Source organism: Tardiphaga alba (assembly GCF_018279705.1).
Lineage (GTDB): Bacteria > Pseudomonadota > Alphaproteobacteria > Rhizobiales > Xanthobacteraceae > Tardiphaga > Tardiphaga alba.
The window spans coordinates 3797957-4019319 of the sequence record NZ_CP036498.1 but is presented as its reverse complement, the minus strand read 5'-3'; the positions used below and the strand labels follow the sequence as shown (position 1 = coordinate 4019319).

Annotated in this window: 237 protein-coding genes, 5 tRNA genes and 8 pseudogenes (1 of these 250 cut by a window edge); 156 read left to right on the top strand and 94 right to left on the bottom strand. The window is 61.1% G+C overall.

Annotation, left to right across the window (positions count from 1 at the left end; genetic code table 11):
* The first annotated feature begins 467 nt into the window (after positions 1 to 467).
* Positions 468 to 641: a hypothetical protein gene (locus RPMA_RS19210; protein ID WP_211909273.1), complete on the top strand. Its 174-nt coding sequence runs from the start codon at positions 468 to 470 to the stop codon at positions 639 to 641.
* 208 nt (positions 642 to 849) lie between these two features.
* Here RPMA_RS19210 and RPMA_RS19205 read toward each other — a convergent pair.
* Positions 850 to 1044, bottom strand: a pseudogene (locus RPMA_RS19205) (DUF6496 domain-containing protein); the annotation flags it as partial.
* 256 nt (positions 1045 to 1300) lie between these two features.
* On the bottom strand, positions 1301 to 1519 hold the full coding sequence (locus RPMA_RS19200) for a hypothetical protein (RefSeq protein ID WP_211909271.1): 219 nt from the start codon (positions 1517 to 1519) through the stop codon (positions 1301 to 1303).
* A 133-nt stretch (positions 1520 to 1652) separates the two neighbouring features.
* Between RPMA_RS19200 and RPMA_RS19195 the strand changes: the two genes are divergently transcribed.
* Positions 1653 to 1934 carry a hypothetical protein gene (locus RPMA_RS19195; RefSeq protein ID WP_211909270.1) on the top strand — a complete coding sequence of 94 codons (282 nt, stop codon included), beginning with the start codon at positions 1653 to 1655 and terminating at the stop codon, positions 1932 to 1934.
* Positions 1935 to 1967: 33 nt separating this feature from the next.
* Here the strand turns inward: RPMA_RS19195 and RPMA_RS19190 are convergent, their stop codons facing one another.
* Positions 1968 to 3131 (bottom strand): DNA cytosine methyltransferase, encoded by a 1164-nt coding sequence (locus RPMA_RS19190; protein ID WP_211909269.1) that lies wholly within the window; start codon positions 3129 to 3131, stop codon positions 1968 to 1970.
* 206 nt (positions 3132 to 3337) lie between these two features.
* Between RPMA_RS19190 and RPMA_RS19185 the strand changes: the two genes are divergently transcribed.
* Both RPMA_RS19185 and RPMA_RS19180 read left to right on the top strand, forming a co-directional pair.
* Complete coding sequence (locus tag RPMA_RS19185; RefSeq protein WP_211909268.1) at positions 3338 to 3556, top strand: hypothetical protein; 219 nt, start codon at positions 3338 to 3340, stop codon at positions 3554 to 3556.
* A gap of 158 nt (positions 3557 to 3714) precedes the next feature.
* Positions 3715 to 3990 carry a hypothetical protein gene (locus RPMA_RS19180; RefSeq protein ID WP_211909267.1) on the top strand — a complete coding sequence of 92 codons (276 nt, stop codon included), beginning with the start codon at positions 3715 to 3717 and terminating at the stop codon, positions 3988 to 3990.
* A gap of 1 nt (position 3991) precedes the next feature.
* Here RPMA_RS19180 and RPMA_RS19175 read toward each other — a convergent pair whose 3' ends face one another.
* Positions 3992 to 4168, bottom strand: coding sequence for a hypothetical protein (locus tag RPMA_RS19175; protein WP_211909266.1), 177 nt, complete (start codon positions 4166 to 4168; stop codon positions 3992 to 3994).
* A 188-nt stretch (positions 4169 to 4356) separates the two neighbouring features.
* On the opposite strand from RPMA_RS19175, the gene RPMA_RS19170 reads away from it, so the two are divergent.
* The 10 genes from RPMA_RS19170 (at position 4357) to RPMA_RS19125 (ending at position 8982) form a co-directional block, all read left to right on the top strand.
* Positions 4357 to 4758 (top strand): DUF1376 domain-containing protein, encoded by a 402-nt coding sequence (locus RPMA_RS19170; RefSeq protein WP_328516578.1) that lies wholly within the window; start codon positions 4357 to 4359, stop codon positions 4756 to 4758.
* A gap of 440 nt (positions 4759 to 5198) precedes the next feature.
* Positions 5199 to 5669 carry a hypothetical protein gene (locus tag RPMA_RS19165; RefSeq protein ID WP_211909264.1) on the top strand — a complete coding sequence of 157 codons (471 nt, stop codon included), beginning with the start codon at positions 5199 to 5201 and terminating at the stop codon, positions 5667 to 5669.
* Entirely contained in the window at positions 5656 to 5814 is a 159-nt protein-coding gene (locus RPMA_RS19160; protein WP_211909263.1) for a hypothetical protein, read from the top strand. Before RPMA_RS19165 ends, RPMA_RS19160 begins: the two co-directional genes overlap by 14 nt.
* A gap of 397 nt (positions 5815 to 6211) precedes the next feature.
* Positions 6212 to 6568, top strand: a complete 357-nt coding sequence (locus RPMA_RS19155) for a response regulator (protein ID WP_211909262.1) — start codon at positions 6212 to 6214, stop codon at positions 6566 to 6568.
* 149 nt (positions 6569 to 6717) lie between these two features.
* The gene (locus tag RPMA_RS19150) at positions 6718 to 6891 is read left to right on the top strand and encodes a DUF3606 domain-containing protein (RefSeq protein WP_211913736.1); all 174 of its coding nucleotides are present in this window, start codon (positions 6718 to 6720) and stop codon (positions 6889 to 6891) included.
* Positions 6888 to 7145: a hypothetical protein gene (locus tag RPMA_RS19145; protein ID WP_211909261.1), complete on the top strand. Its 258-nt coding sequence runs from the start codon at positions 6888 to 6890 to the stop codon at positions 7143 to 7145. Before RPMA_RS19150 ends, RPMA_RS19145 begins: the two co-directional genes overlap by 4 nt.
* A gap of 48 nt (positions 7146 to 7193) precedes the next feature.
* Positions 7194 to 7451, top strand: coding sequence for a hypothetical protein (locus tag RPMA_RS19140; RefSeq protein ID WP_211909260.1), 258 nt, complete (start codon positions 7194 to 7196; stop codon positions 7449 to 7451).
* Between the two features lie 363 nt (positions 7452 to 7814).
* Positions 7815 to 8030 (top strand): hypothetical protein, encoded by a 216-nt coding sequence (locus RPMA_RS19135; protein ID WP_211909259.1) that lies wholly within the window; start codon positions 7815 to 7817, stop codon positions 8028 to 8030.
* A gap of 240 nt (positions 8031 to 8270) precedes the next feature.
* On the top strand, positions 8271 to 8705 hold the full coding sequence (locus tag RPMA_RS19130) for a RuvC family protein (protein ID WP_211909258.1): 435 nt from the start codon (positions 8271 to 8273) through the stop codon (positions 8703 to 8705).
* 25 nt (positions 8706 to 8730) lie between these two features.
* The gene (locus RPMA_RS19125) at positions 8731 to 8982 is read left to right on the top strand and encodes a hypothetical protein (protein ID WP_211909257.1); all 252 of its coding nucleotides are present in this window, start codon (positions 8731 to 8733) and stop codon (positions 8980 to 8982) included.
* Here RPMA_RS19125 and RPMA_RS19120 read toward each other — a convergent pair.
* Positions 8967 to 9116: a hypothetical protein gene (locus tag RPMA_RS19120; RefSeq protein WP_211909256.1), complete on the bottom strand. Its 150-nt coding sequence runs from the start codon at positions 9114 to 9116 to the stop codon at positions 8967 to 8969. The two genes, RPMA_RS19125 and RPMA_RS19120, sit on opposite strands and share 16 nt — an antisense overlap.
* A 59-nt stretch (positions 9117 to 9175) precedes the next feature.
* On the bottom strand, positions 9176 to 9361 hold the full coding sequence (locus RPMA_RS19115; RefSeq protein ID WP_211909255.1) for a hypothetical protein: 186 nt from the start codon (positions 9359 to 9361) through the stop codon (positions 9176 to 9178).
* A gap of 262 nt (positions 9362 to 9623) precedes the next feature.
* On the opposite strand from RPMA_RS19115, the gene RPMA_RS19110 reads away from it, so the two are divergent.
* A complete protein-coding gene (locus RPMA_RS19110; protein WP_211909254.1) occupies positions 9624 to 9857 on the top strand; it encodes a DUF6719 family protein in 234 nt (77 codons plus the stop codon).
* Between the two features lie 549 nt (positions 9858 to 10406).
* Here RPMA_RS19110 and RPMA_RS19105 read toward each other — a convergent pair.
* The 7 genes from RPMA_RS19105 to RPMA_RS19075 form a co-directional block, all read right to left on the bottom strand.
* Positions 10407 to 11030 (bottom strand): hypothetical protein, encoded by a 624-nt coding sequence (locus RPMA_RS19105; RefSeq protein ID WP_211909253.1) that lies wholly within the window; start codon positions 11028 to 11030, stop codon positions 10407 to 10409.
* A gap of 14 nt (positions 11031 to 11044) precedes the next feature.
* Entirely contained in the window at positions 11045 to 11425 is a 381-nt protein-coding gene (locus tag RPMA_RS19100) for a hypothetical protein (protein ID WP_211909252.1), read from the bottom strand.
* A 614-nt stretch (positions 11426 to 12039) separates the two neighbouring features.
* Positions 12040 to 12366, bottom strand: coding sequence for a four-helix bundle copper-binding protein (locus tag RPMA_RS19095; protein WP_211909251.1), 327 nt, complete (start codon positions 12364 to 12366; stop codon positions 12040 to 12042).
* Positions 12367 to 12377: 11 nt separating this feature from the next.
* Positions 12378 to 12560, bottom strand: coding sequence for a hypothetical protein (locus RPMA_RS19090; RefSeq protein ID WP_211909250.1), 183 nt, complete (start codon positions 12558 to 12560; stop codon positions 12378 to 12380).
* A 46-nt stretch (positions 12561 to 12606) separates the two neighbouring features.
* The gene (locus tag RPMA_RS19085) at positions 12607 to 12963 is read right to left on the bottom strand and encodes a PRC-barrel domain-containing protein (RefSeq protein ID WP_211909249.1); all 357 of its coding nucleotides are present in this window, start codon (positions 12961 to 12963) and stop codon (positions 12607 to 12609) included.
* A gap of 182 nt (positions 12964 to 13145) precedes the next feature.
* The gene (locus RPMA_RS19080) at positions 13146 to 14339 is read right to left on the bottom strand and encodes a tyrosine-type recombinase/integrase (protein WP_211909248.1); all 1194 of its coding nucleotides are present in this window, start codon (positions 14337 to 14339) and stop codon (positions 13146 to 13148) included.
* 196 nt (positions 14340 to 14535) lie between these two features.
* Positions 14536 to 14621, bottom strand: a tRNA-Leu gene (locus tag RPMA_RS19075).
* A 152-nt stretch (positions 14622 to 14773) separates the two neighbouring features.
* On the opposite strand from RPMA_RS19075, the gene RPMA_RS19070 reads away from it, so the two are divergent.
* Positions 14774 to 15178 carry a twin-arginine translocation pathway signal gene (locus RPMA_RS19070; RefSeq protein ID WP_211909247.1) on the top strand — a complete coding sequence of 135 codons (405 nt, stop codon included), beginning with the start codon at positions 14774 to 14776 and terminating at the stop codon, positions 15176 to 15178.
* Between the two features lie 68 nt (positions 15179 to 15246).
* On the opposite strand, the gene RPMA_RS19065 is transcribed toward RPMA_RS19070, so the two are convergent.
* Positions 15247 to 16413, bottom strand: a complete 1167-nt coding sequence (locus RPMA_RS19065) for an FAD-dependent monooxygenase (protein WP_211909246.1) — start codon at positions 16411 to 16413, stop codon at positions 15247 to 15249.
* 10 nt (positions 16414 to 16423) lie between these two features.
* Complete coding sequence (locus RPMA_RS19060) at positions 16424 to 16669, bottom strand: zinc-finger domain-containing protein (RefSeq protein ID WP_211909245.1); 246 nt, start codon at positions 16667 to 16669, stop codon at positions 16424 to 16426.
* 226 nt (positions 16670 to 16895) lie between these two features.
* Between RPMA_RS19060 and RPMA_RS19055 the strand changes: the two genes are divergently transcribed.
* The 4 genes from RPMA_RS19055 to RPMA_RS19040 all read left to right on the top strand — a co-directional run bounded on the left by RPMA_RS19055 (position 16896) and on the right by RPMA_RS19040 (position 20433).
* A complete protein-coding gene (locus RPMA_RS19055; RefSeq protein ID WP_211909244.1) occupies positions 16896 to 18065 on the top strand; it encodes a hypothetical protein in 1170 nt (389 codons plus the stop codon).
* A 60-nt stretch (positions 18066 to 18125) separates the two neighbouring features.
* A complete protein-coding gene (locus tag RPMA_RS19050; RefSeq protein ID WP_211909243.1) occupies positions 18126 to 18878 on the top strand; it encodes an alpha/beta fold hydrolase in 753 nt (250 codons plus the stop codon).
* A gap of 234 nt (positions 18879 to 19112) precedes the next feature.
* Complete coding sequence (gene cysE, locus RPMA_RS19045; RefSeq protein ID WP_211909242.1) at positions 19113 to 19940, top strand: serine O-acetyltransferase; 828 nt, start codon at positions 19113 to 19115, stop codon at positions 19938 to 19940.
* A 274-nt stretch (positions 19941 to 20214) separates the two neighbouring features.
* Positions 20215 to 20433: a DUF3126 family protein gene (locus tag RPMA_RS19040; RefSeq protein ID WP_211909241.1), complete on the top strand. Its 219-nt coding sequence runs from the start codon at positions 20215 to 20217 to the stop codon at positions 20431 to 20433.
* Here RPMA_RS19040 and RPMA_RS19035 read toward each other — a convergent pair.
* Positions 20385 to 21146, bottom strand: a complete 762-nt coding sequence (locus tag RPMA_RS19035) for a hypothetical protein (protein ID WP_211913735.1) — start codon at positions 21144 to 21146, stop codon at positions 20385 to 20387. The genes RPMA_RS19040 and RPMA_RS19035 overlap by 49 nt on opposite strands.
* A gap of 238 nt (positions 21147 to 21384) precedes the next feature.
* Between RPMA_RS19035 and RPMA_RS19030 the strand changes: the two genes are divergently transcribed.
* The gene (locus RPMA_RS19030; RefSeq protein WP_211909240.1) at positions 21385 to 21720 is read left to right on the top strand and encodes a DUF6949 family protein; all 336 of its coding nucleotides are present in this window, start codon (positions 21385 to 21387) and stop codon (positions 21718 to 21720) included.
* 76 nt (positions 21721 to 21796) lie between these two features.
* Positions 21797 to 22327, top strand: coding sequence for a gamma carbonic anhydrase family protein (locus tag RPMA_RS19025; RefSeq protein ID WP_211909239.1), 531 nt, complete (start codon positions 21797 to 21799; stop codon positions 22325 to 22327).
* 21 nt (positions 22328 to 22348) lie between these two features.
* Here RPMA_RS19025 and RPMA_RS19020 read toward each other — a convergent pair whose 3' ends face one another.
* Positions 22349 to 22522, bottom strand: coding sequence for a hypothetical protein (locus RPMA_RS19020; protein ID WP_211909238.1), 174 nt, complete (start codon positions 22520 to 22522; stop codon positions 22349 to 22351).
* Between the two features lie 346 nt (positions 22523 to 22868).
* Between RPMA_RS19020 and RPMA_RS19015 the strand changes: the two genes are divergently transcribed.
* The 3 genes from RPMA_RS19015 (at position 22869) to RPMA_RS19005 (ending at position 24013) form a co-directional block, all read left to right on the top strand.
* Positions 22869 to 23165 (top strand): hypothetical protein, encoded by a 297-nt coding sequence (locus RPMA_RS19015; RefSeq protein WP_211909237.1) that lies wholly within the window; start codon positions 22869 to 22871, stop codon positions 23163 to 23165.
* Between the two features lie 141 nt (positions 23166 to 23306).
* Positions 23307 to 23597 (top strand): hypothetical protein, encoded by a 291-nt coding sequence (locus RPMA_RS19010; protein WP_211909236.1) that lies wholly within the window; start codon positions 23307 to 23309, stop codon positions 23595 to 23597.
* A 227-nt stretch (positions 23598 to 23824) separates the two neighbouring features.
* Positions 23825 to 24013: a hypothetical protein gene (locus RPMA_RS19005; RefSeq protein WP_211909235.1), complete on the top strand. Its 189-nt coding sequence runs from the start codon at positions 23825 to 23827 to the stop codon at positions 24011 to 24013.
* A gap of 169 nt (positions 24014 to 24182) precedes the next feature.
* Here the strand turns inward: RPMA_RS19005 and RPMA_RS19000 are convergent, their stop codons facing one another.
* The 7 genes from RPMA_RS19000 to RPMA_RS18970 form a co-directional block, all read right to left on the bottom strand.
* The gene (locus RPMA_RS19000) at positions 24183 to 24800 is read right to left on the bottom strand and encodes a transglutaminase-like cysteine peptidase (protein WP_211909234.1); all 618 of its coding nucleotides are present in this window, start codon (positions 24798 to 24800) and stop codon (positions 24183 to 24185) included.
* A gap of 306 nt (positions 24801 to 25106) precedes the next feature.
* Positions 25107 to 25721, bottom strand: coding sequence for a PilZ domain-containing protein (locus tag RPMA_RS18995; RefSeq protein WP_211909233.1), 615 nt, complete (start codon positions 25719 to 25721; stop codon positions 25107 to 25109).
* Between the two features lie 129 nt (positions 25722 to 25850).
* Positions 25851 to 26408, bottom strand: coding sequence for a PAS domain-containing protein (locus RPMA_RS18990; RefSeq protein ID WP_211909232.1), 558 nt, complete (start codon positions 26406 to 26408; stop codon positions 25851 to 25853).
* Between the two features lie 430 nt (positions 26409 to 26838).
* Positions 26839 to 28170: an ATP-binding protein gene (locus RPMA_RS18985; protein ID WP_249225299.1), complete on the bottom strand. Its 1332-nt coding sequence runs from the start codon at positions 28168 to 28170 to the stop codon at positions 26839 to 26841.
* Positions 28167 to 28832, bottom strand: a complete 666-nt coding sequence (locus RPMA_RS18980) for a response regulator transcription factor (RefSeq protein ID WP_211909231.1) — start codon at positions 28830 to 28832, stop codon at positions 28167 to 28169. Before RPMA_RS18980 ends, RPMA_RS18985 begins: the two co-directional genes overlap by 4 nt.
* A 3-nt stretch (positions 28833 to 28835) precedes the next feature.
* Positions 28836 to 29186, bottom strand: coding sequence for a PepSY domain-containing protein (locus RPMA_RS18975; RefSeq protein WP_211909230.1), 351 nt, complete (start codon positions 29184 to 29186; stop codon positions 28836 to 28838).
* A gap of 30 nt (positions 29187 to 29216) precedes the next feature.
* Complete coding sequence (locus RPMA_RS18970) at positions 29217 to 29471, bottom strand: hypothetical protein (RefSeq protein WP_211909229.1); 255 nt, start codon at positions 29469 to 29471, stop codon at positions 29217 to 29219.
* Positions 29472 to 29709: 238 nt separating this feature from the next.
* Between RPMA_RS18970 and RPMA_RS18965 the strand changes: the two genes are divergently transcribed.
* On the top strand, positions 29710 to 29904 hold the full coding sequence (locus RPMA_RS18965) for a PepSY domain-containing protein (protein ID WP_249225297.1): 195 nt from the start codon (positions 29710 to 29712) through the stop codon (positions 29902 to 29904).
* Positions 29905 to 29917: 13 nt separating this feature from the next.
* Here RPMA_RS18965 and RPMA_RS18960 read toward each other — a convergent pair whose 3' ends face one another.
* Positions 29918 to 30247, bottom strand: coding sequence for an addiction module antidote protein (locus RPMA_RS18960; protein WP_211909228.1), 330 nt, complete (start codon positions 30245 to 30247; stop codon positions 29918 to 29920).
* The gene (locus RPMA_RS18955; RefSeq protein WP_211909227.1) at positions 30225 to 30542 is read right to left on the bottom strand and encodes a type II toxin-antitoxin system RelE/ParE family toxin; all 318 of its coding nucleotides are present in this window, start codon (positions 30540 to 30542) and stop codon (positions 30225 to 30227) included. The genes RPMA_RS18960 and RPMA_RS18955 overlap by 23 nt, the downstream gene beginning before the upstream one ends.
* Before the next feature lie 194 nt (positions 30543 to 30736).
* Between RPMA_RS18955 and RPMA_RS18950 the strand changes: the two genes are divergently transcribed.
* Together RPMA_RS18950 and RPMA_RS18945 are read left to right on the top strand one after the other, a co-directional pair.
* Positions 30737 to 31477: a rhomboid family intramembrane serine protease gene (locus RPMA_RS18950; protein WP_408056451.1), complete on the top strand. Its 741-nt coding sequence runs from the start codon at positions 30737 to 30739 to the stop codon at positions 31475 to 31477.
* Positions 31478 to 31710: 233 nt separating this feature from the next.
* The gene (locus RPMA_RS18945; RefSeq protein ID WP_211909226.1) at positions 31711 to 32139 is read left to right on the top strand and encodes a CBS domain-containing protein; all 429 of its coding nucleotides are present in this window, start codon (positions 31711 to 31713) and stop codon (positions 32137 to 32139) included.
* 16 nt (positions 32140 to 32155) lie between these two features.
* Here RPMA_RS18945 and RPMA_RS18940 read toward each other — a convergent pair whose 3' ends face one another.
* The gene (locus tag RPMA_RS18940; RefSeq protein ID WP_211909225.1) at positions 32156 to 33220 is read right to left on the bottom strand and encodes a patatin-like phospholipase family protein; all 1065 of its coding nucleotides are present in this window, start codon (positions 33218 to 33220) and stop codon (positions 32156 to 32158) included.
* Between the two features lie 238 nt (positions 33221 to 33458).
* On the opposite strand from RPMA_RS18940, the gene RPMA_RS18935 reads away from it, so the two are divergent.
* From RPMA_RS18935 to RPMA_RS18925, 3 genes and pseudogenes are all read left to right on the top strand, one after another.
* Positions 33459 to 34523 carry a hypothetical protein gene (locus RPMA_RS18935; RefSeq protein WP_408056450.1) on the top strand — a complete coding sequence of 355 codons (1065 nt, stop codon included), beginning with the start codon at positions 33459 to 33461 and terminating at the stop codon, positions 34521 to 34523.
* Between the two features lie 211 nt (positions 34524 to 34734).
* A pseudogene (locus RPMA_RS18930) lies at positions 34735 to 37204 on the top strand (putative bifunctional diguanylate cyclase/phosphodiesterase).
* Between the two features lie 251 nt (positions 37205 to 37455).
* The gene (locus tag RPMA_RS18925) at positions 37456 to 38451 is read left to right on the top strand and encodes an IS110 family RNA-guided transposase (RefSeq protein ID WP_249225295.1); all 996 of its coding nucleotides are present in this window, start codon (positions 37456 to 37458) and stop codon (positions 38449 to 38451) included.
* 21 nt (positions 38452 to 38472) lie between these two features.
* Here RPMA_RS18925 and RPMA_RS18920 read toward each other — a convergent pair whose 3' ends face one another.
* The 5 genes from RPMA_RS18920 to RPMA_RS18900 form a co-directional block, all read right to left on the bottom strand.
* Positions 38473 to 39039 (bottom strand): nitroreductase family protein, encoded by a 567-nt coding sequence (locus tag RPMA_RS18920; RefSeq protein WP_211909224.1) that lies wholly within the window; start codon positions 39037 to 39039, stop codon positions 38473 to 38475.
* 118 nt (positions 39040 to 39157) lie between these two features.
* The gene (locus RPMA_RS18915) at positions 39158 to 39367 is read right to left on the bottom strand and encodes a hypothetical protein (RefSeq protein ID WP_211909223.1); all 210 of its coding nucleotides are present in this window, start codon (positions 39365 to 39367) and stop codon (positions 39158 to 39160) included.
* A 3-nt stretch (positions 39368 to 39370) separates the two neighbouring features.
* A complete protein-coding gene (thrS, locus tag RPMA_RS18910) occupies positions 39371 to 41407 on the bottom strand; it encodes a threonine--tRNA ligase (RefSeq protein WP_211909222.1) in 2037 nt (678 codons plus the stop codon).
* Between the two features lie 118 nt (positions 41408 to 41525).
* Entirely contained in the window at positions 41526 to 43481 is a 1956-nt protein-coding gene (locus RPMA_RS18905) for a BCCT family transporter (protein WP_211909221.1), read from the bottom strand.
* Positions 43482 to 43602: 121 nt separating this feature from the next.
* A complete protein-coding gene (locus tag RPMA_RS18900; protein ID WP_211909220.1) occupies positions 43603 to 44214 on the bottom strand; it encodes a zinc ribbon domain-containing protein in 612 nt (203 codons plus the stop codon).
* Positions 44215 to 44496: 282 nt separating this feature from the next.
* On the opposite strand from RPMA_RS18900, the gene RPMA_RS18895 reads away from it, so the two are divergent.
* Positions 44497 to 45621 carry an MFS transporter gene (locus tag RPMA_RS18895; RefSeq protein ID WP_249225293.1) on the top strand — a complete coding sequence of 375 codons (1125 nt, stop codon included), beginning with the start codon at positions 44497 to 44499 and terminating at the stop codon, positions 45619 to 45621.
* On the opposite strand, the gene RPMA_RS18890 is transcribed toward RPMA_RS18895, so the two are convergent.
* Both RPMA_RS18890 and yidD read right to left on the bottom strand, forming a co-directional pair.
* Positions 45618 to 45944 (bottom strand): GrlR family regulatory protein, encoded by a 327-nt coding sequence (locus RPMA_RS18890; protein WP_211909218.1) that lies wholly within the window; start codon positions 45942 to 45944, stop codon positions 45618 to 45620. The two genes, RPMA_RS18895 and RPMA_RS18890, sit on opposite strands and share 4 nt — an antisense overlap.
* Before the next feature lie 254 nt (positions 45945 to 46198).
* Positions 46199 to 46546 carry a membrane protein insertion efficiency factor YidD gene (gene yidD, locus RPMA_RS18885; RefSeq protein ID WP_211909217.1) on the bottom strand — a complete coding sequence of 116 codons (348 nt, stop codon included), beginning with the start codon at positions 46544 to 46546 and terminating at the stop codon, positions 46199 to 46201.
* Positions 46547 to 46912: 366 nt separating this feature from the next.
* Here yidD and RPMA_RS18880 point away from each other — a divergent pair.
* Positions 46913 to 47688 (top strand): annotated as a pseudogene (locus RPMA_RS18880) (hypothetical protein).
* A gap of 12 nt (positions 47689 to 47700) precedes the next feature.
* Here the strand turns inward: RPMA_RS18880 and RPMA_RS18875 are convergent.
* Positions 47701 to 48159 (bottom strand): iron-sulfur cluster assembly scaffold protein, encoded by a 459-nt coding sequence (locus RPMA_RS18875; protein ID WP_211909216.1) that lies wholly within the window; start codon positions 48157 to 48159, stop codon positions 47701 to 47703.
* Between the two features lie 257 nt (positions 48160 to 48416).
* Between RPMA_RS18875 and folE the strand changes: the two genes are divergently transcribed.
* Both folE and hisI read left to right on the top strand, forming a co-directional pair.
* Positions 48417 to 49118, top strand: a complete 702-nt coding sequence (gene folE, locus RPMA_RS18870) for a GTP cyclohydrolase I FolE (RefSeq protein WP_211909215.1) — start codon at positions 48417 to 48419, stop codon at positions 49116 to 49118.
* Positions 49119 to 49190: 72 nt separating this feature from the next.
* On the top strand, positions 49191 to 49613 hold the full coding sequence (gene hisI, locus RPMA_RS18865; RefSeq protein ID WP_211909214.1) for a phosphoribosyl-AMP cyclohydrolase: 423 nt from the start codon (positions 49191 to 49193) through the stop codon (positions 49611 to 49613).
* Positions 49614 to 49644: 31 nt separating this feature from the next.
* Here the strand turns inward: hisI and RPMA_RS18860 are convergent, their stop codons facing one another.
* Genes RPMA_RS18860 through RPMA_RS18850 form a run of 3 tightly spaced genes read right to left on the bottom strand, consistent with a single transcriptional unit; the run spans position 49645 to position 50963 of the window.
* Complete coding sequence (locus tag RPMA_RS18860; protein ID WP_211909213.1) at positions 49645 to 49950, bottom strand: type II toxin-antitoxin system RelE/ParE family toxin; 306 nt, start codon at positions 49948 to 49950, stop codon at positions 49645 to 49647.
* Entirely contained in the window at positions 49950 to 50222 is a 273-nt protein-coding gene (locus RPMA_RS18855; protein ID WP_211913732.1) for a CopG family ribbon-helix-helix protein, read from the bottom strand. The genes RPMA_RS18860 and RPMA_RS18855 overlap by 1 nt, the downstream gene beginning before the upstream one ends.
* A gap of 54 nt (positions 50223 to 50276) precedes the next feature.
* A complete protein-coding gene (locus RPMA_RS18850) occupies positions 50277 to 50963 on the bottom strand; it encodes a hypothetical protein (RefSeq protein WP_211909212.1) in 687 nt (228 codons plus the stop codon).
* A 255-nt stretch (positions 50964 to 51218) separates the two neighbouring features.
* Here RPMA_RS18850 and RPMA_RS18845 point away from each other — a divergent pair, with 255 nt between their 5' ends.
* Positions 51219 to 52211, top strand: a complete 993-nt coding sequence (locus RPMA_RS18845) for a transglycosylase SLT domain-containing protein (RefSeq protein ID WP_211909211.1) — start codon at positions 51219 to 51221, stop codon at positions 52209 to 52211.
* Positions 52212 to 52379: 168 nt separating this feature from the next.
* A complete protein-coding gene (locus tag RPMA_RS18840; protein ID WP_211909210.1) occupies positions 52380 to 53543 on the top strand; it encodes a DUF2336 domain-containing protein in 1164 nt (387 codons plus the stop codon).
* Positions 53544 to 53635: 92 nt separating this feature from the next.
* Here the strand turns inward: RPMA_RS18840 and RPMA_RS18835 are convergent, their stop codons facing one another.
* The 5 genes from RPMA_RS18835 to RPMA_RS18815 all read right to left on the bottom strand — a co-directional run bounded on the left by RPMA_RS18835 (position 53636) and on the right by RPMA_RS18815 (position 56866).
* Complete coding sequence (locus tag RPMA_RS18835) at positions 53636 to 54214, bottom strand: Hpt domain-containing protein (RefSeq protein WP_211909209.1); 579 nt, start codon at positions 54212 to 54214, stop codon at positions 53636 to 53638.
* Between the two features lie 25 nt (positions 54215 to 54239).
* Positions 54240 to 54785, bottom strand: a complete 546-nt coding sequence (locus tag RPMA_RS18830; protein WP_211909208.1) for a response regulator — start codon at positions 54783 to 54785, stop codon at positions 54240 to 54242.
* Positions 54786 to 54869: 84 nt separating this feature from the next.
* A complete protein-coding gene (locus RPMA_RS18825) occupies positions 54870 to 55649 on the bottom strand; it encodes an NAD kinase (RefSeq protein ID WP_211909207.1) in 780 nt (259 codons plus the stop codon).
* A gap of 212 nt (positions 55650 to 55861) precedes the next feature.
* Positions 55862 to 56410 (bottom strand): tetratricopeptide repeat protein, encoded by a 549-nt coding sequence (locus RPMA_RS18820; RefSeq protein ID WP_211909206.1) that lies wholly within the window; start codon positions 56408 to 56410, stop codon positions 55862 to 55864.
* A 285-nt stretch (positions 56411 to 56695) separates the two neighbouring features.
* Complete coding sequence (locus tag RPMA_RS18815) at positions 56696 to 56866, bottom strand: hypothetical protein (RefSeq protein WP_211909205.1); 171 nt, start codon at positions 56864 to 56866, stop codon at positions 56696 to 56698.
* A gap of 264 nt (positions 56867 to 57130) precedes the next feature.
* On the opposite strand from RPMA_RS18815, the gene RPMA_RS18810 reads away from it, so the two are divergent.
* The 3 genes from RPMA_RS18810 to RPMA_RS18800 all read left to right on the top strand — a co-directional run bounded on the left by RPMA_RS18810 (position 57131) and on the right by RPMA_RS18800 (position 59070).
* Positions 57131 to 57547, top strand: a complete 417-nt coding sequence (locus tag RPMA_RS18810; protein ID WP_249225291.1) for a hypothetical protein — start codon at positions 57131 to 57133, stop codon at positions 57545 to 57547.
* A gap of 283 nt (positions 57548 to 57830) precedes the next feature.
* Entirely contained in the window at positions 57831 to 58553 is a 723-nt protein-coding gene (locus RPMA_RS18805; protein ID WP_211909204.1) for an outer membrane protein, read from the top strand.
* A gap of 442 nt (positions 58554 to 58995) precedes the next feature.
* Positions 58996 to 59070: transfer RNA gene (locus tag RPMA_RS18800), tRNA-Thr, on the top strand.
* Between the two features lie 19 nt (positions 59071 to 59089).
* Here RPMA_RS18800 and RPMA_RS18795 read toward each other — a convergent pair.
* Entirely contained in the window at positions 59090 to 59353 is a 264-nt protein-coding gene (locus RPMA_RS18795; protein WP_211909203.1) for a hypothetical protein, read from the bottom strand.
* 279 nt (positions 59354 to 59632) lie between these two features.
* Here RPMA_RS18795 and RPMA_RS18790 point away from each other — a divergent pair, with 279 nt between their 5' ends.
* Entirely contained in the window at positions 59633 to 60055 is a 423-nt protein-coding gene (locus RPMA_RS18790; RefSeq protein WP_211909202.1) for a hypothetical protein, read from the top strand.
* A gap of 46 nt (positions 60056 to 60101) precedes the next feature.
* Complete coding sequence (locus tag RPMA_RS18785; RefSeq protein WP_249225289.1) at positions 60102 to 60758, top strand: hypothetical protein; 657 nt, start codon at positions 60102 to 60104, stop codon at positions 60756 to 60758.
* Positions 60759 to 60873: 115 nt separating this feature from the next.
* On the opposite strand, the pseudogene rlmB reads toward RPMA_RS18785, so the two are convergent.
* Positions 60874 to 61747: pseudogene (gene rlmB, locus RPMA_RS18780) on the bottom strand (23S rRNA (guanosine(2251)-2'-O)-methyltransferase RlmB).
* Between the two features lie 216 nt (positions 61748 to 61963).
* On the opposite strand from rlmB, the gene RPMA_RS18775 reads away from it, so the two are divergent.
* Positions 61964 to 62049, top strand: a tRNA-Tyr gene (locus tag RPMA_RS18775).
* 380 nt (positions 62050 to 62429) lie between these two features.
* A complete protein-coding gene (locus RPMA_RS18770) occupies positions 62430 to 62918 on the top strand; it encodes a DUF2937 family protein (RefSeq protein WP_211909201.1) in 489 nt (162 codons plus the stop codon).
* A gap of 89 nt (positions 62919 to 63007) precedes the next feature.
* On the opposite strand, the gene RPMA_RS18765 is transcribed toward RPMA_RS18770, so the two are convergent.
* Both RPMA_RS18765 and RPMA_RS18760 read right to left on the bottom strand, forming a co-directional pair.
* The gene (locus RPMA_RS18765) at positions 63008 to 64066 is read right to left on the bottom strand and encodes a hypothetical protein (protein WP_211909200.1); all 1059 of its coding nucleotides are present in this window, start codon (positions 64064 to 64066) and stop codon (positions 63008 to 63010) included.
* Positions 64063 to 65067, bottom strand: a complete 1005-nt coding sequence (locus RPMA_RS18760; RefSeq protein ID WP_211909199.1) for a S1 family peptidase — start codon at positions 65065 to 65067, stop codon at positions 64063 to 64065. Before RPMA_RS18760 ends, RPMA_RS18765 begins: the two co-directional genes overlap by 4 nt.
* Before the next feature lie 149 nt (positions 65068 to 65216).
* On the opposite strand from RPMA_RS18760, the gene RPMA_RS18755 reads away from it, so the two are divergent.
* Positions 65217 to 65732 (top strand): hypothetical protein, encoded by a 516-nt coding sequence (locus RPMA_RS18755; RefSeq protein ID WP_211913863.1) that lies wholly within the window; start codon positions 65217 to 65219, stop codon positions 65730 to 65732.
* Positions 65733 to 66042: 310 nt separating this feature from the next.
* On the opposite strand, the gene RPMA_RS18750 is transcribed toward RPMA_RS18755, so the two are convergent.
* The 3 genes from RPMA_RS18750 to RPMA_RS18740 form a co-directional block, all read right to left on the bottom strand.
* A complete protein-coding gene (locus RPMA_RS18750; RefSeq protein ID WP_249225742.1) occupies positions 66043 to 68910 on the bottom strand; it encodes an SNF2-related protein in 2868 nt (955 codons plus the stop codon).
* Positions 68911 to 69151: 241 nt separating this feature from the next.
* The gene (locus RPMA_RS18745; protein ID WP_211909197.1) at positions 69152 to 71065 is read right to left on the bottom strand and encodes a phospholipase D-like domain-containing protein; all 1914 of its coding nucleotides are present in this window, start codon (positions 71063 to 71065) and stop codon (positions 69152 to 69154) included.
* The gene (locus tag RPMA_RS18740) at positions 71062 to 72411 is read right to left on the bottom strand and encodes a hypothetical protein (protein ID WP_211909196.1); all 1350 of its coding nucleotides are present in this window, start codon (positions 72409 to 72411) and stop codon (positions 71062 to 71064) included. The genes RPMA_RS18745 and RPMA_RS18740 overlap by 4 nt, the downstream gene beginning before the upstream one ends.
* Positions 72412 to 72749: 338 nt before the next feature.
* Between RPMA_RS18740 and RPMA_RS28120 the strand changes: the two genes are divergently transcribed.
* The 9 genes from RPMA_RS28120 to RPMA_RS18705 all read left to right on the top strand — a co-directional run bounded on the left by RPMA_RS28120 (position 72750) and on the right by RPMA_RS18705 (position 88228).
* Positions 72750 to 75398, top strand: a complete 2649-nt coding sequence (locus RPMA_RS28120; RefSeq protein WP_249225288.1) for a DEAD/DEAH box helicase — start codon at positions 72750 to 72752, stop codon at positions 75396 to 75398.
* Positions 75395 to 75982, top strand: a complete 588-nt coding sequence (locus RPMA_RS28115) for a helicase-related protein (RefSeq protein ID WP_249225287.1) — start codon at positions 75395 to 75397, stop codon at positions 75980 to 75982. Before RPMA_RS28120 ends, RPMA_RS28115 begins: the two co-directional genes overlap by 4 nt.
* Positions 75979 to 77781, top strand: coding sequence for a DUF1998 domain-containing protein (locus RPMA_RS28110; RefSeq protein ID WP_249225286.1), 1803 nt, complete (start codon positions 75979 to 75981; stop codon positions 77779 to 77781). Before RPMA_RS28115 ends, RPMA_RS28110 begins: the two co-directional genes overlap by 4 nt.
* Positions 77782 to 77891: 110 nt before the next feature.
* Positions 77892 to 80678: a DEAD/DEAH box helicase gene (locus RPMA_RS18730; protein ID WP_249225285.1), complete on the top strand. Its 2787-nt coding sequence runs from the start codon at positions 77892 to 77894 to the stop codon at positions 80676 to 80678.
* Positions 80678 to 81835, top strand: coding sequence for a hypothetical protein (locus RPMA_RS18725; RefSeq protein ID WP_211909195.1), 1158 nt, complete (start codon positions 80678 to 80680; stop codon positions 81833 to 81835). The genes RPMA_RS18730 and RPMA_RS18725 overlap by 1 nt, the downstream gene beginning before the upstream one ends.
* Complete coding sequence (locus RPMA_RS18720) at positions 81781 to 83376, top strand: Eco57I restriction-modification methylase domain-containing protein (protein ID WP_211909194.1); 1596 nt, start codon at positions 81781 to 81783, stop codon at positions 83374 to 83376. The genes RPMA_RS18725 and RPMA_RS18720 overlap by 55 nt, the downstream gene beginning before the upstream one ends.
* A gap of 316 nt (positions 83377 to 83692) precedes the next feature.
* Positions 83693 to 85492 carry a hypothetical protein gene (locus RPMA_RS18715; RefSeq protein WP_211909193.1) on the top strand — a complete coding sequence of 600 codons (1800 nt, stop codon included), beginning with the start codon at positions 83693 to 83695 and terminating at the stop codon, positions 85490 to 85492.
* Between the two features lie 446 nt (positions 85493 to 85938).
* On the top strand, positions 85939 to 87156 hold the full coding sequence (locus tag RPMA_RS28105; protein WP_249225284.1) for a hypothetical protein: 1218 nt from the start codon (positions 85939 to 85941) through the stop codon (positions 87154 to 87156).
* A gap of 295 nt (positions 87157 to 87451) precedes the next feature.
* Positions 87452 to 88228, top strand: coding sequence for an HNH endonuclease (locus RPMA_RS18705; RefSeq protein ID WP_211909192.1), 777 nt, complete (start codon positions 87452 to 87454; stop codon positions 88226 to 88228).
* A gap of 354 nt (positions 88229 to 88582) precedes the next feature.
* On the opposite strand, the pseudogene RPMA_RS18700 reads toward RPMA_RS18705, so the two are convergent.
* Positions 88583 to 88853: pseudogene (locus tag RPMA_RS18700) on the bottom strand (hypothetical protein); the annotation flags it as partial.
* 514 nt (positions 88854 to 89367) lie between these two features.
* Between RPMA_RS18700 and RPMA_RS18695 the strand changes: the two are divergent.
* The 3 genes from RPMA_RS18695 to RPMA_RS18685 all read left to right on the top strand — a co-directional run bounded on the left by RPMA_RS18695 (position 89368) and on the right by RPMA_RS18685 (position 93016).
* The gene (locus RPMA_RS18695) at positions 89368 to 90315 is read left to right on the top strand and encodes a hypothetical protein (RefSeq protein ID WP_211909191.1); all 948 of its coding nucleotides are present in this window, start codon (positions 89368 to 89370) and stop codon (positions 90313 to 90315) included.
* A 318-nt stretch (positions 90316 to 90633) separates the two neighbouring features.
* Positions 90634 to 91263 carry a MarR family transcriptional regulator gene (locus tag RPMA_RS18690; protein ID WP_211909190.1) on the top strand — a complete coding sequence of 210 codons (630 nt, stop codon included), beginning with the start codon at positions 90634 to 90636 and terminating at the stop codon, positions 91261 to 91263.
* Position 91264: 1 nt separating this feature from the next.
* Positions 91265 to 93016 carry a helicase HerA-like domain-containing protein gene (locus RPMA_RS18685; protein ID WP_211909189.1) on the top strand — a complete coding sequence of 584 codons (1752 nt, stop codon included), beginning with the start codon at positions 91265 to 91267 and terminating at the stop codon, positions 93014 to 93016.
* 133 nt (positions 93017 to 93149) lie between these two features.
* Here RPMA_RS18685 and RPMA_RS18680 read toward each other — a convergent pair whose 3' ends face one another.
* From RPMA_RS18680 to RPMA_RS18650, 7 genes are all read right to left on the bottom strand, one after another.
* Positions 93150 to 93602, bottom strand: coding sequence for a hypothetical protein (locus RPMA_RS18680; RefSeq protein ID WP_211909188.1), 453 nt, complete (start codon positions 93600 to 93602; stop codon positions 93150 to 93152).
* Between the two features lie 166 nt (positions 93603 to 93768).
* Positions 93769 to 95274, bottom strand: a complete 1506-nt coding sequence (locus tag RPMA_RS18675; protein WP_211909187.1) for an integrase family protein — start codon at positions 95272 to 95274, stop codon at positions 93769 to 93771.
* 322 nt (positions 95275 to 95596) lie between these two features.
* Complete coding sequence (locus tag RPMA_RS18670; RefSeq protein WP_211909186.1) at positions 95597 to 96613, bottom strand: tyrosine-type recombinase/integrase; 1017 nt, start codon at positions 96611 to 96613, stop codon at positions 95597 to 95599.
* An 8-nt stretch (positions 96614 to 96621) separates the two neighbouring features.
* Complete coding sequence (locus tag RPMA_RS18665) at positions 96622 to 96804, bottom strand: hypothetical protein (RefSeq protein WP_211909185.1); 183 nt, start codon at positions 96802 to 96804, stop codon at positions 96622 to 96624.
* A 366-nt stretch (positions 96805 to 97170) separates the two neighbouring features.
* Positions 97171 to 97356: a hypothetical protein gene (locus RPMA_RS18660; protein ID WP_211909184.1), complete on the bottom strand. Its 186-nt coding sequence runs from the start codon at positions 97354 to 97356 to the stop codon at positions 97171 to 97173.
* 1 nt (position 97357) lies between these two features.
* Positions 97358 to 97645, bottom strand: a complete 288-nt coding sequence (locus RPMA_RS18655) for a hypothetical protein (protein ID WP_211909183.1) — start codon at positions 97643 to 97645, stop codon at positions 97358 to 97360.
* Positions 97646 to 98192: 547 nt separating this feature from the next.
* Positions 98193 to 98939 carry a LexA family transcriptional regulator gene (locus tag RPMA_RS18650; RefSeq protein WP_211909182.1) on the bottom strand — a complete coding sequence of 249 codons (747 nt, stop codon included), beginning with the start codon at positions 98937 to 98939 and terminating at the stop codon, positions 98193 to 98195.
* Between the two features lie 74 nt (positions 98940 to 99013).
* On the opposite strand from RPMA_RS18650, the gene RPMA_RS18645 reads away from it, so the two are divergent.
* The 33 genes from RPMA_RS18645 (at position 99014) to RPMA_RS18485 (ending at position 123618) form a co-directional block, all read left to right on the top strand.
* Positions 99014 to 99265 carry a carph-isopro domain-containing protein gene (locus RPMA_RS18645; RefSeq protein WP_211909181.1) on the top strand — a complete coding sequence of 84 codons (252 nt, stop codon included), beginning with the start codon at positions 99014 to 99016 and terminating at the stop codon, positions 99263 to 99265.
* Positions 99262 to 99651 carry a hypothetical protein gene (locus tag RPMA_RS18640; RefSeq protein WP_211909180.1) on the top strand — a complete coding sequence of 130 codons (390 nt, stop codon included), beginning with the start codon at positions 99262 to 99264 and terminating at the stop codon, positions 99649 to 99651. The genes RPMA_RS18645 and RPMA_RS18640 overlap by 4 nt, the downstream gene beginning before the upstream one ends.
* Entirely contained in the window at positions 99648 to 100358 is a 711-nt protein-coding gene (locus RPMA_RS18635) for a DNA-methyltransferase (protein ID WP_211909179.1), read from the top strand. Before RPMA_RS18640 ends, RPMA_RS18635 begins: the two co-directional genes overlap by 4 nt.
* A 327-nt stretch (positions 100359 to 100685) precedes the next feature.
* Positions 100686 to 101003: a hypothetical protein gene (locus RPMA_RS18630; protein ID WP_211909178.1), complete on the top strand. Its 318-nt coding sequence runs from the start codon at positions 100686 to 100688 to the stop codon at positions 101001 to 101003.
* Entirely contained in the window at positions 101000 to 102190 is a 1191-nt protein-coding gene (locus tag RPMA_RS18625; protein ID WP_211909177.1) for an MT-A70 family methyltransferase, read from the top strand. Before RPMA_RS18630 ends, RPMA_RS18625 begins: the two co-directional genes overlap by 4 nt.
* A complete protein-coding gene (locus RPMA_RS18620) occupies positions 102187 to 102549 on the top strand; it encodes a DUF4406 domain-containing protein (protein WP_211909176.1) in 363 nt (120 codons plus the stop codon). Before RPMA_RS18625 ends, RPMA_RS18620 begins: the two co-directional genes overlap by 4 nt.
* On the top strand, positions 102549 to 102893 hold the full coding sequence (locus RPMA_RS18615) for a hypothetical protein (protein WP_211909175.1): 345 nt from the start codon (positions 102549 to 102551) through the stop codon (positions 102891 to 102893). Before RPMA_RS18620 ends, RPMA_RS18615 begins: the two co-directional genes overlap by 1 nt.
* Positions 102894 to 102925: 32 nt before the next feature.
* Positions 102926 to 103174, top strand: coding sequence for a hypothetical protein (locus RPMA_RS18610; protein ID WP_211909174.1), 249 nt, complete (start codon positions 102926 to 102928; stop codon positions 103172 to 103174).
* A gap of 686 nt (positions 103175 to 103860) precedes the next feature.
* A complete protein-coding gene (locus RPMA_RS18605; RefSeq protein WP_211909173.1) occupies positions 103861 to 104544 on the top strand; it encodes a hypothetical protein in 684 nt (227 codons plus the stop codon).
* Positions 104537 to 105121 (top strand): transcription termination/antitermination protein NusG, encoded by a 585-nt coding sequence (gene nusG, locus RPMA_RS18600; RefSeq protein WP_211909172.1) that lies wholly within the window; start codon positions 104537 to 104539, stop codon positions 105119 to 105121. The genes RPMA_RS18605 and nusG overlap by 8 nt, the downstream gene beginning before the upstream one ends.
* 56 nt (positions 105122 to 105177) lie before the next feature.
* A complete protein-coding gene (locus RPMA_RS28430) occupies positions 105178 to 105669 on the top strand; it encodes an HNH endonuclease (protein ID WP_328516526.1) in 492 nt (163 codons plus the stop codon).
* 125 nt (positions 105670 to 105794) lie between these two features.
* Entirely contained in the window at positions 105795 to 106289 is a 495-nt protein-coding gene (locus RPMA_RS18590) for a response regulator transcription factor (protein WP_211909170.1), read from the top strand.
* A complete protein-coding gene (locus tag RPMA_RS18585; RefSeq protein WP_211909169.1) occupies positions 106270 to 107982 on the top strand; it encodes a terminase large subunit domain-containing protein in 1713 nt (570 codons plus the stop codon). The genes RPMA_RS18590 and RPMA_RS18585 overlap by 20 nt, the downstream gene beginning before the upstream one ends.
* 1 nt (position 107983) lies before the next feature.
* Positions 107984 to 109252 (top strand): phage portal protein, encoded by a 1269-nt coding sequence (locus RPMA_RS18580; RefSeq protein ID WP_211909168.1) that lies wholly within the window; start codon positions 107984 to 107986, stop codon positions 109250 to 109252.
* Entirely contained in the window at positions 109249 to 109905 is a 657-nt protein-coding gene (locus RPMA_RS18575) for an HK97 family phage prohead protease (RefSeq protein WP_211909167.1), read from the top strand. The genes RPMA_RS18580 and RPMA_RS18575 overlap by 4 nt, the downstream gene beginning before the upstream one ends.
* A 33-nt stretch (positions 109906 to 109938) precedes the next feature.
* The gene (locus tag RPMA_RS18570; protein ID WP_211909166.1) at positions 109939 to 111144 is read left to right on the top strand and encodes a phage major capsid protein; all 1206 of its coding nucleotides are present in this window, start codon (positions 109939 to 109941) and stop codon (positions 111142 to 111144) included.
* Between the two features lie 55 nt (positions 111145 to 111199).
* On the top strand, positions 111200 to 111457 hold the full coding sequence (locus RPMA_RS18565; RefSeq protein WP_211909165.1) for a hypothetical protein: 258 nt from the start codon (positions 111200 to 111202) through the stop codon (positions 111455 to 111457).
* Between the two features lie 48 nt (positions 111458 to 111505).
* Positions 111506 to 111877 carry a hypothetical protein gene (locus RPMA_RS18560; protein ID WP_211909164.1) on the top strand — a complete coding sequence of 124 codons (372 nt, stop codon included), beginning with the start codon at positions 111506 to 111508 and terminating at the stop codon, positions 111875 to 111877.
* Between the two features lie 3 nt (positions 111878 to 111880).
* The gene (locus RPMA_RS18555; protein ID WP_211909163.1) at positions 111881 to 112462 is read left to right on the top strand and encodes a head-tail connector protein; all 582 of its coding nucleotides are present in this window, start codon (positions 111881 to 111883) and stop codon (positions 112460 to 112462) included.
* A gap of 3 nt (positions 112463 to 112465) precedes the next feature.
* Complete coding sequence (locus tag RPMA_RS18550) at positions 112466 to 112852, top strand: head-tail adaptor protein (RefSeq protein ID WP_211909162.1); 387 nt, start codon at positions 112466 to 112468, stop codon at positions 112850 to 112852.
* A gap of 18 nt (positions 112853 to 112870) precedes the next feature.
* The gene (locus RPMA_RS18545; RefSeq protein WP_211909161.1) at positions 112871 to 113281 is read left to right on the top strand and encodes a hypothetical protein; all 411 of its coding nucleotides are present in this window, start codon (positions 112871 to 112873) and stop codon (positions 113279 to 113281) included.
* A gap of 2 nt (positions 113282 to 113283) precedes the next feature.
* Entirely contained in the window at positions 113284 to 113691 is a 408-nt protein-coding gene (gene gp17 / locus RPMA_RS18540) for a tail completion protein gp17 (protein WP_211909160.1), read from the top strand.
* On the top strand, positions 113691 to 114152 hold the full coding sequence (locus tag RPMA_RS18535) for an HK97-gp10 family putative phage morphogenesis protein (protein WP_211909159.1): 462 nt from the start codon (positions 113691 to 113693) through the stop codon (positions 114150 to 114152). Before gp17 ends, RPMA_RS18535 begins: the two co-directional genes overlap by 1 nt.
* A 32-nt stretch (positions 114153 to 114184) precedes the next feature.
* Positions 114185 to 114604 carry a phage tail tube protein gene (locus RPMA_RS18530; protein WP_211909158.1) on the top strand — a complete coding sequence of 140 codons (420 nt, stop codon included), beginning with the start codon at positions 114185 to 114187 and terminating at the stop codon, positions 114602 to 114604.
* Positions 114605 to 114607: 3 nt separating this feature from the next.
* Positions 114608 to 114985 carry a hypothetical protein gene (locus RPMA_RS18525; RefSeq protein WP_211909157.1) on the top strand — a complete coding sequence of 126 codons (378 nt, stop codon included), beginning with the start codon at positions 114608 to 114610 and terminating at the stop codon, positions 114983 to 114985.
* Between the two features lie 8 nt (positions 114986 to 114993).
* Positions 114994 to 115275: a hypothetical protein gene (locus RPMA_RS18520; RefSeq protein ID WP_211909156.1), complete on the top strand. Its 282-nt coding sequence runs from the start codon at positions 114994 to 114996 to the stop codon at positions 115273 to 115275.
* Position 115276: 1 nt separating this feature from the next.
* Positions 115277 to 117313, top strand: coding sequence for a phage tail tape measure protein (locus tag RPMA_RS18515; protein WP_211909155.1), 2037 nt, complete (start codon positions 115277 to 115279; stop codon positions 117311 to 117313).
* Positions 117313 to 118128: a discoidin domain-containing protein gene (locus RPMA_RS18510; RefSeq protein WP_211909154.1), complete on the top strand. Its 816-nt coding sequence runs from the start codon at positions 117313 to 117315 to the stop codon at positions 118126 to 118128. The genes RPMA_RS18515 and RPMA_RS18510 overlap by 1 nt, the downstream gene beginning before the upstream one ends.
* Positions 118125 to 119978, top strand: a complete 1854-nt coding sequence (locus tag RPMA_RS18505; RefSeq protein WP_211909153.1) for a hypothetical protein — start codon at positions 118125 to 118127, stop codon at positions 119976 to 119978. Before RPMA_RS18510 ends, RPMA_RS18505 begins: the two co-directional genes overlap by 4 nt.
* Positions 119975 to 120229, top strand: a complete 255-nt coding sequence (locus RPMA_RS28275) for a hypothetical protein (protein WP_211909152.1) — start codon at positions 119975 to 119977, stop codon at positions 120227 to 120229. The genes RPMA_RS18505 and RPMA_RS28275 overlap by 4 nt, the downstream gene beginning before the upstream one ends.
* 26 nt (positions 120230 to 120255) lie before the next feature.
* Entirely contained in the window at positions 120256 to 120441 is a 186-nt protein-coding gene (locus RPMA_RS18495; protein WP_211909151.1) for a hypothetical protein, read from the top strand.
* Between the two features lie 12 nt (positions 120442 to 120453).
* Positions 120454 to 121041, top strand: a complete 588-nt coding sequence (locus RPMA_RS18490) for a hypothetical protein (RefSeq protein WP_211909150.1) — start codon at positions 120454 to 120456, stop codon at positions 121039 to 121041.
* 27 nt (positions 121042 to 121068) lie between these two features.
* Complete coding sequence (locus tag RPMA_RS18485) at positions 121069 to 123618, top strand: discoidin domain-containing protein (RefSeq protein WP_211909149.1); 2550 nt, start codon at positions 121069 to 121071, stop codon at positions 123616 to 123618.
* Here RPMA_RS18485 and RPMA_RS18480 read toward each other — a convergent pair.
* Positions 123615 to 124469, bottom strand: coding sequence for an acyltransferase family protein (locus tag RPMA_RS18480; RefSeq protein WP_211909148.1), 855 nt, complete (start codon positions 124467 to 124469; stop codon positions 123615 to 123617). The two genes, RPMA_RS18485 and RPMA_RS18480, sit on opposite strands and share 4 nt — an antisense overlap.
* A 282-nt stretch (positions 124470 to 124751) precedes the next feature.
* Between RPMA_RS18480 and RPMA_RS18475 the strand changes: the two genes are divergently transcribed.
* From RPMA_RS18475 to RPMA_RS18450, 6 genes are all read left to right on the top strand, one after another.
* Positions 124752 to 125291, top strand: a complete 540-nt coding sequence (locus RPMA_RS18475) for a hypothetical protein (protein ID WP_211909147.1) — start codon at positions 124752 to 124754, stop codon at positions 125289 to 125291.
* 52 nt (positions 125292 to 125343) lie between these two features.
* Positions 125344 to 125994: a hypothetical protein gene (locus RPMA_RS18470; protein WP_211909146.1), complete on the top strand. Its 651-nt coding sequence runs from the start codon at positions 125344 to 125346 to the stop codon at positions 125992 to 125994.
* Positions 125994 to 126248: a hypothetical protein gene (locus RPMA_RS18465; RefSeq protein WP_211909145.1), complete on the top strand. Its 255-nt coding sequence runs from the start codon at positions 125994 to 125996 to the stop codon at positions 126246 to 126248. The genes RPMA_RS18470 and RPMA_RS18465 overlap by 1 nt, the downstream gene beginning before the upstream one ends.
* A 237-nt stretch (positions 126249 to 126485) precedes the next feature.
* Entirely contained in the window at positions 126486 to 126872 is a 387-nt protein-coding gene (locus RPMA_RS18460) for a hypothetical protein (RefSeq protein ID WP_211909144.1), read from the top strand.
* Complete coding sequence (locus tag RPMA_RS18455) at positions 126847 to 127182, top strand: hypothetical protein (protein WP_211909143.1); 336 nt, start codon at positions 126847 to 126849, stop codon at positions 127180 to 127182. Before RPMA_RS18460 ends, RPMA_RS18455 begins: the two co-directional genes overlap by 26 nt.
* 209 nt (positions 127183 to 127391) lie before the next feature.
* Positions 127392 to 127679: a septal ring lytic transglycosylase RlpA family protein gene (locus RPMA_RS18450; RefSeq protein WP_211913729.1), complete on the top strand. Its 288-nt coding sequence runs from the start codon at positions 127392 to 127394 to the stop codon at positions 127677 to 127679.
* Between the two features lie 96 nt (positions 127680 to 127775).
* Here RPMA_RS18450 and RPMA_RS18445 read toward each other — a convergent pair whose 3' ends face one another.
* The 5 genes from RPMA_RS18445 to RPMA_RS18430 form a co-directional block, all read right to left on the bottom strand.
* The gene (locus tag RPMA_RS18445; protein ID WP_211909142.1) at positions 127776 to 127967 is read right to left on the bottom strand and encodes a hypothetical protein; all 192 of its coding nucleotides are present in this window, start codon (positions 127965 to 127967) and stop codon (positions 127776 to 127778) included.
* A gap of 192 nt (positions 127968 to 128159) precedes the next feature.
* Positions 128160 to 128504: a hypothetical protein gene (locus RPMA_RS18440; protein ID WP_211909141.1), complete on the bottom strand. Its 345-nt coding sequence runs from the start codon at positions 128502 to 128504 to the stop codon at positions 128160 to 128162.
* Between the two features lie 303 nt (positions 128505 to 128807).
* Entirely contained in the window at positions 128808 to 129032 is a 225-nt protein-coding gene (locus RPMA_RS28090; RefSeq protein WP_249225283.1) for a hypothetical protein, read from the bottom strand.
* Positions 129029 to 129238 (bottom strand): hypothetical protein, encoded by a 210-nt coding sequence (locus tag RPMA_RS18435; protein ID WP_211909140.1) that lies wholly within the window; start codon positions 129236 to 129238, stop codon positions 129029 to 129031. The genes RPMA_RS28090 and RPMA_RS18435 overlap by 4 nt, the downstream gene beginning before the upstream one ends.
* Positions 129239 to 129376: 138 nt before the next feature.
* Positions 129377 to 129697, bottom strand: a complete 321-nt coding sequence (locus RPMA_RS18430; protein WP_211909139.1) for a hypothetical protein — start codon at positions 129695 to 129697, stop codon at positions 129377 to 129379.
* A gap of 119 nt (positions 129698 to 129816) precedes the next feature.
* On the opposite strand from RPMA_RS18430, the gene RPMA_RS18425 reads away from it, so the two are divergent.
* Positions 129817 to 130206, top strand: a complete 390-nt coding sequence (locus RPMA_RS18425) for a hypothetical protein (RefSeq protein WP_211909138.1) — start codon at positions 129817 to 129819, stop codon at positions 130204 to 130206.
* Positions 130203 to 130787: a hypothetical protein gene (locus tag RPMA_RS18420; protein ID WP_211909137.1), complete on the top strand. Its 585-nt coding sequence runs from the start codon at positions 130203 to 130205 to the stop codon at positions 130785 to 130787. Before RPMA_RS18425 ends, RPMA_RS18420 begins: the two co-directional genes overlap by 4 nt.
* 364 nt (positions 130788 to 131151) lie before the next feature.
* Here the strand turns inward: RPMA_RS18420 and RPMA_RS18415 are convergent, their stop codons facing one another.
* The 15 genes from RPMA_RS18415 to RPMA_RS18345 form a co-directional block, all read right to left on the bottom strand.
* Positions 131152 to 131316, bottom strand: coding sequence for a hypothetical protein (locus RPMA_RS18415; RefSeq protein WP_211909136.1), 165 nt, complete (start codon positions 131314 to 131316; stop codon positions 131152 to 131154).
* Between the two features lie 297 nt (positions 131317 to 131613).
* A complete protein-coding gene (locus tag RPMA_RS18410) occupies positions 131614 to 132090 on the bottom strand; it encodes a 3'-5' exoribonuclease domain-containing protein (protein ID WP_211909135.1) in 477 nt (158 codons plus the stop codon).
* Between the two features lie 33 nt (positions 132091 to 132123).
* Entirely contained in the window at positions 132124 to 132342 is a 219-nt protein-coding gene (locus RPMA_RS18405) for a hypothetical protein (RefSeq protein WP_211909134.1), read from the bottom strand.
* A 49-nt stretch (positions 132343 to 132391) separates the two neighbouring features.
* Entirely contained in the window at positions 132392 to 132613 is a 222-nt protein-coding gene (locus RPMA_RS18400; RefSeq protein ID WP_211909133.1) for a hypothetical protein, read from the bottom strand.
* 54 nt (positions 132614 to 132667) lie between these two features.
* Positions 132668 to 132871: a hypothetical protein gene (locus tag RPMA_RS18395; protein WP_211909132.1), complete on the bottom strand. Its 204-nt coding sequence runs from the start codon at positions 132869 to 132871 to the stop codon at positions 132668 to 132670.
* Positions 132871 to 133203, bottom strand: coding sequence for a hypothetical protein (locus tag RPMA_RS18390; RefSeq protein ID WP_211909131.1), 333 nt, complete (start codon positions 133201 to 133203; stop codon positions 132871 to 132873). Before RPMA_RS18390 ends, RPMA_RS18395 begins: the two co-directional genes overlap by 1 nt.
* A gap of 277 nt (positions 133204 to 133480) precedes the next feature.
* The gene (locus RPMA_RS18385) at positions 133481 to 133798 is read right to left on the bottom strand and encodes a hypothetical protein (RefSeq protein ID WP_211909130.1); all 318 of its coding nucleotides are present in this window, start codon (positions 133796 to 133798) and stop codon (positions 133481 to 133483) included.
* The gene (locus tag RPMA_RS18380; RefSeq protein WP_211909129.1) at positions 133795 to 134145 is read right to left on the bottom strand and encodes a hypothetical protein; all 351 of its coding nucleotides are present in this window, start codon (positions 134143 to 134145) and stop codon (positions 133795 to 133797) included. The genes RPMA_RS18385 and RPMA_RS18380 overlap by 4 nt, the downstream gene beginning before the upstream one ends.
* 160 nt (positions 134146 to 134305) lie before the next feature.
* Positions 134306 to 134551 carry a hypothetical protein gene (locus tag RPMA_RS18375; protein ID WP_211909128.1) on the bottom strand — a complete coding sequence of 82 codons (246 nt, stop codon included), beginning with the start codon at positions 134549 to 134551 and terminating at the stop codon, positions 134306 to 134308.
* Positions 134544 to 135617, bottom strand: coding sequence for a hypothetical protein (locus RPMA_RS18370; RefSeq protein WP_211909127.1), 1074 nt, complete (start codon positions 135615 to 135617; stop codon positions 134544 to 134546). The genes RPMA_RS18375 and RPMA_RS18370 overlap by 8 nt, the downstream gene beginning before the upstream one ends.
* A complete protein-coding gene (locus RPMA_RS18365; protein WP_211909126.1) occupies positions 135614 to 135841 on the bottom strand; it encodes a hypothetical protein in 228 nt (75 codons plus the stop codon). Before RPMA_RS18365 ends, RPMA_RS18370 begins: the two co-directional genes overlap by 4 nt.
* A gap of 4 nt (positions 135842 to 135845) precedes the next feature.
* On the bottom strand, positions 135846 to 136022 hold the full coding sequence (locus tag RPMA_RS18360) for a hypothetical protein (RefSeq protein ID WP_211909125.1): 177 nt from the start codon (positions 136020 to 136022) through the stop codon (positions 135846 to 135848).
* A gap of 63 nt (positions 136023 to 136085) precedes the next feature.
* Entirely contained in the window at positions 136086 to 136571 is a 486-nt protein-coding gene (locus RPMA_RS18355) for a hypothetical protein (protein WP_211909124.1), read from the bottom strand.
* A complete protein-coding gene (locus RPMA_RS18350) occupies positions 136564 to 137079 on the bottom strand; it encodes a hypothetical protein (RefSeq protein ID WP_211909123.1) in 516 nt (171 codons plus the stop codon). Before RPMA_RS18350 ends, RPMA_RS18355 begins: the two co-directional genes overlap by 8 nt.
* Positions 137076 to 137600, bottom strand: coding sequence for a DNA N-6-adenine-methyltransferase (locus RPMA_RS18345; RefSeq protein WP_211909122.1), 525 nt, complete (start codon positions 137598 to 137600; stop codon positions 137076 to 137078). The genes RPMA_RS18350 and RPMA_RS18345 overlap by 4 nt, the downstream gene beginning before the upstream one ends.
* Positions 137601 to 138547: 947 nt before the next feature.
* On the opposite strand from RPMA_RS18345, the gene RPMA_RS18340 reads away from it, so the two are divergent.
* The 7 genes from RPMA_RS18340 to RPMA_RS18315 all read left to right on the top strand — a co-directional run bounded on the left by RPMA_RS18340 (position 138548) and on the right by RPMA_RS18315 (position 153563).
* Positions 138548 to 139054 carry a secretin and TonB N-terminal domain-containing protein gene (locus RPMA_RS18340; protein ID WP_211909121.1) on the top strand — a complete coding sequence of 169 codons (507 nt, stop codon included), beginning with the start codon at positions 138548 to 138550 and terminating at the stop codon, positions 139052 to 139054.
* 112 nt (positions 139055 to 139166) lie between these two features.
* Positions 139167 to 139700, top strand: a complete 534-nt coding sequence (locus tag RPMA_RS18335) for an RNA polymerase sigma factor (protein WP_211909120.1) — start codon at positions 139167 to 139169, stop codon at positions 139698 to 139700.
* Between the two features lie 91 nt (positions 139701 to 139791).
* On the top strand, positions 139792 to 140784 hold the full coding sequence (locus RPMA_RS18330) for a FecR family protein (protein ID WP_211909119.1): 993 nt from the start codon (positions 139792 to 139794) through the stop codon (positions 140782 to 140784).
* Positions 140785 to 140972: 188 nt separating this feature from the next.
* Positions 140973 to 143774 (top strand): two-partner secretion domain-containing protein, encoded by a 2802-nt coding sequence (locus RPMA_RS28085; protein WP_249225281.1) that lies wholly within the window; start codon positions 140973 to 140975, stop codon positions 143772 to 143774.
* Positions 143771 to 145444, top strand: coding sequence for a hypothetical protein (locus RPMA_RS28080; RefSeq protein ID WP_249225280.1), 1674 nt, complete (start codon positions 143771 to 143773; stop codon positions 145442 to 145444). The genes RPMA_RS28085 and RPMA_RS28080 overlap by 4 nt, the downstream gene beginning before the upstream one ends.
* A 35-nt stretch (positions 145445 to 145479) precedes the next feature.
* The gene (locus tag RPMA_RS18320) at positions 145480 to 151320 is read left to right on the top strand and encodes a hypothetical protein (protein WP_211909118.1); all 5841 of its coding nucleotides are present in this window, start codon (positions 145480 to 145482) and stop codon (positions 151318 to 151320) included.
* Positions 151230 to 153563, top strand: coding sequence for a filamentous haemagglutinin family protein (locus tag RPMA_RS18315; protein WP_211909117.1), 2334 nt, complete (start codon positions 151230 to 151232; stop codon positions 153561 to 153563). The genes RPMA_RS18320 and RPMA_RS18315 overlap by 91 nt, the downstream gene beginning before the upstream one ends.
* A gap of 122 nt (positions 153564 to 153685) precedes the next feature.
* On the opposite strand, the gene RPMA_RS18310 is transcribed toward RPMA_RS18315, so the two are convergent.
* A complete protein-coding gene (locus tag RPMA_RS18310) occupies positions 153686 to 154831 on the bottom strand; it encodes a GGDEF domain-containing protein (RefSeq protein WP_211909116.1) in 1146 nt (381 codons plus the stop codon).
* Between the two features lie 303 nt (positions 154832 to 155134).
* On the opposite strand from RPMA_RS18310, the gene RPMA_RS18305 reads away from it, so the two are divergent.
* The 3 genes from RPMA_RS18305 to RPMA_RS18295 all read left to right on the top strand — a co-directional run bounded on the left by RPMA_RS18305 (position 155135) and on the right by RPMA_RS18295 (position 156861).
* Positions 155135 to 156067, top strand: a complete 933-nt coding sequence (locus RPMA_RS18305) for a hypothetical protein (RefSeq protein WP_249225279.1) — start codon at positions 155135 to 155137, stop codon at positions 156065 to 156067.
* Between the two features lie 76 nt (positions 156068 to 156143).
* Positions 156144 to 156416 (top strand): hypothetical protein, encoded by a 273-nt coding sequence (locus tag RPMA_RS18300; RefSeq protein WP_211909114.1) that lies wholly within the window; start codon positions 156144 to 156146, stop codon positions 156414 to 156416.
* Positions 156417 to 156591: 175 nt separating this feature from the next.
* Complete coding sequence (locus RPMA_RS18295) at positions 156592 to 156861, top strand: hypothetical protein (protein ID WP_249225278.1); 270 nt, start codon at positions 156592 to 156594, stop codon at positions 156859 to 156861.
* Here the strand turns inward: RPMA_RS18295 and RPMA_RS18290 are convergent.
* Positions 156858 to 157283 carry a hypothetical protein gene (locus RPMA_RS18290; protein ID WP_211909112.1) on the bottom strand — a complete coding sequence of 142 codons (426 nt, stop codon included), beginning with the start codon at positions 157281 to 157283 and terminating at the stop codon, positions 156858 to 156860. The genes RPMA_RS18295 and RPMA_RS18290 overlap by 4 nt on opposite strands.
* A 226-nt stretch (positions 157284 to 157509) precedes the next feature.
* Between RPMA_RS18290 and RPMA_RS18285 the strand changes: the two genes are divergently transcribed.
* The 5 genes and pseudogenes from RPMA_RS18285 to RPMA_RS18265 all read left to right on the top strand — a co-directional run bounded on the left by RPMA_RS18285 (position 157510) and on the right by RPMA_RS18265 (position 162057).
* The gene (locus tag RPMA_RS18285; protein WP_211909111.1) at positions 157510 to 158517 is read left to right on the top strand and encodes an ABC transporter substrate-binding protein; all 1008 of its coding nucleotides are present in this window, start codon (positions 157510 to 157512) and stop codon (positions 158515 to 158517) included.
* 41 nt (positions 158518 to 158558) lie between these two features.
* On the top strand, positions 158559 to 159374 hold the full coding sequence (locus tag RPMA_RS18280) for an ABC transporter permease (RefSeq protein WP_211909110.1): 816 nt from the start codon (positions 158559 to 158561) through the stop codon (positions 159372 to 159374).
* A gap of 4 nt (positions 159375 to 159378) precedes the next feature.
* A pseudogene (locus RPMA_RS18275) lies at positions 159379 to 160163 on the top strand (ABC transporter permease).
* Entirely contained in the window at positions 160160 to 161221 is a 1062-nt protein-coding gene (locus tag RPMA_RS18270; protein ID WP_211909109.1) for an ABC transporter ATP-binding protein, read from the top strand. Before RPMA_RS18275 ends, RPMA_RS18270 begins: the two are co-directional and overlap by 4 nt.
* Positions 161221 to 162057: a phosphodiesterase gene (locus RPMA_RS18265; protein WP_408056449.1), complete on the top strand. Its 837-nt coding sequence runs from the start codon at positions 161221 to 161223 to the stop codon at positions 162055 to 162057. The genes RPMA_RS18270 and RPMA_RS18265 overlap by 1 nt, the downstream gene beginning before the upstream one ends.
* Before the next feature lie 115 nt (positions 162058 to 162172).
* Here the strand turns inward: RPMA_RS18265 and RPMA_RS18260 are convergent, their stop codons facing one another.
* A complete protein-coding gene (locus RPMA_RS18260) occupies positions 162173 to 163642 on the bottom strand; it encodes a GH1 family beta-glucosidase (RefSeq protein WP_249225277.1) in 1470 nt (489 codons plus the stop codon).
* 159 nt (positions 163643 to 163801) lie between these two features.
* Between RPMA_RS18260 and RPMA_RS18255 the strand changes: the two genes are divergently transcribed.
* Positions 163802 to 164623: an aspartate dehydrogenase gene (locus RPMA_RS18255; protein ID WP_211909107.1), complete on the top strand. Its 822-nt coding sequence runs from the start codon at positions 163802 to 163804 to the stop codon at positions 164621 to 164623.
* Between the two features lie 159 nt (positions 164624 to 164782).
* On the opposite strand, the gene RPMA_RS18250 is transcribed toward RPMA_RS18255, so the two are convergent.
* From RPMA_RS18250 to RPMA_RS18240, 3 genes are all read right to left on the bottom strand, one after another.
* Positions 164783 to 165418, bottom strand: coding sequence for a peptidoglycan recognition protein family protein (locus RPMA_RS18250; RefSeq protein ID WP_249225276.1), 636 nt, complete (start codon positions 165416 to 165418; stop codon positions 164783 to 164785).
* Positions 165419 to 165626: 208 nt separating this feature from the next.
* On the bottom strand, positions 165627 to 166439 hold the full coding sequence (locus RPMA_RS18245; RefSeq protein WP_211909106.1) for a MetQ/NlpA family ABC transporter substrate-binding protein: 813 nt from the start codon (positions 166437 to 166439) through the stop codon (positions 165627 to 165629).
* A 27-nt stretch (positions 166440 to 166466) separates the two neighbouring features.
* Positions 166467 to 167393, bottom strand: coding sequence for an aliphatic sulfonate ABC transporter substrate-binding protein (locus RPMA_RS18240; RefSeq protein ID WP_211913726.1), 927 nt, complete (start codon positions 167391 to 167393; stop codon positions 166467 to 166469).
* 409 nt (positions 167394 to 167802) lie between these two features.
* On the opposite strand from RPMA_RS18240, the gene RPMA_RS18235 reads away from it, so the two are divergent.
* The 6 genes from RPMA_RS18235 to RPMA_RS18210 all read left to right on the top strand — a co-directional run bounded on the left by RPMA_RS18235 (position 167803) and on the right by RPMA_RS18210 (position 173725).
* A complete protein-coding gene (locus tag RPMA_RS18235; RefSeq protein ID WP_211909105.1) occupies positions 167803 to 168762 on the top strand; it encodes an aliphatic sulfonate ABC transporter substrate-binding protein in 960 nt (319 codons plus the stop codon).
* 209 nt (positions 168763 to 168971) lie between these two features.
* Positions 168972 to 170093 (top strand): methionine ABC transporter ATP-binding protein, encoded by a 1122-nt coding sequence (locus RPMA_RS18230; RefSeq protein WP_211909104.1) that lies wholly within the window; start codon positions 168972 to 168974, stop codon positions 170091 to 170093.
* Positions 170083 to 170748, top strand: coding sequence for a methionine ABC transporter permease (locus tag RPMA_RS18225; protein WP_211909103.1), 666 nt, complete (start codon positions 170083 to 170085; stop codon positions 170746 to 170748). Before RPMA_RS18230 ends, RPMA_RS18225 begins: the two co-directional genes overlap by 11 nt.
* A 53-nt stretch (positions 170749 to 170801) precedes the next feature.
* Positions 170802 to 171596 carry a MetQ/NlpA family ABC transporter substrate-binding protein gene (locus tag RPMA_RS18220; RefSeq protein WP_211909102.1) on the top strand — a complete coding sequence of 265 codons (795 nt, stop codon included), beginning with the start codon at positions 170802 to 170804 and terminating at the stop codon, positions 171594 to 171596.
* A 953-nt stretch (positions 171597 to 172549) separates the two neighbouring features.
* Positions 172550 to 172623: transfer RNA gene (locus RPMA_RS18215), tRNA-Gly, on the top strand.
* A 283-nt stretch (positions 172624 to 172906) separates the two neighbouring features.
* Positions 172907 to 173725, top strand: a complete 819-nt coding sequence (locus RPMA_RS18210) for a hypothetical protein (RefSeq protein WP_211909101.1) — start codon at positions 172907 to 172909, stop codon at positions 173723 to 173725.
* Between the two features lie 84 nt (positions 173726 to 173809).
* On the opposite strand, the gene RPMA_RS18205 is transcribed toward RPMA_RS18210, so the two are convergent.
* On the bottom strand, positions 173810 to 174379 hold the full coding sequence (locus RPMA_RS18205) for a hypothetical protein (protein ID WP_211909100.1): 570 nt from the start codon (positions 174377 to 174379) through the stop codon (positions 173810 to 173812).
* Between the two features lie 98 nt (positions 174380 to 174477).
* On the opposite strand from RPMA_RS18205, the gene RPMA_RS18200 reads away from it, so the two are divergent.
* The 3 genes from RPMA_RS18200 (at position 174478) to RPMA_RS18190 (ending at position 175869) form a co-directional block, all read left to right on the top strand.
* Positions 174478 to 174657, top strand: coding sequence for a hypothetical protein (locus tag RPMA_RS18200; RefSeq protein WP_211909099.1), 180 nt, complete (start codon positions 174478 to 174480; stop codon positions 174655 to 174657).
* Positions 174658 to 175155: 498 nt separating this feature from the next.
* Positions 175156 to 175488: a hypothetical protein gene (locus RPMA_RS18195; RefSeq protein WP_211909098.1), complete on the top strand. Its 333-nt coding sequence runs from the start codon at positions 175156 to 175158 to the stop codon at positions 175486 to 175488.
* 201 nt (positions 175489 to 175689) lie between these two features.
* Positions 175690 to 175869, top strand: a complete 180-nt coding sequence (locus tag RPMA_RS18190) for a hypothetical protein (protein ID WP_211909097.1) — start codon at positions 175690 to 175692, stop codon at positions 175867 to 175869.
* Between the two features lie 167 nt (positions 175870 to 176036).
* On the opposite strand, the gene RPMA_RS18185 is transcribed toward RPMA_RS18190, so the two are convergent.
* On the bottom strand, positions 176037 to 176189 hold the full coding sequence (locus RPMA_RS18185; RefSeq protein ID WP_211909096.1) for a hypothetical protein: 153 nt from the start codon (positions 176187 to 176189) through the stop codon (positions 176037 to 176039).
* Between the two features lie 514 nt (positions 176190 to 176703).
* Between RPMA_RS18185 and RPMA_RS18180 the strand changes: the two genes are divergently transcribed.
* The 13 genes and pseudogenes from RPMA_RS18180 to RPMA_RS18125 all read left to right on the top strand — a co-directional run bounded on the left by RPMA_RS18180 (position 176704) and on the right by RPMA_RS18125 (position 193895).
* Positions 176704 to 177993, top strand: coding sequence for an MFS transporter (locus RPMA_RS18180; protein WP_211909095.1), 1290 nt, complete (start codon positions 176704 to 176706; stop codon positions 177991 to 177993).
* A pseudogene (locus RPMA_RS18175) lies at positions 177986 to 178875 on the top strand (amidohydrolase family protein). The gene RPMA_RS18180 and the pseudogene RPMA_RS18175 overlap by 8 nt, the downstream one beginning before the upstream one ends.
* A 210-nt stretch (positions 178876 to 179085) precedes the next feature.
* Entirely contained in the window at positions 179086 to 179718 is a 633-nt protein-coding gene (locus RPMA_RS18170) for a biliverdin-producing heme oxygenase (protein ID WP_211909094.1), read from the top strand.
* A 10-nt stretch (positions 179719 to 179728) separates the two neighbouring features.
* Complete coding sequence (locus RPMA_RS18165) at positions 179729 to 179911, top strand: hypothetical protein (protein ID WP_211909093.1); 183 nt, start codon at positions 179729 to 179731, stop codon at positions 179909 to 179911.
* A gap of 86 nt (positions 179912 to 179997) precedes the next feature.
* Entirely contained in the window at positions 179998 to 180915 is a 918-nt protein-coding gene (gene exbB, locus RPMA_RS18160; RefSeq protein ID WP_211913725.1) for a tonB-system energizer ExbB, read from the top strand.
* Positions 180916 to 180919: 4 nt separating this feature from the next.
* Entirely contained in the window at positions 180920 to 181381 is a 462-nt protein-coding gene (gene exbD / locus RPMA_RS18155) for a TonB system transport protein ExbD (protein ID WP_211909092.1), read from the top strand.
* 6 nt (positions 181382 to 181387) lie between these two features.
* Positions 181388 to 182227: an energy transducer TonB gene (locus RPMA_RS18150; RefSeq protein WP_211909091.1), complete on the top strand. Its 840-nt coding sequence runs from the start codon at positions 181388 to 181390 to the stop codon at positions 182225 to 182227.
* Between the two features lie 247 nt (positions 182228 to 182474).
* Positions 182475 to 182963 carry an RNA polymerase sigma factor gene (locus RPMA_RS18145; protein ID WP_249225275.1) on the top strand — a complete coding sequence of 163 codons (489 nt, stop codon included), beginning with the start codon at positions 182475 to 182477 and terminating at the stop codon, positions 182961 to 182963.
* A gap of 164 nt (positions 182964 to 183127) precedes the next feature.
* On the top strand, positions 183128 to 184132 hold the full coding sequence (locus RPMA_RS18140; protein WP_211909089.1) for a FecR family protein: 1005 nt from the start codon (positions 183128 to 183130) through the stop codon (positions 184130 to 184132).
* A gap of 413 nt (positions 184133 to 184545) precedes the next feature.
* Positions 184546 to 184992 (top strand): annotated as a pseudogene (locus tag RPMA_RS28075) (TonB-dependent receptor plug domain-containing protein); the annotation flags it as partial.
* 854 nt (positions 184993 to 185846) lie between these two features.
* Positions 185847 to 187844, top strand: a complete 1998-nt coding sequence (locus RPMA_RS18135) for a TonB-dependent receptor domain-containing protein (protein WP_211909088.1) — start codon at positions 185847 to 185849, stop codon at positions 187842 to 187844.
* 82 nt (positions 187845 to 187926) lie between these two features.
* Positions 187927 to 193317 carry an autotransporter domain-containing protein gene (locus RPMA_RS18130; RefSeq protein WP_211909087.1) on the top strand — a complete coding sequence of 1797 codons (5391 nt, stop codon included), beginning with the start codon at positions 187927 to 187929 and terminating at the stop codon, positions 193315 to 193317.
* A complete protein-coding gene (locus RPMA_RS18125) occupies positions 193317 to 193895 on the top strand; it encodes an invasion associated locus B family protein (RefSeq protein ID WP_211909086.1) in 579 nt (192 codons plus the stop codon). The genes RPMA_RS18130 and RPMA_RS18125 overlap by 1 nt, the downstream gene beginning before the upstream one ends.
* Before the next feature lie 16 nt (positions 193896 to 193911).
* On the opposite strand, the gene RPMA_RS18120 is transcribed toward RPMA_RS18125, so the two are convergent.
* Complete coding sequence (locus RPMA_RS18120; protein ID WP_211909085.1) at positions 193912 to 194688, bottom strand: SDR family oxidoreductase; 777 nt, start codon at positions 194686 to 194688, stop codon at positions 193912 to 193914.
* Between the two features lie 25 nt (positions 194689 to 194713).
* Positions 194714 to 195412: a GntR family transcriptional regulator gene (locus RPMA_RS18115; protein ID WP_211909084.1), complete on the bottom strand. Its 699-nt coding sequence runs from the start codon at positions 195410 to 195412 to the stop codon at positions 194714 to 194716.
* A 182-nt stretch (positions 195413 to 195594) separates the two neighbouring features.
* Between RPMA_RS18115 and RPMA_RS18110 the strand changes: the two genes are divergently transcribed.
* The 7 genes from RPMA_RS18110 to RPMA_RS18085 all read left to right on the top strand — a co-directional run bounded on the left by RPMA_RS18110 (position 195595) and on the right by RPMA_RS18085 (position 203566).
* The gene (locus RPMA_RS18110; protein WP_211909083.1) at positions 195595 to 196851 is read left to right on the top strand and encodes an ABC transporter substrate-binding protein; all 1257 of its coding nucleotides are present in this window, start codon (positions 195595 to 195597) and stop codon (positions 196849 to 196851) included.
* A gap of 119 nt (positions 196852 to 196970) precedes the next feature.
* Complete coding sequence (locus RPMA_RS18105; protein WP_211909082.1) at positions 196971 to 197849, top strand: branched-chain amino acid ABC transporter permease; 879 nt, start codon at positions 196971 to 196973, stop codon at positions 197847 to 197849.
* Between the two features lie 10 nt (positions 197850 to 197859).
* Positions 197860 to 200379 (top strand): branched-chain amino acid ABC transporter ATP-binding protein/permease, encoded by a 2520-nt coding sequence (locus RPMA_RS18100; RefSeq protein WP_211909081.1) that lies wholly within the window; start codon positions 197860 to 197862, stop codon positions 200377 to 200379.
* A gap of 8 nt (positions 200380 to 200387) precedes the next feature.
* A complete protein-coding gene (locus tag RPMA_RS18095; protein WP_211909080.1) occupies positions 200388 to 201332 on the top strand; it encodes a 3-hydroxyacyl-CoA dehydrogenase in 945 nt (314 codons plus the stop codon).
* A 36-nt stretch (positions 201333 to 201368) separates the two neighbouring features.
* Positions 201369 to 202292 (top strand): BKACE family enzyme, encoded by a 924-nt coding sequence (locus tag RPMA_RS18090; RefSeq protein WP_211909079.1) that lies wholly within the window; start codon positions 201369 to 201371, stop codon positions 202290 to 202292.
* Between the two features lie 147 nt (positions 202293 to 202439).
* Entirely contained in the window at positions 202440 to 202742 is a 303-nt protein-coding gene (locus RPMA_RS28070) for a hypothetical protein (RefSeq protein WP_249225273.1), read from the top strand.
* Positions 202682 to 203566, top strand: a complete 885-nt coding sequence (locus RPMA_RS18085) for a serine hydrolase domain-containing protein (protein ID WP_249225271.1) — start codon at positions 202682 to 202684, stop codon at positions 203564 to 203566. Before RPMA_RS28070 ends, RPMA_RS18085 begins: the two co-directional genes overlap by 61 nt.
* A 195-nt stretch (positions 203567 to 203761) precedes the next feature.
* On the opposite strand, the gene RPMA_RS18080 is transcribed toward RPMA_RS18085, so the two are convergent.
* Entirely contained in the window at positions 203762 to 205093 is a 1332-nt protein-coding gene (locus RPMA_RS18080) for an aspartate aminotransferase family protein (protein WP_249225270.1), read from the bottom strand.
* A gap of 159 nt (positions 205094 to 205252) precedes the next feature.
* On the opposite strand from RPMA_RS18080, the gene RPMA_RS18075 reads away from it, so the two are divergent.
* Positions 205253 to 205801: a cupin domain-containing protein gene (locus RPMA_RS18075; RefSeq protein ID WP_211909078.1), complete on the top strand. Its 549-nt coding sequence runs from the start codon at positions 205253 to 205255 to the stop codon at positions 205799 to 205801.
* A gap of 8 nt (positions 205802 to 205809) precedes the next feature.
* On the opposite strand, the gene RPMA_RS18070 is transcribed toward RPMA_RS18075, so the two are convergent.
* On the bottom strand, positions 205810 to 206499 hold the full coding sequence (locus RPMA_RS18070; protein WP_211909077.1) for a YkgJ family cysteine cluster protein: 690 nt from the start codon (positions 206497 to 206499) through the stop codon (positions 205810 to 205812).
* A 169-nt stretch (positions 206500 to 206668) separates the two neighbouring features.
* Complete coding sequence (locus RPMA_RS18065; protein WP_211909076.1) at positions 206669 to 207316, bottom strand: TetR/AcrR family transcriptional regulator; 648 nt, start codon at positions 207314 to 207316, stop codon at positions 206669 to 206671.
* Positions 207317 to 207623: 307 nt separating this feature from the next.
* Here RPMA_RS18065 and RPMA_RS18060 point away from each other — a divergent pair, with 307 nt between their 5' ends.
* The 6 genes from RPMA_RS18060 to RPMA_RS18035 all read left to right on the top strand — a co-directional run bounded on the left by RPMA_RS18060 (position 207624) and on the right by RPMA_RS18035 (position 214487).
* Complete coding sequence (locus tag RPMA_RS18060; protein ID WP_211909075.1) at positions 207624 to 208859, top strand: acyl-CoA dehydrogenase family protein; 1236 nt, start codon at positions 207624 to 207626, stop codon at positions 208857 to 208859.
* An 82-nt stretch (positions 208860 to 208941) separates the two neighbouring features.
* A complete protein-coding gene (locus RPMA_RS18055; protein ID WP_211909074.1) occupies positions 208942 to 210003 on the top strand; it encodes a phosphotransferase family protein in 1062 nt (353 codons plus the stop codon).
* A 164-nt stretch (positions 210004 to 210167) separates the two neighbouring features.
* Positions 210168 to 211049: a DMT family transporter gene (locus RPMA_RS18050; RefSeq protein ID WP_249225269.1), complete on the top strand. Its 882-nt coding sequence runs from the start codon at positions 210168 to 210170 to the stop codon at positions 211047 to 211049.
* Between the two features lie 176 nt (positions 211050 to 211225).
* Positions 211226 to 212110, top strand: a complete 885-nt coding sequence (locus RPMA_RS18045; protein ID WP_328516525.1) for a DMT family transporter — start codon at positions 211226 to 211228, stop codon at positions 212108 to 212110.
* 179 nt (positions 212111 to 212289) lie between these two features.
* Positions 212290 to 213165: a DMT family transporter gene (locus RPMA_RS18040; protein WP_249225268.1), complete on the top strand. Its 876-nt coding sequence runs from the start codon at positions 212290 to 212292 to the stop codon at positions 213163 to 213165.
* 89 nt (positions 213166 to 213254) lie between these two features.
* A complete protein-coding gene (locus tag RPMA_RS18035) occupies positions 213255 to 214487 on the top strand; it encodes an MFS transporter (RefSeq protein WP_211909070.1) in 1233 nt (410 codons plus the stop codon).
* Here the strand turns inward: RPMA_RS18035 and RPMA_RS18030 are convergent.
* Positions 214484 to 215269 carry an SDR family NAD(P)-dependent oxidoreductase gene (locus RPMA_RS18030; protein WP_211909069.1) on the bottom strand — a complete coding sequence of 262 codons (786 nt, stop codon included), beginning with the start codon at positions 215267 to 215269 and terminating at the stop codon, positions 214484 to 214486. The two genes, RPMA_RS18035 and RPMA_RS18030, sit on opposite strands and share 4 nt — an antisense overlap.
* Before the next feature lie 158 nt (positions 215270 to 215427).
* Between RPMA_RS18030 and RPMA_RS18025 the strand changes: the two genes are divergently transcribed.
* Both RPMA_RS18025 and RPMA_RS18020 read left to right on the top strand, forming a co-directional pair.
* Complete coding sequence (locus RPMA_RS18025) at positions 215428 to 216156, top strand: histidine phosphatase family protein (RefSeq protein ID WP_211909068.1); 729 nt, start codon at positions 215428 to 215430, stop codon at positions 216154 to 216156.
* A 127-nt stretch (positions 216157 to 216283) separates the two neighbouring features.
* Positions 216284 to 217051, top strand: coding sequence for an SDR family NAD(P)-dependent oxidoreductase (locus tag RPMA_RS18020; protein ID WP_211909067.1), 768 nt, complete (start codon positions 216284 to 216286; stop codon positions 217049 to 217051).
* A gap of 112 nt (positions 217052 to 217163) precedes the next feature.
* Here RPMA_RS18020 and RPMA_RS18015 read toward each other — a convergent pair whose 3' ends face one another.
* Positions 217164 to 218399: a serine hydrolase domain-containing protein gene (locus tag RPMA_RS18015; RefSeq protein ID WP_211909066.1), complete on the bottom strand. Its 1236-nt coding sequence runs from the start codon at positions 218397 to 218399 to the stop codon at positions 217164 to 217166.
* Between the two features lie 177 nt (positions 218400 to 218576).
* On the opposite strand from RPMA_RS18015, the gene tuf reads away from it, so the two are divergent.
* From tuf to RPMA_RS28060, 4 genes are all read left to right on the top strand, one after another.
* Positions 218577 to 219767, top strand: coding sequence for an elongation factor Tu (gene tuf / locus RPMA_RS18010; RefSeq protein WP_211909031.1), 1191 nt, complete (start codon positions 218577 to 218579; stop codon positions 219765 to 219767).
* Between the two features lie 250 nt (positions 219768 to 220017).
* A tRNA-Trp gene (locus tag RPMA_RS18005) sits at positions 220018 to 220093 on the top strand.
* A 309-nt stretch (positions 220094 to 220402) separates the two neighbouring features.
* A complete protein-coding gene (locus RPMA_RS28335) occupies positions 220403 to 221329 on the top strand; it encodes a hypothetical protein (RefSeq protein ID WP_305849000.1) in 927 nt (308 codons plus the stop codon).
* Positions 221326 to 221363, top strand: the beginning of a protein-coding gene (locus RPMA_RS28060) for a hypothetical protein (protein WP_249225267.1). Its footprint extends 481 nt past the window's final position; only the first 38 of its 519 coding nucleotides appear in the window; its start codon is at positions 221326 to 221328; its stop codon lies beyond the right edge, outside the window. Before RPMA_RS28335 ends, RPMA_RS28060 begins: the two co-directional genes overlap by 4 nt.

Here is a 221363-nt window from a genome sequence, read left to right as displayed (position 1 = left end):
CGGCGGGCGGCGGCGGTGGCAAGGTTCGCCAGAACGGGCGGCTAAACCCCTTTGTCGGTTGCCCTCCGACTCCTGATGCGCTCGCAGAAGCGCGCAGCCTATAACCTCCGCAGCATGCCCGCTGCTCAACCCTCCAAGTTGCAAGGCGCCTTCCCCAGGGGGCCTTTTCTTTGTCCTAACGAGCGAAAGCCCCGCTGGGGCAACGGGGCTTTCAACCAGGCTGAGGGTTGAGCGGGTTGGGGACCGCTCAACCAAGAGACGTACAATCGTCGGAATGGTTTCAACAGAAACCCCGCCGCCCGGGGGAATTGCGGACAGACAGGGCTTCCGGGGCGGAAGCGACCCCGCCCAAATATCAATCAGACGCTTGCTACGGCGTTCCCGCATAGCGAGCATTGCGGCAAAATGCGCCAGTCCTGAAACCGGCGGCCTCGTCACGCGTAATCCGCTGAAAACCGGAGGCTGGCATGGGCGATGAGGACGCGGAGAGGCGGGATAAGCTGCTGAAACTGGAGGATAGCTTGTGTGACCTTCAGGTGCTGGCCGTGGAGGCCGGGGTGGAGACCACTTCAGCTCTCTTGCGCATGGCCATCCTCGATGTCCGGCAGGCTATGGGTTTCCGAAAGAAACTCGATGGATAGGTGGACCCCGCCGCCCGAGCACCAACCAGAACGACGGAGCTACTCCCACTGAGCAGAGGGATCGACTGCTCACGTGGTCAATCCGGCCCTTCACAACCTGTTCCTTGCAAGCAAGAAAAGCCCCGCCGAAGCGGGGCAGGTGGGAATATCGGGAGGGCTAAGACACTCCGGACAGCCAACTCCCGCATATCACACCACGTTCCGGTCAGGATTTTTTCTTCGGGACTTTCTTGCCCTTTTTGCGGGCTTTGGACAGGCCGATTGCGATAGCCTGCTTCTTGCTTTTCACCTTGCCGCCTTTTCCGCCGGGGCCGCTCTTTGCCGTCCCCTTCTTGGTACGGTGCATCTCCCGTTCGACTTCCTTGCCGGCGCTCTTCGAGTATTTGCGCTTGGCCGCCTTCTTCGTCTTTTTCGTCGTCGTCTTCTTGGTGGTCTTCTTCGCCGACTTAGCCTTCTTCGCTTTCTTCGCCATGAGGCTTCCTCTCGATTGATAGCGATGACCAATCGATAAAATTACGTCCAAGTTCCCTGGATGGCGCAGGCACCCGTCCAGCACTCAAACCTCTCAATGAGCACAGTGTCTCCAAGCGGCCTTTAAGCCGCAAGGGCGGGAGGACGTGGGGAGGTCCGCCTAAAGGCGAACGGGCTTTGATAATCGCCTAGTTTATCCGCGCAGGCTGCGTCCACTCCTTGGCCGTCTCGTCACTTGCGGCTGGCTCGTCTGGCTCACAGTGCTCAATGCGGTAGCCGTCGAACAGCACGGTCTTGCCTCCGGTCGAGTCCGTCAGCCCTGCCTCTTCTGCGTGTGCCCACGCGGCTTCGTAGGTGTCAAAATCTCGGCTGAGTTTCTTGTCATCGTCGAATAGAGCGTATGGCATGCATGCCTCCGGAGTTTGGAAGGTAAGGCTGTCTTCTCGGAAACGTTTCACTTCTCTCGAAAATAATAGAGCGCGTTTAGTCGCAACGATGCTGCTGCACATGTATTGGCCACACGCAAACAAGGAGACACACATGCGTAAGATGGCAATTGCATTCTCAGCAGTCGCAGCGCTTGCGACGGCGGCGGCAGTTACTCCGGCCGAGGCACGCGGCGGCAGAAATGCTGCGGTCGGCTTCGGTGTAGCGGCGGGCGTTCTCGGCGCGGCAGCAGTCGCGAACGGCGCCTATGGCGGGTACGGCTACGGATACGGCCCTCGCTACGGTTACTATGGCGGCGGCCCCTATGCTTACTACGACCGTCCTTATTACGGCCCGCGTCGCGGTTGGCGCCATCGCCACTATCACGGTTGGTAAAGAGAAGCCCGGCAATGCCGGGCTTTTTCTTTGCTATGCTGCTGCGCTTGCTTTGAGGTCGTCGTTCGCGGGCATGTCGAAAAGGCTGCTCTCAGAGAGGTTTGCTTTCACCAGCACCTCCGCCAACACCGGGCTCACCGAGTTGCCACACATGCGCACCTGCGCGGCCTTGGAAAGCTGCTTGCCGTCCTTCGTGCGGTCGATGATGTAGGAGTCGGGGAAACCCTGAGCGCGGTACAGCTCTCGCGGCGAAAGCATTCTCATGCCGATGTCCACGATCTGATATTCGACCCCATTCACCATCACCAGTCCGAAGCGATCCTTTGTCGTCACGGTGTGTAGGGGCTCTTCTAGACGTGGATCTTGGTCAGTCCCGAAATACTTCACGAGGAAGGCGCGCACCTCTGCGAGATGGGGCGCTCCGGCAGTGATTGTTCGAGCTGGCTCCCCTGCTTTCTGACCGACGCTCTTTCCCTTCATATTCATGAGACAGGCGCTCACCAAACCCATCGCATGACCATTGCCGCCCTCGCGCTTCTGAAAGCCGCCTGCGGTGATGGTGTGAAGTGGTTCGTCAATCGCGGAGCCGGTAGCGCCGGTTCGGAATTTCGTGATGTGAGCGGTGACGAGGCTGTGATGGTCGGCGGTGGTCACGGTACCGGTGGGCACGTCAACGGTAATTCCAACAACGCCGCCGTAGTGTTTCGCCAAGAATGCCGACACGAGTGCATGCTTCTGGCCGCCAGCCACCACAGTCCCAAGGGGCTTGTCTAATCCCGGCACGCGCGGTGACTGACCTTCGCGTTCGCCGTATCCGGTCTGAATCAGGGTTGGGCTTGCAAGGGCAAACGTCCCGCCCTTGGTCATAGCTGTCACGGTGCGGAGCGGGTCACTCACGCTGCTGACGCCATTGGGATTGCTGCTGTTGGCAATCTCCACGATGAAAGGCTCGGCGTTGTCGATGACATAACGCTGAATTCCGCGGGCGATACGACGAAGGGTGTTCTCCGCCAGCGGGCGAGAACGCTCAAAGATGCTGGGGCAAGGAATGCTCCAATCAATGATGTCCGCCGCCGTGCGGTACGGAGAGAGGCCGGAGCCCTTCTTGCCGTGCGTGGGCTTCGGCCAGACAATCGCCTTGCCGTCGCGGCGCGCGATGAGGAAGAACCGCTTGCGGATAGAGACTGGCGACGGCACCGCCGGCCTCGATGAAGTGGCTGTAACGGCCACGGTTGTTCGCAAGCTGAAAGCTGATGCGCTCAAGCATGATGATGTCTCTGATGATGAGTGAGACAGCAATGCTGACGCAATAAATCGTATACCGCAGCTTCTATTTGTCGCCTAGCGGTCAGACGCCGATGCACTGACACTCCTAGCATGGATGGTCCACAGAGGAGGAGAAAGTGTCGATCCAAGATTTCAGTGATAACACCAAGGCCAATATCGAAATCGCGCTCGACCGCGCATGCTCGTTACTGCCCGGCGAGAAGGCCAGCTCGCATGAGACAAGGGCCTATATCGCGCAGCAGATCCTTGATGCTGCGCACAATGGCCACCGTACCTTGACCAAACTGACGGAAGCAGGACGCCAGGCCGTGGTCGATTTGCGGTCGGCGCACTGAGGCAGAAATGCAGATCGGTTACGCGTCGAACTGGAGCGGCGATGAACGTATCGCGTACGACCACTCCACCCCGCTTCGACGGGGTGCGTCCGCAGTGAGACGCGGCTCGGAACAAAAACAAAATCTCCGCAATAATCAGAAAAACAGGGAGGATCGCAATGTCAACCGAGCCCGCTGCTGTCGAACTGCCGTCCGCCGAAGCCCCGCCACTCGTAACCGAGATGTTCGGCAATCGAACCGTCTTCGAGATGGAGATGGCGCTCCAGAAGGCTTGCGAGGTGCTAAAGCCCGAACTCGACACCCACGAGAACCGTTGTTTCATCGCTCGTAGCATCCTCGCCCGTGTGGGCGGCGGTGAGCGGACATTCGGCGGGATGGTGTCCGCCGGTATGGCAGCGGTCGAACAGCTCCGTCAACGACAGGAGCAGATTTGAATTACATCTCGTTGTCTTGCGAGACGAGAGGATAGGTGCCGACTGGCTTGATGCTGCGACGGGCCATGCGCTCGGCTATGTCCAGCAGCTTCTGGCGCCGCTCGGGCTCATGAATCTGGAGAAAAGCCGAAACAAGGCGTAACGCCTCGTCGTCAGGCACCCGGCCAATATTCCTCATGTCCAACCCCTGCGCCCTGCAATGGCTTCTCTTGGCCAGCCGGGAGTGCGCGCACGGTATCCCGGCGCGGGATGTTCGCAAGTTAAATCGCGCGTTTTGCGCACGGCTCAACCGCTTGTGACAATTCCGCACCGGCGTGTGGCAAACAATCCTGATTGACCGATAAGCCGACGTGACTCACCTTGGCTGTGACGGCTAGGGCGTGCGAACGCAATAGCCTGAAAGCGAGCTTTACCTCACGGTCTTTCCCTCGTTGCCGTCGTCCATTTGAGAAACCCGTGGGTGGACAAACAAGAAGGAAAGCTCGTCATGTGGCAAAGTCTCCCGCCATCCCCCTCTACACCGACGCGTATCTAGCCGACACGCGACATCTCACCTCCGCGCAGCACGGGGCATATCTCCATTTGCTGATGATGGCCTGGCGCCAGCCTGATTGTGCGCTTCCGAACAATGACGAGACACTGAGCCGCTGGGCTTCCATGGATCTGCGCACCTGGCTGCGCAACCGTGATGTAGTTATGGCCTTCTGGAAGGTGATGCCTGACGGCAAATGGCAGCAACCAACTCTCCGACGAACGCCATCATGCTGAAGATAGACGTGCGAAGAATGCGCAAGCTGGCAGGTCTAGTGCTTTGAAAAGACAGGGAAGGCATTCAACGGATGTTCAACCAGACGCCAACCAGAATCCAACTAACCCAACCCCAACCCCTAATACAGATACTGAAGTATCTGTAAGCGAGAATGTAAAACCAACGAAAGTCTCCCGTCGTGGATCAACGCCTCTCACAAGTATTGCAGTCCTTCTCGAAGACCTTGTTACAATCCCCGACGATCTCCGTTACCGAGCCAGCAGACACGTTGACCCAACCGTCATCGATGACGAGTGGGCGCGGTTCCGCAATCACCACATCAGCGTCCGCTCCAAGCACACTCGCCTTGATCTTTGCTGGGACACCTGGTGCCGTAACTCGGCCCGGTTCGCCGCAAGAGGCCCTGGCACTCGTCCGAGATCAGCCGGACAAGGCGGCAATGGCAGCCGTGACGTCATGGCTTCCGCAAAGCGTGCAGCACTGGCTGAACTCACTGGACAGCGCCCCGAGGGATTGGGAGGGGAGGCTGCTTTCACCAGTTACCCCGCCGGCCCTGACGCCGGAATTGTCAGACGGGCTGAGGCAATCCCTATGGGTTCTGGACAAGGTGACCAAGCCGAGCCGGGAAGACATGCCCGCGTTGCTGGACCTGATCCAGACACTGCTGACCGGGCATAAGTGGCGCACCTTCGGCGGCGAGGAAAACGTGAAGATGAACCTCAAGATCTGGTGCGAAGCAGTAGGAGATTTTCCGATGTATGCTGTGGAGAAGGCAGTTCGATGGTCGCTTATGGGGGAGGCAAAGGAGCCGAGTATCGCCGAGTTCGTGGGAAGTGTGAGAACGGCGACGGGCTACCGTGTGCTAGAGCGAAAACGCCAACTGGTGGGCTTGTCCGATGATGCAGCTTGAACTCTTCCTCGGTGAGTACGGCGAGACTGCCGAGAACATCAAACAGCTTCAGAAAGAAGCGAAGCAGGGCTACCCGCCGCCGTTCGTGCCGTATCAGAAGCCAAAGCCGATTGATCCCTGGCCGCCGCACATGCGGTTCGATTAGTCCGGCGGATGCAGGCCGCTGCTCACCCAGGGAGAGTGCGGAATCTTTGGTGATTTGACCGTTTGCTCGATGACACGTCCGCAGTCTACGCACTCAAACAGGCGCGTCTCTCGTGAGCCTGAAATCGGAGTGATTCGCATGAGCGAAGTCCGACCTTTGCACTCAGGGCAATCCGGTCGAACAATGTGAGGCGTATTCGGAAGCATGAGGTTCTTCGCAATTGGATGAGGGCGAAGCGAGAACTCTCATCAGGTTCGAATGCGTTGACCGTATCCGCCGTTTGGGAACCGCGCAACGCGCGCTTTTGACACCCGTGCTCAAACTTCCCGCACTGCGGGAACGAAGCATACAATTGACAGTTCTGTGACGCTGAGCAGCATCACTCGCGGAGGGCTCCGTGCCCAAAGTTCTTGTCGTCGAAGACGAATTCCTTATCATGATGTGGGTTGAGGACGCCCTCCGAGATGCCGGCTACTCTGTCGTCACCGCCTCGAACGCTGATGAGGCAATCGACATCCTTGAGGGGGATACGGAAGTCCGCATCGTATTCACTGACATTGATATGCCGGGGTCGATGGACGGGCTGAGGCTGGCCGCGGTCGTTCGTGACCGCTGGCCACCCGTCTACATCATTGTCGCCAGCGGCAAGCATCGGCCCGTTGCGGGGGAAATGCCCTCGGAAGCGGTTTTCCTGCCAAAGCCGTACCTGTCAGTGGATATCCTGACCGCGCTCAACGTAGCCGCGCGCCGCTGATTTTAGAGTCGGAACAATTGTTCCTTCCATGCGTTCCTCCGGATGCAGAGGAGCGCGTGATGACGCCCCATCGCAATCCAAATGATGCCGTTCGCAAAGCAGAAGGAATGCTCGATGCTTTCTGCTTCAGCACCGAAAGGGGAACGCCAGTGGATAATCTCTCCAACCGGGGCCAGCCGGATCGCAGCAAGATCAATATGAACGAGGACCACGAAGTCAGATACTGGACGCATGAGCTGGGCGTCTCAAAGGATGAGCTTCAAAGGGTCATCGATAAGGTCGGAAACTCTGCCGCAGCCGTTCGCAAGCAGTTGGCAGCATGAAGCCGGTTGTCCGCCGTTGGACTGACGAAGAGATTGAAAAACTCAAGGCGCTCGCCGCACAAGGAGCCTCTGCGCTTCGTTGCTCGGCCGCCCTGAACCGGTCGTCTTCGTCTGTGACCAAAACAGCCAGCAAGCTTGGTGTGGAGCTTCGGGGCGTCCGCGCGGTCAAAGCTGACTACCGGCAGGAAGTTGAGAAAGCTGAGCGTGACCTGCCAAAAGGCTCGCGCCGGAACGACGGATCCCGTTTAGCTTGACTCTATCGTTCTGTTTTTGTTCTATGGGCCATCATCAGGATTTGGCTCATGAAGCTCGACCACATTAAGGCCGAGATCGCCCGCATGCGCGTGCAGATCAAACGGCAGCAACGCGACATCCTTGACCTTCAGCGGGCAGGCATTCCGACCTCATCGGCCATTGCCTTACTGGAGCGCATGCAGAACAAGACCGACGAACTGATTGGCGAGCGCAATCGGCTGACCGGTGAGGCGAGGGTGGCTGATCAGCACACCTATGCCAGCGGCAAGGCCATTCGTGGCGTCCCGTCTCATCGCAGAATTTAAGCTCTTTATTCCGGTGGCTTGAGTTCGCTTTTCAACCAGCCCTCGGTCTTCTTCATTGGATCGGGCTCGATGATGGTGTGAACCTGCAAACACTTCGCACAATCGTAAGTGTGCGCGACAAACCCCGGTTTCGACGGAGCAGAGCGAACCGATGTTGTCGGCGACTGACATTCTGGACAGGGCGGTGTTCTCGTATGCGGCATAGCTTGGAAAAATAGCCGATTTCGATGGCTGCATAAATACTGTTTTGGCTGAGCCGTGGTTATCCGTCGCGGTCAGCTTGGTGCAGGAACGAAGGCGTCTCCTCGTTGCTTGTCCCGTATGAATTCTCATTCTGTACACATTCCTCCCGCGGCGATCCTCATGGAAGAGGCGATCCAGATCGCGTGGGATTATCTCGAACGTACAGGTGAGATCGATGATCCCGACACCTGTAGCCAGCTATTGCTCCACGCCGTCGAGAGCATGCTGCGTCAGGGCGTGACCAGCCGGCTTGTGCTCTCGAACAAGGCCATCTCCTGGTATCAACGCTACAAGCTCAACCGTGACGTCGATGTTGCAGCTGGGTTGTCAGGCTAAGAGATGTGGCGCATCATTCTTGAATGGATCGGACCAACACCGCCAAAAAGCCTAGAGGAGGGCGACGGCCTGGTGCTGGGCGTCCTCGCGCTTCTGGTCGTTACGGTGAGCCTACCCTTCCTGTTCGGATTCCTATCAGCCTGATCCTTCCCGTGCGCCGCCTCTTAGAGCTTGGCCCGCGCAAGCTTGCTCTCATCGATATGCACCAATGGAATGCGCCCGTGAGTGGGGCGTAAGTACGTGCTCGGCCTGGATCTTGGGACGTCGCTCGGCGTTGCTAGGCTATTCACTGATGGAGAGATCGATGCCCAGACAGTTTGGCTTGAAGCAACAATCGGCGCTCGCACGGTCGGCGTCGCCGGGATCGTCAAACGCTTCGCCGGACCTGACTGCATCGGCGTCTGTATTGAAGAGCCATTCTCCGGACAGTTCTCCAGCGTCAAAGCGCTCTTCCCTATGCTTGGAGCTGCCATCCTCGCCTGCGAGCTGGAGGGGCTCCCGTGGTCGGCAGTCCATCTCTCTCGACTGAAGATCCACGCGACCGGGAAGGGGAATGCCAAGAAGCCTGAGATGCAGGCTGCCGCTAAGGAGCGCTGGGGCGTTTCGTTGAAGGAAGATGAGGCGGATGCAAGCTGGGCCGCCGCATACGCGATGGATAGCAACCTGTTCGTTTAGGGCGAACGTCTCGACGGAGAGCGGCATGGCTCAATCTCGATACGAACGAAACGTCGGCTTGATGATCCTGGCGGGGTGCCTTGTCGTAGGCGGCGGAATGCTCGGTTACGTCGTCTGGGATGCAATCGCGGACGAAGACGTGGGCATTCAGAGCGTACCAATCGCCCTATGGATGTCGGCTATCGCACTCTTGGTGATGGCTTTGATTTACGGCGTGGTCTATTTCCGAGAGCGGGCTTCCAGCAACCGCCAATCCTCGGATTATTTAAAGCGATGAGACTTCTTCACGGCTGATTTTTTGCCAGGGGGAGCTTTTCTCGGCGAAGGCGCGAGAATCTCACCAACGACGGGCTTTCTCGACGCCTTTTTGACCGCCTTCTTCGGGACTTTGGCTGCTGCCTTCTTGGCCATGGGGGCTCCGTTGCTCTCCGTGTCGCAGGCAGCGTGCCTGATTCTCTCTAAGCCTGCTTTTACATCTCCACTGCCGCCTCCGCCTGGCGAATTGCCGCGGCCCGCTCCATCTCCGGCGTGCTGTTCAATTGATGGAAGGCGGCATAATGGTAAGCGCGCTCGCGTGCCTGCGTAACTGGAATGTCCCAAGCCTTCGCCAGGCAATGGATTTCGTAGTCGCTCTCGGGTGAGATGCTGACCGTCATCGAGCAATACGCCTCGTTCAACCAGCATAAGAAGGTCAAGCCGACCGACTTCATTGAGGTGGGCGGCCCATTCGCTTCCCGGCGCCGGGCTCAGAGGCGTGTGTCTCAGCTCGCGGGCCGTGACCAGCGCCTGCGCGACGAACGGCGCAAACGGGTGCGTGGCGGCGCCCGCTAACCCGCCGCCGAGGCCTGCGACATTTGCGCTGAGCAACCAAATCTCAACGCCGATGTTGTAGGCCATCGTCGGCTGTGGAGATGAGTTATGCGTACCATCGTTCTGTGTGTCGGCTTCCTGACCCTTGCCGGGTCGGCCTCGGCACAAACAATCCTTTCCCGTGAACCTCACACCCTGAATCCGTTCGCCGTGGTCTACGTCCAGGGCGGCAATTGCTCGGCAGGGAAGGTGATGAAGGTGACGGGGATGGATCGGCGCCTGCGGAAGCGGACATGTGTTACGCTGGATACCGCGAGCGTGGCACCTGGCTCCAAGCCGTAAAATTCTTCCGGTTGTATTTACGGTCGATTTATCCAGTCCGTTGACGCGGCGGAAAGCGGTACATGCTTCGTTGAGGGCAGGAGGAGCCCAGATGATCCGTGCATCGCTTGTTGCATCCGTTGTTCTGTTGAGTGGTCCTGCTCATGCGGGCTCCGTCGTGGATTTGTCGGCACCGCAGCAAGGACCGTTTCCGTCCTACCTTGACCTGAATGACGGGAAACCCAGCAGTTGGGGTGAGACCCGTTCCCGGAAAGAGGTATCCGCCGAACCGGCGATCCGGGTCAACATGCCGGCTCCGCTTCCGCTTTCTTCGCTGGTGACGCCGGCAAAATCTGCGCCTACCCCAGCTCGGACTTCGTCGTCCGCTTCTGGCTCCAGCACACTTGTCCTTGTGAGCAGCACCCAGCGCGAAACAGTTAGACCGCAGCCTGCATCCAGGGGCTTTGGCGTCGGCCGACGACGCCGATAGTCAGAACCGCTTAGAAGCATTCAGCTGGCGCGTTCCCGCTAGAAGGATGATAGGGAGGACGCTCTTGCGAATCCTTTAAGCTAAGCTGATGCTTGGCCCTCATAGACGCGGCCAGACAGTCTTGATGTCAGGCCTGCCCACTGCTCTTCGTAGTCGTCTTCACGTGCGCGTTGCCCGAACGTCAGGCCAAGCGCATAAGAGAACGCGCTCAGGTCTTGACCGAGCCGTCCGAATGATCTGCATATGGCGTGCAGCTCGGCGCAGTGGAACGGGCGTGAAGGCCTCAAGATGCCGTTCGGGTTAAAGATGGCAGGACGAAGGGCCAAACGCTTCCCTTCTGCTGCATGAACATCGGTGAGCACCTGGAAGTGGGCAATCTGATTTCTCTTCGTTCGTCGCTTATCAGCCTTTTTCATCAACAGCTCCCAAATGCCGAGCAAACGCCGCCGCGGGTCAGTCAGTTCATTTGTCATGCCCTCGATAACGCGAAACCGTACCGCAGCGTTTGTGATGTTGAATTTCCCCTCCGAAAGATTGACGGAGTAGAACGAGGCCTGCACCGCGAGATTTGCCTGTCGCTCCTCATTTGGTTTGGCGATTGCCGTACTGAAGACTCCGTACAAGGCGTCTTCGACATGAGACCACTGCGCGATGCATCTGCCAAGGTTAGCGTAAAATAGGTCTTGCTCCTCGTTGATATTCATTCTCTCGCTCTCACTCAGACAATCTTTTCCGGTATCATATCTTCAAATTTGGGAAGGTCGGCGTGCCGAGCTGCCTCCGTAGATGACAGGCTACCGGGGTCAGCCGTCCCCTCTTCGAAAGAGCGTATGCGCATCGCCACGTGATAGAGGTCTGCGTTGAATTTGTAAGCGAGGGCCGCGCTGGTCGCGTACGCGATGCAAACCACAGAGTTGGGCGCCGCATTCTCCCATACAATCTTTTTCTCGTCGTGAACCATCGAGTGAACCTTGATGATGTCAGCGGCGATGTGAACATCGAGCAACCCCAGCTTGCCGATATTTTCTTTGTAGAAGGGTGCCTTGAAGCCGGCGATGGTGAATTCTTTGATTGTCGCCGGAGAGTTATGTTCATGCATGCTTTGTAAAGCAGCGCAAATTGCCTGTGAGATTGCGCACTTGTAAATGCAGACGAATGCAGAGAGACGATTTCGGCTCGAAGGCCGGACAGTAACTGACGTCGTGCTCGGTCTTCGGCGTCTTTTGCTGCCTTTTGCTCCAGCTCGTATCTGTGCAGCCTGGCGTCCTGCTCGATCTTCGATTGGTTTTCTTGAGACCGGATGAGGTTCTTGAAGCCGCGGTTGGTCTGCCATCCTACGACGCCCAGACCCACGACGGCGCCCAGAAGGGTGGCCAGTCCAGGGTCGATCCTCGCGCCGAGTTGCGATCCAAACCACAGGAGGTTTGGGATCAGGACGGCGATATTGGCGAGGAGCGCGACGCGTAGCTCGAATGGTAGCCGATTGAAACGGGATAGCATGCCCTGCCCAGCGCGAATCGAGGTGTTTACGCCGGGCAGTTTACTGAAGGTTGTGGGGAGCGCATACGCCGGGAACAGGTTAGATTGCCACGCGTACCTATGCGTTGCTGTCGCGACGAGAAACCGGCAAAACCGCCGCGTCCATCATCCCCGTTAGGGCCGGTTGACACCCGGCGTATGCTGCCTTGGCAATGGCGCTGACCTGAAAAGGTTTCAGGCGGCCATCTTCTGACAGGACTCGGCGCAAGCCCGGCAGGCAGCGACGCATTCATCCATGTCCCCGATGCGCTCGCAGTCCTTTGCGCACTCCGCACAGATCTCCGCGCACTCGCGGCAAGTGTGCTTATGATGGGGCGTTCCGATCAGCATGAAGTGGGCTGACGTCCGGCACATCTCTGCGCACGCCATCATCAGCCGAAAGTGATCGGGCTCTGTGTGCTCGCCGCCCATCTCCAGGCAGTGATTCATCGCCATGCTGGTGCAGGTCTTGTAGCAGGCGAGACAGGCTTCGATGCAGCTCTTCATCTCTGCTGATTGCATTGTGTTTTCCTTCAGCTCTTATCGCCCAGGTGCCTTTGGTGCTTCTGGCCCGGCGCCACCTTGCCGGTTTTCTCCTCCTCCCGTGTGGGAGGCTGGGGCTGATCCTTCGAACTTGGGTCACGTGCCCGTTCCTTGGTTTGCGGCTGCTCCTGGCTCTTCTCGTCCAGGGTTATGTCCTGATCAGATTTCGCCATGGCTTCCTCCAAAGAAAAAGGCCCCGGCGAACCGGGGCCAACCAGATTAAACGAATGGAGTTCCGTAATAGTCGTCCACCTTGCGGTAGCGACCGGTGTCCTGCCAGTCCCAATCCGCTTCGTTGCTGTACTTAGGGGCACCTTCGAGCTGATCCTTGGTCACATTGGTCAGGTAACCACCCAGCTCGGTGTCATACTTCAGCGTCTGCCACGGAAGCGGGTAGTGGTCATCGCCAATCCCGAAGAAGCCGCCGAAGCTGAGCACGGCGTATGAAGCTTTGCCGCTGACCTTTTCGAGCATAACGCGCTCGATGGAGCCGATCTTCTCGCGATCAGGGCCATACACCGCGGTGCCGTCGACCTTGTCGGTGCCGATGAGATTGCCGGTTTCACGTTCACCCATGATTGTCCTCCCTTGGCTTGTGTGGCGGTAGAACAGGGGGGTGTCTGCTTCGTTCCTCGACAAAAGGTCGCGCTGAACTTTATGGTCAGGTGAAGGCTCTAGCGGGCCACATCGCAACGCATGCAAATCGGCGATCTGCCAATGAAGAGCCTGACCCAGACAGGTCAACGGAAAAATACGGCTCAGGCCGGGAAGTGTCTAGCTCCGTCAAGATAGTCCGCCCAAGCCGACATCATGCTCACTCGCTCCTTCCAAAATTCGGCGGCGTGCATGTAAGCGCGGCGAGCTTCGTTCGGCTCTTGATGGGCGAGCTGCCTTTCTATTACATCGGGGGACCATTCTTGCATTTCGTTCAGTAGCGTCGATGCCGTTGTCCTAAAACCATGAGCCGTCATTTCTTCGCCCGTGTAACCAAGACGACGCAACGCCGCATTGATCGTATTTTCTGACATCGGTCGATGCCAAGAGCGGACCGAGGGAAACACGAACGGCGAGCTGCCAGTGATCGGATGCAGCTCCGCAAGTATTTGCAGCGCTTGGGGCGCGAGAGGAACGCGGTGCTCCCGGTCCATCTTCATGCGTTCGGCCGGAATTCTCCAAACGGCGCTCTTGTGGTCGAATTCTGTCCACTTCGCACCTCGGAGTTCGCCAGGACGAACGAACACCAACGGTGTAAATTTTAGTGCTTGTTTGACAATGAATGAGCCATCGATTCCGTCGATGGCGCGGAGCAGGGCACCGAGCTTTTTAGGATCTGTAATCGCGGCATGATGTTTGACGGTAGGGGTAATAAGTGCGCCCCGGAGATCTTGAGCTGGATCGCGGTCGGCTCGTCCCGTGGCAATCGCGAACCGGAATACCGATCCCGCAAATGATCGCAGGCGATTTGCAGTTTCGTAGGTGCCTCGCTTCTCAACTTTCCGTAGAGCGTCAAGCAACTCGGGTGGAGAGATGCTTGCTACGGGGCGACTGCCGATTTCTGGTTCGGCCAAAGAAACGAGCCATCGCTTTTTCTGCAGGGTAACTGCGGAGTAGTTCTCCTTCTCGAATTTGGCAATGAGCTCATCCGCCACGGCTTTGAAAGTAGTCGCGTATGATCGTTCAGTTGCACTGCGATCAAGCTTGCGCTGGTGGGATGGGTCAACGCCGCGCGCCAGCAACTGCTTTGCTTCATCCTTGGCTGTCCGCGCTGCGCTCAATCCGACTGCGGGATAAGTCCCCAGTGCAAGGGACTTCTGTTTGCGAAGGAAACGGTAGGAAAGGCGCCAAGCCTTTGTGCCACTAGGACGGACAAGTAGGTGGAGACCTTCGCTGTCGGAGAGTTTGTAGGCCGACTCCCTAGCCTTTGCGTTTCTACATTTGGCGTCAGTGAGCATTCAAGCAATCCAAAGCGCTGGACCAACACATTGGTCGCCCGGACCAACACAAAGACCAACAAAAATCGTGGATGTCGCTGGACAACCGAGGACGACGGTGGACGCGGTAGTTTGGCTAAAATCGCACATTATCAAAAGGTTGTCGATGGATTTTGGCCGATTCGCCGCGCCCGAAAAACCACCTCGGATCAACCACTGGTGCCCCCTGCCGGACTCGAACCGGCACGCCCAGAGGACTCAAGATTTTAAGTCTTGTATGTCTACCAATTCCATCAAGGGGGCAGGCTGCGTCTCCATAGCTGTAAATGCGCGCCGCGCCAAATCGGAAGTTCGCCAGTAAGCCTTGTCGGGAGTGAGCCTTGTCAGCTCGGCCTCAATCCGGCCACCGGGGGCTGCTTTACGCAACCTCAATAAAGCCCGCCTAGAAAGTCCCGATGATCGCTGACATCTCTCGCTCCCGTCTGCCGTCCCGCATTGCTGCGGCGGCTGCGCTGCTGCTTGCCGTTCACCTTGGCGGCTGTGCCGGCATGGGTGATGGGCCGTTGTCCGGAGCGTTTGTTGACCCGTCGATCTATGACCTGAGCGATTGCTCACAGCTCGAGGCGGAACGCAATCGCCTGGCGCGGCGCACGGCCGAATTGCAGGGGCTGATCGACAAAGCGCAAACAGGCACGGCCGGAAGCGTGGTCGGTGAAGTGGCCTATCGCAACGATTATATTTCCGCGCGCGCTCAGGCAAAGTTGGCCGAGGAGCAGTGGCAGAAGAACCGATGCATCGCATCGGCGCCGCCCCCAGCGCCCCCGTCGGCGATGCCCGCCAACCGTTCTTCCAGGCGCTGATGATGCGCCTCTGATGGAAGCATCGGCTGATCCGAAAGCCGGCTATCGCTTGGCTGGATCGTCAGGCGCTAGAGCTGCCAGTTATAAATCCAGTTTTGTCGCGCCTGCAGGCGTTGAGGGCCGAGCAGCCGCATCGTGACGTCGCGTGCGAGCGCCATCGGGCCGCGCAGGTGATAAATTTCTCCAGATCGCCGTGCGGTCTGCTGCACGCGGGTGACGCGTGGCTTGCGGAGGGTGGCGTAGCGCGCCAGAGCGGCCGGGACGTCGCGATCGTCCGTGGTCGCGCCGAGGCACTCCGCCAGAACGGCTGCGTCCTCGATGGCCATGCCGGCGCCCTGGGCTGCAAAGGGCACCATCGCATGCGCGGCATCACCGAGCAGGGCAACATGGCCCGCATGCCAGGCGCCGCCGTCCGGCATCGTATAGAGCGGCCAACATCCCCAATTGTCGATCGCCGCGATCATGGCGCGTGCGTTGGCCGGCCAGCGCGCCTGGCTGAAATGTCCATTGATGTCGTCGCTGGCGCCAGGGGTGTGCCAGCCGGGGGCGAGCGGCGCGCCGGGGACGATCGCCACCATATTGATCCGTTCACCCGCCGACATCGGATAGACGACCAGATGCGCGCGAGGGCCCATCCACAATTGAACGCCGGACGGCCGGATCTCTTTCGGCAGGCTTGCGGCATCGCAGGTGCCGCGCCAGGCGATCAGGCCCGAAAATTGCGGCTGCAAATGCGGGAACAGCTTGCCCCGTATCACCGACCACGCGCCGTCCGCGCCGATCAGGCAACCGGCTTCGGCCCCGCCGATGCGCACGCCTGAGGCCGTGGCTTCGATGTTCTCGACCGGCATGCCGAGGCGAAGGTCGATCTCCGGGCGGCTTTGTGCTTCGGCCAGCAGCGCGGCCTGCAGGTCGGCGCGGTGAGCTAGCCAATAGGGGGCGTCAGGCCGGGCGCTGGCCGTGAGCGACAGCCGTGTCACCTCGCCGCCGCTGCGCGCCGTCATGATGGTCACCGCACGTGGTGTGACCACATGGGGTCCGAGACGTTCGGCAAGTCCGAGTGAAATCAGGATGCGGCTGGCATTGGGAGACAGCTGCAACCCGGCGCCGACTTCTTCCAGCCGGGCGGCCTTTTCGAGAACGGTGACACGAAAACCCTTGGCGGCAAGCGCCAGTGCAGCTGTCAGACCGCCGATGCCTGCACCGGCGACGACAATGGTCCTCGACGACGTCATAGCTGGAAAATCAGGCCGCCTTGTCCTTCACCACGCATTCCGGCGGGCGAGCCTGGCCAGCGCCGAGGTCGCTGGCGTAGCGATACAGGGTCGAGCAATAGGGGCAGATGATCTCGTTATCGTCGCCGAGGTCGAGAAACACATGCGGATGGTCGAACGGCGGGTTGGCGCCCACGCACATGAACTCCTTCGAGCCGATCTCGATGATCGGAACGCCGGCGTCATTGTGAAAGTGCGGAACCACGTGGTCGGACATCGTATCTACCTTTGCTTGCAACAGCCGCGCGCTCCCAGCGTCCACGACCGTTCAGTGCGGCGCACCATACCGGCCCGGATGCTGATTCCTAGACCGCGGAACTGGCATTCAGTCCTGCAAATTCGACACAGTTTGGGTGCCTCACGATAGCCCTTCTTTCGTCGGGGCGGTTGTGTCCGAACCGTGACGCACCACTTGAATGGAGGTGCACCAATAAGGATTTGGGATGCGGTTTCGGCTTAGTACGGCTTTGACAGGGATTGCGGTCTGCATGACCGCAGGTCTGTTGCTGTGGCCGCATGCCCGGGATGCGGGTGCTGTGCTGATTGCGCAGGACGATCCGGTGGCGCTGGCGGATGCCCAGGTCACCGCCGCGCTGCGTCGCGACCCCGACATGCTGGCGAAGCAGGCCGAGGACGCATTGACGGCCCAGGATGCCGATCTCGCCAAGAGCTTTGTCGATCTCGCGGAGGCCCGCAACGTCAGGCTGCCGGACGGTCTCGTGCAGCGGGTGAACGAGGCCGTGGCGGTGGATGCTTCGGCCGCTAACTTTGCCAAGCGTTTCGCCACTGGTTTCGTGACCGGCAATGCCGACGATCTCGCCACGTTGTCCGGCACGGTCGCCGGCGACCTGTTTGTCTTCGGTGATATCCGCGACGCCGTTCGCGAAGGCAAGCATTTGGTGATGGGGGAGGATACCGATCACCTGATCCTGGGGCTCGCAGCGGCAGGTCTCGCCGTGACCGCGGCCACCTATGCCAGTGCGGGCGGCATGACGCCGGTGCGGGCCGGACTGACGCTGGTGAAGGACGCGCGAAAGGCCGGACGCATCGGCGAGGGGCTTACTGCTTGGGCGGCGCGTTCGGCCCGTGGCATGGTGGATGGGCCGGTGCTCAAGGAGGCGATGATGAATGTGTCCGTGTTTCGTCCCGGCCAGACCTTGGCGGCCATGAAGACCGCCTTTCGCGCCGAGAAGGCCGGCGACATCGTACGATTTGCCAAGGATGTCGGCCGCGTCGGCGAAAAGGCCGGCACGCGCGGCGCGCTGGATACGCTCCGCATCGCGCAGGGGCCGAAGGATGTGGCCCGCGCATCGAAGCTTGCGGTCGCCAAAGGCGGGCAGACCCGCGCGATCATCAAATTGTTCGGACGTGGCGCCGTCGTTCTCGCAGCGGGTGCTTTCCATCTCAGCATGTGGCTGCTCTGGGCGCTGTGGATGCTGATCGGTCTCGTCATCTCCATCAAGGCGACCACCGAGCGCATTACCTGGTCCTGGCTGCAGCGATCCAAGGCGCGCCGCATCAGGCGCGAACTCGCGGTGCGCCAGGACGTATTACTCCAGAACATGGCGGCAAAGCAGACTTCGCCGGCTCCCGCACTGGCGCAGGCTGCCTAGCAAGGCTAAATTCGCCACTTCCCACCCACATCGCATGTCTCAATTACAACGGAATCCTGGATGCCGAGCTTTCACAACGGCGCAGTCGAAATCTCTTATCTCGATGAAGGCGAGGGCGAGCCGATCGTGCTCGTGCACGGTTTCGCATCGAGCAAGAATGTCAACTGGGTGTACCCGACCTGGGTGTCCGAGCTGAAGAAGCACAATCGCCGCGTGATCGCGCTCGACAATCGCGGACATGGCGATTCCACCAAGCTCTACGATTCCGAACAATATGGCATCGGCATCATGGCCGCCGATGTGCGCGCGCTGCTCAAGCATCTGAACATCGCGCGCACCGATATGATGGGCTATTCAATGGGTGGACGTATCACCGCCTATATCGCCTATAGTCATCCGGAATTGCTGCGCTGTGCGATCCTCGGTGGCATCGGCATTGGCTTGATCAAGGGCGGTGGCCCCGGCGAGAATGTCGCGTCCGCGCTCGAAGCAGCGTCGCTCGAGGATGTTAACGATCCCATGGGGCGGACCTTCCGGGCCTTCGCAGATCAAACCCGCTCCGACCGCCGCGCGCTCGCGGCGTGTTTGCGCGGTTCGCGTCGCCTGATGACGAATGAGGAAGCCGCGTCCATCAAGGTGCCGGTATTGATTGCGGTCGGTACCACCGACGATGTGGCGGGTTCAGCGCATGAGCTTGAAAAGGTGATCCCCGGCTCGCAAGTGCTGGACATTCCCAACCGCGACCACATGCGTGCGGTCGGCGACCGGGTCTACAAGGAAGGCGTTCTCGACTTCCTGTCGCGCCAGAGCTGATCATGTGAGCCGCGGCGACGATGCCGAGGCCTTGTTTTCACCGTATCAGCGCCCACTTCTTCCGCACGCCCGGTTATTGGGCGTGCCGGGCCGTCGCCGGGAACGTGTGCTAATTCAAGGTGTTAGCATGCAAGTATCGGGTAGGCCGGCATTCACGATGGCATGAGGCCCGCCACGACAGCATGGGGCACTGTGCTATAATCTTCGCCTGTTTGATGAATTTGCGAGTCCGCCATGGCCGTGCAGAGCACCAATCCTACCACCGCGAAACTCGCAACCCTGGACCCGATCTGGGATCGTATCCGCAGCGAGGCTGAGGACATCGTCCATCGCGAGCCAGAGCTCGCGTCCTTCATCTATTCAACGGTGTTGCACCACAGTCGCCTCGAGGACTCGGTGGTGCATCGCGTGTCCGAGCGTCTCGATCATGCGGCGCTGTCCGGCGATCTGATCCGTCAGACCTATAGCGAAGCGCTGCGCGACGATCCCGATATCGGCAACGCCTTCCGCGCGGATCTCGTTGCAGTGTTCGACCGCGACCCGGCGACCTCGCGCTTCATCGACCCGCTGCTCTACTTCAAGGGCTTTCACGCCATTCAGGCGCATCGCCTTGCGCATTGGCTCTACAACAAGGGCCGCAAGGATTTTGCGTGGTATATGCAGAGCCGCGCGTCCGGTGCATTCCAGACTGATATCAACCCGGCTGCACAGATTGGCCGCGGCATTTTCCTGGATCACGCCACCGGCTTCGTCGTCGGTGAAACCGCTGTGATCGAGGACGATGTCTCGATCCTGCATGGTGTGACGCTTGGCGGCACGGGCAAGGAAAACGAAGATCGTCACCCGAAGATCCGTCGCGGCGTGTTGATCGGTGCGGGCGCAAAAATTCTCGGCAATATCGAAGTCGGCCATTGCGCGCGCATCGCTGCGGGCTCTGTCGTTGTGAAGCCTGTGCCGCACAACGTCACTGTGGCGGGCGTGCCGGCGAAGATCGTGGGCGAGGCGGGATGTTCAGAGCCATCGCGCACCATGAACCAGATGCTCAACGCGCTAGGCTTGTAAGCAACGCGCGAATACGCTCCTTGTGTCATCCCCGCGAAAGCGGGGATCCAGTATACGGCGACCGACCGGTTCAATTCTCGCAACTTGTGTCTACTGGATCGCCCGCTCCAAGCGCGCAATTGCGCGCCAGGGCGGGCGATGACAATCGAATTTTTTCGGTATCGCACTGCAGTGGATGATGTGAATTTTCGACAAACGGCCTAGCCGCGCGCGTCATCTGGGATTAAACGTTTCTCCATCAACTCATCCCACATCACCTGCATTGGAGACGCCTGTGGACGTTCAGGAAGTCAGAAAACTCGACGCCTATCTCAAGCGTGTATTCGGCAACCAGAAGATCCGCGTCGTGCCGCGCCCGAAGAAGGATGACTCGGCCGAAGTCTATATCGGCGAGGAATTCGTCGGGGTGTTGTTCGTCGACGACGAAGACGATGATCGCTCGTTTCAGTTCCAGATGGCGATCCTGGAAGAAGATCTCGCCGATAGCGAGTAAGGCGACTTATCGTCCCCAAGGCGGACCGTCAGCCGGTCCATGGCATCACCGACCGTGCGCCAGTCATCGAGCCAGGCGCGCGGGAAACGGAAGACGAGATCGGCGCCGCCGACGCGGCGTTCACTCATGCACATGCCCGGCGTGGCCCCATCCCGCGTGCAGCGCGCAACCAGTGTGGGCGCGCTGCCGAGAAACAGATCTTCCTTCGCGTATGGCGTGCTGTCGTAGAAGGGCTGAATAGTCAGTCCGTCGGCGCTGCGTGACGCCTGATCCGCATAGAGCGGATAGATCGTGCGCAAGCGCGCATCCGGCGACGTCGCATTGTGATGCGCCGAGATCGACAGGAAAATGCGGTCGATCGGCTGCACGTGCTCGTCGAAATTCTCCACTGTCACATGACGCGGCGCTTCGTTGGCCTCCAGCGCAGGGTATGTGTAGCTGAGATCGACGCGCTCCTGCGGGCCGGAATGCTTCTGCACCTTGCGGCGGAAGGCATGGCCCTCGACGTTGAACAGCGTGGAGCCGACGCTCACCGGAATGCGATCGGGGTCGCCGGGCTTCTGGCTGTGCCAGGTCGGCCATAGCAGATAGGCGACGACCGCGACGGCAGGGGCGGCGAGACCCAAACCAAACAATGTCGGTACGAGATTGCTGTGACGGCGCTGGCGGCGGCGTGGCCGCGTCGTCGGGTGTGTCGGGAACAGCAGGGACATGCGCGCGTAAGCAACTACCACTCAACAGAGTTCCGCGGCATGCCACGGCGAATCAACTGGTTGAACATGCACTTGATTGGTTAACGGCCTGCTTGCGCGGCGCCGCAATTCCATTCGAGCCATGCAGGAGGTGCAACCGCAGGTCCCGCGTTAACGATTTTTTAACGTTAGTGTGGCGTTCCGTCGCAATATGGTGCATTGCAAGCGAGAACATTCAATTGCCCTAGAAAAACTTCTTATGTCACCTATTGCTCTCAACTGTTTCATTCAGATCGCCATTGGTTTTGCCATCGCAGGCGCTGTCGCCAGCGCGTATCAGGCTTTCGTCAACCGCCCGCCAAGCTTCGCGTTGCTGCAGCAGGGACCGACGCCGGAAGGCTTTGCCGCCGTCCCGCTGCTGGTCTTCACGGCGCCGTTCGTCATCATGCGCAACACGTTGCGATCCGGCGCACCGGAGCCGCATCGCTTCCAGTTCGTGATGATCGCGACGGTGCTTGCCGGCTTCTGGAGTCTGATGTCCGGCACGTTCATCGTTTTGACGTTGCAGGCTCTCGGCATTCTGGCCGGCGCGTAGGCCTCATCGTAAGTGCAGACTGGTCTCCGCCTGCCGCTTCATGGCAGTGTGCTCGTCACAGGGAGACCACGCACTCATGGCAATCTACGAACTCGACGGGCAGGGTCCGGACCTTCCGGCCGACGGAAATTACTTCATCGCTGAGACGGCTGACGTGATCGGCAAGATCCGTCTGAAACCACAGGCCAGCGTCTGGTTCGGCGCCGTGCTTCGTGGCGACAATGAATGGATCGAGATCGGTGAAGGTTCAAACGTGCAGGACAACTGCACCTGCCACACCGACAAGGGCTTTCCGCTGACCATCGGCAAGAACTGCACCGTCGGGCACAATGTGATCCTGCACGGCTGCACCATCGAAGATGGCGCGCTTGTTGGCATGGGCTCGATCGTGATGAACGGTGCACGCATCGGCAAAAACAGCATTGTCGGTGCCGGCTCGGTCATTACCGAGGGCAAGGAATTTCCCGATAACTCGCTGATCATCGGCTCGCCCGCACGTGTCATTCGCACGCTCTCGCCGGAGCAGGTTGCGGCAATGGGCAGCGCGGCGCGCTTCTATGCCGCCAATGGCCCGCGCTTCAAGCAGGGTATGAAGAAGATCGGCTGATCACGGCTACGGTCGGAAGGCTCACGTGCCTTCCGACTCCCGCGCTTCTATCGCACTGGCAACGCGTTCGTGGCCCGCGCTCCAGAGCGCATAATCTTCAGTCCCCTCCTGATACGGGTTGCCTTCGGCGGGAATATTTTTGCTGGCTGCGCCTTCACCCTCGATGAACGGATCTCTTTGCGGCTCGTTTGGCATGTGGTCGCTTCCTTGTTGCGGGGGTATTGTTTCGGCGCCTTGTCGTTTTGCGATCCGATGTGGATTGGCCAACCTCATTCACGCTTCTGCGTAACGCATCATCGAGGTCGGTCGGGACGCCATGCTTCTGCAGCAGATCAGCAAAAGCTTCGTCAGCAAGCTGCTGCATCGTTGTCCCCCGATCACGACCGAGCTGCGTCAGTCTACCCAGTGTGTCGTCATCGAACGTGATTAGCTTCCGCATGGCGCGCCCATCTGTCGTGAAATCAAGCGCCACGCACCGAATTCGTTCCGGGCACGGAACGCTAGCTATCACCGGCCGTTGATGCGCCAAGGGAGATTTCTCATGGCTCATACATCGCGTTTCGTTGCCGGCCTCGCAGCTGTTTTGCTGCTGTCACCAGGGGCGGTTCTCGCACAAAGCGGCGGTGCTGGAGGTGGCGCGGCCGGCGGCACTGCTGGCACCAACAGCGCTGGTACGGCGAATGCCAGCGGCGGACGGGCGCCGGCCGGCATTACCACCGGTGCGAGCGGCACAGGCCAGCCGTCGTATGATGGCAAGCCAAGCACGGGCAACGATCTCGTCGATAAGCAGGATCGCGACGTCGACCGCAAGGTGAAGAACATCTGCAAGGGATGCTGACGCGGGCATAGTCGTGTCGCATATGATCCGCTGCGTGCAAGCTCGCGAATAAGTGACGGTTGCCGAATTTCACGATGGTCGCAATGCGGATAGATAGCTACTGATGATCAATGCGCGATTGCGCATGATGGAGAGTAGCGAATGTTCCGCAAGGCGATATTGGGATTTTTGGTGACTGTTGCTTGTGCAATGTCGATCCCCACGAGTGCTTCGGCGGGCGGAGGTTTTCACAGACACGGCTTCTATCGTGGTTTTGGCGGTCCCGGTTTCGGTTGGGGATATCCGGGCTATTACGGCTATGGTCGCTACGGATATGGTTTCGGCTATCCGTCGATCTACCGTTATGAAGATCTGGGCGGCTGTCGTCTGGCCAATCAACGCATCCGTACCGCAAAAGGCTGGCGTGTTCGCCGCGTTGAAGTCTGCGAATAACGCAGTGATCGCATATCCGCGTCTCTATGCATTCAGCGTAGAGGAGCTTTTCGCGCGTTGCAGTTATGAATATTCCGAAGTCGTGCTACTAAAGTCGCAACCTGCGGTGCAGCGGTAGTTTAATCCGCGCGTTGCGGGGGCAGCGCGGCTTCATAGGCGCGAGGGGGACGTCAGGTCGGCTGGTTCGTCAATTGCGAGTTTCGATTTGCAAAACCGAGCGCATGATCATGATCCTCGATATTTCTCATCTCACGCTGTTCTTCATGGCCACCGTCTGCGCATTGGCGATGGCATTCGTATGGATGTTTTGCGAATTTGAGCGTCGGTTTGGTCGGCGCGTCTCGGCCGCTGCGCTTGCACGGTTCGGTCATCAAATCGATGGAAAGCCTGATCGCGATCGATCGCGTCGCGACTGATGCATGACTGTCTCCGTGCGACGCGTTTCGTGCGGCTTCGAAGAGATCAGTTCAACCGTCAAAAAAGTTGCGCCCGAGCTTTGGGGGAAGCTCGGGCGCGCGCGATCCGGTCTGGGACGGGGAGGGGTGGGGATGTGACCGGGTCGCGTGTCTCCAATTCCTGTTGTGATCAGCGAGCGCTGGCGGTGGCGGTTGCCGGGCGATTGTCACCGAGCGAGACCCACTGGTTGGGATCGCTCTGCGACTGACGCTTGACGAAGCGGTAGCCAGTCTCGGTCCAGGCCAGCACATTCTCGTTCTGATTATCGAGAACGTATTCGCCCTTGTTGGTCTTCACGGTGAGCACGGCATGGCCGTCGCCCTTCTTGTCGCGCACCACCGTGATCAGCAGTGCTTCACGCGGCCAGCCAGCCTCGATCAGCATCTTGCGCTTCAGCAGCACGTAGTCTTCGCAATCGCCGTAGCCATCGTCGGGCAGCGACCACTTCTCGATCACGCCCCAATGATCCATGTCGGTGAGCGGCTTGATCGTCTCGTTGACCCAACGATTGACGCGCACCAGATCCTTCCACGCAGTCTGCGTGATGACGATGTCACGTGGCTGCGTGGCGCCACCGCGGCACTCGACCGGATTCTCCGAACAGAATTCGACCCAACCGATCGGCGCACGCGTGGTGTCGCCGAGGCTTGCATAGAGTTTTTCGCCGGCAGCATGTGCCGAAACCGTTAGTCCGCACAGGATTGCCGCAACGACAAATCCAGTGATACGCCCCTTGTTACCAGCCATTGTGGCCCCCGTTTTTGTTGGGACCATCATTGGCAGGAAGGATTTTCGTCGCCGCTAAGTCGGCGAACGACAATTGAGACGACTACGATTCAAACACGCGGCGAACTTGATTCAAATTTTATGCAATCGAGTTCGCATAAAATTTGCCGCGTTAATCGTTGCAATGCTGGAAAATCGGGACGTGTGCATCTCCCGCATCGTGCGCGTTAACCGCTGCGGTTAAGGCGATCATGTGCGTGCGGTATCTGCTGACGCAGATAGCGCACTCACAATGCTGCAAAATCGGGATTTGGTGCGCTTTCCCGTTTACCGGGCGTTGACGCTGTCTTCCAACGTATCCGGAGACTGCTCATGCGCGAACTCCAGCGCGAAGCCTTCTTCGAGATGACGGACCACGCGAGACGAGATGCGGCCGAGCATGACCTGGGCGTTCAGCGGCGGACGCTTCTCGGCCGCGATGGCTGCGCCGGACAGCGACAGATCGATGATACGGCCATTCATCTGGACGCCGTCCTCGAGGGTCAGCACCGCGATTGGGTTCCGCGGAACGATACGATCGTGCCGACGATCCTCGGGCAGGTTGAGGATGTCGCGATTGGCCAGCCAGGTCAGTTGCGCCGCCAGCTTGTCGCGTTTCCGGGGCGTGGCACCGACGGTCATGGCGAAGCCGTTGTCGATGATGCGGGTGACTTTCCCTTCGACGCGGCCAATATGGTCAAGATAGGCGATGACGCGGTCGCCGATATTGCCGATGCCGGGGCCGAGCAGTGCAAGGCCGCCTGGGGACATGTTGATGACCTGGCAGGGGAATTCACGACGGTCCGGCAGCATGTACCGGCCCAGAAGATGAACTTTCACGCGCTGGAAGCGTCGCCGTTCTTCTGCGGAAGGAAGAATCGATTTGGTTTGGGCGAGCGCCATCGGTGTCAGGCCGGTCCTGCGGAGCAATTGCCACCGACCGTAAGGCCTGCAAGGTTAATGGCGCGTTAGCAAATACCGTTTCGGCGCAACCACGTCGCGTGGCTCTCAAGCCTGGCAGCCAGGGGGAGCTTAGCTCAGGCCTTCATAGACCATCAGGCCGCGCGCCGCCTGCAGCTTGCGCAAAATACGCGGCGCGAAGCGCTGCGGCTGATGGGCGAGATACCGGAAAGACGTCATTTCAAGCGGTCCGAGCCGGCCGATCACCGGCGTCATGGACGCCAGCAGCCCGGTCAGGCTGATCGGCGTATGGGCCCGCGCGGCGAAAGGCAGCAGCATCATTTCGAGATGGGCCTTGTCGCCGGTTTCGGTATGCGCGGTCACGCCGGCGACGGCCACCAAAAGCTCCTCGGAAACGACCGTAACCATCTCCTCGATGTCGCTCCGACCGGCAGCGCCGAACAGCTGCGGGAACGACTCGCTCTTCAAGTCGCGGCCGAACATGGCGCAAACTCTGGTACCGGCGACCCGGAACGGGAAGCCTGCCGGCTTGTCATAACCGAGCACGAAAATGTCGCCGAGCAGTTCCCGAACCGGGCCGGGTTCGATCTCGCTGCGATCGGGCGCACGCGCAAAACCGCGTTTTTCGTCCCAATAGGCGAAGAACTTCCGGCTCGATGGATGTTTCATGCGCGCTGATCCTGACCCGGTCAGCTGGCGACAGGGACAAGTCTGTCCCGAATCCATCCATGTCCGACCGCTACATGTTGTGCAGACCGGTCATTGCAGCGTCCATGCCGAAACGTCGTTTTCCACTGAGTCGCTTTGGCTTTCCGTCGTTAAGGTTATTTTTACCATGTTCTTGAGATCGCGGGGACAACAGGTATTCTTCTCGCACTCCAGAGCGGAGCGGGCTGTCTCCAGCGGTTCGCTTCGCGCGCTTCGATACACAGGGTTGTCGTCAAACAAGACGGTCACCGCGCGGGGAGGGGTGGGGATGTCGGCCATATGGTCGATACACGTCGCCCGGCGCGAGAAGATCGATCAGGCCAGGGAGAGCCTTTCTCAGAGGCTCTCCCTTTTTCTTTGCCGGGTGGTCCTCAGGCCGGCCTTGGCAGGATTACGGCGACGCTGAGCCCGCCAAGCTTTGAGCTCTCCAGCTCGATCCGCCCCGATAGGCCTCGGCGAGATCGCGTGTGATGGCGAGCCCGAAGCCGGTACCGGGCAGGGTCTCGTCCCAGCGTTGACCGCGCCCGATCGACTGCATCTGTTCGGTCTGCAGGCCGGGGCCGTCATCCTCGACGCGCAACACGGTTTCCCCGTCGCTCTGCGTCACAATGAGACACACGCGCGTCGTGGCCCATTTGCGCGCATTGTCCAGCAAGTTGGCCAGCATCTCGGTGAGATCGCCGTCATCGCCGTGAAAGCTGGCATCGGCTGCGATATCGCAGTCCCATTGCAGCCCGCGATCGTCAGGCAATCGCCGCAGCGCACGGACGATCTTGTCGGCGACGGGTGCTATGGGAATGGCGCCGCGGCTCAGTGCGGCCGAGACACCAGCGCGTGCGCGCGCAAGGACGCGATCGACCTGCTTGCTCATCAGCAAGGTCTGCTCGTCGATGGGATCGGCGATGTCGTTCCGATCATCTTGCCGTGCTTGTCGGGCGACTGCTCCGAGAACAGCCAGCGGCGTCTTTAATCCATGGGCGAGATCCGCGGCATGGGTTTTGGCTCGCTCCAGCGCTGCATCCTGAAATGCGATCAGGCGATTGAGATCGTTGACCACCGGCTGCACTTCGTCCGGGAAGCCGCCGCCGAGCGTACGACTGCTACCGGCGTGAATGCGCCGCAGCCCGCGTCCCAATTCATCGAATGGGCGCAGTGCGAGGCGGATGAAGATCGACATCGCGATGACGAGAATGATGCCGAGAGCGCTCAGCGACAGCACCAGCAATCTGAACAGATATTGCTGGGACGCTGCGAGATCCGACCTGTCCAATGCAGCGACGATCTGCAGGCGCGCATCCGATCCCGACGCAGTCGTGACAGCAATCGTTTGAACGACGGCCAGCAGTTTTGCGCGGTCGGGACCGACGAGATTGGTCGTCCAGCGTGCGTCACCGTGCTGGTCATGCGGTACGGTGAGCGAGAAGTCCCACAGTGAGCGGGATCGCGCGCTATTGTCGGCATGACTGATCTGCCAATACAGCCCACTATACGGCGTCTCAAAGCGCGGATCGGACAGCGGCGTCTCGAGCGAGGGCGCGCCGCTCGCATCCACCTTCACCTGAGCCGCAATCGAGACGACGATCTGGCCGAGTTCGGCCGCAGCACGGCGCTCGATTTCCTGATTGAAGATGGTCTTCAGGCCGAACGCAGCGAGACCGAGCGCGATGGCGATGGCCAGCGCCGCTGCACAACTGAGCCGGAACGAGAGCGAACGCGTATTCACGATGGCGCCGCCGGAATGCAGTAGCCGCGGCCGCGATGGGTCTCGATCAGCGGAAATCCGAGCTTCTTGCGCAAACGTGCGACGATGGCCTCGACGGCGTTGATGTCGCGGTCGGCATCGCCGGAATGGATATGTTCGAGCAATTCGCCCTGCGACATCGTGCGCCCGCGATGCAGAAGCAGATAAGCAAGCAGGCGATATTCCATGGCCGTCAGCGCAAGCGAGCGGCCATCAATGGTGGCGGTCTGCGAGCGGGTATCGAGTTCGAGCGGGCCGGCCTTGATCAGTGCTGACGCCTGTCCAGCGGCGCGTCGTGTAATCGCGCGCAGGCGGGCCAGCAGCTCCTCCATCTGGAACGGCTTTGCCAGATAGTCATCGGCACCGGCATCAATGCCTTCCACCTTGTCGCGCCAGCCGTCGCGTGCGGTCAGCACCAGAACCGGCGTCGCGATGCCGGCTTCGCGGAGGCGCCGCAGCACCGTGAGGCCATCGAGGCGGGGCAGGCCGAGATCGAGCACGATGGCGTCATAGTCTTCGGTCTCGCCCTTGAACCAGGCCTCGTTGCCATCGACGACTGTTTCCACGGCATAGTTCGCAGCTTCTAGTCCGCTGCGGATATCTGCGGCGATCCGCGGTTCGTCCTCTACCACCAGAATGCGCATGCGTCAGTCGATCTTGATGACCGCGAGGGTCTGCGCATTGATCTCGATCTCGCGCCGTTTGCCGGATGCCGTGAGCACCTTGATCTCATAGACCCAAACTCCATCGTCGCGATCAAGCTCGACCTTGATGACCTCGCCAGGCAGCTTGTCACGAGCCACGGCCAGCACTTCTGTCAACGGACGAATATCCCCGCTATTGAGCGCCTGCAGGGCACAGTCTTGCGAGCGCTTGCATTCGGACTTGTCATCCTTGGCAACCGCCACATGCGTCGCGGCGCTGCCGACGACCAGAGCAGTCAGCAAGATGCCGATCAGCATCGCGGTGCGGGTGATTGCGCTGGCGCGGATGATCATCGCGAGCTCCGGGTTTTGGTGTCTGGCCATTCATCCAGCGAGGGCGGATTCACGCATGCGCGGTGCCGGCTTGTTGAGTGGCTTGTCATCGGTCTCGTTGGCAGGATCGTTCGGCGCGTCCATCGGCCGGCGTGTCCTCATTGCAGCGTGGCCTCCGCCTGCCGGTGCCGTCAAGCCGGCCACGGCACAGACCAGAATCATCAGGATCACGAATGTGTCGAGGTGCAATTCGACCGCTGCCATCAGAGGCAGCGTAACGGCGAGCAGGAACATGGCGGGCATCATGGGGCATCTCCGGTCGGTTGAGCTGTCCCGAACCTAGCGAAGCCTCGCTGACGGCTCCCTGACAGGCGGTGTCAGGAAAGCGGCGGCGACGATATGGCATCAGCCGGGTCATTCATCGATTTGGAGAAAGAACCATGAAATACCCAGCCATTGCCCTGATCGCCGCGTCGCTTGTTTTGGCCGCGGGGGCGCACATGCCGATGACATCGTCTGCAAGTCCGAAGCTGCCGGGCAGGGCATGCCGATCGAGAAGGCCATCGAGAAAGCCGAAACGCTGGGCTATGCGGTCAAGAAGGCCAAGCGCAGCAAAGGATGCTGGGAAGTCGAAGGCTTCGACAGCCATGGCGCCGAGGTCGAAATTCGGATCGATCCCGTATCCGGTGAGATCGTCAAACCGGCCGATTGGCGGGCGGGTAAGCGGAAAGCCGATTAAGCCCGCGAATGCCTCAAGGCGCTGGGGCCTTTTTTTGGCCAGCGCCTTTCGCAGTCTGGCCGGCTTTCGGCTGGAGCGTCAATTTCAGATCGAGCGCGTTGAGTACGCGCATGACGGTCGCAAATTCCGGGCGCCCGCTGGCAGACAGAGCCTTGTAAAGGTTCTCCCTCGCAAGGCCGGTCTTGTTTGCGATGCCGGACATGCTTTTGGCACGTGCGACAACACCAAGGGCATGAACAATCAATGCGGGATCGCCGGTCTCCAGTGCCTCGGCCATGTAAAACTCAATGGCTTCCGGCGTTTTCAGGAATTCCGCAGAGTCATATGGAGCGGTCTTGGTCATCGGTCTTCCAATCTGCAAGAAGTCTCTTCGCGTCTTCCACGTCTGCCGTTTGCGATTTCTTCGTTCCTCCACATAACAGGAGGATCAGTGTGTTGCCGCGGCGCGCGAAATAGACCCGGTAGCCAGGCCCATAGTCGATCCTCATCTCGCTGACGCCGCCGCCGACTGGTTTGACGTCGCCAGCATTGCCGTGAGCGAGACGGTCCACGCGAATGGCGATTTTAGCTGCCGCACGGTCGTCTCGAAGAGACCGAGCCCAGGATGCGTAGCGCTCCGTTCGGATCACTTGCAGCATGGTTGTATTTTATAAGATACAGTTTGCGGTCGTCAACATGACAACGGTTGGCGCTCGTGGTACGCGCTTCGACGCTTCGCGGACCCATCTTGCATCGCGGCACCAAACCCGCCTATCTGGAGGCATCGCTCGCCAGAGCCGTTACAGACCGTGCCGCCTTGGACCCTTCGGAAAATCCCCCGCGCGAACCACTATTGACCCTGCCGGGCGCGCTGACGGCCTATATCGGGCTGCTTGCGGTCATTCATCTGATCCGCGTGCTGCTGCCGGTGGACCTGGAATACTGGACAATCGAGCTGTTCGGCTTCATCCCGAAGCGCTACGACCAGACGCTGCTGTCGATGCCGTTCCCGGGCGGGACGGGTGCCGAGATCTGGACCTTCGTCACTTACTCGCTGCTGCACGCCAATCTCAGCCATATCGGCTTCAATATTCTATGGCTGCTGCCCTTCGGCAGCGCGCTGGCGCGCCGCTTCGGTGCGGTGCGTTTCTTCCTGTTCATGGCGGTGACAGCGATCGGTGGGGCTGCTGCGCATCTCGTCACCCATGCGCACGAACTCGCTCCGATGATTGGTGCTTCTGCTTCGGTTTCCGGCGCGATGGCAGCGGCGATCCGCTTTGCTTTCGTGCGCGGCAGTTTCCTGTCTTTCAATCGCGGAGATGCCGACGAAGCGGCCCGCGTGCCGGCCCAACCATTGTTCCGCGCATTGCGCGATACGCGGGTGATCGGTTTTCTCGCGGTATGGTTCGGCGTCAATATTATCTTTGGCATGGGCTCGATCGCTGTGGGCAGCGAAGGCGCGACGGTAGCCTGGCAGGCGCATATTGGTGGTTTTGCTGCTGGACTGCTGCTGTTTTCGCTGTTCGACCCGATTCCGCGGGCGCAGCGCACGCATTCCGAGCCATCCTCTTCGGACATGCCGGACTTGCGCTGAGAACGTGCTCGCATCTTGCGGGTGCAGTGCACATCCCCATCATTACAAATCAGACAGGTGACTCACGCCGGCAGGTTCGGCTCTCGAGGCCGAATCCGTTCTGCGTGAGCGGTGGTTAGGCTCGATCACCCATACCTCAAGACCATCGGGCTTCGCCTCCGTATCCGCTTGTTTGGAACAAGAAGGAACGACCGCGCTCATCGCAGGGGCCAGGTCAGTGAGGAGGCGACAAAATGCTGGTTAGTGCAATTCTCGACGGCAAGGGCCATCACGTGGAAAGCGTCGCACCGGGCGACAAGGTATCGTCGGTGGTGAAATTGCTTGCCGAACGAAAGATCGGTGTTGTGCTGGTGATGACCAAGCAGCAGATCGACGGCATTATTTCGGAGCGCGACATCGTGCGCGTGATCGCCGAACGCGGCGCCAGCGCGCTGGATGAGGATGTCGGTGCCGTCATGACGCGCAAGGTCGTGACCTGTTCGCCGTCCGACACGGTGGGCTGGATCATGGAGCGCATGACCAACGGCAAATTCAGGCACCTGCCGGTGCTCGACGACGGTCGCGTGGTCGGCCTGATCTCGATCGGCGACGTCGTGAAGTCGCGCGTCAGCGAATATGAGAACGAGCAGGAAGCGCTGAAGGAATATATCGGGACGGCTTAAGCCATCGCGATCTGCATTACTGGTCCTGCGAAGCGGCCTTCTTCTGCGCAACAGCGGGCACAGGAGATCTGGCCGCTTCCGGCACCAGCATCTCGATGGCCTCCTGGATGCCTTCGATGGCGCGTTCGGTGGCGCGCGAGCCGTGCTTGATCATGTCGTCGGCGCGATGGAAATCGAACAGACCGAATTGGCCCACGCGCGGCGCGATATGCATGTCCGGCGGATCGCCGGCGAGGCGGGCGCGGGTGATACGATCCTGCATGATGTTGAAGGCGTCGATCATCACGGTCGAGATTCCGGGCCGCTCGCTGCTCCCGAAGAATTCGCGCTTCACGGTGCGCTCGGCCGAAAAGAAGCTGGTGAAGCTGCGCTTCGGCTTGGCCGGCTCTTCCGGTTCGGCCACCGGCTCGACCGGTTCGGCGCTGCTGCCATGGTCGAAGATGGTGATCGAATGGCCGAACACGTCATTGCTGAGATTGACGGCGATGACGATTTCCGCGCCCAGCGCGCGGGCGGCGGAGACCGGAACCGGATTGACCAGTGCGCCATCCACCAGCCAGCGGTCGCCGACCAGAATTGGCGAGAAGATGCCGGGCAGGGCGTAGGACGCGCGCATGGCATCGACGACCCGGCCATGGGTCAGCCAGATCTCGTGGCCTGTACGCACTTCCGTCGCCACGGTGGCGAATTTCACCGGCAGGTCTTCGATGAGCTGGTTGCCGATCGAGGCCTCGAGCTGGGCGGCGAGCTTATTGCCGCCGATCAGGCCTGATCCATTCAGGCGAATGTCGAGATAACCGAAAATGTTTCGTGGCTGAAGGCTGCGGGCCCATTCCTCGAAGGTATCCAGGTAGCCGGCTGCATAACAGCCACCGACCACGGCGCCGATCGAAGTGCCGACGACTACATTCGGGACGATGCCATTCGCAATCAGGGTTCGCAGGACGCCGATATGTGCGAAACCGCGGGCGGCGCCTCCGCCCAAAGCCAAGCCGACGACCGGGCGTCGAACACTGCCCAGACCGGGTTTCTCACGGCCACTCGCGCCGTTCTGGCCGCGCCCCATCAATATCTCCAGCACAGAAGACCTTTCACGCTTGCCGGCCAATCTAAGCGCAGCAACGCCTTCATGCCAGACGGACGATGGATCATCATTTACGCAATATATCCAGGGCTTAAGTGGCCAATGTGACTGGATGGCGACCTCTGGGCTCAAAGCCCCCGGAAAGGTGGGGCGCGGGTGGCGCCGGGCTGCCAAAGCAGGGGGCTAACAGCGGTCAAGGCTTGAATTTGCCGCGTTTTCGTTGAAAAGCATGACAATGACCACACGGGGCCATGATTTGCAGACATCCGTCCGGAACAGGCGGCTGGCTTTGACGCTCGGCCTTGCCGTGATGCAGGTCGTCATGACTTCGAGCTTGGCCTCGGCTCAGTTTTTCAGCGACCGTCCGGCGCCGGTTCCACCCGCCGCGATTCCGGATGTCCCGTCGGGGCCGGCCATAAGTCTGGCACCGCCGTCCGGCCCGTCCACCGCCCCATTGCTGCCCGCGCCGTTGTTGCAGCCGCCCGTCGCCAATGTGAATCCGCCAGCGTCATCGCCAGTGCAGGTCAGCCCGGCCGCCCCGGTACAGGGTACTCTGGCTCTCAGCGCGCGCTATGGCAAGGATCTGCCGCCGGTGAATGGCGGGCTGATCTGGCGTGTCTATTCCGACCGGCCCGACGAGACCGGGGCTTTCAAGATGATCCGCGAGGACCGGGGGGCGACGCCGAATATCGTGCTGCCGCCCGGCAACTATGTCGTGCATGTCGCTCTCGGCCTCGTAAGCGCAGTCAGGCCGGTCACCATCAAGTCGGACACCGACCGCGAGTCCTTCGTGCTGCCTGCCGGCGGCCTGCGTATCGAAGGGCGTGTCGGGACCAGCAAGATCCCGTCGAACCAGATCTCTTTCAGCATCTACAAGGGCAGCCAGTTTGACGGTGGCGAACGCGCAGCATTGTTGCCGAACGTCGCCGCGGGCGATGTCGTGCTGCTGCAAGAGGGCACCTACTACCTGATCTCCAATTACGGCGACGCCAATTCGGTCGTGCGTTCCGATATCCGGGTGCAAGCCAGCAAGCTGACCGACGTCACCATCACGCACCGTGCCGCTGTGATCACCATGAAGCTGGTGAGCGACAAGGGCGGTGAAGCGCTTGCGAACACCGCCTGGTCGGTGATCACGCCCGCAGGCGACGTGATCAAGGAATCCATCGGTGCCTTTCCGAAGGTCACGCTGGCCGAAGGCGAGTATCGCGCCATCGCTAAAAACGAAGGCAAGGTGTTCGAGAAGCCCTTCAATGTCGTCAATGGCGTCGATGGCGAAATTGAAGTCATCGCCCGCTGACAGTCGCGCCTGCGCTTGTGTGTCTGCATTTGCATCAAACGCGACTTAACCGTCATCCGGCTGTCATTGTTGTGAATCGCGAACTAACCATTGCATGAGTTTGTTCTGTGGCATGACGACGTAGCGGCATCTGTCTGCAAAACATTTACACGACATTAAGCGGCCTGGCTTGATTAGCGGACATCGCTACAAGCTTGCGCAAGGATGCGTCGTGATCGCGGCCAAGAAACTATCCGTCAACACGGACATCAAAGTTTTTGACGACATCCCCGCGCTGCAGCGCAAGTGGCGCGCTGCCGTCCGGCCCGGCCAGGTGTTGCCCGGCTATGAAGAAGTGATGCTCGGCAGCCTTGGGCGGATGGCGGATCACATCGTGCTGCTAAAGACCCGCGGTGATAGTTTCGAGATATCGCGCAGTGGCCGTTATGCGCAGCAATGGCTTGCCGACGATCGATGGGATATTCCGCTCGACATCGTGCTGCCGGATTGCGCAAGGGCGCTCACCGATGCCGCGAACTGCGCGCTCCAGACCAACCGGCCACATCTCGCGGTAGCGCATTGCGTGCGTGATGGCCTGGTTCAGACCTATGATATTCTGGCGCTGCCAACTGCCTCGCGTTGGGGGTAAAGCTGGTCGGCGCCTATATCAACGAGCAAGGGCCCCGCTACAACCTGGTGGATGCGATCTTCTCGTCAACCGACGAAGGTATCGTCTCGCTCGCAGCCATTCGCGACTCATCGAACAAGGCGTTCGACTTCCAGATCGTGCATCACAACCAGGGTGCGGCGCGATTGCTGAAAGTTGCTTTGACCGATTTGCAATGGCGCAGGCTTAGCGAAGGCGGCCATGCACTCTGCTTGCCGGACGTGACGCGATGGCTGCTGTCGATGATCGCGAAAGAAGCCAGCGGCAAGCTGGAAATCGATAGCGATGATCGTCATTTGCGCCTGACCGCGACGGCGCTTGGTGATCTGGTGTCGCTCACCGTGTCCGATATCACCGAGATCAAACGGCGTGATGCCTCGTTCCGCTTGCTGTTCGACGGCAACCCCATGCCGATGTGGGTATTCGACGCCGAAACCATGCGGTTCCTGAGCGTCAACGACGCCGCGGTCTCCCATTACGGTTATGAGCGCGAAGCCCTGCTGCGCATGGAATTGAAAGAGATCTGGCCGCGCGACGAATGGGACGCGCATACGCGCGCTCTGACCCAGCTCGGCGACAGCTATCAGTCGGACCGCAATTGGCGACACATCAAGGCTGACGGCTCCGAGATACAGGTGCTCACTTATGGCCGTCGCGTCGTGTTCGACGGCCGGGATGGTTTTCTCGTCGCCATCGTGGACATCACCGAGCGTCGTAAGGCCGAAGCGCGTGTCGCTCATATGGCGCATCATGATGCGCTGACGGATCTGCCCAATCGCGTTTTCTATCAGGAGCGCCTGGCGCAGGCGCTGGACCACCACGACCCGAACGGCATGTGGCGGTGTTGTGCATCGATCTCGATCTGTTCAAGAACGTCAATGACAGTTTCGGTCACCCGACCGGCGATCGCCTTTTGAAGCAGGTGGCCGAGCGCATGCGGGGCGAAGTGCGTGGAAACAATCTCGTTGCGCGCCTTGGCGGGGACGAGTTTGCGGTCGTTCTGACCTCCGAGGTCACGTTGAACGAGGTGAATGAATTCGCGGCGCGTTTGATACAGGTCGTCAGCATGCCCTATGACATGGGCGACGACATCGAGGTGGTGATCGGCGCCAGTATCGGCATCGCACTATCACCGGGAGACGGTACGACCAGCGAAGAGCTGATGCGAAACGCGGATATGGCGCTGTATCGCGCGAAGGCCGAAGGCGGGAGCGTTCATCACTTTTTCGAACGCGAGATGGATCGGCAGGCGCAGAAGCGACGCGATATGGAGCTCGACCTGCGTGGTGCGTTCGCCGACGGTGACTTCGAACTCCACTATCAGCCTCTCGTCGATATCGGAATTGACCGTATCGTCGGCTTCGAAGCCCTGCTGCGCTGGAAGCATCCCGAAAAGGGCATGATTTCGCCTGCCGATTTCATTCCAGTTGCTGAGGACATCGGCCTGATCGTGGCACTCGGCGAATGGGTGTTGCGCAGCGCCTGTGCGGAAGCTGCGAAGTGGCCCGACGATATCAAGGTGGCCGTCAATCTGTCGCCAGTGCAGTTCCGTAGCCGCAATCTGGTTCAGGTGGTCGTGGCCGCGCTGGCGTATTCCGGCCTGCCGCCGCATCGCCTGGAACTGGAGATCACGGAGACGGTGTTCCTCGCTGAAACCGAAGCGAACATCGCTACCCTGCATCAGCTTCGCGCGCTCGGCGTCCGTATCTCCATGGACGACTTCGGGACGGGCTATTCGTCGCTGAGCTATCTGCGCAGCTTTCCGTTCGACAAGATCAAGATCGACCGCTCTTTCGTGAAGGATCTGGTGGAGCGTCCGGACTGCATGGCCATCGTGCGCGCGATCTCGGGGCTCGGACGCAGCATGAACATCACCACGACGGCGGAAGGCGTCGAGACGATGGAGCAGCTGGAACGGCTGCGCGCCGAGGGCTGCAACGAAGTGCAGGGCTATCTGTTCAGCGCGGCGAAGCCAGCGGGCGAGCTCGACGCTTTGCTGCAGAAATTCGGCTGCTGCGCGACGCAAGCGGCGTGAACCGTAGGGCGGATTAGCGCAGCGTAATCCGCCGGCAGAGCTCACGACTGAAACTCCGCGGCGGATTACGGCTTCGCCTAATCCGCCCTTGTAATAGCCCGACCTGTTATTGTGAGGCCATTCCGAGAGGAATGCTCTGCCGCGGAGTGCAATCCGCGGCAGAGCGCTGGCGATCGGATCGTATCCGCCCTGAGTCGTCTGAGACTGTCTCGTAGCGGGATCGCGCCAGCACCTTCATCGGACCCGGATGGTTGCCGGAACTCAAGGTTCGCTTTCACAAGGCAGGGTCGAGGAAGATGACACAGACTATCACACAGGTGGCCGGTATCGATACGGCCAAGCACAAGCTCGATATCGCGCTGCACGGCCAGTCAAAGCGATGGCAGATCGAGAATTGCGTCAGTGGATGGCGGGATCTGGCGTCACGCCTCGCCGGAGCTGGCGTCAACAAGGTCGGAATCGAAGCCACCGGCGGCTACGAAAGCGGCGTCGTTGCCTATTTGCGGGGAGCCGGCTTTGTGGTTCTGCTGCTGCAACCGCTACAGGTGAAAAACTTTGCAAAGTCACGGCTACGCCGCGCCAAAAATGACGCTCTCGATGCCGAACTGATCGCCGCTTACACCGCGCAGGCCGAGCCGCGCGATATTGCGCCGGACGCCAGACTGACGGGATTAGCGGGCCAACTCACCTTTGTTGAGCAGACTGAGGAGGACATCGCCCGTCTCAAAATCCGCCTCGAGCATATTGGCGAGCCACAGCAGCGACGTCTTTATCTTCGCGACATTGCGCGTTTGCAGGCGCGGCGCCGGGCCGAACTCAAGCGGATTGCTGCTCTGCTGCGCCAGCATGATGATCTGGCGCGGCGCCTCGCCTTGGTGCTTAGCATTCCCGGTATCGGCGAACGCACCGCGCTTGCCATCGTCATCCGCATGCCTGAGCTCGGCCAGATCAGCCGCGAGGAAGCTGCAGCTTTGGCTGGCCTTGCGCCGTTTGATAACGACAGCGGCAAGCACCGTGGCCAACGCCATATTGCCGGCGGGCGCGATCGGCTGCGCCGGTCGCTGTACGCGGCCGCTTTGCCGGCTTCATTCCGGTGGAATGCGGCTCTGATCGACCTCTACCGACGATTGATGGCCCGTGGGAAAGCCCACCAGGCCGCACTCATCGCCTGTGCCAGGAAGCTCATCGTCTACGCTAACACCGTCGTCCAGCGCGGAACTCCGTGGATCAAAAGTCCCGCGCTTTAATGGTTGCTACGGCACAGCGTTTTAGAACCGCGTCACCAGATCCTTCAATTCCGGCCGAGGCCGATCCTCGATCACGCGATCCGGCTTGCCGCCGATATGGATGAAGCCGGCGAGCTTTTCTTCGGCGGAGAGCCCGAGACCGGTCATCACGTCGCGATCGAAGGCGTACCAGCCCGTGAGCCAGTTGGCGCCATAGCCGAGCGCCGTGGCTGCAGCGGCGATGTTCATGCAGCTTGCACCGGCCGATAGTTCCTGTTCCCAGGCGGGCACCTTCGGGTGCTGCTTGAGCGAGGACACCACCGCGATGACCAGCGGCGCTTCGGTGAGGCGCTGTTTCTCTGCTTCGACGGTCTCATGCGGCGCATCCGGATTCTTGCGGGCGAAGACAGTGGCAATCACATTGCCTGCGCGCTTGCGCGCGTCGCCTTCGAACACGATGAAGCGCCACGGTGCCAGCTTGCCGTGATCCGGTACGCGTGCGCCGATGGTGAGGATGGTTTCCAACTCGGCGGAGGAGGGGCCCTTGCCGGACATTTCGCGCGGCTTGACGGAGCGGCGGGTCTTCAGAAATTCGATCGTGTCGGTCACGGGCAAGGTCTCACAAATGAGGATATGCAGATTTGATTGATGGCATATCATGCGCAACGGCCCGCCACGAGGCGGGCCTTGCTGGTTTAGACGGATTGTGATCGCAGAACGGTCGCCGCTAGCTGGCCGTCTTGTGCTCGGGCATCTTGGACGCCCGGTCGAGAAGATCCCGACCGAGATCCTCAAGCACCGCACGCGATGCCAGATAGAGGCTATGGCCCAACTCGGTCTCGAGCGCCAAAGCCACCACGTCCGGACGGTTGGGGTCCGGGATCAGCTGATACGACCGCAGCGGATAGGCCTCGATCTCGATTTCGTCGTCGCTCATGGCTCAGCTCGCTTTGGCGCGCTTGACGTCGGGCGGCGTCGCTTCTTCCACCAGCGCCGCGATGGCTTCGTCGGTGGATATCACCTTCTGGCCTTCGCTGCCGAGGCGTCGGACCGACACCGAGTGGCTCTCGGCTTCCTTCTTGCCGACCACGAGAAGAGCTGGGATCTTGGCCAGCGAGTGCTCGCGGACCTTGTAGTTGATCTTCTCGTTGCGCAGGTCGATCTCGACGCGCAGCCCGGCTTTTCGGGCGGCGGCGGCGACGACCTTGGCATATTCATCGCCTTCCGACGTGATGGTGGTGACCATCACCTGCGTCGGCGCCAGCCAGAGCGGGAAGCTGCCGGCATAGTGCTCGATCAGGATGCCGATGAAGCGTTCCATCGAGCCGCAGATCGCACGATGCACCATCACGGGCGCCTTCTTCGATCCATCGGCATCGATATAGAACGCGCCAAAACGCTCCGGCAGGTTGAAGTCAACCTGCGTGGTGCCGCACTGCCAGTCGCGGCCGATGGCGTCGCGCAGCACATATTCGAACTTCGGCCCGTAGAACGCGCCTTCGCCCGGCGAGATCTCGGTCTTGATGCGGCCGCCCGACTGCGCCTCGATGGCGGATAGCACGGTGGCCATCACGCGCTCGGCGTGATCCCACATCTCGTCGGTTCCGACGCGCTTCTCCGGCCGCGTGGAGAGTTTCACCACAATGTCGCCGAAGTCGAAGTCGGTATAGGTCGATAGGATCAGGTCGTTGATCTTGAGGCACTCATCCGCGAGCTGGTTCTCGGTGCAGAACACATGTGCGTCGTCCTGGGTGAAGCCGCGCACGCGCATCAACCCGTGCATGGCGCCCGAGGCTTCATAGCGATGCACCACGCCGAATTCGGCGAGGCGCAGCGGCAGGTCGCGATAGCTCTTCAGGCCATGCTTGAAGATCTGCACATGGCCGGGGCAATTCATCGGCTTCAGCGCGAACCAGCGCTTGTCCTCGGCCTCTTCGCCGGCCGACTGTGCCGCGAACATGTTTTCGCGATACCAGCCCCAATGGCCCGACGTCTCCCACAGTCCCTTGTCGAGGATCTGGGGCGCATTGACCTCCTGATAGTCGCCGTCGAGGCGGCGGCGCATATAGGCGATCAGGGCTTGGAAAATGGTCCAGCCCTTCGGATGCCAGAACACGACGCCCGGGCCTTCTTCCTGGAAGTGGAAGAGGTCGAGCTCGCGCCCCAATTTACGATGGTCACGCTTCTCCGCTTCCTCGATCTGCTTCATGTAAGCGTCGAGGTCTTCCTGCTTGGCGAAGGCGGTGCCGTAGATGCGCGTCAGCATCGGATTGTTGCTGTCGCCGCGCCAATAGGCGCCGGCTACCTTCATCAGCTTGAAGGCGTTGCCGATCTTGCCCGTCGAGGTCATATGCGGGCCGCGGCAGAGATCGAACCAGTCGCCCTGGTAATAGATCTTGATCGGCTCGTTGCCGGGAATGGCATCGACCAGCTCGACCTTGAAGGCCTCGCCCTTGTCGCGGAACACCTGCTTGGTCTTTTCGCGGTCCCACACCTGCTTGGTGAAAGGCGTGTCGCGCTGGATCAGCTCGCGCATCTTCTTTTCGATGGCGGCAAAATCTTCCGGCGTGAAGGGCTCTTCGCGATAGAAGTCGTAGTAGAAGCCGTTCTCGATCACCGGGCCGATGGTGACCTGGGTCGATGGCCACAGCGTCTGCACGGCTTCGGCGAGCACATGCGCGGCGTCATGCCGGATCAGCTCCAGCGCGCGCGGGTCTTCGCGATTGATCAGTTCGAGCTTGGCATCCGCCTCGATGGAATCGTTGAGGTCGGTGACCACGCCGTCCAGCGCCATGGCGACAGTGCGCTTGGCGAGCGAGGGCGAGATGCCCTTGGCGATGTCGAAACCGGTCGTCCCCCGCGGATACTGGCGCACGGCGCCGTCCGGGAAGGTGAGGTTGACGTTCGCGCTGTTCTGGTCGGCGGGGGTGAGGTTGGCGAGGCCGAACTTGAATCCGGAGCCTTCATTCTCAGTCATGTCTTTTCTCCTGTGGCTCACTCCTGCACACGGGCGCAGGTAAGCGGGGAACAGCGGTATAGCAGCCGATTCGGATGATGCAACAGCAGTCCGGCAAGGTTTTGACCGTCGCGCTGCTCTACGCCGAGCTGGCTGGCTGGCGCCCGGCAGCGCTGCTGACGGCGCCCCATGCGAGGCGCGAGCTTTCCAGCTGCCCCAGCAGGTCTCCTGTGATCTGCAACTCGGAGAAACCGGTGAGATCGCGATGACGGGCCTCGCTGTTGGTTCGCGCAGCCAGCATCCAGGTCCGGCTGCGATGCGCTGCCGGGGTCTCCCATGCCGTATAGGCGGCCAGCGGACGGGATCGTGGCAGCAAACGATAGACGAATGAGCGCCCGTTGCCGAAACCGATCGTCAGCGACGCGCCCTCGCTATCGATTTTCACCTCGCTGTCAGCCCAGCCTTCATCGAGCATGGCCTGACACACCGATTGCAGCGCCGGCACGCCATGCCCGATGATTTGGCGCTCGATCTCGGCGCGGCTCGCAGGCACGAACAGTCTGCGCAGCCGCTCGCTGATGTCGGGGCTTTCCTGCGAAATCGTCTCACCGTCGAGATCGGCGCTGGTCTGCCGCACCAGGCCGTAAGCCAGCATCAGCATGATGAAGCAGAAGGGCAGCGCCGCGAGCAGTGTCGCGGCCTGCAGCGCATCGAGGCCGCCCGCGAGCAGCAACAGCGCCGCGGTGGTACCGAGCACGATGCACCAATAGATGCGCTGCCAGCGCGGCGTATCTTCCTTGCCGCCGGACGCCAGCGTGTCGATCACCAGGGCGCCAGAGTCGGCCGAGGTGACGAAGAACACGCCGACCAGCAGGATCGTGAGGCCGGAGGTGAAGCCTGCAGCCGGCAGATATTCGAGAAATTTGAAAAGCGCCGTCGACAGATTGGCCTGCACGGCCGCCGCGATGCCGCCATGAGCGGTGCCGAGATCGAGCGAAATCGCCGTATTGCCGAACACCGTCATCCAGAGAAAGGTGAAGGCCGTCGGCACGAACAGCACGCCGATCACGAATTCACGGATGGTGCGTCCGCGCGAGATGCGGGCGATGAACATGCCGACAAACGGCGACCATGCGATCCACCATGCCCAATAGAATAGCGTCCAATCCGCCATCCATGCCTTCGGTTCATAGGCATAGAGCTTGAAAGTTCGCTCGACGAAATGATCGAGATAGAGGCCGAAATTCTGCACCAGCGCGCGCAGCAGGAACAGCGTTGGCCCGCTGCACATCACGAACACCATCAGCAGCACGGCAAGTACGAGATTGAGCTCGGACAGACGCCGGATGCCGCGATCGGCGCCGCTGAGTACGGACAGGGTCGCTACGCCCATGACCGCGGCGATCACGGTCACCTTCATGATCGCGCTGTCGGTGATCCCGTAATTATAGGCGAGGCCGGCGGTCATCTGCGACACGCCGAAGCCGAGCGAGGTGGCGACGCCGAACACGGTGCCGCAGACGGCAAAGATGTCGATGGCATCGCCGAGCGGGCCATTGATGCGCTTGCCGAGAATGGGCGACAGGCCGGAGCGGAAGGCGAGTGGCAATCCCTTGCGATAGGTGAAGTAACCGAGGCTGAGGCCGACGATGGCGTAGATCGCCCAGGCATGGACGCCATAGTGATGGAAGGTGATAGCCATCGCCTCGCGCGCGGCGGTGATCGTGCCGCTCTTCGCTTCCGGCGGCGAGATGTAATGCTGCACCGGTTCGGCCACGGCGAAATACATCAAGCCGATGCCCATGCCGGCCGCGAACAGCATCGCGAGCCAGGACACATAGGGAAATTCCGGCTCAGCATCGTCGGGTCCCAGGCGCAGCTTGCCTGCGGGGCCGAAGCCGAGAACCAGTACCACGACCAGAAACGTCGCGACCGCCGCGACATAGAACCACCCGAAGGTGTCGATAACCCAGCTCTGTGCCGTCTTGAACATGCTGTCGGCGGTGCCGGGCATGGTGATGGTAACGATGAGCAGGGTGGCGATGACAGCGGACGCGCCGAAGAACACGCGCGGTTTGATTTGGCTTTGAATCATCGGGCCGCCTTAGCCGCCAGATGAGCGAGAGTCCAATCAAGCAGGTTGTGGAGGCAGGATCGTACCAGGTCTGGCACGATCCCCACCTCTGCGGATGATGGTGTTATGGATCGCAGCGCGATCAAGCCGCCGCCATCTCGGACAGCACGCCGCCCACATGCGCCGGCGACATGCCGAGATGCTTGCCGATGTCTGATGCCAGCATCCATTCGCGTTCGCCGAGCGGGCGGGCAGGGGCTATGGCAATCACGGCCCGCAGCGTCGCTTCCTTGCCGCGATCATTCAGGCCGTCAGCCTGCCGCGCCGTATTGGAAAGGGCGCTGTTGCGATCGGAGCCGGACATCACAGCTTTTGCGATCGACTCCGGTGTCGCATCCACGCCGATCAGTCGCTGCGTGGCTTCGGTGATCTGGTCGTTCAGCTTCGGCGTCAAGCCGCCTTCACCGGACATCAGCAGCATCAGCTGCGCCAGCATGGTTGCGAGATTCTCGTCGCGCTGATGTTGCTCGCGGATCGGGTCGTGCTCCAGCACGCTTTCGTTCCACGCTTTGTCGCAGGCGGTGCATTGCACATAGCGATCGAGCTCCTGCATCGGGATTAGCGGGATCCAGTAGAGGTGCCCCCATTTCTTCGGACGTCGCAGATTATATTGCCGATGCTGCGCACAGCCGGGGCAGAAGAACTCGCCCTTTTGAATGATTTTTTTGGTGACGTAAGAACCCCAGATAATCATGCATTCCTCGCAACGGCTGCCGCTGAATCCGCGTGGCGGGATTCAGGTCGCTCCAACAAACAGGCGTGTCAGGCGCGGTGTTGTGCGCGCCTGTGCCTGGTAGTCGCCAAATCTGCGTGACGGGTTCTGAGGCGAGTGCCTCCATTTTTGCATACGGCCAATGTGCGTGCAGTTTCACAATGATGTCGTGTCGTGCCGGTCCATGCGTATGATCTGCACTGTACAGCTCCCTGTTGCATGCTATCAAACAACGTGTCCCGCCCGTTTGCTCCCACCGCACTCATGATCGGCAACTTTGTCACCGGCGTCGGCCTGCTCGGTCCGACGGCGATGCTGAGTGAATTGTCGGCTGGTCTCGAAGTCACCATCCGTGAAGCAGGATTGCTGATCACCTTTGGCGCGGTGATGCTGTGTATCTGCTCGCCATTGATGTCGTGGCTCACCAGCCGGGTCGAGCGACGGACCATGCTGATCTCGGTGATCGCGGTTGTGGCGGTTTGCAATCTCGCCTCTGCTTTCGCGCCTAATTACACCGTTCTTCTCGGCATCCGACTGGTGATGTGCATCGCCGCCGCGCCCTATACGCCGCAAGCGGCGGGGGTAGTCGGGATGCTGGTGCCGCCCGAGAAGCGCGCCAGTAGCGTCGCTTATGCCTTCCTCGGTTGGACGCTGGCGGCCGCGGTGGGCCTGCCGATGGTCACCTTCATCGCCAGCCGCTATGGATGGCGCGAGGTCTATGGCGTCGTTGGCGTCATGAGCTGCATCAGTTTCGCGCTGCTGGTCTGGCGCATTCCGCGCGGGCTGTATGGCGCGCCGGTCGATCTCACCACATGGTCGGCGCTTGCAAGCAACCGGCTGGTCCTTCTGCTGCTGTCGATCACCACGCTGCAGATCGCCGGCCAATTCTCGATCTTTACCTTCATGGCGCCGCTGCTCGAACGTCTGGCGGGAGCAGGGCATGACGCTGCGGCGTCTGTTTTTGCCATCTATGGCGTCTGCGGATTCCTTGGCATCATGACGGCGACGCGGATCGTCGATCGATGGGGCGCTCTCAGGACCTCGCTGCTATCGACCAGCTTGGTTTTGACGGGGATGACCGTCTGGTCCGTCGGTGCGGGACAGCTCCCCGTCATGGCGCTCGGCGTGGCCATCTGGGGTCTTGGCTTCGGTGCGATTACATCGATGCAACAGGTCCGCTTGATCACGGCTGCTCCAGCAGCGGGGGCCGCTGCTGTTTCGTTGAACACGTCGATGCTTTATGTCGGCCAGGCCATTGGTTCTGGCATTGGCGGACTGCTGTTTTCCGGCGGTTATTTCCGGGCGTCTGGCTTCGTTGCCATGGCGTTTCTGACGACGGCACTTGCCGCCATCTTGTGGAGCCTTAGCTTCGGTAGTCGCGGAAGCTAGTCGCTGATGCGCGTCAGTTGAGCCGTGAACAGAACGCCGGGTTTCTGCAGGGCTGCACCTTCGAAATTCACGGTATCGCCACTCGCGTGGCCCGTCAGCGACAGCGTGACGCCTTCGAGCCCGAACAGGGAGGGGATTTCAGGATCGGGATTAAAGCGCCGGCTGCTCACCCGCACCGAAATCGCATCGGGCTTATTTTGGTAATTGCCGCTGAAGGTGAATGCAGAATTTCCGCCGCGCAGCTTGCCGGCGATGGCATAGATGACGCCGCTGCCTTTGCCATGAACGGTATGAAAAAAAACTTCGTACAGGCCTTCTTCCACCTGCGCCCCCGCCGAACATTCTGGTCGATGGTTGAAACTTAAAAGATATTGTGAACGCACCCTATGATACCAAGCGCGAGCGGGCAATGTCGTTCAGCAACTTTCACCGAACATTTGTTACGTGAATAAGAGCAAAGCTTGGGTCGGTATGCCGTCGCGCGAACAATTGCCGGGATGAGTGCCTACTTCGTCAGCGCTGTGGCGAACAGGTGTGCAACGTTGATGTAAGCTGCATGACGCCGGACCCGCGCCTGTCAGTTCGTGGTGTGCCGGTCATTGACGCCACGCCAGCGTGCGTAGCGCCATGGCAAAAACCACCGCGCCCGAGGTGGACGCGTCACGGGGACATTGTCGATACCCAATGTGCCCCAGGGCTGGCAGCGCAGCAGCCGGGCCAGTGTCATCCAGCCGCCGGCCCACAATCCGTGGCGTTCGATCGCCTCGTCGCCATAGATCGAACATGTGGGAATGTGACGGCAGTTGTAGCCAACGAGCGGGGAGAAGGTGTGACGGTAAATCCAGATCGCTCCACGCCCGATGGTCCGGGGCGTTCGCAGGATTTTACCTGCACAATCGGGGCAAGCAAAAGAGTGCTTCGTCATCGTTTTGCTACCAGATCAATCGCGAATTGCCGGGTTCCGTTGCATGGAACCGGCCGACATATGCAACGCGGTCACACCCGCCAACTTATCACATGCACTGCAGCAAAAGTAACTGGACGCTGCAAAATCGCAGGCTAGTTTTTGATAACGCCCGTGTGACAGAATCATGAGCGTTTGGTTGGTGCCGTTGCCATGGCTCATGCGGAGCGCGGGGAAGGAACCGAGTTGAGACGAGTGAAGTCGCTTCAATCCGAAACTTCGGTGCTTTTGCGCGCCGTACTGTTCTTCATCGCCGTCACGGGCATTGCCTCGTCATTCTCCGCCTCTGCGGTCTCTGCGGCGGTTCTCGAAGAACGCAAGCTGCCGATGCGCTTCACCTGGATCGCTTGCGAGCCGGATTGCCGGGGTGGGTGACCGCTGTCGGTGTCGTCACTGGCGATACCCCGAAGGATTTCGACGAATTCGCCAAGACGCGCGATCTCAACGGCGCGACCGTCGTGCTCGATTCATCCGGTGGCTCGGTCAATGATGCCATCGCTATCGGCCGGCGCTGGCGCAGTCTTGGATTGCGCACGACGGTTGGGGTCTCGGTGGATCTGCAGTCGTCCTCCGGCGTGATGAGGCCCGCTGTTCTGCCCCAGGCCTATTGCGAGTCCATGTGCGTGTTCCTGCTGCTTGCCGGCAAGACCCGTTACGTACCGGACGAAGCCCGCGTGCGCGTTCACCAGATCTGGATGGGTGATCGGGCCGACGATCCGAAAGCCGCCAGCTATACGGCGCAGGATCTGATGATCGTTCAGCGCGATGTGGGGCGCCTTGCAAAATACACGGTCGAGATGGGGGGAAGCGGCGATCTGTTGTCGCTGTCGCTCAGCATACCGCCGTGGGAAGATCTGCATCGCCTGACACTCGACGAGCTGAAATTGTCCAATCTGGTGACGACTCACCTGGTGGATGACGTGTTACCGCAGCCGCGGGAGGCTGACAGCACCCCGATGGCCTCGTTGGCGCCGAAGACTATCCAGGACCGGTTCGTCAGTGCGGCCGAAGACGAGAAGCCGGTGGCGGCAACTGTTTCTACCACCAAGACCGCTGAGGTCGCAGCGCCCACCGGTGGTGCGGCTACTGCGCCAGCCAAGTAAGCTCGCCGGCGTTCAAGCCGGTGCGCTTTCCGTCTTTCCTGATTTGGCTTCGATCTGACCGATGGCATCGACCACCGCGTCGAAGGTCAGCAGTGTCGAGGCGTGCCGGGCCTTGTAATCGCGCACCGGCTCGAGCGCCGCGATATCCGCCCATTTCGCATCGGTTGGTGGGGCTCCGTTTTCCTTCAGCATCTTGCGGACGGTCTCGCGCAACGCGCGGAGTTCGTCTGCCGTGGACCCGACCACATGCGCGGCCATGATCGAGGACGAGGCCTGACCGAGCGCGCACGCTTTCACGTCATGCGCGAAATCGCTGACCACGTCGCCGTCCATGGCGAGATCGACTTTCACTGTGGAGCCGCACAGTTTAGAATGGGCGGTGGCCGACGCATCGGGGGCGGTAAGGCGGCCCAGCCGGGGAATATTACCGGCAAGTTCGATGATGCGCTTGTTGTAGATATCGTTCAGCATCGCGTGCGGACCTTAACTCTGCCACCAATTCCATTGCAGCCATCGGGCGCTGCCCTTGGCGGGGGTGGTTCGGAACCTTATATAGGGATGCAGCTCGGCGAAAGAATGCCGGCTGTTCCCCAGATCGCCGGAATTTGAGAATTCCATTCGGCGCTGGCGATGTTATCCCTTTGACGGACTCAGGCGTCTGGCGATTTCCGCCCCGTCTGCCCGGTGACACCTCCGGTCTCATATTTGGCCGGTCGAACGGAGAGAAGATGGACGCTGTGATCAAACCCATTCGCGGTAATTCGGACGCCAGCCCGGCTGACGGCAAGAAAGAGTTCCGCCCCGCGCAGCTGGATCCCACCGAATTCCTCGCCGCGGCGATCGATCCCGAGCAGAACCGCCCCTCGCGTGCCGAGGCCGAAAAAGCCGTGCAGACGCTATTGGCCTATATCGGCGAGAACACCGAGCGCGAAGGTCTCGTCGATACGCCGCGCCGTGTAGTGGAGGCCTATGACGAGCTGTTTCAGGGCTATCACCAGTGCCCGGCCGAGGTGCTTAACAAGACGTTCGGCGAGACCGCAGGCTACGATGATTTCGTGCTGATCCGCGACATGGGCTTCGTATCCCACTGCGAGCATCACATGATGCCGTTCTACGGCAAGGCGCATATTGCCTATACGCCGGTAGAGCGCGTCGTGGGCCTCTCGAAGCTGGCGCGCCTGGTCGATATTTTCGGTCACCGCCTGCAGACCCAGGAGCATCTCACCGCGCAGCTCGCCGCTGCCGTGGACGAGGTCCTGAAGCCGCGCGGTGTTGCGGTGATGGTGGAAGCCGAGCACACATGCATGTCCGCCCGTGGCATCCGCAAGGAAGGCTCGCGCACCTTCACGACCCGCTTCACCGGCAATTTCCGCGACAACCCTGCGGAGCAGGCGCGGTTCATGTCGATGATCCAGGCGCTGTCGCGCTAAGCGCAGCCTGTGCTCGATCTGGTGTTAAACTATCGGGCGCATCATGCGCCCGATTTTCATTGAGAGACGACCGTGTCCCACGATCACGCGCTTGAAGAAGACCTCACGCTCACCCCGAAATTCGATGCCAACGGCCTCGTCACCGCCGTCGTCACCGACGTCGCCAATGGCGATGTGCTGATGGTTGCGCATATGAATGACGAGGCGCTGCGCAAGACCATCGAGACCGGTGATGCCTGGTATTACAGCCGCTCGCGAAAAGCGCTCTGGCGCAAGGGCGAGAGCTCCGGCAAGACCCAGCGCGTGGCCGAGATGCGGATGGATTGCGATCAGGATGCGATCTGGATCCGCGTCGAGCAGATCGGTGGCGCCGCTTGCCACACCGGTCGTCGCTCCTGCTTCTACCGTGCGATCACCAAAGGCGACGACGGCGCGGCGAAGGTCGCGTTCGTCGATGCGGAGAAGGTGTTCGATCCGGCGGCGGTTTATAAATAAGCCGTGTCGCTTCGCCTATGCAGACAACGCGTCATTCATAATCGAAGTTGTCGTCGAGCGGGAGGTCACCATCCGATTGACGGCCGTGGCGGATCGAACTGATATCAATCGCATATCGTCCGACGTCATAGTCGATCACATAATCGCCTGCGATGAGACGGCGGCTGCCCCGCACTGCCGAGGGTTGAAAACCGATTTCAGGAAATTGGCTGAGTTGCTGTCGGGCCGATTGCATCGTCTTCAGAAATGCCGTGCCTGCGGCCGGGCTTCTGTCCGTGAGATACTTGGCTTCACGCAAAATATACGCGCGCGCCGCTCCGGACAGCCGGACTTTCATCACGCAGCCTTCGTGTTAACGAGCGCTTCGATTTCCTTGATCACATCGTCCATGTCATGGGCGTCGCCGGCCGCGATCTCTTCGCGCCCTTTGACGATCGCGAGAATGTCGCTGCCTTCGTTGGCGAGATAAACCTTCAAGGCGCGCACGATCACCCAGCTTCTGGTCCTGTCGGAGGCGGTTGCGATTTTCTCGATGTCTCGCAGAACGTCGGTTGGGAGCCGTAGCGTCAAAGGGGGGACAGTGGGTTTTTGCTCATACGAACCTCCGATTTGTATTACAATGTATTACAAATCGCCGGTACTGCAACCCTCGTGGCTGTGCGGCTAAACCAGCCGATCGGCCACGTCCTGCCGAGATTTGCCGGAATTGATGCCCGTCGGGTCGGCGATCATGTCCATGTAATCGACCGCTGCCGAGCGCAGCTTGCCATCTTTGACAGTCATCACACCGGACAGCGTTTGGATGTTGAGCGCGCGGACATGATAGCTGGTCCAGGCCTCGGCCTGCTTCTTCTCGTCATTGGTGGATTTCTTCTGCTCGGTATAGAGGTCGAGCGAGGCCTGCGCCGCTTTCAAGGCGTTGAGGCCGGCGACCTCCTTCAGCTCCTTGGCGAGCTCGGGGTTGTCGGCGAACAGCTTCTCGATTTTCGCCTTCCACGGGCCTTCGGTGGTCACGTTGCCGACTTTGTCCACCTTCAGATGCGTCGCAAATTCCGGTGGCACATTGAGGGCGGAAAAGGCATCGGAGAGTTTCTTGCCCAGCGCGTCCGTGCGCTCGGTCAGGATCTCGTCAAATGTCTTCGTCAGGTTGCGGGTCGCATCCATGTCGGCCTGCGCCTTGGCGATGATCGATTTCGCACGATCGGACAGATCAATCACCGTTGCCGATGCGGCAGGTGCGGATGACGAGGGGGCTGCTGGGATTTTTGAGCCCTTGGCCGCGATGCCTGTCTCGCTGGTGCCGGCGTCACGCGCGATGGCGCTGTTCATCCCGTTGCTGATCGCGACCATGGCTCTCTCCGAATCGGCGGGTGTACGGATACCGATGAAAACAGTCAGGAGTTAATGTCGGATCAATTATTCAATCGAGAGTAGATCGATGGGGCCGCCTTGCGCAAAACCAGGCGAACGAAGTGGTCCTGCGGCGGTCCGGACCACGTGCTTTAATATTCGATTAACCATGATTGCTGCACTGTGTCCGCAGCTTCGGCGTGGCTGACGGCGCCTGGATGTCGGGCAGCTCGTCGCGCGGAAGCGGGGCAGCGCATGGCGGTCGAGGCGACCAATCTCTTCGCAGTAAATTCGACGCGCAGCCAGGTGGCTGGTGCGATCAAGAATGCTGCAGGCATCACCGGTACGAGCTTCGAATATCTGCTCGCCACCGCGAAGATGGAATCGAACTTCGATCCCAAAGCCACGGCATCGACGTCTTCCGCCAAGGGGCTTTTCCAATTCATCGAACAGACCTGGCTCGGTACGGTGAAGGAAGCTGGTAGCCAGCTTGGCTACGGCCAATATGCCGACGCCATCACCAAGTCGCCGTCCGGCTCCTATTCGGTCAGCGATCCAAAAGCCAAGGCCGAGATTTTGAAGCTGCGCGACGATCCCGTTGCAAGCTCAGCGATGGCTGGCGTGCTGACGCAATCCAACAGCTTCAAGCTCAGCGGCGAGATCGGCCGTCGTCCCAACGATGCCGAACTTTACATGGCGCACTTCATGGGTGTTGCCGGCGCCTCGAAGCTGATCAACAACGCCGCGCAGAACCCGAACCTGTCGGGCGCCGCACTCTTTCCAAATGCGGCCGCAGCCAACCGTTCGATCTTCTACGATCAGAGCGGCAGCGCACGCAGCGTTTCGCAAGTCTACGGCGTACTGTCGTCGCGCTATACGTCTGCGGCCAATTCGAGCGCCACGGTGAATGCCATGGCGACGGCCGGCGTCACCACGGCGCAGGCTGTTGCGCCAACCACATCGTCATCGGCGTCGGGCGCAACATTCCTGTCGCGCTTTCCGGATCTCAACAATGTGCAGGTCGCCAGCTTTGCCAGTGGCGGCAACGTACAGGCTGCGCCGGAGCCACCGATGTTCCGTTCGCTGTTTCAGGGCGGCGAGCGCAGTCAGCCGATCTCGCCGGCCGTGCAGGAGCTGTGGGGCAACTCGTCATCGCTCACATCGAACGCGCTACCGAAGTCACCCGAAGTCGGCACGCCGCGACCGCTCGATCTGTTCAGCGATCGCTTCGGCACGTTTAGTAGCTAGGCTCTTCTGTAGCGCGCATATCGCGTTGCTCATGCCGGCTCCGCTCCCTTAACAAAACCTCAACAACACCAGCCAGTTATGGTGAACCCTTTGTTAAGTGCCATGGTTTATTTTCCCTGACTGTGGCATCGCGTTCCGGTGTCGTATTGTTGCGTAGGCCGGCAGAACATGATCGTTCGGCATTTCATTAGTTGGGTTCGTACCGCTCCCGCGAGCGAACGTGCAGAGGCAACGCGCTCGCTGGCGCGGGCCTGGATCTTCTCCGATCTGTCAGACGACGACCGCGCGGCCGCGGAGGGCGCGCTTCTGATGCTGCTCGACGACCCGTCGCCGCTGGTGCGACAGGCGATGGCAGAGGTGTTCGCCAGGGCGCCATCGGCGCCGCCCGCGATCGTGCAGGCATTGGCCGTGGACCAGGCCTGCGTCGCGCTTCCGGTGCTCGAGCATTCGCCGCTCCTGGTCGATGCTGATCTCGTCGACATCGTCGCTGCCGGCAATAGCGATATGCAATGCGCTGTGGCGCGCCGCATGACTTTGCCGGCGTCGATCTGTGCCGCCATCGCTGAAGTCGGATCGGCCGCGGCAGCGCTTGAGCTGATTGAAAATCCTTACGCAGAACTCGCCCCGTTCTCATGGGATCGCATCGTCGAGCGGCACGGGCATCTTGCCGCCATCCGCGAGGCCATGCTCGCGCTTGATGGGTTGCCGGCACGGACCCGCCTGGCGCTGGTTGCGAAGCTCTCGGACACACTGACGCGTTTCGTTGTCGCACGTAACTGGCTGGCGCCGGATCGTGCCGAACGCATCGCCGATGAAGCTATGGCGCGTTCCACGGTGAACATCGCCTCGCGTTCGCGGGATGAAGAGATGCGCGACCTCGTTCACCATTTGCGTGAAGCTGGTCAACTGACCACAGGGCTGGTTCTGCGCGCGCTGTTGTCGGGCAATCTGGATCTGTTCGATCAGGCGCTGGTCGAACTGTCCGGCTTGCCGCAGAGCCGTGTGGCGGCCCTGGTCTATGACGGCGCCGACACCAGCCTCAATGCACTGCTGGTACGCGCGGGATTGCCGGAGAGCGTCTTCCCGGCATTCCGTGCGGCACTCGCAGCGCGCAACGAAATCGGCTTCGTCGGATCGGTCGGTGGTGCCGTGCGCCTGCGTCGCCGCATGGTCGAGCGTGTGCTGACAATGTGCGAGACGGATCCGGCGGCATCGGAGCCACTGCTCATTCTGCTGCGCCGTTTCGCGGTGGAATCCGCGCGCGAGGAAGCCCGGGTATTCTGCGACGAACTCGCCGCATATTACGACGATGACCAGGCGATCGCTGCGTAGTCCGACGCAGCGACGCGTGCAATGATGCGACAATCATGATGCCCGGCCTTGTGCCGGGCACTTTTTGTTTCAGGTGCTGAGAGAGGCGACGCCTATTCCGCCGGGGCGATGCTGGGCGCCAGGATTGCTTCGAGATGATCGGGGCGGTCCTGGTTCACTGCCTTCAGGAACTCATCGGCAATCCCGCGCAGGCGGCTGCTGAGCTCGTTCGCGACGCCAGCCTTCTCGATGGTGTTGTGCTCGCGCACAATGGCCTGCACGGCGTCCACATGATGCTGCAGCAGGTCCGCCGGGATCGCGTCGAGATCGGGGGCGTGGTCGAGGATGCGGCACAGGCTCTCTGCGGCAGCGCCGGCGGCCGGGAAGCCGAAGGTCGGGGCATCACCCTTGATGTCATGCGCTGCGCGGAACAGTTCGCCACGGGTTTGCGGAGAAAAGCCGTTCTTGACAATGGCTGCATGCGCAGCAGCGAGGCGGTCGCATTCGGCCTGCATCCACGTCTTGAACTCGCCGGACAGATTGGCGAGCGCCTGTTCGGCGCGTGCGACAGGGTCGTCGAGCTCGCGATCGATGACGCGGCGGACCGCGTGTTTCAACGTGTTCGGCGGCGTGATGACATGATGATCGGCAAAAGTCTCGATCTTCGGAGCCTGCACCTTGTCCTTAGCCATTTGTCGTTCTCCAGAACTGGGCGGGCTAGCTTGTGACGCGGGCTTTATCCAGCAGTGACGGCTGCTGGAGCACTTCGGCATCGCCGCCATTCCGGCGTTCGGGGCCGATATAGGCAACGGTGGTGTTGCGACGGCGATCCGGTCCGAAGAAGTTCTTCGTCTTGATGAAGGGGCGGGGATGCGCCACCACGCTCATGATGCGCTGATAGAGCGCCTTCGCGGAAATCGGCTTGGCGAGGAATTCGGTGACGCCGGCATCGCGCGCCATGGTGACGCGGCGTTTTTCGGAATGTGCGCTGAGCATGATGATCGGCGCGTAGGGATTGCCCTTCGAATCCGGCTGACGGATCATCTGCGTGAGTTCGAGGCCGTCGAAGATGGGCATCGCCCAGTCTGCGATCACGATGTCCGGCACATAATGGCTGTACATTTCCAGCGCGGTGGCGCCGTCTTCGGCTTCATAGACTTCGCGGGCGCCGAACGAATGCAGCAGCGTGCGCAGAATGCGCCGCATATGCGGATTGTCGTCGCAAACCAGAAAGCGAAGCTTGTTGAAGTCGATGCGGAACATGGAACGGCTCGGTCCGGGCGGTTACTCCGTGTTAACCATAGCCGGCGGGCAGTTAATGAAGGGTTGAGGGGCGTCGCAGGCGCCTCAATACCCGAATTGCTCGCTCAGGATCCGTTCTTCCAGACTATGGCCGGGGTCGAACATCATGCGCATCGAGATCGTCTTGTCGGAGATGATTTCGACGCGGCGCACGTTGCGCGCTTCGTCATGATCCGCGACCGCGGCAACCGGCCGCTTGTCGCCTTCGAGCACCTCGAACACCACAAAGGCGGTGTTTGGCAGCAGGGCGCCGCGCCAGCGCCGCGGACGGAAAGCGCTGATCGGCGTGAGCGCCAGCAACGGCGCATTGATCGGCAGGATCGGGCCTTGCGCCGACAGGTTATACGCAGTCGAGCCGGCAGGGGTGGCGACGAGGATCCCGTCGGCGACCAATTCGGCCATCCGTTCGCGTTCGTCGATCAGGATGCGCAGGCGTGCGGCTTGATGGGTCTGGCGAAACAGCGAGACCTCGTTGATGGCGTGATGGATATGCACGTTTCCGTCCACGTCGGTCGCGCGCATCAGGAGCGGATTGATCAGCGTGTCCTTGGCAGCCGCGAGGCGGGCATGCAGGTCGATGGTCGAAAACTCGTTCATCAGGAAGCCGACCGTGCCGCGATGCATCCCGTAGATCGGCTTGCCGGTGCGCATGTGATCGTGCAGCGTCTTCAACATCAGGCCATCGCCACCGAGCGCGACGATGACGTCGGCCTCGGTCGGGTCGACATTGCCGTAGATCTGCGTGAGTTGTTCGAGCGCGGCCTGTGCGTCGGCGCTGTTGCTCGCGACGAAGGCGATCCGGTCGAAACGCTTGGACGGGGTCATGGCAGGGGTCGCAGGCCTTCAGCTCGAACGCTCCATGACGTCGAATGCGTCATCGCGCGTGTCTGTATCGACCGCTCGGGTCGTTGTCGAGCCACAGTTAACGGCAGTTCGGTGCGATCTGTCGAGAGGGCAGCTGCTGGATGGTTACCGCCCATGCAAAGGCCGGCGCAACCCGCGGGGCCGCGCCGGCCTGGACTGATCCGCGAACGGGATCAGTAGGTGAGCCCTGTGCCCGGAGTCTGCGCAAGAGCGTCAGACAGCGACTTGTACTCGGCCGAATCCTTGCCGGTGAGCGAGGCGAGCTTGCTCAGGTGATACTGGGCCTGATCGCGATTGCCCTGTTCGATCTGCCAGAGGCCGTAATATTGCCAGGTGCGGGCATGGTTCGGGTCGGCCTTCAGCGCACGCTCGTAGTAAGCCTGTGACACCTTGTAGTCGCCGAGCTTGCGATAGGAGTAGCCGATCAGGTTGGCGACGTCGGCGCGATCATCCTGCTTGAGCGCCTTCAATTGCGCGATGGCGGATGTGTAATCGTGCTTGTCGTAGATCGTTACATAGGCCGTGCGATAGGCATCGAGGAAAGCGCGCTCGTCGGGCCTGGTCTCATTGTGCTTCTTGTCCTTGCTGCCCTTCTTGGAGTCGGATGCAGGCGGCGTGGATGGCGTATCGCTTCCTGCGGCGAAAGCGGTGGAAAGCGAAGGCGCGGCGATGGCCGCGGAAAGCATTGCGAGGGTGGTCAGCCGGATCAGAGACTTGGTCATGCAGCGCTCCTGTTTACAGCGGGAATAGTCTGGCACGGAAGCCAGCGGTTGTGAACACCGAGAGCAACACCGTGACGCGGTGAACATTCCCGCAATCGATCTGCAGACGGTGTCTCGTTATTGGCGATGACGGCAATTTCACCCAAATGAACGGATGCTGCATGGCGAAGTCAGCGTCGGTTCAGAACGGCCTGCCTAGTCTGTGGGTATTGATCGACGAGCCCGGGCCACCGACCGGTCACCTCCAGATCGCATCGACAGGAGACGACCATGTTGAAAACGTTTTCAGCCGCCCTGATTGCCGTGTCCGTTCTGGCCGCACCGGCATTTGCAGGCGGTTTCGGCCCTGCCAGACATGCGCATCGACATCATCATGCTCTGGATGCTCGGGCGCAGATGATCCACCGCCATCACGATCATCGCCTCGATCGCTATCACCGCCATGTCCGTCCGCATTTCCACTTTCACAGGAAGCTGGGCCGGCATTAGTCGCGAACACACGACGTCTTTCAGTCCAAAACCGTGCACAAACACGGTCGAGGAGCTCCGTGGTCGCAGTGTCACATTGCCCAGCTGTGATCACGGAGTCTAACGGCTGCCCCGTTCCTTCTGCGTCCCCAGAAGGGGCGGGGCGGACCGCTGCTGATGCCGTAGAGATCGTAATTCACATCTGCCGATGAACCGTCTAGACCGTCAATGAACATGGACGGGCATGGACGGATGAGCTTGAAGAAATCAGCGCGCGTGATCGCGATCATATTGCCGATTGGCCTTTGTGCCTGTGGCGGGCCAAGCGGAAATATCAGCTTCATTGAAAGCGCCAGCGGCAATCAGCCATTTCCGACGAACTATCGGACCGATCTTCTCGCTTTCATGCGCACCTATCTGAACGATCCCGTCGGCGTGCGAGGAGCGAGTATCTCCGAGCCGGTGCAGCGCACGGTCGGCGGCAGCCCGCGCTATGTGTCCTGCATTCGCTACAGCGCGAAGGACTTCAACGGCCGTTATACCCCGCAGCAAGAACGTGGTGTTGCTTTCGTCGATGGACGGCTTGATCGCGTGGTCGAGAACGGCGCCGAGCTATGCGCAGGCGCGACCTATGTCGCGTTTCCGGAATTGGAGAAAATGAGCCGCTAAGTCGGGGAGGCGTGCGGCTGTTGCAGCCTCAATCCACTGAACGTATCGCGCGCCAAAAAAGCGCACGAAACGCCTGGGTACCGTTACAACACATAAATCGGCATCAAGTTCCCGTGAGCGTTGAACCAAATCACGTGCCGATCCGCACGAAAATGAATGGAACGGAAAGTGTTGCTACTATGTCGCACTCGATAATGATCGATGTGACAGGGAACGCCGCGAAGCAACCAAACTCCCGCCACGTTGTTTTCTGACCGTCACAACGCAACACAGGGGATTTCAAATGAAAAAGTTTCTGCTGAGCGCATCGGCCATCGTCGCTGTTGCTGCCGCATCCAGCTCCGCTTTCGCCGCCGATCTTCCGGCTCGCACCTACACCAAGGCACCGGCCTACACGGCTCCGGCCGTTGTCTATAACTGGACCGGCTTCTACATCGGCGGTCACGTCGGCGGCGCCTTCGGCGACAGCAACAGCATCATCGGTGACAGCGGTCGCTTCATGGGCGGCGTGCAGGGCGGCTACGATTATCAGTTCGCCACCAACTGGGTGCTCGGCATCGAGGCCAATTACAGCTGGATGGGCAGCAGCAATACCGGCTTCCTGTATTCCAACGGCACCACCGTGGTCGGCAACAATAGCGAGCTCGGCTCGGTCACCGGTCGCCTCGGCTACACCTGGGGTCCGACCATGCTGTACGCCAAGGGCGGTTACGCCTGGCGTGGCAATAACGATCTAACTGTCGCGTCGAATGTCGTGGGCTCGACGCCCGTTATCGTCGATGGCAACAACAAGAGCGGCTACACCGTCGGCGGTGGTCTCGAATACATGTTCACGCCGAGCTGGTCGGGCAAGATCGAGTACCAGTACTACAACTTCGGCAACACGACGCTCACCTCGACGGCTTTCCCGGCCGGCGTGACGAGCTTCAACAACGACGAGCACACCATCAAGGCCGGCCTGAACTATCGCTTCGGCTGGGGTGGCCCGATGGTCGCCAAGTACTGAGCACTTTGCAGATACGAACCGGGGTTCCGGTTCTGCGGAAAGGCCGGCATCACGCCGGCCTTTTTGTTTGCCCGAAAGGGACCGCCCGCCGGTGGAATCGAAGGTAAACGAGTCCTAAACCCCGAAAAAAATAAGCCGCGAGACTCGCGGCCTAGAATCGCCAGATGGTCTGCAGGCGATGAAGATGATCAACCATATCTGGTGCGACGGGGTGCAGATGGCGCTCGCGGTCGCCCTGTTGGGCGCGTGTGCGGTCAACGTCCTGCTGCTCTGCGGGCGGCTCTGAGCCGTATGCAATGGGTCGGGCCGTAAACGTCGATAACGGCGCCGTCCCCATAGCGGTGCGCGGACAACTCTGATAATGGACGGCGCGAAGCAGGATGCAGCCGCCCGTCAGCACCTCCGACGTGCTCCAGAGCGGCTCTAACTTATTGATTCTGCAGCCGGCTTAGCTCAGCGGTAGAGCAGCGGTTTTGTAAACCGAAGGTCGGGGGTTCAATCCCCTCAGCCGGCACCAGCCCCCCGATTCGTCTCATTTAGAAGCACGGATGCGCCCGGCCGTCCTGGCCGCGATAGGCTGCGGCCGACTGCTTGCACCGGCGGGAGAGGGGGCCGTCATAATAGGCGAATGTCCCCGCCGTGAGGCCTGGGCCGTAATTGTGGTCGAACCGGATCTTGTAGGGCTGGCCGGGCGCGGCGAAGACGAAGGTCTCGCCATGACGGTGGTGCTTCCAGTGCTTTGCGAGCGCCGGGGTGGCGACCAGCGTCGAGAGGATGATGGCGGCACTGAGGATCTTCATCGGGAAATCTCCGGAAGCGGATGGATGGCCGTGGTGACGGCGACGGACCAGATCATGTCCGGCCACCCGGTGATCCGCAAGATGCGGTGGCTTTCGTCGGGCGATTTCCCATGTCGCCGGCATGTCCCCCAGAGGCGTTAACGGCCTGCTTCGCCGATGGATCGCATTTGAACTTGCCCGAATGCTTACGCGTTAGGCTTACCGGCAGTTTGGCGCGCGCCTTTAACCCATCCTGCCAAGCCTTTGACTATCGTACCGCCAACAACGCAGGACACCATCATGCGGGTCATCCCGGCACTGCTGCTTACGATCGCCACGACGCTGCCGGCCATGGCTGCGGACGGATTCAATATCGTAATTCCCGGCCGCCCAGGCGTGCCAATCATCATCAACGGCGTCGATGCATCCTATCGCGTCATCGAGGGCGACTGGGGCCTGCAGAACCGTATCCATATCCAGCCGACCATCTATGGGGGCCGACCGATCGACCCCGTGCCGAATGTCGGTCGATATTATCCAAGCCTGGGCCACAAACCCGGCTACGGGCGTCTTGAAATCGAGCCACCCGCCAACCGCAAGCTGCCGGAGCCCGCGCCGAGTTTCCACGAGCACTGGTCGGCGAGATCGGCCCCAATGGGACACAACGACGTGCCGATGAATCCCCCAGAGGTTCTCGTCGCTCCGCCGATCGAGCGACGCTGACATCAGTTTCAATCACCAAAAAAGAAAACACCTACAGGAGTGCGTTATGCGTATCACGATTTCAAAATGGGCTGCGGCATTTGCCGTCGCTGCCGTCAGTGTGGCAGCATCGCCTGCGATGGCCGGTGGTGGCTACTATAGCGGCGGCTGCTCGCCCTGTGGCGGCTACAACTATTACGGTACAGGCTACGGCTATGCGGGCTATCAGACGCTGGCGGATCCGACGCCGGTGACCCGCCAGTATTATTACGTCAATCAGGGCCCGACCTATAGCGGTCCCGGCCAGTTCGCACCGGTCCCCACCTATCAGGAAACCGCCATCGGCTGGCGTGGTTATCCGCGCTATGACGGCGGTCCTTACGCCAATCCATATAACCACTACAGCTATGGCACCGGCTACGCCCCCGCCGTGAGCGGCCCGGTGGTGTTCACGCCGCGCCTCAACAATTACAGCCGCCCGAGCTATCGTTATGGATATGGCATGCGTCCGCGCGCGCATTATGGCCATGCCTATCGCAGCCACGTGTCGCACCGCTACACCCAGCCGCGCGTGATCTACGGATCACGTCACTACGGACCGCGCGGTTATGGGCAGCATCACGGCTATGCGCCGCGTCAGGGCTATGCGCCGCGCCACGGTTACACCCAGCGTCAGAGCTATCATCATCAGTATCAGCAGCGCCCGCAGCGCCGCGTGCATTGATCTGATCGCATCACGCATCAACGTCCGCCTGCAGTGCTGCAGGCGGACGTTTTGCGTTGTGCGCATGATCCCGAAAGAGAACGAGCTTTCGGAACAGATTATGCGCAAGAAGCTGTCAGTTCATCAGGCCGAGCTTGCTGGCGCCGATATAGAGCGCGAGCACGGCGGCATTCGACACGTTGAGGCTCTTGATCTCGCCCGGCATGTCGAGCCGCGCCACGACACTGCAGGTTTCGCGCGTCAGCCGCCGCAAGCCCTGGCCTTCGGCGCCGAGCACAAGGGCGAGGGGGCGCTCAGTGGCACCGCGCTGATATTTTCGCCGCCCTCGCTGTCGAGGCCGACGGTCATGAAGCCCTGGTCGTTGAGCTGGTTCAGGGCACGCGCGAGATTTGGCACCGCGATGATCGGCACGAGCTCCAGCGCGCCCGAGGCGGACTTTGCCAGCACGCCGGTGGCTTCCGGGCTGTGCCTGCTGGTGGTGATCACGGCATTGACCTTGAAGGCAGCCGCAGAGCGCAGGATGGCCCCGACATTGTGCGGGTCGGTGATCTGGTCGAGCACCAGCACCATGCCGTCCTGGGGGAGGTCGTCGAGATCGAGGCCTTCCAGTGGCTCCACCTCGGCCAGCATGCCCTGATGCACGGCATCCGGGCCAAGCCGGCGGTCGATCTCATCCGGGCGCACCAGTTCCGGTGTCACGCGGGTGGCGATATTCTCCTCGGCAAGGCGGCGGGCGGCGTTCTCGGTCAGCCATAGCTTGCGAATCGTCCGGTTTGGATTGGCCAGCGCGAGCGTAACCGGGTGCCAGCCATAAAGAATGGCGGGCCCGTCACCACCGCCCCATCGCGGCCCCGGCGCGGCGGCCGCCGGCCCTGGTCGCGGCCGGAGCGGCCTTGCCCCTGGTCCCGGGCTGGCCCCTGATCCCGGCCGGAATCGCGGCCCTTTTGCGGGCCTCGCTGGAATCGCTGCTTGCGGTCTCTGTCGCTCATGCCGGCTTGTCTCATGGAGGCCGGAGATTGGCAATTTGCCTTTGGGAACAATGAGGCAGGGAGGAGCGGATAAATCCGTCATGATCGGTTGACTTTGGGGCCGCGCTTCCCGATAAAGCGGCCGCCGGGAGCCCGCTGAGCGGGCGCGCGTTTTCCACGTCATCCCCAGCCGTCCAGACGCCCCGAGGGGTGGATGATGGCCCGATGGCGTTGAGCGGGGGAGTGTCCCGAGTGGCAAAGGGAGCTGACTGTAAATCAGCCGCCTTATGGCTTCGCAGGTTCGAGTCCTGCCTCCCCCACCAATGCGGCAAGTCCTTGAAATAAAATCAGAAAACGTTTGTTGGACTTTTCTGTTCGCTGCATCTTGCGCAGTGAATTTTTGACTAGGTCACCATTGGGTCACCTTTGCTGCGAGAGCTTAGAAAATTGGTTCACGGAGAGCTCCGGATCGCAGTGAGCGAAAATGGTTATGTACAAACTGGGTATCGAGCTCGTTTACCGTCAGGATCTCTTTCGTTTTCTCATTGATGCTGAGCCAAGCGCTTCCTGAAAAAAGCCAGCAGCAACCCTTCAGCGTCGATAGCGGGCGAGAGAATCCAGATCGACTAAGTGCTGCATTTTGTGATTGGACCGGAAGAGTCGAATCAGCTGTTGAAGTGGTCTGACGCGGGAGGGACGTGCAATGCAGCAAATCTTCGCCGTTCTGTCGCTTCTCGTCGCTGGGCTATTTGCTCAGATTCCCGAGGTGTTACAGCAGTATAATCAACGGCTCGGTGGCGCAGCCGACGAGTTAACGGTGGTCGTGAGGAATTTTGACGAGGATTCTCGCCGCTCCGGATATGATCGGTCAAGCGCCCTCGAATTGATGGCCAATAATCCGGAACAACTGGTGCGCAGCCAGGCGGAGCGAATGGCGGGATACGTTAGAAGACTCGATCGGCTAAACGGACAGCGATTGGCTTTAGCAAATGGTGTCACGCCTGCGGCTGTCGTCGCTGTGATTTTCGACTACGACAAGCCGATCATGACACAAGCCTGGAATGCTTATGCTCCTGCACTTCCGACAACGCTCGCAGGTGTTGTATTTGCGATAATTGGATGGTGCGTTTCTTATTGCGCACTTTCGCTTATCGGCGCTCTTGCCAGTTTCCGAAAAAAAGCTGAGGCCTGAGCCGGCGGGACGTTCATCTTACACTCCGATATCTGCATGGAAGCCATCAAGCGGAGTTGAACGAGCTATAATCCGCTAAAAAATGCCTATCAGACTGCGGCCTCTTTTGCGTCGCCGCGTTTGGCTTCGGCGGGTTTCTGGATGAAGCGCCACAAAGGCAACGCGTCGCTCTTGAGGTGAGACGAGATCAACGGAGCGAACCAATTCGGCCGGTGTTCGAGCTCGATCTGCACCGCGCCTGATTCTTCACAGGCCTGTCGGGTATAGTAACGAGAGAACATTCGGCTGAGTGTACCGATCATCTCGAATCTCTCGGCCCCCTCGTTGGCCCGTTCGTTAGGCAACCAGGCAAATTCGATCGCCGACAGCTTTCCGTCGATAACAATGGGTTTCCCATCCTGCTCTGCCCATTCGCCGAGAGTGATGAGCAGCCAGGCGACCTCCCGTTCGTCCGGCCGCGCAAGAATGCGTTCCTCGCTGAGCATCGTCACTTCGCCGACTGTAAAAGGCGCAATCCCATCGGGACCAATCGTGTTCGGCTTCGACAGATTGGCGCTGAGCCGCAGCGTCAGTGGGGGTGTTGTACCGATGGTCAAATCGCCAAGCCTGCCCATTTCGTTGAAACGGATAGCGTGCTTCATATCGAGCTTGAGATAGCCGTTTTCATCCAGAAGATCGTGGGGTGAGACAAGCGTCCAAATAGCCCATCTGGCCCAATACACGGCGACCTTTAGACTTGCTTGGGTGGCCTGTGCATATTTGTCGAGAGAAGCTAGATAGGACGGCGTCATGATCTGGCGCTGCTGTCGAAACGGGTCTTCCTCATAGACATTTTTGACCTCGACCAGCCATTGCTCGTCATCTTCAAGCACGATCCGAAAATCAGGAGCGCGATACATGCCGGAGGGATAGACGCGTCCAGTATCCTCGGCCTTAAGCAGCTTATAACCGCCTAAAGCGACGACCATGGCCTCGAACATAGCAGCTGTCCGCTGGCCCTGAATGAGTGTGTTGTCAGTCAGGGCTTTGTCTAGTTGCGTGCCAATCTCGGCGAGAAATTCTCGGGCACTTTGAGGCTCCGTGACAGAAATCTTTCGCTCGCGGCTGAAACGAGCAAAGAGATTCAAAAGATCAAATGGCTTGCTCATGCCTGGTTAGCGCCCAACTCGTTGTTTATAAAGTCGTCCGAGCCTGCTCTCAGAGAGCCCAAACGAACAGAATAATCGGACGGTAGCGCGGCACAAAGTTCGTCGGCGAATGCCCGGTCGTTTGTCATCGCTGCGACATCCCAGGGAGCGTCACGCACGACTGCCCAACCGCGAACCCATCCCGGATTCGAAGGATCGACATGGGGCAGATTCCGTTCGAAACCGCTGATCGGCGCGAACCAAAACGCATAAGACTGTGCGTTTTCACTTCCCGGCTCGTCGCTTGAGCTGACGAGGGCGATCACCTCTCCGTCCTTATTGAACACGGGACCGCCGCTCATGCCGCTAGGCCAATGGCTATCGATCGCGAGCGTCGGCCACGGCCGATGTTCACGACCGTTAGGCAACACGGCCGTTATTCGTCCAATCGAGCCGTACATGCGCTCTGTCAAGACTTCGGCGTCGATTGCATGGTCCTCAATCGAACCCAGCTCTGGAAATCCTATCGCCATAACTTCATCGCCGACCATCGGCCATTTTCCGGTCAATCGCAGCGGCAAAAAATCGCGCACTTGGTGCAGACGTGTATTTTTCCCCTCGAAGGAAAGCATCATGCAGTCCAACGCAATGCGGCTGGAATCACGGCCGAGTATCCGATCACGAACGACATCGTCCTGCTGAGTGCGAAACACTTTGGCAGATGCAATGGTAATCATGCTGTCGTTTCCGACCAAACCGCGCCCGTAAACAAGGCCGGGATTGAGAAGTCCGACAACTGTCTGTTGTGGCCGAGACGGCGTAAGCCATGCTTCGAGCACGTGCTGCGCGGTCAGATATCCGCCAAAGGGATCGATTCGGAACGCGGTGCCAAGACCAAAGGCGCGGTCGGTCCTGCCATCGATCGCTAACAACGGGATAATTGGATGACGGACGCCTACCGCATCTTGAATGAGAAATCGACACGGGTCGTCACCGGGTGCCGGGCTGACGGGAAAGCTCATGGAGCCATCTAACAGAAATTCTCTTAGATACCAAGCGATCCAGGAATCAACCTTAGTGTTATTTTGAAAGTTGCGGCGTGCAGTGACTGGTTGGTCCAAAACGCGCGATCCGATACGTACGCTGGCCTTTAGCAAAAAGAGGGAGCTGGATGGAACCGATTGATTGGTTGCGCGTGAACGTGCCCGGGTTCGAAGCGCTGTGCGAAGACGAGCGCGCGGCCATTCGCGATTTTTCGATGCTATGGAGTCTGTTCGAGGGCACGGTGCTCGGCACGCGTGGCAGCACGAAAATGCTTCTTTCGCTGGTAGATAAACTTGATTCCCTCGGCGCTATTAAAATCTCTCCTCTGCGGCCGGCGATCGCTCATTTTCGGACGAGATATTATTCAAATGGCGCCTTCACCGCGGCATTCGATCAACATCTGCACTTTCGGAGAGGTGACCAAAGGGGGATCGCCGAACTGTTCGTGTCAGGTGCGTCTAGCGAAGCTTGCAGCGTTTTGAAGGGGCTGCTCGTTATCATTTTTAGGCTCCGGAACAATCTCTTTCACGGCCTGAAATGGTCGTACGGCTTGCAAGGCCAGCTTGACAACTTTCGGCACGCAAATGAAGTTCTTATGGCCGTCTGCTCTATGGCGGTAAGCGTCGGTCTCGTTCGTTATTAGTGATCTGAGGATACGTCTTCTTGGGTATTCGGAGCGAGGCGTTGGGAATCGAGGCATTGAGGAGCCGGACATCGCAGGAGGCGAGCTCGAATTCTTCATCATCAACTTCAAGACCGCCAACGTGATCTTACGGGCGCCGACGTCGGGCCATTAGCATGTAAGTCCGGTCGACATGCCGAAGTGGACAGTTGCTTTTCGGGCAGTTTTGGCATCTCGTCAGTGGCGAAAAGGAAATCTCCCGAAATATTAGGACAGAGCTAGAGCTGAGGGAAACCTCCGTTCTCGTGATCTGTTTGCGGCACTTTAGGGGCTAAATTAATCGACAACTCTCTTCCCAATCGGTCGGGGAGAGGGTGGGGTCTTCGTCGCCGAAGGCAAATTCACTAAAGTCGGGCGAGGCACCAAGCAGGAACTCAAGCCACTTTTCTCGTGACTTGACGGTCCGGTACAACCGCTCATCAATCGTGCCGCGGATCACCGGATATATCACGTCGAGTTTCGTTTCCGGATCGCCCATCCGAAGCCGGCTCGTAAGCGAACCAAGTCTGTCAATTCGCCCGATCCGCTGCTCGATCTGTGCGGGATTCCACGTCAAGTCGTGATGAACGACTCTTCTGCAGTGTTTGTGCAGGTCCAAACCCTCCTGCATAACTTCATTCGCGATGAGGATCATGGGATAGAGCGGTGTGTTGAACGCCTCGCGCAGTCTCTCCCGGCTTTCTCCGTCGCGGGTGTGACGCGCGAAATCGGCGCTTCTGATCGGTCCATCGAGGATGTCCGCTTGCTGTTGTTCTGTCCGCTCGACGAAGTATGCGAGGAAGTTCCGGATGAGGCTCGACCAGCGTATGCCTGGGGCGGACTCCCAGAATTGCGGAAGGAATTCGAGTAGGGCCGCGGATTCCACGTTATCCGTCGCGACACCGGCGGCTTGGGCTGCTTCCAGAAGATCAGCGAAGAAAGGGACCTGCTTGTAGGTCAGGTACCTCGCGAGCTGTTCGACAACAGTGATCCTCAGAGGCAACTTCAGTGGGTCGAGCAGTTCGGACATCGAAGTCCAAAGCGAACCGGCGCGGCCAAGGACGGTTTCGGCCATGCGTTCCGATATGGCCCAGCGGGGCCGTTCGCCTGCGTCGTCTTGCATGACGGCCTCCTCGCCCGGGTCCGTTCCGCGGCGAGTCTGCGCCGACTTCAGGAGCGTCTCTATGTGCTCGCGCCGAGCGACCTCCCGACCATCCTTGGGATGGCGGAGCCGGAGCACGGCGAGTTCGACGCAGTATTTTGCCAGCTGATAATCGACCCGGTCCGCGACGGTCTTTCCCGTCGTCTGCGTCCGCAGGATCGCGTTGGCGTCCTCCACGACGCGGCGAAGGTCATGAGATGTCAATCGGTTTAGAGGTTCATCTCCCAGGTAAGACTCGCGCAAAGCGAGATAGAGCGCATCCTGCGACCGGCGGAATCGCGCCTGCAGCTGTGAATGCCGGCCGACGTGCCGCTTCTCGTCTGCCTCGCGCGTGTCGAATATCTCGGCGGCTGCGGCGCCCGGATAGACGCGACGCCAACGTTCCAGCACCCGGTCTTCCCAGATGGCGTCGAGATCCTTGCGTAGCTGCGCCAGCGTTGCGACCCTCGAGCAGAAGATCAGCGTCTTCTCGCCTCTGTCTGCAGCATCAAGCGCGTCCTTGACCGTGGCCATGAGCTTGGGATGCTCGTGCTCGTCGTCATCCACTTCACCGAGCATATCGTTCAGAAGGGTCTTGTAGGGCACTGCCTGCGCAGGCACGCGTTCCAATTCTTCCGCGAGGAGGCTTCCCTGGCGCGCAGCCGCGAAGGACGAAACCATATTGATCTCCACGGCGGCCTTGTGCGTCGTCCGACCTCTGCGGAAGAGTTCTGCGATGTAGCGCTCGTAGATCAGGAACGGGAGGGCATTCGCGCCCGACGGTGCCACAAACAGCCGCTCGTGCCGCCTGTAAACGCGTTTGTCTTCGCGAAGGCTGCGTATCATCCATTCCCTGAAGCCGGGTTCGATCGCTTCGGTCTTCAGCTTCGTCAGCGCCGCGACCTGCTTGGTAACGATTTCGAGGGCGGGATCGTCGGTCGCCTCGAAGACGTCAGCACCGCTATCGTAGGCCGTGCAGAACCGTGCAGCCGCTTCTGCATCAAGCAGAGACCAGCTCCGCTGGAATTCGTCGTATAGCCTTTGATACTCGCCGACCGCCGCGAGCAGCGTGTCGATGCGCTCGCTTAGATCTTCCGGAGCGTCCTTTGCGCCGGAAAACAAGGAGAAGATTTCCCTGAGTTCAGAGACGTCCAGCTGGAAAGGCGTCGCCGTCAGAAACACGGCCTTCCGGAAGCGCCGGTCGAAAACGTTCCGCATCGCCCTGGTCCGCAGAGATCCCGAATTCTTTAGTTTGTGCGCCTCATCGACGATCAGGAGATCAATCTTCGGGAGCAGCTTTCCGCTAAGTATGAACCGGGCGCGGTACAGCGCTTGTTGCACGGCGTAACGGTTTTCGAATGCCGAATGCTTCCCGCTCTCGTAAAGGTCGTCGAGGCCGGCCACGCCGGCCGACTTGCCTCTGCGGAAGGCGGCGCGCAGATGCGGTTCCAGACGCTTCAGGTCGAATACACCGAGGAACTTCTCGTCGGTCACATCCACGCGATCTTGGTCGCCGTCCTTGAAGCGCGCGAGGATCGCATTAGCGGTGTGGCCATGGAGCTCTTTCCACCAGAAGTAAAGTGAAAGGAGATAAGTCTGGTCGCCGGTCCCCCGACCGCTCTGGAACACTGTCACAGGCGCGACCACGATCGAATGCTTCCGGATGCCCTCAATGAGTTCGGTGAGCGTGCCCGCTTTGCACGCTGCGCCTGTGAAGTCGTACATTTCGCCGAACCGTTCGATCTCCGAGAACCATTTCTTGTTCAAATCAGGGCCCGGGGTGACAATCACGATCTTGCTGCGCGGTTCGCGGTGCTTGAATGCCGCGATCACGCCAAGCGCCTCGAACGTTTTTCCCATTCCTACCTCGTCGGCCAGCAGGAGCCCGGGGTGGTCATCGAGCATGGCAAGCGCACGGATGACCGTGTCTTCCTGGCGCTCGATTTCGGCCATCGTGATCCCGTCGCGCTCCGCCCGCGCTCCCAACAGGAGGAATGTGCGCAGATCCTCACGTGTCATCGCGCTCACGCCGTAGTCTCCCCGTAAAAGCGGAGGACGAGATCTTTCCAGGGCCGCGTTCCCGCCGACAGGCGGATAGCTTCTATGTCCGACCGGACACCGGTTTTGAAGGCGGTCATCATACGCTGCTTCGCATCGATTTCCGGCGAAGGCGGCAACTTGAATTCGGACAGAGTGCGGAGGAGCTCTGCTCCGTAGAACCAGCACTCCTCGCGTGACAGCGTCGATTGATCGACCGCTTCTAGCATGCATGACCAGGCAGCTTCGATCCCGAGCGCGCCCTCGAGCCGCAGACGGAAAGCCTGCACAGAGAGATCGACATCCGCGAGGTCTTCGGCCGCGCACCACCAGGCCTTGAACACGTCCGTTGGAGAGAACCCCTCCCGAATAGGGAGGTCAGTCCGTCGCCGTTCTTGGAGTTGCGTCGCTCCGCGATCAGCAAGGTCCGCTCAGTGCCTATGCGACGCGAAAGAAGCAGCAGGAGTTCTTCGAGCCCGACACCGGCTCCGGAAGACGTGACGGGCAATCCGACGAGATCGGTGACGAGAATGGGCGCGGAATAATCCTTCCCGTCGACGTGGAGGATGACCTCGGCCGTCGATGGATTGAGCGTGAAATCCTTTACGCATACAGCCAGCGATGGTGCTTCGACGGAAGAGGCGATGTCGCGGCCGTCGTAGGACAGCCGCCAGGAAGCTAAGGCCGCCGCCATCGGCGTCCACGACACGTGAAGCGTCTTGGAGCCGGGATCGTGGCTTGCCTGGTCGATCGCAAGCGCGAAGTTTGGATCCTTCTTGGGAAATTCCCGTTCCGCGGGATTGCATGCAGATGGTGGGGCATGGACGAGGTCGGGAACGAAGTCGCGCAGTTCGAAATGTCCCTCGATCGCGAAAGCAAGTCCGAGTTCGACGTTTCCGCCTCCCTTGCCGGACTTCAGAAGGAGCGCGCGCCGGGACATGTTTGCGGACCCCATCATGATCAGCGTCGTATCACGCGTGCCGGAGCGATATACTATCGCCATCATCTTGGCATGCAGCGGACGGTGGGTCGCTCGACCGTCGACGAGGCGACTGGCAGGATGGAGCCAGTAGCGGACTTTCGAGAAGCGATCCGAAGCGTTCGCGATCGCCTGCCGGGGAGCGAACGCGAGCGGATCGGGCTGAATCCACAACGTCCGATCCTCCACCGACGTGGTCGCCTGATCGAGAGGCATCCGCCTGCGCTGTCCGGCTCCGTCGAGATAAGCCATTGTGTTCCGCGTCAGGTCAGTCGGCACGAGATACGTGAGATCCGCATCCTTTTCGGCCGTCTTCATCGCCCAGATGCGGTTCAAGCCTTCGCTCAGTTCAATAGGCGCGGTGGGCTGGATCTGCGGGTTCTCCCACCGAAGACCGATATCGAGAGTCGCCTCGGGACCGACGCGCTTCTCGAGCAGACCGAAGACCGACGTATCGTCGGCAACGACCGCGTCGATATCGTCCGTCTCGTAGAAGGGAGCGAGCATTCCGACGGAGGTGACGATGGCGCCAGCGGGAATGAGTGCGGCGAACTGATCCAGGATGGGCCCGGCGGTCGAGTCGAGTAATGGCAGTCCGGCCGATGGAGCAGGGGACTGCGCGGTGGGCAACCTTCTCCGGATTTCCTCCCTGATGAGGCGAAGCTGCGTTCCGGTCCGGCGCACGAGGGCTTCAATCCTCCCGAGGTGCGCATCGAAGCTGTCAAGAAGCGCGATGTCGGGCCCGCTCACATAGATCATGTCAGTGCTGACAAAAAGCTCCGTGTTTTCGCCGAAACCCGGTCGCGTCAAGTTGCCCGATCCGACGAGCAGCCGGGCGAAGTCGCGGTAGAGAAGCAGCACAGATTTTGGATGGAAGACGGCCTCCGAGACCTCCAGAAGGTCGTACGGCAGCCGGCGGCCGGCTCTACGTTCGCCCGCATCGACGACGACTACGACAGGCGTCTCCTGCAGCGCGCGACGGGCCTCATTATGGTAGCGTTCGGCTTGCTCGACTGGATCTGATGTCAACCGGAGCACCGCGCGCAACACGTTCTCCTCGAAGAAAGCCGGATCGAAGCTGTAGGAGGTGAAGACTGCGCCCAGGCATCGTTCTTCGGCCGGAAGCCGATCGAGCACGCGACCTGTTTCGATCTTCAAGCGATCCTCCCCAGATCGGAAAGCAGCCTTCTGACCACGCCGAATTTCAGGTCCGGGAACGCGATCGGGTACCGATAGCCGCCGTAGTCGGCGACCTGGAGGACCAGTTTCCCCTGCTGGTCCCGCAGCCAAGCGCCGCCGCCCCTGCGGGTGCGCTGCACAGCCCTATGGTAGGCGAGGAGCTGGTTGAGAGCATCGGACGCGTCCGAAGCGCTGATCAATCTTCCGACTAGGGTGACGAAGTCCGGTCCGTGGAATTGCAGCTTCCTAAATCGGACGACATCGGCCACCGATAGCATGTCCGCGCAGAACGAGCGCAGCCTCGCCATCTCTCCGGCCGGAAAGGCTTCATGGGCAACGTCCGCTGCGTCGGCAGCCCAGCCATGATCGTGCACGTAACCATAGGCGCGGTTGAACCTCCCGAGGACCTCTTTGGCCAGACATCCGAAAGCGCGTGCGGCCTGAAGCTTGGCAGACACTGCGGCGGGAACAGGTGCCCACCGCTCAGCGAGCATCCCGTCGATCAGCGTCTCGGTGTCCAGGATGCCGTGCGCGCTTGCCCTGATCAGCTGTTGCGCAAGAGGAAGCGTTGATCCGTCCCTCGCTTGCTCGAAGAGCGCATCCCACAACCGGTCTTGCTGTTGCGTGCGGCCTTGCTCGCCGAGAACCGACAACCGAGACCTACGACCCAATCCCCCAAGCGTAACTGCGCCGCTTTCGCGGGCAATGACGGACTCGTCGAGATTCAAGGCTTCCAGCGCGTAGGCTTCGTAAAGCTTTGCTGAATCTCGTTTGCCCGGTTCAGACCAGAAGCTTTCAAGGATCCCGCGCGCCCGATCGGTGACACGTAAAGAACCCTCGACGACCAGACCGTATCTCCGCAGTGATGACAGGTACGCGCCAAGGCCACCTAGTTCGCTTTGGCGGGATATGAGAGTAAAATCGAGAGGCAGTGGCTTGTTGCCCGGCGTCCAATGCCGTTTGACACCCAGGATGCCTCTCATCGCATCCGCGTCCCCGCTGGGAACGGCGCCCTCTCTGTACTGAAGCGTCGCGAGAGCCCAGAATCTTTCCCAACGTTCGAAAAGACGAATACGCATCGCGTCATCGCTGGGATAACCATATTGACTCAGGGCTTTGTCGGCGAGATCTAGGCCGTAAAGCACGACTGCGTAGTTCTGCGCGCGGCTGGTGCGCGTGGTGACGTCCCTAAAAAGCCAGAGCCCGACCTGTTGCCCGAGGTAATCCAGCGCGAGTGGATCCTCCGGCGTAAAGTCGGTATCTCCATCGGAGGGAGCTGCCCAGAACAGGCCCTTGGGCGGCGACTTGAGAATTAGAAGCGACAAACAGCCAAGCTCATAGGTCGTGTGTTCGGGGCGCGGACACTTGTATGTTTTCCAAGGGAGTTATCCCGACGAATCGGACCTTCCACCGTGGGAATATTAATCACGAGTCCGTTGCCTTATGCAACTTCTGATGGCCCTCGTTTAAGAAGGAAGCGTATTTGCTGGAAACGGTGCACAGATTGTCGAAGTGAGAGCAGTGGAAGCATTTATTTGCGATAGTCTATCTGAAAGCTGGGGATCTGATGCTGATAGGCGATTTCGGCAACGTTCTGTTTCCGGATGCCATAAAAGCGCGCTTCAAACATTAGTTGAAGCACTAAGCCTGAAGAGGGAGCGTCTTGGACATATTCAATCTCGATCAGGCTTTGATTGAGCGATACGAGTCATTTGCACGCTCCTTCTCGGAAATCCGCGCGCCTGAAATTCGCGCTCAGGTCGACGCTGCTTACGAGGAGCAGCGTTTCTGGCCTGAGCCTCTCATCACAATCAATCCGCATTTTGAAGCTGGTCACACCGTTGATGGGCTTGTCGCCCAGGGTGTGCTCGATCCGGCCCTCACCAAGATATTCGCAAGCGGTCCAGACCGGGTGCCGATCAAGCTTCATCGCCACCAAGAGCGCGCTGTCGCGAAAGCGCGCAATGGTGAAAGCTTCATCGTGACAACCGGTACGGGCTCGGGAAAATCGCTTTGCTTCTTCTTGCCGATCGTAGATGCGGTCGTGCGCGCGCGGCGCGCGGGCGAGGCCCAGCGGACACGCGCGATCATCATTTATCCCATGAACGCGTTGGCCAACAGCCAACTCGAGGAACTTGAAAAATTCATAGGTGGCTCGGGGGTCGAAGAGGAGTTTCGCCCGACTTTTGGTCGCTATACAGGCCAGGAAAGCGATGCGGAGCGACACGCGATCGCCAAAGCCAAGCCCGACATCTTGCTCACAAACTTCATGATGCTCGAATTGCTCATGACGCGGCAGGACGAGCTGGATCGTGCTGTCATCGCCAATGCATGCGGCTTGGATTTCTTGGTCCTGGATGAACTACATACGTATCGCGGCCGCCAGGGAGCAGATGTCGCCATGCTGGTGCGTCGCGTCAAGGATCGCCTCGTCAAAGAGCGCAAGTTACTCTGCATTGGTACGTCCGCGACGATGTCAAGCGCGCCGGACGAGACCGAGCGAGCGAGTGCTGTCGCTCGCGTTGGCAAGCTGATCTTTGGAGAAGAATTGAGTTCGGCTTCGATCATCGACGAGAATCTTGCCCGTGCAACGGACCCTCTTATCAACAGCACAAGCCTCGGAGCATTACTCGTCGATGCGATCCGAATGCCAATCCCAGCCAAGCTCTCGGACAAAGAGCTGTACGGCAATCCGCTGGCCTGCTGGATCGAGATCGAGATCGGGCTCGCTGAAGGCGAAAAGCTGCGCCGACGCGCGCCCATGACGTTGAGCGATGCGACCTGCAAACTAGCGGCTCAGACAAAGATTCCTTCTGGCGAATGCAGGACTGCTCTTGCTGGGATGCTGTCGTTGATGGGGCGTCGCGAGGATCTTCGCGGTGGTGCCGGCGATCGTGCTTTTCTGGCGTTCAAACTTCATCGTTTTATTTCGGGTGCCGGGCACGCGTATGCGACAATCGAGCCCGCTAACGCCCGCCGTGTCGTGCTAGAGGGGCAGGTCTTTCATCCGTTTGACCCGAACGCGCGCTTGTATCCTGTTTTCTTTTGCCGAGAATGCGGTCACGAGCACCACAGCGTTCGCATTGAAAACGCGCTCGATGGTACACGCGTTCTCGCGCGGGCCATCGATGAGCCAGCAAGTGAAGGCCCAGAACCCGACGGCTCGCTTGCTGGCTTCTTAATTCCCGCGGTCAATGCCGATTTCCAGTTCGGGGGCGCTGTCGCTGACTATCCCGACGACTGGCAGGAGACCACACCGGCCGGAAAAGAGCGCCTCAAAGGAGGCCATCGCGGCAAACACGAGGGGCAACTCCTACATGTGAAGCCTGATGGGTCGCTCGGCGACGATGGGGTGCCCGCATGGTTCTTCGGCGGCAAATATCGCTTCTGCCCCCACTGCCGCCATCAGCCGCCTCAACAGGCACGTGACATCAACAAACTGGCAGGTCTGTCGGCTGAAGGCCGCAGTTCGGCGACAACGCTCATCGTCTCGACCATCCTGGCGTGGATGGAGGCCGACGGCACGCTTGAGGAAAGCACACGGAAGCTTCTGGGATTCACAGACAACCGGCAGGACGCGGCCCTCCAGGCTGGGCATTTCAATGACTTCATTTTCGTCAGCTTGCTACGTGGCGGTATACTACGTGCCGTGCGGGACGCAGGCGATAAGGGCCTTGCAGACGTTCGATTCGGGGAAGCTGTTCGCAGGGCGCTTGGCTTTGATCTGGAGGAATCTCGGCGGCTCTCCGATTGGATGGCCGATCCGCGCGTAAAGGGATTCCACAACAGACAGGCCGCCGAGGAAGTGCTGACGTCGATCTTGGCACATCGCGTATGGGCGGATCTTCGGAAGGGCTGGCGCTTTACCAATCCAAATCTCGAAGAAGCCGGCTTAGTGGAGGTGCGGTTTCCGGGACTGAGTGAACTCGCAAGCGATGACGAGGAGTTTTCCGTCAATCCGCGACTGGCGGCGAGCACGCCCCAATTACGGGCCCGACTCTTCACGCTGCTTTTCGACTATATGCGTCGCGGCCTTGCGATTGCCACCGAAGCGTTGGATCGCCAGCGGATATTGCAAATCGCCGAGACGTCCAGAAATCACCTGCGCGATCCTTGGCTGATCGATCAAAACGAAGAACAGGAACTGCGGCAGGCCGGATTCCTGATGATTGATCCGCCGAGCAAGGCGGAGATCAGCGCGGCAGAAGATGTACTGATTGTACGAGCCGGCTGGCGGACAGCCTTAGGTAAGGCCCTGCGAAGCAAGGATCTGTGGGGGAGCCGCTTCCAGTCAAGGAGTATAACGATGTGATCGCCACGCTCCTGCGTGCGGCCGAAAACCACCAGGTCGTCCGGCGGGTGGTTACCGGCGAAGAAGCTCCTGCGTGGCGCCTGTCATCGACCGCCTTGCGCCTTTTTCCAGCCATCAAGAGGGCCGACGGGAAACGCGAAAATCCATTTTTCCGCACGCTCTACGAGGATGTCGCCGAAATGCTCGGGCAGGAAGGTAATTTGCCCTTCGCCTTCGAGGCTCGGGAGCACACCGCCCAAGTCGATCAAAAAGTTCGTGCTTGGCGCGAAGATCGGTTTCGGTTCGGGAAGTCAGATGTCGAAAGGATCGCCCAGAATCGGGACGAAATGCGCCAAGAGGGCGAACCCGCCAGTTTCCTTCCGGCGCTCTTCTGTTCTCCGACGATGGAACTCGGTGTTGATATCAGTGCGCTGAACGCTGTCTTTCTCCGGAATGCACCGCCAACACCGGCAAATTACGTGCAGCGAGCCGGCCGTGCTGGCCGTAGTGGTCAAGCAGCGCTAGTCGTCACCTATTGTGCTGCGCAGTCCCCCACGACCAATATTACTTCAACAACCGACAAGGGCTTGTCGCGGGCGTGGTGAAGCCGCCGGCCCTCGATCTTGCCAATCGCGACCTGCTGCGGAGCCACCTCCATGCGGAATGGCTGGCGGCAGCCGTAGTGCCGCTGAAGCCAGCCATCCCTGAAAACTTGAACATGGCAACACCGGAGATGCCGATCTCCGATCCAATCCAAGCGGCGTTCGAAAAGCTTGCTGCAAACGGAGCCGCAAAGCCTACGATGCGCCGCCTTCTTGATCAGACCGTCAGCGCGGTCGAGTTGGCCGACGCGCCGTGGCTCGCCGATATCGACGCCTTCGTTGATGAAACAAACCGTGAAGCTGCGCAGAATTTCGCAAGCAGCTTCAGTCGGTGGAGAGAGCTCTACCGAAGCGCACGCCGTGAACAGGATGAGGCGCATCAAATCCAGCAGAAGACGTCCTTCAAACCGGGCGAACGCAAAGAGGCTGCGCGCCGTCATTTCCGGGCGACGGAAGAACTTGACATGCTCGAGCGAGGACAGGCTTCGAACGGTTCCGATTTTTACACTTATCGATATCTGGCGACCGAAGGATTTCTGCCGGGGTACAACTTCCCGCGTCTCCCGCTCTATGCTTTTATCCCTGCGACCAAACGTGCGGCCGTGCTGCAAAGGCCGCGCTTTCTCGCCATTTCCGAGTTCGGTCCCAACAGCCTGATTTATCACGAGGGGCGCGCCTACCGGGTTGTCCGTGCGAAGCTGCCGGCGCACGGTCGCCTCGACGACGGCAAACTGGCAACCACGAGCCTCATCCTGTGCAGCGAGTGCGGAGCGGCTCACACTGATGACAAGCTCGAGCGATGCCACGCGTGCGGCGCGTCATTGGCCGGTGTGGATCGGCTCGACAATGTCTATCGGATCGACAATGTCGAAACGGCGCCGTCGTCTCGGATCACGGCGAATGATGAAGACCGGCAAAGGCGCGGCTTTGAGATCCAGACCGTTTTTCAGTGGCAATTCGAAAAGGGCGTTCCTGATATCCGCACGCTCACCTTGCGTTCGGAAGCAGGGCCGTTGCTGCTTCTAGATTATGGCGCGCGCGCGAAGCTATCGCGCGTCAACAAGGGACTTCGTCGTCGGAAGTCCAAGTCGATAAACGGGTTCTGCATCGATCCGACGTCAGGCCGATGGGTGAAGGATACGCTCAACGGCGGGGATGATGATGACATGGATGTCTCGATCCCGAAGTCGCAGCGGATCGTGCCGATCGTCGAGGACCATAAGAACGCGCTTCTGGTACGGCCGCTTGCAAATTTCGACGAGCGGCAGATGGCAACTCTGCAGCACGCTCTTCTGCGAGGTATCCAGATTGTTGCCGAGCTTGAAGAAGGCGAACTCTTGGGCGAGCCGTTGCCTGCGCGCGAGGACCGCAAGGCAATCCTGCTTTATGAGGCGACCGAGGGCGGAGCAGGTGTTCTGAACCGCCTTGTCTCAGATCCGCGTCGAACGGCGGAGATCGCCCGTCAGGCGCTAGATCTCATGCACTATGATTTCGCGCCGGATGGGGCTGGTCTCAAGGAGCGGCCGGAAGCCTGTGTCGCTGGCTGTTACCGTTGCCTGCTCTCCTACTTCAACCAGCCCGACCATAATCTGATTGATCGTCGCGATGCGGAGGTCACGGCCTTTCTTTGCCAGCTTGCAGAGCCTGAGGTTGTGCAGGCAGAGCCTTCGGAGGCCGCAAGTGGCTGGGTTGGTGCGATAAGCCGGTGGGGATTGCCAGCCCCGTCCCGCGCACGGTTGACGGCACTTTATACGAACTTTATTGGCCAAGCTTTCAGGTGTTGGCGGTGTCAGGCCTTGTAACGAACAGGCTTGCTGCGGCATGCGCCGACTTGGGGTGGATATCGTCAAGCTTCCCGAGGTGCCTGGCGAAGCCGCGCCGAGGGATTTGGTTGAGTTGTTGGGGCGGCGTAGTGGGAGCGGTCAAATTTTCACCGGGGGATCTTGTCGAGGCGCGAGGACGCGAATGGGTCGTCCTTCCGTCTCCAAATGACGACATCCTCAATGTGCGGCCCTTGTCAGGTTCAGAAGCCGATGCGCAACGGATTGCGCTCGCGCTTGAAGTCAATCCCGTCAGGCCTGCGCGATTTGCTCCACCAACACCCGAGCGGCGGGACACCCAGGATGGTGCGCGTTTGCTGGCAGACGCGCTGCGCCTATCGCTCCGCCGTGGCGCTGGCCCGTTCCGAAGCGCTGCGCATCTCGGCGTGGAGCCGCGCGCCTATCAACTTGTACCGCTGATGATGGCTTTGAAGCTGCCGGTGGTGCGATTGCTGATTGCCGACGATGTGGGGATCGGCAAGACGATCGAGGCGGGATTAATCGTTCGCGAGATGCTCGACCGTGGCCTGATCGACCGCTTCTCCGTACTGTGTCCGCCCCATCTCGTCGAGCAATGGGTGAGTGAGCTTGCAGAGAAGTTCGACATTGACGCTGTGGCCGTGACCTCGGCCAGGGCGCGCAGCCTGGAGCGCGGTCTTCCTGCCGCTCAAAGCCTATTTGAAGCTTATCCACACACTGTCGTCAGCCTCGACTACATCAAGGCTGACAGTCGCCGCGACGAATTTGCTCGGGCGTGCCCATCCCTTGTGATCGTTGATGAAGTGCATGCCTGCATCGGCGGAGATCGCGGAAGACATCAGCGTTTCGAGCTTCTCGAACGCCTCGCCTCAGATGATCAACGCCATATGCTGCTGCTGACGGCCACGCCGCACAGTGGTGATGAAGCGGCGTTCGATCGTCTGTTAGGCCTCATTAGCCCGGACTTCGCGGGAGGTCCCGAGGGTGATGAGAATGCGCGCGCACGGTATGCACGCCGCCTCGCTCAACATTATGTCCAGCGCCGCCGGCCCGATCTCACTGAGTCCGGTTGGCACGAGAAGCGGACTTTCGCTGTTCACCAGGTTAAGGATGAGCCTTTTAGTCTCAGCGGCGAGTTCGGCGCCTTCCATGATCGAGTTCTGGACTATTGTCTTGCAGTTACGCAGCGCGCCGGCGCTGACCAGCGCAGTCGACGGCTCGCTTTTTGGGGGACGCTCGCGCTTATGCGATGCGTCGGCTCCTCACCGGCGGCTGCAGCGAATGCACTGCGCAATCGGCTGTCCGGAGTGGCGGACGAAGAGGCGATGCAGCCCGTTGTCTTTGACGAAGACGAAGGCCTGCTCGACCAAGGCGACGTGGAGCCCGGCACGGCCAGCGCGAGCGCTGAAGAGCGTGGTGATCTTGCCGAGCTGATCGCGATTGCAAAGACCCTTGATCGCCGCCGTCGCGAGGATCCTAAGGTGGCACGGCTGCTGAAGGCTCTAAAAGGGCTGCTTCAGGAAGGAGCCAAACCGGTCATCTTTTGCCGGTTTATCGCAACGGCGGAGGCGCTGGGCGAAGAGATCAAGCGTACCTGGCCAAAGGCAGACGTGGCAGTAGTGACCGGACGGCTGCCGCCTGAAGAGCGGCGGTCTCGCATCGATCGGCTTGAAGATTCCGAGAGCCGAATCCTCGTGGCGACAGACTGCCTGTCCGAGGGGATCAATTTGCAAGCGCTGTTCGATGCCGTCGTACACTACGACCTGAGCTGGAATCCAACCCGTCATCAGCAGCGCGAAGGGCGCGTCGACCGATTCGGTCAGCGTTCGCCGGTGGTCCGCTCCGTGACGATCTTCGGTGACAACAGTGCGATCGATGGCGCAGTCTTGCAGGTCATCCTGCGGAAAGCGGACGCTATTCGTAAGGCGACGGGCATTTCGGTCCCGATGCCCGAGGACAGCGAAGGCGTGACATCCGCGCTCATGCAAGCACTCATGCTTCGCGCGGGCGGACATCGGCAGCAGTTGGCTTTCGACTTCGGCCTTTCAAGCGAGCGGCTTGAGAGCAAATGGCGTGACGCCGAAGAAAACGCGAAAGCAAGCCGCGCGCGCTATGCGCAAGGTGCGCTGAAACCCGATGACGTGCTGCCGGAGTGGCAACAGATGCGCGCGCTGAACGGTGGCCCGACCGAAGTTGCGCGCTTCACGGAACGTGCTTTGAAGCGCGCCGGTGCGCCACTGCAGAAGGCCGGTCAACATCATCAAGTGCATCTGGATGCAATGCCTGACGCCGTCAGGGAGCGCTTGGAGGCGCGTGGTCTGCGTGGGACGCGAACGATTGGATTTGAGGATAATCCGGCGCCGGGTGTTACGCACCTCGGGCGTGTCCATCCCATAGTTGCAAGTTTAGCAGAAAGCTTGGCGGAGGGGGCGCTAGATCCGGATGGGGCAGCATTCCGTCCCCTTGGCAGGTGTGGAGCCTGGCGCACCCGCGCCGTTGCCCAGATGACAACACTGATGCTGTTGCGCCTTCGTTTCAAGCTCATCACCAGCGGCCGCACAAACCGTTTGCTGCTGGCCGAGGAAGCGACAGGGATCGCGTTCGGCGGATTGGTTCCGACGCCGATTCTCGAAGGACACTCCGCCCTCGAGCTTCTCGAGGCAGAGGCGGCCGGAAATCTCGATGGACTGGCGGCTGCGCGTCAGCTCCAGAGAGCTCACGAACGACTAGTGAGCTACCAATCGGCGATAGAGGTCTTCGCCGCCGAACGCGGAGCGGTGCTTTCTGCCGACCATCTCCGGCTGACGGAAGCCGCGCGCGGCGGGGTGACGGTCGAGGTCGTTCCTGTTTTGCCAGCGGACGTCATAGGTCTCTATGTCCTACTTCCGGAGGGTGAGTGATGGCCCGGCATCTCAAGCGTGCTGCCAATATCGGGCTCACTGCCGTCTCAATCGAGGGAGGATTGATCTCCCCCGATCAGGTCGCGGTGATCGCCGCCACCGCTCCAGACCAGAAAGCAGCCGCGGAGTACGGTTGCCCCAAAGGAACGAACCTGCGTGACGAGATCACGCGTTACTTCAGGATCGGCCAAGCGCATTGGCAGGCATATGCCAGATTAACTGCGCCGACCGAGATTCAGACTACAGCCTTTGTTAAGAGCCTACTTGAAGAGGCATTCGGGTTTGAAGGCCTACGCGGCCCAAATCTTCACCGGCAGAATGGTCATACTTATCGTATCACCCTCGAGGCAAAGGGCGGCAGGGTGCCTATCGTCGTGGCCGCACCTCTGTCTGAAGCAGATGCGTTCACTAAATCGCTTGCTCAGCTTGGCGACGATCATAGCGGCACGATCCCAAGGCGTTCGCCGAGCGTGTTGCTCCAGGATTGGCTCAACGCAAACGCCGAGTTCTTATGGGGGCTGGTTTTTGCTGGCGACCGCCTCCGCCTCATGCGGGATAACGCCAGCTTCACCCGCCCAACATACGTCGAAGCGGACCTGGGTGCGATTTTCCGCGATGAGATGTTCTCGGATTTCACAGCAGCTTGGCTGCTCGTCCACGCAACGCGTTTTGGACCCGAGGGGGCTTCTTCTGTAGACTGTGCATTAGAAAGGTGGCGTGAAAGCGGACTTAAAGCGGGCACCGCCGCGCGTGAGAGGCTCAGAGAGAATGTTGAGGAGGCGTTGCTGGCCCTTGGGCAAGGCTTTCTCGATGCCAACCCTGAGCTCCGCAGCAAATTGGATGACGGTCTTCTCGACATCCACGGTTGGTTCGAACAGCTTTTGCGGATTGTATATAGACTGATCTTTCTCGCTGTGGCGGAGGATCGTGATCTGCTTCATTCGCCCGACGCATCGGTCTCATCACGAGAACTCTACACCTCTGCGTACAGCTTCAATCACATGAGGGAACGTTCTACTCGGCGATCGGCGCACGACCATCATCATGACGCGTGGGAAGCAGCGAAGATCGTCTTCCGAGGATTGCAGCGGGGGAGCAACTCTTGGGCTTGCCGCCTCTCGGTGCGCTTTTTGCTCAAGGGCGAACATCCGACCTAGATAATTTGAAGCTGCCAAATCGAGCATTGTTGCGCGCGATATTCCAGCTGAGCTGGCTGGTTGAAGACGGCCGGCGCCTCCGCATCAACTGGCGCGATATGGCGACGGAGGAGTTGGGATCGGTTTATGAGGGGCTTCTTGAACTGGTGCCTACCCGGGAAGATAGTGGTCGTCGTTTTTCCTTTTTAGGCGGTGCAGAGGCCCGCGGAAACGCACGAAAGACGAGCGGTAGCTACTATACACCAGATGGCCTGGTGCAGACACTACTTGATGGCGTGCTCAATCCGGCTCTCGAACGCGCCGAGGCCGAAGGCGGTGCAGAGGCTATCCTCGCTCTGTCCGTGATCGATCCAGCATGCGGTTCCGGCCATTTTCTTCTTGGCGCGGCACGCAGAATGGCAAGCCGTGTTGCGCTCCTGCGGAGCACCGAAGCGCCAGATTACCCAGCAGCCATGCGCGACGTCGCTAGCCACTGCATCCACGGGGTGGATCGCAATCCAATGGCCGTGGAGTTGGCAAAGGTTGCCATGTGGATCGAAAGCGTAGAGCCCGGTAAGCCGCTTACTTTCCTTGACAGTAATATCCGCTGTGGAGACAGCCTCATCGGCGTCTTTGACGTCGAAATGTTGAAGAGAGGGGTCCCTGACGAGGCATACAAGCCACTCACGGGCGATGACAAGGAAATCGCCAGAGCATACGGACGGTACAATAAGCAGCAGCGAGATGGCAAAGGCGCGACCGGCTTGCTATCGGAACTGCGGCCTCCGGACAGCCTGTCCCGCGCCGACCAAAGAATTCACGCATTACCAGAAGACGATCTGAGGCAGATAGAAGCTAAAATTCGTGGATTTGACGAGTTGCGCGCATCGCCTGACTGGCAGCGGCTGAAGTCGGCGAGCGATCTCTATGTGGCCGCTTATCTTCATACAGCTGCGTACTTTGCTCGCAAATCCTCAGCTGCGTCGAGTTTCGATGATCTGCCAATTACCGGACACGTGTGGAATGCAGCGGGAGGCCAGGACGTGCCGCAGCATCTAGTGGATGGCGCGAGCAAGATCTCTGATGTGGTGCGGGCGTTTCACTGGCACATTGAGTTTCCAAGAATTTTCAACGCCCCAGACCCTAGCCGCTGTGGGTTTGACCTAGTTATCGGCAATCCGCCTTGGGAGCGCATAAAGCTACAGGAGCAAGAGTTCTTTGCGGTCCGTTCACCAGACATTGCCGGTGCTCGCAATAAGGCTGAACGTGAAAAGCTCATCAAGAAGTTGGAGAAGGCCGAACGAGATTCGCCTGACGGCCAACTCTGGGCCGACTTTCAGTTTGCCAAGCGTAACGCGGAGGCAAGCAGCGAGTTTGTTCGGACGGCCGGCAGGTATCCCCTCACGGGTAAAGGCGATGTCAACACTTATGCGTTGTTTGCTGAGCTTTTCTTTCAATTGACCAACCCACGCGGATTCGCGGGGTCATTGTGCCCACGGGCATTGCGACCGATCTCTCGACTTCCGCCTTCTTTGGTGAGCTTATCGAGCGCTCACGCTTGATGAAACTTCTGAGCTTCTACGAAATACGGCGCTGGTTCAAAGGCACCGACGATCGGAAGGCGTTCTGTATCTTGATGATCGGTGAGGCTGGGGGAGCAGCCGACTTTTGCTTTGATATCGAGAATATCGAAGATATCGACGATCCCCGACGGAGTTTCAAACTCACCTCAAGTCAGATCGCGCGTATAAATCCGAACACAAGGACGGCGCCTGTATTTCGGTCGCGTGCGGATGCAGACATCACGGCAAAGCTCTATGTTCGAGCGCCGGTGCTAATCGAACAACGGAGCGAAGAGAGCGGCGGCGATGAGAACCCATGGGGATCACGTTCCAAACGCTATTCCACATGTCCAACGACTCTCATCTATTTGCGACTGCGCAGGCCTTAGAAACTGAAGGTTGGATTCGCGACGGAGTAGATTGGATTCGCCGCGGCGACCCTCCAAGCGAACGTCGTGTTCCGCTGTACGAAGCTAAGATGGCTCATCTTTTTGATCACCGCTGGGCGACCTATGCCGGCGGATCGGTTGATGACGAGGAGGGGGCCCGGGATTGTACGTCAGCTGAGAAGCAGAATCCAAACTTCGAGACCACGCCACGCTATTGGGTACCAGAAGAGCATGTGAAGGTTGGTCTGGCCCGGGTTCCTGCGAGCCTCAAACGAGGCTTTCGGGAGGGTAATGCGGATCGAATCCTTAAGAGCCTTACGGAATGGTTGGTGGGATACTGGGCCGCAAGTGGGGAAAGATTCCAGGAGTCCGAGCTGGCGCGGATATTAGGTCACCACAGTTGGCGATCAATCTTGGGAAGCTCTGCCGATCGCTTCGCAATGGAAATAAAGACCATTGGGAATGGGCGGGAGATGCAGCGAGAGACGCCGCTGACTGCTGAAGATATCGAGTTCTTGAGTTACGGTTCGCGTGATCCTCTCGCTCTTGCCGCGGCGCTACTTACTCGTAAGCAGCCACGCTGGCTCATGGGGTGGCGTAGAAATGCCAGGACTGCGGACGAGAGAACATGGATACCGAGTGTCCTGCCCAAGGTCGGCGTAGGCGATAGTATCTTCCTATGGGACACAGTTGTCCCAGATCCGAAGGCAGCCGCTGTATTGTTGGCCAGCGCCTCGTCCTTAACAGCGGACTTCGCCGCAAGACAGAAAGTCGGTGGAACTAATCTGAGCTTCTACTTCGTTCAGCAGTTTCCAGTCCTTTCGCCCTCGTCTTTCTCCTCCCAGGGCGTAGACTTTGTAGCTGAGCGGGTGTTGGAACTTACATATACAAGTCACGCGATGCGTCCTTGGGCCGAGGATCTTGGGTATGATGGACCGGCGTTCGGTTGGCACGAAGATCGCCGCATGGACTTGCGAGCAGAGCTCGATGCCTTCTATGCGCTTAAATACGGCCTATCCCGAGACGAACTGAGGTATGTGCTCGATCCAGGCGACGTGAAGGGCAGAGATTATCCCTCAGAGACCTTTCGTGTGCTCAAAGCGAATGAAGAACGTCGCTTTAACGAATTTCGCACTCAGCGTCTCGTGCTTGACGCCTACGATCGGCTGTCTAACTCGCATTTAGTGGCGAACCCGATCGAGGTTCGAACATCTCGTGCAAAGCTGCTTGTAGATACCTTTCCCGACAACGTCTGGGCTCGGACGGCGCAATCGCAGCCGGGGGACGTTGGCGTCGTCTTGGCTGCGATTCTTAAGACGATGGACGATCCTAAGCCAATCCGTGATGTACGTCTCGTTGTCGCTTTCGCCATCGAGCCGCGCCTGCTCACTCCGCTCTTGCCCGCAATCAAAGCGGCCGAGTGGAGCCGCCTGGTAGGGGCAGAGGCCGATCCTCTTGCCAACAATGTCGCGACATTCGTCGCAAGGAACAACCCAGCGTGGGGCGCTGCGCTTCGAAACCACCGCGGTAACGGACGTTTGGTGGAGGATGCCCAGCGTAGAACATGGGCATCTGGCCCCGGTTTGGACGCTATCGATACTTCCGGATGGCCTGACGGTCGCGCAGGGTTCGTATTCGGTGCGCTGCAGGACATCAACCTGGATGCGGCGGTGGATTCGCTGCCCGCTGACATACAGCAGTGGGTGATTAATGCCGCAGCAGCCTGACCTTCTCGACCCGCAGCCGCTGACGGTCACACCCGCTGAAGGGTTGGAGGGCCGCGGCTTTGGGTTCGACGACTTGTCATATGGAAGCAGCCCGGTGGAGAGAAGGTGCGGGACATTGAGCTTCGTCCTGGCTTGAACATTGTCTGGTCACCCGACGGAGCAGACGATGCGGCTTCCGTAGGTCAAACAAATGCTGTTGGGCACGGTAGTGGAAAAACACTCTTTTGTCGGCTTATCCGCTATTGTCTTGGTGAAGATCGCTTCGCCACGGAGCCGCAGCGTGATCGGATTGGCACGGCATTCCTGAACGGAATCGTGGGTGCCGAGGTCATGCTAGACGGAATCTGCTGGGCGATCGTTCGCCCACTTGGCGTGCGTCGGCGACATATGGCTGTACCAGGCGGAAATCTCGACGAGATCGCCGCAGGTGAGGGGCTTCAACGGGAATGGAGCCGTTCGTCAAAGCGATTGATCAGCAAATCATCACCACCGCGCTTGCCCAATTGGTTCGCCCGCAAGCAAACGGCCTTATTTGGCCGATCGCGCTCGCTTGGCTCACGCGGGACCAAGAATGTCGCTTTGACGATGTGCTTGACTGGCGGTCGCCATCCTCTGACTCCGATACACCGATGCCCGCGAGCGGACAGGAGAAGGGACCAAGGCTTGAGGCGCTCCGTTCGTTTCTGATGGCGATCACGCCCGAAGAACAGACCACGCGTGGTGAAGTTAGTAGCCTCAGCGAGGAGCGTCGAATCCTGGATCAGGAGATTGGCCATCGCCGGTGGGAAATCGATCGCACGCAAGCGCGGCTCGTTGTGAGCCTGGGCCTTGAGGGGCAAGCGCTTCCAGAAATACCATTGTTGATCGACCTCATGCGAAGGTCAGCCACCGCACTCTTGGCGTCGGCGAGCAACGTCCCGACTGCCGGCAGCGGTGAACTTGCCGCAGCACGCACGCAACGAGAGGCTGCTAGAAATGAATGGGTACGCCTCGAAGGCGAGCGTATCCGGATCGGGGCTCTTATTCCTGCTGAAGAACGCGCGTTGGCGATGATACGCGGAGAATTACCGGGACTTTCCTATTCAAAAGTAGAGGCCGATAGCCCGATCTGCCCGATCTGCGAAGTCCCCATCGATAGAGCCTTGGCGGAGGGATGCAAGCTCTCACACAAAATTCCAGACGCGGACGCCTGCTTGCAGCGTTGGAATCAACGACAAGCTGATCACGACGCCCAAGCGAAGCGAATTGAGAATTTGCGGCAAGATCAGACACGACTCATGCCGCAGATTGCTCTGGCTAAGCAGCACTTAGATCAATCCGTCGACTACGTTACAAAAATCGAGCAGGCTCGCGATGGCCGAGAGTCAACTTGGTACGTTGCGCGCAGGCTCCAGGACGATATAGAGCGCCTTGCCGAACTCTCCGAAACGCAGGAGACGGGCATCAAGCGACTGTGCGAACTGGGCATAAAACTTGATAAAGAGAAGGAGCGGCTGGGCGCCTTTCGCGACAAACAGGCCCGCGTTTTCGGACGCATGAGCGAGAAGTTCGACCCGATCGTCCGACGGTTGGTCGGCCACGGTGCAAAGGGGCGGATCACCCTTCGCGGGAATGGGCTTGATCTGTCGGTAGACATGGGGGCGATCGCAGGACAGCCGCGATAGAATCTCTCAAGGTTTTGGCGTTCGACCTCGCTGCGATGTGCATGAGTATCGAGGGCGCGACGCGTGTGCCGTCATTTGTGCTTCACGACAGCCCACGTGAAGCCGACCTTGGCTTATCGATTTATGGACGGCTATTCGATATCGTTCAGGATCTAGAACGCGTCGGCGGAAAGCCACTGTTTCAGTACGTCCTCACCACAACAACGGCGCCTCCAACCGAGTTCAGGGCACGTCCCTACCTGCAGCTTAAATTGCACGGCGATCCGCCCGCGCGGCGCTTGCTCAGGGTCGACTTATGATCAGTACAGAAGGCCGTCTCGTTGCTTATCCATTCGTCCTTCTTTCCGAGCTGCGAGATGCCGCGAATGAGCATGGCTATCGCATTGGTCCGGAAGAGGCCGGCGGCTGGATCTTCTTCCGATCGGCCATCGCGCCCGGAGAAGTTGGACTGGCGGCCTGTAGTGCATCGGGTCCGTTCTTTCTATCACTGCTGTTGCCGAGCGTGGTTAGGACTCTGAATTTCCAACTCGTAACGCCGTGCGCTAGGGGCCATGCTGGCGCCTTCCGTTTTGCCACGCTCGACGACCTACGTCTCGGAGTCCAGGCTGTGTATCGCTTGTCAGTAAGCCTGCCCGATTTTCCTCTTGAGAGATACGAAAGGGCGGTCGCAAGGATTGGCGAAACCGAGGGCGAGCGTGCTGAAAAGTTTAGAATTGGTCAGCACATTTTCCGAGATGCCCTAATGCAATACTGGAACGGAATATGCCCACTGAGTGGCATTTCGAGCCCCGCCTTGCTAAGAGCTTCGCATATTATGCCTTGGTCTGCCTGTTCGAACGATGCGCAGCGACTCGATGTACATAATGGCCTTTTATTGTCAGCATTATGGGACGCAGCTTTCGATGCAGGTCTGATTTCTTTTGACGACCATGGCAACGTTCTGATCTCTCCGCATTTAGACGAATCCGCGCGTTATGCACTCTGCGGTCCTCAGGTTCGGACGATCGATCTTCGGATGGGACATAAGGGATATTTGGCCTATCATCGGAGATGTGTCTGGAAGAATACATAGTCGGCACCTCCGCCAGGAATGGTGCCTATACATTCGAGACGGTGCGCACCGGATAGGTTCGTTCGCAGAGCGTGCCCTCAAAATCAATTTTCGTCCTCAGTTGCTTCAGACAGCATTATGCGATCAACTGGTCGCACAACACGGTGTCGAAAATCATCCGACGAGGCATAAATGGCTTATGCTCTCGCACTTCCGACAACACTCACAGGTGGCGGCGATGGATTTTTGGATGAAGCGCCGTAGGGGCAGGACGCAGCTCTTATAATTAGGACATTCGCGGTGGAAACGGTTCGGCCGGTGTTCAAGCTCGATCTACACCGCTGGAGTCTCCACCGGCCTGTTCGGGGGACGCGACGCCGAGGTCTCTTGGCGAAAATCCTTCACCTCGCCGGACGTGTGGCGCGGGCTGTGTCACCGGCCAGACGACGCTTTCCCGCCTCCGGAAACTCTTTCGACCATCCAAAATACATCGAGGCCGCAATGCTTTCACGCCGGCACAGCTCGTAAGTGTTCTCCTCGCCGTGCAGGTGCGAACCTTCTCTTCCGCCGAATACTACCGACGCGTCTGGCGAAGGATACCTTTTAGGTCATATGAGAACGCAATCTGTCGATGTTCTGAGAGCATCACTAGTGATAACGGCTTTTTTACTGCGCGGTGGGATTGCTCATCTTCGATCGGCGCGCATACTATAAGACATCCTCCGCTTCCGCGATAAGCTGGTTGTACTGTGTCGGTATGGGCAATTAGCTGATTTGATCCGGCATTCGCCGGTCTTGAGGTGAACCGTTAGACCCATGGTTTGTACATTCGTATGAGAGTGTACCGTAGCCAAGCAAGGCGGATAGCCGATCCGCCGGGTACCCCGGACGCGAACGCGGACGGCGCAAAAAGCCTTAACCCGTTTGGGACGCGGTTGATTAAAACGCGGTGGCGTCGGGCGGCCCAAAAATGGCCCCTCGGTCTCAAGCAACCGAGCGGACGCTCAGGCGTCCGCGTTGTGTTGCCTTGATGGACCCGCGCGGCGCCCGGCCTTTTCATCCTGAATATCATCGTAACCCTGCCTCGGCGCCGCGGAAGCGTGCGCGATGCGACCTTCCGAGGCGTCCGGTAGCTACCGGAAGTACCGGAAGGAACGACGATGACACGCGACCAAGCCTTGGAAACGGTGGCGGCCATGCAGTACGCCAAGCGAAAGACATTCGAAGAATACCTCGCAGCCTATCGCCGGCTTCGCGCCGGTGCGTCCCACCTGTACATCACGCGGGAGATGGTCGCCGCCGAACACGGTAGCAAATCCCAAGGCATGGCCAGCGCGGCCATGAAGCTGATCGAACCGATGGAGGGGGATCAGGCTCCTCGTCGCTCCCGGACGAAGAAGGGCGAAGCTGCTGCAACGGATGGTCTGCCGCACCTTCCTGAGGTCGACAAGGCAATCGAAGCCGCCCGCATCGCCTTCGACAATCTGTCGAGGGCCTTCCAGGCCGGACGGGCGATCGATCGTTTGGCCATGTCCGAGCACTATCAGATTCTACTCACGCAGCAGGCGGCGGAATTTGCGGCTGACAGGCTGGCGGCTGACGAACGGGAAGCCGACCTCGAAGCTGCTGCCTCGGGGGCTGGCGATGAAGCCTGGGATAACAGCATCGCGGTGGAGGCCGCTCTCGCTTTGGCCACGACCGCCAAAGCCGAGCGCGACAGCACGATCGCAACGCTCGATGACGTTAATCGCGCGCGCGAGCTTGATCGGGTTCGCTCGGCTGCGGAGATTGAGCGGCTGGAGCGGGATGTGGCGCTCCGCACCAACGAGGTGGTCACGCTTACGGCCTCCGCGAACACCTTGACCGGGAAGTTGTCCGATCACCGAGCCGAGAACGCGGTGTTGCAGGAGAAGGTGGCGACGCTGTCCGAGCAGGTGGCTCAGCAGCAGGCGATCCTGGCGGCTTGCGAAGCCCGGCATGAGCGCGACCGTCGCGCCCTTGAGGGGGAGTTGGCTGGCGAGCGTGAGCGCGCATCCAAACGTGAGACGGATCTTCTCGCGTGGCTCGGCAAGCACAGCCGCGGTGCAGATGACGGAGGGGTTGCCTGATGCTCGGCATCAACTCCGTCATCAGCCTGCGGTCGCCGCTTCTGCGGCACCGTAACGGCGCTTCACTTGCCCTGCCGCTTGGCGTGGGAGCTGCCCCAGGCGCCGCCCACCGCGGGTGGGCAGGTCACGTCTGTTTTTGGCCCGTCCTTCGGGCGCTTTGCGCCGTTCTGAGAACCCGACCCCACGCCACCAACGAGAGTTTGTTGATTGCATGGGGTCGGGTTCTCAGAACGGCTTTTATTCGAGGTGACCGGTGGGGTGGGCGGCGCCTGGGGAAGGAAGAGAGGTCGGAGAGACTGTTCTGCAGGCGAGAGCATCATGATCGTGACTAAGCGTGACATTGATGTGTTGCCCTGGGTGAACGGGTGGGGCGGAGTAACGGTTGAGCAGATAGCGAAGCGGTGGGGTGTAGATTTTAGTACGGCTGCAAGGCGGGTTCGGAAGCTCATCGAAGCCGGTCTGCTGCAGCGCCATTATGTCAATGGACTGAGCATCCAGCCGATCGGAGTTACCCAGGAAGGCTGTACGATCGCGGGTGATACGCTGAGGCCTTTGCCCGGCATTCGTCTGGCGACTTGGCGGCATGACTCGATGGCCGTCGATCTGGAGCGGCGCGTCTTCGCCATGTTTGGCAAAGGGACGCTGAATCCCGATCGCAGGATCCGCGAGAACCTGCGTGTTCAGGGCATCGAAAGCAGCCACATTCCGGATATCGAATTCGTCCCCGTGCAGGGGCGCCCGATCGCTATTGAACTGGAGCTGTCGATGAAGGCTCCGGCTCGGCTGCAGGCGATCATCGATGCCTATGGAACCGGCAAGCTGTACGCAGAGGTCTGTTACCTCGTTCCGGATGTGCGCATGGGCCGGTACGTCCGCAGATTTATCGATCGTCACGAGGACAAGGTACGCGTCGTCCTCATCTCTTCCCCCGAAAATCAGGATGCCTAAGGTGAAAAACGATCAGTCGAACACGTCTACGGCGACCCATGACGTCGCCACGTTTTTCATCGGCCTGGGATTGGCAATTTGCGGTCTCGGCATCCTCTCATGGATGGGTATCATTGCTGCTCTCGCAGTCAGGCTGCCGGCTTGGTTTTTCGGAAACCTCACTAGAACGGGCATTGTCGCGCTCGCCCTCGGTGCTCTCGCAATCGTATGGGGAGGGCTGAGTGGCGACATCATCGTCTATCTGACAGGATTCTTCGGGCTCTTTAGCGGCTCCACGGACACGTCCGTGCAGTCGCATCCGATTTGGATCCGATGGCTGACCTTCTCGTTGCAACCGACAACTTGGCTAGTTTCCGGTGCGATCGGATCGATCATCGGCGGTTCTTGGTTGCTGTTTCAGCAAGACGAACTGAATTCGCCCACCTCTCAGGTCTTTGGCAAATCGAAACAGCGGAAGCCACCGCCATACGCGCGGATCAGGGGATATCTGATCACGCGCGCAGCGCAGAGCTACACGGGCTTGCACATTCTGCTTGGCGTAGATGCCATGACTGGCATGGCTGTACGGATCAGCCAAGACCAACTCTCGCGCCATGTAGTGGTGACTGGCCGGTCCGGTCGGGGAAAGACCGTAACGGTCTTGCGGCTCGCTTCGGAATGCGCGCGTCTCGGCATCCCGATCGTCTATCTGGATGGAAAGGGTGATCTGGAGGTCCGGAAAGAACTGGCAAAGATCGCGGAAATGAATCAGCGGAGATTTTATCCGCTGGATGCAGGTCATCCGAGCCGAAGCTGTGCCTATGACGCTTTTAGCGGCAAACGACCGACCGAGCAGAAAGAGCTTGTGATTCAACTCCGCGAGTGGAGCGAAGCCCATTTCAGGGGGCTCGCCTCGGCTCACGCGCAGACGACATTCAAGTCGCTTCAATATGGGCGGATCGTCCAAGACCTGCACACGTTTTCGCGGAATCTCGCGGTGAAGAACATGCTCGGGCTCGCCAAGCGCGGCGCCGGCAGGCGACAAGACTACGATCAGATTAAGGCGGAGATTATCCGGCGGCGCACGAATGAGAAGCAGGTGATGGACAGTCTTGAAGCTGTGGTCGAAACCATCACCGCTTCAGACTTCGGTGATTTGCTTAATATCGCCAAGGCGAGGCTGCAGCAGCGGCCCATTCTTAACTTGGGGCAGCTTCGCGAAGAATCTGGAATTGCATATGTGGGGTTGCCGGCGTTGCAATATCCCGATGCGGCCTCGGTGCTTGCATCGCTTGTCGTCGGCGACCTCAAGTCAACATTGGTGAGGAGCAGAAAGAGAATTCTGCTAATCATGGATGAGTTTTCGTTCTTTTCGAATCCGACGACGACCCTCAATTTGATCAATATGGGACGATCGTATGGGGCGTGCGTTTGTTTGGCCACTCAGAGTTGGGCTGACTTTTCGGCAAGTGGTTCCGACGACTTTCGACGTCAGGTCATCGGCTCGGTCAATAATTTCTGGACCCACGAGCTAACCGGATCGGAGGACGCAGAGGTTGTTGCAGGATTGTACTCGACTACGGAACTTGTCGAATACACAGCTCAGGTCGTCGATGGTCAACGGACGGATTCCGCCTCGTCGCGATCTGTTCACCAATTCAGGCTTCATCCTGCATTTATCAAGCGCCTCGGAACGGGTGAAGCATATGTCCTGAATAAGGACCAGCCGGACAGAGTTTGTCATGCTAAGATCCTCCAGCCATCAACTAGCTAAAGGACTCGAACGATATGAAAGAATCTCAAAGCAGCTTTTGACATCTCGTGGGCCATAGAAGAACTGCTCAGCTCGCGTCTTGGCGACTTGCACCTGCCCTATATATTATTTCAGTGGAAATTTACTCGTAAAGTTATTCCAAAATCTCGGAGTTGATAATTCGGTACGTGTTCCGAACTAAGTATATTTCACCCGTTGTAGTATCATACGTGCCCGATGCAGGCCAGATCGTGATAAGCGAAGGTAAAAGCGTTTCCTTTTGCCAAGTTTGGATGGGATAAGAAGCTATGTTGCGATCGTGCAGATACGCGGTCATTTCGGCCAAACGGATTTGTCTTAGTGTCAAAGGCCCTACCATCTGCGCGGTGAGTAAGGCGGATTTATCCCGCGCGCTAAGATGAGCGCGAGCATATTTTTGAGCCAATTGACGGTCATGAAAAAACCAAGCTGCTTCGTCGCCATTGGTCCTGAGCTCATGATCCTCAGGTACGGCAACTCCGCGAAACAGAGCGGTGTCAGCCGAAAAAGTGCGCAGCAACGGTTCGCTGGTACCAAAAAACTGCCTTAGTAAATTAACGATACTCAAGTATGTCACCAGTGTTAGAGAAGTGCCGCGCAAAGTTGAGCCTCTGAGCCGCGGTTGTATCAGCTGGCCTTCAGTATTGGCGCGCTCGCAGGATCGTGTGCTCAAAGTTAGTTTGAGTACATTTCGACAGGGCAAACAATGTATTGACCCTGCTTCTTCAATTTTTTCACTCTATCGAGCTATTACGTGCCTCAGATGCCTTGGCCTTATACCGAGATCGACGGATCTCAATGGTCATGAGGTCTCGATCGAGCAGTGCGCGATCTTGAGCAATGGCTTTTGCGCTCCATTCGTCGCACCAATCTGTCCAATCTTTCATCATTCGTCTTTTACGCTCGATGCCCGGATCCGATGAGTAAAATAAGCCCGTAACGTCATTGGGCTCTGTCCCTTCGAGATGATCCAAGATGAGCTTTCCTTCGCTTGGTTTGAAGCCTAGGTCGCGTTCGCCGTAGGAGGCGAACGCATAACGTGCGCCGTGCGGCGAAAAGGAAACGCCTGGCATTGCGGTAAGGTAATCGTTGAATAGCCCGGCTTCTGCATGTGGGCGCTCCGATTTATTCGTCTTACCGGCTGGAAAAAGCCAACCTTCCGAGTTGTCAAAGTCGGCGAGTCGGTCGAGATGTTCTTGAGCTGAAGCGGCAAAGCCTATGCACGGGACCAAATGTGAGCGACGTCCCCGCTTTGTTCCTGATTTTCTAAAAAATGGAGGCACGTACCAAGCGACCTCATTTATTGCTTCGGTATAGTTCCGAAATCGCCAGCGGTTAGCGCCAGTCACCGCACGGCGGCGTTGGGCTGTGCCAATTAGCAGCTGTATACCGAGACCTATTCTTTCTGGAAGGCAACCTAATCGAGCAATAGCCAGCGCCCGACCAATCTCAATTTCAGGCGGTGTATCACCGTGCTCGTCATCGGGGTCGAAGGCTTCTTCGCCGATCTCGACACGGGTCCTCGGCGGGGCCTCTAGCTTGAGCATTATCCCGTCGGCTACGGACGTTTCGTCCTGACGAACTGCTTCAGACAGCCAATTCCAAAATCTCTTAATGACCCGGACCATGCCTTCCGACATTGCCTCCGCGCCGCGGGAGTGAACGGCGAAAATGGCCGCTGCCATTTCGTTGCGGGTGATGTCGCTGACCAGCCGCCCTTCGAAACGGGCCAGCTCGACAGGTTGTAATTTGCCGCGGTAGTCGCGGTGGGTATCGAGCCTGTTTGTGCGTCTAACCTCGGTCAGGAACTCGTGCTTTGCCTTTTCCCACGACCAGGACGGCTTAGCGCGCTGAGAATCGGCACGCATCCGCGTCTCAATCGAGACGCCAGTGGCAAGGGCAGCCAAGAATACTGCTGGATTTTGACCGTGGCGCGCCATTTCCGCGATCCGAGCCGCCCGGGAGCGCGCTCCGTCTATAGTGAGGCCGTTCAAGTCCTCGTTGCCTGCCACAGCAGGCCCCAAGTCATAACGGCGTTGGTCGCCATGAAGACGCGTCCTCATCGACCAACGCACGCTGGTTGGCTTAACGCGGAGCTGGAGCCCTGCGATCCGATTGTCAGACACGTCATAAGGGGAGGGGCGAGCCTCTCTTTCGCCCACGCTTGGTTTGCCCCCACGCATCTTTTGGGAGTCCTTAAAGGCCTTGGCTAACGTCTTGGCGGTGATCTGAGCAGTCATGTGTCATGCAGAAAATAGGTCACAGGTAGGTCACAGAAGAGCGTCGCCGGAGTGCAAAGTCAATGGATGAGGCTGCTCTTCGATATTTACTGCAAATAGACCTAACATGCTGCAATAGTTGAAGTGTTTCGTTGAATTACCTTCCCATAACCTCAACGAGCGGGAGCTGATTGTCGTGACCCTATGTGTCTGTAAATCAGCCGCCTTATGGCTTCGCAGGTTCGAGTCCTGCCTCCCCCACCATCAACATATCATCCTCCTGTTTTTACTTGGCTTTTCGCTTTCAGTCCCTCACCTCCCGTACGGTGAGGGAATAGAATGTTCACGGCTTGGTCCTTGACAGCTTGCTGATCGCAGCTGCAGCGAGGCCCTGACGGTCGGCCGAACGCGTGTAAAGCGAGGCCATCCGGCCGCCTTCCCATCCGAAGATGGCTTCGAGCTGAGCGACCGTGGCGCCGTTGTTGGCGGCGACGGTTGCGGCCGCCTTGCGCAGGCCGTGCGCCGACTTCGTAACGCCGGCTTCACGGCACGCATTGGCGAACATGTTGCCGAGCGACTCTTTGCGCATTGGCGCGCCGTCGCGCGTGGCGATGATGGCGAGATCGCCAACCGGGCCTGCTTCAAGCGTGGCTGCCAACTCCGGCAGGACGGGAATGGAGACGCGTGTGCCGGTCTTCTCCGTCGTGATCTCGATCACTCCATTGCGGATGTGCTGCCGGCCCAGCCTTGCGGCGTCGCCGCGGCGAAGGCCGGTGTAGAGAAACACGTCGAACATGACGCGTTCGCGCGTGCCCAGTGGCCATCGCTTCTCGAACTTCGCAATCTCATCATCCGTCCAGACCGGAAAGCCCTCGGTCTTCGGCTTGCGGACCTTGAGACCGGCTGTCGGATCTGCTGTTGCGATCTCGGTCTCGACGGCCCAGCGAAACATGCCGCGCATGCTGTCGAGGAAATGGCGAGCCTGCGCTGGCGTCCCGTAGCGGCGCTGGATGCCGTCGCGGATCGTCTTCTTGTCGATCGCCGCAAACGGTTCTTTGCCAGCCGATTCCATGATCGGCTTGAAAATGTTCTCTCGCTGTCGGCGCGTTGCGCTCGACAAGCCGCGCCACTCCGGCGACTGCCGATACAGTTCAAACAGCCAGCGAAGCGAGTTGCTCTGCGGCTTGCCAGGCTTCGCGGTCTCGCCGTCCAGCGCGGCCCGATAGGCGGCATCGAATTCGGGGGTGCCGTAGGCCTCATTGATCCGGACGCGCGGCCCCTTACCGACGCGAACATACCAGACCCATTTGCCATGGCGGGTGCGCTGATGGTGCAGGTGAGGCGGGCGAGGGCGGGGCATGGTTTCCATTAAAGGACGATCTCCCGACGCTTCTCAACCGGTTTTGCGGCGTTGCTGTCGGCAGATGGGGTCAGTTCCACGACGATGGTGCCGTCCCGGCGGATGACAACCGCGTAGGCGCCGGCTTTCTTCGCGCCTTTGACGGCGCGGGCGACCTCGGCCTGAGTGAGGAGTGCAGGGCGACCGCTCATGACGGCACCGATTCAGTCTGGCGCTGTGCTCGCGCTCTCGCGACCTCGTCGCGTAACAATGACCTGCTCAAATCGCAAAGAGTGATGTTGCGCTCCGCAGCCAGCTCGCGCGCGGCCGCATGCAAATCGGGGGGAGCGGTGTCGAGATCTGAACCATCGGCATTCGTGTGCGCCTTGGGGCGCGATATGTCGGCCGGTCTGCGCGAAAGCAAACGCCGCTCACGACGCCCTTCGTCGTGCCAAGCGTTCGCGCAATCTCCTTGACGCCCATCGTTCCTCGCAAAGCGAGAATCTTAGCGTCGCGCTCAAGAATGCGAGGGTCGGTGCGCTTCTTTGCCATGGCTGTCCTGAAGCGCAGGCCGCAAATCAGCGGCCTGCTACGATTTCAGCGACTGCCGCCTGCTGCGCCAGAAAAAGCGCGTCTGCATGCGGCATGTTGTTCTTGTTTGCCGCCTCAAGTGCTGCGGCGTCAAAAGCGCGGATGCGCTGTGCCGGCGCCAGATGCCGGTTATTTTGCCAAAAGTTGACCAGTGCGGAGTCTTGCGCGGTCATGTCAGGCCGCCACGCGCGAGAGGCGGAGCGCGAGCGTGCGTGCGTCGCTGCTGTGCAGGTCCACCTGCTGGCTCGTCCAGCCCAGCAATTCGAGGTCGTCGCGGCTGACGCCGCCCTCGCGCTGGCCAAACTGGCGCATGTCGTCTGCCATCTGCTCGACGGCAGCTTTGCCACGGAGATCCGGGCGGGCGCTGACCGTCGAATTGTCGATCAGTGCGCTGATGGTGATAGAGGGCGGAAGGGTCGAAGTTACGCCCGGAAGGCGATTGCATGTATTGCGGCGAGGCATTGTGTACATCTCCCGTGAATCATTTCACGTGAAACGTACACGTATCGTGTTCGTTTAGTCAACACGAAATATGTACATCAAGCGCCGATTAGCTGGAACGGCGTGTTCCTGGTCGGCTTTGGGGTGCGGCGGCTTGTGGTTCTAGCTCAGGAAACGGCTCGAACACCGCAGTCGAGCAGGTCATGCTTACGTACTGCTGATCTGCGACGGTAATAACCCCACCCCGAAAGGTGTATGCTGTCGTCCGCAGGCCAGCGTAAACTCCAAGCCGGTTTTTCGCGTTGGCTTGGACGCAAATTGTGCTCACGCTGCCGCTGAAAGATGTTCCTGAAATCGGTTGAGAGATGCTTGCGTCGCGAATGCTCGATGGGTCGATATACTCGACCTTCGCTCGGGCAACGATCTGCGCTTTGAAGTCTGGCGGAAGATCTGCCGAGCCGGCCGATGGAGCAGGGCTGGACCCGGTTGTGTTGCATCCAGATAATGCGATCGCTGTCACAACGAGGTAGCATGTTTTCCGCAGCATCACTTCACCTGCCAAGTATCATTAGAAGACCGAGAAGCGACCGACATACCGCCCGAAAATTGTGATTTCCTCCGGGTCGAACGCTTGGTCGGGATAGGCCTTGTTATCAGATTTCAGCACGTAACGCGTTTGCCCGTCGGCCCGTTCGACGGAGACGCGCTTCAAGGTCCGACCGAGCCCATAATCTAGTGCCCAAATGCCATCGGGTTCGATCCGCTGACGGCCTGTGTCGATGAAGACGATGTCGGTTCGCTGAATTGTTGGCTCCATGCTGTCGCCATCCATGGCGAAGCCTACGGTGCTGGCAACATCAGCTCGCGCCAATCCTCGCAAGACGCCTGGCGGGATGCGCCACCATTCGCCGACTTCTTCGCGAGACTGCATGTCGCCGACGTCAATCGTGATCACGGCGCCAGTTGATCCGCCTCCAATCCTGCCCACCATTTGCGGCAAGGCGTCCGGAAATGGGCGGTCAAGCTCGGTGATCGGGCCGTCTCCGCCATCGGCGTCTGGTGGGAATTCCTGGCCAGGCGCTACGCGCGCCAGTTCGCCACGTGGGACTGCGCCTTCGCCAGTAAGCAGATAGCCTGCCGTCACCTTAAACGCGCGTCCATACTTTTGGGCGTCGTCGGGGCCGAAGTCGTTCTGACCGTTTTCGTGTGCAGAATACGTGGATATCTTCCAGCCTTTTTTAACGGCTGCCGCCCGGGCAGACGGGTATCCCGCTGATTCCCGTGCCTTTTTCAGTCTATCGCCCAATTCGCTCATAAACGTTATTTCACACAACGTGTAAACACAAATAATGTTGGTTTAGCGAACACGAATCATGTACGTCATCGTGGATGAACACGATCGATGAAGTCTTCGCGGCGTTCTCGGGCACGAGCGCTTTCGCAGCGGCCTTGGGGCTCAATCTGTCGACCGCATCCGAGATGCGTCGACGATCATCCATCCCCGTTCGGTACTGGCCGAAGCTGGTCGACGCGGCGCGTGAGCGTGCGATCGACGGGATCACGTTTGACACCTTGGTCGCGATGCATGTGCCGGCTCCTGAGACCCAAAACCCGATGTTTTCAGAACAGGTGAATTCATGACGCGATTGGTAGCCAAGTCCCGCGTACAGGCCAAACCAGCGCCTTCGGACTCTCGGAATCAGAATTTCCGTGTGGGGAATCAAACTCCTCAGATTTCTGCAGTCATGCAAAAAGTGAAGGGCTCACTGCCGCGCCCTAACTCTGCGGAAACGTTGGAATTCTTGACGAACGGATCGCTATCGACCTGTCAAAAACTGCTCTCCGGCCACGCTGTTGAAAATGGCGACATGTTGCGGTCGATGTGTCGCACGCATCTCGCTGTCGATGTCGTGCTCGGATTGGTCGAGGATGCAACAGACCCAGTCGCGGTCCGGCTGCGCAAGCTGGTGAAGCGTCTCAAGCACGAGATCGAAATCGAGAAGCTTGATGCGGGGGTCGAAGAATGACCGGCTCCCGCGCTCCTGCGACATCAGCGTTCGGACGCGTTGAGCACCTTGCTGAGGGTGTGAGTTTGTATCTCGGTGACTGTCGGGAGATCCTGCCAACGCTTGGGCAATTCGATGCCGTCGTGACCGACCCGCCATATGGCATTGGGGCGTCTTCTGGAACTGGAAAGTACGGTCGGGAAAAGTGGCAGCACACCGATCTGAGATGGGACGATCACGCGATCGATGGCGAACTCGTCCGTTTGCTTTTGGCTGCAGGAGATGAAGCAATTATCTGGGGCGGCAACTATTTTTTGCTGCCGCCGTCTCGCGGTTTTTTGGTGTGGGATAAGGGCGCTGGATTCAAGGGCCGCGATTTTGCTGAATGCGAACAGGCGTGGTTCTCCAAGGATACCAATGCTCGGGTTCTGACAAGGGACCCGCTAGCTCGGGGTGACTACAAGGGCAAGCAGCACCCGACCGAGAAACCTGTTGCGGTCATGGAGTGGAGTCTGCAGCAGATTCCGATGGCCAAGAGGATCGTCGATCCTTTGATGGGAAGCGGATCAACCGGCGTTGCGGCGGTCAAGCTTTCCCGATCGTTCACCGGCATAGAAATCGAAGAACGATACTTCGATATTGCCTGCCGGCGGATTCAGGCGGCTCTCGATGCTCCCGACCTGTTCGTTCAAGGCCCACCGCCTGCGAAGCAGGAGGCGATGCTGTGAAGTCCGAAACGTCTTCTCCCTTGCGAGCAGCACGCGAACCGCTTCCGGCGCAACTGCCGCCGGTAAGCCAGCCGGGCGGGCGTGTGCCCTCCAAGTCGTGCCCGTCCGGCTCAGATAAATCCCCCGAACAAATTGAAATCTTTCTGCGGCTGGCGAGGGCTATGTGATGACCGAATGGATTGTAGGCTTGGCCATTGTGGCCTTGGGTTTGGCTGGGCTGATCGTCACCATCTGCTGGCCGTTTGAACGGCGGCGCGATCCCTTTGCGGCGCCGTTCGGCGACATGCCAAAGCTCCCGGCGGGGTCCCACGACCGCGGTGACTGCGCATGAGCGAGGGTGCGCTGCCGGCGATCTCGGATCAGCCGGGATCCGACGAGGTCGAAATCTGCCGTGAGCGAGTGACCATGCTCGATCGAGACATGTTGCTGACGGTCAATGCCGATCTCGCAGTCGTCCGCGTATTTGGTAGCGACAAAAAGGGCAATGCGGTGCGCGTGGGTATGACGCCGGAGGCCTCGATGCGCATCGGGGCCGCGTTTATTCGTGCGGGCCTACGTCTGAATCCATCTCTGCGCGCCCAGGTCCTCGATGACACGATCGGCAATGCAGTCGCTGCGCCTCCGACTGTGCGAGGTGAGGGATGAGCGCTCTTATCCGATATGAAACTGCCTGTCGGGCGCTGGCTGCGGCGGTCGCCGTCGATGAGGTGAAGGAAGTTCTGAACCAGGCTGAGGCGCTTCGTGCATATGCGCGACAGGCCAAAAACCGCGATATTGAAATCGACGCCGCGAAGATCCGTGTGCGAGCGACAAAGCGGCTCGGAGAGATGATCGCCGAGCAGAAGGCGACTGTTGGTCTAGCGAAGGGTGGTAAGCCGTATCAGGATGCTACCTGTTCCGAGTCCGAACAGGTAGAGCGCCCGCTGACACTTGAAGAGGCTGGCATCGATCGGAAATTGTCGTCGCATGCTCAAAAGGTCGCCGCGCTCGGCGATATTCGCTTTGAAGCTTTGCTGCGCATGATGGAAGGCCGTGCGCGCGAGGGCGGGCCGGTGATGGTCGATATCCTCAAAATCGATTCTGAGGATTCCCAGCGTCAAAGTCGGCGCCAGCTTGCACGAGAGCTGAGCGATAAGGCTGCCGAATTGCCGAAGGGGCGGCTTTACCCCTGCGCCTATATCGATCCGCCGTGGCACCGCAAGCAGGGCGTCACCAATCGATCCTATGAGAACCATTACCCGACTATGTCGTGGGATGACATCCTCGCCCTCATGAAGCAGGTCAGCGAGCTGCTGCTGCCCGACGCTTGGGTCTTCCTGTGGATTCCGCGAGCGCATCTGATGGCGCTGCACTCTGTGCTGATGGAATTCAGTACTGATGATGGAGTGGTGATCGAACGTGCGGTCAAGCTGCCTTTGGCTTGGGCAGTCGCGCGCGCCGCTGGTTGTGACGGCTATTCGACTTGCTTCGTCTGGACAAAGAACGACGAGGCGCATCCCGACGATATTGGCGGCGGCATCATCGTGCGCGATCAGGACGAGCTGCTCCTGCTGTTCAAGCGAGGCCGTGGTCTGCCGAAGCCTGCGCGGGATGAGATCTTCAACAGCAACCATCGTGAGAGGAAGCGCGAGCATTCGCGCAAGCCTGATCACTACCGCGAAATGATCCAGACCATGACCGGCGGCCTGCCGGTGCTGGAATTGTTTGCGCGCGTGGATGATGAGCACCCGCTTCCAGAAGGGTGGGACGCTTGGGGCAATCAGGCGCAGGCTGTCCCCGAAATCGACATTCCTGAATTCCTTCCAAAGAGCGCTGCGAGCGAGGACGCATGAAGATCTACATCGCTGGACCGATGCGTGGCATCGCCGAATTCAACTTCCCCGCATTCCATGCCGCCGCTGCTGATCTGCGCGGCAAGGGGCACGAAGTGTTCAACCCTGCAGAGCGCGACATCATCGCGACTGGGGTGGATATATCGAAGGGAAACGAGACTGGCGACAATTCCATCGCCGAGGTCAAGCATGGCTTCAACCTCCGCGAAGCCCTGAAAGATGATCTCGAATTCGTGTGCCTGCACGCTGACGCGGTGGTTGTGCTGCCTGGGTGGGAGAAAAGCTTGGGCGCTCAGGCCGAAGTCGCCACGGCCCGCGCGCTGAGCCTCCGCGTATTGCCTTATGTCGAGGTCGCGTGATGGCGAATGGCACCCTTTGGACCGATGACGAAGTCGAGCGATTGGTGGCCTTTGCGCGCAATGGCATGCCGTTCTCGGCTATAGGCGGCGAGCTGGGGCGTAGTGTTTCAGGCGTCCGATTGAAGTTCAAGGAATACGCCGCGTCCCTGACTACCGCGCAACGCAAGGCTCTTTGGTTGGAGCGAGACGCTAACCTCCAGCTGCCGATCTATGGCTTGGCAAGTGCGGCTCAGCTTGCAGACCGCGCCGCGCGGGAGGCCACTGCGCCGTCCTCTCTGACGGCCGCTTTGCTTGGTGATCCTCTGCCGGGCCGTAGTGCGCTCGATTTGAGAGGGCGCATCTGATGCTGAATGGGCCGACCATTGCGCTGCTTCAAATGATCGCGCGCGATGATGAGCGTAGCCTTGCGATCTCGCGAGTGGTCTGTCGTCTCGTGAAGGATGGGCATGAGCTGGGTGAGGTGAGGTCAGATGTCGTTGTGGTCGATGGCGTCGAGCGCAAAGTCACCATCATGCCAGAGCATTGGGTTGATCGTTTGGTGCTTGCTGCCGAGCGCGGCGCCTTCGAACGGATGCCAGAGGATCGCATCGTTGAGCGTCTTCTTTCGCCGCCGGTGCCGGCATGAGCGGGCCGCGTCATCGCTGGGGTGAGCCCACGCGCTTCCCACACAAGAGCGAGCGAACCTGCCTCAACGGTTGCGGCGTCACCAAGGTCGGGCGGCATGAGGTCGAAGGGCCGCGTGCTCGGCATTGGACCGAATTCTATCGAGACGGCGAGCAGATCGTCTGCGACGCCACGCCGGCCTGCGAGCCAGCTTAACCCGGACTGTTAGTTGCGTGTGCGTCCAGTTTCCTAGCATCACATCGAGACCACAATGAGCGGCCCTCGCTATTCAATCATTCCGGCCGGCGCTGTCACTGATGACACGCTAGAGCCTCGCGATCTGCAGGTGCTGTGCTTGCTCGGCCGTCACATCGACGATTTGGGTTGGTGCAGGCGCAGCCAGGTCAAGATGGCGCGCGAGATCAAGTGCGGCCGCGCAACGCTGCAGCGCTCACTCGAGCGACTTTACGAAGCTGGTTGGGTCCAGATGCGTAGACGTGAAGCTGATGCAGATGAAGGCACGCAGCCCAGTCAGTCATTTGCCTATCGCGTCATCTTGGACCGTGACGACAGCATGATTCAGGATTCGGCAGACGATAGCGAATCCTTATCGGAATCCGGGGAGGGGGTGCCCACCAGCGGGCACCCCTGCCCACAGATGGGCACCCGGGTGCCCACCCAGGGCGGGCACGGGGTGCCCATACATACGTGGGCACCAAGAACGTCCCCTTACAACGTCCCCATCTTGAACGAGAGAGAGACGCGCGCGCGCATGACGAAGTGGCAAAGTTCATTTCGGCTTTCGAGCAGCGTTGGCCGACCGCTGCGTCCGATGACCGGCAGCGAACCGGGTATGCAGCGGCAGCGCTTAGCGACGATGAGCGCGCTGCTGCGCTGGAGGGGATCGGGCCGTTCCTTGCGGACCTGAAGCGTCTGAAGCGTGATCGCGTGCCGGCTGGGTGGCGATACCTCGAGCAGAAGCGCTGGACGCTGCTGGCCGCGAAGGCTGAGGCTGAAAGGCCGGTGAACGCGAGTTTTGCCCCGGATACGGTCGAAGCGGCGGCGGTGACGGCGCTGCATGGGCTTGTCGGGACGCTCGATTTCCTGCGCACGGTCATGCGTTCGGTCGACGGGAATGTGCGGCATTTGAAGCCGGTCACGCCACGGCTGTTGGCATTGGCTCATGCACCGCCTCGCGAGCAATGGGTCGTTGCAAGCCGGCAGCAGGCTGCGGCTTGGGAGACGTTCATTGACGAAAACCTCGTGCTGGGGACGCGGCGCAGGATGGCTGAGGGATCTGCAGTGCCGTGGCCGTGGCCGCCAAGCAAGGATGGCAAGGTCTATACCGATAATCAGGAGGATGGGTGCAATGGGGCGCGGGCTGATGGCTGATGAACTGGAAGGCGCTATCGCGGTGCCCGCTTGGCTGTTCGAAATGGAGCGTAAGATGCTCTATGCGCTTCGCGTCCATCCGAGCTGCGAGCAGAAGGTGACGCGCGGGCTGCGACTTCGCGGCGTGGATTACTATCTGCCGACTATGCCGCAAACCCGAGCGGTGACGCAGCGGTCCCGCTGGAATAGCGCAGAGCGGCGCATTGAGCGCAGGTTTATCGTCCCGGTCTTTCCCGGACTCCTGTTCGTGCCGGAATGGGTCGCGCACCATGCAAGCCAGCTTCGGTCTGTAGATGGTGTTATCGGCTTGCTGCGGTTTGGCGATTGGATCGCGACGTTGAATGACGAGTGGTCTAACAGACTGATCGACGCCGTAAGGATGGCAAACACGCCTCGCAGCAAGCGCGCCCTTCTGTTTAAAGCCGGTGACGTGGTCAAGATTGTGGACGGTCCATTCCGAGGCTTCAGCGCCACCTTCGATGGGCTGGACTCAAAGGGCCGACTCAGTGTTGTCATGTCTATATTCGGACGCCTGCAGCCGCTGCCATTGACCGCGGAGCAGATCGAGCCGGTCTAGCATCCCACGGATGCCGGAACGGATCGTGAGGAGGCCAAGCCTTCGGCGTAACCCTGGTGCCTCAGAGGCAAGGGTCCGCGCGAAGCGTATCCCAACATCAGCCCGGCCTTAGCGCCGGGCTTTGTCGTTCTAGGGTGTGCGGTAGTGCTTGCGTGCTGCCGTTGCCCTCCTTGGGCGTTTCCTCCCTAGACTTGGGCCGCTTGCTACTTAGCCGGCAGGCGGCCCCCTTTAGGCGGATAGTGAGAACGAACACCAAGCACAGCCGGCCTGCCTCGCCACCATGGCGCTCTTGGTACAAGACCGCGAGATGGCAGAAGCTCAGGCTCTCCGTCTTCCTTCGCGACTTGTATCAATGCCAGCGGACTGGCTGCGGCAGGCTGCAAGGCAACACCTCGCTGCTCGTGTGCGATCACATCAAGCCTCACCGTGGTGATGAACGTCTGTTCTGGGATGAGGCCAACCTGCAGACACTCTGCAAGCCTTGCCATGACGGCGACAAGCAGCGCGAAGAGCAGTCGACCCTGCATCAACGTGGTGTGTGGGACTAGGCAATGCCTCGCGAAAAAATTCTGAAATAAAATTTCGTTCGATAGTTCCATAGGGGGGGTGTCGAAACTTCAAAAGGGCTCCGACGCCGGACCGGTGGGGCTCACATTTACGGATTTTTTTTGAGATGGACCGAGTTTTTGACCTGTTCGGTGACCCGGTGCCAAGCAACCATGGTGGGCGTGGTCGCCCACAGCATTTGCCGACGACGGAAAACCGCAACAAAGTCACGCTGTTGCTTGCTCTCGGATGGAGCAACGGGCGGATCGCTAATGCGCTGCACATCACTGAGCCGACTCTGCGCAAGCATTATTTTTCGGTTATCAAGTTTCGCGATCAGCAGCGCGATCGGATGGACGCTGCTGTGGCCAGCACCCTGTGGCGCCAGTTCGTCGAAGGCAGTACGGCGGCCGGCAAGGTCTTCATGGCCTTCGTTGAGAAGAACGACCGCATGGAGATCGAGCGCACCATGGCGAGCGCGCCAAGCAATGCCGATGGCGCGCTGCCCGAGCGCGTCGGGAAGAAACAGGTTGATGCCCAGCGCGCGATCGATGCCGACGCCGATCTGATGGCCGAGCTGGAGCAAGAAGCAGCCGCGCAGAATGCAACAGCTGTCCATTGAAGCGGCGCCGCGCTTCGCCTGTCCGGACTGGTGGGATCGCATTCAGGCCGGACAGACGCCGATGGCGGATATCCCGGTTAATGAACAGAGGGCCGCTAAAGCGCTGGCGTTCTTCAATCGCCTGCGGTTGCCAGATGTGCCCGGGAATCCGGCATTGTCGGAAGCATGCGGTGACTGGTTTCGCGACATCCTCGTCGCGTTCCTCGCGAGTGAAGATCCGATCACAAAGCAGCGACTCGTATGGGAGTTGCTGTGCATGGTGCCGAAGAAGAACTCAAAGACCACGTATGTCGCTGCGCTCGGCTTGACAGCCTTGTTCATGGAAGAAGCGCCAAACCGGCAGATGTTGTTGGTGGCGCCGAGCCAGAACATCTCGGAGCGGTGCTTCGATCAGGCGCAAGGGATGATCCGCATCGATGCGCGGCTCAATGCAATCTTTAAGGTGCAGGATCACCTGAAGTGTATCGAGCGCAGGAAGACCGGCACGCAACTGAACGTCAAGACCTTCGACACGTCGATCGTTACCGGGGAAATCCCGATCCTCACGATTATTGATGAGCTGCACGAACTGGGTAAGAAGGCGAAAGCCTCGGCCGTCATGCAACAGATCCGCGGTGGTGGCATCACGATGCAGGGCGGACAGGTCCTGATGATCACCACGCAGTCGGATGAACAGCCGGCCGGCATCTGGAAGACAGAACTTAAGAAGGCGCGTGACATCCGTGATGGCAACGGTGGTTCGGCGCCAATCCTGCTGCCCGTGCTCTACGAATTTCCGCTCGCGCAACAGCGCGATCAGGACTACTGGCGCGATAAACGCAATTGGGCACCGATCCTGCCTAACCTCGGACGGTCAATCGACCCGGAGCGCCTCTCTGCTGACTACGACAACAACGGCAAGGTGAATGCCGAGGCCGAGAAGATCTGGACCTCGCAGCATTTGAATATCGAGATCGGCGTCGGCATCGGTGACGATAGCTGGCGTGGGGCGGATTATTGGGAGCAAGGTGCCGTCAACGAACTCGCTGACCTGGATGAATTGTTGCGACGCTCCGAAGTCGTGACCTTCGGCGGGGATGGTGGCGGGCTCGACGATTTGCTGGGCGCAGCGGTTATTGGGCGCGAAAAGGGTACGCGGCATTGGCTGTGTTGGAACCATGCCTGGGTTCACAAGCCGGTACTAGCCTTGCGCAAGGAGATCGCGCCGGCTCTGCAAGACTTCGAGGCCGAGAATACTTTGACGATCTGCGATCGTCCTGAGGATTTGATCCTCGGATTTGGCGGTGTGTTTCGCAGGGTGATGGCCAGCGGACTGCTGCCTGCAAAAGATGCGGTTGGGCTCGATCCTAACAACGTCGCTGCGATCATCGAAGATCTGATGGCCGGTGGAATGACAGACGACATGCTTCGTCGGGTCAGGCAGGGACCAGCCCTTTCGCCGGCTTGGTGGGGCATCGAATTCAAGCTGGCGGATCGTACGTTTTTTCACGGCGGCACGACGCTCATGAATTGGGTTGTGAGTAACGCGAAAGTCGTGCGCCAGGGCAACGGCATCATGATCACCAAACAGCATGCTGGCAGTGCGAAAATCGACCCGCTTATAGCGACCGGTTGCGCCGCAATCTTGATGAGCTGGAATCCGGTGAGCCAAAACAACATCAGCAGCTTCTTAGCAAGCTTGGCGGAGGAATGACGTGAAGCTCTGGCAGAAGGCGGTGGCAAAGCTTCAGCGGCGCTCTCTCGACATCAAAGATCCCCGCGGCTGGAACGGGGGCGATTCGACCCCGGCCGGTGAGACGGTCACGCCGTCGAGCGTGCTCGGGCTGTCCGCGGCATGGGCGTGCGTGAACCTGATAGCGGGCACCATCGCGACGTTGCCGTTGATGGTCTATCGGACCAACAAGGACGGCTCGCGAGCTGTCGCAAAGGATCATCCGCTCTATCGCATCCTCCATGACAGCCCCAATAACGATCAAACGGCCGTCGACTATCTGGAGTTTATGCAGTCGAGCCTGGAGTTCTGGGGGAATTCTTATTCTCGGATCATCCGATCCGGTGAAAAGCCTGTGTCGCTTCTGCCTATCCGTCCTGACATCGTGTCGGTGACCCGGGACGATCGAGGACGTCTGCGGTACCGATGGTCAGAAGATGGCCAATATTTCGACCTTGGCGACGAGCAGGTGCTGCACGTTCGTGGTTTCGGCGGAGGTCCTCTTGGTGGTCTCTCAACTCTGACTTTCGCGCGCAGCTCATTCGCGCTGGCTCAGGCCACCGACCGAGCCGCGCGCGAGACCTTCTCGAATGGCATGCGCCCGTCTGGCCAATTCGTTTTCAAGGAATGGCTAACGAAGGATCAGCGTGATCTCGTTGAGCAGCGGCTTGCTGAGAGATACATGGGCGCTATGAACGCTGGTCGCCCGTATATTGCTGAAGGCGGTCTGGAATACAAAAGCATCTCCATCAACCCGGAAGATGCGCAGATGCTTGAGACTCGCGGTTTTTCGGTTGACGAGGTGTGTCGATTTTTCGGCGTCCCGCCGTTCATGATCGGGCACACTGAGAAATCCACGAGCTGGGGCTCCGGACTTGCTGAGCAAGTTCTGGGCTTCCAAAAGTTCAATCTTCGCCGTCGTTGCAAGCGCATCGAGCAGGCGATGGAAAAGCGGCTGCTGACGCCAGCGGACCGCGCTGCAGGCATCATTATCGAAATGAACATGGATGGGCTGCTGCGAGGCGATAGCGCCGCGCGAGCAGCCTACTATGGCGCTGGGCTAGACAAGGGCTGGCTCAACATCAATCAGGTCTGTGCGATGGAAAACCTGCCGCCCGTCGATGGTGGCGACGTGAACCGCGTTCAGATGCAGAACGTGCCGCTGACCGAGTCCGGCAAAGAAGATCCGGATCCTAAGCCATCACCTGCGCCAGCAAATCCGAAGCTGCGCGTCGTCGGGAGCGACAAATGAAGCACTTCGATTTCACATTCGAAACCAAGAGCATCTCGGAGGCTGGCGAGTTCGAGGGATATGCTTCGACGTTCGGGAACGTCGACCAGGGCGGCGACGTCGTCGAGCCGGGAGCTTTTATCGAGAGCGTGGTAAAAGCGAAAGCCGATGGCCGTGTCATTCCGATGCTGTGGCAGCACGACCAGCGCGAGCCGATCGGCGGTTGGAAGGATATCGCGGAAGATTCCAAAGGGCTCTACGTAAAGGGGCACCTTTTGATCGACGCCGACCCGCTGGCTCGTCGCGCCCATGCTCACCTTAAGAACAAGACGATCGGCGGCATGTCGATCGGCTACGGCATACCGGCCGGTGGCGCAGAGCCTGATGAGAAGCGCCGCGGTGTGATGCGCCTCAAGAAGGTTGATCTCCGCGAGATCTCGCTCGTCACAATGCCGATGAATCTATCTGCCCGCATCCTGGGCGTTAAAGCCATTCTGGACGGCGGGGCACTGCCAACCGTCCGTGAGTTTGAGGAGCACCTGCGGGACGCAGGCTTCTCGAAGTCCTTGGCCGCCGCAATCGCGGGCAAGGCAGCGCCGCATCTTCGGGGGGAGCCCGACGCAAAGGCGAATGACGCGGCCGCGTTCCTTCAGGGGCTCCTGAAGGCCGGTTGATTTTCCTCCTCCTCTGCCGAAAAGGGCACCATCATGACCGATAAGACCGCCGCTGAACTTGCGGGCGAAGTGAAGGCCGAATTCCAGAAGTCCTTCGATGCTGTCAAGGAGATCGCCGAGAAGGCGCTCGCCGAGGCCGCGAAGGGTGTCACCATGTCCAGCGAACAGAAGGACAAGGCCGACGAAGTCCTCACCAAGATGAATACTTTGAACGAGCAACTCTCCACGCTCGAGCAGAAGGTTCTGGAGGGCACCAAGGGGGACATCGAAGTGCCGAAGTCGATGGGCGAGATGTTCGTCGGCGACGACAAGGTGAAGCAGTTCCTGGCGCACCCGAACCCGCGCGGTCGCGTCGACTTCCAGACCAAGGCAACCCTCACTTCTTTGACCACCGATGCCGCCGGATCGGTCGGTGATGCCATCCAGAATACGCGTCTTCCCGGTATTCTGCCGCTGCCACAGCGCCGCATGACCGTCCGTGATTTGCTCTCGCAGGGGCAGATGGACGGCAATACGCTGGAGTATGTGAAGGAAACTGGCTTCGTGAACAACGCCGGCATGGTGGCTGAAGGCACCACCAAGCCGTCGTCCGACATCAAGCTCGATCTCGTCTCGACCTCGGCCAAGGTCATCGCTCACTGGATGAAGGCTTCGCGCCAGGTGATGAGCGATATCCCGCAGCTGCAGTCGATCATCAACAATCGTCTGCTCTACGGCCTGGCTTACAAGGAAGAGGGCCAGCTTCTGAATGGCGACGGAACGGGCCAGAACCTGCTCGGCATCATTCCGCAGGCGACCGCGTACTCGGCGCCGATCGCGATCGCGGACCTCAACATGTTCGACGTTCTGCGTCTGGCGATGCTGCAGGCGGCGCTCGCCGAGTATCCTGCGACCGGCCATGTTCTTCACCCGATCGATTGGGCTGGCATGGAGACGCTGAAGGACACCACCGGTCGCTACATCATCGGCAACCCGCAGGGCGCAACCACGCCCACCATGTGGGGGCTGCCCGTCGTCGCGACGCAGGCGATCACTGTTCGCAAGTTCCTCACCGGCGCCTTCAAGCTCGGCGCGCAGGTGTTCGACCGTTGGGCAGCCCGCGTCGAGATCGCGACCGAGAACGAAGATGACTTCATCAAGAACCTGATCACGGTTCTGGCTGAAGAGCGTCTCGCGCTCGCGGTCTATCGGCCGGAAGCGTTCATCTACGGCGATCTCGACGTCGCGCTCGCCGCGTAACGAGCATGCGTCAGGGGCGGCGAACGTCGCCGCCTCGGCTGCACAGGAGGATGCCATGGCAGAACGTGAATACGATGTGATGCGCTTGCATGAGGGCGACAAGATCTATGTCGAGGGCGATGTGCGGACCATCAGCGAGGCGGATGCTCAGCATCTCGTGGCGTTGGGCGTCTTGGTCCCGCGCGAAGCGAAGGCTGCGCCGGCTGAAAAGCCTGCTGATGAGCCGGCTCAAAAGGCCGAAACCGAACGCATGAACAAGGCCGAGCCCGCTCCGGCGAACAAGGCCGAAAAGCCGCGGGGCAAGGGCAAGTAGCCCGCGCCATCGCCAACCCGGCGCTGCGGCGCCATTTGGAGAAGCATCATGAAGCGCTACAAGGTTACGGTCACCACTGCTGCCGATGGATCGGCGACTGCTTACACGCCTCGCCTGTCGGGCGAGTTGCACGCCATCCAGTACGTGCCGCACGGCGTAACGCCCTTCGACAACACGGTTGATTTCACCGTCACGTCGGAGGCGACCGGCGAAAGCCTGCTCACCCGAACGAATGTGACGGCAGCCGTCAACGCCCGTCCGCGCGTGCCGACCTCGGACGCAGGTGGCACTGCCTCGCTGTATGCTTCCGGTGGAACGGCGATTCAGGACAAGGTCGCGCTGGCAAATGACCGCGTGAAGATCGTTCTGGCGCAGGGAGGTAATGCCAAGATCGGCACCTTCCACGTTCTGGTGAACTGATCCATGCCAATCGTCGTCGTCACTCCACCGACCGTATTCCCGGTTTCGCGTGCTGATGCCAAGAAGCATCTGCATGCCGAAGAGTTTGCGGACGACGATGTCTACATTGATGGCTTGATCGCTGCCGCGACGGGCCACATGGATGGTCCGGCCGGCTCGCTCGGCCGGGCTATCATGCCTCAAGTGCTCGAATGGCGTGGTGACAGCTTCGGATTCTGCGATATCCGGCTAGCGTTCCCGCCGGTGGTCAACATCGTCAGCGTAAAATATGACGACGAGGATGGTGCCGAGCAAATTGTTCCCGGCACCGACTATCGCTTGGTCGGGCAACCTGGGATGCCGCGCGTCGCGCTCACATACGGTGCCTCGTGGCCGCAGGTGATGTCGCAGAGTGAGGCTGTTCGTGTCCGCTACAACGCGGGTTACCCAGATGCCGCCTCCGTGCCGGCACCAATCAAGCAGGCTATCCTGCTTCTGGTTGGGCACTGGTACGCAAACCGAGAGGCGGTCGTCGTTGGTTCGACGGTAGCGGAACTGCCACTTGCGGTTCGCGGCCTGCTTTTCCCCTTCCAGAGCCTGGCTTGACCGATGAAGGCAGGTAGTCTCGACCGTCGCATTTCCATCCAGCGCAAGAGCCTCACGCAATCACCGTCGGGGGAGCCGCTCGAGGCGTGGTCAAACGTTGCGTTGCGCCGTGCCGCTTCGATGTGGCCGGTGCGCGGGGACGAGCGCTTCTCCTCGCCGGAGAAGGTGGCCGGCGAACAGATCGAGTTTCGTATTCGCTATTCGTCTGACGTGGCGGTGCTGACGCCGCTTGATCGGATCATTCACCCGGCGTTGAGCGAGGCGGAAGCCCTCGATCCCGGTCATGTCATTCCAGAGCGTAGCATTCATGACGTGCTCGCAGTTCACGAAATCAACCGGCGGGAAGGTCTCAAGATCATCACCAGCCGCCGCGCCGACGTCACCACCTAACCCCGAAGGACCAGGACCATGGCAGATCTCAGCATCACCGCAGCCAACGTCATCGCCGGCAGCGACTCCAAGCAGGAGTCGGGTTTCGCCGGTGAGACGATCATCGCCGGAAAGGCCGTCTATCTCGATCCGACGACCAAGAAATACCTGCTGGCTGACAGCGATTCCGCCACGGCCGCAGTCCGCAAGGTGCGCGGCGTCGCGCTGAATGGCGCATCGCTCAACCAGCCCCTGACTATCCACAAGTCGGGCGATCTCACGCCGGGCGCTACGCTGACGGCCGGGCTGGCCTATTACCTGTCCAAAACGGCCGGCGGCATCTGCCCAGTCGCGGACATTGCCTCTGGCGGCTATGCCACAATCATCGGCATCGCCAAGTCGACGACCGTGCTTGATGTGAACATCATCGAGTCCGGCGTCGCGGTCTGATCGTGAAGGACATCCGGCCAGCACTGCGACAGTTCTTGCTGGCCGATATCGGCATTGCGGCCATCGTTGGTGCGCGCGTCTATCCGCTCAAGATCCCGCAGGGGATCAACCAGGCGAGTATCGTCTATACGCGCATGGGCGGACCCGGCGATTATCATATGCAGGGGCCGTCACACCTGGCGCGGCCGCGCATCCAGATCGATGCTTGGGCTTTGACCGGCGATGCGTCTGTGGCGCTTGCCGGCCTGATCAAGGACCGGATCGATGGCTTCAGCGGCGTGATGGGCTCCGGCGGTGACGCCGTAACAGTGCAGGGCGTGTTTCAGGTCGACGAACGCGAGGACTATGACAACGCGACCAAGCTCCATCGGGTCGGCCGCGACTTCATTTTCTGGCACGACGAATCCTGATGGCCAAGCAGTCCTTCAAGATCGAGGGGCTCGCCGAGTTGGACGAGGCTCTGGCCGAACTGCCGAAGGCGACCGCGCGCAATGTGCTGCAGCGGACGCTGAAGGCGCAGGGCGCGCCGATCCGCGATGCTGGCGAGCTGAATGCGCCGCGCATGACGGGTGGCCTGAAGCAGTCCTACACGATCGGTACCAAGCTCTCGCGCCGGCAGAAGAGCCAAAACAAGAAGGAAAGCGACGTCGAGGTCTACATCGGCCCGACCCCGCATCCGAAGTCAGTGCAGACCGAGTTCGGCAATGCGCATCAGGCCGCGCATCCGCATCTGCGTCCCGCCTTCGACGGCAACGTCATGAAGGTGCTGGACGGCATCAAGACCGAGTTGGCCGACCAGATTGAGAAGGCGCGCGTCCGCCTCGCCAAAAAGGCGGCGCGGCTCGCCGCAAAAATTCGAGCCCAAACCTAACACCACCCCATCACTTACCGGAGATCATCGCGATGGCTACCGAAGCACGCATTGGCTATGGCACGCTGTTCAAGTCGGGCAGCCCGCTCGTTACGCTGGCGGAGGTCACCAGCATCACGCCCCCAGGGATGTCCCGCGACTCTGTCGACGCATCCCACGAGCAGAGCCCAGGTGCATGGCGCGAGTTTATTGCCGGCATGAAGGACGGTGGCGAGGTGAGCCTCGAGTTGAACTTCGTTCCGGGCGGCACAGCTGCCGCCAGCATGATGGCCGAATTTGACCTCGACGGCCCGGACGCGGCGATCCAGCGCGTCATTGAATTCCCTGACGGATCGACGTTCAGCTTCACCGGCATTCTCACGGGCTTCGAGCCCGACAGTCCGCTCGATGACAAGATGACGGCGTCGTCGACTTTCAAAGTATCCGGCAAGCCGACGTTGGAGCAGGCGTAACCCATGGGCAATCCGCACAAGGGCGAAGTGTCGCTCACGGCCGGGGGCGAGACCTATACGCTTAAGTATTCGGTTGATGCCATCTGTCGCCTCGAGGAATCGACGGGAAAGAATCTCACGACGCTCATGACCGAAATGGCTGATGCGTCGAAGATGAGCTTGACGATGACGCGTCATATGGTTCACGCGGCGCTCTTTGAGCATCACCCCGAGGTGACGTTGAAAGAGGCTGGCGAGATCATGGAGGCGAATGGCGGCATGCTCCAGTCGCTCGCCAAAGTTGTCGAAGCTATCCAGATAGCTTTTCCGGAGGCGAGCGGCACGCCGCGCCCTCCCAATCGGGCGGCTCGGCGCAAGGCTGGGACTGGCCGGGCCTCCTGAAGCAATGGGTGTCGTTCGGCTTTGACCCGGACGGCTTCTGGAACAAAACCCCACGCGTGATCGCCCTGATCTGCGCGGGCAAGCAGGCGCTATTCACCCGTGAGTATAACGAGCGGGCGCTGATGGCTTGGCAGATCGCCTATTTCCCTCGCTCAAAGCGTCCCGTTCCGTTGCGCCAAATGATGGCGCGTGACCGAGAACGTAAGCCGCAATCACCTGAACAGATGCTGGCCATCGCAAAGCAGTGGACGCAGCTGATGGGTGGTGCGATCAAATCCAAGGAAACCTGATATGGCTGGTGCCGCCGTTATCGGTGCGCTGCGGGTCGTGCTGGGGGCGGATACTGCCTCCTTCGACAAGGGCCTTAAGGACTCTCAGTCCAGCCTGGCGACGTTCGGAAGCCTTGTGCAGACGGGGCTGGCGGCTGTTGCTGCCGCCGCGCTCGCGGCCGGCGCTGCGCTTGGCGTCATGGTCAAGCATGCAATCGACAATGCTGACAACCTCAACAAGATGTCGCAGTCGACCGGTGTTGGTGTCGAGGCGCTTTCTAAACTCAGCTATGCCGCGGAACTGGCCGACGTCAGTCAGGAGTCGCTCGGGAAATCTCTAGGCAAGCTGTCCAAGGCGATGGTGTCCGCGGCCACTGATGGAGCAAGCGCTGCCGGCGAGGCCTTCTCTAAGATGGGCGTCAGTGTCAAGAACACGGACGGGACTCTACGCTCCTCCGGCGAAGTGCTGACTGATGTTGCCGACAAGTTCTCCGGCTATCGCGATGGCGCCGACAAGACGGCGCTGGCCATTTCGCTCTTCGGCAAGGCTGGCGCCTCGATGATCCCTTTGCTCAATCTGGGCAAGGAAGGGTTGGAGCAAGCAGGCGAGGAAGCCGAAAAATACGGCCTCGTTCTCGATAAGAAGACAACGGCGGCCGCCGAAGCCTTCAATGACAATCTGAAGCGAATGGACAAGATCAAGCAGGGCTTGGTCGCGACGTTGACCGCGCAGCTGCTTCCGTCCTTCGAGCACTTTTCCGAAGTGATGCTCGACGTGAAGTCGAATTCGACGCTGATGAATGGCGCTGTCGATGCTGTCGTCAACACCTTCAAGACGCTGGTCACCGTCAGCATGGCGGCAATTACGGCGGTCAAGAGCGTGGGAGCCGAGTTCGGCGCTGTCTATCAAGCAGTGAAAGCGCTCGCCTCGGGGGACTGGCAGGGCTTTAAGGCTGGCATGGAAGCGTTCGCTGCCGCCGAACGGCAGACCGACGAGGCCGGAAAGGAATTGGCGAAGACCATCGCCAACCTGTGGTCCGCTCCGAAGGAGGCGGCCCCCGATTGGACCACCCAGCTCATCGATATCAAATCGATGCAGAAGGAGGTCTCGCTCCTCGGTGCCGAATGGGGCAAGACGGCCGCGCCGATCGTGAGCAGCGAGGGCGCCGTCAAAAATGCCCTGGTGTCATTCCTGGATGCGCAGGCGAAGCGGACGGCCGCGCAAACGGCAGAAGCGCAGACAATCGGAAAGAGTGTCGGAGAACAGGCAAAGCTTCGCATCGAGTATGAGGCGCAGGCGATCGCGCTGTCGAAGAATATCGCTCTTGGACCGGCGCAACTCGCGATGATCCAGCAGGCCGGTGACGCAGCGGCAATGGCGGCGATGAAGGTCGCGGGTGCGAATGCCACGCTGCAAGCTATGAACCCGACCGAGCAGTTCAATCTCCAGATGACGCAGCTGACGCAGCTCTACGATGCTGGCGTGATCAGCATGGAGACCTATGCAGAGCGGCAAAAGCAGATTGCTGAGCAGGCAGGGGCGACATGGGCGCAAGCCGGCGAGTCGATGGCGGGTAGCTTCGCATCGATTGCAAATGCGTTTGGCAAGGAAAGCAGCGCCATGGCCACAGCAGCCAAGGTGTTTGGAGTGATCCAGGGCACGATCTCGATGTTCACTGGCGCGGCTAAAGCGCTGGAGCTTCCATTCCCGGCCAATATAGCGGCCGTCGCTGCGGTCATGGCTAAGGGTGCGTCCCTCGTTGCGTCGATCAAAGGCACGACGGTTCCGACCGGCTTCAAGGATGGTCTCTCGATGACCGTGCCTGGCGGTGTCGGCGGCGGCGACAGTAGGCTGTTCCAGGCGATGGTGGAGCCCGGCGAAAAGATCGACATCACGCCCAACCGCGGAGGCAACCCATCGCGAGATACCGCTTCGGTTGGCAATACATACAATGTCGGCGTCCCGCTCATCGCTTCGCGCGACTGGGTGCGTGCGATGTTCGAGGCTCTGAATGAGGGCATGGCGGATGGTCACCGCCTCAACGTGGTGCCCGTCTGATGCTCGTCGTATCGCGCAATTTCGTCATCACGCCGCCGACACCTGACCCATGGCCGGTGACCGCCGATCATCCGCTCGTCGGCTGGCGCAACATCGTCACCACGACGAATGTTGCGGCGGACACCGCGGCGGCCGGCTATCCCGTCTCGAATCTGGCCAACCCCGCAACAGCGCAGGGCTGGCGCGCGGCGAATGACAGCGAGCAGTACATCACCGTGACGCTCGGCACGACGGAGCCGATCGATTATGTCGGCGTCGCGCGCCATAACTTCGGCTCCGGCAACATCCCGGTCTCGATCGAGATCAATATCGACGGCAATTGGGTCGAGGCCGTCGAGGAACGCATGCTTGCCGATGACAGCCCGGTGATGTTTCGCTTCAACCCGGCTGTCCCGTCCGCGCTTCGCGTCCGCCTGCAGGAAGGCGACGCGGCCCCGCGCGCAGCGGTGCTCTATGTCGGCCGGCTGCTCGTCCTGGAACGCAAGATCTGGGTCGGTCACACGCCGCTTCCGGATGGGATCAAGGCCAATGTCGCCAACGGGCGGAGTCAGTCGGGCGAGTTTCTCGGCGACATCGTGCTCGGCGAATGGCGAGAGTCGGTGCTGCCACTGTCATTGATCTCGCCGGACTGGCACCGCCTTCATATGCGGCCGTTCCTGAAGGTCGCGAAGAATACACCGTTCTTCTTCGCCTGGCGGCCGGAGATGTATCCTCTTGAAGTCGGCTTTTGCAAAGTGATCAACGACGTCGCTCCGGTGCCGGTTGCGCCGAGCAATCTTCTGTCCTTTGACTTGACGTTGTCGGGCATCACATGACGAACAAGTCGCTGACCTTTATCGAAATCTCGGTGCCGGTCTGCACGCGCACCTATGGCGTCGCGCCGTGTATTGCATCGATCCCTGCGACCGGTGCCATCAAGTGCTTCAATTGCCGTGCGACCTGTCAGGACAGGCCGCATCTCAACGAAGCCGATGTTACGCTGCGCTTCGCCAAACCGACCGAGTACCGGCCGGATGACATCGATATCGTGTCGGCGTCGATCTCCGAAGTTTCGTTTACGCCGAGCACGATCTCTCTCGGCGAAAATCTCGGCACACGGGCGACGCTGCAGGTCACCTTTCTCGACCATCCGCATTCCGATGCGGGCGAGGGCTTCGACAAATACCTCGCCGATCGCGACTATGACCCGTATCGGCAGGGCACTTTCTGGGGCAAGTTCCGCGCGCGCTTTCCATATCTGCGCGGCCGATCGATCACCTGGTACACCGGCTTGCTCGGCCAGTCGCTCGATCAGATGGAGGCTCGGCGCTTCGTCATCGACAGCTTCGACGGCCCGACGCCGGATGGGAAATTCTCGCTGATCGCGAAGGACATCCTGAAGCTGGCCGCGGGCGACCGCTCGCAGGCGCCGGTGATGAACAGTGGATTCCTGGTCGGCGATGTCACCAATGTGGCGACGTCGCTCTCGTTGTCGCCGTCCGGCATCGGTAACGAGGAATATCCGGCGTCGGGCTATGCGACGATTGGAGGCAAGGAGGTCGTCAGCTTCACGCGCGTCAACGATGTGGTGACCATCACCCGCGCGCAATACAACACGCTGGCCGTCGCCCATAAGGCACAGGATCGCTTCCAGGTCGCGCTGCGCTATGACGCGGAAGATCCTGCTGACATCGTCGCCGATCTGATCACCGAATACACCGACATTGATGCCGGCTATATCCCGCTGGCCGAATGGCAGGCCGAGACTGAAGCCTATAACGGCCGTGTCTATACGGCCCTGATCTGCGAGCCTACGTCCGTCGAAACGCTACTGTCCGAGCTGGTGCAGCAGGCCTGCCTGTGCCTGTGGTGGGACGACCGGGCCTTGAAGATCAAGCTGCAGGTTCTGCGCTCGGTGTTGACCGATGTCGCGCGCTTCACGTCGGACAACACGCTGGAGAACACGCTCAAGATCAAGGAACAGCCAGAGAAGCGGCTGTCGCAGGTGTGGGTGTATTTCGGTCAGGTCAATCCGCTGAAGAATTTGACAGAGACCGAGAACTATCGATCGACCGCAATCGTGATCGACCAGGCCGCCGAGGATGACTATGGCGCGCCGGTGATCAAGAAAATCTTTTCACGCTGGATTCCGCAATTCGGACGCACGGTCGCCGATCGGCTGAGTTCGATCCAGCTGGGGCGATACCGAGACGCGCCGCGGCGTTCGAATTTCGACCTGATGCGCTATGCCGGCACCGACGTGCAGCAGGGCGGCGGGTATCGGGTCGCTGCGCACTCGCTGCAGGACGCGACGGGTGCGGCGGTCGATATCCCCGTCCAGGTGACGCGCGTGGAGCCTGCGCCCGATCGGTTCAAGGTGGAGGCGGAGGAAGCGTTGTTCAACGTGCCGGAGGAAGATCTCGACAACCGGCTGGTGCTGATCGACGCCGACAATCTCAACGTCAACATGCGCGCTGCGCACGACTCGATCTATCCGGCGCCGGAAAGCGGCAATGTGATCACGCTGCGGATCAACGAGGGCGTGGTGCTGGGCTCGGCGGGCCCGGCCATGTATGCGCTGGTGATTGGCAGCTGGCCGGTGGGCGTCACATTGAATGTTGTGATCGCCGGCCGCGTCAGCGGCGCAGGCGGCGTCGGCGGGAAGGGGGGCATAATGACGGCGTGACGATTCAAAACGGTGCGCCCGGCCAAGCCGGCGGCGATGCGCTTTACACGCGCGTGGCGATAAACCTGCAGATTCTGTCGGGCGGTGAGTTGTGGGCGGGGGTGGTGGTGGCGGCGGCGGAGCGCCCCTTTCCGCGACGGCTGGTGGTGGTGGCGGCGGTGGTGGTGCGGGTCGATTGGGCGGCGGCGGTGGCGCCGGTGGCGCCACGGGCGGCTATGGCACAGGCGGGTTCGGTGGCGGCGACGCTGTAGGCGGCGTGGGGGGCGTCGGCGGAAACGTGTCTGGCTATATCTCCGGGTCTGGCGGGTCGGGCGGTGATCCAGGACTGCCCGGCCAGTCGGGCACCGGCAGTTCTTTTGGCGGCGGCCCCGGGGCTGGCGGCGCAGCCGGCCGGTCGATCGATGGCGTCAGCTTCGTCACGCTCAGCAATGCCGGCGATATCCGCGGAAACCAGATCAACTAACGGAACGCTCGCATGGCCCTTGCACGACATCAATTCACGGTCACCGACGAAGCCGGCAACATCGTTCCGTTCGCCAACGTCGAGGTGCGCGCAGAGATTCCGGGGCTGCCGCTCGTGCAGCTCTATGACGATCGCGACGGTATTTCGCCGATCGGCAATCCGATCGTCGCTGATGCTGACGGGTTCGTTTTCTTCCACTGCCTGGGTGGTGCCTATCAGATCCGTGTCTGGCTAGGCGCCCTTGACGCGACGCGCAACTATGTGGCGGTCGGCAGGGCGCAGGAATCCGACACGGTCATTGCCAACAATGCCGAGCGCATTGTCACGGCAGCCGGCGCGGTCGCCGTCACGGCCGACGATGCCGACATCATTTTGATCAACAAAAATGTTGGCGCTGCGACGACTGTGAACCTGCCGCCGTCCGCAGCGCGCACGAAGCCGGTTCGCATCGTCGATCGGAAGTATGACGCACTGACGAATAACATCACGCTGGTGCCGAATGGGGCGGAAACCATCATGGGCGGTGCCAGCTACATCATCGACTCCAACGGCGGCGGCATCACGCTGACGCCGCTCAAAGACGGCTCCGGCTGGATCTAACTTTCTCACATCACTGGATTGAACATCATGACGCTTCGTGGCTTCATCACGATCGCGGCTGCCTTGCTGCTGGCAACGTCGGCCGGTGCCCAGACAAGCCCCGGCACGTCGCCGCTCTCGGTGCCGAAGGGCGGTTCCGGCCTGGCCACGCTCACGCAATGGGGCGTGGTCTATGGCAACGGCACGGCGCCGGCCGGCGTCACGCCAGCGGGGACCAGCGGTCAGCTGTTCATCGGTCAGACATCTGCGGCACCGGCCTGGAAGACAGTCACTGGCGACGTGACGATCAACCAGAATGGCGTGACCGTCATCGGTACGGCGAAGGTCGTGCTGTCGATGCTGGCTGATGGCAGCGGGCTCGGCGTGCTTTGCCGATCGGCGAACACCGCGGGTGTGCCGGCCTGGTGCGTTGCGGCCAATGACAACGAGGTCTTCCGCCGCTCCGGGGCGGCGATCGGCTTCGGAACGATCGCCACGGGCGGCATCGCCGACGATGCTGTGACCAATGCGAAGCTGCGCAACAGCGGTGCGCTATCGCTTATGGGGCGCGCGGCGAATACGACTGGCGATCCGGCGGATATCTCGGCCGTCGCCGGCAGCTCGTGCGTCTTCCGAGAGAACGCCAACACCATCGATTGCGGCCAGTTGCTGACGGCGGGCCTCGCCAACAATGCCGTCACCAACGCGAAGATCCGGCAGGGCATCGCGCGCAGCGTGATAGGCGTGACGGGCAATGCATCCGCCAACCCCGATGACATACAGGGCGCGACCGATCAGGTGTTGCGCGTCAACGGGGCCGGCACCGCGCTCGGTTTCGGCGCCATCGATCTGTCCAAGGCAGCGGCTGCAACTGGGGTGCTGCAGGGCACCTCGATGCCCGCGCTGTCCGGTGACATCTCGAATTCGGCGGGTTCTACCGTCACGGCGATCGGCGCGAAAAAAGTGCTGGACGCAATGTTCCGCGACAGCGGCGCACTGTCTGTGATGGGGCGCGCTGCGAATTCGGGCGGCACTCCGGCGGATATCTCCGCAGCGCCTGGCTCGGGCTGCGTCTTCCGCGAGAACGGTAACACGATCGCTTGCGGCACGCTCGCAACGGCGGCCTATGCGGCGAACAGCGTCACCAACGCCAAGCTCGATCAGATGGCGCAGGCGAGGGTGAAGGGTCGCGCCAGTGGCGCCGGCACCGGAGATCCCGTAGATCTCACGCCGGCTCAATTGACCGCGATCGTGGACGTTATGGTCGGCGACAGCGGATCGGGTGGCACGAAGGGCTTGTGCCCGGCGCCTGGCGCTGGTGATGCCGCCGCAGGGAAATTCTGTAAGGCGGATGGTACTTGGGCTGTCCCTGCAGGTGGCGGCGGCGGAGGCGGCACGACCGACGCCGAGCGCCAGAACAGCCTGATCGATCGCATCAACATCTCGAAAGCGCTCGGCGATGCCACGCGCCACGTCAATCTGTGGGCGAGCGGCTTCAAGGCAAGCGACGACACGAAGCGCGGCATCAATACGATCGCCTCGGCGAATGTGGATGTTTCTGCCGCTGTCGCGAGTGGCTACGTAGCGCCGACAGTCACTGCGGGCGTAAACCAGCTAAGCGGAAAGACAGCGACGACTGCAGGAACTGTTTTTTCTGGTGCAGCCACAAACACTAACGACGGAAATACTTCGACTGGGATCCAATGGAATATCGCGCGCAACGTCGCAGTTGGTAGCGCTGCGATAATAAAGGTTGATCTAGGAGCGGCGGTCTCGATAGCGAGCACTCGAATCTTCGGCGAGACGACCATTCGCATGATCGCCTCGTGGAAGTTGCAGTATTCGAACGATGGCGTCAGTTACACGGACGCGGTCGTGATTGATACATCGTCATCGGCATCCGCCTGGGCGCCTCTTGCCAATTTTGGCCCAATCTCCGCTCGTTACTGGCAGTGGATACCTAATGCCAATGGGCCTGACGGAAACACTTTCGGCTTCATGGAGCTAGAGTTGAATACGGCTGGGATCACCAATCCCATGACGCTCGTTACCGCACCGCAGACCGCAGATAGCACGATCAGCAACGGCCGGCTGCTGGTGCAATTCGACAATTCGGCGGCTCCGACTCTTAACACCGATCTAGTTGGCAAGGTGTCGTGCAAGCTCAATGCGACGACGGTGACGATCTCGAACGCCTCGCCCGGTGTCATCAGTCAGACATCGCACGGGCTTTCGGTGAACGATCCCGTCTACCTGACAACCTCCGGAACATTGCCGACAGGCCTCTCACCGAGCGTGGGTTACTTCGTCAAGACGGTGCCGAATGCGAATTCCTACACGCTGTCGGCAACGCCCGGCGGATCGGCCATCAACACCTCCAGCGCGGGATCAGGTACGCACACGGCGAACTATTTCAGATGGGCGAATGCGTCGCTTTCGGCGCCGACGTCTTACTCTGGCGTCTCCAGCTCAAACCGGAAGGTGGCCGAGAGTGTCGATCAGGCGTGCGTGGAATCCGGGACCACCTTCGTCGGCCGCATCGATACGCTTAACAGCAAGATGATCCCGACACATGGACTCAGTGTGACAGTGCACTAGCCGGACGCGCGTGTCCTGCCGCGGTCGGAATCCATGGTGTTCGCGGCACGTCTGCCCAGCTCGATTATCGGCTTCTCGAAGTAGCGGTGCACAATGAGGCTGACGAGAAACGAGACGGCGATGCCGATGGATGAAGCGATCCACCATTGGTCGGTTGCGGCATATGCGGCGCGCAAGATGGGATAGCCGACGATGGTGTGAAGCAAATACCAGGAGTAGGACACGTGCCCGATGACCTCCAGCGGTCTCGCCCGCAGTGCGATGAACGCGTCAAGCCAGCGGAATTGCCCGCCCCGGTGCAGTGATCCGATCAGCATTCCGAGTAGGCAGAAGATGAGATACATCGGGGCGATGACTATCAGCCCGCGAATTGACCAGAATGCCAGCACGGCGATTGCAAACAGGAAAGGCGCGATCCGAATCGCCTTCTCTCCCATCCAGCGCAGCACTGGCGCAGCGGCATAGAATGCCACCTCGATGTAGAGCGTCCAGTACACGCCGGACATCCGCTCTGCGCCAAAGAGAGGCGCAATAAACGTCGCGTTCGTCACGGCCTGCCCAATGGTCCAGGCAGACGACGTGGCTGCGATAAGGGCGATGGAAAGCCAGTAGACCGGCAAAATGCGGAAGGCGCGGCGGATGGCGTATTGGCCGATCGCGTCGTTTGCCGCGAGGTTCCGGTCCATCAGGTAGCCGGAGAGAATAAAGAAAAGGATCACGCCTGCATTCGCGACCATCACGGATGCCTCGACTGCGTAGGGCAATTGCGGCGGCATGAAGTGTGCCGCGATGACGAGAGCGATCGCGACGCCACGCAAGGCGTCCAGCCCGGCTAGTTTATGAATCTGCATTATCCGTTTCCGTCCCGGTGTGTCGTACCACACTGGGTCGGGTTCGGCCACTTTCCGCTGAAGACCGCGGGAGCCCTACCGGAAAAGCCCGGCTGAGCTCGCGGCGCAGAATATCCCGGCGGCGCCGACCAGCGTCAGAACCCAAATTGCAGCAATCGCGATGATGTCGTGGCGGCGTTCCATGCCGCAGCGATAGCCCGTGCGGCCACCCCCGGCATATCCGCCGATAGTCGCGAGCGCTTCTGGCCAGTTCCGATCACTTTCGAACAAGGATCAAGACCAATGAGCATCGTTCCCAAAAGCCTGCCTCAGATCACCCGCGACGCCCTTCTCGCCAAAGTCGCTGCGCTCAAGATCAGCCAGCCTGTGTTCCTGGTCGGGATGCGGGGCTATTACCTCGACACGATGGGAAAGCCGAAAGTGAACGATCGCGGCATCTACGACGATGCCATGATCCTTGTCGGGCCGAACCACTTCAGCACCTACAATGCCAACACCGATCCGAGTGTATTTCGAAAGCACATCGCGAGCCTGCGGCCCGGTCTTTGGTCGTATCGGCTGGGCATCCACGGGCTGAGCAAGCCGAAGTCGCAGCAATACCAGGCGCTGGTGCAAGCTGACAAAGTGACGGTCGATCGCGACGGGGAGGGGGCCGAAACCGGCTTTTTCGGCATCAACATCCATCGCGGCGGCGTGAACACCACAAGCTCGCTGGGCTGCCAAACGATCGTTCCTGCACAGTGGCCGGCATTCATCGCCAACGTCAAAGACCAGTTGGCGCGCGCGGGGCAGAAGACGATTCCCTACGCGCTGACGGTCTGATCCATCCGCCGCCCGGCGGCACCGGGCACATCCTCAAAATCAAAGGTGACCTATGAAACTCTTGCTGCTTCGCAGCGCGATTGCGCTCGTGTGCATCGGCTTGCTGACGTTCGCTTTCGGCCCGCTGGTGCCGGTGGCTTTCCTTGTGCTCGGCTTGGGCTGGGGCGTCGTCCACCTGGCCGCGCGACCGCGTGCGCCGTGGATGCATGCAGGCCTTCCGGTTCTGCTCCTGGCGCTGGCTGTGCCGATCATTGCGTTCGCCGCGGATGCCGCGCCCGAGACCGTGGCGCAGGCCACTGGTGAGACGACGAAGGTTGTCTGGGGCTGGGGTAGCGCAGCTGGCGCCGTCGCTCAGGCGCTCGCCTATATCATCGGACTGGCCGCCGCTTGGGCGCTCCGGCAGCTGCCGGCGAATATCGTCGCCATCTTCGGAAACGCCCGGGTCGAACTGCTCATCCAGAACGCCGTCGGCTACGGCCTGAATGCCGTGCAGGGCGCCGTGAAGGACAAGACGCTGACCGTGGATGTCGGCAACGAGGTGCTGGCCAAGGCGCTTCAGTATGCCGTCGACAATGCCCCGGGCTGGCTGCAGTCGTGGGCAGGTGGTCCGGAAGGGCTGGCCAAGAAGATCTGGGCGCGGCTCAATCTAGAGCCCGCCGCCAGTGACGCGGCCGTTCCCGCTGCCGTCAGTCAGGCCAGCTGATGTTTACGGGGCTCGCCGGAGCCGCGCTGCTGAAGGTGCTGGAGGCGTTGTTCAACGCCTTCGGTACCGGCTTCAATGACTGGCTCGCCCGCAAGCGTGCCGAGAACAATCTCCATGATCTCGGCCGCGCCGAAACCACATCCACCATCAATAAGGAGAGCGCCGATGCGGAGCGTCGTGCGAATGAAGTGGCAGTCAATCGGCCTGATGTTGACGATGTCATTGCTGGTCTCCAGCGTGGCGACCGGTTCTAAGGCTGCCGGAAAATTTCCTTCGGATGCTCCGGAGGTGGTAGTGCAGACCAAATGCCCGCCGCTCCGAGAGTATGATGTGGCCACTGGTCAAAAGCTCGGAAACGAGCTTGCTGCCCTTAAAGGCGCAGACCCGGCTGCCGCTGCCCCGCGATACATTGCAGACTACAAGCTGCTGCGCGACCAGTGCCGAGCGTACGCGAAGTGAGGATCGCGATCGAGAGCCTCAAGGATCGGACGATGGAGTGGTTCTCCGCGTCCGTGATGCTTGCGTGGGGCATTACATTCGCGCTGCCGGGGGACCTGCTGACAAAGCCCGACTTTGTGGGCTTCCATCGATACACGTCGTCTGACGCGTTGCTGGCCAGCGTCTTCTCGATCATGGGCGCAGCAGGCTTGGTGGCGCTTTACATCAACGGACGGTGGCCGAAGAACGCCATCATCCGCGTCGTCCGCGGCATATTCGGCTCCGTCGCTTGGGCATTGATCGCCTACGCGTTCTACGATGCGGCGCAAATCAACAATACGCCGCTCGGCACAGGTCCGCTGGTTTACGCGTTGCTGGCCCTATACGAATTCGTTTCAATTTATAGGGCGGCGCATGATGTTCGGTATCACCACGCCTGACGCGATTGCCCTCGGCATGATGCTGATCGCCGTGGTGGCGATGCTTAAGGGTGGGAATTCGGGGGCTGCGGCAAAAGAGAAGGCCGTGCGAGAAGCCACCATGGTTGGCATTGCCGGCGGCATCGTCGATGCGAACCAGTTCAGCGACTATGTGAAGGTGGGCGACAAGCTCGCAATCGCTCTGCATCGTCATGCTGAGGCGCTCGAAAAGCAGCACGAGGTGCGTCACACGAACGCTCTTGAGGAATTGGCCGACAAGGTCGACGCTTTGCTTGCGGTCCGGGCTGACCCGGCGCCTCGCCGGAAATGAAGTGACCCGGCGCGTGATCGAATCAAGGCACGCGCCGGGCCTCGCCAAGGGCGATTGAGGTCAATCCTCAGCGCCGAAACCCTGCATCACCACCATAGGAAAGATCAATGATCCGCTTTGCCGCGGCGCTCGTTTGCGCCTGCATTTTTGCGTCTGCACCCGGTTATTCACAGGACATCTTCGCCGGTGTGCGCTCGATTGAAGTGACTATGACGAAAGTCGAATCCTGCATCGCCAGCCACTACGGCGTCGGGGATGGCTACCACGGCCGCCGGACAGCCTCCGGCGAACGGTTCAACACCCACGCCATGACGGCCGCGCACCGCACCCGGCGCTTCGGCAGCCGCGTGACGGTGACGAACCTTGCCAACGGGCGATCTGTCACGGTCCGCATCAATGACCGCGGACCCTTCGTCCGGGGCCGCTGCATCGATCTCAGCCACGCTGCCGCGCGGGCAATTGGCATGGGCGGGCTGGCGCGCGTCACGGTGGAATAGGGGCCACCGCCCCACACGGGCCCGAGAGGGCGACCGGATGAACCGGTCCGTTTACTCTGTAAACTGCCCGGCGCCAGCGATGGCGACCGGGCATTTTTATTTGACGACTCGCAGGTGGCCATAGCCCTTCGAGAGCCTTTCACGCGCGGCCACAACGTCGTCCCGATCTAAGATCTCGATCATCTGCTGAAGGACTGCTGCCGGGTCGCGCCGATCGGGTTCGATGTAATCGCACAGCACGGCGTGAGCCTCAGCCATAGCATTGGTCATGATGTCGATGTCACGCATCGGCGTTCCTTGCCGGCATCGTCGTGTAGAGGTCAAGCGCAAGCCTGTGGGCCGATTGCATATGGTCTCTAACGCCTGGGTTTACATTTCTGTCTGATTGAATGAGAGCGGCGCTTAGGTGCCCGATCAGTTCCAGAAGCGCGCTGGAATTGTCGTCGGCCATGGGTGCGGTTGAAGGACTGAGATGCGCCATCAGCGCAGCCTCAGAGGAAGTTGCACTTCAGGGCTCACGTGACGGTGAACGAAATCTTCGAGCCATGATGGGATGTCTTCATACGCAAGGTCAGAACGCTCTTGGATCTCGCGCGCGATATCGGCTGTGACGTCGCGAGACCAATTCTCGGTTGCGTTAAAAGCGATGACGCACAGCGGATCGGAATACTCGCCGGCCAATAGGTCCTTGATCACGGTTTCGAGATCGGTACCCGCGATGTCAGCTTCGCGCCAGACGCATCCGGATGAGCTGCAATCGACCACTAGATATACGGTGTCGTGAACGCCTGCCGGTACTACGGATGGGCTCCAATCCGAACGCATGATACGCAACTCCGTTACAGAACGGCGGATTCAAGCGAGGCGGCGAGGATTCGTTCCGAGCAGCGTTCCTGCGTCTCAGTGTCAGCCACTAAGGGTCAACGCCAAGCGCCAGTTCAAGGTAGGTTCCATGTATGCGGACGGCATCTTTCCTGCCTAAAGGTAGAACCCTGTACGAGCGGCCGTCTCCGACAATGCTCACGACGTGAGCCATCTGCCATTTTATCTTTGGGCTTCGCGATCGACCAAGTTCATTCAGTCGGCAAACGTCGCCGACGCGTAGTTTCGAAGATGCCACTGCTGCTCTCAATCGGCCGTCGGTAAGCGTCGCATCGTAAATTCGATCCGGCCATCAGGCAACTTCTGCCAGAACTCTACCGTCGTTGAGTAACCGCCTGCGGGATACCGCTGAAGTATCTCCCGGGCTTTCGCACGGGCGGCGTCGCGGGGCAGGGTGAACGTCTCCCGCACAAAGCCGTCGCTGACCTGCTGGCGGGTCCGCATGCGCTCGGCGAGGCGGCGGGGTGTCATCGGTCCCGCGCCAGCTTGCGGCGCCCCCAATGCGGATCTTTGCGGCTGGAATCGTAGACCGGCTCGCCGAGGTGCAAGGCTTTCCGGAGCCCGACCTCGGCGTGCATCAGAGGCCCTCGCTCTTCGGCTGCCAGCATGAGAGCCTCGGTGGCGGTCCGCCAAGCCGGCAGGTCGGCCTGGGATTTCGGCAGCTTCTGGATGAGCATGCCGGCGTCTCTCAGTGTCACCAGTGGCTTCGAGCCGGGCACAGGAATAGGGGCAGGCAATAGGGTGTCCCACGACATACGCATACTCCAACGCTACGCTACCGGCTTAATATGGGGACGCGGCTGCGGTTCCGGGAGTCACCGCCGGCGCGCAAGGTCCGCTTCGTGGCGCCGAAACCGCTCGATTTCCTCGTCGGAAAGCCGGCTCCGCAGCTCGGCCCATGCCGCCTTGAAGCTGGCTTTGCCATCCTCCAGATCGGTCGCCACGCCGCTGCCTCGGGCGGGCTTCACCGTGCCGCTGTACGTGATCGACCAGAACCAGTTCGGCTTCCCATAGGCGACGCCCGACTGCTTCAGGACCCGGCCCACGGCTAGGCCCTGCCAGATCACCAGCCAGTCGTCGTCATAGGGTATGCCGTCGAAGGTCATCTTGCGGAGGGTGAGCTGTTCGGCGTCCATCCAGGCACCTATAATCGCGCTCTAGGCGTTAAGTCTATTGGTGGGATCGCAGCGCTCCCCTATCTATGGTTGCGGAATCGGGCTACGTAGCGTCTGTTGTTCGCGATGAGACCATTGGAATGGGTAAATCACCGAGCGGCCTCAGCGCCAACGCGGCGGAACGGGTCGAGCTCCTTCGTGTTGATCAGCGCTATAAGACCCTTCGAACTCTGCTTCGCTGCTGTCTCGGCGGGGTGGCCTTCCATTATCTTCACGATTCGATTTTCTTCCTCGCTGGCGAAACCACCAAGCTCGCCTTTGAGTTGGCGGTTTTGGCTGATTTTAAGTTCGCGATAACCCTGACTCTGGCAGGATGCGCGGCCGGGTGGGCAGTGGTTGAGCGATCTTTGCGGTACAGAAAGGTCGAATACTTCCAAAAGCGTATCCGTGAGTTGGAAACTGGCATCGATCCGTCGCGCAGCTCATCGGGTCTTACCCCTAAAGGTAAAACCCATCCGGGAGATAAATGATGGAACAAGCATCAAATGCTTTGGTCGCAGTATGTGTTCTGTCGGCGCTGGTCTTTTTGATCTATGGCCCTTGGCAATGGATCTGCACAGACTGGGCGCGTCAGATCGTGTTCGAAAAGCGTGATAAGCTCTTTGACATGGCGCGGGCCGGCGAAATCAGCTTCCACTCGCGCGAGTACAAGGCAATCAGGTCATCCCTCGAGTCGAGTATCAGATTTGCTCACGATCTGTCATGGCCATTGCTGCTGGCGATGATGCTCTCGCGCCGTGTTGATCTGGATCGTCAGAGTGAGATGTCTGAAGCTACCGGGCGGATCGAAAATCCGGAAGTTCACGCAAAGATTCGGCGCATAGTATCGAGCTCGCAACGAGCGATGATTTTGATGGTGATCTTCAAATCGCCGTTCGCTGTCATTTGCTTTCCGATAGTTGCGCTGTGCGCTCTTGCGGCGGTCTTCATCGAAGGGTGCCGAAAGCACGTTGCGCATTTGGTTCGCCTGATCGGCAATGTCATCCAGGTTGAGGCTGAAGGCTTTCCCGAAATGCAGATCCAGAAGTCGCGCGCATTTCGCCGAGGCTGAATAACCCCCGGCGCACCTATTCCATGAGAGTCAGAGCGACTTCCGCGCTCGCAAGTTCCTTGCATACAAGCGTTCAGCGATCAGATAGCGTCGGTCATCCCCGGCCTGTTCGTGGCTGTTACCGGTGACTGAGAGCCAACTGCTCCCGCCCAATACAAGGGACGAGCAGGTGGAACCTTTCAACAATTTTCCGGGCCCAGAGTACAAAGTTCGGCAAACGGATGATGGGCAATTCGTCATCGATGTTCACTGGCCCTACGGTGCCGTCGAGCAACTCGTGGGGCTGTTCACCACCCGAGCGCATGCGATGCGGTGGCTGTTAGAAAGCGGGACGAAAGGAAACGTCTAGTTTGCTGTCACTCCATCAGCGGGGTAGGCCCGACCGGAGCCGGTCATATTCTTCGGCCAGAATAGCAATGTCGGCAGGGTCTGCATCAAACGTCTGGCCCGCGACATGTTTCGCGAGGGCGGCCTTTACACGCTCAATAGCGTTCAATCGGTCGTAGTGCTGATCATCACTCTCGGCCATTACTTACTCCATCACAGCTGGCGTGGGTTGCGCGGTGGCTTATTCCGGCTCGGCCCGACCTCACCGCACCACACCCCCAAATGGTCGTAGACTGTCATTCTGATCGACTTGGTGTCGCTGGCTTCGAAAGCGGAGATCAGGGCTGATCGCATGTCGTTGCAGATTACCTCATCCCATGACCTGCCGGTATGGATGTTGGTACCGACGACTTGGAAGTGCCCAGTATTCACGAATGATCTCTCCATCTGCCTGCATCCTAGCACAGGCGTGGCGGTTGTGGGGGCAGAGCGTGGGAGCCTAATGGTCAACCCGGACGGTCTGATGAGCCAGGAATTCCCAAGCCTGCTTTGTCCACATAGCATCAGCCAGCGCGTGGTGCTCGGTCGATGACTGCTTCGGAAGCTCGGGATTTCCGATCTCGTCGCAGAGCTGCTTCACATCCCGGCAATACATAGGCCAGCCCTTGGGAAGGTCCATCATGGTGCCGAATAGCTGGCACAGCGCGACCCAATCATAGTCGGCATAATAGGCCCAGAACTGAGGTTTATCGCCGACGAACTCGACAATTTGCCTCGCAATGTCATCCCGACCAAACACAGGCCTCGGATGAAGATGAACTATGACATTCTCTTTCACCCAATCACTGGCCTTCGACCGGTCGCAATCAGCGTTTTCAATGTACAGAGACGCGCCATCTTCACGCACAAGGCCGATTGAAAGCAGATCGATCGTCTTTCCGTCTTCTATAAATTCGGTATCAAACCAGATGCGCATGTCGGGCTCCAACGGTGGTTGTGGGGGAGTGGATCAGGCGGCGGGCTCGAATTCTGGGTCGAGCGGCGGCTTGCTGGCGACGCTGACGAGCTTCCAGATCCACACTTCGGCATCCTGCGTGTCTGTGCCGGCGAGCCGAAGCGCTGCGGCCTTCATGGCCGCCCTCTCGGTTTTCTGCTCTCGCACGACCCCATCGTCATCGTATGGCGAGAAATCATCGTTGGTGATCAGATAAGTCGACTTGATCGTCATGGGGTTCTCCTGTGAGCGTGTGAGTGGCTGGTGTCGTGATTACTGATGATCAGGCTGGCATCTCGCCGGTCGCCCGGCCATTCTCCTGGTGGGATTTCAGGATGTAACTGACGCAATCGATGCAATGATTGCGGCGGCTAGCGCCAAGAGAATCCCAGAAATCCATCGAGCCGCCTCGCTGTTGCGAGTATTCGTCACCCCACAGCCACATCGCCATTTGGGCTTCCGCGTGGGGATGGAGATTGCGATAAGCGCGCTCCTGCTCGGTCATCACGTCTTCTCCTGGGTGGTGTTCTGCTGCTGCGGAATGATCGCGGGAGGCCAATTACGCATCGAACCTTTTCCCATCAGCATGGGTGATCCGAAAAGAGTCAGCCAATTGCTCCAACTCAATGATCCGCTCGTCGGAAAGGTCGTCGATGTAAGTGTCGAAAAGCCTGGCGACTAAGCGATGGAGTCGGCTCTTGCACGGCTCAAGGACTATCCGGTCCTTGAGGTAGTCATTCGCAATCGGCTTGAGGTCTGCCATCAGATGCTCCTGAGGTCGGATTTGAGGACGAGCTTGAAGTTCGCGTCACCAACCCGCCATCCGTACATGCGGGACGCATATTCGGCGCCCTTGCGTGCGATGATGCCGCGCTCCTTGATGGACTGGCCGGAGAGCTTCTGGATGTATGGGCCGACCTTCTGCTTCTCCGACGCGCGGGCGAGGCAGTCAGAGCCGAACACACCACCAAATCCAGCCAGGCGAACACCAACCTTGAGAGGGCGTCCGCAGTGCGAGCATTCGCATTCGGTCTCGGCACCGACGATGGTGATCTCTTCGCAGGCCTTGAAGGCGATGGTTGCGGTGGCGGTCATGTGTCTCTCCATCAGTTGATGGTTGAGTTTTATCGTGTACATGATATCTTGTCAATAACATGTACACGATAAAGGTGCGCTTTGACTCAAATTCATGTACGCGATATGCCCCGCAAGATGGGGCGAAAGAAACTCTGGGCCGAGAACGTCAACCTGACCCTTCCTGAGGGGCCAAGGCGCGGATGGACGCTGCCTTGGAGGAGGGGGAGGACCGGCTCGACCTGATCCGCGACGCTATTGAGAAAGAGCTGAAGCGGCGCGAGAAGGCCAAGAGGGCCTAGCTCCCGTCCTTGTGAGAGGTGAGCGCGGCGGTCCTGCCGGCGGCCTTCAGGATTTCGAAATCCTTGTAGGCTTCTTCAACCTGGTTCGGGCCGATGCGGCCGAGCAGCAGGCCGGCCAACAGCACGCAATCTGGATCGGGCTCCGGCTTGGGATCGGTATCGAGAAAAGCGGCAATGAGTGCGATCGCGCTGGCGCCGCCGGACATGGCGACAGGCAGGCGCGGCTCCGGGGAGATCGCCAGCGTTCGCCGCATAGTCGCGCCGACATCATCACCGATCTTGGTCATCAGGTCTTTGATGATCTGGTCGCTCATGTCGCATCCTTTCCGCTTGTCGCAAGGATCGCTGGCGTGTCGGGTAGGAGGCGCAACATCTTTGCGAGCGAGAATGCACCGTCTTGCTCGCTTGGCGACCAGTTCGGATTTTCGCTCATTTCTTCCGCCACCTTCGCGCACCGCTCCCGCATGTCCCGCGCGGCGGCGTCGCGTTCGGCGATCGCCACGCCAAGCTCTTGGCATGCGTACTGATGCTCCATGCGCAGGCCTTCGATCTCGCTGGCCGCATCCAGCATCATCTGCCAGGCGCCGTTGTCGATCGACGCGCCGCCGCGGTCGTTGACGTGCTTTCGCAGCCTCTCGACGATATCGGCCTCGGTGTTCATGGGCGGTCCTTAATCGAACAATCGATTGTTCGCGTTGTCAGGCACTGGATCAGCGGAGCGCCGGTCACGATGGACTGGCACACGCTGAAAATGATCCAGCTCGCAAGCCAGATGGCCAAGAAGGCCGGAACGAATAGTCGGGCAAAATAGAGGGCGCTTCTCATCGTCCCTGATCCCCAATGCGTGCGGGAGTGGCTTCCGCGCTCCAGACCACATCCATGCGCTGCTTGTTCATCGAGTGGTTATAGTCATCGAGCACGCGATGGCGCAGCGCTGATCCCATCTCGTCGCAGCAATGCGCCATCAGAACCTGCGAGGCGTTGACGTGCTTCACGTCCATGGCCAGCTCATAGGTCGTGATGTCGGGAAGCGGCTCGAACCGGGTGCGCCAGCAGGAACTACCCATTGCTACTCTCCTTGCCCGACACGGCATCGGAGGGTGCCGCGCTTGTTTTCTTTGCTTTTACGAATGCGATGAACTCGCAGTCCGCCTTATGTGGCTCGGCCGGATTGCGCATGTCATTGCCGCACCCTGGGCAGAGGAAATGGCTGACATCCAACGCGGGTGCGCACTCTTTGCGAGCAAGGGCATCGCGGGCGATCTGTGCCATCGCCTGTTCGCACGGGCTGCAGCTATGCGGGAAATCGCGGATGCGTCGCAGCGCTTCCTCCCATCCCCCATGCGCTGGCCGGGAGAGGGCGGCGCGTGCTGCTTGATCAGCCGCAACGAGACGTTTGATCAGGCCGGCGATGGTTCCTTCGATCCGATCTGTTCCGGCATCGCGACCAAGAAAAGCTATGGCGCACACGATCTCCGTTCGCGCGGCTTCCAGCGCCTCCCTCACCGCATCCGGCTCGGGCGAGATGTCGTAGGCCGGCAGTGTCGAATCCAGCAGAGCTTGTCGCAGCATCTCGCCTTCTTCGGCCGTCAGCTTGCGCTTCGGCTCGGGCGAGTTATCCGGGATTTCCGGAGAGGTGGTTTCAGTTGTTGCATAATCTGCAACAACTGGATTGGCACTGCTTGCAGCAGAGTGTTGGGCTTCTGACGGGCCGGGTACCACCCGCGATGCGCGGTCGGGGGCAGCAACCGGCTTTGCAACGTTGCCACCATCCCAGCTATCGCTAGCCGTGGTGGGCGTATCCGGCCCTTGCTGAAGGCTTTCGCCGTGGGATCGCGCTGATTCTTCCAGCCGAACTCCCGACCCGTCAGAACTCGATCCATCGCCCAGCGCGTCGAGGGCAGCCTTATAGGCGCCGACGCGATAGTCGACATGGTTGATGTCGCCGCGCTCGTAGCCATCGCGGATGAACTCCAAGGCTTCGCGCATTCTGCCGCATGGTGGCGCTGCTGGGGCACCACTGAGTAACCCCTCTAGATCGTCGAGCACGCATTCAACAGCTCGATCGTAGTCGTCCATTTCTTTGGACATCAACTCGCGAACGCGGTCACGCGTTGCTTGTGTCGATTTCATACCCGACTCCACTTCAGGTGATTGCGGCTATAGACGATCCAGAGCGCGAGGTTCATGGGCAGTAGGCCCCACGCGCCAGCGACGCAAATCCAGACCAGCCAGAGCAATTGATTGCCGAGCCCGACAAGCCATGCCTGCGGGTGCTTATTGCCAGCCAACAGCGTCATCCAGATGGTGATGACGGAAAGCAACCAGGGCAGATAGGTGCGAGTGGCGTCGACCATGGCGCTAGTACCAATCATCAATGTTGTGGAAGACGTGACCGGCGGGCGTCACCGTGACCTCGCACCCGTCGGATGCGATGAAGCTGACGGCTTTGCCAGTTGCTTTCGCCTGCGCGTGAGCCTGCTGGTTCTCGCGCGCCTCACGTTCTCGAATCTCGCGGGAGCGCTGTTCGTCCGTCATTTTACTTCTCCTGCGGTATCGGGCTGGGAAGGGGACGGTGATGCGGGTTGAGCGCGTGAGTGGTCAGAAGGGGATCGCACGAAGTGTCTCCTCAGAAACGGTGCGCCCGACCACCTGGTCCGGCTTGCCCATCTTCGCGATTTTGGCGAACCAGCCGCCGGCCTTCGCGCAGTCTTTGAACTTGGAGTCGCGAAGTAGCTTCCCGCTCGGGAGGGTGAGGTTCATCAGGATTACTGACACAACCTGCGCTTTGATGCGTTCGACTTGCTGTTCCTGTTGCGCTGCTGCGGGTGCCGCTCGGGTCGTGGCGCGGGGAGATGCGCGGCGGCGATCTCTGTCCACGCAGGTCAGGAGGTTGGTGAACGTGTGGCGCAATACGGGTGTCAGCAGGTCTTCGTCGTCGCGCACGATGTCCTGCCACTTACCGAACAGACGGTCGGCATCGGCAGTCGGATCTCCCTCAACGAGTTGGATGAGGATTTCCAAGGGGTTCTTCTGGGCGGTCCGGGAAACAGCGGCGGCGCCGGTGCGAACGGTCGTGTTAAGCATTGCTTGGCTCCATGGTTTCGATGTCGATTTCGATGCCGAGTGACTTGAGGACTTGATACGCGAGGATGTTCCGCTTCACGTATTTGCGCTGGTATTCGTTCCGGTGCTCTGGGTCGCGCATGTGACGCTCTCTACGTTTGATGGCGTTCACCTTCTTTTTCTTGCCGTGCGCCTTACGTTTCTGTTCCAGGTGCCGGGCCTTTTGCTCAGGCGTCCAGTTGAGGCGCTTCTGCCGCTCCTTGGCTTTCCACTCGGGCGTGGCACGGATCTTCCGTTGCCGCTCAAGGCGGGCAGCGTGTTGCTCTGGCGTCTGCGGTTTCCGTGGCGGACGACCGCGCTTTTCGTTGTGCCGTGCCCAGCTTGCGCGACAAGACGCGCGCCGCTCCTCGAGGTGCTCTTGATGATATTGGCGGTAGTAACGGCGCTGCCATTCACGCGAGCACAGCTCGCCGCACGTCTTCTGCCGGCGCGCGTCCATAGGCATTTCGCAGACCACGCAGAGCTTCATGACGCAGGCCCTCCATCCTTGGAGCTGAGCGCGGGAGCCATGAGGACGCCGAGCCCGCGAGAAGCGGCGAGGCGCAATGCCTGCGCGGCTTTGCTGCCGGCCGCAAAAAGGGTGGTGCCCTGGGCCGGTGAATTGCCAGGCTTGCCGTCGGCGCTGATGAACTTCAATTTCGGCGCAACGAACAGGATGGCGTCGGCCTTGGTCGATTGCCGCTGCCACCACGGCGCGGACGTCCGGTCTGGCGTCAATGCGACGCCGCTCCCGTGGCGAAAGAACTTCTCCAGCCATGGCTCGATGGCGCCGCGGCCGCCGAAGGGCGGGTTCATCCAGACGAAGCCGCGCCAATTCCAGGACAGGCTATCCTGATCCTTCAGCAGGCATTCCTTCGCCGGAATCCATGGCGTCACGTCGAGGCCGGGCGAAGCCACGTCCAAGTCGAACTGGCAGCCCAGCGCCTCGAAGACATGAGGCGGCGTGTACCACTCGTCTGTCGCGCCGACGCATTGCTCATGGAGGGCCATATCAGCAGCCCTCCCGCATTGGTGCGGCCAGGTCGCGGGAGCCAGCGGGGCGCTGATGGGAAGTCATGGTGCCGCCCTCCACCAGTTCCACCAGTGGTCCGGGTAGGGATCGGGATAGGGAGGCGGGCAAATGCCGCCACGCTTAAAAAACGCGTGGAAGGCTTCCCGGCCGTGCTGCCAATAGAGGCGCTGAACGGCGAGGCGGCGCGCGCTCATCGGGCGCCCCTGCGGTGTCCACGGCGCCTGTGCTGAACAAGCGCCGACTGAGCGGACAGCGACCGTTTGGCGCGTTCCGTCTCACGCGTGATCGGACGAGACTTTGCCGCGGGTTGAGCGAGACGGCGGGGAGGTACAAATCGGATGGTCATGAGGCCCTCCGGAGAGGGCGAGCACTGTGGAAACGGTGAGGGGGGAGCAGAAATTTCTCGTTTGAAATCAACGAGGCGCTTTCGCCCTCACTTTTCCCTAAGCCGTTGGTTTTGCGAGACAGTTCATCAACTGCCTCCCCACCATCCTGATTTCATTGCGGAAATGACGAGGCCGGTGACCCTCAATTCGGGCCGGCTTTTTCCGTCCGGTTTCCTGGCGACGATCCCAAGCCTGCTAGCTCCTGAACACGTGACATGCTCGCATTAAGTTACCTGGTCGCCGGCGCTGGAAACGTCGTTCATCTCGAGCGCCTCGCGTGGTGCTGAAATCGGCACAGAGCGGAGACTGGGTTTGACCTCGCTATACCGGTTTCGATATGAGCTGGCTTCTGGCAGTTTTGAACAAGTCGGGATGTGGGACCTGAGTTGACCTGGATTGACCGGCGAGCCGTGTGTTTTGTTCTTGCGCTTTTTCTTGCGCTCGTTTCCACCGCGCATGGCGCTGGCGCCGGCGAGACAACATCTTCTCGGATATATGAGATTGCGGCGCAGCCGCTCGATGCTGCTCTCGATGTCTATATGAGGACCAGCGGAACACAGGTCTTTTATGAGACCGCACTGACAGCTGGTTTGACCGCGAAGGCGGTCAATGGCCGTTTTACGGCAGACGCCGCCTTGAATGAGCTGCTAGCTGCCACCGGATTGATCGCCCGTCGCACCGATTCCGATGCCTTCATTATCGTGCCGGCACCACAACAGAAGGCGGCATCGACCGGGCTGGTCGCAGCAACAGGTCTTCGCTTCATGACAGCGCTTCAGAAAGGGGTTGTCGATGCGCTATGTCGCAGCGAGCGAACGCGACCCGGATCCTACAAGGTGGCCATCGAGATCTGGATCGCAGCATCAGGTGCGTTTCAGCGGGCATCGCTGGTGGGCTCGACCGGAGATGCGGAGCGGGATCGTGCGGTGGTCGAAGCGCTGAGCGGCGTCTCTTTACGAATGGCGCCGCCGCCCGATAGCCCCCAGCCATTCATCCTGAGTGTCGGCGCGCGACGGCCGCATCAGAGCGGCGACTGCAGCGGCTAGGTCGCAGTTTAGTCGGCTTGTCATAAAAGAGTGATAGTCGAGCGCGGCTTCTTCCTGCCGGTGGCGTCGGCTGCTTGTGTGTTTGCCGGATGGCTCGAGGATCTGTCGGTCTATGACGGGAACGACATGGACGGCATTGCGGGATTTGCTGGCCCTTCGCTATGACGACTTTCGGACACGTCTGATCCGACAGTTCGGATCGGAGGAAATCGCCAGCGAAACTCTGCACGAGACGTGGCTGCGGCTGGATCGTCCTGGCAGTGCCGGGCAAGTGCGTAGCCCTCCGGCATTTCTCATGCGAATTGCGGCCAATATTGCAAAAGATCAGCAGCGTGCGGAGCGCCGCAAGACAAAGCGGCATGAAGCGGACGAGGCTCTGGATGTTGCCGACCCCGCGCCGGATCCGGCGAGAACGGTCGAGGCCAAGCTCGATCTCAAAAAGGTCGAGGCGGCGATTGCGCAACTGCCCAAGAGGACGCAGGCCATCCTGATGGCATCGCGGCTGAATGGCATGTCTCACCAAGCTATTGCGGACAAGCTCGGCATCTCCAAACGTACGGTTTTGTACGAACTAAAACAGGCCGTCGTCTTGCTCGACGTCATGCTTAAAAATAATTCGTATTCGGATTGCACTGATGGCGGCTGAGAAACGTCATAGAATTGTCGTGCGAGTTTTGGCGACCTGCAACGCGGGGTCGTATCCGGTTTGCATCGTTGCGACGGGATGTTGTTGACCAATGGAACATGCAGACAACGGGCAGGGCAGCGGCGATATGATACGACGGGAGGCCTGGGATTGGGTCTTGCGCCTCACGTCGGGGGAAGCGAGCAGGGCTGAACTGGCCGATCTTCAGAACTGGTGCGCGCGTAGCCCATTGCACGCCGACGCTTTTGCGCAGGCAAATGAACGATGGAAATCGTTCGGTCCCGCCCTCGAAAATATGGCACGGCAGCCAATCGGACAAAGTCTAGCAGCGCTGATCGCCGAGAAGCCCACTCGCCCTTTGATGGGCAGGCGAGCTTTTCTCGGTGGGGCACTGGCAGCATCGGTGGCTGGAGCGGCAGTGGTGGCGGTTCGCCCGCCGCTTGGGCTGTGGCCATCGGTCACCGAGATGGCTGCGGATTATCGCACGGCCACCGGCGAGCAACGTCATATCGCATTGGCCGATACCGGCACCGTCGAAATGAATACGCGGACGAGCTTGAATCTCAGTATCGATCTCGCTGGGATCGATCGGATCGATTTGATTGCGGGGGAGGCGGCGTTCGCGACGCGTGCCAAGGGCATGGCCGTCATGGCAGGAAATGGTCGTACCACCACTGATACTGCAAATTTCAGCGTGCGATGTGATGGACCGAACGTCACAGTTACATGCGTCGAAGGCGAGGTTTCAGTGACCTTGCACGGCGCGGCTGTGACTTTGCGAGACAACCAGCAGGTTGCCTACGCCACCGACAGATTGGGGCCGCTCGTTCCCGTCGAAGCCGCCGTGGTGACCGGGTGGCGAGAAGGCGAGCTGTATTTCAAGAACGAACCGCTGTCGCGCGTAATCGATGAGGTCAATCGATATCGCGTCGGACATATCGTTCTGATGAATGAAAGGCTCGGTCGCCGTCGCTATACTGCACGTTTCAAGCTCGATCGGCTCGAAACAGTCGTCACGCAGTTGGAGGCGGCATTCGGCGCGCGCGTGACCAAATTGCCGGGCGCGATTCTCGTCATTACTTAAGCTGTATGACATCGGTTTGACGGTGCGGCGTGAGCAGCATTCATGCTGCCGATAAATCGATCTGCAAAAAGAATCTTTCGAAATCGTTGCACACCTCGCGGTTCTGAAACGTCGTAAGGCCGGTCCAGAGCATTCCGCGACAGACCGAAGCTCTAGCCGTGCCGGTGTGTCCGATCAGAAAGTCTGAAATGCGCAATTCTCGTTCGTCGAAGTCCCTTGTCCGCCGCCACGCAGCTTTTCTGACCGGTGCAAGCGTCGTCGCGCTCACGTTTATGGCGGTGGGGGACGCGCATGCCCGCGCACTGAACGGTGGTAACGGCAGTGGCGCGGTCTCCGCGCCGAACCTGGCGTCGGATGCTGCGGCCCTAGCGGCGCGGCAAGCTGCCAGCGCAACGCGGCAGACGCAGGATTCGCTGACGCGCGCCGCACGGGCCTTGCAGGATATCCAGGCGGTGCAGGCTGCAGCGCGCGCGGCAGCGGCTGCCGCGCAGGCCTCCGCAACAGCGCCGATCGCGGTTCCAAACGGGCTCGGAGCAGGCGGGCTGGATCAAGGGAACTACAACTGGAATGGCGCTGCGGGCACGCCGACCCAGAGTGTCGATGGCAACGGACAGACCCAGGTCAATATCCGCCAGCTCACCCAGCAGGCGATCCTGAACTGGCAGAGCTTCAACATCGGTGCGCGCACCACGCTGACGTTCGATCAGGGCGGCAATGCAAACTGGGTGGCGCTCAACCGCGTCAACAACGCCACCGCGCCCAGCCAGATCCTCGGCAACATCAAGGCCGATGGCCATGTCTATGTCATCAACCAGAGCGGCATCATCTTCGGCGGCAACAGCCAGGTGAATGTCGGATCGCTGATCGCGTCCACCGCCGATATCAAGGATGCGCAGTTCACGGCGAACGGCATCTACAGCACCCAGAGTGGCGGCAATTTCACGCCAAGCTTCACCGCGGCCGGCGGCAAGGTGGTGGTCGAGGCCGGCGCGACGATCGCAACGCGCGCGCCGAGTTCGGTGACCTCGGGCGGCGGCTATGTGCTGATGATCGGCAGCGAGGTCAGCAATGCCGGCAGTATCGCGACGCCGAAGGGGCAGGTGCTGCTCGCTGCCGGCGACGACTTCATCATCCGCCGCGGTCTCGGCACCGATGCGAATACGAGTTCGACCACGCGCGGCCACGAGATCTCGACGGTGATCGCGGCGAACAGCGTCAATGGACTGGTCCGCAACAGCGGGCTCATCCTCGCGCAGCAGGGCGACATCACGCTGGCCGGCCGCACGCTGTTGCAGGACGGTGCGCTGATCTCCACCACCTCGGTGAATACCCGCGGCACCATTCATCTGCTGAACCGCGCATCGGACGCAGTTGGCAGTGTCGTGTTCGGTGCCGGCAGCCTGACCACGGTCCTGCCCGAGATCGACAGCAAGGAAACGGCGCTCGACAGCCAGCGCGATGCGCTGATCAAGGCGTCAGATGCCGCCAATCTTCTGCGCGCTTTGAGCGCCACCGGCGATTTCGACAATTTGTCGAAACTCGCCGACCGTCAGGACCAGTCGCGCATCGAGATCGTCACCGGCGGCAGCATCACCTTCAAGGGCGGATCGACCGTCGCGGCGCAAGGTGGCCAGATCGCCGCGTCGGCGGGCAAGCAGATCGTCGCGGAAGACGGTGCGCGGCTCGATGTTTCCGGCGTCCGCAATGTCGCGCTGGCGATGGCGAGCAACAATATCAAGATCAACCTGCAGGGCAACGAACTGCGCGATAGCCCGCAGAACCGCGATTCCGATGTGCTGAAGAGCCAGGATGTGTGGATCGACGTGCGTGCGCTGACGCTGCTGCCGACCGGCACCGGCGGCTATGCCGGCGATCGCTACTACACCGGCGGCGGCCTGATCGAGGTCGGCGGCCATCTCGCCAACACCGCGCATACGATCGGTGAATGGACCGCCGTCGGCGGCACCATCACGCTGGCGGCCAATGAGGTGATCGCGCAGCGCGGCGCGGTGTTCGACCTGTCGGGCGGCTCGCTGGATTATGCCGCCGGGTGGATCCGCTCGACCAACCTGATCGGCAGCGACGGCCGGCGCTATTCGGTGGACGATGCACCGGCAGACCTGCGCATGATCGGCTTTGCCGGCGGATTTGTCCGCTCGCATAATGTTGCGGGCAAGAATGACGAGCGTCTCACCGAAGTGTGGACCACGGTGTTCGACCGCGGCCGCACGTCGCGGCGCTGGGAGGAGGGCTATACGGTTGGCCGCGATGCGGGCAAGCTGATCCTGTCGGCGCCGACGGCATCGTTTGCAGCAAATATCGTCGCGGACACCATCACCGGTGAGCGACAGACGACCAAACGTTCCACCGGGCTTGCCGATGGCTACAAGGCGACGCAGTCGATCGTCGCACAGAACGGCACGCTGGCGCTTGGGCGCTATGATGCAAATGGCCGGATTGATCTCTACAACTCCGATGTGCGCATCACCGATGACGCCAGCGGCGGCGGAGCGAATACGGTATGGTTCGATGCAAAGCATCTGAGCGAACAGAATCTCGGCGGGCTCGATCTCGGCACGCGCGGCAAGATCACCGTGGATGCGGATATGAGTTTCGCGCAGGGAGCGGATATCCGCTTCATCGCGCCCGTCATCGAGATCGATGCCGCTATCACCGCGCAGAGCGGATTGTTCAGTACGACGAATGTGTTTCGCGCGGCGAATACCACGAACGATATTTTCCTGACGAGCAGCGGCCGGTCGGAACTGGCATTGTCCTCCGGCGCGGCAATCGATCTGCGCGGCGCATGGGTCAATCAGGCACTGGACCTCGACGCACGCGGCCAGGCCTTCATCCATGGCGGCACGGTGTCGCTGGTCTCGTCGGGCGACGTCAAGCTCGCGCGCGGAAGCGTGATCGATGTGTCTTCGGGCGCCATGCTGTCGCGTACCGGCAAATTGACGGGCGGCAAGGCGGCGATGTCGCGATGAAGGCTGAAGCGGCTGGTGCGTCGCGCGGCGGACGTTTGACATTGGACGGTGAGATCCGCGGTCACGGCGTGAATGGGGGCGGCAAGCTCGACATCGAGACCGGGGGCAAGATTGTGATCGGCGGCGCTGCCGCGGATGCGTTGCGGCTTGATCCGTCGCTGTTCAAGACGGGCTTTGCGAATTATGCCGTCAACGGCCATGGCGGCGTCACCGTCGTCGCCGGCACGCAGCTCGATGTGGCGATGCCGGTATTGACGCTCAAGGCCGATGCGATGGCGGTGCCGTCAGGTGCATCGCCGGCTGCTGCGCTCGGCCTGTGGGAGCAGCCGCTGTATCTCGAGGATCCGCGCGATGCCGCGTTGACCCAGCGCAAGGGCGCGAGCCTGACGCTGCGCGCCAATGCCACGGTGCCGCAGACTGCCGATGTCGATGCGGCGAGCGTCATCGTCGAAAAGGGCGCGGTGATCACTGTCGATCCCGGTCAGAAGATTGACATTGCAGCGCTCGGACAAATCACAGTCGAAGGCCGGCTGAATGCCTTCGGCGGCGAGATCGCGATCGATCACATCGTCTTCGGCATTTCACAGGCTTACAATCCGGAGGTGCATAGCCGCTCGATCTGGATCGGCGACAACGCGGTGCTGGATGTGGCCGCACGCGCCGTCACGGCCGTCGATGTGCAGGGGCGCTCATATGGTATCGTTCGCAATGGCGGCACCATCGCGATCGGGGGCAGCGCCGATTTCGAGACCTCCACGCTGACCGAGATGCCGGATTCCTTCGTCGTCATCCGCTCCGGTGCGGTTCTGGATGCATCAGGCACGCAGGCGGTTATCGATGTTCCGGCCGGCGGGTTCGGGAAGTCCTCATCGCCACTGACTATCGCCAGCAATGGTGGCACGATCAGTCTGCAGTCCTCTCTCGGCATGGTGCTCGATGGCGATATGCGCGCTGCGGCCGGCGGTGCGGGGGCGGCGGGCGGAACGCTGAAGCTGGGGCTGAGCGGCGCCAGGTACAAGGGCCAGTCAGTGCCCAGCGACCCATTGCCCGATGCGGCGGTTCTGACGCCCCGCGAAATCGCCATCGTGATGACGCAAGGCGGCCACACGATTTCTGACCAAATGCAGCCCGGAGACGCCGGATTGGCGTATGGAATGGCGCGTCTGGGCGTTGATCAGATCGAAGCCGGCGGCTTCGGAAATCTCACGTTGCTGTCCAATGGCATCACCACATTCGCGGACGGCGTCAATCTGAAGCTCGCGCAGAGCCTGCAGATCTATAGCCCGATCGGCCTGGCCGCAGGTGCCCCGGCCGATGCGCGCGTTGCGCTGGAAGCGCCCCATATCCTGTTCGGGCAGGCGCCGCTGTCGGCGGGGTCGGACCAAAACGCGATCTTGCCGGGTCTTGCGTCCAGCCGCTCAGACGATCCGTCAACCCAGCCGTCGCGCGCTTATGACGGCGCGTATCTCGGTATCATCGCCGATCACATCGATGTGCGCTACGGCGGGTTCGGCGGCCTGCAGGGCAAATTGCGGATTGACGGCCAAGCCTTTGGTCGCGGTGGTTTCCGCGCGGTGGCGCTGACCAGCAGCGGTGATATCCGCATGCTTGAAGAACCGACGTTCAGCGGCCAGCCGGTCGGCTCGCGCCTGTCCGCCCCGGCGACCTGACCATCACCGCGGCGCAGATCTATCCGGGCACCCGCGTGCAGGCGCTGATCGAATCCGCGGGCACGCTGACCATCGCGCGCACGCCCGGCACCGATCCGGCGGTGCCGTATTCGGTATTCGGTTCGCTGCGGCTCGAAGCGCCCGTCGTCAATCAGGGCGGCGTGGTGCGCGCGCCGCTCGGCCTGATCTCGGTTGGCCGCGATATCAGCATCAGCAACAATGTCGTCATCGTCTCTCCTTCGCAGACAAACCTTCTTGCCGGCAGCGTCACCTCGGTGAGCGCCGCTGGTCTCGTGCTGCCCTATGGCGGCACCATCGATGGCCTGACCTACAAGTTCAACGGGACCGATATCACGCCGGACGACGCGCTCGGCACCGACAATAGCGGCGCTGCTACCCGTGGCATTTCGCTGCGCGGTATCGCCATCGATGTCGCTCAAGGCGCGGTCATCGATCTCAGCGGCGGCGGCACGCTGGTTGGCGCCGGTTTCTTCAGCGGCCGCGGCGGTTCGGTGGACATCCTCACCACGGCGCTCGCCAACGCCAATCCCGCCTTCGGCTATAGCAGCGCCGGTAACAAGGTCTACGCCATCGTGCCGGGCTTCACCGGCCCGGCGCCACTGGCTGACAAGAGCGCCGCGGGAACGCCGGTGATCGGCCAGCAGGTGACCGTGCCTGCGGGCGTGCCGGGCCTGCCGGCCGGCACCTATACGCTGCTGCCGTCGAACTATGCGCTGCTGCCGGGCGCGTTCCGCGTCGAGATCGGGCAGGGCGTCACCATGGGCCGCGCACCCGTCGCCACCGAGATCGGCACCTATGTCGCCACCGGCCATCTCGGCATCGCGAACACGGATGTCCGCTCGGCGCTGCCGAACCATCTGCTGATCACGCCCGGCGACAAGGTGCGCACGCACTCCGCCTATAATGCGATGGACTACAATTCCTTCGTTCTGGCGGATGCGATCAGGCGCGGTTTCTCGCGCGGCATGATCACGTCGGATGCGAAGATGCTGGAACTGTTCCTGTCGACGGGCGCCGGCATGGGCAGCACGCCGGCGCTGGCATTCGACGGCAAGGTGCTGTTCGCGCCGGAGGCCGGCAGTGAAGGCTATGCCGGCACATTGACGGTGCGCGGCACCATTCAATCGGACATCGAGATTCTCGCTGCGGGGCAAGCGCCGGTGAAGGGCGCGAATGGCATTGCCATCTATGCTGACCAGCTCAATGCCTTCGGCGCGGCGCGTATGTCCATCGGCGGTGGCATGTCGCTGGGCTCGCAGGGCTCCAACATCGTGAGGTTCGGGGCCCATCAGGCCAACAGCATCACGGTGCGGTCGGGCGTGGTTCTGTCGGCCGCCGAGATTTTCCTCGTCGCGACCCAGGGTCCAAGCAAGTCGGGCACCGGCACTATCACGATCGAGCAGGGCGCCACCATCACGACGATCGGCCGCGGTCCAGTGCCGTTCGATTCCAGCGACGGCTTCGTCTATATCCCGTCCACCCAAGCGGTGTTCGTGGTGTCCAACGGATGGGTCAATCTGCTGGCACCGGACTCGCCATCGACATTGACCAGCGGTCCGGTCGCCATCGATGTGGGCGGTTGCGTGGCCGGCTCCATCTGCCGCGGCGAGACGGCGTTGTATTCCGAAGGAACCATCGGCGCGGCCACCACTGCAGCCTTCACTTTGCGCGACAATCTGCGCTATGGCACCCGCAATCTCGTCTTAGGCGTCTCCGCGGTCAATCTCGGCACGGCCGAGGCGCTCGCTCAAGCGGGCGCGGCCGGGCAATTGCCGCCGGGCATGGCGCTGAACCAGACGGTTCTCGCCAATCTCCTGCGCGGCAATACCAGCGTCGGCGCGCCCGCGCTGGAAACGCTGGTGCTGAATGCGCGCGAGTCCGTGAATATCTACGGCTCGGTGAATCTCGACACGCTCGATCCCGCAACCGGAAAGTCGTCGCTGGGGCGTCTCGTCTTCGGCGCGCCCGCGATTTACGGTTACGGCGCGGCCGGCGACAAGGCGACCATCACCACCGGCGAATTCATCTGGTCCGGCGCCATCGGCAACGGCGGTGCCAGCAGCAACAACGGCGCCTACATCCCCGGCTCCGAATCGTCGCAGCTTCCCGGTGCGCCGGTGCTGACCCGCCTCGGCAGCGGCACCTTCGATGTCGTTGCCGAGCGCATCCTGCTCGGCTACGCGCCGAATTCGCGCCCGAACACGCTGGTCTCGGCAGATCGCCTCGCGCTCGGCTTCAGCGGCGTCAACTTCACCGCGTCCGAACGCGTGTCGTCGAGCGGCAAGGGCTCGCTCAGCGTCTATCACACGCAGGGCGCCTATCAGCCCGGTACCGGCTATGCCTTCAGCGGCGGCGATCTCACCATCCGCACGGCGATGGTCACCGGAGAGGCCGGATCGACCAACACGATCAGGGCCGGCGGCAATGTGCTGATCACGGGCAACGGCGGCAGCGCCACGGCCACCAGCGATGTGCTCGGCGCCGAGTTGAAGATATCCGGACAGACCATCACGCTCGACACGGCCGTGGTGATGCCGTCGGGGCGTCTCACGCTCGACGCCGTCAATGATCTCGTGCTGACGGACAATGCGCGGATCGACATGGCGGGTCGCGAGATCACCATGTTCGATGTGAAGAAGTATAGCTGGGGCGGCGATATCGTGCTCAGCAGCGCCAATGGCGACATCGCCATGGGGGCAGGCGCCAGCATCGATCTGTCCGCGCGCTATAACCGCGCCGGGACGCTGCAGGTGACTGCGCTGGGTGATGCGGCGGGGCATGTCGATCTCGCAGGCAGCATCCGCGGCGGCACGACCGGCGTCCATGATGCCGGCGGCACCTATGTGCCGTATGATGCGGCCGAGATCACGGTGCGGGCGCAGGCGCTGGCGGATTTCGCCGGCCTCAATACGCGTCTCAATGCCGGCCAGGTGTTCGGTGCCCGCCGCTTCCAGATCAAGCAGGGCAGCCTCACCATCGGCGACGAGGTGAAGGCCCGGCAGGTCGAGATCGTGCTCGATGACGGCGATCTCACGGTCAATGGCCGCATCGATGCGGCGGGCTTCTCGGTTGGCCATATCCGCTTGGCGGCGAAGGGCGATCTCACCATCAACGGCACGCTGGATGCCCATGGTACCGGCCTGCGCGTGGACAGCTATAGCAAGATCATCGACAGCCCGAACCGGGCGATCATCGATCTCACCACGCGGGAAGGGCGTCTCACGCTCGCCACAGGCGCGCGCATCGATCTGCGTCACGGCACGGAGGCCGCCGGCAATGACGGCCGCGCCCGCGGCACGCTCACGCTCAATGCGCCGCGCGTCGGAAGCAATGACGTCGCAGTCGATGTCAACGGCAGCCCTGTCATCTCCGGGGCCAAGAGCATCGCGGTCAATGCGTTCCGCTCCTATGACGATGCGCCGCTGGCCACCGTGCCTGACGTAAATGGCGGTCGGCCGCAGCTGATCACGCAGGCCTATCTCGACGTGATCGACGGCCACAGCAGCGCCTTCATCGATGCTGCCCTGCTGAATGCGACGCTCAATGCGCGGCTCGCCGGTCTCGGCAGCTATCACCTGCGTCCGGGCGTCGAGATCGTCGGCAAGGTCAGCGCCGACAATCCGAATGGCGATCTCACCGTGTCCGGCGATATCGATCTGTCGCACTATCGCTACGGGCCGAACGCCAACCGCATCGACGCCGACAAGCGCGGCTTCGGCGAACCGGGCGCGCTGGTGTTCCGCGCCGCCGGCAACCTCAACATCCATGGCAGTATCAATGACGGCTTTGCGCCGCCGCCGGTGTCGCCGGATGATGAGAAGGGCTGGCAGCTGATCGAGGGGCGCGACACGATGGGCAATGGCCTGACGCCGTTCGGCGGCGACATCGTGGTGCCGATCGATGGTGTGAAGCTGGAAGCCGGCACCATATTCCCGATCGGTGCGGTGCTGAACTATGACATCCCCGTGCAGGGCGTGACACTTCCGGTCGGCACCACACTGCCGGCGCAGGTCACGCTGACCGGATCGTTGGCGCTGCCTGCCGGTACCGTGCTGGGAGCAGAGGTGATCGCTGCCGACGGCACCGTCTATGCGGCCGGCACGGTGTTGCCGTCCGCGATGACCCTGACTGCCGGCAGCAAGCTCGGTGCCGGTTTCGCGCTGCGCAGCACCGCCGCCGTCGCCGCCTTCATCTGGCCGAAGGGCGTGAAGATCCCCGCACTGCTGACCACCAGCACGCAGATCACGCTGGCGCAGGGATCGCTGATCCCGTCCATGACCAGCGTCAAATTGCTGGGCGGCCAACCGGTCGATTTGCGGCCGGGCGGTTCCGGCCGCAACTGGGCGCTATCGCCGATGCTGGGCGCGGGCTCCACGTCCTGGGACCTGACGCTGACGGCGGGCGCCGATCTCGGCTCGGCCGATCCGCGTACGCGCAATGCGAAGGGCAAGGGCGATATCGTTCTGGCCGACACGCATCACGGTATTCACAGCACGTCGAAGACGACCACGACGACGGTGTTCATCGGTGAGATGGTTATCACCGCGGTCGGCCTCGAAAATTGGGGCCTCGGGCCGGAATATCTTGGAAAGCCGGTCACCGACCTCATCGACCTCTACCAGCTCAACATGACGCAGGACGAGTTCTGCGCCCTGGATCCGCTTTCTTGTGGTGCCGCGCCGCGCATCTTGACGATGACAGGCTCGATGGACGGCTGGGGAGACGCGTCCTATGCTGGCAGGCCCGTCGCGGATCTTCTCGTTTGGTATCCGGGGATGACGGAGGCACAGTTCTGTTCATTGGGAGCGAACTATTGCGAGGGCGGTGGGCGGGAGGAAACCACCACGACCACCACTTATACCTACAAGTTCGGAACGCCCGGCTATAGCGTCATCCGCACCGGCACCGGCGATCTCGCGGTGGTGGCGGGGCGCGATGTCAGCATGATGTCGATGTTCGGCGTCTATACCGCCGGAACGAACAGCCTGTTGCCCGGCGGCGAGGCGGCCAATGCGCCCTATAATCTGGCGCGTGGCAAGGCCGGCGAGCATATTCTCGCACCCCTGAAATCAGAACTGACCGACAAATATGATCCGGCGCTCTCCGTCTATCGCGCCTGGTATCCGGATCAGGGCGGCAATGTGCTGGTCGATGCCGGCCGCGATGTGAAGGGCGACACATGGGGCGCGGCGGCCTGGGCCGGATCGCTCCTCCCCGAATCGACAAGCGTTCAGCCGGCGGCCGTCACCGGTAGCGCGAGCGTGAGCAACTGGCTGTGGCGGCAGGGCAGTGGCGGCACGGCAGGGGTGGGTGACATCGCCACCAGCTGGTGGATCAATTTCGGCACCTATTTCACGGTTTTTGATGCGTCGGACAAAACTCCGCGCCTGGCCGGTTTCACCGGCATCGGTGCGCTCGGCGGCGGCGATGTCACGGTGCGTGCCGGCCGCGATGCCGGCGTGATCGACACCCGTGGCGACACGGCGTGGCGCTCCAACGGCGATCACGCCCCGCGTAGCCAGGCGCTCAATCTCGCCATCGGCTCTACCGGCCGCGTGGTGAACGGCGAGCTCGTTCTCACCGGCGGCGGCGATCTCACCTTGCGCACCGGCGGCATGATCAATCCGAATGTCGCGGCAACGGCCAATGTAAACGACGGGACCATGCAGGGCGGCGAGAAGCAGCTTCTCGATCTCAACGGCACGTTCACCAATCTGCGCGGCGCGTTGAATATCGACACTGCGGGGATCGGCGGGGTCGATCAATGGTCGATGCAAAACAGCTATGGCCTGGGCCAAGCCAGAATGCAGGCCTGCGGCCCGCCGATCCCTTCCTCGCCACCGGCGGCGCTGTGATGGGCGGCATGGTGCTGATGCTGGGCGATGCCGTCGCCAGTATCGATACCCGCGGCAATCTCATTCTCGGCGGCACTGGCGATCCCGGCCGCGTCCATGCGCTCAACACGACGCCGTTCAGCTATAACGGCACGAGCTATGGCAGCGGCGGCAATGCCTGGTTCTCGCTGTGGACCGACCGCACGGCAGTCAACCTGTTCGCAGCCGGCGGCGACCTGGTGCCGACGCTGGTTTCCAGCACTGTCAAATACAGTGAGAATGTCGGCACGGAGGGGATCGACGCCGTCCACTACATGGTCATGCCGTCGATCCTTCGTGCCGTCGCGGCAAGCGGCCATATCAATTTCAGCTATGGCAGCGCGCGTGGGACCGACCGTGTGCTGATGCTGGCGCCGTCGAAGAACGGCCAGCTCGAAATGCTGGCGGGCGGGAGTATCTTTGCCGCGGGCTACGGGCTCGCAATGTCCGGCGCGGATACGGCGTTGCCGTCTCCGTTCCATCCCGCTTTCCGCGGCGAGAACGGCACGACGCGTCCTTACAACAATCTCTCCAGCGACGGGACGATGTTCTACACCAGCGACGGGGCGATGCCGCCGCTGTTCGCCTTCGGGCCGAATACGCCGCAGCTCAGCGGCCTGCACACCGGCAGCGGCGAGCCGGCACGCGTCTATGCTGGCGGGGATATCGTCAGCCTGACCTTCGGCAGCTCGCGCACCCCCGTCATGCAACTCCCCTATGGCCCGCGCAGCGCCGGCACATGGTACGAGGCCGCGACCCCGGTCTGGATGCGCGCCGGCCGGGACATCCTGACGCCGAACGTTCTCGCCATGCACAACAACGTCACCGATCTCTCGCTGATCGAGGCGGGCAATGACGTGGTCTATGCCAATGCGCAGGTGGCCGGGCCGGGCACGCTGGTGATCTCGGCGGGACGCAACATCCGTCAGGACGACAAGGGCTCGGTGACCAGCCTCGGCAGTGTCGTGCGCGGTGACACGCGACCCGGTGCCGGCATCTTCATGCAGGCTGGCATCGGCAACACGCCGCCGGACTATGCGAAGCTCGCCGCGCTCTATCTCGATCCGGCCAATCTTGCCGTGGCCGGGACGCCATTGGCCGATCAGCCCGGCAAGGTCGCCAAGACCTATGAGAAAGAGCTCGCGGCGTGGCTCAAGGCCCGCTACGGCTTTGACGGCAGTGATGACGAGCGCCGTAGCTACTTCGCATCATTGACGCAGGAGCAGCAGGGCATCTTCCTGCGGCAAGTATACTTTGCCGAGTTGAAGGAAGCAGGTCGCGAATACAACGATGCGGACGATCCGCGCGGCGGCTCCTATCTGCGCGGCAATCGCGTGATCGCAGCATTCCTGCCCGAGACCGATGCCCACGGCAATGCGATCGCGCGCAGCGGCGATATCGTAATGTTTGGCGGCTCCGGCGTGCGGACGCAGTTCGGCGGCAACATCGAATTGCTCGCGCCTTCGGGCCAGATCGTGATCGGCGTCGAAGGGCAGGTGCCTGCGGCCAGCGCAGGCGTCGTCACCCAGGGCGCAGGCGATATCAGCATGTATGCGAAGGGCAGCATTCCGCTCGGCCTGTCGCGCGTGATGACGACCTTCGGCGGCAACATCCTGGCCTGGACCGCCACCGGCGATATCAATGCCGGCCGCGGTGCCAAGACGACGGTGCTGTATACGCCGCCGAAGCGCACGACGGATATGTATGGCAATGTCACGCTGTCGCCGGTGGTGCCGTCGTCGGGCGCGGGCATCGCCACACTCAATCCGATCCCGGAAGTGCCAGCGGGCGATATCGACCTGATCGCGCCGATGGGCACGATCGACGCTGGTGAAGCGGGCATCCGCGTGTCGGGCAACGTCAACCTCGCGGCGCTGCAGGTGCTGAACGCGGCGAATATCCAGGTGCAGGGCACCGCCACGGGCATCCCAACCGTGCAGGCGCCGAGCATCTCTTCGGCGCTGTCCACCTCGAATGCCACCGCAGCGACCCAGCAGACGGCGACCCCGACGCAATCAGCCAACGCGCAGCCGTCGGTGATCATCGTCGAAGTGCTGGGCTATGGCGGCGGCGGTGGCGACGCAGAAGACGAAGACAATCGTCGGCGTCGGCTTAACCGTTCAGGTCAGCAGACCTACAACGCAGACAGCGCTGTGCAGGTCGTTGGCGCCGGCACCATGAACGACGAACAGCGGCGTCGTTTGATCGAGCAGGGGGCGCTGTGACCATGCGTCATCGCAACAGCGATTGGCCTTACGACCGGCGCCCTGTTGCCGAAGACCGGTTTCGGGATGCTCGTTGTCATGGGCCTTCCAGTGCGGCGCATATGCCGCACTGGATCGGAACCTCACGCGGCGAGATGGAAATCCGAAATGTGGACGCGATTGCGGCCGGCGGCCTTGGCCTGGTAGAGCGCTGCATCGGCGCGGCTGAGCAGCGCCTGCAAGGTCTCGGGTTCTGACGACTGGATGGCGACGCCGACGCTGACCGTGGCGTTGATCGGCCCGGCTGGGGTCTGGAATGTCTTTGCCTCGAACGTGGTGCGAATGCGCTCTGCCACCACCGACGCTGCCTTCGGGCTCGATGACGACAACACGATGCAGAATTCTTCGCCACCGAGACGTGCGGCGAGGTCGATGGCGCGGATGTTCGAGAAGATGATCTCGGCAAATGCACGCAGCACACGATCACCGGCTGCGTGGCCAAAATCGTCGTTGATGTTCTTGAAGTGATCGAGATCCATCACCAGGATCGCCGTGTTGGATGGGGTCGCCAGCGGTTTGTCGTTAAACAAGGCGCGCCGATTGAGCAGGCCGGTGAGCGGGTCAGTCATTGCATCCGACTTATGGCGGTTCGTCGTGCGGATCTGGTTGATCGTCAGCGACAACGCACCGATCCCGGTGAGGCCGACGATCACCATCAATGAATTGAACTCTTCAGCCCAGTTCATCGGGCGCTCGGTCAAAATATATTGACCATTGGCCATCAGCACGGCTCCGCATGCCATGAAGGACATTGCCGTGACAAAATAGAGCAGCGCGTTGGTCACCATCAACAGAGGGGCTTCCCTCCGCGCTTTCCAATATTGGTAGGCAGCGAGCGTCGTCAACACGCCGACAGCTATATTGGCTGTCGCCGTTCCGATGCCGGTGTAACCCAGGGCGAAAGCGGCGACGGTCGGTACCACGCCCGATGCCGTAACAATGACGACATGAATCCAGCTGGAGCGGTGGGCGCAGAACTGGATTGTGCCGCGATAAATCAGCCCGAACCCGATGATCAGCAGCAGAAACGTGATCAGTTGCAGATCCGGCTCGTATCGCTCAACGCCCAGATAGAACAGGAGTGAGGCGACTGTCAGCGCCAATCCGGTCGACCATGTGAGCAAATAGGTCTCGGAACGGGCGACAATCCACGTCGCGAGCAGGGTCAATGCGAGCGCCGTACAAGACACGCCAATGGCGATGAAGAGCGAATGTGGATCGAGCAACATGACAATCGCAACGCTTGAGACCTGTCTGCAGTGACAGGAGAGGTATCTTTAGCAGCTCGTGATGCGTGAGCCATCTGGTTTGTTTGGTAAGCGAAAGGTTACCTTGCCATGTGGAAAACAGAATGTGCTTGCCCGAACATTGATCAGTCGAACGTCGCTCAGCCCGAAGTTTTTGTCGTCTCGGTAATGAAGTCTAGATGAGCTCGATTTATAGGAGTGACGGGGATTGTAACCCGGCAAGAATAAACTTGGCGGCGGGCGAGAAGCGCAGCTTCCGTCATGGGATGGGTGTTCGATATGAACATGGCTGCAGCAGCAATCGCGAGCGGGGTCGGCGGGCTATTTTTTGCTGCCGCATCAGTGTTTTACTATCAGCCATCCTTCATCAAGCCCGAAAAGGTGATGGACGCGGTCCTGACGACCAATCAGTCGAAGGCGCGCGCGGCGGTCACGCGTCTCCTCATCAATCCATCCTCGGCAGAATTCGACGGACTGCGGTCAGTTGAAGCAGATGGTGCGAAATATGTCTGTGGCAGTGTCAGGGCCAGGGACCGTACAGGTGCCGATGTCGGCCACCGCGCCTTCGTTTATACGGTGTCGATCGATTTCGCGCGGATCGATGACGATGGCAGCATCGCTCAGCGGCACGATGCGTATCGCGCTTGTCCGGTGTCCATCGACGAAGAACGGACGGCTCAGAAGAAGATGACGATCTCGCCGTCCGCTCTTCAGGCGGTGAAGACCATCCAGAAAGCGCTTCCAGCCGCGGATACGGCAACGCTGTCGGGCCTTACCGGCGGATCGTCCGGTGTCCCTGCGGGCGCAGGCGGCACGATGCAGCAGCAATTGCAGAACTTCACGGGCCAGCCTTCGGCGGGATCCACGGGGCAGCAAGATAGTGGTTCGTTCAAAGCCGCAGCAGCAAAGGCCGCGGATGACGAAGCTTCGTGGCGCGCAGACAAGCCTCCTGCGGCGTGGCCGATCTTCCCGTCGGATCATCCGTTGTCCAGGCGGTCCGAAAGTCGCACGGCGGGCGAAGCGCTAGCGCTTGCCAGGGACGTAGAGGAGCGTTGGGCGCGGAACAAGTCCACAGCAACGGCTGGGCGCCCGTCGGTCGAAGATATTCGCGCTGCCGAGCGGGCCTTGCTTGCCATCGATCCCAAAAGCCCAGATTTCGCACGGGCCTGGGCTGCCTTTGTCCGGTTGCGGACATTGGAACGCGAAGCCGCGAGCTGAATTGGCGCACACCAAGTGTGTCCCGGAACAGGACGTATCGATCTGAGTTATTTTATATCAGAGAAGGATCGTCCCTATGAAAAAGCTAGTTGCTATGGCTGCCGTGGCCGTGATGGCCACGAGTTTTACTGTGACGGCGGCATCCGCCAAGAAGCTCCAGCGCGGTTATAAAACTCACCATCATCACCCCTACGGTGCTCAGAACTATTATCGCGGCTCGTATGGCTCGACCCGCGGACCCGCCATCTTCCGAGGCAATGCGGCGATGAGCGGCAATCACGGCAACTCTGCCTATGGCTCGAATTCCCTTGGACATATCCAGGGCGGCAATATCGGCGGTGGGAAGTAAGCTCAAAGCCGGCGCAAGCCGGCTTTTTTGCAGATCGCGACAAATGCAAGTGGTCCGTTAAGAGATCACAGATGTATTGGGTGGTAGTTGCGCGCATCGCAACTTGCAGTTCAGGTTCGCTATGCTTCCCGATGGTCAGTATTCCGCATGGTTTCGCATTCCCGAGCGAGAAGGGATGGGTGTCATCACCCTTGACGGCGGCAGGCTGACGGGAAGCGACGCCAGCATTTCCTATCGTGGATCCTACATCCAGGAAGGAGATGCTTTCACGGCCGACATCCAGACCTCGCGACACGCCGACGGGCCGCCGAGTATTTTTGGAATTGATGAACTCGACATCCAGGTTGTCGGGACGTCAAAGGCGCGAACTGCCTCCTGCCGAGGAACGGTCAAGCAGCGGCCTAATATTCCGTTCGAAGTCGTTCTGGTGCGAATTAGCAGCTAGTTGCCGTCTTCCGCGATCTGGTATTGGTCGCGAAACAGCAGCACCATGTTTTGTACTCGCGCCCGCCATGCGGCAGCGTCGATCGAACCTGCCGCAGGAGTAATGCGCAGCAGCGCGTTCCACGGTCGTGCGCCATAGATCGTGATTTCCAATCCGTCGCGCGGGCATCCATCAACAGCCTTTAGCCCGCGTAGCATCGTATCCGCGAGTTCGGCGCGGCTCAGGATACGCGTGCTCTCGATCGCCAGTTCCGGCTCAAGCGATACCGGGGCTTTGTCCTCTGGGACGACGGGATCGAGCCCCTCGCGCGCACCGTCATCGGTTGACTGAGCGGCTTTTGCGGCTGCCCCCGATTCCGGCCTCTTGATCAGGCGTTCGACCAGGCCGAGCAGCCCTCGATCGCGTTCTGGTGTGTTGTTCACGCTCGATTCCAGTCAAAGTGCAGGCGCCATCATCACTCAAAGCACGAGATTGTCGATAGGCGAGGGCTGCCGGTATTTCCGTAAATGCCGCCAAGCGGAGTATAAAAGCGCTGCGGGTTGGCTTTGTCGCAAAAGTTTCACGGGCGGCCTATAGTGGGGCGGCACGCATTTCCCCTCAAATCTCGACGCGCCGGCCGTAAGCCGCGCCTGGATGGAGCCGATCGCCGTGAAACCCTCCCGCTTGCTGTTCGCCATCTCCGCCCTGGCGCTCACCGCCATTGCGCAGCCAGCCCGCGCTGCCGACGTGATCTGCTACAACTGCCCGCCGGAATGGGCCGATTGGGCCTCGATGATCAAGGCTGTCAAAGCCGACCTCGCCATCGACATGCCGCATGACAACAAGAATTCCGGCCAGGCGCTGGCGCAGATCCTGGCGGAGAAGGCCAATCCGGTCGGCGATATCGGCTATTTCGGCGTCACCTTCGGCATGAAGGCCAAGGCGCAGGATGCGCTCGAGCCCTACAAGCCCGCAGGTTTCGATCAGGTCGATGCCGGCCTGAAGGATGCAGACGGCTACTGGACCACGATCCATTCCGGCACGCTCGGCTTCTTCGTCAACAAGGATGCGCTCGGCGGCAAGCCGGTGCCGAAATGCTGGAAGGACCTGACCAAGCCCGACTACAAGGGCATGGTCGGCTATCTCGATCCCACCTCGGCTGCCGTCGGCTATGTCGGCGCCGTTGCTGCCAATCTCGCGCTCGGCGGTTCGGACCAGGACTTCGGCCCGGCCATCGCCTTCTTCAAGGATCTGAAGAAGAACGACGCCATGGTGCCGAAGCAGACGTCCTATGCCCGAGTCGTCTCCGGCGAAATGCCGATCCTGTTCGACTACGACTTCAACGCCTATCGCGCGAAGTACTCGGAAAAGGGCAATTTCGAATTCGTCATTCCCTGCGAAGGCACTGTCGTGTTTCCGTATGTGGTCGGCCTCGTGAAGAACGCACCGCATAAGGACAAAGCCAAGAAGGTCATGGACTACCTGCTGTCCGACAAGGGGCAGGCGATCTGGACCAATGCCTATCTCCGTCCGGCCCGCAAGATCGACCTGCCGGAAGCGGTGAAGGCCAAGTTCCTGCCGGACTCGGAATATGCCCGCGCCAAGAGCGTGGACTGGGGCAAGATGGAATTGGCGCAGAAAGGTTTTAGCGACCGCTATCTCGCCGAAGTCCGTTGATGCAGAATGGTGCCCCTGACCAAGGGGCGCCACCACTTCCGATGTCACACCGCAATTTCATCTGGCTCTGCCTGTTGCCGCTGGTGGTCGTCACCGCGGCTTTCTTCGTTCTGCCGATGGCGCAGTTGCTGGCCGTCGGTGCAGGCGGCGAGCGCGGTATCAGCGCCTATGTCGCGATCCTGACCGAGCCGCGCTATCGCGCCACGCTGATCAACACGGTGGTGCTGGCTGCGGCGACGACGATCGCCACGCTGGTGATCGCGACGATTGCCGGCCTGTTCCTGCAGCGCCATCGCTTTCCCGGCCGCACCGTGCTGATCGCGATGCTGACCTTTCCGCTGGCATTTCCCGGCGTGGTCATCGGCTTCCTCATCATCCTGCTGGCCGGCCGCCAGGGCGTCATCGGTTCGATCACGCTGGCGCTGTCGGGCGAAAAGGTCGTGTTCGCCTATTCCATCTTCGGCCTGTTTCTCGGCTATCTCTATTTCTCGATCCCGCGCGTGATCCTCACCATCATGGCGGCGGTGCAGAAGCTCGACCGCGGACTCGAAGAGGCTGCGCGCTCGCTCGGTGCCTCGCCGTGGGAGGTGCAGCGCGATGTTGTGCTGCCGGCGCTGGTGCCGGCCTTTGTCGCTTCCGGCGCGATCGCCTTTGCGACGGCCATGGGCGCGTTCGGTACGGCCTTTACGCTCGCCACCAATATCGATGTGCTGCCGATGCTGATCTATACCGAGTTCACGCTCGCCGCGAACTTTGCAATTTCGGCAGCGCTCTCCATCGGCCTCGGCGTCATCGCCTGGGCGATCCTTGCGCTGGCGCGCTCAATGACCGGCGTCACTGTCGCCGCGGCGGGGTGAGCGCATGCGCGATCGCCTGATCTTTGCCGCACAACTCGGCTTTACGTTGCTGGTCGCGGCATTCCTTGTCGTGCCTGTGATGCTCTCCATCTCCGCCGGTGTCACTGTCAATTATTTCCGCGGCATCCAGTCCGGCGTCACGCTGCAATGGGTCCAGCAGGTCTGGGCCTTTATGCCGGCGAGATCGGTCTCTCGTTCCTGATCGCCTTCGCGACGCTCGCGGTGACGCTGGTCGTTGGCGTACCCTCGGCCTATGCGCTGCATGTGCGGGGCGGGCGCCTCTCTCGCGTGATCGAGGAAATCATCACGCTGCCGCTGGCGATCCCCGGCCTCGCCATCGCGCTGGCGCTGCTGTTGACCTATGGCGGCGTCGGCAGTTTCCGGCAGTCGTGGCTGTTCATCCTTGCCGGCCATGTGGTCTTCACCATGCCCTTCATGGTGCGCTCGGTGATGGCCGTGTTCGCTTCGGTGGATATCAAGACGCTGGACGAGGGCGCCGCCTCGCTCGGCGCCTCGCCCTGGACGCGTTTTCGCAATGTCATCGTGCCCAATGCGATGCCGGGCATTCTCGCTGGATCGCTGATGGTGATCACGCTGTCGCTTGGTGAATTCAATCTGACCTGGATGCTGCACACGCCGCTCACCAAGACGTTGCCTGTTGGCCTCGCCGACAGCTACGCGTCGATGCGGCTGGAAGTCGCTTCCGCCTATACGCTGATCTTCTTCATCATGATCGTGCCCTTGCTGGTGGCGATGCAGATGTTTGCCGACAAGAGCCAGAACAAATGAACGCCATCGCTTCGCACGGCGCCGCCGTGCATGTCGTCAATTGCGGCAAGACCTTTCCGGACGGCACGCAGGCGCTGTCACCGGCTTCGCTCGATATCGTGGCCGGCGAGACGCTGGTGCTGCTCGGCCCTTCCGGCTGTGGCAAGACAACCATGCTGCGCATCATTGCGGGGCTCGAGACACCCGATGCTGGCGGCCGCATCCTGTTCGACAACAACGACGTCACCGCAACGCCCATCGAGCAGCGCCATGTGGGCATGGTGTTCCAGTCCTATGCGCTGTTTCCCAACATGACGGTGGCCGACAACATCGGCTATGGCCTCAAGATCCGCGGCGTCGGCAAGGCCGAGCGCGCGGCGCGGGTCGCCGAGATGGTGGCGCTCACCAATATCGGTGGACTCGAAAACCGTCGCATCGACCAGCTCTCCGGCGGCCAGCGCCAGCGTGTCGCGCTTGCGCGTGCGGTGGCTGTGCGTCCGCGGGTGCTGCTGCTGGACGAGCCGCTGACGGCACTCGATGCCTCGTTGCGCGACCGGCTGCGCAGCGAGCTCAACCGGCTGCTGCGTGAGCTCGGCATCACCGCGATCTATGTGACGCATGATCAAGCCGAAGCCATGGAGCTCGGCGATCGCATCGTGGTGATGCGCAAGGGCGCCATCGCCCAGATCGGCACGCCGCGCGAGGTCTATTTCGAGCCGCAGAACCGTTTTGTCGCGGAGTTCGTCGGCGCCGCCAACATCGTCGAGGGGCCGATTGCAGGCGGGCGTCTGACATTGCCCGGCGGCTGGCTGGGGCTGAACGATGCGCCCGACAACGCCGCCGCGGTGGCGATGATCCGGCCCGAGACCATCGGCATCGTTTCCGAGGGAGACGCCTTCCTGCGCGGTATCGTCGAAAGCGTGAGCTTCATCGGCGACCGCCAGCGCGTCATCGTGACCGGTGCGGCGAACCGGTCCTTGACGGTGGACGCGCCAAACAGGATCAATGTGCAAGCAGGGGAGCGCGTCGGTCTGTCGATTGCTCCCGACGCCATCCGCGTGTTGCCGAAAGAAGACTGATGTCGAAACCGACCATCATTGCCCAGATTTCCGACCTGCACATCAAGGCGCCCGGCAAACTCGCCTATAACAAGGTCGATACTGCGAAAGCGCTTGAGCGCTGCGTCGCCGAACTGAATGCACTCGAACCGCGGCCTGATCTGGTGGTGATCTCTGGGGATCTCGTCGATACGCCGACGCCGGGCGAATACGAACATCTGTGGCGCCTGCTGGCGCCGCTCAAAATCCCGTTCATCGGCGTGCCCGGCAATCACGATGCCCGCGACATGATGCGCGCGGCTTTTCCCGATTGGGCTTACGCCCATGCATCAGGCCCGCTCGACCAAGCGCGCACGGTAGGGCCGCTGGATGTGATCCTGCTGGACTCCCACGTGCCGGGCAAACCCTATGGCACGCTGGAGACGGCGACACTTGACTGGCTTGATGCCACGCTGGGTTCGTCGAAAGAGCGGCCGGCGCTGCTATTTCTGCATCACCCCCCATTCCGCACCGGCATCACGCACATGGACGTGCAGAACCTGCACAATGCGGCCGATCTCGCCGCTATCGTTCGCAAGCATCCGCGCGTGCGCATCGTCGCGGCCGGCCATGTGCATCGCGCCACGCTGACGACTTTCGCAGGCACCGCGGCGACGATCTGCCCGGCGCCGAACCATGCGGTCGATCTCGATCTCGCGGAAATCCGCCCGCCATCATTCCGGGTGGAGCCGCCGGCGTTTCACCTGCATGTCTGGTTTCCGGACGGCGAGGGCGGTCATCTCATCACCCATCAGGTGCCGATCGGCGAGTTCGACGGCCCGCATCCGTTCTTCGGCGCGGATGGGAAGCTGCTGTGACTCTCAGCCGTCATTGCGAGCCCTGACGAATTGCGAAGCAATTCGTTTGGGCGAAGCAATCCAGAAAGCCAAGGACTGGATTGCTTCGTCGCTACGCCCCTCGCAATGACGGAGCCTACACCAGCGCATTCCCCGCGATCAGCTTCCGATAAAACTCTGCGCTGAGTTTCGGCGTGCGCTTCTGCGTGTTGAAATCGACGTGAAACAGCCCGAAGCGTTTTTCGTAGCCGTCGATCCACTCGAAATTATCCATCAGGCTCCAGTGGAAATAGCCCTGCACGGGCACGCCTTCGGAGGTCGCGCGCTGTAGCTGCCCGAGATAGGCGCGCAGATACATGATGCGATCGAGGTCGAAGATCCGGCCATCCGGCGCCGGTTTGTCGGCGGCTGATGCACCATTTTCCGTGATGAAGATCTTCTTCACGTTCCAGAGCTTTGCGACATTGCGCGGCGCCCAATACATCGCTTCCGGCCCGACGCGCAGCCAGTCGGAGTCCATGCGCGGGAACGAGGCTGGTGTCGGCACCAGCGCGAAGCCCGCGGCATCCGCGGGCGCGGCCACATAGTGCTGCGGCATGTAAATGTTGAGCCCAAGGAAATCGATGGGCGAGCCGATGATCTTCAGGTCTTCGTCGGTGAAGACGGGCGCGTTGGCGCCGGCATAGGCAAGGAAGGCGTCCGTGTAGCGTCCTTCCATGATCACGGTGAGATAGCCGCCATTCATCTCGCGCGTGGCGATCTCCGAGGCGCGGATATGCTCTGGCGTCTCGATCACCGGAATGCATGAGGCGAGATTCTCCGCCACGCCGACTTCCGTGCCGGCGTGGCCATGGGCGCGGACTGCCTGCACCGCGAGGCCATGGCCGAGCGCCACGTGATGGCGGATCTGGTTCAACTCCTTCTGCGTCGACTTGATGCCCGGCGCCATTTCGATCGGCGCGATGCCGTAGCCGAAATCGACGAAGGTCGCGCATTCATTGATGGTGAAGACGTTCTTCACGCGATCGGTGATGTGTTTGGCCACATGGCCCGCATAGTCGCCGAATGCCTTTGCTGTCTCGCGCGAGGCCCAGCCGCCGAAACGATCCTGTAGCGCCTGCGGCATGTCCCAGTGATACAGCGTCGCATAGGGCGTGATGCCATTGGCGAGCAGTTCGTCGATCAGGCGATTGTAGAAGTCGAGGCCTTTGGGATTGGGCGCACCGGTGCCATCGGGAAACACGCGCGGCCAGGCGATGGAGAAGCGATAGGCGGTGGTGCCCAATTCCTTCATCAGCGCGACGTCTTCCTTGTAGCGCTGGAAATGCTCGACGGCGCGGTCGCCATTGCTGCGGTCGCGGATCTTGTCAGGCAGGCGCGTATAGGTGTCCCAGATCGAGCGGCCGCGGCCATCGACATCCACCGCGCCCTCAATCTGATATGACGAGGTTGCCGTGCCCCAGACGAAGTCTTTTGGGAAGGCGCGCGCGTTGCCGTTTGATTGTGCAGTTGCCGACTGCTGCGCCTCGGCCGGCGAGATCGCGAGACCAGCGGCGAGGGCGCCGGCGCCTCCGACGAGATGACGGCGCGTGAAACGATGGGACACTGCAACTCCTGTATCTGCGACTGGCCGAGAGATAGCGTCAGGCCCGCCGCAATGACAGGGGGCATGAGGCCTCAGCGTGGCTGCATTGGACATTCGGCCGCGGCTGCGACAAAAAGAAACGTGAACGGCAATAACGTCGGCGTGAAGCGGGTGGCAGAGATGAGCAGGGAAACGATGTCGGTGGCGCGCGTCGCCGTGGTTGGTCTGGGCGGAATCGGCCAGAAAGTGGTCGAGGCGCTCGATCAGGGAATTGCCGGCCTCACGCTCGCGGCGATCTCCGTGCAGAACCCGGACAAGCATGCGGCCTTCCTGGCCGAGCTCGGCAAGACGCCGCCGGTATTGCCGATCGCCGACCTCGAAGCCGTTGCCGATATCGTCATCGAATGTGCGCCGGCGCCCTTGCTGCCGGAGATCGTTCGTCCCTTCGTGACCAAGGGCAAGACCGCCATCGTGCTGAGCGTCGGCGCGCTACTGTTCAATGACGATCTGGTCGCACTCGCCAAGACCCATGGCGGCCAGATCGTGGTGCCGACGGGTGCCTTGATCGGCCTCGATGCGGTGACCGCCGCGGCCGAGGGTAAAATCCACTCGGTGAAGATGGTGACGCGCAAGCCAGTGAAGGGGCTCGCGGGAGCGCCCTACATTGTCGAGAACAAGATCGACATCGACAGCATCACCGAGCCGCTGAAGATCTTTGAGGGGACCGCACGTGAAGCCGCGAAGGGGTTTCCGGCCAATCTCAATGTCGCCGTTGCGTTGTCACTGGCCGGTGTCGGACCGGACGCGACCACGTTGCAGATCTGGGCCGATCCCGCGCTGACCCGCAATGTCCATCGCGTCGAGGTGGATGCGGATTCCGCGCGGTTCTCGATGCAGATCGAGAACATTCCATCGGAGAATCCGAAGACGGGCCGCATTACCGCGCTGTCAGTGATTGCGCTCTTGCGCAAGCGCGGTGCGGCTTTGCGGGTGGGGACTTAACAACACTACGGAGCGTTCCCCTCACCCGGATCGCAAGGGCGATCCGACCTCTCCCCGGTGGGGAGAGGTAAAGGTGACGGCGCTCCGCTTCACCTCTCCCCACCGGGGAGAGGTCGCCGCGTTTTCGCGGCGGGTGAGGGGGCTCTTCTGGTCGCTAACCTACTGTCCCTTTTCCACCTGCTGCGCGGTCTCCACCCCCTGCGTCCTTGCAATCCGCGCCAGTTCACAGCCTTCGCAATAACGCCGATCCTTGTAGTCGATCCAGTTATGCGCGAAGACGCGCTCGTTCGGGATGTCGTAGCGGGCCTGCAGGACGCGGACCAACACGCGCCATGCGGCGATCTGGGCTTCGGTCGGCGGCTTGCGGACATTGGGATAGTTGCCGACGAATTCGACGCCGATCGAACTTTCATTATCGATCTGCTGATAGGTCGATGAATTGTCGATATACTTGTTGTCGTTGCGGTTGCCCTTGTTGAGATGGTTCGGCACCGCCCATTCCGGCGTCGACCAGTAGACCGTGCCATCGGTCTCGACCCAGATGGCGACGCCGCGGCGGTCCGGCTTTTCCATTTGCGCGACGGCATTGCGCCATGCCGAGCCGACCGCGCCTTCCGATTGATGCACGACGATGTAGCGCCATTCGCGGGCGAGGCGCAGCTCGGTCCAGGGCCGCAGCCAGATCATGTTGAGGCCGGGAATATCCGGCGTGCCGCGGGAACGGGCGGCGATCTCGAAGCTTGTGGGGGCGAAGTTGAAGACGTCTGGGCAGTCGCCGGGGTGGCGAACGCGCACAAGGCCAGCAATGCGACGACGATCCGACCTCTCATGCCCCTCAGCCAAAGGCGCTTCAGCGCGCCTCCGGAAAGCGTATCCGAGCGGCGCGGAGAGTCAAATGGTCGGGCCGTAGGGCGGATGAGGCGAAGCCGTCATCCGCCAGCCGAACTCTCGATGGAAACTCCGCGGCGGATGACGCTACGCTCATCCGCCCTACGGTCATCGCTTAGTTGAAGTACTCAGGTAGCGTGAAGCCGGCGTAGAACTTATCGTTGCGGATGGCGGTCTTGAACGTGTCCGACTGATAGGCGGCGACGATGTCCTTTGCCCACGGTGCTTCGGCATTGCCCGTACGAACCGCTACGACGTTGGTGTACGGCTTGGTCATCTTCTCCAGCGCAAAGGCTTCGGTCAGCTTCAGCCCGCTATAGATGGCGAAGTTGCCCTGCACAGCGGCGAAGTCGGCATCGCCGAGGGCGCGTGGCGCCTGCGCGTTTTCCAGCGGCACGATCTTGATGCCTTTCGGGTTCTTGATGACATCGAGCTCGGTCACATCCACCGGCTTGCTGTCCCTGATCTCGATCCAGCCGAGATCGCGCAGGATCCACAGCGCGCGCTGCAGGTTCACCGGGTCGTTAGGCACCACGACCGTGGCGCCGGCCTTCACATCCTCCGCCTTCTTGTGCTTCGTCGAATAAAGCCCCATTGGCGGTGTCGGAACGGTGATGATGCCGGTGAGGTCGGTCTTCTGGCGCTCGTTGTAGGAGGTCAGGAACACCGTGTGCTGCATCACATTGGCGTCGATGTCGTTCTTGAACACCGCGGTGTTGGCCTCCAGGCCGGTCGAGAATTCGTAGTATTTGACCGTGTAGCCTTTCTTCTTCAGCTCCGGCTCCACGCCCGCCTTGAAGCCGTCGATATAGGGGCCGGGCACGAAGCCGACTTTGAGTTCTGTTTTGGGCGCAGCCTGTGCGCCTGCGCTGACGATAGACGTGAGTGAGAGCGCGGCCGCAGTGAGCGCCGAGACGAGCAGTTTCATGTGATGCACTTTCGATAAAAGAGGGTGTTACTTCGGCGACCAGATGGCGACGTCGGCGGCATTGACCTTCACCGGGATCAGTTTCTCGGCGAAGAAGGCGTCGGCGATGGTCTGCTGTTCGGACAGGCCGGCTTTGGTGACGGCGCCGACCTTGTAGGAGCGATGGCTGTTGGCTTCCTCAACGGTGGCGGCGTCGATGCCCCAGAGGCCGGAGAGCAGTTTTGCGGCTTCCTTCGGCTCGGCTTTCGCCCATTTGCCGGTCTCGTCCAGCTTCTTGAAGATGACGTTCAGCACGTCGCCGCGCTTTGCGGCATAAGCGGCGGAAGCGAGGTAGTAGCGCTTGTAGCTGGCGAGACCATTGCTGCCGTCAGAAAGCACGCGGGCGTTGCTCTGGCGCTGGGCGCTGGTGAGGAACGGGTCCCACGCCACCCAGGCATCGACATTGCCGCCGACGAAAGCGATGCGGCCATCGGCAGGTGGCAGATAGGCCGGCGTGATATCCTTGAAGCTGAGGCCGGCTTTGCTCAGCGCCGACAGCAGGAGGAAGTGGCTGCCGGCGCCCTTGGTCACCGCGACCTTCTTGTCCTTGAGATCGGCGACGCTCTTGAGCGGCGACTCCGCGGGCACCACGATTGCCTGCGCCGCGGGCGATGCGGCTTCTTCCGCGACATAAGCAAGCTTGGCGCCGGCAGCCTGCGCGAAGAGCGGCACGGTGTCGGCGACATCGGCGCCGAAATCCACATTGCCGGTATTGATGGCTTCGAGCAGCGGCAAGCCGCTGGTGAATTCATGCCACGAGATTTTGACGCCGAGCGGCGCCAGTGCCTTCTCCAGTTCGCCGTTCGTTTTCAACACCGCGATCAGTGTCGAGGACTTCTGATAGCCGATGCGCACGGTGTCCGGCGTCTGCGCGCAGGCGAAGGAGGTAGACAGCATGGTCGCGAGTGCCGCCATCTGCAGCGCGCGGGTGCGGCGGCGAACATAGCGATTGAGGAAATGCGAGAGAAGGATCGGGAGCATGGTGATGCCGCTTTGCAAGTATCAAATGACGATGCGCAAAGGTGGGAGAGCAGCCGGTTCCAGTCAATGAAATGGGAAACTGTAGTTATCGGCGGTGCGATACAGGTGTTCTGCGAGACGTGCAGTGCAGAGCCGAACCTTCTCCGAACACTGCGCAGTCGCGGTTTGCGACGAAATAATTTTCTGCGCCTCCGAGATAAAAGCTGCTCCGGATGCGGCAGCGCAGATCGTAAATCTTGCCGATCGCCGTTCACCTTTGAAAGCACAATCTTCGCGATCTCGCCTAGCGTTTCGTCATCACGTCGGTGCATCGGGCGCGGACGCATACGGAGCAAGAAACCTCATGTCGAAGTCGAGACGCGCTGTCCTGGCAGTCATGGCGGCAACGCTGTTGTTGTCGCAATTCACCAGCAAGGCGCCGGCGGCGGAGCAGCCGAAGGAAATCCGCATCGGCTTCCAGAAGGCCGGTATCTTTCCTGCGGTGAAGCAGCGCGGTACGCTGGAAAAAATCTTCAAGGAAAAAGGCATCACCATCAAATGGGTTGAATTCCAGTTCGGCCCGCCGATCCTCGAAGCGATCAATACCGGCAATGTGGACTTCGGCTATGCCGGCGATACGCCGCCGATCTTTGCACAGGTCGCGCGCGCCAATCTGCTCTATGTCGCGGCCGTTCCGTCGATCGGTTACAATCAGGGCATTGTCGTTCCCGAGAATTCACCGATCAAGACGCTCGCCGATCTCAAGGGCAAGAAGATCGGATTCGGCAAAGGTTCGAGTGCGCACAACACGCTCGTCGCCACGCTGGAGAAGGCCAAGCTCGCATGGTCGGATATCACGCCGGTCTATCTCAATCCCGCCGATGCGGCGGCGGCGTTTGCGAGCGGCAATATCGATGCATGGTCGATCTGGGATCCCTATCTGTCGCTCGCCGAAAACGGCAAGGCGCGGGTGATCGCTTTCGCGAAGGATGTGCAGGAGTCGAATTCCTTCTTCCTCGCCAACAAGGAATTTACGAACGCGCATGGCGATATCGTTGCGCTGCTGAACAAGACTTTTGCAGATGAGGGCAAGTGGGCCGAGGCCAATCGGCCGGAGGTCGCGTCGAAGCTGCAGGAGGCAACCGGCGTCGATAAGGCTGCGACCACGCGCGCTGTCGAGCGCTCGAACTACACGGTCGTGCCGATCAGCGACAAGGTCATCGCGACCCAGCAGGAGACGGCGGATCGCTTTCACAAGCTCGGGCTGATCCCGAAGGCGATCAATGTCCGCGATATCGTCTGGACCTGGACGCCGGGCTCCTGATCTCTGCCAGTTCCGCCGGGAGACGATTTTCGCTGTGTGGCGACGTCTCCCGGTATGGTTTTGCTCCGCCAAGCCTCTGCACGCGCTGAATATTCCATTTTTGTGCGGTGCGGTTGAAATGTGGCGAGAAATCAGTAGTTTGCCGCCAAACGGCGCCCGCAAAACGCAGGCCGGCCCCGTGCTTCACATCTGCGCAGAAAACTCATCCAATGAACGCTCCCTTGTCCAAACCGGTCGGAGCGCCCGTGCCAATTGCAGATCAGCCAGATCTCGATCAAGGCGGGCGTGCCATCATCTCCTTCGATGGCGTCAGCAAGATCTTTCCGCCGCGGAAAGACTCCGCCGAGGTGAAGGCGGTCGATGATATCGATCTCACCGTGCCCGAAGGCGCCATTGTCGGCGTGATCGGCAAGAGTGGCGCCGGCAAGTCCACGCTCATTCGCCTGATCAACGGGCTGGAACAGCCGAGCAAGGGCAAGGTCACCGTCGATGGCCTCGATATCGGCGCGCTCGACGAGCGTGCGCTGCGCCAGGCGCGCCGCTCCATCGGCATGATCTTCCAGCACTTCAATCTTCTGTCGTCGCGCACCGCCTTCGACAATATCGCGCTGCCGCTGGAAATTGCCGGCACGCCGCGCAAGGACATCCCCGGCATCGTGACGCCGCTGCTGGACATGGTCGGCCTCGCCGACAAACGCGACCGTTATCCGGCCGAACTCTCCGGTGGCCAGAAGCAGCGCGTCGGCATTGCGCGCGCGCTGGCGACGAAGCCAAAGGTGCTGCTGTCGGACGAGGCGACCTCGGCGCTCGATCCCGAGACCACAGCTTCGATCATCGCGCTGCTCAAGCAGATCAATGCGGAGCTCAATCTCACCATTCTCTTCATTACCCATGAAATGAGCGTGGTGAAGAAGCTCGCCGATCGCGTCGCCGTGATGGAAGGCGGCCGTATCATCGAGCAGGGGACGACCTACGAGATCTTCTCCAAGCCGCAGCATGCGACAACCAAGCGTTTTGTCGGCGAAGTGACCGGCGGCAATGTGCCGGAATGGCTGCAATCAAAATTGCTGGCCGATTATGCGCCCGGCCGCCAGGCCGTCATCCGCATCGCCTTCACCGGCGCCGATGCCGATGAGCCCGTGCTGTCGCGCCTCACGCGCGCTTATGGCGTGGATTTCAACATCATGCATGGCCAGATCGAATATGTCGCCGATCATCCGTTCGGTACGCTGATCGCTTCCGTTACCGCCGAGCCGGAGCTGCAGGCGAAGCTGATCGCCGATCTCACATCGACCCGCAACACCGTGGAGCATCTCGGCTATGTCGCCTGAACTCATCAACATGATCGCGTCGTCCACGCTGGACACGCTGGTGATGGTGGCGCTGGCCGGCATCTTCGGCACGCTGGCTGGATTGCCGCTCGGCATCTTCCTCGCCACCAGCCGGGCAGGTGAGTTGTTCCCGGCGCCAAACGTCAATCGTCTGCTCGGCCTCGTGGTCAATGCCACGCGCTCGACGCCCTTCATCATTCTCGTCGTCGCCATCGTGCCGCTGACGCGCCTGATCGCTGGCACCTCCATCGGCACCAGCGCCGCCGTGGTGCCGCTGACCATCGCGGCGACGCCGTTCATTGCCCGCGTCATCGAAGGCGCGATCCGCGAAGTGGATCAGGGTCTCGTTGAAGCCGCGCGTGCCTTCGGCGCCTCGCCGCTGCAAATCGTGTGGAAGGTGCTGTTGCCCGAAGCCATGCCGGCGGTGACGCTGGCGCTGACGCTCGCCACCGTCAGCCTCATTGGTTATTCCGCCATGGTCGGCGCTGTCGGCGGCGGCGGGCTTGGCGATCTCGGCATCCGCTATGGCTATCAGCGCTTCATGCCGGAAGTGATGGCGACGGTGGTCGCCGTGCTGATCTGCCTCGTGCAGGGCGTGCAGAGCCTTGGCGATTTCATCTCGCGCCGCCTCGACAAGCGCACGCGAAAATCCTGACACCTTAGATCCGTGCAGGCGCGTCCGCGCGCTGGCTCATTCGTTTCTTCACAATGGAAAACACCATGTCACTCCGTCGTCTCCTTCTCTCCGCCGTCGCCCTTGCGGCCTTCACCTCTGCCGCCTCGGCTGAGACCATCAAGATCGGCGTCACGCCGGGCCCGCATGCGCAGGTGCTGGAAGCTGCAAAAGCCGTTGCCGCCAAGAAGGGCCTCGACATCCAGATCGTCGAATTCTCCGACTATGTGGTGCCGAATGCGGCGCTGGATGCCGGTGACCTGCAGGCCAATTCGTTCCAGCATCAGCCTTACCTCGACAACCAGGTGGCCGATCGCAAGTTCAAGCTGGTCTCGGTGGGCACCACCATCAATTTCCCGATGGGCATCTATTCGAAGAAGGTGAAGACCTGGGACGAGGTGAAGTCCGGCGCCTCGCTGGCGATCCCGAACGATCCGACCAATGGCGGCCGCGTGCTGATCCTGCTGCGCGACAAGGGCATCATCAAGCTGAAGGACGGCGTGGGCTTCAAGCCGACGCTGCTCGACATCACCGACAATCCGGAGAAGCTGAAGATCGTCGAGGTCGATGCCGCGCAGTTGCCGCGCACGCTGCCTGACGTGGATGTCGCAGGGATCAACACCAACTACGCCTCGCAGGCCGGTCTCGATCCCGTGAAGGATGCGATCCTGCGCGAGGATCCGAAGGGGCCTTATGCCAACATCATCGTGGTGCGCACCGCCGACAAGGACAAGCCCTGGGTGAAGACGCTGGTGGAGAGCTATCAGTCGCCCGAGGTGAAGGCCTTTATCGAAGAGAAGTTCAAGGGCTCGGTGCTTGCCACCTGGTAAGATCTTTCTTTTCCCTCCCCGGAGCGAAGCGACAGGGGAGGGTGGATTGAAGCGAGCGTTCAGCGAGCTTCAAGACGGGTGGGGTGCTTCCACAGGCTCTACGTCACGTGGGGCACCCCACCCCCGCCTATGGCGGGACCCTCCCCGCAAGGGGAGGGAGTCCACGCGCCGCGGCGCGTCGTTTCCATATTCAACTGTCAAACAGCCCCGCCATTTCCCGAACTCACGCGATCCCGTTCTCGCGGCGCTTGCGCGCCCGAGTTTTGCGCATTCCCTTCACCCTCTTCTGAAAAGAGGGCGCACGGAACGCCGGGTGCCCGATGCACCCATGGCCCAAGCGCTTCGATGCGGTACTCCGCATGGGAAGTGCGCCCAGGAGTCCGGAGACACAAGGCAAGTGCCCTGCGTTCCGTGCGCGATGGTGCTTCCGGTTGCTTCGTACTCTCCCGGGTGCTGATTGGTCACCCTAGGGTTGAGTTTGTTTTTCAAGCCGGTTGACCTGAAAACCCTCGACCTTGCGTGCCTCTAGGCACGGGACGGCACGACTTGGCCGGCGCTCCGAGGCATCGTCGCCAGCGCCTTGGAAAGATGACTCACGGCGCTTGTGGCAGCCGCCCTGTCGCCCTCCCGTCGCGCCTGACGCCCGAGAACGTCACCGCATCCCACCTCGCAGATCGTGACGATCGCGAACCACCCCTCTCAGTGAGGCGGGACGAGAGGGAACATAGTCAATGAGGGAATTAAGTCAAGAACAAAATAGGAACAATTTCGCGCGGTCTTCTCCCTTCCACAAGCGCGGCGTAGCCGCCCGCAGCGGGGAGGGTGGTGAGAAGCGAGCGTCCAGCGAGCTTTGAGACGGGTGGGGTGTCTCCACAAACTGTAGGCGCCCGTCTGGGGATTGCCTGATCCAGGGAGGTTGAGCCCCCGGCGCAACGTGTTACCTGACGCGGCATGCGGGTATAGCTCAATGGTAGAGCAGCAGCCTTCCAAGCTGAATACGAGGGTTCGATTCCCTCTACCCGCTCCACGTGTCCCGACCCCCATAAATCCCGACAATTCAAAGGCTTATAGACGGGTGGCCGGGTCGGTCAAGCAGACGTTTTGGCCCTGTGCACAGCGTTTTAGGGCATTTCGGGCGCAGGTCGGGCGCACTTTTCACGTAAGTATTTGATCCTGATTCCATTTTCGGGATCGCGCTTTAAGACGCTAGATTTCTAAGCTGAATACACAGCTCCGCGACGAATGTTCGCAGCACTCTCTTTCAAGTAGTGGACCGGATTGGCGTGAATCTGCGAGAGAAGTTGTGATCTATGACGACAGTCGAAGAGACGCCGCGCGTGGCACTTGAACTCCGTAGAGAGTCCGTTGCTGTGCCTGCGCATGCTGCTGCAATTCAATGTCAGGAAGTAGTCGATCTGTATTTCGGTGCGTTAGCTGTGGCGGATCTGTCGAAGCCGCCGTCACCGGCAACCACCTCCACGTCGATCAGGCACAAGATTGCTGGCATCAATATTGATGCAACGGAGCGGCGGCTTCGTCACGAAAGCTGGATACTAGCCAGAGCATTCCAAGACCTCCTCCGAGGTGTTCGGGAGTCGCTGGAGCGAGCTTATCTCTTGCTGGAGATTGCTTGGAAACCGCACCGCGTAAAATCCGGATCGACACTCGCTGAGTTTATTGCACCGTTCAAGAAGCGTGCGTCGGATTTGAAATTCCCTGACCTCCTGAAATATGTGAACGAGAGCCTCACCGAGCCACTTAACTTTTCAGATGCATACCGATCACTTCAGAATGCTAGAAACTGCCTTGAACATCGGGGCGGGATAGTGGGCGCGCGAGACGTGGACGGGTCAGGAACTATGCGTCTGATGTTCCCCTACGTGCGCATTTTCTATGAGCGTGGTGGCGAGGAAGTTGACATAGAGACGGGTATCCCTGTGAACGCTGAAGACGGAAGCGATGAAGTTACGCTGCTCATGCGAATTGCATTGAGGGAGCGCTCATTCAAGCTCAATGAGAGGCTTAAGATAACTGCGACGGACTTTAATGAAATCGCTTTTTCTGCGTTTCTGTTTGGGTCTGAGTTGATGGGAAAATTGCCAAACGGCCCAAAGGACGAGAAAGCGTAGCAAACACGCAACGGCCAGTGACAGTATTCGCGCTGCGCAGGTCAAACCTGCTCCGCCGAAGCAATCTGATTTATTCGTGGCTGCTTAAAGCTGCGTTTGTGCCAAATTCAATAATTGCACGAACAAGTCTACCTGACGAATGTACTCCAAGGCTTCCTGAGTGGTCACCTGTTGGTCGCTAACAGAGTGCGCTGCGCTGTTACGTGCTCGCCTCAATGAGTCGAAGAGGCGGGACGCATCTCGCGAAATCAGATTCCGCTTCACCAACTCTTCCATTACAGAGCGTTGATTGGTGACCTTCGATCCCATTCCAAGCTTTATTGCTACGTCTCGCAACGTTTTTTCAAGTTCAATGTATGCCAGTACGATTGCTCCGTCTGGGGCTTCAATGGCCAGTCGGTGAAGTTTGTTATCTTCCTCTGGCGCAGGCGGGGCTAACTGCGGGGCAGGGGCAACGGGAATTTGTTCTACAATCTCGCGGCCGACCTGAAGCTCTTTTTCAAAAGTCGCTTTCATTCCTCCAGGAAGGGATAATTCCTTTAGACGCTCTGCGAGACCTGTGATTTGTTTTCGGAGAAGGTAGAGCAAAACGACCACAACTGCCGGCCATGCAAGGCTCCCGACAAGTGCCGCTGTGAACTGATAGCCGTCCATGAGTTGCTCCCCAATCACTGTCTACGATCGGTTGATTCCCGCGGTGGTGCAACTCAAATGTGCGCGGATCGGCAGCGTCGTGATGCCAAACTGGCAGCATGAAAATCCTATTCGTCAAACCCGTCCGGGCCGCCGAGGAAGAGGCCCGGAAAATCCCTCTGCCACAGAAGCTGCTGATGATCTTCCGGGCGCGGGTGAAGGACGCCGAGACCGAGGATTTGAGGGAAGAGGCGGTGCGGGATTTGGCGAAGCTGGAGGCCAAGCTCGGTCTGAAGTGAAGCTGGCAGAGTTCGAATATTAAGCGGCGTGTGGAGCAATCCATGCGCCGCTTTTCTTTTGCCTGCTCGCTCGACGATCGCTTGACTTCGCTGTCGGAAAATGGACGCCGTTTCGGAAATTTGACCGGATTTTCGGGCGCAGGTCGGGCGCAGAAGTCCGTGTAGTTGGGGGATTTGGCGGGATTTTCCGTGCGGAGGATAAGGCCGATAACGTGTTGTAATCGTGATGTTTAGTGCGCTATCATGCCTTATCTGCGTTTATAGAGAACTTGGATCTAAGCGACTTCCAAGCTGAATACGAGGGTTCGATTCCCTCTACCCGCTCCAGCCCGCTCCTGAACACCATTGAGTAGATATTGCGGATGCTCCGCATGGATTCGCGCGCGATGAAAGCCGCGTTCTCAAGTGAAAAGGAAACAAGGCACCTGCCGCAACATGCCTCTGTAGTTGTTTGGGTAAATATTTCTCTTTTTGGGCGAAATTGGCTATGTCCGGTGCATGGCATACCAGATCGACATTGCAACCGATCATGATCCGCCTTTCACGGACAATCTCGGCGTGGAGATTGTGGAGTTCGCGCTGAGCTTCGATCTGGAAGCCGACACCGCTATCGTGATGTCGGTGATGCTGGTGCCCGTGGATGAACCGAAAGCTCACGACTTGAGATTTGGCATCAGGGAGCAGAGTTTGGTCAGCGATTGGAAAGTGACGGCGCCCGACTACTCGAAGGAGTCAGTCGATAAGTATTCCCAAAGGAATGGCGGGCCTTTGTTAGGATACAAATCAATCGCGCTATTGGCCGCCTCGTCGGGACTACTATGCCGGACTTGATCACGATGGAGACCTTTTACGCCGGTCTTGAACAAAGGCCCTCCAGAAATATGAATTTATAGGTAGAGCGGTCTGTGCATGCGGGTATCGGATAACTGACCAATTCCGAGATCCGGGCTCGGAGAAGGACTACTGGCTTTTTACGAAGCTGGTTTAATTTCTCCTGAAACATGCTATATTTAATCGGGATAGGAGTTGGTCATGACACGCGACCAGATCATGAAAGTCAGCAAGCAGGCGGCGCAACGGGTGGCGAAGCCGAAACTCGGCGTGCCCGCGAACCCAAAGCTCATCGCGCGTTTGGCTGAACTGAAGACTGAGCGTGACACCGCCGTAAATAGTTCTGCGCCCGTGCATCACGAGCAGCGCAAGCGCGCTTGAAATACGGGCTCACTCCTACGCATGAACAGGCCGCCGAAAGGCGGCTTTTATTTTGTCCAGAAGTGTAGCCCGATGAGCGTTTGCGATATGCGGGGCAGCACTTCGTCCAAGTCCCGGATGTCGCTGCGCTCATCCGGGCTGCGTCGGTATTGCAAACGCGCCGGCCATCACTTCATCCAGCGCACCACCACAATAACAACCGCAACCACCACCACCGTGAACACCAGCCATCGCAGCGATGGCCGTGGACCCCAGGCGGCGGCGGTGTCGTGCATGTTGGGGGTGGGTGGTGTCGGCGGGGTGATCGGTTCCTGATGCATGCGGGCTCCTGATGTTGCGATCAGTCGTCCGGGCAAACATGTCCGTTGTGCGGCGGCATCGGGTAGCCCAAACGAACGAAAGCCCCGTCGGGGAACGGGGCTTCCAGTCTGGGGATGTGGGCGCTTGGGGGACCACCCACATATTGTAGACGTTCCAGCCGGGGAAAAGTTCAGCCCGCGGCGCAAAAAAAAGTTTGCGTGCGGGATTTCCGCGACATCGGCGGACGATACCGGACCGGTGTGTGCGGCGCAGCAGGGCGTTCGCCTGGCGGGTAGGGCGCTGAACGGCCGCCACATTGAGCGCATTCTGCGCGGTCACGAACTTCACTTGACGCACGTGCTTCATGCGTCGCGATCACGCGAAATCATCATTGGTGCCAGTCGCAGAACTCGATTGCGCCATCGCGGCGAAATGGCGCACGATCCCGACCCAAACAACGCATCGCTGCGCAGCACCAAGCTCCGCAGACATGATCGGCATCGCGCCAAGCGAATGCTTTTGGGGGAGGGGACCATGTCGACCACACAGACGGCGTCTGCGCCGGAGACGGATGATACTTCGCTGACCGGCTTCTTCCGGGACATGAATCCGCGCGAGCGGCGGACCTTCTGGGCCTGCTTCCTCGGCTGGGCCCTCGATGCCATGGATTTCATGATCTATCCGCTGGTGATCGGCACGATCATCGCCATGTGGCAGGTGGAGCGCGGCACGGCCGGTCTCGCGGTCACCGTCACGCTGATCGTCTCGGCGCTCGGCGGCTGGCTGGCGGGCTATCTGTCGGACCGCATCGGCCGTGTGCGGACGCTGCAGATCACCATCCTTTGGTTCTCGTTCTTCACGCTGCTCTGTGCCTTCGCGCAGAATTTCGAACAGCTGATGGTGTTGCGCGCCTTTCTCGGTCTCGGCTTCGGCGGCGAATGGGCGGCCGGCGCGGTGCTGATCGGCGAGACCATCCGCGCCAAATATCGCGGCCGGGCGGTGGGCACGGTGCAGTCGGGCTGGGCCGTCGGCTGGGGCGCTGCGGTGCTGCTGCAGGCGATCTGCTATTCCTACATTCCGCCGGAACAGGCGTGGCGCTGGATGTTCGCGCTCGGGGCCTTGCCGGCGCTGCTGCTGTTCTTCCTGCGCCGCTATGTGGAGGAGCCGGAGATTTCCTCGGCCGTGCGCCGGGCGGATGCGAAGAAGCAGGATCGTCCGAGCATGTTCGAGATCTTCTCGCCGGACGTGCTGCGCATCACGCTGTTCACCTCGCTGCTCTGCACGGGCGCGCAGGGCGGCTACTATGCCATCACCACCTGGCTGCCGACCTTCCTGCGCACCGAGCGCGGGCTCACCGTGGTCGGCTCCACCGGCTATCTCGCGCTGCTCATCGTCGGCAGCTTCATCGGCTATGTCTGGGGCGCCTATCTCGCCGACCGCATCGGCCGCCGCAAGCTGTTCATGCTGTTCGCCGTGCTCGCCTCGCTGCTGGTGGTCGCCTATACGCAGCTGCCGATCTCGAACCAGTGGATGCTGTTCCTCGGCTTCCCGCTCGGCATCTGCGCTTCCGCCTATTTCTCCGGCATCGGCGCGTTCCTCACCGAACTGTTTCCGACACGGCTGCGTGGCTCCGGCCAGGGCTTTGCCTATAATTTCGGGCGCGGCATCGGTGCGCTGTTTCCAGCGCTGGTCGGCTATCTCTCATCCGCCATGCCACTGTCGAAAGCGATCGCGATCTTTGCGGTGATCGCCTATAGCCTGTTGCTGATCGGCGCGCTGCTGCTGCCGGAAACGCGCGGCAAGGAATTGCAAGCCAATGACTGACCATGTGACTGCAACGACGACTCCGCCGGACTGTCCGGGTCCGGCGGCAAATCCCCGTGGCCCCGCCGCGTTCAAGGTGCCGAAGGGCGCGGTGGACACGCATGCGCATGTGATCGGCGTGCCGCCGGATTTTCCGCTGGTGCCACAGCGCAGCTACACGGCGCCAGCGGCGCCGGCCGAAAAATATCTGGCGATGCTCGACGGCACCGGCATGACTTACGGCGTGCTGATCCAGGTCAGCGTGCATGGCACCGACAACCGGCTGATGCTGGAAACGCTGCGGGCGAACCCGACACGCCTGCGCGGCGTGGCGGTGGTCGATCTCGGCAAGAGCGACGGCTATTACGCGGAGTTGAAAGAGGCGGGGTCACCGGCCTTCGCATCAATGTGCTCTATGGTGGCGGCGTCAGCATCGATCTGCTGGAAAAATATGGCGACCTTTGCGCCGAGATGGGCTGGCACCTGCAGTTCCTGCTCGATGCGCGCAACCTTCCTGATTTGGCGCCGCGGATCAGGAAGTTGCGCGTGCCTGTGGTCGTCGATCACATGGGGCACTTTCCGGCTGCGGAGGGGGTCGCGTCGCCGGGCTTCCAGGAGCTGCTGCGGCTGGTGTCGGATGGCGCCTGGGTCAAGCTGTCCGGCGCCTATCGGCTGAGTGCGCCGCCTTATCGCGAGACGACGGCGCTGGCACAGGCCCTGGCTGCGGCGGGACGGGATCGTTGCCTGTGGGGCTCGGACTGGCCGCATGTGGCCAACTGGGATCACATGCCGAATGTGGGCGAACTGCTCGATTTGTTCGGCGAATGGATTCCCGATGCAGCGCTGCGCAATCGCATCCTCGCGGACAACGCGCAGCGGCTCTACGGCTTTCCGCCCGCCTGATTCAGATCAGCTTTCGAGCAAACGCCCGCATCTGTTTGCGCAGATGCGGGCGTTTTGCTGTGGCGCAAGGCATCAGCGGCACGAACGTAGAATCGTTCCAGACTGATTGGGAAATCGCGCTCCCTCGTTCGTCTTATCTTTAGAGACCAGCCCAGCGCGCCCGGTCGCGATGTGCGATCGCGGACGCGTCCAGCCAAGAAAGCATAGGATATGAGCACACCCGATCATTCTTCCGCTGCCGCGCCCGGCCGTGCCGGACAGTTGCGCGCCGCCACCCATGACGCCCATGAGGCGCTGGACGAGCGGATCATGGCGGGTGCGCCGTTTGCCGATCGCGAGCGCTATGGTGCGTTCCTGCAGGTGCAGTATCAATTCCATCGCGACATCGACGCGCTCTATGACAATCCCGCGCTGGATCGCTTGCTGCCCGATCTGCCGGGCCGCCGTCGCCTCGGCCTGGTCGCGCAGGATCTGGCCGATCTCGGCATCGCTATTCCAGCCGCAAGCGCTGCACCGGAATTCGATGCGAACGCGGACCTTCCGACGGCGCTCGGCTGGCTCTATGCCGCCGAGGGGTCCAATCTCGGCGCTGCGTTCCTGCTCAAGGATGCCGCCAAGCTCGGCTTCACCGAAACATGCGGCGCGCGTCATCTCGCGGCGGCGCCGGAGGGGCGGGGCAAGCAGTGGAAGACGTTTACGGCTGCACTGGACTCGTTGAGCCTCGATGCCGCCGAAGAGCAGAACGTCATTGCCGGCGGCCGCGCGGCCTTTATCCGCGTGCGCGAACTGGTCGAGGCACTGCTGCCGCGCACGGACGACAACGCGCCGATCCGCGCGGCATAAGGAGACTGCCATGACGCCGACGGCTCTCAGCTTTCTCGCGAATGCCGTCTTCTGCGTCGCGGCGATCTTCGGCTTCCTGATTTGCCTGCTGCCGACACCGGCCCGTTTCGACCGGTGTCGCGCACAGCGAAGCGTGAAGCCTGCGCATGGGTCATGGGCGATGCCGTCCGACCAGATCCAGGACCACTCCTAACAAGAAGAAGACTCATGATGTCGGTTGATCCGCCGGTGCAGACCGTTGGCCACAGGGCCCTGCGACGCTTTCTGGCGGTCGTGTTGATGTCGATGTTCTGCCTGTCCCCCGGACATGCGCAAACGCCTGCACCATCCGAGCAGCCCGCGCCGCCGGCCGTCGCGCCGGCGCCGGCCGCGAGCGAGACACCTGCTGTTGGCACTGCAGAGGCAGCACCCACTCCGGTGCAGACAACGCCTGCGCCGACGCCACCGATGCAGACAGCTCCCGCACCGGCAGCGCCTGCTGCCGCGAACAAGCTGCCGCACAATCTGTCGCCCTGGGGCATGTTCATGGCTGCCGACATCGTCGTGAAGGCGGTAATGGTCGGCCTTGCCGCGGCCTCGCTGGGGACCTGGATCATCTGGCTGGCGAAATCCGTCGAACTGACGCTGGCGCGTCGGCGGCTGCGGCGCGGCATCGCGGGCATCCTCGCGGCGGAGGACCTTGCCGATGCGGCGGCGACGGTCGGTGATGCGCGCGACACCGCGGCGGTCATGGTGCTGGAAGCCGCCGACGAGGTGCGGGTGTCGTCCGGCATCATCGCGCATACGGACGGCAATGGCGTGAACGAGCGCGTGACGTCGCGGCTGTCGCGGATCGAGGCGGCGGCGGGCCGGCGCATGACCATCGGCACCGGCATGCTCGCCACGGTCGGTGCAACCGCGCCTTTCGTCGGGCTGTTCGGCACCGTGTGGGGCATCATGAATGCCTTTATCGGCATCAGCGAGTCGCAGACCACCAATCTCGCCGTGGTCGCGCCCGGCATCGCCGAAGCGCTGCTGGCCACCGCGATCGGTCTCGTCGCCGCCATTCCCGCGGTCATCATCTACAACGTGTTCGCGCGCTCGATCGCCGGCTATCGGCAGCTGCTCGCCGATGCCTCCGCTGGCGTCGAGCGGCTGGTCAGCCGCGAACTCGACTTCCGGCGCGTTCCGGTCGCGCTGTCGCGCGCGGCGGAATAGCATCATGGCGGGAAGCCTGAAAGCGAGCACCGAGAGCGACGATCTCCCCGAGAACCACGAGATCAATGTCACGCCGTTCATCGACGTGATGCTGGTGCTGCTGATCATCTTCATGGTGGCGGCGCCGCTGTCGACGGTGGATGTCGCGGTGGATCTGCCGGCGTCGAATGCGCAGGTGCAGCCGCGCCCGAACGAGCCGGTGTTTCTCACGGTCAAAGGCGATCTGACGCTGGCGCTCGGCAACGATCCGGTGCCGCGCGACATGCTCAAATCCACGCTCGACGGCAAGACCGGGGGCAACACCGACGAGCGCATCTTCCTGCGCGCGGACAAGACGGTGGATTACGGCGACCTGATGGAGGTGATGAACCTGCTGCGCAACACCGGCTATCTGAAGATCGCGCTGGTCGGTCTCGAAGCGCCGGCGACGACCGGTGGCGCCATGCCGCTGCAGAACGCGCAGTAACGCATCATGAGCTCGACGCGTCCGGTTCATCACTCCGACAAGGAGGCCGTGCATCGCACGCTGCTGCGCTGGTCGCTGGCCGGGATCTGCGTCCTCACTCTGCAAGGCAGCGTCGTCTATGCGGCGCTGCACTGGCCGAGCCCGGCGGTGCCTCCTGCCGATCTGCCGGCGGCGATCATGATCGAACTCGCGCCGGTGCCTGCGGCACCTGATGTGCCGCAGGAAAATGTGGCGGTGGGTCCGCAGATGGTGATGTCGCAGGCCTCGACGCCATCGGAGCAGGAAAAGCCGCTGGACCCCGCGGAAGCGGAGGCCGAGCAGGAGGTGAAGAACGACGTCGCGCCATTGCCGGACAACGCGCAGGCGACGGCCGTGCTCGAACAGGCGAGGCCGACGGAAGCGAAAAAGCCGAAGTACGAGAAGCGCAAGCCCGAGAAGCCGAAGAAGCCAAGCAAGCCGCCGCAGAAACGCAGCACGCAGAACGCGCCGAACACATCGGCGCCGCAGGCCGCGGATGTTCAGCGCGCCGCGATCAATGCGGCGGCGATGGCGGGGACCTCGTCGTCGGTGTCGCCGTCAACCTGGCGCAGCATGATCATGGCGCATCTCAATCGCCACAAGCGCGCGACGAATGGCGGTGCGCGCGGGACGGCGGTGGTGGCGTTCACGATCGATCGCAGCGGCCGCGTGCTGTCGGCGCGGCTCGCGGGATCGTCGGGCGATGCGGGCCTCGACCAGGAGGCCGTCGCCATCGCGCGGCGTGCGAGCCCGGTGCCGGCACCACCCGCGAATGTCGGCAGCGGTGGCAGTATCCTGCTGTCCGTGCCAGTCAGGTTCGGCAGCTGATCGCGACGATCAGGCGATGCCCTAGTCTTCATGCATCGCGATCATGTTGCGCGCAATTGCGATTCATCTCCCGCATTTTGATGTTCGGCGCGTTGCTTCATCTGGAGCATATCTAATTGTGTGCTTTTTTGGGTGAATTAAGACTTCACTACGTTCGTGCCCGTATTGTCGCGAGTGCTTGTTAGCGTTCGCGTTGAGTTAGTTGCGTAGTGTCATGTCGATGTCCGTGTTGTTGAACGATGTGTTCATGTCGCGCCGTCAGTCGCTGATGGGAATTGCCTTTCGCATCGTCCGCGACCGCCAGATCGCGGAAGATGTCGCGCAGGAGACCTATCTGCGAACGCGCAAGGCGATCGAAGTCGGGCCGATCGAGCATATCGAAGCCTTCCTGCACCAGACCGCGCGCAATCTCGCGCTGGACTATCAGCGCCGCCGCAAGATGCGGGCGCGCTACGAAGACTTCGATGCCGATGACGGGGACATGGCGAAGGTCGCCGCCGATGTTCCGACCACGGAAGCGGTGATCATTGAGCGTGAGTCGATCCGATGCTTCCAGCAGGCGCTTGAGCAGCTTCCCGAACGGGCACGAAAGGCCTGGGCCTTGTCGCAGCTCGAAGGCTGGTCCTATGCGCAGATCGCCGATCATCTGGGCGTCTCGCGGAATACGATCTTCAACGATGTGAAGCTCGTCATGGGCCATTGCCATGACGTGCTGAGGCGCCTCGAGCAAAAATAGGCGCCTCTTGCGGCCCGTGACCGCGTGTGTGACTTTCCGAATCGTTCTAAATGCCTGCGATCAGCGAATCGCCATTGGCGCTGCGTTTTTTGCTGTGACGTCCGGGCTTTTGAAACGTCTCTATTCATATGAGCATCCTTCACCTGCAATCCATGATGGCGTGAGTGGCAAAGGACGATAACAGAGGGCTGACGCCGGACGGTGGCTACCACCATCCGGATCCGGCGACGGATGAGGCGCTCGACTGGTTTCTGCGTCTGCAGGAGGAGGGCGACGACCCGGCTCTGCAGGCAGACTTCCAGCGATGGCTAGCCGGCGATCCCGCCCGTCAGGCTGCGTTCTCCCGCCTGCAGCGCGTTCAGGCCGCGCCCGCTTTGCGATCGGCGACGGTGCAGGATCGCCAGAGCCTCGATCGCCGCACGTCGGTGGTGCGCCTGCGTCGAAAGCCGACAGCTCGGCGGTGGATGATCGGCGTCGCCGCTGTGGCCGCCTTGCTGGCGGTTGCGCTCTTGCCTGAGCCGTCACTGCTGCTGCGCCTGCAATCGGACCATCTCACGCTGGCCGGCGAATTGCGTCGCGTCCAGTTGCCTGACGGCTCCGACATGGTGCTCAACACGTCGTCGGCCGTCGCGCTCGATTTCAGCGACGGCAAGCGGATCGTCAGGTTGCTCGCCGGCGAAGCTTATTTCGACGTGCGCAAGATGGCGGGACAGCCCTTCATCGTGGCGGGACCTGTCAGCGAGGTCGAGGTGAAGGGCACGGCGTTCGATGTCCAGATCGGCGACAGGCAGGATACCGTGATGCTGGAGCGCGGCGTCGTCGATGTTCGCCGACAGGCGGATCGTGGCGATCGCGTCGTGCTCAAGCCGGGCGAGATGGTCACCGCCAGCGACAGCCGGATCTCGGCGATCTCGGCCGTCGATACCAGCGTGTCCTTCGCCTGGCTGGACGGCCGCATCATTTTTCGCGAGCAGCCCTTCGGCAAGGCGCTGAACGAACTGCGCCGCTACTATGGCGGCAGGGTCATCCTTGCCACGGATCGTTTTACGAATAATGCGGTGAGCGGCAATTATCGTGTCGGCAATGCCGAAGATGCGATCCGCACGCTCGCAGAGACCGTCGGCGCGACGGTGACAAGCCTTCCCGGCGGCTTCATCATCCTTCGCTGACGCGCGCATCGTCAGTTTTTTCATCGCATCACAATCATCCAGTTTGGAATCTGTCTGATCTCCGTCAATTTTTTTGTGACGGCGAGATGAGCTCCGCGTCTCCCCTTTGAAGGCCCGTGTGCTGCGCAGTGCGGTTCGCAGGTCTTCTCTCTGTTGCTTTGGGGGAATTGCTGGTGCGGGCGAAGACGGGCGTAACCGTGAGAGTGTTGTTGGCTGTCGCGGCCGCAACAAGTGTGATCCAGTCGGCTCCGCCCGCGTTTGCGCAAGCGCAGGACGATCGCAAGGTCAACTTCTTCATTCCAGCGCAGCCGCTGGCGCCGGCGATCGATGCATTCAGCCGCGCCTCCGGATGGCAGGTCGGTTACTCCTCGCAGATCGGCCGCGCGACCACGACACGTGCCGTATCCGGTGTGATGGAGCCGCGCCAGGCGCTGATGTCCATGCTCGCAGGGGCCGGCATCGATGTGCGCATCACCGGGCCGTCCAGCGCGGCGCTGGTCGATCCGATGGCGACGAGCTTCAATCAGGCGCCGGTGGATGGCTCCATCGTGCTCGATACGATCGAAGTCTCGGGCAAGCGCAGCGAGACATCGGCCAGCACGCCCTATGAGACGCCGGCCGCAACGAGCCACATCACCGGCACCGATATCGAGCGCTACAGGGGATCGAGTCCGTCGGATATTTTTCGCGGCACGCCCGGCGTGATGTCGGGAGACTCGCGCAACAGCGCGGGCGGCATCGACGTGAATATTCGCGGCCTGCAGGGGCAGGGGCGCGTGAAGGTGTCGGTGGATGACGCGGAGAACGCCGTCACCGTCTATCACGGCTATCAGGGCCAATCGAACCGCACCTATATCGATCCGGATTTCATTGCCGGGATCGACATCAACAAGGGCCTCGATGTTGCGTCGCGCGGTGCGGCGGGCTCGGTCAACATGCGCACCATCGGTGCTAATGACATCGTCAAACCCGGCGACAGCTGGGGCATTCAGGTCAAGGGCGGCTTCGGCACCAACACCGCGACGCCGACTCCCGAAGCGAAGGGCGGCTACGACTGGCCGAACACCGCCAGCGCGTCGTTTCCTGCCGTGTCGTCGACGGGGCTGGACCGTCCCGGTTTTCTGTCGCCGACGAGTGGCTCGGGTAGCTTCGCCGGCGCGGTGAAGCAGGACAATTGGGATTTCCTGGTCGGCTACGCCTATCGCAATCAGGGCAACTATTTCGCCGGCAAGAATGGCGGCGAGGGCGTGGTCGCCGATCCCGTGCTGAATGCCCAGGGCGTCTACGTCAATAACGGTTTCACCAACTACCGGCCCGGCGAGGAGGTGCTGAACACCCAGCTGCGCACCGAAACGATCCTGGCCAAAGCGAGCGTGCGCTCCGACGACGGCCAGAGCCTCAACATCACCTACAACAATTACCGCGGCGAGGGCGGCTACTGGCTGCCCGTGTTCGGCGCCATGGCCAACATGTCGCAAACCAAATATGGCGCGACCACCGGCACCAAGATCGACAGCACCAGCCTGCGCTATCGCTGGAATCCGGACGACAATGATCTCGTCGATCTCAAGGCCACGGCCTGGATGACCTATTTCCAGCTGTTCAATGACGGCCGGCTGGTCTCGACGCCGAACTCGCAGAATATCGCCTTGCAACCATGGCCGTCGGAAATCGGCCTGGCGGAGAATTACCGCACCGGCACCAAGACATTCATGTGGGGACGGATCTCGCCAATACATCGAAATTCTCGCTCGATCGCTATGGCAGCCTCGATCTCACTTACGGCGTGTCCTATCTCGGCCAGCAGGTCGGTCTCGGGCGCTATGCCGAATACTACAACATCGTCATGCCGTCGGCCGGCACGCGCGACGAGTGGGGGGCCTTCACCAAGGCGTCCTACAAGCCGGTGCAATGGCTGACGCTCAATGGCGGCTTGCGTTATGCGAGCTTTTCGGCGGACGGCGCCACGCAGCGGATCTATGGCAACGACTCCACGGCGACGCCGATCGAAAGCGGCCCGCCGCGCGGCGCAGGCGGCTATAGCCCATCGGCCGGCATCGTGATCGAGCCTGTCAAGAACCTTCAGTTCTACACCAACTATTCCAGCGCGCTGCGCCTGCCGAGCCTGATGGAAACCATCGGCACCTTCACCATTGTCGAGAAGGGCCTGAAGCCAGAGCGCCTCAATAGCTGGGATGCCGGCATCAACATCAATCGTGAGGGCCTTCTGGCGCAGACCGACATCGCGCGGCTGAAGTTCGGCTGGTTCGACTGGCAGGTGAAGGATTACATCTCGCGCGCCACCCAGGAGGTGAAGCAGGGCACAGCGCTGCGCATCCACAACATCTTCGGCGCGCGTTTCAACGGCTATGAACTGTCCGCTCGCTACGAAAACAACGGTTTCACCGCCGATCTCGGCGCCAATTACTACACGCGGGTGGAGTATTGCGTCACCGAAGAGACCTGCGGGAACATGTCGCTCTATGGCGACTACGCCACCAACCATGTGCCGCCGAAATACACGGTCGATCTCAAATTGTCGCAGAAGCTGTTCGACGACCGGCTGACGCTCGGCGGCCGCGCCTATTACGTCGGCCCGCGTTCGGCCGCGCATGGCGACATCACCTCGCAGGGCTATTCGGCGTTCATCTCGCAGATCCGCTGGAATCCCTACACGCTGGTGGATGTGTTCGCCGAATACAAGATCGACGACAACTACACCGCGGCGCTGCGTGTCGAGAATCTCACCGATCAGTTCTATGTCGATCCGCTGGGCCTGCTGCCGCAGCCAGGGCCGGGCCGCACTTTCTATGCCAGCCTGACCGGAAAATTCGGTGGCAACCAGCCGATCCCGCGCTGGTCGCCGACGCTGCGCACCGCCACGAATGCCGCAAGGTCTCCGACGGACTGGAGCGGCCCCTATGCGGGCGCCTATCTCGGTTTCGGCAAGGCGCATACCGAAGGCGCCACCAGCGTTCTCGATCCGCGCGGCGAAACCTCGGCCAGCCACGTCGCGATCAACGAAGCGAATGCCGCGGCGGAATCCGCCAATCTCGGTTTCTCCGGCGGACAGGCCGGCGTGCAGGCCGGTTACAACTGGCAGTTCGAGAACCGTTTCGTGCTCGGCGTCGAAGCGGATGTCGGCAAGTCCTGGGCTGAAGGGCGTCAGGATCACATGATCCCCGATATCAATCAGACGTTCCAGGCCAATGGCGTGGTGCAGTCGCGCACCTATCACAAGATCGACTGGACGGCATCCGTGCGCGGTCGGCTTGGATATGCCTTCACCAACGGGCTGATGCTGTATGGCACAGCGGGTGCCGCGATCATGCGCGAGATGGTGTCGCGCGATCAGGATAGTTTCCTGCGCTTCGCGGATCTCGATTACCGCGTGGGTTGGGTCGATTACTCCGCGGCAACGCGTATCGGTGCCACCTTCGGCGGCGGCGGTGAATACGCCATCAACGACCATTGGTCGCTGAAGTCCGAATACACCTATAGCCGCTTCGGCAACACGGATTACGACTTCGACAGTGCCCCCACGAACCGCGTCGCGCCGTATCAAACGCGCGAGGTCATCGGCGTCAATCCGCAAGGCGGCCCGATCTACAGATACACAAACCATCCCGGCTACAGCGTCGCTAACGGGCGCCGCGCATCGAGCTCGCTCGACCTGCATTCGGTGAAGGTCGGCCTCAACTACAGATTCTGACCGCAACAATCACAGACCCGTTTCGCGAACAGCTCAACGTCGGGATCGCTCCCGCCAGATTTAATGACCAGGGGAATACATCATGCAGCACTTTGATCGTGCGACCTCGTATACGCCGTCGGCGACGACATTTTGCGGACCGCTTGTTCGCGAGTCCCGTCTCGCGCATCTGCGCCATGTGCTGATGGCCGGCGCAGCCGTCACGATCTGCGGGATGAGCCAGGCCCACGCGCAGGCGCCGTCCTATGTCTGGAACAACACGGCAGGAGATGGTTCGCTCTTCAATGCGCAGAACTGGGCGCCGGGTGCGCCACCGACCGGTTTCAGCTATAACGGCGCGCTGATTTCCAGCGGGAATGCCGTCGTCGGAAGTGCAGGCGGCACGATCGGATCGGGCCTCAGCGTGGGCAATACGACGAACACCGCGACGCTGACCGTCAACAATGGCGGCACGTTGAACCTGCTGGCTAGCTTGTCCGTCGGTGCGACCAGCGCCGTCACCGTGTCGGGTGCCAATTCCAAAATCGTACTCGGTGAACCCGATTCACACTACGGCAGGATCAATATCAATGGTGGTCTGACGATCGAAAACGGGGGCACGCTGACCGCACAGACGATCAGCACCAACGCTCATGCGATCAACCTCGGCAGCAGCCTCGTGACCGGAAGCGGCTCGTTGCTGGCCTTGACGGGACGATTTGGGCTCAGGGGCGACGATTCAAACATCGCCACCCTGACGCTATCAAACGGCGGTGCCCTCAGCGTCAGTGGCGAGTTCGGTCTCGGGTTCATGCCAGGCTCCGGCGACGGCAGTGGCACGCTGAACATCGGTGCAGCGGCGGGGCAAGCTGCAGCGGGGGCGGGTATTCTGTCCGCCGCGAGCGGGATCACGTTCGGCACCGCCTATGACAGCAAGCTGGTGCTCAACCACACCGCGACCGAAGCCTCGCCATTCGTGCTGTCGCCGGTGCTGACAGGGGGCGGCTTCTATCAGATCACGTCGTCTTCGGGGAACGACTATTACACGGCGCTCAAAGGGAACGGTGAGATCAATCAGATGGCCGGTGTGACGCATGTCACTGGCACCAGCCTCGGCTTCAGCGGCACGACCAACGTCACCGGTGGAAAGTTGCTGCTTGCGACAAGCGGATCTGCGCTCGGCGGCAACTTCAATGTCTCCGGATCAGGCGTTCTGGGTGGTATCGGCACCATCGGTACACCGGCCTGGGAGGAGACGATCGATGTCTCTACCCGTCATAACGCAGCGACGCAGACGATCATCGGCGCCGGCGGCACGCTGGCGCCGGGTCTGACCGGCACGACGGGAACGCTCACCGTCCGCGGCGATCTCGCATTCGACGCCAATTCGATCTACGCAGTGAAGATTGATGGCAACAAGAACCATGATGCCACGAACGTTAGTGGCAATGTGACCATCGCGTCCGGCGCGAAGCTCGAGGTGACGGCGCTTGGCGGTCAGGGCGACTACAGCGTCAACTATGCCACGCCGCAGCAGTTCTCGATCATCACGTCCACCGGCACCCTGAGCGGCACGTTCACGGTGCAGAACTCGGCGTTCCTGACCTACACCTCGACTTCTGACGCGAACCACGCCTATCTCACCGTGGCGCTGCGCGGCACGCCGGCGCCGGATCGCCAGTGGACCGGTACGACCGGTACATGGGACACGGCAGCAAACTGGGATCAGGGCAGCGCTCCCGTCACCACTGGTGCCGGCGAGGCCGTCAATGTCGCTATCGCCAGCGGTGAGGCGACTCACAACGGCGCGCTTCGTCTCGGCGTCGATGCGGGAGACCATACGACGCTCACCATATCCGGAACCGGCAAACTGGCGGTGAAGAGCGTGACAACACCGGTGACGTCGGCCGGCTTGGTCACCATCGGCGGCACGGGGACGGCTGCCGTCAAGGTGAGTGGCAGCGCCGCATCGCTGTCGGCCGATTCCAACCTCATCGTGGCCAACGGCACGCTGACCGTCGAGAACGGCGCGCAGGCCGATGGACAGCTGATATCGGTCAGCGCCGCCCCCGGCGCGCAGGCGAATGCCTTGGTGACCGGCAGCGGTTCGTCGCTGACGGCGCGAAACGCAGTCCGCATCGGGTCCAGCACCGGCACCGGTACATTGACCCTTACCGATGGCGGCACGCTGACTGCGACCACATCAGGTCAGAACGGCGTTGTCGTCGCATCGAGCACGACCGCTACCGGTACACTCAATATCGGTGCGGCCGAGGGGCAGTCGGCTGCGGGCGCGGGCATCCTGAATGCGCCGACCTTCTTCTTCGGCTCTGGCAACGGCACCCTGGTCTTCAACCACACCGGTACCGATTACGCGTTCGCTCCGCAGATTCAGGTGCAGCCGACCATGGAGGGCGACCGCACCATCAAGCAGATCGCCGGCGTGACGCGGATCACCGCCGACGGCTCCGCGTTTAACGGCAATGTCGATGTCAGTGGCGGATCGCTGTTGGTAGACACCAATGGCAAGCTTGGCGGCGCCTTCAATGTCACCGGCGGGGTTCTCGGTGGTATCGGTGCGCTCGGTACGGCCGGCACCAGCATCAACCTGACCGCGGGCACGCTGTCGCCCGGTCTCGGCAATACGATCGGCACGCTGAATGTGGCAGGCGATCTCGCCTTCGGCGCCAACTCGATCTATGCGGTCAAGTTCGCCGGCAACGAGACCTCCGATCTGACGCTGGTCGGCGGTTCGGTGACGATCGCGGATGGCGCGCGCGTGCGGGCGACTGCATTGGGTGGCCAGGGCGACTATGGTGTCAACTATGCGGGAGCGGGCTATCGCTACACCATCCTGACCGCGCTTGGCGCGGTGACCGGCCAGTTCAGCGCCGTGCAGAACTCCGCATTCCTCAACTACACAACATCGTCGGATGCCAACAATGTCTATTTGACGGTGGCGCTCAAAGGCGATCCGGCGCCGACCCCCACGAAGTATGAATGGGCGGGCGGCACGAACGACAATGACTGGTCGGAATCCGCGAATTGGACACCTTACTCGCCTCCGCCCACCTATGTCGCGCCGATCAACGGCACGGCCGTCACGGTCGCGATCAACAGCGGCAATGCGGTCATCCGCGAGGCCGGCACGACGCTCGGCAATAACCTGTATCTCGCGGAGAATGCCGGCGATCAGGCCAATCTCGCCATCACCGGCAACGGCACGCTGCAGTCGAGCACTGTCGTGGTGGGCGGCGCGGGCACAGCCGGCCTCACGGTGAGCGGCGCGACCGCAGCACTGAACGCCACCGGCAACATCCTCGCCGGCAACGGCGCGGGCAGCAACGGCACGGTGACCATTCAGAATGGCGCGACCGCTACGACAACGCAGATCGTTGGCGCGGGCTATTCCAGTGGCGCGACGGGCAATATCGTGGTGACCGGCCAGAACTCGTCACTGACAGGCCGTTTCCTGCGCCTCGGTTACTACGGCGGCACAGGTACGCTCACCATCGCGAATGGTGCGACGGTGACGACGACTGCGATCGAGAACGGGACTGCCATCGCGGCTCAGCAGGGTGGCACCGGCACCTTGAATATCGGCGCGGCCGCAGGCGAGGCTGCTGTTGCTGCCGGTACGCTGAACAGCGACAAGGTGAATTTCGGCAGCGGCACCGGCACGCTGGTGTTCAATCACACCGACACGAATTATGCTTTCGCGCCGGTTCTCACCAGCAGCGACGGCAGCGCCACCATTCGTCATCTCGCTGGAACCACGCGCCTGACGGCGGATAGCTCCGCCTTCGATGGCACCACCAATGTCAGCGGCGGCACGCTGCTGGTCGATACCGCCGGCAAGCTCGGCGGCGTCTTCGATGTGTCCGGCACCGGCATCCTTGGTGGCATCGGCACCATCGGCACGGCCGGGAAGGCCACCACCATCTCGTCGGGCACTCTGGCGCCGGGCCTGGTCGGTGCGATCGGAACGCTCAATGTCGCCGGTGATCTGGTCTTCGGTGCAAACTCCACCTATGCGGTGAATATCGCCGGCAACAAGACCTCGGACCTGACGCTTGTCGGCGGCACCACTACGATTGCCGATGGTGCCAAAGTGCTTGTGTCGGCACTTGGTGGGCAGGGCGACTACGGGACGGACTATTCCGGCTCGGGTCATCGCTACACGATCCTTACCTCGACGGGCGCGTTGACCGGAAAGTTCACCGATGTGCAGGACTCCGCGTTCCTGAACTACACATCGACGTCTGATGCGAACAATGCGTATCTCACCGCTGCGCTGAAGGCGAACCCGACCAACCCGACCAATCCGAGCGTGTTCACGCCGGTGGCCAATACGGGCAACCAGATCGCCACCGCACGCGCACTGGACTCGCTGTCGCAGGGCAGTGCGTTGTGGTGGGCCGTGGCCAATGTGCCGACCTATGAGGCGGCGCGTGAAGCCTATAACCAGCTGTCGGGTGCTCCGATCGCATCGAGTCAGGCTGCGATGGTCAATGACAGCCAGGCGGTCCGTAGCGCGGTCAACGATCGTATCCGCGGCGCCTTCGACAGTGTTGCGGCACCGAACATGGCGGTGATGTCCTACGCTCCCGAGCGTGACGCCTATGCCTATGCCGGTCAGTTCAACAAGATCGCGCCGCAGCCTGCGCAGCGCGAGCGAGAGAGCTTCGCCGTGTGGGGCAGCGCATTCGGATCGTGGGGCAAGGTGAATTCGGACGGCAATGCCGCCCGCGTGGACACCGAGACCGGCGGCCTTCTGGCAGGTGTCGATACCCTGGTGCTGAACAACTGGCGGCTCGGCCTGTTCGGCGGCTACAGCCACTCGAAGTTCAACACCAGCAATTCGCGCGGAACGAGCGACAGCTACCATGTCGGTGGTTATGCAGGCACGTCGATCGGTTCGCTGGCCCTGCGGTCGGGCATGTCCTACACGTGGTATGACAACCGCAGCCAGCGCAGCATCACGTTCCTCGGCCAGCGTGCCGATGGACACTACAAGGCCGGCTCGTTCCAGGCCTTCGGCGAACTCGGTTACAGGATCGACGTGTCGTCCGCGATTGCGCTCGAGCCCTATGTCAATGCCTCGCATGTCCGCCTGAACACCGATGCGTTCCAGGAAACCGGCAGCATCGCGGCACTGACCGTGCAGGAACAGAACGCCAGCACCACCTACACCACGCTGGGTTCGCGCGCCTCGACGATGTTTGAACTCGCAGGTTTCCAGACCACGGCGCGTGGTGGAATCGGCTGGCGACATGCCTTCGGTGACATCGTTCCGGTGTCCACGGTGGCCTTCGCGAACAGCAGCTCCTTCACGGTGTCGGGCTTGCCGATCGACCAGAACGTGGCCGTCATCGAAGCCGGCCTGGATTTCCGCATGCTTCCGTCCGGCACGCTGGGCATTTCCTATAACGGCCAGTATGGCGCGCGCGGCAGCGAGAATGGCGTCAATGCACGCCTGAGGGTACAGTTCTGATGACGAAGCATATGATCACGGCGGCCGCAGTCGCGGCCGCGATCCTCGCGGCGCCGGCCATGGCTGGCGCCCAGTCAAGCGACGCGACGAAAGCAATGGCACTTCCCGGCGGCTCGTCGTCGCTGCAGGAGACGTTCGAAGGCTGGACGCTGCAATGCGCGGCAACGGAAGCTGGGCGCGCCTGCAACGTGCAGCAGCAGCAGCGTCACCGCGAGAGCAAGCAGCTCGTGCTCGCCGTCGAACTGGCTACGGGTGCGAATGGTGCGGTGAGCGGTGCATTCGTGCTGCCATTCGGGCTGCGGCTCGCCAGCGGAGCGGTGCTGCAGATCGACGACCTGCCGGTGTCGCAGCCAATCGCGTTCTCGACCTGCCTGCCTGTGGGATGTGTGGTTCCGCTCACCTTCGACAAGGCCGCCATCACTCGCCTGCGGAGTGCGAAGGCGCTGAAGGTGACGGCGGCGGCAAATGAAGACGGCAAGGCCGTTCCGTTCGCGGTCTCGCTCAACGGATTGCCAGCGGCGCTCGATCGGCTCGCGGCACTCTCCCAGCCCGCCGCGAAGGACGGGCGGAAGCAATGATCCGTCGTATCTGCGGTCAGCCCAGCATCTGGGTGTCGCCGCAGATCGAGATCGCCTGGCCGGAGATGGTGCGTCCGCGCGGACTGGCGAGAAACAGGATCTGGTCCGCGATCTGCTCCGGCGTGACGTAGTCCTTGATCGAGGTGTAGGAGAACGCCGTCTTCTCCATCTCGGCAAAGGAAATGCCGCGCTGCTGCGCCTTGGCTTCCAGCACGCGGCGCTGGCGATCGCCGGCGACGAGGCCGGGCAGGATCGCGTTGACGCGGATATTGTCGGGGCCGAGTTCGATGGACAGCGACTTCGTGAAGCCGATGACGCCCCATTTCGCCGCGGCATAAGGCGAGCGCATCGCAAAGCCGACGCGCCCCGCTGCCGATGACAGATTGACGATGGAGCCATTGCTGCTCTGGCGCAGCAGCGGCACGGCGAGGCGGGTGCAGTTGAACTGCCCGGTCAGGCAGATGTTCAGGCAGCGATCCCAGTCATCCGGATGCATCTCCTCGACCTTGGCGGTCGGACCTGCAATGCCGGCATTGTTGACGAGGACATCGAGGCCGCCGAGTGCTGCGGTGGCGTCGTCGAACAGGCGTTGGACGGACGCACGATCCGACACGTCGCAATGCGACTGCGTGATCTGCGGATCGCTGGAGGACAACGCGTCGAGTGCTGTGCGATCCACATCGCAGATATGAACGCGGGCGCCTTCATTCGCAAAGGCGCGGGCGATGGCGAGGCCGATGCCATTGGCGCCGGCGGTGACGATGACGCGCAAACCCTTGATGGTGAGATCCATGATGTCTCCGGTCGTTCGGTGAAGGTCAGATCGTCAGGCCGCCGCGTGACAGGATGAAATTGGCGGCGCCGCTAATGTCGGCTGCGATTCCGGCTCTGGCGGCTTCGGCGTCCCCTTGCTCGATCGCCTTGCGGACATCGGCGTGAAAGCGGACGGCTTCGCCTTTGGCGAGACGATCAGGATTGCCGCGCAGATCGAGATTGATGACGGGGCCGGCCTTGAGCCAGAGCGCGCGAATGATTTCCACCAGAATGGGCGACTGCGCGGCGTCATAGACGGCGAAGTGAAACGTCTTGTTGAGCTCGACGGCGCGCGGCAGGTCGGGAAATTTCAGCAGGCTTTCTGCGCGCATCGCCGCTTCGGCGGTGCCGATGGCAACGAGATTGTCGTCGCCACGCATGCGCGCGGCTTCCGCTGCAGCATGGCCTTCGATGGCGATGCGCACCTTGGTGAGGTCGCGAAACTGCGTGGCCGACATCACGGGGACGCGCACGGCGCGGTTCGCCGCGACTTCGAGCGCCTTGTCGGCGACGAGGCGCGACACCGCTTCACGCACCGGCATGATGGACACGCCGAGCACTTCGGCCGCGGTGCGAAGCGACAGTTTGTCGCCGGGCGCGAGCCGTCCCGAGATCAGCAGATCCGCCAGTTGCGCATATGCGCGATCGCCCAGCGTCTGGCGGTCGAGCGGCTCCACGAGCTTCAGCGCAGTCGGTCGTTTCAACGTGGTCTCCGGGTAACGTCGCGAAAGTGCGGGCGAGGGACTCGACAAATTCCGTTTCTTTTGCAACTCTAACTGTGATCACAGATCACGGCAAGCGCACAAAGCCATCTCGTCAGAAGAGGGCACCGCCTGCCGGAGGGGAAACAGCCGCGCTGCGCGGCCGTATCAGGGAGATGAATCTGATGTCGAACACCAATCAATTCACGCGCCGCAGTCTGCTCAAGACGGCGGGCGGTCTCGCGCTTGTTTCCGGCCTGTCGGCACCGTCGATCCTGAGCGCCCAGAGCTCAGACGTCATTCGCATCGGCCATCTCACGCCGCGCACCGGCTTCCTCGGCCCGCTCGGTGAATATGGCGTGATGGCCATCGATCTCGCGGTGGAAGAGATCAACGCCGCCGGCGGCGTGATGGGGCGCAAGGTCGAACTGCTCAAGGAAGACTCGATCAATCCGCAGACGGCCTCGACCAAGGCGGAGCGCATGATCGAGCGCGACAAGGTCGCTTGTATCATCGGCGAGATTTCGTCGGCGTCGTGCCTGACCATCGCGCAGGTCGCCACCCGCAACAAGACGCTGTTCATCAACACTGGCGGCAATTCGGACGCGCTGCGCGGCAAGGATTGCCAGCGCTACATGTTCCATGTGGAGTCGCAGAACTCGATGTATGTGAAGACGGTCGGCCGCTCGTTCCTGCGCGACGGCCTCGTCAAGGGCAAGAAGTGGTACTCGCTCACGGCTGACTATGCCTTCGGCCATGACCTGCTCAGCGTGTCGAAGCGCTTCATGCAGGCCAATGGCGGCAACTTCGCCGGCGACGATCTGGTGCCGACCGACGCCACCGACTTCTCCGCCTATCTGCTCAAGATCCGCGAGGCCAAGCCCGATCTCGTGGTGATCAATCTGGCCGGCAACCAGATCACCAACTTCCTGAAGCAGTATGCGGAGTTCGGACTGACATTCCCGGTCGGCGGGTTCGGCTTCGACACGGCGCTGGCCTGGGCTGCAGGCAAGGGCAATTTCGTCGGCACCTGGCCTGTGGTCTGGCATCATCTGCTCGACACGCCCGGTAGCAAGGCCTTCGTCACGGCCTTCACCAACAAGTACAAGAAGCCGCCGGAAAACCAGGCCTGGGGCGATTACATCGCCACCAAGATCGTGGCGCAGAGCATCAATGAACTGAAGTCGGCGGAGTCGCCCAAGATCATCGAGCATTTCGAAAAGGGCGCGAAGTTCGACCTGCTGAAGACGCGGCCCGGCTACTTCCGTGCGTCGGATCACCAGCTGATGCACGAGATGTATGCGGTGACGGCGTTGCCGGCCGACAAGATCAAGAACCAGTGGGACATCTTCTCCTCGAGCCCGGCCGTCCCCGGACCGGATGAACCGCTCGAGGTGATTGCCTCCACGGCGGAAGAGAACACCTGCAAATTCCCGAGCTAGCGATCGCGTCGGCGTGTCGCCTTCGGGCGGCACGCCGGTGTCGTGCTCGTGACGTTGTTCGTCCTGTCCTTCCGGCCTCTGTCTGATGCGCGTGAGCGCACGGCCACGGAGCTCATTCCATGTCTGCCATGTTGCTCACCCAGCAGATCCTCAACGGGCTGCTCGACGGCGTCTATTATCTTCTCATCGCGCTCGGCCTGTCGCTGATCTTCTCGCTGGGCGGGATCGTGAATCTTGCGCATGGCGCTTTCTATGCGATCGGCGCGTATCTGACGCTCGTGATCTCGCCCTATCTGGGATTCGGGGGCGCGTTCGTGGTCGCGCCTGCGGCGGTTGCGCTGTTCGGCGTATTGATCGAGCGGACGCTGTTCCGGCGGTTCTATCGCTCCGACCCGATCCTGTCGCTGCTGCTGACATTCGGCCTTGCGATGGTGGCGGAGCAGGCTTTGCGCATGATCTTCGGTGCGCCGCCATTATCCTATTCGATTCCGCCGGCCTTGCGCGGGCAGGTCGCGATCGGGAGCTTCATCTATTCGTTCTACCGCGTGGTGCTGCTCGGCATCGCCGTGGCCTGCGTGGTCGGGCTATGGGTGTTGCTGCAGAAGACGTCGTTCGGCCGCGTGGTGCGGGCGGGCGTGCAGAATCCCGACATGGTGGGTGCGCTCGGCATCTCGCTGCAGCCTTACATGGCGGTGGTCGCCGCCCTTGGTATCGGGCTTGCGGGCCTCGCCGGCGTGTTGCTGGCGCCGATCTATTCGATCCATCCGGCGATGGGGCAAGAGATCATCACGCCGGCTTTCGTCGTGGTGGTGATCGGCGGCCTCGGCTCGTTCTGGGGCGTGGTGATCGCGGCGCTGCTCGTCGGGCTCGTCAAGGGTGTCATGGTCGGCATCGGCTATTCGGCCGCGTCCACGGCGGCGATCTATCTGCTGATGCTTCTGGTGCTGCTGTTCAGGCCTCGCGGTCTGTTCGGCGAACGCATCACGCGGTTCGAGTGAGGCGAGGCTTATGTTGAAACGTCTCCCTGTTCCCTTGCTGATCGCCGGCGTCTCGCTGCTGATCCTGCCGCCGATCCTGCTGGCGCTCGGCCTCACCATGACCTCGGCGACGGAAATCGTCGTCTTTGCACTGGCCTGCATGGCGCTGAATATTCTGGTCGGGCATACCGGGCTGGTCTCGTTCGGCCATGGCGCTTGGTTCGGCCTCGCGGCCTATGCGGCGGCGCTGATCCAGCTCAACTGGATGCCCAATTCCTTCGTCGGGCCGACGCTGCTGGCGCTGGTCATCGTCGCCCTGGTGGCGGCGGCGTTCGGCTTCCTGATCCTGCGCCGTCGCGGCGTGTATTTCTCGCTGCTCACACTGGCGCTGGCGGCCATGCTCTATAGCGTGTCGTTCCGCTGGACCGATGTGACCGGCGGCGAGAATGGCCTCGGCGGAATCAAGCGGCCGCCTTTGCTCGGCTTCGACCTCGATGCAGCAACGAACTACTACTGGTTCGTCGCACTGATCGCATTTCTGGTGATGATCCTGCTCTGGCGTTTCCACAATTCCACCGTCGGCTCCGTGCTGGTGGCGATCCGCGAGAACGAGCAGCGGGCGCGCTTCCTCGGCTATCCCACCAACCGCTACAAGCTGACGGCTTTCGTGCTCTCGGCCACGATCACCGGCCTTGCCGGCGTGTTGCTGCTCTACAAGAACCGCATGACATCGGCCGATCCGATCTCGGTGGCGTTCTCCGGCGAGTTGCTGGCAATGGTCGTGATCGGCGGCATGCGCAGCTTTCTCGGGCCTGCGCTCGGCGCCCTGTTCTTCATCCTGTTCCGCGAATTCCTTGGCATCTATTCCGAGAACTGGCTGTTCTGGTTCGGTCTCGTCTTTGTCGGCTTCATCATTTTCTCACCGACGGGGCTCGTTGGCATCGGCGAACGGTTGATCGCGCCGTTCCGCAAGAAGGTGGAAGAAGATGCTGCGATGTCGGCGCGGCGCATCGAGGTGCTGCCATTGCCGGAATTCCTGCGGCCGACATCGACGGTCGATGGACCGGTGCTGGCGGCCAGCCACATCGTGAAGAGTTTTGGTGGCATCAAGGCCGTGCAGGGCGTCGATATCGCCATCGCCGATCGCACGCTGCATGCGCTGATCGGCCCGAACGGCGCAGGAAAAACCACAGCGTTCAATCTGCTGTCGGGCATGTACAAGCCGGACCAGGGCACGGTGACGCTGATGGGCGCGCCGATCGCCGGACACACGCCGGAGGATATCGCGACCGCCGGCATCGGGCGCTCGTTCCAGATCACAAATCTGTTTCCGGCGCTCAGCGTCGGCGAGAATATCCGGCTGGCCGTGCAGGCGCGGCATCCCCGGCGTTTCGATCCGCTCACCAATGCGCTGTCGATCGCGCCGATCAACACGGAGACCGATGCGGTGATCCGCTATCTCGGTCTCGCGGGAATCGAGACGGCCGAGGCCGGCATGCTGTCATATGGCGGCCAGCGTCTGCTCGACATGGGCGTTGCGCTGGCGACCGCGCCGCGCGTGCTGCTGCTCGACGAACCGCTGGCCGGCCTAGCTGCGGCCGAGCGCGAGCGGATCGGCGCCATCATCAAGCGCATCTCCGCGGACCTGCCGGTGCTGCTCGTCGAACACGACATCGATCGTGTATTCCAGCTGGCCGACCATGTGACCGTGATGAATGAGGGGCGGGTGCTGCTGGACGGCACCGTGGAAGAGGCGCGGTCCAGCGCGCGCGTGCAGGAGGTCTATATCGGTTCGGGCGCCACGGCGGTGGCGGCCAAGCCGCGCGAAACGGCTGCCGGTGCGCAGCCGCTGCTGACGGTGAAGAATGTCGATACGTTTTACGGCAAGAGCCACATTCTCAACGACGTGAATTTCACGCTGCATGAAAACGAGATCGTCGCGCTGCTGGGCCGCAATGGCGCCGGAAAATCGACGCTGCTGAAAACGTTGATCGGCATTTCTCCGGCATCCAACGGCTCCATCCAGCTGGCCGGCAATGAGTTGGTCGGTCTGTCGTCCGCAGAAGCCGGGCGGCTCGGCATCGGCTATGTGCCGCAGGGGCGGGCGCTGTTCGCGGGCATGACGGTCGAACAGAACCTCGAACTCGGTGGGCTCAAACGTCAGACCGGCAACGGCGTGCATTGGACGCGGGAACGGATCTACGATTACTTCCCGCGCATTCGCGAACGCCTGGACAGTCCTGCCGACTATCTGTCGGGCGGCGAGCAGCAAATGGTGGCCGTGGCGCGCGCATTGTCGGGTGACGTGCGGGTGTTGCTGCTGGACGAACCGTTCGAAGGACTGGCGCCTGCGGTGGTGGAACAGCTGTTCGAAACATTCGACCGCCTCCGCAAGGACATCGCCATTGTCATTGTCGATCACAATCTGGATCTGGCCTTGGCTTTGTCGGATTCGACGGTTGCGCTGGAGCGCGGCAAGGTGATTCATCAGGGGCCGTCCAAGGCCCTGCGCGACGATCTCGATTTGCGCCGCAAGGTGCTGTGGCTGTGAGAACAACGATGACAATGAAAGATCGACATGTCGGGATCGTGGGCGTTGGACTGATCGGGCGCGCATGGGCTGCCATCTTTGCGCGTGCCGGATGGACCGTGCGATTGACCGATCCGCATCGCCCGACGCTGGAGGCAGCGCCAAAACTCATTCGTGATGAGTTGCATGCGCTGGCGCGTCACGGTCTTGCCAGTGATCCCGATGGCGCGGCTGCACGGATATCGATCGCGGCCGATCTGGCAGATGCTGTGAAGGATGTCGCCTTCGTGCAGGAGAACGGTCCCGAAAATGTCGATCAGAAGATCGCGATTTTCGCGGAACTGGATCGGCTCGCGCCCGCCGATGCGCTGCTGGCCTCATCCACATCGGCCATCGTCGCCTCGCGTTTCACGGAAATGCTGCCGGGGCGTGCGCGATGCCTGGTCGGTCATCCCGTCAATCCACCGCATCTGGTGCCGCTGGTCGAACTCTGCGGTGCACCGTGGACGTCGCAGCAGACCATCGATCGCGCCCGCGCCATCTATCGCGAGATCGGGCAGGTGCCGGTCACGGTCAATCGCGAGATCAATGGTTTCATCCTCAACCGGCTGCAGGGCGCCTTGCTGGCCGAGGCGTTCCGGCTCGTGGGCGAGGGTTATGTGTCGGCCGAGGATCTCGATCACACCGTCAAGGATGGCCTGGGCTTGCGCTGGTCGTTTCTCGGCCCGCTGGAAACCATCGAGCTCAATGCGCCCGGTGGCATTCCGGACTACTGCGCGCGCTATACCGGCTTCTACAAGGAACTCGCTGCGGCCGCGGCCGGCCCCGAGGTCTATCAGAGCCCGAATGTCGATCGGGTGATCGCGGCATGGCCGCATCAGCCGTCACCGGAGCGGATTGCTGCGCTGACACAGCAGCGCAACGAACGCCTGGCAGCATTGGCAGCCCACAAGGCTGCGCAACGCACATCCTGAACCGCATGATCTCTCAACAGCAAGACGGAGACTGACATGAGCCGCAAAGTCATTATCACCTGTGCCGTAACGGGGGCGATCCACACGCCCTCGATGTCCAAGGCGCTGCCGGTGACGCCGCAGGAAATCGCCGATGCGGCCGTCGATGCGGCGGAAGCCGGCGCCGCCATCGTGCATCTCCATGCGCGCAATCCGAAGACCGGGCAGCCCGACCAGAGCCCCGAGGCCTTCGCGCCATTCCTGAAGATCATCAAGCAGCGCTCCAATGCGGTGATCAACCTCACCACCGGCGGCGCGCCGACGATGACGGTGGATGAACGCGTGCGGCCCGCGGCCGTGTACAAGCCGGAAGTGGCATCGCTCAACATGGGCTCGATGAATTTCGGCTTTTTCGGCATGCTGAACCGCTTCAAGACGTTCGAGCATGACTGGGAGCTGAAGCATCTGCAGAACAAGGATATCGTGTTTCGCAACACGTTCCAGGACATCGAATATGTACTGAAGACGCTGGCCGAGACCGGCACGCGCTTCGAATTCGAATGCTACGACACCGCGCATCTCTACAACCTCGCTTACTTCCTCGATCAGGGCCTGGTGAAGCCGCCACTGTTCATCCAGACCGTGTTCGGCCTGCAGGGCGGCACCGGTGCGCATCCCGAAGACGTGCTGCACATGAAGCGCACGGCGGATCGCCTGTTCGGCGACAAATATGTGTGGTCGGTGCTTGGCGCCGGCCGCAATCAGCTGCCGATCGCGGCGATGGCTGCAGCCATGGGCGGCAATATCCGGGTCGGCCTGGAGGATTCGCTATGGGCCGCGCCGGGACGGATGGCGTCGTCCAATGCCGAGCAGGTCACGCTGGCGCGCAAGATCGTCGAAGGTCTCGGCCTCGAAATCGCAACGCCGGATGAGGCGCGTGCGATGCTCGACCTGAAGGGCGGCGATAAGCTGGAAGTCTAGGCAACTGCCGGAGAGGGCGGGACCTTGTAGGTCCCGTCTTCCGCTCCCGCCGTGTTCTCTGCAACAGCTCACGTGTTGATAGGTTGCCGCCGCTGCCTATCCGGTCAATAAACGTGGCGTGTTGTCCAGAGTGAGCTTGAATTCTCCATGACTGACCAACCTTATTTCCCGGCCAGCGGAAACGCCTGGGACAAGATCGATCCACAACAGGCCGGCTATGCGCCGGACAAGCTGGCGGCAGCCGTGGGTTTTGCGCAGGACAACGAGACGCCGTGGCCGCGCGGCTTCTATTACGATGACGGCCGCTATGCGCCGAACGTGGACTGGAATGAAACCGGGCCATGGAGCGCGGTGCTGGGGCCGGTGAAGGAGCGCGGTGGCCCGCGGGCATGGTGCTGCAAGGCGGCCACCTGCTGGCGTCGTGGGGCGACATCGCGCGCGCGGATATGACCTTCTCCATTGCCAAGAGCTATCTCGCAGTCCTCACGGGTCTCGCGGTGGATGACGGGTTGATCGGCGATATCGACGAGCCCGTGGGCCAGCGCGTGCCAGGGCCGCTGTTTGCCGATGCGCATAACGGCAAGGTCACCTGGCGGCACCTGCTGGAGCAGACCAGCGAATGGCGCGGCGAGATGTTCGGCAAGCCGGATCAGATCGACCACAACCGTCTGGTCGCGCCGAATGCCGACAACAGCCGCAAGGGCGAGCTGCGCGAGCTGCAGGCGCCGGGCACATTCTACGAATATAACGATGTGCGCGTGAACCTGCTGTCGTTCTCGCTGCTCAACCTGTTCAAGCGGCCACTGCCGGATGTGGTGCGTGAACGCATCATGGATCCGATCGGCGCGTCGAAAAACTGGAGCTGGGCCGGTTACGACAATTCATGGGTCGAGATCGACGGCCAGCGGATGCAGTCGGTGCCAGGCGGCGGGCATTGGGGCGGTGGCATGTTCATCGGCGCCGACGACCATGCGCGCTTCGGCCTGTTGATGGCGCGCGGCGGCGATTGGAATGGCAAGCGGCTGCTGTCGCAGGGCTGGATCGATGCCATGTGGGCGCAGTCGGCGAACCAGCCGAATTACGGTTTCCTGTGGTGGCTGAACCGCGGCCCGCATGCCAACAAGGCCGCGCCGGAGACCGCTGTCTATGCGCTGGGCGCCGGCGGCAACATGATCTGGATCGATCGTGAGGCGGACATGATCGCCGTGACGCGCTGGCTGCCGAGCGCAAAGGCGCCGGAATTCATCCGGCAGCTGATCGCGGCGCGGGGCTAGGGACCATCGTCAATTGAAGCACCGTCATGGCCGGGCTTGTCCCGGCCATCCACGTCTTCATCCGTTGCAAAGACGTGGGTACCCGGCATTCGCCGGGCATGACGGTGTATAGAACGGCAGAATCGGTTCTTAAAACGAAAACCCCGACGGCGCTTTCGCTCCGTCGGGGTTTTGCTTGGTGCGTTCTGCTGTCGCTTACGCGACGCGCTTGATGGCGGCGCTGAGGATTTCCATCATGTCGTCGATATGGTTCTTCTCGACGGTGAGCGGAGGCGACATCGCGAAGGCGTCGCCGCTCTGGCGCAGATAGAGGCCGGTGTTGAAGCAATCCACCATCACTTCATAGCCGCGCGCGCCCGGCGCATCCTTGCGGGGCGCGAGTTCGACGGCGCCCATCAGGCCGCAATTGCGGATGTCGATGACATTGGGCAGGCCCTTCAGCGCATGCAAGCTGTCGCGCCAGTAGTCCGCCATCTTGGCGGCGCGGGTGAGCAGGCCTTCGTTCTTGTAGATGTCGAGCGTGGCGATGCCGGCGGCGCAGGCGACCGGATGGGCCGAATAGGTATAGCCGTGGAACAGCTCGATCTGGCCTTCCGGGCCGGTCATCAGGCCATCATAGACCTTGCGGCTGGCGAACACGGCGCCGCACGGCACGGTGCCGTTGGTGATGCCCTTGGCGGTGGTCATGATATCCGGCGTGACGCCGAAGAACTGCGATGCGAAGGGCGCGCCGAGGCGGCCGAAGCCGGTGATGACTTCGTCGAAAATCAACAGGATGCCGTGCTTGGTGCAGAGCTCGCGCAGCCGCTCGAGATAGCCCTTCGGCGGCGGCAACACGCCCGTCGAACCGGGGACGGGCTCGACGATGACGGCGGCGATGGTGTCGGCGCCGTGCAGCGCGACCAGACGCTCGACGTCATCGGCGAATTCCGCGCCGTATTCCGGCAGGTCCTTCGAGAACGCGTTACGCGCGAGATCGTGGGTGTGGCGGATGTGGTCGATGCCCGGCAGCTGCGCCGAAACGAAGGCGCGGCGGTTGTTGACCATGCCGCCCACCGAAGTGCCGCCGAAGCCGACGCCATGATAGCCGCGCTCGCGGCCGATCAGGCGCGTGCGCGTGGCCTGGCCGATGGCGCGCTGATAGGCGATGGCGATCTTCAGCGCGGTGTCGCCAGACTCCGAACCGGAATTGGTGAAGAAGATGCGGTCGAGGCCTTCAGGGGCGATCTCGGCGAGACGATTGGCGAATTCGAAAGCCAGCGGATGGCCCATCTGGAAGGCGGGCGCGAAATCGAGGGTGGAGAGCTGCTTCTCCACGGCGCTGGAGATCTCGCGGCGGCCGTGGCCGGCATTGGTGCACCAAAGACCGGCGGAGCCATCGATCACCTGGCGGCCGTCTTCGGTGGTGTAATACATGCCCTTGGCCGACGAGAACATGCGCGGCGCCGCCTTGAACTGGCGATTGGCCGTGAATGGCATCCAGAAAGTATCGAGTTGCAGGCTGTTCGGAATCTGATGGACGGTCACGGCGCGCTCCCTTGGGGTGTAACCCGGCTGATTTTCGCATCTGGATCATGTTCGTAACATTGCAACAAGTCCTTTTCTTGAGCTGCTCAACCTCTTGATTTTGCTGGATACGCCAAGCCATATTTGTTCGATCCGCAACGTCCGCAACAGGAATATGGCGTGAGTATCGATCTCGGCGAACGGCTGCGCTTCGTGCGCGGGCGCCACAAGCTGTCCCAGCGTGAACTGGCCAAGCGCGCCGGCGTCACCAACTCGACCATCTCGCTGATCGAGTCCAACCAGATGAACCCGTCGGTCGGCGCGCTGAAGCGCATCCTGGACGGCATCCCGATGGGGCTCGCGGAGTTCTTCGCCATCGAGCCGGACCGGCCGCGCAAGGCGTTCTATCGGGCGGATGAACTGACCGAGATCGGCAAGGGGCCGATTTCCTATCGGCAGATCGGCGACAATCTATTTGGGCGCAGCCTGCAGATTTTGAAGGAGCGTTACGAGCCCGGCAGCGACACCGGCCGCGTGCCGCTGGTGCATGACGGCGAGGAGGGCGGCATCGTGATTGCGGGCCGGCTGGAAGTCATCGTCGATGACGAGCGCCGTATCCTCGATCCCGGCGATGCCTATTACTTCGAGAGCCGACGGCCGCACCGGTTTCGCTGTGTCGGGACGAAGGCATGTGACGTCATCAGCGCGTGTACGCCGCCGACGTTTTGAGGGACGTTCTAGCGCGAGCCCATCTCCGCCAGCAGCGCCTCGGCTAGTCCCTTCTGCTCCGCCGGCAATCCGCGGTCTCGCGCTGCCTGTTCGAGCGCAAAGGTGGCTTCCATGTGGATGCGATAATGGGCTGCGTTCTGCTCGACGCCTGAGCCGTCCGCGATGTCGCCGAAAACGAGGTCGTTGCAGCGCGCCACCGAGCGTGAGGTAAAGGCGCGGCAGGTCAGCGGGCGGACGTCATAGACCGTGCAGCGATTGTCGTCGCCGAGCAGGGGGCAGCGGTGGCGAAGTTTCGTCAGTTCGGCGGCATCGCGGGCAGCGGCGGCGGCAAGCTCCAGCCGGCCGTGCAAGGTTTCCCGCTCGGATGGCGAGAAGTGAGTGGCGATGTGATCTGCCATCATCCCTGCGATGCCGGGTGGCACCTGAACATAGAGATGGCAGCAGGCCGCGCAGCCGCTGCTGCAGGCGAGGGCGGGCTGGTTCGGGATATGCGCATAGACGCTGGCGCTGGCCGCGGTGGCCAGATCGGCGATGTCGCGCGCGGCTTCGGAGAGGTCCGCGGCGCGGTCGCAGACGACGCCGCAAGCCGAACGAAAGTTGCCGAAGATGGCTTCATAACGACCGGACAGCGAGCGCATCAGCTCGCCGACTTCAGCGATATTGTCCGATACGAAGTCGATGGCGTCCTGTGCGCTCATGAGGGCGGCATACGCTGCGAATCGCGTGGTTGTAAGAGGGAAGGTGTGGAACATCTGTCGTTGCCCGGCTTGACCGGGCAATCCAGTAGACACTGACGGACATGTGCCGCACATAAACCGGTGTTTACTAGATTACCCGCTTTCGCGGGTAATGACAGGTGGAGCGTGCCTACGCCCGCGCCTTCGCCCGTGCCGGCTTCCCCGTCAGGGCCATCAGCGCGACGCTCACCACGCGGTCGATGATCGCCTGTACGTTATCGAGATCGCATAGCCCGTCCGACATGCGCGTGAGGCGTTCGGTGTCGCGGATGGTCTGGTGGGCCATGGCGAGGGCGAAATGCAGCGCCCAGAAGATGTCCGCGGGATCGTGATCGGGCAACGTGCGGCGCAGGGCAGCGGCGAAGCGCTTGAGGTGATCGACCTCGCGATTCTTGATCTTGCGGATCGGCGGCACGCTCTCGATCGAGGCGCGGATCATGAAGCGCGCCGCATCGGAGCGCTGTTTCGCCTCGCCGAGACAGCCGCGCAGCGTCGGGCCGACCAGAGCGGCGAAAATCTCCTGCGCGGTGGCGCGGCCATTGCCGGCTTCTTCCGCCGCCTTCAATTCGCGCAGGCGTTCGCGATTGGTGGCGATGCTGCGCGTCACGAACAGTTCGGCGATCAACTCGTCCTTCGAGCCGAAGTGATAGTTCACCGCGGCGAGATTGACGTCGGCGGCAGCGACGATGTCGCGCATCGTCACATCCGCAAAGCCGCGCTCGGCGTAAAGCCGTTCGGCGGCGGTGATGATGGCAGTGCGCGTGCGGTCTGCGGCCATGCGTCGATCCCAGGCAAATTCCTTCCCGTGCAATCCGCTCTGGCGAGACATGGCCTCATGCAGATGGCGCGGAGCAGGGTGATTGCTTTTCAAACACGTGTATGAAACTATCGTTTGAGTGGGCGGAATGTCAATCTGCAGCGCGATGTCGCTGCATTGTCGTCATCTCCGCGTCACGCCGTCGCCCCCGCGACGCGCGGCCGCTGCGAGTTGCGAGCGACAATCCGCTCGTATTTTTCGCTTGCGGAGGTGCATCGACGGGACAACAGTGCTGCCAAAGATTTTGAAGAACAAAGAGGAACGCCCCATGGATTTCACGATGTCGGACCGCCAGCGCGAATGGCTCGAGCGCGTGTCCTCCTTCATGACCAAGCATGTCCGCCCCGCGGTGCCGATCTATCGTCAGCAGGACGAAGCTGGCGAGCGCTGGAAGGTCATTCCGATCGTCGAGGAACTGAAGCAGAAGGCGAAGGCCGAAGGCCTCTGGAACATGTTCATGCCGCCGTCGTCGCATGAAGACGACGAATTCCACGGCGCGGGACTGAGCAATCTCGAATATGCGCTGCTGGCCGAACAGATGGGCCATATCGGCTGGGCATCGGAAGTGTTCAACTGCTCGGCGCCTGACACCGGCAATATGGAAGTGTTCATGCGCTACGGCTCGAAGGAGCAGAAGCAGAAGTGGCTGAAGCCGCTGATGAACGGCGAGATCCGCTCCGCCTTCCTGATGACCGAGCCGGCGGTCGCATCGTCGGACGCGACCAATATCGAGACCCGCATCGAGCGCGACGGCGATCACTATGTGATCAACGGCCGCAAGTGGTGGTCGTCGGGTGTCGGCGATCCCCGCTGCAAGATCGCGATCCTGATGGGCAAGACCGATCCGTCGGCCGCCAAGCATCAGGCGCAGTCGCAGATCCTGGTGCCGCTCGATACGCCCGGCATCACTGTCGAGAAGATGCTGCCCGTGTTCGGCTATGATGATGCGCCGCACGGCCATGCCCAGGTGCTGCTCGAAAACGTGCGCGTGCCGAAGGAGAATATCCTGCTCGGCGAAGGCCGCGGCTTCGAGATCGCACAGGGCCGCCTCGGTCCGGGCCGCATCCATCACTGCATGCGCACCATCGGCAAGGCCGAGGAAGCGCTGGAGAAGATGGTGCGTCGCCTGCAGTCGCGCACGGCCTTCGGCCGCAAGGTCATCGAATTTTCGGTCTGGGAGGAGCGCATCGCGCAGGCCCGCACCGATATCGAGATGAACCGTCTGCTCTGCCTCAAGGCCGCCGACATGATGGACAAGGTGGGCAACAAGACCGCGCAGCTCGAAATCGCCATGATCAAGGTTTCAGGTCCGAACATGGCGCTGAAGATCATCGACAATGCGATCCAGGCGTTCGGCGGTGCCGGTGTGTCCGACGATGCAGGCCTCGCCCGCGACTATGCGTCCATGCGCACCATGCGTCTGGCCGACGGCCCGGATGAGGTGCATAATCGTGCCATCGCCCGGCTCGAACTGAAGAAATACGCCAACGAGGCGAAGCACTAAGAAACGGTGTTCCGGGCGCGACGCGACACGCTTTCAAGCGTCTTGCGTCGCCAGCCTGGATAAGAAGAAACGAGGAAGCAACGTGACCGATGGTGTGAAGCGCGACGACGAGTATAACGGCACGCGGCCGGTCGAAGACCGGCATCGCTTCGATGAGATTCGTCTCGAAGCCTGGATGCGCGAGAATGTGGAGGGCTATGAGGGCCCGCTCACCGTGCTGCAATTCAAGGGCGGCCAGTCCAACCCGACCTATCGGCTGAACACGCCGAAGCGCTCCTATGTGATGCGGCGCAAGCCGTTCGGCAAGCTGCTGCCCTCAGCGCATGCGGTGGATCGCGAATACAAGGTGATTGCCGCACTGGGCAAGCAGGGTTTCCCTGTCGCCAAGGCCTATGCGCTTTGCACCGATGACGATGTGATCGGCTCGGCCTTCTACGTCATGTCGATGGAAGACGGCCGCATCTTCTGGGATCCCGCGCTGCCGAATGTCGACAAGAGCGAGCGCCGCGCGATCTTCACCTCGAAGATCGAAACGCTGGCGCAATTGCACAGCTACGATCCCGAAAAGATCGGGCTCGGCGACTTCGGCCGTCCCGGCAATTATTTTGCGCGGCAGGTCGATCGCTGGACCAAGCAGTATCGCGCCTCCGAGACGCAGCTCATTCCGGAAATGGAGCGGCTGATCGAATGGCTGCCGACCTCCGTGCCGGAGCAGGAGCGGGTGTCAGTGGTGCATGGCGACTACCGCATCGACAATATGGTGTTCAATGCGACGCAGCCGAAGGTGCAGGCTGTGCTCGACTGGGAGCTGTCGACCCTCGGCGATCCCATGGCCGACTTCACCTATCTTTTGATGCAGTGGATCATGCCGGGCCTTGAAAACCTCGATTACAAGGCGCTCGACATTCCGACCATGGATGAAGCCGCAAAAATCTATTGCGACTATGCCGGTCGCAAGGACGTACCGGACCTGAACTGGTACTATTGCTACAACCTGTTCCGGCTTACGGGCATTCTGCAGGGCATCGCGGGCCGTGTCCGCGACGGCACCGCGTCGTCGGCCAAGGCGATGGAATCCGCCAAGCGCACCGTGCCGCTGGCGCAGGCGTCGTGGAAATACGCGCAGCTCGCCGGCGCGAAATAGCGCGAAATTGTAGCCCGGGTGGAGCGAAGCGTAACCCGGGGACCGGCGATCTTTTGATGTGCCTTTCCCCGGATTGCGCTTCGCTCCATCCGGGCTACGCATTGACGCATCTTGTCCCGGCGGTCATCTTGGCGCTGTCTCCCAATCTCACCGGAAGTTTGTTCATGGCTGGTGCCATGGCGACGTTCTGCGCCACCGATGCGATCTCGAAATTCCTGCTGCCGCAGATGAATTTCGGGCAGCTGGTGCTGATCCGCGGCATCGTCGCGGGGACGTTGATCACAGCATTGGCCGCCCAGCGCGGCGCGCTGCGGCCATTGCGTGTGCTGTTGGTGCGGCCGGTGGCGCTGCGCATCATCGGCGAGGTCGTCGGCACGATCTTCTTTCTGCAGGCGATCACGCATCTGCCGCTGGCCAACGTGTCGGCCATCATCCTGTCGCAGCCGCTGGCGATCACGCTCGGCGCGGTCCTGCTATTCGGCGAACGGGTGGGCTGGCGGCGCTGGCTGGCGATTGCTGCGGGCTTCATTGGCGTGCTGATTATCGTCAAGCCCGGCGCGGCCGGATTTAATCAGTTCACATTGCTGGCGCTCTGTTCGGTGGCGTTCTATGCGTTGCGCGATCTCGCCACCAAGCAGATTCCCGCAGAAGTCCCGGCACTGTTCGTAACGTTGTTGACGACAATTTCCATGACCGCGGTCGGCGGCCTGCTGATGATGCCGCTCGGCGGCTGGTCGACGCCATCCGTTCCGGCGCTTGCGCTACTGGTGGTCGCCGCCGTGCTCGTGCTGATCGGCTATCAATGCGTGATCATGGCGCTCCGCGTTGGCGACATTTCCGCCGTGGCGCCGTTTCGCTACACGCAGCTGCTGTGGGCCATGCTGCTCGGCTATTTCATTTTCGGTGATGTGCCCGATAGTGCGATGATTTTGGGCGCATCGATTATCGTGGCGTCCGGTCTCTACACCTTCCATCGCGAGCATGTTCGCAACCGCGAAATGCTACTGGCCGCGAAGACGGGCAGCACACCGACCGACGGGCCGTAGTGCGCGCCATGCAGATCTGCGCAGGTCACCGGCGCGCACGCGGTCTGGTTCGAGTCGTGCTTTTGGTGCAGATGAAAGTGATCCTCTCGCGCTGATACCGGCCGCCATCCAGCGGCGCTCCAAGAAACATCCCGGCGGAAACCTTGCCTCTCTCTCCCAATATGCGCGGAAGCCTGATGATGGCCGTGGCCATGGCGGGTTTCAGCATGAACGACGCCCTTACGAAATATCTCACCGCGGAGATGAATTTCGGTCAGGTCATGCTGGTGCGCGGCGCGATCTCCATCGTGCTGGTGTTTGCGCTGGCCTGGTATCAACAGGCGCTGCGGCCGGTCAGCGTGCTGTTCAGGTTGCCGGTGGCGCTGCGCGTGCTCGGCGAAATCGGCGGCACGGCGACATTCCTCGCCTCGATCACCCATATGCCGCTGGCCAATACATCGGCGATCTTCCAGTCGCTGTCGCTGGCCATCACGCTGGGCGCGGCATTGATCTTCGGCGAGCCGGTGGGATGGCGGCGCTGGCTGGCCATTGTTGCCGGCTTCATTGGCGTGCTGATCGTGGTGCGGCCGGGCGCCGACAATTTCAATCAGTTCTCGGTGCTGGCGATGATCTCGGTGTGCTTCTGCGTCATCCGCGATCTCGCCACCAGCCGCATTCCGAAGGACATTCCCTCGGTCTTCGTGACCCTGCTGACGACCTTCGTCGTCACCATTGTCGGTGGCTGCCTGATCGTGCCGCTCGGCGGCTGGACGCCGATGTCGAACAGCAGCATGGGCTTCCTGTTGCTTGCCGCCGTCCTGGTGCTGATCGGCTATCAGTGCATCATCATTGCGTTGCGGGCAGGGGAGATCTCGGCCGTGGCGCCGTTCCGCTACACGCAACTGCTATGGGCCATGGGACTCGGCTATCTCATCTTCGGCGATGTTCCGGATCGCTGGATGATCATCGGCGCATCGGTGATCGTGGGCTCCGGCCTCTATGCCTTTCACCGCGAGCGCGTCCGCAATCGTGAATTGCTGGTGGCAGCCAAAGCATCTGCGCCGCCGACCGAAGGCGTCTGACACGTGCCGCGTTACCTATGCCCAGAATGTAAGCGGGGCATGCGCATGGCTTTGTCTTGACCTCACAAGCGGCGTCGCGCACAGAGCATGCTGCGCTGCAGCGATTTTCCGCTGCGGCATTTCGATATGTTCCGGACGACGTTTTGCCTCTCTCTCCCAATCTGCGTGGAATCCTGCTGATGGCGGTTTCCATGGCCAGTTTCAGCATCAATGATGCCCTCGCCAAATTCCTGACGGCCCATCTCCATTTCAGCCAGGTGATGATGCTGCGCGGACTGTTCGCCAGCGTGCTGATCGGCGCGCTGGTGGTGCATCAGGGCGCGCTGCGGTCGCTGCGTGTGCTGCTGGCATGGCCGGTGTCGCTGCGCATCGGCGGCGAGATCGGCGGCTCCGCGCTGTTTCTGGTGGCGGTCAGTTCGCTGCCGCTCGCCAATGTCACGGCGATCGTGCAGTCGATGCCGCTGATCATTACCTGCGGCGCCGTGCTGCTGCTTGGCGAGCCCGTGGGCTGGCGTCGCTGGCTGGCGATTGCCGCGGGTTTCATCGGCGTGCTGATCATCGTGAGGCCGGGCGCCGATGGTTTCAGCCAGTTCACCCTGGTGGCGCTGCTCTCGGTCGGCTTCTATGCGATGCGCGATCTCGTCACCAAGCAAATCCCGGCCGGCATCCCGACGCTGTTCGTGACATTCCTCACCACCATCGCCGTGGCCCTGGCCGGTGCGTTCTTCACGGCGGTGCATGGCGATTGGAGCGTGCCATCGCCGCAACTGCTGATGTTGCTGGCGCTGGCGGCGGTGATGACGCTGATCGGCTTCCAGTGCGGCATCCTTGCGCTGCGCGTCGGCGATGTCTCCTCGGTGGCGCCGATGCGCTATTCGCAGATGCTCTATGCCATGCTGCTGGGCTATTTCATCTTCGGCGACGTGCCCGATGCAGCGATGATCGTCGGCGCGACGATCATCGTGCTGTCGGGCATCTACACATTCCACCGCGAGCGCGTGCGCAATCGCCTGCTGGTGACCAACACGCCCACATCGCCGCCAGACGGGGTGTAACGATCTGCGTTAATTCTTGACCGCTGCGGGGCTGGCTTTTCTGCACCACCAAAAGTAGTTCTGCGTGCGTGCTGAACGCTGGGGCGGGCATGCAGGCGCATGATGTGGGGGACGCGGCAGCGGTCGATGAGCGATCGTTGCGCTATGAGGGATGGCGCATTGTCGCCGTCGTGTTTCTGCTGCAGATCACGATCTTCGGCTTCGGTCTGTACGGGCAGGGCATCTATATCGCCCAGCTTCATCGGCTGAATGGCTGGCCGGTCAGCGTGATCGGTGCGGGCAGCACGCTCTGCCTGGTGCTGGGCAACATCCTGTCCATGTTCGTCAGTGAATTGCTGCGCTGGATCGGGCCGCGCGCGCTGGTGCTGACAGGCATCGCTGCACTTGCCGTCAGTCTGGCATTGTTGGCCACGGCGGATTCCATCCTCCAGCTCTATGTCGGGTTCATCGTCTTTCCACTGGCATGGGTGGGGCTGGGCACCATCAGTGCCGCGGCTATCGTCGGCGCGTGGTTCGATCGCAAGCGCGGGCTGGCGATCAGTCTGACATTCACCGGCGCTTCGGTCAGCGGGATCCTGCTCACGCCGGGGCTGGTGCTGCTGATCGAAGCCTTTGGGTTTCGTCAGGCGCTCGTCATGGCGGCCGTCGTGGCGGCCATCGTGCTGGCGCCGATCGTCGTCGCCGTGATCCGCTTTCCACCCGCGAGCGAAAATGCTGCGACAGATGACGTTTCGGCATCTGCGACGATCACGCGCGCAACGCTGCTGCGCGATGAGGGCTTCTGGTCGATCACCGCGCCGATGTCCATGGCGCTGGTGGTACAGGTCGGCTTCATCGTGCATCAGGTCTCGATCATGACGCCGCTGATTGGTTTTCAATCGGCGGGTGGCGCGGTGTCGGTGACCACCGCGATGGCATTGACCGGTCGTATCGCGCTCAGTTTCATCGCCGATCGCATTCGGCCACGCTGGGCTGCTGCGGTGTCCATCGTCAGTCAGGCGGTGGCGCTGTCGGTGATCGCATCATCGACCAACCTCGATGCGCTGTTGGTCGCCTGCGCCGTGTTCGGTTTCTCGATCGGAAATCTGGTCACGCTGCCGGTGCTGATCACCCAGCGCGAGTTTGTGCCGCGTGATTTCGGCGTGGCACTGGGTCTGGTCATGGGGATCGCCGGCATCGTCAATTCATTCGGGCCGGTGGCGATGGGCCTGTTGCGCGATCTGACCGGCGGCTATGCGACGCCGATCTTGATCGGCGTCGCGGTGCAGTCTGTCGCGGCGATGGCCGTATTGGTGGGCCATCGCAGGCCGGGCGACGCCTAGATCGGCTTGCCCGCATAGGGCATCGACGCGGTGAGGCCGCCATCCACGGGGATCGCCTGGCCGTTCACATAGGACGCTTCGTCGCTGGCGAGGAACAGGCCCATCGCCGCCAGCTCATGCGGCTGGCCGGCGCGCTTGAGCGGATTGAGCTGGCCGATCTTGCCCTGCGTGCCGCGCTCCTTGGCGTTGTCGAAGATCGGCTTGGTCATGCCGGTTTCGATCAGGCCGGGGCACACCGCATTGATGCGCACGCCGGTGCCGGAGAGGGAATAGGCAGTGGTCTGCACCAGGCTGATGACGCCGGCTTTGCTGGACGCATAAGGATGGCCGGATGCGCCGGACTTCAGGCCCGCGACCGAGGCGGTGAGCACGATGGAGCCATGGCCCTGCTGCACCATATGCGGCATCGCATGCTTGATGGCCAGGAATGGTCCGATCAGGTTGATGCGCAGGATTTCCTGCCATTGTTCGACGGTCTGTTCGAGCAGCGGCACGAGGCCGCCGGAGACGCCGGCATTGGCCCAGATCGCATCGAGCTTGCCATAGGTGGAGACAGCCTTGTCGATGAAGGCTTTTACGTCGTTTTCGGAGCCGGCATCGGCGCTGACGGCCTGCACGGTGCCGCCGGCATCGCTGACGAGCTTGGCGGTGTCATGAATGCTGTCGCTGCGATCGACGATGATCAGGCTGGCGCCTTCGCTGGCGAACAGCTGCGCTGCGGCGCGGCCGATGCCGCTGCCTGCACCGGTGATGACGACGGATTTGCCTGCAAGGCGGCCCATGGCTTTCTCCCGAGTTGTTGTTCGTTGTCTATTTCTTGAGCGGACTGCCGCCACATGGAATTCATCATCGTGCGCAACGTTTTCGTTGACGCGAAGATGCTTGAGGCATCGCGCGCGCTGACGTACGACAAACGAAACGATATTGAAGGGTGGGTCCGATGTCCAACACCGAAAAACCGTTCGTGGCGCAGCACAGTGTTCCGCAAGGGGTGACCGCGACAAGGTGGTGGTGGGTGCGGCACGCACCGGTGAATGGCGATGGTGGCAACATCTATGGCCAGAAGGACATGGATTGCGATTGCAGCGATCGCGTCGTGTTCAATGCCGTGAGCAAAATTCTTCCACGCAATGCGGTGTGGTTCGCCAGCAAGCTGAAGCGCACGCATCAGACCGCCGATGCGATCTGGGCCGCCGGTTTTCCGAAGCCCGATGCGATGCCTCATGAGGCAGATTTCAACGAGCAGCATCTCGGCGATTGGCAGGGCATGAACCGCGCGGCGTTTTTCGCCAGCCGCCCCATCGGCGTCGGAAGCTACTGGTTCGCGCCGATCGACGAGCGCTCGCCGAACGGCGAAAGTTTTATGGATCTCTACAACCGCACCCGGCGCGGCATCGATCGCATCAACCGCGAATATGCGGGCAGGGATGTGGTGGTGGTCGCCCATGGCGGCACCATCAAGTCGGCGATTGGGTTGGCGCTCAATGATCAGCCGGATCGCGGCCTCGCTTTCACCATCGATAACTGCTCGATCACGCGGCTCGATCATCTCGGCAGCGACGGCCATTCGGGCTGGCGCATTCCGATGGTGAATCAGCAGCCATGGATTGCGGATGCTGCACATGCAGCGATGCATCAGCCGGCGGGGCCGGAAGTGAAGTTGGCCTAGATCGTAGCCCGGGTGAAGCGCAGCGTAACCCGGGGGACGGTGTTTCAGCAGGCTCGACATCCCCGGATTGCGCTTCGCTTCATCCGGGCTACACGACAATCATAACAATCATCAGGGAGACTCGCACATGACCTTGTTCGACATGAAAGGCAAAGTTGCCGTCATCACCGGTTCGACGCGGGGCATCGGCCGCGCCATTGCCGAGCGGATGGCGGAGCATGGGGCGAAGGTCGTGATCTCCTCGCGCAAGCAGGATGTCTGCGACGAGGTCGCCAGGGACGTGAACGAGAAATTCGGCAAGGGCACGGCCGTGGCCATCGCCGCCAACATCTCCAGCAAGGAGAACCTGCAGAACCTCGTCGATGAAAGCCGCAAGGCATTCGGAAAGATCGACGTGCTGGTCTGCAATGCTGCGTCGAATCCGTATTACGGGCCGCTCGCCGGCATCTCTGACGATCAGTTCAACAAGATCCTCAGCAATAACATCGTCGCCAATAACTGGCTGATCTCGATGGTGGTGCCGGAGATGATCGAACGCAAGGATGGTTCGGTGATCATCGTGTCGTCGATCGGCGGATTAAAGGGCTCGACGACCATCGGCGCTTACTGCGTTTCAAAAGCTGCAGACATGCAGCTCGCGCGAAATCTCGCTTGCGAATATGGCCCGCACAATATCCGCGTGAACTGCATCGCGCCGGGCCTGATCAAGACCGATTTTGCGAAAGCGCTGTGGGATGATCCGGACACGCTGAAGAAATCCACCGCGCGCTCGCCGCTGCTGCGCATCGGCATTCCGGACGAGATCGCGGGCGCTGCGGTGTTCATGGGCTCGGCCGCCGGGAATTTCATGACCGGGCAGACGGTGGTGATCGATGGTGGTGCGACGATCAGTTGAGGCAAGCGCCGCAGCCGTAGCCCGGATGGAGCGCAGCGCAATCCGGGGACCGGCGTTTCAACATATCGCCGGTCCCTGCATTACGCTGCGCTCCATGCAGGCTACAAGTCAGTCACTCCACCGCCGCGTAAACCAGGCTCCGGATCAGCGTGCGGAAATACTCCCGCTGGCCGGGCCCCTGCGACATGAACACCGTGAACAGCTCTTCCTTCGGATCGATCCAGAAGAAGGTGCCGGCGACGCCGCTCCAGAAGAACTGGCCGGTCGAGCCCGCATAGGGCGCCAGCCCGTCATCGGTGCGCACGGCGAAGCCGAGGCCAAAACCGTGGCCGGGCGGGACGAGATGCGTCTCCAGCTTCACGTTTGGCGTGAGATGGTTCGACGCCATGAAATGCAGGGTGCGGCTGCCGATCACGCGGGCGCCGTCGAGCTTACCACCATTGAGAAGCATCTGGCAGAAGCGCGCATAATCCATCGTCGTGGAGACGAGACCGCCGCCACCGGATTCCATCTTCGGGATCTCCAGCGGATCGAACAGCGCCACCTTGTCGCCGGTCCAGGGATCGGCGGGGAAGGGATGCGCAATGCGGCTCTTGTTCTCTGCCGCGGTGTGAAAACCGGTCTCGGTCATCTGCAGCGGCGCCAGGATATTCTCGGTGAGATAGGCACCCAGCGACTTGCCTGACACGACCTCGATGACGCGGCCGAGAATGTCGGTGGAGCGGCTGTAATTCCACTCGGCGCCAGGCTGGCAGATCAGCGGCAGTTTCGCGACGATCCTGGCATGTTCCTCATTGGTGAGGTCGCGGCTGCGCAGATTCGATTTCTGGTACATCCGCTGCACCATGCCGTTGCCGGTGATCTCATAGGAGATGCCCGAAGTATGGCGGAGCAGGTCCTGGATCGTGATGGGGCGGAGCGGCAGGGCCAGCTCCAGCTGGCCGTTGCGCTCGATGCCCACTTTGGTGTCGGCGAATTCCGGGATGTATTTGGCGAGCGGATCCATCAGCAGGATATGCCCGTCCTCGACCAGCTGCATGATCCCCAGCGAGACGATGGGCTTGGTCATGGAGAAGATGCGGAACAGGCTGTCCCGGGCCATCGGGGCTGCGGCGTCCGGCGCCTGGCGGCCAAAAGCCTCGAAATAGCCGATCTGGCCGCGGCGGGCGATCAGGGTGGTCACACCCGGGGTTGTGCCCTTGTCAATCTCCCGCTTGAAGGCGTCGGAGATCTTTTGAAGACGGTTTGATGACAATCCCAGCGATTCCGGTCGGGCCTCGGGAAGGGCGGGGGTCCGAGGGAGGGTCTGCGGCTGAGTCGCGGTTTTGGCGGCAGTCTGGGCGTTCATAGGCGCTCCTTGGGGGCTCCCGATTGATCTTGTCTTTTGCCAGACTAAATAAGGGGCTTAGCCGGCATGTCTGAGGAGCTTGGCCCATAAGTTCGGGCTTGAATAGGGGCGTTTTCCTTAGTAACCAGCCGCCGGTTTGGTGTGCCACGCATGGGCGTCGGCAAAACAGGTGGATCAATGGCCAAAGCAAAATTTGAACGTAACAAACCGCACTGCAATATCGGCACGATCGGTCACGTTGACCACGGCAAGACGTCGCTGACCGCCGCGATCACGAAGGTGCTGGCTGAGTCCGGCGGTGCGTCGTTCACCGCTTACGACCAGATCGACAAGGCGCCGGAAGAGAAGGCCCGCGGCATCACCATCTCGACTGCACACGTCGAATACGAGACCGCGAACCGCCACTACGCCCACGTCGACTGCCCCGGCCACGCCGACTATGTGAAGAACATGATCACCGGCGCAGCCCAGATGGACGGCGCGATCCTGGTCGTGTCGGCTGCCGACGGCCCGATGCCGCAGACCCGCGAGCACATCCTGCTCGCCCGTCAGGTCGGCGTGCCGGCGCTCGTCGTGTTCCTGAACAAGTGCGACATGGTCGATGATCCGGAACTGCTCGAGCTCGTGGAAATGGAAGTCCGCGAACTGCTCTCGAAGTACGACTTCCCGGGCGATGACATTCCGATCGTCAAGGGTTCGGCGCTGGCCGCGCTGGAAGATAGCTCGAAGGAGCTCGGCCACGACGCGATCCTGAAGCTGATGGAAAATGTCGACAGCTACATCCCGCAGCCGGAGCGTCCGGTTGACCAGCCGTTCCTGATGCCGGTCGAAGACGTGTTCTCGATCTCGGGTCGTGGTACGGTCGTGACCGGTCGCGTCGAGCGCGGCATCGTCAAGGTCGGCGAGGAAATCGAAATCGTCGGTATCCGCGCCACCCAGAAGACGATCTGCACCGGCGTTGAAATGTTCCGCAAGCTGCTCGACCAGGGCCAGGCCGGCGACAATATCGGCGCGCTGCTGCGCGGCACCAAGCGTGAAGACGTCGAGCGCGGCCAGGTGCTGTGCAAGCCGGGTTCGGTGAAGCCGCACACCAAGTTCAAGGCTGAGGCTTACATCCTCACCAAGGACGAAGGTGGCCGTCACACCCCGTTCTTCACCAACTACCGTCCGCAGTTCTACTTCCGCACCACCGATGTGACCGGTGTCGTGCATCTGCCGGAAGGCACCGAAATGGTGATGCCGGGCGACAACATCGCCATGGAAGTGCACCTGATCGTGCCGATCGCGATGGAAGAGAAGCTGCGCTTCGCCATCCGTGAAGGCGGCCGCACGGTTGGCGCGGGTGTTGTTGCGTCGATCATCGAGTGATCGGCGCAAAACCCCGATAACGCCAACCGCCTCATCTTTTGCACAAGTGCGGTAAACCGCACTTGTGTCCGGTGCAGGCGTCGTCGCTTCGATCATCGAGTAATCGACTAAAGACGGCGGGCAGGGGAGTTCCCTTGCCCGCCGTTTTGATTCCGGGGATGTTTTCGTTCCCGTGTGCAGTTCGGCTCTTGCAAATCAGGGGCCGCTTGTGCTTCAAACGGCCCGAACCGGCGCCATGGCGCGGTTCTGTAGGGGTGTAGCTCAGTTGGTAGAGTACCGGTCTCCAAAACCGGTTGTCGTAGGTTCGAGCCCTACCGCCCCTGCCATTTTTCCCAGCAGTTCATGTTCCGATCGGATCGGGTTGCCTTCAGCAACGGTGCCGCTGCTTGTCCGTGGCCAGTGGCCGCATGCGCCGGTCGCAGGAAACAGCCTCTCGGCATGATTTTTCTGTCTTAAGGGTGATGGTTTCCCTATACCTCTGATATGATCGATCCCGTCGATCTTGAATTGCCGACATCCGGAGGCGCATGTCCTTGCGTCAGCGCCGCTGGATGCCGGCCGAGTTGTTGGGAATGCCTATGCCTGCGCAGCCGCCGAAATGTCGCGTCGTCATCAACGCGTGCGCCGGACCATTCGTGAAACCGACGAGCCGCAGCGGTCTGCTCGCGTCAACCGCATGCGGAGGCCCGATAGCAGCGCTGGCTGTCTCGGCTGCGCTGCTGGCCTCATCTCTCATGGATATCCGTGATGCCACCGCCCAGCAGATCACCAGCGGAGGTGGCAGCGGCGGCGGCGGATTCATGATGCCGACCGTATCAGGCGGGATCGGCAGCGGTAGCGGCGGCGGTGGCAATTACGGGGATGCCGGCGGAGGCGCGGCGACCTCGCTGGACGGGACCGCGGCTGCCGGAGGCGGCAGCTGGGGGGCCGGCCAGCCGGCTGGATCGCCCAACGACGCCAGTGCCGGCGGAGGTGGCGGGGGCGCAGATGGGGGTGCTGGAGGTGCAGGTGGCCGTGTGGTCGACGATGCCTCGGTGACACTGAGCCAGAACGTGGCCGGCACTGATGGTGGTCAAATACCGAATATCAGGGGCGGCGGCGGTGGCGGTGGCGCCGGCCTGATCCTGACGGGGACCGGGGTTACATTTGATACCGCAGGCTTCAACGTGACCGGCGGTGCTGGCGGCTCCAGCCAGTTCGGGACCGGTGGGGGCGCTGGTGGCGGCGGTGCCGGGCTCGTCCTCGGCGATGGCGGTGTGGTGACGGTGGATGCCATGTCCACGATTTCCGGCGGCGCCGGCGGCACGGCTGGCTGGAATGGCACCGGCGGTGCCGGGCTGTTTGCGGTGTCCGGCGGCACGATCAACAACAATGGGGCGATCATCGGCGGCGCACTGGGTGGTGCGGGCCTTCTCGCAAACGGGGCGACGATCACCAATGCCAACCGGATCACCGGCGGCAGCGGGGCGACCGCGGTGGAGATCTGGGGCGGCTCGATCTCCAATATCGTCGGTGGGCAGATCACCGGCGGGACGACGGGGACGGCAGCGCGGCGGGTGTGACCCTGCGCAGCGGCGCGAGCGCCAGCATCGACAA

What these genes read in the sequence shown, in the direction of transcription:
- RPMA_RS19210 (WP_211909273.1), top strand. Translation starts at nt 468, where the DNA reads ATGGGCGATGAGGACGCGGAGAGGCGGGATAAGCTGCTGAAACTGGAG.
- RPMA_RS19200 (WP_211909271.1), bottom strand. Translation starts at nt 1,519, where the DNA reads ATGCCATACGCTCTATTCGACGATGACAAGAAACTCAGCCGAGATTTT.
- RPMA_RS19195 (WP_211909270.1), top strand. Translation starts at nt 1,653, where the DNA reads ATGCGTAAGATGGCAATTGCATTCTCAGCAGTCGCAGCGCTTGCGACG.
- RPMA_RS19180 (WP_211909267.1), top strand. Translation starts at nt 3,715, where the DNA reads ATGTCAACCGAGCCCGCTGCTGTCGAACTGCCGTCCGCCGAAGCCCCG.
- RPMA_RS19175 (WP_211909266.1), bottom strand. Translation starts at nt 4,168, where the DNA reads ATGAGGAATATTGGCCGGGTGCCTGACGACGAGGCGTTACGCCTTGTT.
- RPMA_RS19165 (WP_211909264.1), top strand. Translation starts at nt 5,199, where the DNA reads ATGGCAGCCGTGACGTCATGGCTTCCGCAAAGCGTGCAGCACTGGCTG.
- RPMA_RS19160 (WP_211909263.1), top strand. Translation starts at nt 5,656, where the DNA reads ATGATGCAGCTTGAACTCTTCCTCGGTGAGTACGGCGAGACTGCCGAG.
- RPMA_RS19145 (WP_211909261.1), top strand. Translation starts at nt 6,888, where the DNA reads ATGAAGCCGGTTGTCCGCCGTTGGACTGACGAAGAGATTGAAAAACTC.
- RPMA_RS19140 (WP_211909260.1), top strand. Translation starts at nt 7,194, where the DNA reads ATGAAGCTCGACCACATTAAGGCCGAGATCGCCCGCATGCGCGTGCAG.
- RPMA_RS19135 (WP_211909259.1), top strand. Translation starts at nt 7,815, where the DNA reads ATGGAAGAGGCGATCCAGATCGCGTGGGATTATCTCGAACGTACAGGT.
- RPMA_RS19125 (WP_211909257.1), top strand. Translation starts at nt 8,731, where the DNA reads ATGGCTCAATCTCGATACGAACGAAACGTCGGCTTGATGATCCTGGCG.
- RPMA_RS19120 (WP_211909256.1), bottom strand. Translation starts at nt 9,116, where the DNA reads ATGGCCAAGAAGGCAGCAGCCAAAGTCCCGAAGAAGGCGGTCAAAAAG.
- RPMA_RS19115 (WP_211909255.1), bottom strand. Translation starts at nt 9,361, where the DNA reads ATGACGGTCAGCATCTCACCCGAGAGCGACTACGAAATCCATTGCCTG.
- RPMA_RS19110 (WP_211909254.1), top strand. Translation starts at nt 9,624, where the DNA reads ATGCGTACCATCGTTCTGTGTGTCGGCTTCCTGACCCTTGCCGGGTCG.
- RPMA_RS19105 (WP_211909253.1), bottom strand. Translation starts at nt 11,030, where the DNA reads ATGAATATCAACGAGGAGCAAGACCTATTTTACGCTAACCTTGGCAGA.
- RPMA_RS19100 (WP_211909252.1), bottom strand. Translation starts at nt 11,425, where the DNA reads ATGCATGAACATAACTCTCCGGCGACAATCAAAGAATTCACCATCGCC.
- RPMA_RS19095 (WP_211909251.1), bottom strand. Translation starts at nt 12,366, where the DNA reads ATGCAATCAGCAGAGATGAAGAGCTGCATCGAAGCCTGTCTCGCCTGC.
- RPMA_RS19090 (WP_211909250.1), bottom strand. Translation starts at nt 12,560, where the DNA reads ATGGCGAAATCTGATCAGGACATAACCCTGGACGAGAAGAGCCAGGAG.
- RPMA_RS19085 (WP_211909249.1), bottom strand. Translation starts at nt 12,963, where the DNA reads ATGGGTGAACGTGAAACCGGCAATCTCATCGGCACCGACAAGGTCGAC.
- RPMA_RS19080 (WP_211909248.1), bottom strand. Translation starts at nt 14,339, where the DNA reads ATGCTCACTGACGCCAAATGTAGAAACGCAAAGGCTAGGGAGTCGGCC.
- RPMA_RS19070 (WP_211909247.1), top strand. Translation starts at nt 14,774, where the DNA reads ATGATCGCTGACATCTCTCGCTCCCGTCTGCCGTCCCGCATTGCTGCG.
- RPMA_RS19065 (WP_211909246.1), bottom strand. Translation starts at nt 16,413, where the DNA reads ATGACGTCGTCGAGGACCATTGTCGTCGCCGGTGCAGGCATCGGCGGT.
- RPMA_RS19060 (WP_211909245.1), bottom strand. Translation starts at nt 16,669, where the DNA reads ATGTCCGACCACGTGGTTCCGCACTTTCACAATGACGCCGGCGTTCCG.
- RPMA_RS19055 (WP_211909244.1), top strand. Translation starts at nt 16,896, where the DNA reads ATGCGGTTTCGGCTTAGTACGGCTTTGACAGGGATTGCGGTCTGCATG.
- RPMA_RS19050 (WP_211909243.1), top strand. Translation starts at nt 18,126, where the DNA reads ATGCCGAGCTTTCACAACGGCGCAGTCGAAATCTCTTATCTCGATGAA.
- cysE (WP_211909242.1), top strand. Translation starts at nt 19,113, where the DNA reads ATGGCCGTGCAGAGCACCAATCCTACCACCGCGAAACTCGCAACCCTG.
- RPMA_RS19035 (WP_211913735.1), bottom strand. Translation starts at nt 21,146, where the DNA reads ATGTCCCTGCTGTTCCCGACACACCCGACGACGCGGCCACGCCGCCGC.
- RPMA_RS19030 (WP_211909240.1), top strand. Translation starts at nt 21,385, where the DNA reads ATGTCACCTATTGCTCTCAACTGTTTCATTCAGATCGCCATTGGTTTT.
- RPMA_RS19025 (WP_211909239.1), top strand. Translation starts at nt 21,797, where the DNA reads ATGGCAATCTACGAACTCGACGGGCAGGGTCCGGACCTTCCGGCCGAC.
- RPMA_RS19020 (WP_211909238.1), bottom strand. Translation starts at nt 22,522, where the DNA reads ATGCCAAACGAGCCGCAAAGAGATCCGTTCATCGAGGGTGAAGGCGCA.
- RPMA_RS19015 (WP_211909237.1), top strand. Translation starts at nt 22,869, where the DNA reads ATGGCTCATACATCGCGTTTCGTTGCCGGCCTCGCAGCTGTTTTGCTG.
- RPMA_RS19010 (WP_211909236.1), top strand. Translation starts at nt 23,307, where the DNA reads ATGTTCCGCAAGGCGATATTGGGATTTTTGGTGACTGTTGCTTGTGCA.
- RPMA_RS19005 (WP_211909235.1), top strand. Translation starts at nt 23,825, where the DNA reads ATGATCCTCGATATTTCTCATCTCACGCTGTTCTTCATGGCCACCGTC.
- RPMA_RS19000 (WP_211909234.1), bottom strand. Translation starts at nt 24,800, where the DNA reads ATGGCTGGTAACAAGGGGCGTATCACTGGATTTGTCGTTGCGGCAATC.
- RPMA_RS18995 (WP_211909233.1), bottom strand. Translation starts at nt 25,721, where the DNA reads ATGGCGCTCGCCCAAACCAAATCGATTCTTCCTTCCGCAGAAGAACGG.
- RPMA_RS18990 (WP_211909232.1), bottom strand. Translation starts at nt 26,408, where the DNA reads ATGAAACATCCATCGAGCCGGAAGTTCTTCGCCTATTGGGACGAAAAA.
- RPMA_RS18980 (WP_211909231.1), bottom strand. Translation starts at nt 28,832, where the DNA reads ATGCGCATTCTGGTGGTAGAGGACGAACCGCGGATCGCCGCAGATATC.
- RPMA_RS18975 (WP_211909230.1), bottom strand. Translation starts at nt 29,186, where the DNA reads ATGATCATCCGCGCCAGCGCAATCACCCGCACCGCGATGCTGATCGGC.
- RPMA_RS18970 (WP_211909229.1), bottom strand. Translation starts at nt 29,471, where the DNA reads ATGATGCCCGCCATGTTCCTGCTCGCCGTTACGCTGCCTCTGATGGCA.
- RPMA_RS18965 (WP_249225297.1), top strand. Translation starts at nt 29,710, where the DNA reads ATGCCGATCGAGAAGGCCATCGAGAAAGCCGAAACGCTGGGCTATGCG.
- RPMA_RS18960 (WP_211909228.1), bottom strand. Translation starts at nt 30,247, where the DNA reads ATGACCAAGACCGCTCCATATGACTCTGCGGAATTCCTGAAAACGCCG.
- RPMA_RS18955 (WP_211909227.1), bottom strand. Translation starts at nt 30,542, where the DNA reads ATGCTGCAAGTGATCCGAACGGAGCGCTACGCATCCTGGGCTCGGTCT.
- RPMA_RS18945 (WP_211909226.1), top strand. Translation starts at nt 31,711, where the DNA reads ATGCTGGTTAGTGCAATTCTCGACGGCAAGGGCCATCACGTGGAAAGC.
- RPMA_RS18935 (WP_408056450.1), top strand. Translation starts at nt 33,459, where the DNA reads ATGACCACACGGGGCCATGATTTGCAGACATCCGTCCGGAACAGGCGG.
- RPMA_RS18915 (WP_211909223.1), bottom strand. Translation starts at nt 39,367, where the DNA reads ATGAGCGACGACGAAATCGAGATCGAGGCCTATCCGCTGCGGTCGTAT.
- thrS (WP_211909222.1), bottom strand. Translation starts at nt 41,407, where the DNA reads ATGACTGAGAATGAAGGCTCCGGATTCAAGTTCGGCCTCGCCAACCTC.
- RPMA_RS18905 (WP_211909221.1), bottom strand. Translation starts at nt 43,481, where the DNA reads ATGATTCAAAGCCAAATCAAACCGCGCGTGTTCTTCGGCGCGTCCGCT.
- RPMA_RS18900 (WP_211909220.1), bottom strand. Translation starts at nt 44,214, where the DNA reads ATGATTATCTGGGGTTCTTACGTCACCAAAAAAATCATTCAAAAGGGC.
- RPMA_RS18895 (WP_249225293.1), top strand. Translation starts at nt 44,497, where the DNA reads ATGATCGGCAACTTTGTCACCGGCGTCGGCCTGCTCGGTCCGACGGCG.
- yidD (WP_211909217.1), bottom strand. Translation starts at nt 46,546, where the DNA reads ATGACGAAGCACTCTTTTGCTTGCCCCGATTGTGCAGGTAAAATCCTG.
- RPMA_RS18875 (WP_211909216.1), bottom strand. Translation starts at nt 48,159, where the DNA reads ATGCTGAACGATATCTACAACAAGCGCATCATCGAACTTGCCGGTAAT.
- folE (WP_211909215.1), top strand. Translation starts at nt 48,417, where the DNA reads ATGGACGCTGTGATCAAACCCATTCGCGGTAATTCGGACGCCAGCCCG.
- RPMA_RS18860 (WP_211909213.1), bottom strand. Translation starts at nt 49,950, where the DNA reads ATGAAAGTCCGGCTGTCCGGAGCGGCGCGCGCGTATATTTTGCGTGAA.
- RPMA_RS18850 (WP_211909212.1), bottom strand. Translation starts at nt 50,963, where the DNA reads ATGGTCGCGATCAGCAACGGGATGAACAGCGCCATCGCGCGTGACGCC.
- RPMA_RS18845 (WP_211909211.1), top strand. Translation starts at nt 51,219, where the DNA reads ATGGCGGTCGAGGCGACCAATCTCTTCGCAGTAAATTCGACGCGCAGC.
- RPMA_RS18840 (WP_211909210.1), top strand. Translation starts at nt 52,380, where the DNA reads ATGATCGTTCGGCATTTCATTAGTTGGGTTCGTACCGCTCCCGCGAGC.
- RPMA_RS18835 (WP_211909209.1), bottom strand. Translation starts at nt 54,214, where the DNA reads ATGGCTAAGGACAAGGTGCAGGCTCCGAAGATCGAGACTTTTGCCGAT.
- RPMA_RS18830 (WP_211909208.1), bottom strand. Translation starts at nt 54,785, where the DNA reads ATGTTCCGCATCGACTTCAACAAGCTTCGCTTTCTGGTTTGCGACGAC.
- RPMA_RS18825 (WP_211909207.1), bottom strand. Translation starts at nt 55,649, where the DNA reads ATGACCCCGTCCAAGCGTTTCGACCGGATCGCCTTCGTCGCGAGCAAC.
- RPMA_RS18820 (WP_211909206.1), bottom strand. Translation starts at nt 56,410, where the DNA reads ATGACCAAGTCTCTGATCCGGCTGACCACCCTCGCAATGCTTTCCGCG.
- RPMA_RS18815 (WP_211909205.1), bottom strand. Translation starts at nt 56,866, where the DNA reads ATGCGGACGGACATGGCGGTGATAGCGATCGAGGCGATGATCGTGATG.
- RPMA_RS18810 (WP_249225291.1), top strand. Translation starts at nt 57,131, where the DNA reads ATGAGCTTGAAGAAATCAGCGCGCGTGATCGCGATCATATTGCCGATT.
- RPMA_RS18805 (WP_211909204.1), top strand. Translation starts at nt 57,831, where the DNA reads ATGAAAAAGTTTCTGCTGAGCGCATCGGCCATCGTCGCTGTTGCTGCC.
- RPMA_RS18795 (WP_211909203.1), bottom strand. Translation starts at nt 59,353, where the DNA reads ATGAAGATCCTCAGTGCCGCCATCATCCTCTCGACGCTGGTCGCCACC.
- RPMA_RS18790 (WP_211909202.1), top strand. Translation starts at nt 59,633, where the DNA reads ATGCGGGTCATCCCGGCACTGCTGCTTACGATCGCCACGACGCTGCCG.
- RPMA_RS18785 (WP_249225289.1), top strand. Translation starts at nt 60,102, where the DNA reads ATGCGTATCACGATTTCAAAATGGGCTGCGGCATTTGCCGTCGCTGCC.
- RPMA_RS18770 (WP_211909201.1), top strand. Translation starts at nt 62,430, where the DNA reads ATGCAGCAAATCTTCGCCGTTCTGTCGCTTCTCGTCGCTGGGCTATTT.
- RPMA_RS18765 (WP_211909200.1), bottom strand. Translation starts at nt 64,066, where the DNA reads ATGAGCAAGCCATTTGATCTTTTGAATCTCTTTGCTCGTTTCAGCCGC.
- RPMA_RS18760 (WP_211909199.1), bottom strand. Translation starts at nt 65,067, where the DNA reads ATGAGCTTTCCCGTCAGCCCGGCACCCGGTGACGACCCGTGTCGATTT.
- RPMA_RS18755 (WP_211913863.1), top strand. Translation starts at nt 65,217, where the DNA reads ATGGAACCGATTGATTGGTTGCGCGTGAACGTGCCCGGGTTCGAAGCG.
- RPMA_RS18750 (WP_249225742.1), bottom strand. Translation starts at nt 68,910, where the DNA reads ATGACACGTGAGGATCTGCGCACATTCCTCCTGTTGGGAGCGCGGGCG.
- RPMA_RS18725 (WP_211909195.1), top strand. Translation starts at nt 80,678, where the DNA reads ATGGCCCGGCATCTCAAGCGTGCTGCCAATATCGGGCTCACTGCCGTC.
- RPMA_RS18715 (WP_211909193.1), top strand. Translation starts at nt 83,693, where the DNA reads ATGGGGATCACGTTCCAAACGCTATTCCACATGTCCAACGACTCTCAT.
- RPMA_RS28105 (WP_249225284.1), top strand. Translation starts at nt 85,939, where the DNA reads ATGGAGCCGTTCGTCAAAGCGATTGATCAGCAAATCATCACCACCGCG.
- RPMA_RS18705 (WP_211909192.1), top strand. Translation starts at nt 87,452, where the DNA reads ATGATCAGTACAGAAGGCCGTCTCGTTGCTTATCCATTCGTCCTTCTT.
- RPMA_RS18695 (WP_211909191.1), top strand. Translation starts at nt 89,368, where the DNA reads ATGACACGCGACCAAGCCTTGGAAACGGTGGCGGCCATGCAGTACGCC.
- RPMA_RS18690 (WP_211909190.1), top strand. Translation starts at nt 90,634, where the DNA reads ATGATCGTGACTAAGCGTGACATTGATGTGTTGCCCTGGGTGAACGGG.
- RPMA_RS18675 (WP_211909187.1), bottom strand. Translation starts at nt 95,274, where the DNA reads ATGACTGCTCAGATCACCGCCAAGACGTTAGCCAAGGCCTTTAAGGAC.
- RPMA_RS18670 (WP_211909186.1), bottom strand. Translation starts at nt 96,613, where the DNA reads ATGCCCCGCCCTCGCCCGCCTCACCTGCACCATCAGCGCACCCGCCAT.
- RPMA_RS18665 (WP_211909185.1), bottom strand. Translation starts at nt 96,804, where the DNA reads ATGAGCGGTCGCCCTGCACTCCTCACTCAGGCCGAGGTCGCCCGCGCC.
- RPMA_RS18660 (WP_211909184.1), bottom strand. Translation starts at nt 97,356, where the DNA reads ATGACCGCGCAAGACTCCGCACTGGTCAACTTTTGGCAAAATAACCGG.
- RPMA_RS18655 (WP_211909183.1), bottom strand. Translation starts at nt 97,645, where the DNA reads ATGCCTCGCCGCAATACATGCAATCGCCTTCCGGGCGTAACTTCGACC.
- RPMA_RS18650 (WP_211909182.1), bottom strand. Translation starts at nt 98,939, where the DNA reads ATGAGCGAATTGGGCGATAGACTGAAAAAGGCACGGGAATCAGCGGGA.
- RPMA_RS18645 (WP_211909181.1), top strand. Translation starts at nt 99,014, where the DNA reads ATGAACACGATCGATGAAGTCTTCGCGGCGTTCTCGGGCACGAGCGCT.
- RPMA_RS18640 (WP_211909180.1), top strand. Translation starts at nt 99,262, where the DNA reads ATGACGCGATTGGTAGCCAAGTCCCGCGTACAGGCCAAACCAGCGCCT.
- RPMA_RS18635 (WP_211909179.1), top strand. Translation starts at nt 99,648, where the DNA reads ATGACCGGCTCCCGCGCTCCTGCGACATCAGCGTTCGGACGCGTTGAG.
- RPMA_RS18630 (WP_211909178.1), top strand. Translation starts at nt 100,686, where the DNA reads ATGAGCGAGGGTGCGCTGCCGGCGATCTCGGATCAGCCGGGATCCGAC.
- RPMA_RS18625 (WP_211909177.1), top strand. Translation starts at nt 101,000, where the DNA reads ATGAGCGCTCTTATCCGATATGAAACTGCCTGTCGGGCGCTGGCTGCG.
- RPMA_RS18620 (WP_211909176.1), top strand. Translation starts at nt 102,187, where the DNA reads ATGAAGATCTACATCGCTGGACCGATGCGTGGCATCGCCGAATTCAAC.
- RPMA_RS18615 (WP_211909175.1), top strand. Translation starts at nt 102,549, where the DNA reads ATGGCGAATGGCACCCTTTGGACCGATGACGAAGTCGAGCGATTGGTG.
- RPMA_RS18610 (WP_211909174.1), top strand. Translation starts at nt 102,926, where the DNA reads ATGATCGCGCGCGATGATGAGCGTAGCCTTGCGATCTCGCGAGTGGTC.
- nusG (WP_211909172.1), top strand. Translation starts at nt 104,537, where the DNA reads ATGGCTGATGAACTGGAAGGCGCTATCGCGGTGCCCGCTTGGCTGTTC.
- RPMA_RS18590 (WP_211909170.1), top strand. Translation starts at nt 105,795, where the DNA reads ATGGACCGAGTTTTTGACCTGTTCGGTGACCCGGTGCCAAGCAACCAT.
- RPMA_RS18585 (WP_211909169.1), top strand. Translation starts at nt 106,270, where the DNA reads ATGCAACAGCTGTCCATTGAAGCGGCGCCGCGCTTCGCCTGTCCGGAC.
- RPMA_RS18575 (WP_211909167.1), top strand. Translation starts at nt 109,249, where the DNA reads ATGAAGCACTTCGATTTCACATTCGAAACCAAGAGCATCTCGGAGGCT.
- RPMA_RS18570 (WP_211909166.1), top strand. Translation starts at nt 109,939, where the DNA reads ATGACCGATAAGACCGCCGCTGAACTTGCGGGCGAAGTGAAGGCCGAA.
- RPMA_RS18565 (WP_211909165.1), top strand. Translation starts at nt 111,200, where the DNA reads ATGGCAGAACGTGAATACGATGTGATGCGCTTGCATGAGGGCGACAAG.
- RPMA_RS18560 (WP_211909164.1), top strand. Translation starts at nt 111,506, where the DNA reads ATGAAGCGCTACAAGGTTACGGTCACCACTGCTGCCGATGGATCGGCG.
- RPMA_RS18555 (WP_211909163.1), top strand. Translation starts at nt 111,881, where the DNA reads ATGCCAATCGTCGTCGTCACTCCACCGACCGTATTCCCGGTTTCGCGT.
- RPMA_RS18550 (WP_211909162.1), top strand. Translation starts at nt 112,466, where the DNA reads ATGAAGGCAGGTAGTCTCGACCGTCGCATTTCCATCCAGCGCAAGAGC.
- RPMA_RS18545 (WP_211909161.1), top strand. Translation starts at nt 112,871, where the DNA reads ATGGCAGATCTCAGCATCACCGCAGCCAACGTCATCGCCGGCAGCGAC.
- RPMA_RS18535 (WP_211909159.1), top strand. Translation starts at nt 113,691, where the DNA reads ATGGCCAAGCAGTCCTTCAAGATCGAGGGGCTCGCCGAGTTGGACGAG.
- RPMA_RS18530 (WP_211909158.1), top strand. Translation starts at nt 114,185, where the DNA reads ATGGCTACCGAAGCACGCATTGGCTATGGCACGCTGTTCAAGTCGGGC.
- RPMA_RS18525 (WP_211909157.1), top strand. Translation starts at nt 114,608, where the DNA reads ATGGGCAATCCGCACAAGGGCGAAGTGTCGCTCACGGCCGGGGGCGAG.
- RPMA_RS18515 (WP_211909155.1), top strand. Translation starts at nt 115,277, where the DNA reads ATGGCTGGTGCCGCCGTTATCGGTGCGCTGCGGGTCGTGCTGGGGGCG.
- RPMA_RS18510 (WP_211909154.1), top strand. Translation starts at nt 117,313, where the DNA reads ATGCTCGTCGTATCGCGCAATTTCGTCATCACGCCGCCGACACCTGAC.
- RPMA_RS18505 (WP_211909153.1), top strand. Translation starts at nt 118,125, where the DNA reads ATGACGAACAAGTCGCTGACCTTTATCGAAATCTCGGTGCCGGTCTGC.
- RPMA_RS18490 (WP_211909150.1), top strand. Translation starts at nt 120,454, where the DNA reads ATGGCCCTTGCACGACATCAATTCACGGTCACCGACGAAGCCGGCAAC.
- RPMA_RS18485 (WP_211909149.1), top strand. Translation starts at nt 121,069, where the DNA reads ATGACGCTTCGTGGCTTCATCACGATCGCGGCTGCCTTGCTGCTGGCA.
- RPMA_RS18480 (WP_211909148.1), bottom strand. Translation starts at nt 124,469, where the DNA reads ATGCAGATTCATAAACTAGCCGGGCTGGACGCCTTGCGTGGCGTCGCG.
- RPMA_RS18475 (WP_211909147.1), top strand. Translation starts at nt 124,752, where the DNA reads ATGAGCATCGTTCCCAAAAGCCTGCCTCAGATCACCCGCGACGCCCTT.
- RPMA_RS18470 (WP_211909146.1), top strand. Translation starts at nt 125,344, where the DNA reads ATGAAACTCTTGCTGCTTCGCAGCGCGATTGCGCTCGTGTGCATCGGC.
- RPMA_RS18465 (WP_211909145.1), top strand. Translation starts at nt 125,994, where the DNA reads ATGTTTACGGGGCTCGCCGGAGCCGCGCTGCTGAAGGTGCTGGAGGCG.
- RPMA_RS18460 (WP_211909144.1), top strand. Translation starts at nt 126,486, where the DNA reads ATGGAGTGGTTCTCCGCGTCCGTGATGCTTGCGTGGGGCATTACATTC.
- RPMA_RS18455 (WP_211909143.1), top strand. Translation starts at nt 126,847, where the DNA reads ATGATGTTCGGTATCACCACGCCTGACGCGATTGCCCTCGGCATGATG.
- RPMA_RS18450 (WP_211913729.1), top strand. Translation starts at nt 127,392, where the DNA reads ATGACGAAAGTCGAATCCTGCATCGCCAGCCACTACGGCGTCGGGGAT.
- RPMA_RS18445 (WP_211909142.1), bottom strand. Translation starts at nt 127,967, where the DNA reads ATGCGTGACATCGACATCATGACCAATGCTATGGCTGAGGCTCACGCC.
- RPMA_RS18440 (WP_211909141.1), bottom strand. Translation starts at nt 128,504, where the DNA reads ATGCGTTCGGATTGGAGCCCATCCGTAGTACCGGCAGGCGTTCACGAC.
- RPMA_RS28090 (WP_249225283.1), bottom strand. Translation starts at nt 129,032, where the DNA reads ATGACACCCCGCCGCCTCGCCGAGCGCATGCGGACCCGCCAGCAGGTC.
- RPMA_RS18435 (WP_211909140.1), bottom strand. Translation starts at nt 129,238, where the DNA reads ATGCTCATCCAGAAGCTGCCGAAATCCCAGGCCGACCTGCCGGCTTGG.
- RPMA_RS18430 (WP_211909139.1), bottom strand. Translation starts at nt 129,697, where the DNA reads ATGGACGCCGAACAGCTCACCCTCCGCAAGATGACCTTCGACGGCATA.
- RPMA_RS18425 (WP_211909138.1), top strand. Translation starts at nt 129,817, where the DNA reads ATGGGTAAATCACCGAGCGGCCTCAGCGCCAACGCGGCGGAACGGGTC.
- RPMA_RS18420 (WP_211909137.1), top strand. Translation starts at nt 130,203, where the DNA reads ATGATGGAACAAGCATCAAATGCTTTGGTCGCAGTATGTGTTCTGTCG.
- RPMA_RS18415 (WP_211909136.1), bottom strand. Translation starts at nt 131,316, where the DNA reads ATGGCCGAGAGTGATGATCAGCACTACGACCGATTGAACGCTATTGAG.
- RPMA_RS18410 (WP_211909135.1), bottom strand. Translation starts at nt 132,090, where the DNA reads ATGCGCATCTGGTTTGATACCGAATTTATAGAAGACGGAAAGACGATC.
- RPMA_RS18405 (WP_211909134.1), bottom strand. Translation starts at nt 132,342, where the DNA reads ATGACGATCAAGTCGACTTATCTGATCACCAACGATGATTTCTCGCCA.
- RPMA_RS18400 (WP_211909133.1), bottom strand. Translation starts at nt 132,613, where the DNA reads ATGACCGAGCAGGAGCGCGCTTATCGCAATCTCCATCCCCACGCGGAA.
- RPMA_RS18395 (WP_211909132.1), bottom strand. Translation starts at nt 132,871, where the DNA reads ATGGCAGACCTCAAGCCGATTGCGAATGACTACCTCAAGGACCGGATA.
- RPMA_RS18390 (WP_211909131.1), bottom strand. Translation starts at nt 133,203, where the DNA reads ATGACCGCCACCGCAACCATCGCCTTCAAGGCCTGCGAAGAGATCACC.
- RPMA_RS18385 (WP_211909130.1), bottom strand. Translation starts at nt 133,798, where the DNA reads ATGAGCGACCAGATCATCAAAGACCTGATGACCAAGATCGGTGATGAT.
- RPMA_RS18380 (WP_211909129.1), bottom strand. Translation starts at nt 134,145, where the DNA reads ATGAACACCGAGGCCGATATCGTCGAGAGGCTGCGAAAGCACGTCAAC.
- RPMA_RS18375 (WP_211909128.1), bottom strand. Translation starts at nt 134,551, where the DNA reads ATGGGTAGTTCCTGCTGGCGCACCCGGTTCGAGCCGCTTCCCGACATC.
- RPMA_RS18370 (WP_211909127.1), bottom strand. Translation starts at nt 135,617, where the DNA reads ATGAAATCGACACAAGCAACGCGTGACCGCGTTCGCGAGTTGATGTCC.
- RPMA_RS18365 (WP_211909126.1), bottom strand. Translation starts at nt 135,841, where the DNA reads ATGGTCGACGCCACTCGCACCTATCTGCCCTGGTTGCTTTCCGTCATC.
- RPMA_RS18360 (WP_211909125.1), bottom strand. Translation starts at nt 136,022, where the DNA reads ATGACGGACGAACAGCGCTCCCGCGAGATTCGAGAACGTGAGGCGCGC.
- RPMA_RS18355 (WP_211909124.1), bottom strand. Translation starts at nt 136,571, where the DNA reads ATGCTTAACACGACCGTTCGCACCGGCGCCGCCGCTGTTTCCCGGACC.
- RPMA_RS18350 (WP_211909123.1), bottom strand. Translation starts at nt 137,079, where the DNA reads ATGAAGCTCTGCGTGGTCTGCGAAATGCCTATGGACGCGCGCCGGCAG.
- RPMA_RS18345 (WP_211909122.1), bottom strand. Translation starts at nt 137,600, where the DNA reads ATGGCCCTCCATGAGCAATGCGTCGGCGCGACAGACGAGTGGTACACG.
- RPMA_RS18340 (WP_211909121.1), top strand. Translation starts at nt 138,548, where the DNA reads ATGAGGACCAGCGGAACACAGGTCTTTTATGAGACCGCACTGACAGCT.
- RPMA_RS18335 (WP_211909120.1), top strand. Translation starts at nt 139,167, where the DNA reads ATGACGGGAACGACATGGACGGCATTGCGGGATTTGCTGGCCCTTCGC.
- RPMA_RS18330 (WP_211909119.1), top strand. Translation starts at nt 139,792, where the DNA reads ATGGAACATGCAGACAACGGGCAGGGCAGCGGCGATATGATACGACGG.
- RPMA_RS28085 (WP_249225281.1), top strand. Translation starts at nt 140,973, where the DNA reads ATGCGCAATTCTCGTTCGTCGAAGTCCCTTGTCCGCCGCCACGCAGCT.
- RPMA_RS28080 (WP_249225280.1), top strand. Translation starts at nt 143,771, where the DNA reads ATGAAGGCTGAAGCGGCTGGTGCGTCGCGCGGCGGACGTTTGACATTG.
- RPMA_RS18315 (WP_211909117.1), top strand. Translation starts at nt 151,230, where the DNA reads ATGGTCGATGCAAAACAGCTATGGCCTGGGCCAAGCCAGAATGCAGGC.
- RPMA_RS18310 (WP_211909116.1), bottom strand. Translation starts at nt 154,831, where the DNA reads ATGTTGCTCGATCCACATTCGCTCTTCATCGCCATTGGCGTGTCTTGT.
- RPMA_RS18305 (WP_249225279.1), top strand. Translation starts at nt 155,135, where the DNA reads ATGGCTGCAGCAGCAATCGCGAGCGGGGTCGGCGGGCTATTTTTTGCT.
- RPMA_RS18300 (WP_211909114.1), top strand. Translation starts at nt 156,144, where the DNA reads ATGAAAAAGCTAGTTGCTATGGCTGCCGTGGCCGTGATGGCCACGAGT.
- RPMA_RS18295 (WP_249225278.1), top strand. Translation starts at nt 156,592, where the DNA reads ATGGGTGTCATCACCCTTGACGGCGGCAGGCTGACGGGAAGCGACGCC.
- RPMA_RS18280 (WP_211909110.1), top strand. Translation starts at nt 158,559, where the DNA reads ATGTCACACCGCAATTTCATCTGGCTCTGCCTGTTGCCGCTGGTGGTC.
- RPMA_RS18270 (WP_211909109.1), top strand. Translation starts at nt 160,160, where the DNA reads ATGAACGCCATCGCTTCGCACGGCGCCGCCGTGCATGTCGTCAATTGC.
- RPMA_RS18265 (WP_408056449.1), top strand. Translation starts at nt 161,221, where the DNA reads ATGTCGAAACCGACCATCATTGCCCAGATTTCCGACCTGCACATCAAG.
- RPMA_RS18255 (WP_211909107.1), top strand. Translation starts at nt 163,802, where the DNA reads ATGAGCAGGGAAACGATGTCGGTGGCGCGCGTCGCCGTGGTTGGTCTG.
- RPMA_RS18245 (WP_211909106.1), bottom strand. Translation starts at nt 166,439, where the DNA reads ATGAAACTGCTCGTCTCGGCGCTCACTGCGGCCGCGCTCTCACTCACG.
- RPMA_RS18240 (WP_211913726.1), bottom strand. Translation starts at nt 167,393, where the DNA reads ATGGCGGCACTCGCGACCATGCTGTCTACCTCCTTCGCCTGCGCGCAG.
- RPMA_RS18235 (WP_211909105.1), top strand. Translation starts at nt 167,803, where the DNA reads ATGTCGAAGTCGAGACGCGCTGTCCTGGCAGTCATGGCGGCAACGCTG.
- RPMA_RS18230 (WP_211909104.1), top strand. Translation starts at nt 168,972, where the DNA reads ATGAACGCTCCCTTGTCCAAACCGGTCGGAGCGCCCGTGCCAATTGCA.
- RPMA_RS18225 (WP_211909103.1), top strand. Translation starts at nt 170,083, where the DNA reads ATGTCGCCTGAACTCATCAACATGATCGCGTCGTCCACGCTGGACACG.
- RPMA_RS18220 (WP_211909102.1), top strand. Translation starts at nt 170,802, where the DNA reads ATGGAAAACACCATGTCACTCCGTCGTCTCCTTCTCTCCGCCGTCGCC.
- RPMA_RS18210 (WP_211909101.1), top strand. Translation starts at nt 172,907, where the DNA reads ATGACGACAGTCGAAGAGACGCCGCGCGTGGCACTTGAACTCCGTAGA.
- RPMA_RS18205 (WP_211909100.1), bottom strand. Translation starts at nt 174,379, where the DNA reads ATGGACGGCTATCAGTTCACAGCGGCACTTGTCGGGAGCCTTGCATGG.
- RPMA_RS18200 (WP_211909099.1), top strand. Translation starts at nt 174,478, where the DNA reads ATGAAAATCCTATTCGTCAAACCCGTCCGGGCCGCCGAGGAAGAGGCC.
- RPMA_RS18195 (WP_211909098.1), top strand. Translation starts at nt 175,156, where the DNA reads ATGGCATACCAGATCGACATTGCAACCGATCATGATCCGCCTTTCACG.
- RPMA_RS18190 (WP_211909097.1), top strand. Translation starts at nt 175,690, where the DNA reads ATGACACGCGACCAGATCATGAAAGTCAGCAAGCAGGCGGCGCAACGG.
- RPMA_RS18185 (WP_211909096.1), bottom strand. Translation starts at nt 176,189, where the DNA reads ATGCATCAGGAACCGATCACCCCGCCGACACCACCCACCCCCAACATG.
- RPMA_RS18180 (WP_211909095.1), top strand. Translation starts at nt 176,704, where the DNA reads ATGTCGACCACACAGACGGCGTCTGCGCCGGAGACGGATGATACTTCG.
- RPMA_RS18170 (WP_211909094.1), top strand. Translation starts at nt 179,086, where the DNA reads ATGAGCACACCCGATCATTCTTCCGCTGCCGCGCCCGGCCGTGCCGGA.
- RPMA_RS18165 (WP_211909093.1), top strand. Translation starts at nt 179,729, where the DNA reads ATGACGCCGACGGCTCTCAGCTTTCTCGCGAATGCCGTCTTCTGCGTC.
- exbB (WP_211913725.1), top strand. Translation starts at nt 179,998, where the DNA reads ATGTCGATGTTCTGCCTGTCCCCCGGACATGCGCAAACGCCTGCACCA.
- exbD (WP_211909092.1), top strand. Translation starts at nt 180,920, where the DNA reads ATGGCGGGAAGCCTGAAAGCGAGCACCGAGAGCGACGATCTCCCCGAG.
- RPMA_RS18150 (WP_211909091.1), top strand. Translation starts at nt 181,388, where the DNA reads ATGAGCTCGACGCGTCCGGTTCATCACTCCGACAAGGAGGCCGTGCAT.
- RPMA_RS18145 (WP_249225275.1), top strand. Translation starts at nt 182,475, where the DNA reads ATGTCGCGCCGTCAGTCGCTGATGGGAATTGCCTTTCGCATCGTCCGC.
- RPMA_RS18130 (WP_211909087.1), top strand. Translation starts at nt 187,927, where the DNA reads ATGCAGCACTTTGATCGTGCGACCTCGTATACGCCGTCGGCGACGACA.
- RPMA_RS18125 (WP_211909086.1), top strand. Translation starts at nt 193,317, where the DNA reads ATGACGAAGCATATGATCACGGCGGCCGCAGTCGCGGCCGCGATCCTC.
- RPMA_RS18120 (WP_211909085.1), bottom strand. Translation starts at nt 194,688, where the DNA reads ATGGATCTCACCATCAAGGGTTTGCGCGTCATCGTCACCGCCGGCGCC.
- RPMA_RS18110 (WP_211909083.1), top strand. Translation starts at nt 195,595, where the DNA reads ATGTCGAACACCAATCAATTCACGCGCCGCAGTCTGCTCAAGACGGCG.
- RPMA_RS18105 (WP_211909082.1), top strand. Translation starts at nt 196,971, where the DNA reads ATGTCTGCCATGTTGCTCACCCAGCAGATCCTCAACGGGCTGCTCGAC.
- RPMA_RS18100 (WP_211909081.1), top strand. Translation starts at nt 197,860, where the DNA reads ATGTTGAAACGTCTCCCTGTTCCCTTGCTGATCGCCGGCGTCTCGCTG.
- RPMA_RS18095 (WP_211909080.1), top strand. Translation starts at nt 200,388, where the DNA reads ATGACAATGAAAGATCGACATGTCGGGATCGTGGGCGTTGGACTGATC.
- RPMA_RS18090 (WP_211909079.1), top strand. Translation starts at nt 201,369, where the DNA reads ATGAGCCGCAAAGTCATTATCACCTGTGCCGTAACGGGGGCGATCCAC.
- RPMA_RS28070 (WP_249225273.1), top strand. Translation starts at nt 202,440, where the DNA reads ATGACTGACCAACCTTATTTCCCGGCCAGCGGAAACGCCTGGGACAAG.
- RPMA_RS18085 (WP_249225271.1), top strand. Translation starts at nt 202,682, where the DNA reads ATGGTGCTGCAAGGCGGCCACCTGCTGGCGTCGTGGGGCGACATCGCG.
- RPMA_RS18070 (WP_211909077.1), bottom strand. Translation starts at nt 206,499, where the DNA reads ATGAGCGCACAGGACGCCATCGACTTCGTATCGGACAATATCGCTGAA.
- RPMA_RS18065 (WP_211909076.1), bottom strand. Translation starts at nt 207,316, where the DNA reads ATGGCCGCAGACCGCACGCGCACTGCCATCATCACCGCCGCCGAACGG.
- RPMA_RS18060 (WP_211909075.1), top strand. Translation starts at nt 207,624, where the DNA reads ATGGATTTCACGATGTCGGACCGCCAGCGCGAATGGCTCGAGCGCGTG.
- RPMA_RS18050 (WP_249225269.1), top strand. Translation starts at nt 210,168, where the DNA reads ATGGCTGGTGCCATGGCGACGTTCTGCGCCACCGATGCGATCTCGAAA.
- RPMA_RS18045 (WP_328516525.1), top strand. Translation starts at nt 211,226, where the DNA reads ATGATGGCCGTGGCCATGGCGGGTTTCAGCATGAACGACGCCCTTACG.
- RPMA_RS18040 (WP_249225268.1), top strand. Translation starts at nt 212,290, where the DNA reads ATGGCGGTTTCCATGGCCAGTTTCAGCATCAATGATGCCCTCGCCAAA.
- RPMA_RS18035 (WP_211909070.1), top strand. Translation starts at nt 213,255, where the DNA reads ATGCAGGCGCATGATGTGGGGGACGCGGCAGCGGTCGATGAGCGATCG.
- RPMA_RS18030 (WP_211909069.1), bottom strand. Translation starts at nt 215,269, where the DNA reads ATGGGCCGCCTTGCAGGCAAATCCGTCGTCATCACCGGTGCAGGCAGC.
- RPMA_RS18025 (WP_211909068.1), top strand. Translation starts at nt 215,428, where the DNA reads ATGTCCAACACCGAAAAACCGTTCGTGGCGCAGCACAGTGTTCCGCAA.
- RPMA_RS18020 (WP_211909067.1), top strand. Translation starts at nt 216,284, where the DNA reads ATGACCTTGTTCGACATGAAAGGCAAAGTTGCCGTCATCACCGGTTCG.
- RPMA_RS18015 (WP_211909066.1), bottom strand. Translation starts at nt 218,399, where the DNA reads ATGAACGCCCAGACTGCCGCCAAAACCGCGACTCAGCCGCAGACCCTC.
- tuf (WP_211909031.1), top strand. Translation starts at nt 218,577, where the DNA reads ATGGCCAAAGCAAAATTTGAACGTAACAAACCGCACTGCAATATCGGC.